This window comes from Epibacterium sp. HA2-3 (assembly GCF_055693725.2).
On sequence record NZ_CM172490.1, the window covers coordinates 1,505,776 to 1,731,652 of the forward strand.

Annotated in this window: 215 protein-coding genes and 4 tRNA genes (2 of these 219 running past the window's edge); 105 read left to right on the forward strand and 114 right to left on the reverse strand. The window is 60.3% G+C overall.

Going from position 1 to position 225,877, the window contains the following annotated elements:
• From ACZ1HH_RS06975 to purC, 7 genes are all read right to left on the reverse strand, one after another.
• Positions 1–1,720, reverse strand: partial view of a ribonuclease E/G gene (locus tag ACZ1HH_RS06975; protein ID WP_472636224.1) — the 5' portion only. Its footprint begins 1,220 nt before the window's first position; the window shows 1,720 of its 2,940 coding nt (coding positions 1–1,720); the start codon lies at positions 1,718–1,720; the stop codon falls past the left edge of the window.
• A 593-nt stretch (positions 1,721–2,313) separates the two neighbouring features.
• Complete coding sequence (locus ACZ1HH_RS06980; RefSeq protein ID WP_254658879.1) at positions 2,314–2,979, reverse strand: HAD family hydrolase; 666 nt, start codon at positions 2,977–2,979, stop codon at positions 2,314–2,316.
• A gap of 23 nt (positions 2,980–3,002) precedes the next feature.
• Entirely contained in the window at positions 3,003–4,340 is a 1,338-nt protein-coding gene (locus tag ACZ1HH_RS06985) for a sigma-54-dependent transcriptional regulator (RefSeq protein WP_472636225.1), read from the reverse strand.
• A gap of 24 nt (positions 4,341–4,364) precedes the next feature.
• Positions 4,365–6,167 carry a sensor histidine kinase gene (locus ACZ1HH_RS06990; RefSeq protein WP_472636226.1) on the reverse strand — a complete coding sequence of 601 codons (1,803 nt, stop codon included), beginning with the start codon at positions 6,165–6,167 and terminating at the stop codon, positions 4,365–4,367.
• A 36-nt stretch (positions 6,168–6,203) separates the two neighbouring features.
• A complete protein-coding gene (gene purQ, locus ACZ1HH_RS06995; protein WP_472637309.1) occupies positions 6,204–6,872 on the reverse strand; it encodes a phosphoribosylformylglycinamidine synthase subunit PurQ in 669 nt (222 codons plus the stop codon).
• A complete protein-coding gene (gene purS, locus ACZ1HH_RS07000; protein WP_005607046.1) occupies positions 6,872–7,102 on the reverse strand; it encodes a phosphoribosylformylglycinamidine synthase subunit PurS in 231 nt (76 codons plus the stop codon). The genes purQ and purS overlap by 1 nt, the downstream gene beginning before the upstream one ends.
• Positions 7,103–7,208: 106 nt before the next feature.
• A complete protein-coding gene (gene purC, locus ACZ1HH_RS07005) occupies positions 7,209–7,970 on the reverse strand; it encodes a phosphoribosylaminoimidazolesuccinocarboxamide synthase (RefSeq protein ID WP_011538800.1) in 762 nt (253 codons plus the stop codon).
• Positions 7,971–8,421: 451 nt separating this feature from the next.
• Here purC and ACZ1HH_RS07010 point away from each other — a divergent pair, with 451 nt between their 5' ends.
• From ACZ1HH_RS07010 to bmt, 3 genes are all read left to right on the forward strand, one after another.
• Positions 8,422–8,739, forward strand: a complete 318-nt coding sequence (locus tag ACZ1HH_RS07010; protein ID WP_011538801.1) for a DUF1476 domain-containing protein — start codon at positions 8,422–8,424, stop codon at positions 8,737–8,739.
• 117 nt (positions 8,740–8,856) lie between these two features.
• Positions 8,857–10,758, forward strand: coding sequence for a phosphatidylglycerol lysyltransferase domain-containing protein (locus ACZ1HH_RS07015; RefSeq protein WP_472636227.1), 1,902 nt, complete (start codon positions 8,857–8,859; stop codon positions 10,756–10,758).
• 62 nt (positions 10,759–10,820) lie between these two features.
• On the forward strand, positions 10,821–11,843 hold the full coding sequence (gene bmt / locus ACZ1HH_RS07020; RefSeq protein ID WP_472636228.1) for a betaine--homocysteine S-methyltransferase: 1,023 nt from the start codon (positions 10,821–10,823) through the stop codon (positions 11,841–11,843).
• Positions 11,844–11,923: 80 nt separating this feature from the next.
• On the opposite strand, the gene ACZ1HH_RS07025 is transcribed toward bmt, so the two are convergent.
• On the reverse strand, positions 11,924–13,006 hold the full coding sequence (locus tag ACZ1HH_RS07025; protein WP_472636229.1) for a PA0069 family radical SAM protein: 1,083 nt from the start codon (positions 13,004–13,006) through the stop codon (positions 11,924–11,926).
• Positions 13,007–13,222: 216 nt separating this feature from the next.
• On the opposite strand from ACZ1HH_RS07025, the gene ACZ1HH_RS07030 reads away from it, so the two are divergent.
• Both ACZ1HH_RS07030 and ACZ1HH_RS07035 read left to right on the forward strand, forming a co-directional pair.
• Positions 13,223–13,921: a corrinoid protein gene (locus ACZ1HH_RS07030; protein ID WP_011538805.1), complete on the forward strand. Its 699-nt coding sequence runs from the start codon at positions 13,223–13,225 to the stop codon at positions 13,919–13,921.
• 1 nt (position 13,922) lies between these two features.
• The gene (locus ACZ1HH_RS07035) at positions 13,923–14,669 is read left to right on the forward strand and encodes a DUF1638 domain-containing protein (protein ID WP_472636230.1); all 747 of its coding nucleotides are present in this window, start codon (positions 13,923–13,925) and stop codon (positions 14,667–14,669) included.
• Positions 14,670–14,747: 78 nt separating this feature from the next.
• Here the strand turns inward: ACZ1HH_RS07035 and ACZ1HH_RS07040 are convergent, their stop codons facing one another.
• Entirely contained in the window at positions 14,748–15,158 is a 411-nt protein-coding gene (locus ACZ1HH_RS07040; protein WP_472636231.1) for a SufE family protein, read from the reverse strand.
• A 130-nt stretch (positions 15,159–15,288) separates the two neighbouring features.
• Here ACZ1HH_RS07040 and ACZ1HH_RS07045 point away from each other — a divergent pair, with 130 nt between their 5' ends.
• Positions 15,289–15,804, forward strand: a complete 516-nt coding sequence (locus tag ACZ1HH_RS07045; protein ID WP_472636232.1) for a hypothetical protein — start codon at positions 15,289–15,291, stop codon at positions 15,802–15,804.
• A gap of 144 nt (positions 15,805–15,948) precedes the next feature.
• Here the strand turns inward: ACZ1HH_RS07045 and rnd are convergent, their stop codons facing one another.
• From rnd to rmmL, 4 genes are all read right to left on the reverse strand, one after another.
• Positions 15,949–17,106 (reverse strand): ribonuclease D, encoded by a 1,158-nt coding sequence (gene rnd, locus ACZ1HH_RS07050; protein ID WP_011538809.1) that lies wholly within the window; start codon positions 17,104–17,106, stop codon positions 15,949–15,951.
• Between the two features lie 90 nt (positions 17,107–17,196).
• A complete protein-coding gene (purN, locus tag ACZ1HH_RS07055; protein WP_011538810.1) occupies positions 17,197–17,751 on the reverse strand; it encodes a phosphoribosylglycinamide formyltransferase in 555 nt (184 codons plus the stop codon).
• A 47-nt stretch (positions 17,752–17,798) separates the two neighbouring features.
• The gene (gene purM / locus ACZ1HH_RS07060; protein ID WP_011538811.1) at positions 17,799–18,845 is read right to left on the reverse strand and encodes a phosphoribosylformylglycinamidine cyclo-ligase; all 1,047 of its coding nucleotides are present in this window, start codon (positions 18,843–18,845) and stop codon (positions 17,799–17,801) included.
• A 182-nt stretch (positions 18,846–19,027) separates the two neighbouring features.
• Complete coding sequence (gene rmmL, locus ACZ1HH_RS07065; protein ID WP_011538812.1) at positions 19,028–19,996, reverse strand: quorum-quenching N-acyl-homoserine lactonase RmmL; 969 nt, start codon at positions 19,994–19,996, stop codon at positions 19,028–19,030.
• Positions 19,997–20,116: 120 nt separating this feature from the next.
• On the opposite strand from rmmL, the gene ACZ1HH_RS07070 reads away from it, so the two are divergent.
• Positions 20,117–21,046: a LysR family transcriptional regulator gene (locus tag ACZ1HH_RS07070; RefSeq protein ID WP_472636233.1), complete on the forward strand. Its 930-nt coding sequence runs from the start codon at positions 20,117–20,119 to the stop codon at positions 21,044–21,046.
• Positions 21,047–21,205: 159 nt separating this feature from the next.
• Positions 21,206–21,281: transfer RNA gene (locus tag ACZ1HH_RS07075), tRNA-Ile, on the forward strand.
• A 165-nt stretch (positions 21,282–21,446) separates the two neighbouring features.
• Here the strand turns inward: ACZ1HH_RS07075 and ACZ1HH_RS07080 are convergent.
• Entirely contained in the window at positions 21,447–22,775 is a 1,329-nt protein-coding gene (locus ACZ1HH_RS07080) for an ATP-binding protein (protein WP_416368488.1), read from the reverse strand.
• Positions 22,776–22,825: 50 nt separating this feature from the next.
• On the opposite strand from ACZ1HH_RS07080, the gene ACZ1HH_RS07085 reads away from it, so the two are divergent.
• A complete protein-coding gene (locus ACZ1HH_RS07085) occupies positions 22,826–23,749 on the forward strand; it encodes an MBL fold metallo-hydrolase (protein ID WP_472636234.1) in 924 nt (307 codons plus the stop codon).
• 70 nt (positions 23,750–23,819) lie between these two features.
• Positions 23,820–23,894, forward strand: a tRNA-Asn gene (locus ACZ1HH_RS07090).
• Between the two features lie 345 nt (positions 23,895–24,239).
• Here ACZ1HH_RS07090 and ACZ1HH_RS07095 read toward each other — a convergent pair.
• The 6 genes from ACZ1HH_RS07095 to ACZ1HH_RS07120 form a co-directional block, all read right to left on the reverse strand.
• Positions 24,240–25,199 (reverse strand): GDP-L-fucose synthase family protein, encoded by a 960-nt coding sequence (locus ACZ1HH_RS07095; RefSeq protein WP_472636235.1) that lies wholly within the window; start codon positions 25,197–25,199, stop codon positions 24,240–24,242.
• Between the two features lie 8 nt (positions 25,200–25,207).
• Entirely contained in the window at positions 25,208–26,329 is a 1,122-nt protein-coding gene (gene gmd / locus ACZ1HH_RS07100) for a GDP-mannose 4,6-dehydratase (protein ID WP_011538817.1), read from the reverse strand.
• A gap of 63 nt (positions 26,330–26,392) precedes the next feature.
• Complete coding sequence (locus tag ACZ1HH_RS07105) at positions 26,393–27,592, reverse strand: DegT/DnrJ/EryC1/StrS family aminotransferase (protein WP_472636236.1); 1,200 nt, start codon at positions 27,590–27,592, stop codon at positions 26,393–26,395.
• Positions 27,589–28,362 (reverse strand): glycosyltransferase family 2 protein, encoded by a 774-nt coding sequence (locus ACZ1HH_RS07110; protein ID WP_472636237.1) that lies wholly within the window; start codon positions 28,360–28,362, stop codon positions 27,589–27,591. Before ACZ1HH_RS07110 ends, ACZ1HH_RS07105 begins: the two co-directional genes overlap by 4 nt.
• Complete coding sequence (locus ACZ1HH_RS07115) at positions 28,355–29,176, reverse strand: NAD-dependent epimerase/dehydratase family protein (protein WP_472636238.1); 822 nt, start codon at positions 29,174–29,176, stop codon at positions 28,355–28,357. The genes ACZ1HH_RS07110 and ACZ1HH_RS07115 overlap by 8 nt, the downstream gene beginning before the upstream one ends.
• Positions 29,173–30,126: a glycosyltransferase family 2 protein gene (locus tag ACZ1HH_RS07120; RefSeq protein ID WP_487320438.1), complete on the reverse strand. Its 954-nt coding sequence runs from the start codon at positions 30,124–30,126 to the stop codon at positions 29,173–29,175. Before ACZ1HH_RS07120 ends, ACZ1HH_RS07115 begins: the two co-directional genes overlap by 4 nt.
• Positions 30,127–30,434: 308 nt before the next feature.
• On the opposite strand from ACZ1HH_RS07120, the gene ACZ1HH_RS07125 reads away from it, so the two are divergent.
• The 5 genes from ACZ1HH_RS07125 (at position 30,435) to ACZ1HH_RS07145 (ending at position 38,847) form a co-directional block, all read left to right on the forward strand.
• On the forward strand, positions 30,435–31,823 hold the full coding sequence (locus ACZ1HH_RS07125; RefSeq protein ID WP_472636240.1) for a methyl-accepting chemotaxis protein: 1,389 nt from the start codon (positions 30,435–30,437) through the stop codon (positions 31,821–31,823).
• 797 nt (positions 31,824–32,620) lie between these two features.
• Positions 32,621–35,185: a Hint domain-containing protein gene (locus ACZ1HH_RS07130; RefSeq protein WP_472636241.1), complete on the forward strand. Its 2,565-nt coding sequence runs from the start codon at positions 32,621–32,623 to the stop codon at positions 35,183–35,185.
• Between the two features lie 352 nt (positions 35,186–35,537).
• Positions 35,538–37,496 (forward strand): acetate--CoA ligase, encoded by a 1,959-nt coding sequence (acs, locus tag ACZ1HH_RS07135; protein WP_472636242.1) that lies wholly within the window; start codon positions 35,538–35,540, stop codon positions 37,494–37,496.
• Between the two features lie 6 nt (positions 37,497–37,502).
• Positions 37,503–38,186 (forward strand): adenylate kinase, encoded by a 684-nt coding sequence (locus ACZ1HH_RS07140; protein WP_472636243.1) that lies wholly within the window; start codon positions 37,503–37,505, stop codon positions 38,184–38,186.
• A 160-nt stretch (positions 38,187–38,346) separates the two neighbouring features.
• The gene (locus ACZ1HH_RS07145; protein ID WP_011538826.1) at positions 38,347–38,847 is read left to right on the forward strand and encodes a flavin reductase family protein; all 501 of its coding nucleotides are present in this window, start codon (positions 38,347–38,349) and stop codon (positions 38,845–38,847) included.
• A gap of 53 nt (positions 38,848–38,900) precedes the next feature.
• Here ACZ1HH_RS07145 and ACZ1HH_RS07150 read toward each other — a convergent pair whose 3' ends face one another.
• The 7 genes from ACZ1HH_RS07150 to ACZ1HH_RS07180 form a co-directional block, all read right to left on the reverse strand.
• A complete protein-coding gene (locus ACZ1HH_RS07150) occupies positions 38,901–39,593 on the reverse strand; it encodes a 4Fe-4S dicluster domain-containing protein (protein WP_472636244.1) in 693 nt (230 codons plus the stop codon).
• Between the two features lie 152 nt (positions 39,594–39,745).
• Positions 39,746–40,732, reverse strand: a complete 987-nt coding sequence (locus ACZ1HH_RS07155) for an ABC transporter substrate-binding protein (protein ID WP_472636245.1) — start codon at positions 40,730–40,732, stop codon at positions 39,746–39,748.
• A gap of 202 nt (positions 40,733–40,934) precedes the next feature.
• Positions 40,935–41,780, reverse strand: coding sequence for an ABC transporter permease (locus ACZ1HH_RS07160; RefSeq protein WP_472636246.1), 846 nt, complete (start codon positions 41,778–41,780; stop codon positions 40,935–40,937).
• Positions 41,781–41,832: 52 nt separating this feature from the next.
• Entirely contained in the window at positions 41,833–42,750 is a 918-nt protein-coding gene (locus tag ACZ1HH_RS07165) for an ABC transporter permease (protein ID WP_472636247.1), read from the reverse strand.
• Between the two features lie 24 nt (positions 42,751–42,774).
• Positions 42,775–43,602 (reverse strand): ABC transporter ATP-binding protein, encoded by an 828-nt coding sequence (locus ACZ1HH_RS07170; protein WP_416368502.1) that lies wholly within the window; start codon positions 43,600–43,602, stop codon positions 42,775–42,777.
• 53 nt (positions 43,603–43,655) lie between these two features.
• Positions 43,656–45,110, reverse strand: coding sequence for a dihydropyrimidinase (gene hydA / locus ACZ1HH_RS07175; RefSeq protein ID WP_011538832.1), 1,455 nt, complete (start codon positions 45,108–45,110; stop codon positions 43,656–43,658).
• 129 nt (positions 45,111–45,239) lie between these two features.
• Entirely contained in the window at positions 45,240–46,490 is a 1,251-nt protein-coding gene (locus ACZ1HH_RS07180; protein WP_011538833.1) for a Zn-dependent hydrolase, read from the reverse strand.
• 290 nt (positions 46,491–46,780) lie between these two features.
• Here ACZ1HH_RS07180 and ACZ1HH_RS07185 point away from each other — a divergent pair, with 290 nt between their 5' ends.
• Complete coding sequence (locus ACZ1HH_RS07185) at positions 46,781–47,392, forward strand: TetR family transcriptional regulator C-terminal domain-containing protein (RefSeq protein WP_472636248.1); 612 nt, start codon at positions 46,781–46,783, stop codon at positions 47,390–47,392.
• Positions 47,393–47,678: 286 nt separating this feature from the next.
• On the opposite strand, the gene preA is transcribed toward ACZ1HH_RS07185, so the two are convergent.
• From preA to ACZ1HH_RS07200, 3 genes are all read right to left on the reverse strand, one after another.
• On the reverse strand, positions 47,679–48,983 hold the full coding sequence (gene preA, locus ACZ1HH_RS07190) for an NAD-dependent dihydropyrimidine dehydrogenase subunit PreA (protein WP_472636249.1): 1,305 nt from the start codon (positions 48,981–48,983) through the stop codon (positions 47,679–47,681).
• A gap of 64 nt (positions 48,984–49,047) precedes the next feature.
• Complete coding sequence (locus ACZ1HH_RS07195; RefSeq protein WP_472636250.1) at positions 49,048–50,382, reverse strand: NAD(P)-dependent oxidoreductase; 1,335 nt, start codon at positions 50,380–50,382, stop codon at positions 49,048–49,050.
• Positions 50,383–50,674: 292 nt separating this feature from the next.
• Complete coding sequence (locus ACZ1HH_RS07200) at positions 50,675–50,941, reverse strand: DUF2312 domain-containing protein (protein ID WP_005609905.1); 267 nt, start codon at positions 50,939–50,941, stop codon at positions 50,675–50,677.
• A gap of 207 nt (positions 50,942–51,148) precedes the next feature.
• On the opposite strand from ACZ1HH_RS07200, the gene ACZ1HH_RS07205 reads away from it, so the two are divergent.
• Complete coding sequence (locus tag ACZ1HH_RS07205) at positions 51,149–51,364, forward strand: hypothetical protein (protein WP_011538837.1); 216 nt, start codon at positions 51,149–51,151, stop codon at positions 51,362–51,364.
• A 41-nt stretch (positions 51,365–51,405) separates the two neighbouring features.
• Here ACZ1HH_RS07205 and ACZ1HH_RS07210 read toward each other — a convergent pair whose 3' ends face one another.
• A complete protein-coding gene (locus ACZ1HH_RS07210; protein WP_011538838.1) occupies positions 51,406–51,621 on the reverse strand; it encodes a hypothetical protein in 216 nt (71 codons plus the stop codon).
• A 281-nt stretch (positions 51,622–51,902) separates the two neighbouring features.
• Here ACZ1HH_RS07210 and ACZ1HH_RS07215 point away from each other — a divergent pair, with 281 nt between their 5' ends.
• Entirely contained in the window at positions 51,903–52,331 is a 429-nt protein-coding gene (locus ACZ1HH_RS07215) for a protein tyrosine phosphatase family protein (protein WP_472636251.1), read from the forward strand.
• Between the two features lie 156 nt (positions 52,332–52,487).
• Here ACZ1HH_RS07215 and ACZ1HH_RS07220 read toward each other — a convergent pair whose 3' ends face one another.
• From ACZ1HH_RS07220 to ACZ1HH_RS07240, 5 genes are all read right to left on the reverse strand, one after another.
• Entirely contained in the window at positions 52,488–53,750 is a 1,263-nt protein-coding gene (locus tag ACZ1HH_RS07220; RefSeq protein ID WP_472636252.1) for a FliM/FliN family flagellar motor C-terminal domain-containing protein, read from the reverse strand.
• A gap of 76 nt (positions 53,751–53,826) precedes the next feature.
• Positions 53,827–56,517 carry an ATP-binding protein gene (locus ACZ1HH_RS07225; RefSeq protein ID WP_472636253.1) on the reverse strand — a complete coding sequence of 897 codons (2,691 nt, stop codon included), beginning with the start codon at positions 56,515–56,517 and terminating at the stop codon, positions 53,827–53,829.
• Positions 56,514–56,927, reverse strand: a complete 414-nt coding sequence (locus ACZ1HH_RS07230) for a hypothetical protein (protein ID WP_472636254.1) — start codon at positions 56,925–56,927, stop codon at positions 56,514–56,516. The genes ACZ1HH_RS07225 and ACZ1HH_RS07230 overlap by 4 nt, the downstream gene beginning before the upstream one ends.
• A gap of 10 nt (positions 56,928–56,937) precedes the next feature.
• Entirely contained in the window at positions 56,938–57,351 is a 414-nt protein-coding gene (locus ACZ1HH_RS07235) for a response regulator transcription factor (protein WP_011538843.1), read from the reverse strand.
• A gap of 98 nt (positions 57,352–57,449) precedes the next feature.
• The gene (locus tag ACZ1HH_RS07240) at positions 57,450–58,781 is read right to left on the reverse strand and encodes a short-chain fatty acyl-CoA regulator family protein (RefSeq protein ID WP_487320223.1); all 1,332 of its coding nucleotides are present in this window, start codon (positions 58,779–58,781) and stop codon (positions 57,450–57,452) included.
• Positions 58,782–59,019: 238 nt separating this feature from the next.
• Between ACZ1HH_RS07240 and ACZ1HH_RS07245 the strand changes: the two genes are divergently transcribed.
• The 9 genes from ACZ1HH_RS07245 to aat all read left to right on the forward strand — a co-directional run bounded on the left by ACZ1HH_RS07245 (position 59,020) and on the right by aat (position 67,823).
• The gene (locus ACZ1HH_RS07245; protein WP_011538845.1) at positions 59,020–60,366 is read left to right on the forward strand and encodes a substrate-binding protein; all 1,347 of its coding nucleotides are present in this window, start codon (positions 59,020–59,022) and stop codon (positions 60,364–60,366) included.
• A 199-nt stretch (positions 60,367–60,565) separates the two neighbouring features.
• Positions 60,566–61,597 carry a branched-chain amino acid ABC transporter permease gene (locus ACZ1HH_RS07250; RefSeq protein WP_011538846.1) on the forward strand — a complete coding sequence of 344 codons (1,032 nt, stop codon included), beginning with the start codon at positions 60,566–60,568 and terminating at the stop codon, positions 61,595–61,597.
• Positions 61,598–61,601: 4 nt separating this feature from the next.
• Positions 61,602–62,801, forward strand: a complete 1,200-nt coding sequence (locus tag ACZ1HH_RS07255; protein WP_011538847.1) for a branched-chain amino acid ABC transporter permease — start codon at positions 61,602–61,604, stop codon at positions 62,799–62,801.
• A 10-nt stretch (positions 62,802–62,811) separates the two neighbouring features.
• Positions 62,812–63,567: an ABC transporter ATP-binding protein gene (locus ACZ1HH_RS07260; RefSeq protein WP_011538848.1), complete on the forward strand. Its 756-nt coding sequence runs from the start codon at positions 62,812–62,814 to the stop codon at positions 63,565–63,567.
• 18 nt (positions 63,568–63,585) lie between these two features.
• Positions 63,586–64,341: an ABC transporter ATP-binding protein gene (locus tag ACZ1HH_RS07265; protein WP_472636255.1), complete on the forward strand. Its 756-nt coding sequence runs from the start codon at positions 63,586–63,588 to the stop codon at positions 64,339–64,341.
• Between the two features lie 211 nt (positions 64,342–64,552).
• Positions 64,553–65,101, forward strand: coding sequence for a LuxR C-terminal-related transcriptional regulator (locus ACZ1HH_RS07270; protein WP_416368509.1), 549 nt, complete (start codon positions 64,553–64,555; stop codon positions 65,099–65,101).
• Positions 65,102–65,274: 173 nt separating this feature from the next.
• Positions 65,275–65,766, forward strand: coding sequence for an acetyl-CoA carboxylase biotin carboxyl carrier protein (gene accB / locus ACZ1HH_RS07275; protein ID WP_011538851.1), 492 nt, complete (start codon positions 65,275–65,277; stop codon positions 65,764–65,766).
• A 9-nt stretch (positions 65,767–65,775) separates the two neighbouring features.
• Positions 65,776–67,125 carry an acetyl-CoA carboxylase biotin carboxylase subunit gene (gene accC, locus ACZ1HH_RS07280; RefSeq protein ID WP_416368510.1) on the forward strand — a complete coding sequence of 450 codons (1,350 nt, stop codon included), beginning with the start codon at positions 65,776–65,778 and terminating at the stop codon, positions 67,123–67,125.
• A 65-nt stretch (positions 67,126–67,190) separates the two neighbouring features.
• On the forward strand, positions 67,191–67,823 hold the full coding sequence (gene aat, locus ACZ1HH_RS07285) for a leucyl/phenylalanyl-tRNA--protein transferase (protein ID WP_472636256.1): 633 nt from the start codon (positions 67,191–67,193) through the stop codon (positions 67,821–67,823).
• Here aat and ACZ1HH_RS07290 read toward each other — a convergent pair.
• The 8 genes from ACZ1HH_RS07290 to ACZ1HH_RS07325 form a co-directional block, all read right to left on the reverse strand.
• Positions 67,787–68,224, reverse strand: coding sequence for a DUF2155 domain-containing protein (locus ACZ1HH_RS07290; RefSeq protein ID WP_011538854.1), 438 nt, complete (start codon positions 68,222–68,224; stop codon positions 67,787–67,789). The two genes, aat and ACZ1HH_RS07290, sit on opposite strands and share 37 nt — an antisense overlap.
• On the reverse strand, positions 68,224–68,676 hold the full coding sequence (gene mlaD / locus ACZ1HH_RS07295) for an outer membrane lipid asymmetry maintenance protein MlaD (RefSeq protein ID WP_472636257.1): 453 nt from the start codon (positions 68,674–68,676) through the stop codon (positions 68,224–68,226). The genes ACZ1HH_RS07290 and mlaD overlap by 1 nt, the downstream gene beginning before the upstream one ends.
• 70 nt (positions 68,677–68,746) lie before the next feature.
• Entirely contained in the window at positions 68,747–69,133 is a 387-nt protein-coding gene (locus ACZ1HH_RS07300; protein WP_011538856.1) for an NADH:ubiquinone oxidoreductase subunit NDUFA12, read from the reverse strand.
• A 120-nt stretch (positions 69,134–69,253) separates the two neighbouring features.
• Positions 69,254–69,646: a glyoxalase superfamily protein gene (locus ACZ1HH_RS07305; RefSeq protein ID WP_011538857.1), complete on the reverse strand. Its 393-nt coding sequence runs from the start codon at positions 69,644–69,646 to the stop codon at positions 69,254–69,256.
• An 11-nt stretch (positions 69,647–69,657) separates the two neighbouring features.
• Complete coding sequence (locus ACZ1HH_RS07310) at positions 69,658–70,023, reverse strand: RidA family protein (RefSeq protein ID WP_011538858.1); 366 nt, start codon at positions 70,021–70,023, stop codon at positions 69,658–69,660.
• Positions 70,024–70,114: 91 nt separating this feature from the next.
• Entirely contained in the window at positions 70,115–70,840 is a 726-nt protein-coding gene (locus ACZ1HH_RS07315; RefSeq protein WP_472636258.1) for a dienelactone hydrolase family protein, read from the reverse strand.
• 104 nt (positions 70,841–70,944) lie between these two features.
• The gene (gene clpX / locus ACZ1HH_RS07320) at positions 70,945–72,210 is read right to left on the reverse strand and encodes an ATP-dependent Clp protease ATP-binding subunit ClpX (protein ID WP_472636259.1); all 1,266 of its coding nucleotides are present in this window, start codon (positions 72,208–72,210) and stop codon (positions 70,945–70,947) included.
• Positions 72,211–72,361: 151 nt separating this feature from the next.
• Positions 72,362–72,994 (reverse strand): ATP-dependent Clp protease proteolytic subunit, encoded by a 633-nt coding sequence (locus ACZ1HH_RS07325; protein ID WP_044026758.1) that lies wholly within the window; start codon positions 72,992–72,994, stop codon positions 72,362–72,364.
• Between the two features lie 295 nt (positions 72,995–73,289).
• Here ACZ1HH_RS07325 and ACZ1HH_RS07330 point away from each other — a divergent pair, with 295 nt between their 5' ends.
• The 8 genes from ACZ1HH_RS07330 (at position 73,290) to mdoH (ending at position 84,168) form a co-directional block, all read left to right on the forward strand.
• The gene (locus ACZ1HH_RS07330; RefSeq protein ID WP_472636260.1) at positions 73,290–74,297 is read left to right on the forward strand and encodes a GlxA family transcriptional regulator; all 1,008 of its coding nucleotides are present in this window, start codon (positions 73,290–73,292) and stop codon (positions 74,295–74,297) included.
• Between the two features lie 123 nt (positions 74,298–74,420).
• Entirely contained in the window at positions 74,421–74,963 is a 543-nt protein-coding gene (locus ACZ1HH_RS07335) for a DUF302 domain-containing protein (protein WP_472636261.1), read from the forward strand.
• A gap of 31 nt (positions 74,964–74,994) precedes the next feature.
• Positions 74,995–76,608 carry a thiamine pyrophosphate-binding protein gene (locus ACZ1HH_RS07340; protein ID WP_472636262.1) on the forward strand — a complete coding sequence of 538 codons (1,614 nt, stop codon included), beginning with the start codon at positions 74,995–74,997 and terminating at the stop codon, positions 76,606–76,608.
• Entirely contained in the window at positions 76,595–77,794 is a 1,200-nt protein-coding gene (locus ACZ1HH_RS07345) for a CaiB/BaiF CoA transferase family protein (protein WP_472636263.1), read from the forward strand. The genes ACZ1HH_RS07340 and ACZ1HH_RS07345 overlap by 14 nt, the downstream gene beginning before the upstream one ends.
• Positions 77,795–78,057: 263 nt before the next feature.
• Complete coding sequence (locus ACZ1HH_RS07350; RefSeq protein ID WP_472636264.1) at positions 78,058–79,422, forward strand: tetratricopeptide repeat protein; 1,365 nt, start codon at positions 78,058–78,060, stop codon at positions 79,420–79,422.
• A 22-nt stretch (positions 79,423–79,444) separates the two neighbouring features.
• Positions 79,445–80,752: an OpgC family protein gene (locus ACZ1HH_RS07355; RefSeq protein WP_472636265.1), complete on the forward strand. Its 1,308-nt coding sequence runs from the start codon at positions 79,445–79,447 to the stop codon at positions 80,750–80,752.
• Positions 80,749–82,275 (forward strand): OpgD/OpgG family glucan biosynthesis protein, encoded by a 1,527-nt coding sequence (locus ACZ1HH_RS07360; RefSeq protein WP_472636266.1) that lies wholly within the window; start codon positions 80,749–80,751, stop codon positions 82,273–82,275. Before ACZ1HH_RS07355 ends, ACZ1HH_RS07360 begins: the two co-directional genes overlap by 4 nt.
• Complete coding sequence (gene mdoH / locus ACZ1HH_RS07365; protein ID WP_472636267.1) at positions 82,276–84,168, forward strand: glucans biosynthesis glucosyltransferase MdoH; 1,893 nt, start codon at positions 82,276–82,278, stop codon at positions 84,166–84,168.
• A 91-nt stretch (positions 84,169–84,259) separates the two neighbouring features.
• Here mdoH and ACZ1HH_RS07370 read toward each other — a convergent pair whose 3' ends face one another.
• Together ACZ1HH_RS07370 and ACZ1HH_RS07375 are read right to left on the reverse strand one after the other, a co-directional pair.
• The gene (locus ACZ1HH_RS07370) at positions 84,260–85,102 is read right to left on the reverse strand and encodes a CE1 family esterase (RefSeq protein WP_472636268.1); all 843 of its coding nucleotides are present in this window, start codon (positions 85,100–85,102) and stop codon (positions 84,260–84,262) included.
• Positions 85,090–85,575, reverse strand: a complete 486-nt coding sequence (locus ACZ1HH_RS07375) for a rhodanese-like domain-containing protein (protein ID WP_487320224.1) — start codon at positions 85,573–85,575, stop codon at positions 85,090–85,092. The genes ACZ1HH_RS07370 and ACZ1HH_RS07375 overlap by 13 nt, the downstream gene beginning before the upstream one ends.
• Before the next feature lie 329 nt (positions 85,576–85,904).
• On the opposite strand from ACZ1HH_RS07375, the gene ACZ1HH_RS07380 reads away from it, so the two are divergent.
• The 7 genes from ACZ1HH_RS07380 to selD are packed head-to-tail and all read left to right on the forward strand — an operon-like array spanning position 85,905 to position 94,094.
• Positions 85,905–88,766, forward strand: coding sequence for a monovalent cation/H+ antiporter subunit A (locus tag ACZ1HH_RS07380; protein WP_472636270.1), 2,862 nt, complete (start codon positions 85,905–85,907; stop codon positions 88,764–88,766).
• 4 nt (positions 88,767–88,770) lie between these two features.
• The gene (locus ACZ1HH_RS07385) at positions 88,771–89,124 is read left to right on the forward strand and encodes a Na+/H+ antiporter subunit C (protein ID WP_011538873.1); all 354 of its coding nucleotides are present in this window, start codon (positions 88,771–88,773) and stop codon (positions 89,122–89,124) included.
• Positions 89,121–90,743, forward strand: coding sequence for a monovalent cation/H+ antiporter subunit D (locus ACZ1HH_RS07390; protein ID WP_472636271.1), 1,623 nt, complete (start codon positions 89,121–89,123; stop codon positions 90,741–90,743). Before ACZ1HH_RS07385 ends, ACZ1HH_RS07390 begins: the two co-directional genes overlap by 4 nt.
• The gene (locus ACZ1HH_RS07395) at positions 90,743–91,240 is read left to right on the forward strand and encodes a Na+/H+ antiporter subunit E (protein ID WP_472636272.1); all 498 of its coding nucleotides are present in this window, start codon (positions 90,743–90,745) and stop codon (positions 91,238–91,240) included. The genes ACZ1HH_RS07390 and ACZ1HH_RS07395 overlap by 1 nt, the downstream gene beginning before the upstream one ends.
• Positions 91,237–91,506 carry a K+/H+ antiporter subunit F gene (locus ACZ1HH_RS07400; protein ID WP_011538876.1) on the forward strand — a complete coding sequence of 90 codons (270 nt, stop codon included), beginning with the start codon at positions 91,237–91,239 and terminating at the stop codon, positions 91,504–91,506. Before ACZ1HH_RS07395 ends, ACZ1HH_RS07400 begins: the two co-directional genes overlap by 4 nt.
• Positions 91,507–91,516: 10 nt before the next feature.
• Positions 91,517–91,894, forward strand: coding sequence for a Na+/H+ antiporter subunit G (locus ACZ1HH_RS07405; RefSeq protein ID WP_472636273.1), 378 nt, complete (start codon positions 91,517–91,519; stop codon positions 91,892–91,894).
• Positions 91,895–91,931: 37 nt separating this feature from the next.
• Positions 91,932–94,094: a selenide, water dikinase SelD gene (gene selD, locus ACZ1HH_RS07410; RefSeq protein WP_472637310.1), complete on the forward strand. Its 2,163-nt coding sequence runs from the start codon at positions 91,932–91,934 to the stop codon at positions 94,092–94,094.
• Between the two features lie 26 nt (positions 94,095–94,120).
• On the opposite strand, the gene mnmH is transcribed toward selD, so the two are convergent.
• The gene (gene mnmH, locus ACZ1HH_RS07415) at positions 94,121–95,173 is read right to left on the reverse strand and encodes a tRNA 2-selenouridine(34) synthase MnmH (RefSeq protein WP_472636274.1); all 1,053 of its coding nucleotides are present in this window, start codon (positions 95,171–95,173) and stop codon (positions 94,121–94,123) included.
• 84 nt (positions 95,174–95,257) lie between these two features.
• On the opposite strand from mnmH, the gene ACZ1HH_RS07420 reads away from it, so the two are divergent.
• On the forward strand, positions 95,258–95,725 hold the full coding sequence (locus ACZ1HH_RS07420; RefSeq protein ID WP_472636275.1) for a MarR family winged helix-turn-helix transcriptional regulator: 468 nt from the start codon (positions 95,258–95,260) through the stop codon (positions 95,723–95,725).
• A gap of 32 nt (positions 95,726–95,757) precedes the next feature.
• Here ACZ1HH_RS07420 and ACZ1HH_RS07425 read toward each other — a convergent pair whose 3' ends face one another.
• Entirely contained in the window at positions 95,758–96,060 is a 303-nt protein-coding gene (locus tag ACZ1HH_RS07425) for a DnaJ family domain-containing protein (protein WP_011538881.1), read from the reverse strand.
• 177 nt (positions 96,061–96,237) lie between these two features.
• The gene (locus ACZ1HH_RS07430) at positions 96,238–97,818 is read right to left on the reverse strand and encodes a bifunctional metallophosphatase/5'-nucleotidase (protein ID WP_472636276.1); all 1,581 of its coding nucleotides are present in this window, start codon (positions 97,816–97,818) and stop codon (positions 96,238–96,240) included.
• A gap of 189 nt (positions 97,819–98,007) precedes the next feature.
• Between ACZ1HH_RS07430 and ACZ1HH_RS07435 the strand changes: the two genes are divergently transcribed.
• A complete protein-coding gene (locus ACZ1HH_RS07435; protein WP_416368529.1) occupies positions 98,008–98,346 on the forward strand; it encodes a DUF952 domain-containing protein in 339 nt (112 codons plus the stop codon).
• 63 nt (positions 98,347–98,409) lie between these two features.
• Positions 98,410–99,468 carry a quinone-dependent dihydroorotate dehydrogenase gene (locus ACZ1HH_RS07440; RefSeq protein ID WP_472636277.1) on the forward strand — a complete coding sequence of 353 codons (1,059 nt, stop codon included), beginning with the start codon at positions 98,410–98,412 and terminating at the stop codon, positions 99,466–99,468.
• Between the two features lie 234 nt (positions 99,469–99,702).
• Here ACZ1HH_RS07440 and ACZ1HH_RS07445 read toward each other — a convergent pair whose 3' ends face one another.
• Genes ACZ1HH_RS07445 through ACZ1HH_RS07455 form a run of 3 tightly spaced genes read right to left on the reverse strand, consistent with a single transcriptional unit; the run spans position 99,703 to position 101,981 of the window.
• Positions 99,703–101,025: an MATE family efflux transporter gene (locus tag ACZ1HH_RS07445; protein WP_472636278.1), complete on the reverse strand. Its 1,323-nt coding sequence runs from the start codon at positions 101,023–101,025 to the stop codon at positions 99,703–99,705.
• 18 nt (positions 101,026–101,043) lie between these two features.
• Positions 101,044–101,562, reverse strand: a complete 519-nt coding sequence (locus tag ACZ1HH_RS07450) for a PaaI family thioesterase (protein ID WP_416368532.1) — start codon at positions 101,560–101,562, stop codon at positions 101,044–101,046.
• Complete coding sequence (locus ACZ1HH_RS07455) at positions 101,559–101,981, reverse strand: PaaI family thioesterase (RefSeq protein WP_011538887.1); 423 nt, start codon at positions 101,979–101,981, stop codon at positions 101,559–101,561. The genes ACZ1HH_RS07450 and ACZ1HH_RS07455 overlap by 4 nt, the downstream gene beginning before the upstream one ends.
• A 125-nt stretch (positions 101,982–102,106) precedes the next feature.
• Here ACZ1HH_RS07455 and ACZ1HH_RS07460 point away from each other — a divergent pair, with 125 nt between their 5' ends.
• From ACZ1HH_RS07460 to ACZ1HH_RS07495, 8 genes are all read left to right on the forward strand, one after another.
• Positions 102,107–102,475, forward strand: coding sequence for a MerR family transcriptional regulator (locus ACZ1HH_RS07460; protein WP_416368533.1), 369 nt, complete (start codon positions 102,107–102,109; stop codon positions 102,473–102,475).
• A 539-nt stretch (positions 102,476–103,014) separates the two neighbouring features.
• Positions 103,015–103,416: a MerR family transcriptional regulator gene (locus ACZ1HH_RS07465; protein ID WP_011538890.1), complete on the forward strand. Its 402-nt coding sequence runs from the start codon at positions 103,015–103,017 to the stop codon at positions 103,414–103,416.
• A 64-nt stretch (positions 103,417–103,480) separates the two neighbouring features.
• Complete coding sequence (locus ACZ1HH_RS07470; protein ID WP_472636279.1) at positions 103,481–105,262, forward strand: acyl-CoA dehydrogenase C-terminal domain-containing protein; 1,782 nt, start codon at positions 103,481–103,483, stop codon at positions 105,260–105,262.
• Between the two features lie 92 nt (positions 105,263–105,354).
• Positions 105,355–105,567 (forward strand): hypothetical protein, encoded by a 213-nt coding sequence (locus ACZ1HH_RS07475; RefSeq protein WP_005629582.1) that lies wholly within the window; start codon positions 105,355–105,357, stop codon positions 105,565–105,567.
• A gap of 39 nt (positions 105,568–105,606) precedes the next feature.
• Entirely contained in the window at positions 105,607–106,770 is a 1,164-nt protein-coding gene (locus tag ACZ1HH_RS07480; RefSeq protein ID WP_472636280.1) for an acyl-CoA dehydrogenase family protein, read from the forward strand.
• 285 nt (positions 106,771–107,055) lie between these two features.
• On the forward strand, positions 107,056–107,688 hold the full coding sequence (locus ACZ1HH_RS07485) for a glutathione S-transferase family protein (protein ID WP_472636281.1): 633 nt from the start codon (positions 107,056–107,058) through the stop codon (positions 107,686–107,688).
• Between the two features lie 10 nt (positions 107,689–107,698).
• Positions 107,699–108,910: an acetyl-CoA C-acetyltransferase gene (locus tag ACZ1HH_RS07490; protein ID WP_472636282.1), complete on the forward strand. Its 1,212-nt coding sequence runs from the start codon at positions 107,699–107,701 to the stop codon at positions 108,908–108,910.
• A gap of 39 nt (positions 108,911–108,949) precedes the next feature.
• Positions 108,950–111,151: a 3-hydroxyacyl-CoA dehydrogenase NAD-binding domain-containing protein gene (locus ACZ1HH_RS07495; RefSeq protein WP_472636283.1), complete on the forward strand. Its 2,202-nt coding sequence runs from the start codon at positions 108,950–108,952 to the stop codon at positions 111,149–111,151.
• Positions 111,152–111,478: 327 nt separating this feature from the next.
• Here the strand turns inward: ACZ1HH_RS07495 and ACZ1HH_RS07500 are convergent, their stop codons facing one another.
• Positions 111,479–112,171 carry a Hint domain-containing protein gene (locus ACZ1HH_RS07500; protein ID WP_011538896.1) on the reverse strand — a complete coding sequence of 231 codons (693 nt, stop codon included), beginning with the start codon at positions 112,169–112,171 and terminating at the stop codon, positions 111,479–111,481.
• A gap of 127 nt (positions 112,172–112,298) precedes the next feature.
• Entirely contained in the window at positions 112,299–112,964 is a 666-nt protein-coding gene (locus ACZ1HH_RS07505; RefSeq protein ID WP_472636284.1) for a sulfotransferase family 2 domain-containing protein, read from the reverse strand.
• 160 nt (positions 112,965–113,124) lie between these two features.
• Here ACZ1HH_RS07505 and ACZ1HH_RS07510 point away from each other — a divergent pair, with 160 nt between their 5' ends.
• Positions 113,125–114,756, forward strand: coding sequence for a long-chain-fatty-acid--CoA ligase (locus tag ACZ1HH_RS07510; RefSeq protein ID WP_487320225.1), 1,632 nt, complete (start codon positions 113,125–113,127; stop codon positions 114,754–114,756).
• A gap of 176 nt (positions 114,757–114,932) precedes the next feature.
• On the opposite strand, the gene ACZ1HH_RS07515 is transcribed toward ACZ1HH_RS07510, so the two are convergent.
• A complete protein-coding gene (locus ACZ1HH_RS07515; protein WP_472636286.1) occupies positions 114,933–115,517 on the reverse strand; it encodes a DUF2199 domain-containing protein in 585 nt (194 codons plus the stop codon).
• A 413-nt stretch (positions 115,518–115,930) separates the two neighbouring features.
• Between ACZ1HH_RS07515 and ACZ1HH_RS07520 the strand changes: the two genes are divergently transcribed.
• A complete protein-coding gene (locus ACZ1HH_RS07520; RefSeq protein WP_044026763.1) occupies positions 115,931–116,941 on the forward strand; it encodes a hypothetical protein in 1,011 nt (336 codons plus the stop codon).
• 67 nt (positions 116,942–117,008) lie between these two features.
• Here the strand turns inward: ACZ1HH_RS07520 and ACZ1HH_RS07525 are convergent, their stop codons facing one another.
• From ACZ1HH_RS07525 to ACZ1HH_RS07545, 5 genes are all read right to left on the reverse strand, one after another.
• A complete protein-coding gene (locus tag ACZ1HH_RS07525; RefSeq protein WP_472636287.1) occupies positions 117,009–118,262 on the reverse strand; it encodes an SPOR domain-containing protein in 1,254 nt (417 codons plus the stop codon).
• A 181-nt stretch (positions 118,263–118,443) separates the two neighbouring features.
• Positions 118,444–119,076, reverse strand: a complete 633-nt coding sequence (gene upp, locus ACZ1HH_RS07530) for a uracil phosphoribosyltransferase (protein ID WP_011538902.1) — start codon at positions 119,074–119,076, stop codon at positions 118,444–118,446.
• A gap of 84 nt (positions 119,077–119,160) precedes the next feature.
• A complete protein-coding gene (locus ACZ1HH_RS07535; protein ID WP_472636288.1) occupies positions 119,161–120,375 on the reverse strand; it encodes a phosphopentomutase in 1,215 nt (404 codons plus the stop codon).
• Complete coding sequence (locus ACZ1HH_RS07540; RefSeq protein ID WP_472636289.1) at positions 120,375–121,679, reverse strand: thymidine phosphorylase; 1,305 nt, start codon at positions 121,677–121,679, stop codon at positions 120,375–120,377. Before ACZ1HH_RS07540 ends, ACZ1HH_RS07535 begins: the two co-directional genes overlap by 1 nt.
• Before the next feature lie 4 nt (positions 121,680–121,683).
• A complete protein-coding gene (locus tag ACZ1HH_RS07545) occupies positions 121,684–122,103 on the reverse strand; it encodes a cytidine deaminase (RefSeq protein WP_472636290.1) in 420 nt (139 codons plus the stop codon).
• A gap of 349 nt (positions 122,104–122,452) precedes the next feature.
• Here ACZ1HH_RS07545 and ACZ1HH_RS07550 point away from each other — a divergent pair, with 349 nt between their 5' ends.
• Both ACZ1HH_RS07550 and prpE read left to right on the forward strand, forming a co-directional pair.
• Complete coding sequence (locus ACZ1HH_RS07550) at positions 122,453–124,732, forward strand: NADP-dependent malic enzyme (protein WP_472636291.1); 2,280 nt, start codon at positions 122,453–122,455, stop codon at positions 124,730–124,732.
• 330 nt (positions 124,733–125,062) lie between these two features.
• Positions 125,063–126,955 (forward strand): propionate-CoA ligase PrpE, encoded by a 1,893-nt coding sequence (gene prpE / locus ACZ1HH_RS07555; RefSeq protein WP_416368545.1) that lies wholly within the window; start codon positions 125,063–125,065, stop codon positions 126,953–126,955.
• Positions 126,956–127,027: 72 nt separating this feature from the next.
• Here the strand turns inward: prpE and ACZ1HH_RS07560 are convergent, their stop codons facing one another.
• A complete protein-coding gene (locus ACZ1HH_RS07560) occupies positions 127,028–127,237 on the reverse strand; it encodes a CsbD family protein (RefSeq protein ID WP_011538908.1) in 210 nt (69 codons plus the stop codon).
• A gap of 121 nt (positions 127,238–127,358) precedes the next feature.
• Entirely contained in the window at positions 127,359–127,904 is a 546-nt protein-coding gene (locus tag ACZ1HH_RS07565) for a hypothetical protein (protein WP_011538909.1), read from the reverse strand.
• A 151-nt stretch (positions 127,905–128,055) separates the two neighbouring features.
• Here ACZ1HH_RS07565 and ACZ1HH_RS07570 point away from each other — a divergent pair, with 151 nt between their 5' ends.
• On the forward strand, positions 128,056–129,492 hold the full coding sequence (locus tag ACZ1HH_RS07570) for an amidase family protein (RefSeq protein WP_472636292.1): 1,437 nt from the start codon (positions 128,056–128,058) through the stop codon (positions 129,490–129,492).
• A gap of 110 nt (positions 129,493–129,602) precedes the next feature.
• Here the strand turns inward: ACZ1HH_RS07570 and ACZ1HH_RS07575 are convergent, their stop codons facing one another.
• Positions 129,603–130,358 carry an NAD kinase gene (locus ACZ1HH_RS07575; protein WP_011538911.1) on the reverse strand — a complete coding sequence of 252 codons (756 nt, stop codon included), beginning with the start codon at positions 130,356–130,358 and terminating at the stop codon, positions 129,603–129,605.
• 176 nt (positions 130,359–130,534) lie between these two features.
• On the opposite strand from ACZ1HH_RS07575, the gene glyA reads away from it, so the two are divergent.
• Complete coding sequence (glyA, locus tag ACZ1HH_RS07580) at positions 130,535–131,830, forward strand: serine hydroxymethyltransferase (RefSeq protein WP_011538912.1); 1,296 nt, start codon at positions 130,535–130,537, stop codon at positions 131,828–131,830.
• Between the two features lie 116 nt (positions 131,831–131,946).
• Positions 131,947–132,639 carry an SOS response-associated peptidase gene (locus ACZ1HH_RS07585; RefSeq protein ID WP_472636293.1) on the forward strand — a complete coding sequence of 231 codons (693 nt, stop codon included), beginning with the start codon at positions 131,947–131,949 and terminating at the stop codon, positions 132,637–132,639.
• Between the two features lie 37 nt (positions 132,640–132,676).
• Here ACZ1HH_RS07585 and ACZ1HH_RS07590 read toward each other — a convergent pair whose 3' ends face one another.
• The 3 genes from ACZ1HH_RS07590 to ACZ1HH_RS07600 form a co-directional block, all read right to left on the reverse strand.
• Positions 132,677–132,964, reverse strand: coding sequence for a YiaA/YiaB family inner membrane protein (locus tag ACZ1HH_RS07590; RefSeq protein WP_011538914.1), 288 nt, complete (start codon positions 132,962–132,964; stop codon positions 132,677–132,679).
• Positions 132,965–132,998: 34 nt separating this feature from the next.
• Positions 132,999–133,748, reverse strand: a complete 750-nt coding sequence (locus tag ACZ1HH_RS07595; protein WP_472636294.1) for a PspA/IM30 family protein — start codon at positions 133,746–133,748, stop codon at positions 132,999–133,001.
• A gap of 76 nt (positions 133,749–133,824) precedes the next feature.
• The gene (locus ACZ1HH_RS07600) at positions 133,825–134,421 is read right to left on the reverse strand and encodes a TetR/AcrR family transcriptional regulator (protein WP_011538916.1); all 597 of its coding nucleotides are present in this window, start codon (positions 134,419–134,421) and stop codon (positions 133,825–133,827) included.
• Positions 134,422–134,594: 173 nt separating this feature from the next.
• Between ACZ1HH_RS07600 and ACZ1HH_RS07605 the strand changes: the two genes are divergently transcribed.
• Positions 134,595–135,491: a DUF817 domain-containing protein gene (locus tag ACZ1HH_RS07605; RefSeq protein WP_166485545.1), complete on the forward strand. Its 897-nt coding sequence runs from the start codon at positions 134,595–134,597 to the stop codon at positions 135,489–135,491.
• Here ACZ1HH_RS07605 and ACZ1HH_RS07610 read toward each other — a convergent pair.
• Positions 135,445–135,810, reverse strand: coding sequence for a hypothetical protein (locus ACZ1HH_RS07610; RefSeq protein ID WP_011538918.1), 366 nt, complete (start codon positions 135,808–135,810; stop codon positions 135,445–135,447). The two genes, ACZ1HH_RS07605 and ACZ1HH_RS07610, sit on opposite strands and share 47 nt — an antisense overlap.
• Before the next feature lie 122 nt (positions 135,811–135,932).
• Between ACZ1HH_RS07610 and ACZ1HH_RS07615 the strand changes: the two genes are divergently transcribed.
• Positions 135,933–136,691 carry an alpha/beta fold hydrolase gene (locus ACZ1HH_RS07615; RefSeq protein ID WP_168610467.1) on the forward strand — a complete coding sequence of 253 codons (759 nt, stop codon included), beginning with the start codon at positions 135,933–135,935 and terminating at the stop codon, positions 136,689–136,691.
• 80 nt (positions 136,692–136,771) lie between these two features.
• Here the strand turns inward: ACZ1HH_RS07615 and ACZ1HH_RS07620 are convergent, their stop codons facing one another.
• From ACZ1HH_RS07620 to ACZ1HH_RS07655, 8 genes are all read right to left on the reverse strand, one after another.
• On the reverse strand, positions 136,772–137,653 hold the full coding sequence (locus tag ACZ1HH_RS07620; RefSeq protein ID WP_011538920.1) for a DNA adenine methylase: 882 nt from the start codon (positions 137,651–137,653) through the stop codon (positions 136,772–136,774).
• Positions 137,654–137,792: 139 nt separating this feature from the next.
• On the reverse strand, positions 137,793–141,083 hold the full coding sequence (locus ACZ1HH_RS07625) for an HYR domain-containing protein (protein WP_472636295.1): 3,291 nt from the start codon (positions 141,081–141,083) through the stop codon (positions 137,793–137,795).
• A 684-nt stretch (positions 141,084–141,767) separates the two neighbouring features.
• Positions 141,768–143,027, reverse strand: coding sequence for a TRAP transporter large permease (locus tag ACZ1HH_RS07630; RefSeq protein WP_487320226.1), 1,260 nt, complete (start codon positions 143,025–143,027; stop codon positions 141,768–141,770).
• On the reverse strand, positions 143,024–143,563 hold the full coding sequence (locus ACZ1HH_RS07635; protein ID WP_472636296.1) for a TRAP transporter small permease: 540 nt from the start codon (positions 143,561–143,563) through the stop codon (positions 143,024–143,026). The genes ACZ1HH_RS07630 and ACZ1HH_RS07635 overlap by 4 nt, the downstream gene beginning before the upstream one ends.
• Before the next feature lie 63 nt (positions 143,564–143,626).
• Positions 143,627–144,607: a TRAP transporter substrate-binding protein gene (locus ACZ1HH_RS07640; protein WP_472636297.1), complete on the reverse strand. Its 981-nt coding sequence runs from the start codon at positions 144,605–144,607 to the stop codon at positions 143,627–143,629.
• A gap of 35 nt (positions 144,608–144,642) precedes the next feature.
• Positions 144,643–145,206 carry a 3-hydroxyanthranilate 3,4-dioxygenase gene (locus ACZ1HH_RS07645; RefSeq protein ID WP_011538925.1) on the reverse strand — a complete coding sequence of 188 codons (564 nt, stop codon included), beginning with the start codon at positions 145,204–145,206 and terminating at the stop codon, positions 144,643–144,645.
• Between the two features lie 129 nt (positions 145,207–145,335).
• Positions 145,336–146,223 carry an EamA family transporter gene (locus tag ACZ1HH_RS07650; protein ID WP_472636298.1) on the reverse strand — a complete coding sequence of 296 codons (888 nt, stop codon included), beginning with the start codon at positions 146,221–146,223 and terminating at the stop codon, positions 145,336–145,338.
• A gap of 9 nt (positions 146,224–146,232) precedes the next feature.
• Positions 146,233–147,186, reverse strand: a complete 954-nt coding sequence (locus ACZ1HH_RS07655) for a dihydrodipicolinate synthase family protein (protein ID WP_472636299.1) — start codon at positions 147,184–147,186, stop codon at positions 146,233–146,235.
• 178 nt (positions 147,187–147,364) lie between these two features.
• Here ACZ1HH_RS07655 and ACZ1HH_RS07660 point away from each other — a divergent pair, with 178 nt between their 5' ends.
• The 3 genes from ACZ1HH_RS07660 (at position 147,365) to ACZ1HH_RS07670 (ending at position 150,664) form a co-directional block, all read left to right on the forward strand.
• Positions 147,365–148,153, forward strand: coding sequence for an aspartate dehydrogenase (locus ACZ1HH_RS07660; RefSeq protein WP_487320227.1), 789 nt, complete (start codon positions 147,365–147,367; stop codon positions 148,151–148,153).
• 9 nt (positions 148,154–148,162) lie between these two features.
• Positions 148,163–149,128: a LysR substrate-binding domain-containing protein gene (locus ACZ1HH_RS07665; protein ID WP_487320228.1), complete on the forward strand. Its 966-nt coding sequence runs from the start codon at positions 148,163–148,165 to the stop codon at positions 149,126–149,128.
• A 99-nt stretch (positions 149,129–149,227) separates the two neighbouring features.
• Positions 149,228–150,664: an NAD-dependent succinate-semialdehyde dehydrogenase gene (locus tag ACZ1HH_RS07670; protein ID WP_487320229.1), complete on the forward strand. Its 1,437-nt coding sequence runs from the start codon at positions 149,228–149,230 to the stop codon at positions 150,662–150,664.
• Positions 150,665–150,670: 6 nt separating this feature from the next.
• On the opposite strand, the gene ACZ1HH_RS07675 is transcribed toward ACZ1HH_RS07670, so the two are convergent.
• From ACZ1HH_RS07675 to ACZ1HH_RS07695, 5 genes are all read right to left on the reverse strand, one after another.
• Positions 150,671–151,951 (reverse strand): MFS transporter, encoded by a 1,281-nt coding sequence (locus tag ACZ1HH_RS07675; RefSeq protein WP_472636300.1) that lies wholly within the window; start codon positions 151,949–151,951, stop codon positions 150,671–150,673.
• Positions 151,952–152,481: 530 nt separating this feature from the next.
• Positions 152,482–153,393 (reverse strand): calcium-binding protein, encoded by a 912-nt coding sequence (locus ACZ1HH_RS07680; RefSeq protein WP_472636301.1) that lies wholly within the window; start codon positions 153,391–153,393, stop codon positions 152,482–152,484.
• A 360-nt stretch (positions 153,394–153,753) separates the two neighbouring features.
• Positions 153,754–153,837, reverse strand: a tRNA-Leu gene (locus tag ACZ1HH_RS07685).
• An 87-nt stretch (positions 153,838–153,924) separates the two neighbouring features.
• A complete protein-coding gene (locus ACZ1HH_RS07690; protein WP_472637311.1) occupies positions 153,925–154,494 on the reverse strand; it encodes a tetratricopeptide repeat protein in 570 nt (189 codons plus the stop codon).
• 51 nt (positions 154,495–154,545) lie between these two features.
• Positions 154,546–155,022 (reverse strand): Lrp/AsnC family transcriptional regulator, encoded by a 477-nt coding sequence (locus ACZ1HH_RS07695; protein WP_011539022.1) that lies wholly within the window; start codon positions 155,020–155,022, stop codon positions 154,546–154,548.
• 112 nt (positions 155,023–155,134) lie between these two features.
• On the opposite strand from ACZ1HH_RS07695, the gene putA reads away from it, so the two are divergent.
• From putA to ACZ1HH_RS07710, 3 genes are all read left to right on the forward strand, one after another.
• Positions 155,135–158,542 (forward strand): bifunctional proline dehydrogenase/L-glutamate gamma-semialdehyde dehydrogenase PutA, encoded by a 3,408-nt coding sequence (gene putA / locus ACZ1HH_RS07700; RefSeq protein ID WP_487320230.1) that lies wholly within the window; start codon positions 155,135–155,137, stop codon positions 158,540–158,542.
• Between the two features lie 101 nt (positions 158,543–158,643).
• The gene (locus ACZ1HH_RS07705; protein ID WP_472636302.1) at positions 158,644–159,414 is read left to right on the forward strand and encodes a rhomboid family intramembrane serine protease; all 771 of its coding nucleotides are present in this window, start codon (positions 158,644–158,646) and stop codon (positions 159,412–159,414) included.
• A gap of 25 nt (positions 159,415–159,439) precedes the next feature.
• Complete coding sequence (locus tag ACZ1HH_RS07710) at positions 159,440–159,826, forward strand: GFA family protein (protein ID WP_472636303.1); 387 nt, start codon at positions 159,440–159,442, stop codon at positions 159,824–159,826.
• Positions 159,827–159,997: 171 nt separating this feature from the next.
• Here the strand turns inward: ACZ1HH_RS07710 and ACZ1HH_RS07715 are convergent, their stop codons facing one another.
• Both ACZ1HH_RS07715 and ACZ1HH_RS07720 read right to left on the reverse strand, forming a co-directional pair.
• On the reverse strand, positions 159,998–160,783 hold the full coding sequence (locus tag ACZ1HH_RS07715) for an inositol monophosphatase family protein (RefSeq protein ID WP_011539026.1): 786 nt from the start codon (positions 160,781–160,783) through the stop codon (positions 159,998–160,000).
• 180 nt (positions 160,784–160,963) lie between these two features.
• Positions 160,964–161,869 carry a LysR family transcriptional regulator gene (locus ACZ1HH_RS07720; RefSeq protein ID WP_416368609.1) on the reverse strand — a complete coding sequence of 302 codons (906 nt, stop codon included), beginning with the start codon at positions 161,867–161,869 and terminating at the stop codon, positions 160,964–160,966.
• Positions 161,870–162,026: 157 nt separating this feature from the next.
• On the opposite strand from ACZ1HH_RS07720, the gene metF reads away from it, so the two are divergent.
• Positions 162,027–162,896 carry a methylenetetrahydrofolate reductase [NAD(P)H] gene (gene metF, locus ACZ1HH_RS07725; protein WP_011539028.1) on the forward strand — a complete coding sequence of 290 codons (870 nt, stop codon included), beginning with the start codon at positions 162,027–162,029 and terminating at the stop codon, positions 162,894–162,896.
• Between the two features lie 58 nt (positions 162,897–162,954).
• Positions 162,955–163,437: a PaaI family thioesterase gene (locus tag ACZ1HH_RS07730; RefSeq protein ID WP_011539029.1), complete on the forward strand. Its 483-nt coding sequence runs from the start codon at positions 162,955–162,957 to the stop codon at positions 163,435–163,437.
• 16 nt (positions 163,438–163,453) lie between these two features.
• Here ACZ1HH_RS07730 and ACZ1HH_RS07735 read toward each other — a convergent pair whose 3' ends face one another.
• Entirely contained in the window at positions 163,454–164,458 is a 1,005-nt protein-coding gene (locus ACZ1HH_RS07735) for an alpha/beta hydrolase (RefSeq protein ID WP_472636304.1), read from the reverse strand.
• Positions 164,459–164,509: 51 nt separating this feature from the next.
• On the opposite strand from ACZ1HH_RS07735, the gene ACZ1HH_RS07740 reads away from it, so the two are divergent.
• Entirely contained in the window at positions 164,510–165,133 is a 624-nt protein-coding gene (locus ACZ1HH_RS07740) for a GNAT family N-acetyltransferase (RefSeq protein ID WP_487320231.1), read from the forward strand.
• A 21-nt stretch (positions 165,134–165,154) separates the two neighbouring features.
• Here the strand turns inward: ACZ1HH_RS07740 and ACZ1HH_RS07745 are convergent, their stop codons facing one another.
• Together ACZ1HH_RS07745 and ACZ1HH_RS07750 are read right to left on the reverse strand one after the other, a co-directional pair.
• Positions 165,155–166,240, reverse strand: coding sequence for a T6SS phospholipase effector Tle1-like catalytic domain-containing protein (locus ACZ1HH_RS07745; RefSeq protein ID WP_011539032.1), 1,086 nt, complete (start codon positions 166,238–166,240; stop codon positions 165,155–165,157).
• Entirely contained in the window at positions 166,218–168,527 is a 2,310-nt protein-coding gene (locus ACZ1HH_RS07750; RefSeq protein ID WP_472636306.1) for a xanthine dehydrogenase family protein molybdopterin-binding subunit, read from the reverse strand. The genes ACZ1HH_RS07745 and ACZ1HH_RS07750 overlap by 23 nt, the downstream gene beginning before the upstream one ends.
• 761 nt (positions 168,528–169,288) lie before the next feature.
• On the opposite strand from ACZ1HH_RS07750, the gene ACZ1HH_RS07755 reads away from it, so the two are divergent.
• From ACZ1HH_RS07755 to ACZ1HH_RS07795, 9 genes are all read left to right on the forward strand, one after another.
• Positions 169,289–172,357, forward strand: coding sequence for a valine--tRNA ligase (locus tag ACZ1HH_RS07755; protein WP_472636307.1), 3,069 nt, complete (start codon positions 169,289–169,291; stop codon positions 172,355–172,357).
• A gap of 210 nt (positions 172,358–172,567) precedes the next feature.
• Positions 172,568–172,861, forward strand: coding sequence for a DUF1330 domain-containing protein (locus tag ACZ1HH_RS07760; RefSeq protein ID WP_472636308.1), 294 nt, complete (start codon positions 172,568–172,570; stop codon positions 172,859–172,861).
• 22 nt (positions 172,862–172,883) lie between these two features.
• Positions 172,884–173,342 (forward strand): tellurite resistance TerB family protein, encoded by a 459-nt coding sequence (locus ACZ1HH_RS07765; RefSeq protein ID WP_011539036.1) that lies wholly within the window; start codon positions 172,884–172,886, stop codon positions 173,340–173,342.
• 8 nt (positions 173,343–173,350) lie between these two features.
• A complete protein-coding gene (locus tag ACZ1HH_RS07770) occupies positions 173,351–173,794 on the forward strand; it encodes a tellurite resistance TerB family protein (protein WP_011539037.1) in 444 nt (147 codons plus the stop codon).
• Positions 173,791–174,561 carry a phosphate/phosphite/phosphonate ABC transporter substrate-binding protein gene (locus ACZ1HH_RS07775; protein ID WP_472636309.1) on the forward strand — a complete coding sequence of 257 codons (771 nt, stop codon included), beginning with the start codon at positions 173,791–173,793 and terminating at the stop codon, positions 174,559–174,561. The genes ACZ1HH_RS07770 and ACZ1HH_RS07775 overlap by 4 nt, the downstream gene beginning before the upstream one ends.
• A gap of 180 nt (positions 174,562–174,741) precedes the next feature.
• On the forward strand, positions 174,742–175,521 hold the full coding sequence (locus ACZ1HH_RS07780) for an ABC transporter ATP-binding protein (protein WP_011539039.1): 780 nt from the start codon (positions 174,742–174,744) through the stop codon (positions 175,519–175,521).
• Positions 175,522–175,560: 39 nt separating this feature from the next.
• Complete coding sequence (locus ACZ1HH_RS07785; protein ID WP_011539040.1) at positions 175,561–176,268, forward strand: transporter substrate-binding domain-containing protein; 708 nt, start codon at positions 175,561–175,563, stop codon at positions 176,266–176,268.
• Between the two features lie 108 nt (positions 176,269–176,376).
• Positions 176,377–177,270, forward strand: coding sequence for an ABC transporter permease (locus ACZ1HH_RS07790; protein ID WP_472637312.1), 894 nt, complete (start codon positions 176,377–176,379; stop codon positions 177,268–177,270).
• The gene (locus tag ACZ1HH_RS07795) at positions 177,267–178,073 is read left to right on the forward strand and encodes an ABC transporter permease (protein ID WP_011539042.1); all 807 of its coding nucleotides are present in this window, start codon (positions 177,267–177,269) and stop codon (positions 178,071–178,073) included. The genes ACZ1HH_RS07790 and ACZ1HH_RS07795 overlap by 4 nt, the downstream gene beginning before the upstream one ends.
• A 57-nt stretch (positions 178,074–178,130) precedes the next feature.
• Here ACZ1HH_RS07795 and phaC read toward each other — a convergent pair whose 3' ends face one another.
• A complete protein-coding gene (phaC, locus tag ACZ1HH_RS07800) occupies positions 178,131–179,960 on the reverse strand; it encodes a class I poly(R)-hydroxyalkanoic acid synthase (protein ID WP_472636310.1) in 1,830 nt (609 codons plus the stop codon).
• A gap of 148 nt (positions 179,961–180,108) precedes the next feature.
• On the opposite strand from phaC, the gene phaZ reads away from it, so the two are divergent.
• Together phaZ and ACZ1HH_RS07810 are read left to right on the forward strand one after the other, a co-directional pair.
• A complete protein-coding gene (gene phaZ, locus ACZ1HH_RS07805; protein WP_472636311.1) occupies positions 180,109–181,380 on the forward strand; it encodes a polyhydroxyalkanoate depolymerase in 1,272 nt (423 codons plus the stop codon).
• Positions 181,381–181,391: 11 nt separating this feature from the next.
• Complete coding sequence (locus ACZ1HH_RS07810; RefSeq protein ID WP_472636312.1) at positions 181,392–181,982, forward strand: DUF6151 family protein; 591 nt, start codon at positions 181,392–181,394, stop codon at positions 181,980–181,982.
• 15 nt (positions 181,983–181,997) lie between these two features.
• Here the strand turns inward: ACZ1HH_RS07810 and ACZ1HH_RS07815 are convergent, their stop codons facing one another.
• From ACZ1HH_RS07815 to ACZ1HH_RS07825, 3 genes are all read right to left on the reverse strand, one after another.
• Positions 181,998–182,891: an alpha/beta fold hydrolase gene (locus ACZ1HH_RS07815; RefSeq protein WP_416368616.1), complete on the reverse strand. Its 894-nt coding sequence runs from the start codon at positions 182,889–182,891 to the stop codon at positions 181,998–182,000.
• Between the two features lie 121 nt (positions 182,892–183,012).
• The gene (locus ACZ1HH_RS07820) at positions 183,013–183,438 is read right to left on the reverse strand and encodes a VOC family protein (RefSeq protein ID WP_472636313.1); all 426 of its coding nucleotides are present in this window, start codon (positions 183,436–183,438) and stop codon (positions 183,013–183,015) included.
• A 92-nt stretch (positions 183,439–183,530) separates the two neighbouring features.
• Positions 183,531–184,274, reverse strand: coding sequence for an alpha/beta hydrolase (locus ACZ1HH_RS07825; RefSeq protein WP_472636314.1), 744 nt, complete (start codon positions 184,272–184,274; stop codon positions 183,531–183,533).
• Between the two features lie 240 nt (positions 184,275–184,514).
• On the opposite strand from ACZ1HH_RS07825, the gene thrS reads away from it, so the two are divergent.
• The 5 genes from thrS to ACZ1HH_RS07850 all read left to right on the forward strand — a co-directional run bounded on the left by thrS (position 184,515) and on the right by ACZ1HH_RS07850 (position 189,281).
• Positions 184,515–186,461 (forward strand): threonine--tRNA ligase, encoded by a 1,947-nt coding sequence (thrS, locus tag ACZ1HH_RS07830; protein ID WP_472636315.1) that lies wholly within the window; start codon positions 184,515–184,517, stop codon positions 186,459–186,461.
• Between the two features lie 220 nt (positions 186,462–186,681).
• Positions 186,682–186,987 carry a BufA1 family periplasmic bufferin-type metallophore gene (locus tag ACZ1HH_RS07835; protein ID WP_011539050.1) on the forward strand — a complete coding sequence of 102 codons (306 nt, stop codon included), beginning with the start codon at positions 186,682–186,684 and terminating at the stop codon, positions 186,985–186,987.
• 124 nt (positions 186,988–187,111) lie between these two features.
• Positions 187,112–187,963: an MNIO family bufferin maturase gene (gene bufB / locus ACZ1HH_RS07840; RefSeq protein WP_011539051.1), complete on the forward strand. Its 852-nt coding sequence runs from the start codon at positions 187,112–187,114 to the stop codon at positions 187,961–187,963.
• Positions 187,963–188,709 carry an HvfC/BufC family peptide modification chaperone gene (locus ACZ1HH_RS07845; RefSeq protein WP_487320232.1) on the forward strand — a complete coding sequence of 249 codons (747 nt, stop codon included), beginning with the start codon at positions 187,963–187,965 and terminating at the stop codon, positions 188,707–188,709. Before bufB ends, ACZ1HH_RS07845 begins: the two co-directional genes overlap by 1 nt.
• Before the next feature lie 8 nt (positions 188,710–188,717).
• Positions 188,718–189,281: a DoxX family protein gene (locus ACZ1HH_RS07850; RefSeq protein WP_472636316.1), complete on the forward strand. Its 564-nt coding sequence runs from the start codon at positions 188,718–188,720 to the stop codon at positions 189,279–189,281.
• A gap of 79 nt (positions 189,282–189,360) precedes the next feature.
• Here ACZ1HH_RS07850 and ACZ1HH_RS07855 read toward each other — a convergent pair whose 3' ends face one another.
• Positions 189,361–189,678: an ArsC/Spx/MgsR family protein gene (locus tag ACZ1HH_RS07855; protein ID WP_472636317.1), complete on the reverse strand. Its 318-nt coding sequence runs from the start codon at positions 189,676–189,678 to the stop codon at positions 189,361–189,363.
• A gap of 220 nt (positions 189,679–189,898) precedes the next feature.
• On the opposite strand from ACZ1HH_RS07855, the gene ACZ1HH_RS07860 reads away from it, so the two are divergent.
• The gene (locus ACZ1HH_RS07860) at positions 189,899–190,105 is read left to right on the forward strand and encodes a cold-shock protein (protein ID WP_011539055.1); all 207 of its coding nucleotides are present in this window, start codon (positions 189,899–189,901) and stop codon (positions 190,103–190,105) included.
• Positions 190,106–190,189: 84 nt separating this feature from the next.
• Here ACZ1HH_RS07860 and ACZ1HH_RS07865 read toward each other — a convergent pair whose 3' ends face one another.
• Both ACZ1HH_RS07865 and ACZ1HH_RS07870 read right to left on the reverse strand, forming a co-directional pair.
• Positions 190,190–190,681 carry a dihydrofolate reductase gene (locus tag ACZ1HH_RS07865; RefSeq protein WP_472636318.1) on the reverse strand — a complete coding sequence of 164 codons (492 nt, stop codon included), beginning with the start codon at positions 190,679–190,681 and terminating at the stop codon, positions 190,190–190,192.
• A 27-nt stretch (positions 190,682–190,708) separates the two neighbouring features.
• Positions 190,709–191,542: a thymidylate synthase gene (locus ACZ1HH_RS07870; RefSeq protein WP_168610345.1), complete on the reverse strand. Its 834-nt coding sequence runs from the start codon at positions 191,540–191,542 to the stop codon at positions 190,709–190,711.
• A gap of 137 nt (positions 191,543–191,679) precedes the next feature.
• Between ACZ1HH_RS07870 and ACZ1HH_RS07875 the strand changes: the two genes are divergently transcribed.
• Entirely contained in the window at positions 191,680–192,108 is a 429-nt protein-coding gene (locus tag ACZ1HH_RS07875) for a VOC family protein (protein WP_472636319.1), read from the forward strand.
• 554 nt (positions 192,109–192,662) lie between these two features.
• On the opposite strand, the gene ACZ1HH_RS07880 is transcribed toward ACZ1HH_RS07875, so the two are convergent.
• The 3 genes from ACZ1HH_RS07880 to ACZ1HH_RS07890 form a co-directional block, all read right to left on the reverse strand.
• The gene (locus ACZ1HH_RS07880; protein WP_011539059.1) at positions 192,663–193,160 is read right to left on the reverse strand and encodes a MarR family winged helix-turn-helix transcriptional regulator; all 498 of its coding nucleotides are present in this window, start codon (positions 193,158–193,160) and stop codon (positions 192,663–192,665) included.
• Between the two features lie 79 nt (positions 193,161–193,239).
• Positions 193,240–193,518, reverse strand: coding sequence for a succinate dehydrogenase assembly factor 2 (locus ACZ1HH_RS07885; RefSeq protein WP_011539060.1), 279 nt, complete (start codon positions 193,516–193,518; stop codon positions 193,240–193,242).
• A complete protein-coding gene (locus tag ACZ1HH_RS07890) occupies positions 193,515–193,916 on the reverse strand; it encodes a helix-turn-helix domain-containing protein (protein WP_011539061.1) in 402 nt (133 codons plus the stop codon). Before ACZ1HH_RS07890 ends, ACZ1HH_RS07885 begins: the two co-directional genes overlap by 4 nt.
• An 84-nt stretch (positions 193,917–194,000) precedes the next feature.
• Between ACZ1HH_RS07890 and ACZ1HH_RS07895 the strand changes: the two genes are divergently transcribed.
• Together ACZ1HH_RS07895 and ACZ1HH_RS07900 are read left to right on the forward strand one after the other, a co-directional pair.
• Positions 194,001–195,203 (forward strand): pyridoxal phosphate-dependent aminotransferase, encoded by a 1,203-nt coding sequence (locus tag ACZ1HH_RS07895; RefSeq protein WP_416368623.1) that lies wholly within the window; start codon positions 194,001–194,003, stop codon positions 195,201–195,203.
• Positions 195,204–195,490: 287 nt separating this feature from the next.
• Positions 195,491–195,907, forward strand: a complete 417-nt coding sequence (locus ACZ1HH_RS07900) for a hypothetical protein (protein WP_011539063.1) — start codon at positions 195,491–195,493, stop codon at positions 195,905–195,907.
• 69 nt (positions 195,908–195,976) lie between these two features.
• On the opposite strand, the gene ACZ1HH_RS07905 is transcribed toward ACZ1HH_RS07900, so the two are convergent.
• The 4 genes from ACZ1HH_RS07905 to ACZ1HH_RS07920 all read right to left on the reverse strand — a co-directional run bounded on the left by ACZ1HH_RS07905 (position 195,977) and on the right by ACZ1HH_RS07920 (position 199,999).
• Entirely contained in the window at positions 195,977–197,395 is a 1,419-nt protein-coding gene (locus tag ACZ1HH_RS07905; protein ID WP_011539064.1) for an MATE family efflux transporter, read from the reverse strand.
• A 161-nt stretch (positions 197,396–197,556) separates the two neighbouring features.
• A complete protein-coding gene (locus tag ACZ1HH_RS07910) occupies positions 197,557–198,651 on the reverse strand; it encodes a nickel/cobalt transporter (RefSeq protein WP_472636321.1) in 1,095 nt (364 codons plus the stop codon).
• Between the two features lie 4 nt (positions 198,652–198,655).
• Positions 198,656–199,294 carry a DUF1007 family protein gene (locus ACZ1HH_RS07915; protein WP_472636322.1) on the reverse strand — a complete coding sequence of 213 codons (639 nt, stop codon included), beginning with the start codon at positions 199,292–199,294 and terminating at the stop codon, positions 198,656–198,658.
• Positions 199,295–199,390: 96 nt separating this feature from the next.
• Entirely contained in the window at positions 199,391–199,999 is a 609-nt protein-coding gene (locus tag ACZ1HH_RS07920) for a peroxidase-related enzyme (protein ID WP_011539067.1), read from the reverse strand.
• Positions 200,000–200,211: 212 nt separating this feature from the next.
• Between ACZ1HH_RS07920 and parE the strand changes: the two genes are divergently transcribed.
• Positions 200,212–202,170: a DNA topoisomerase IV subunit B gene (gene parE / locus ACZ1HH_RS07925; RefSeq protein WP_044027176.1), complete on the forward strand. Its 1,959-nt coding sequence runs from the start codon at positions 200,212–200,214 to the stop codon at positions 202,168–202,170.
• A 105-nt stretch (positions 202,171–202,275) separates the two neighbouring features.
• Here parE and ACZ1HH_RS07930 read toward each other — a convergent pair whose 3' ends face one another.
• The 5 genes from ACZ1HH_RS07930 to ACZ1HH_RS07950 form a co-directional block, all read right to left on the reverse strand.
• Positions 202,276–202,707 (reverse strand): c-type cytochrome, encoded by a 432-nt coding sequence (locus ACZ1HH_RS07930; protein WP_472636323.1) that lies wholly within the window; start codon positions 202,705–202,707, stop codon positions 202,276–202,278.
• A gap of 141 nt (positions 202,708–202,848) precedes the next feature.
• Positions 202,849–203,715: a copper resistance D family protein gene (locus tag ACZ1HH_RS07935; protein ID WP_472636324.1), complete on the reverse strand. Its 867-nt coding sequence runs from the start codon at positions 203,713–203,715 to the stop codon at positions 202,849–202,851.
• A 2-nt stretch (positions 203,716–203,717) separates the two neighbouring features.
• The gene (locus tag ACZ1HH_RS07940; protein WP_472636325.1) at positions 203,718–204,059 is read right to left on the reverse strand and encodes a copper resistance CopC family protein; all 342 of its coding nucleotides are present in this window, start codon (positions 204,057–204,059) and stop codon (positions 203,718–203,720) included.
• Between the two features lie 11 nt (positions 204,060–204,070).
• On the reverse strand, positions 204,071–204,502 hold the full coding sequence (locus tag ACZ1HH_RS07945; RefSeq protein ID WP_416368627.1) for a c-type cytochrome: 432 nt from the start codon (positions 204,500–204,502) through the stop codon (positions 204,071–204,073).
• A gap of 554 nt (positions 204,503–205,056) precedes the next feature.
• Positions 205,057–205,581 (reverse strand): hypothetical protein, encoded by a 525-nt coding sequence (locus ACZ1HH_RS07950; protein WP_472636326.1) that lies wholly within the window; start codon positions 205,579–205,581, stop codon positions 205,057–205,059.
• Positions 205,582–205,944: 363 nt separating this feature from the next.
• Here ACZ1HH_RS07950 and ACZ1HH_RS07955 point away from each other — a divergent pair, with 363 nt between their 5' ends.
• Positions 205,945–206,736, forward strand: coding sequence for an EAL domain-containing protein (locus ACZ1HH_RS07955; protein ID WP_416368630.1), 792 nt, complete (start codon positions 205,945–205,947; stop codon positions 206,734–206,736).
• A 105-nt stretch (positions 206,737–206,841) separates the two neighbouring features.
• On the opposite strand, the gene ACZ1HH_RS07960 is transcribed toward ACZ1HH_RS07955, so the two are convergent.
• Positions 206,842–207,741, reverse strand: coding sequence for a LysR family transcriptional regulator (locus tag ACZ1HH_RS07960; protein ID WP_472636327.1), 900 nt, complete (start codon positions 207,739–207,741; stop codon positions 206,842–206,844).
• Between the two features lie 96 nt (positions 207,742–207,837).
• On the opposite strand from ACZ1HH_RS07960, the gene ACZ1HH_RS07965 reads away from it, so the two are divergent.
• Positions 207,838–208,485 carry a class I SAM-dependent methyltransferase gene (locus ACZ1HH_RS07965; RefSeq protein WP_487320233.1) on the forward strand — a complete coding sequence of 216 codons (648 nt, stop codon included), beginning with the start codon at positions 207,838–207,840 and terminating at the stop codon, positions 208,483–208,485.
• A gap of 102 nt (positions 208,486–208,587) precedes the next feature.
• Here the strand turns inward: ACZ1HH_RS07965 and ACZ1HH_RS07970 are convergent, their stop codons facing one another.
• A complete protein-coding gene (locus ACZ1HH_RS07970) occupies positions 208,588–209,268 on the reverse strand; it encodes a type 1 glutamine amidotransferase domain-containing protein (RefSeq protein WP_472636329.1) in 681 nt (226 codons plus the stop codon).
• Positions 209,269–209,398: 130 nt separating this feature from the next.
• Between ACZ1HH_RS07970 and ACZ1HH_RS07975 the strand changes: the two genes are divergently transcribed.
• The 4 genes from ACZ1HH_RS07975 to ACZ1HH_RS07990 all read left to right on the forward strand — a co-directional run bounded on the left by ACZ1HH_RS07975 (position 209,399) and on the right by ACZ1HH_RS07990 (position 211,890).
• Positions 209,399–210,298, forward strand: coding sequence for a LysR family transcriptional regulator (locus ACZ1HH_RS07975; protein ID WP_487320234.1), 900 nt, complete (start codon positions 209,399–209,401; stop codon positions 210,296–210,298).
• Between the two features lie 434 nt (positions 210,299–210,732).
• The gene (locus tag ACZ1HH_RS07980) at positions 210,733–210,939 is read left to right on the forward strand and encodes a cold-shock protein (RefSeq protein ID WP_011539080.1); all 207 of its coding nucleotides are present in this window, start codon (positions 210,733–210,735) and stop codon (positions 210,937–210,939) included.
• A 25-nt stretch (positions 210,940–210,964) separates the two neighbouring features.
• Complete coding sequence (locus ACZ1HH_RS07985) at positions 210,965–211,180, forward strand: hypothetical protein (protein WP_044026798.1); 216 nt, start codon at positions 210,965–210,967, stop codon at positions 211,178–211,180.
• 440 nt (positions 211,181–211,620) lie between these two features.
• Entirely contained in the window at positions 211,621–211,890 is a 270-nt protein-coding gene (locus ACZ1HH_RS07990; protein WP_044026799.1) for a DUF982 domain-containing protein, read from the forward strand.
• A 298-nt stretch (positions 211,891–212,188) separates the two neighbouring features.
• Here the strand turns inward: ACZ1HH_RS07990 and ACZ1HH_RS07995 are convergent.
• Positions 212,189–212,262: transfer RNA gene (locus ACZ1HH_RS07995), tRNA-Cys, on the reverse strand.
• Between the two features lie 176 nt (positions 212,263–212,438).
• On the reverse strand, positions 212,439–212,918 hold the full coding sequence (locus ACZ1HH_RS08000; RefSeq protein ID WP_011539083.1) for an Lrp/AsnC family transcriptional regulator: 480 nt from the start codon (positions 212,916–212,918) through the stop codon (positions 212,439–212,441).
• 210 nt (positions 212,919–213,128) lie between these two features.
• Between ACZ1HH_RS08000 and cobA the strand changes: the two genes are divergently transcribed.
• The 6 genes from cobA to ACZ1HH_RS08030 all read left to right on the forward strand — a co-directional run bounded on the left by cobA (position 213,129) and on the right by ACZ1HH_RS08030 (position 218,074).
• Positions 213,129–213,881 (forward strand): uroporphyrinogen-III C-methyltransferase, encoded by a 753-nt coding sequence (cobA, locus tag ACZ1HH_RS08005; RefSeq protein ID WP_472637313.1) that lies wholly within the window; start codon positions 213,129–213,131, stop codon positions 213,879–213,881.
• Positions 213,881–214,201 (forward strand): DUF2849 domain-containing protein, encoded by a 321-nt coding sequence (locus ACZ1HH_RS08010; RefSeq protein WP_011539085.1) that lies wholly within the window; start codon positions 213,881–213,883, stop codon positions 214,199–214,201. The genes cobA and ACZ1HH_RS08010 overlap by 1 nt, the downstream gene beginning before the upstream one ends.
• Entirely contained in the window at positions 214,194–215,861 is a 1,668-nt protein-coding gene (locus ACZ1HH_RS08015) for a nitrite/sulfite reductase (protein WP_472636330.1), read from the forward strand. The genes ACZ1HH_RS08010 and ACZ1HH_RS08015 overlap by 8 nt, the downstream gene beginning before the upstream one ends.
• A 3-nt stretch (positions 215,862–215,864) precedes the next feature.
• The gene (locus tag ACZ1HH_RS08020) at positions 215,865–216,626 is read left to right on the forward strand and encodes a phosphoadenylyl-sulfate reductase (protein ID WP_472636331.1); all 762 of its coding nucleotides are present in this window, start codon (positions 215,865–215,867) and stop codon (positions 216,624–216,626) included.
• A 5-nt stretch (positions 216,627–216,631) separates the two neighbouring features.
• The gene (locus tag ACZ1HH_RS08025) at positions 216,632–217,036 is read left to right on the forward strand and encodes a DUF934 domain-containing protein (RefSeq protein WP_472636332.1); all 405 of its coding nucleotides are present in this window, start codon (positions 216,632–216,634) and stop codon (positions 217,034–217,036) included.
• A 165-nt stretch (positions 217,037–217,201) separates the two neighbouring features.
• Positions 217,202–218,074: a ferredoxin--NADP reductase gene (locus ACZ1HH_RS08030; protein WP_472636333.1), complete on the forward strand. Its 873-nt coding sequence runs from the start codon at positions 217,202–217,204 to the stop codon at positions 218,072–218,074.
• Between the two features lie 152 nt (positions 218,075–218,226).
• On the opposite strand, the gene ACZ1HH_RS08035 is transcribed toward ACZ1HH_RS08030, so the two are convergent.
• On the reverse strand, positions 218,227–219,024 hold the full coding sequence (locus ACZ1HH_RS08035; RefSeq protein WP_472636334.1) for a hypothetical protein: 798 nt from the start codon (positions 219,022–219,024) through the stop codon (positions 218,227–218,229).
• A 335-nt stretch (positions 219,025–219,359) separates the two neighbouring features.
• On the opposite strand from ACZ1HH_RS08035, the gene infC reads away from it, so the two are divergent.
• On the forward strand, positions 219,360–219,821 hold the full coding sequence (infC, locus tag ACZ1HH_RS08040; protein WP_254658892.1) for a translation initiation factor IF-3: 462 nt from the start codon (positions 219,360–219,362) through the stop codon (positions 219,819–219,821).
• A 118-nt stretch (positions 219,822–219,939) separates the two neighbouring features.
• On the opposite strand, the gene ACZ1HH_RS08045 is transcribed toward infC, so the two are convergent.
• The 5 genes from ACZ1HH_RS08045 to ACZ1HH_RS08065 form a co-directional block, all read right to left on the reverse strand.
• Complete coding sequence (locus ACZ1HH_RS08045) at positions 219,940–220,728, reverse strand: FAD binding domain-containing protein (protein ID WP_011539092.1); 789 nt, start codon at positions 220,726–220,728, stop codon at positions 219,940–219,942.
• A gap of 90 nt (positions 220,729–220,818) precedes the next feature.
• Positions 220,819–223,197 (reverse strand): xanthine dehydrogenase family protein molybdopterin-binding subunit, encoded by a 2,379-nt coding sequence (locus tag ACZ1HH_RS08050; RefSeq protein WP_416368639.1) that lies wholly within the window; start codon positions 223,195–223,197, stop codon positions 220,819–220,821.
• Between the two features lie 154 nt (positions 223,198–223,351).
• On the reverse strand, positions 223,352–223,837 hold the full coding sequence (locus ACZ1HH_RS08055; protein WP_416368640.1) for a (2Fe-2S)-binding protein: 486 nt from the start codon (positions 223,835–223,837) through the stop codon (positions 223,352–223,354).
• A gap of 100 nt (positions 223,838–223,937) precedes the next feature.
• Positions 223,938–224,963, reverse strand: coding sequence for a molybdopterin-binding protein (locus tag ACZ1HH_RS08060; RefSeq protein WP_472636335.1), 1,026 nt, complete (start codon positions 224,961–224,963; stop codon positions 223,938–223,940).
• Positions 224,960–225,877, reverse strand: partial view of an XdhC family protein gene (locus tag ACZ1HH_RS08065; RefSeq protein WP_472637314.1) — the 3' portion only. It continues 96 nt past the right edge of the window; only the last 918 of its 1,014 coding nucleotides appear in the window; its start codon lies off the right edge, out of view; it ends in the stop codon at positions 224,960–224,962. The genes ACZ1HH_RS08060 and ACZ1HH_RS08065 overlap by 4 nt, the downstream gene beginning before the upstream one ends.

The following is a 225,877-nucleotide window of genomic DNA, read 5'->3' on the forward strand; positions in this document are numbered from 1 at the left end:
GGCCCACCTGAATACGGGCACGATCGGTCTTGAGCTTGTCTTTGAGCTTCTTCTCGACGGCGGCATTGTTCTTGCGCTCATCCATGTCGATGAAGTCGATCACAATGAGACCCGCGAGATCGCGCAGACGCAGCTGGCGCGCCACTTCTTCGGCCGCCTCCAGGTTGGTCTTGAGCGCGGTTTCCTCGATCGATGCTTCCTTAGTTGCCCGGCCAGAGTTCACGTCGATTGCCACCAGTGCCTCGGTCACGCCGATCACGATATAGCCGCCCGACTTCAGCTGAACGGTCGGATTGAACATCCCGCCGAGATAGCTTTCCACCTGATAACGCGCAAAGAGCGGCAGCTGATCCTGGTAGTTTTTCACGTTCTTTGCGTGGGACGGCATGATCATCTTCATGAAGTCCTTGGCGATGCGGTAGCCGCGTTCGCCTTCAACCAGAACCTCGTCGATCTCGCGATTATACAGGTCGCGGATCGAGCGTTTGATGAGGTCGCCCTCTTCATAGATCTTTGCGGGCGCGATGGATTTCAGCGTCAGTTCGCGGATCTGCTCCCACATGCGCTGAAGGTATTCATAGTCGCGCTTGATCTCCGCCTTGGTGCGTTTGGCCCCGGCGGTGCGCACGATGAGTCCCGCCCCTGTCGGCACATCAAGTTCGGTCGCGATGTCCTTGAGTTTCTTGCGGTCTGCGGCATTGGTGATCTTGCGCGAGATGCCGCCGCCACGGGCGGTGTTGGGCATCAGAACGCAATAGCGACCTGCAAGAGACAGGTAAGTGGTCAGCGCAGCGCCCTTGTTGCCACGCTCTTCCTTGACAACCTGCACCAACAGCACCTGACGGACCTTGATGACCTCTTGGATCTTGTACCGCTTGGGGCGCGGTTTGCGCGGCGGACGAATGTCTTCCTGATCATCGTCGTCGGCAACCGACTCGATGCTGTCATCCTTGTCGGCTGCATCAGCCCCACCGGTTTTCGCCTCGGGCGCATCCTCTGTGCCACCTTCATCGGTGTCGTCGTCCGCATCCGCGTCTTCAATAGCGGCGGAGTCTTCGGCCACGGTTTCGGCTTCGCCATCTGTCGCGGGTTCTGCTACGACGCTGTCGTCGCCCGCTGGCGCTTCGCCGTCAGTTGCATCCGCTTCGGACATCTCTGCCGCTGCATCATCGCCCACCGGTTCCTCGACCGGGGTCTCTGCTACGGTTTCCATCGGCGAGGTCGCCTCCGGCACCTCTGCCAGCACCGTGCTGTCATCGCTGAGGTCAATCGTCTCCATGCCGGAAATCTCACCCTCGGGGGTGGCGACCTCTTTTGTTTCAACGGCGTCAGCGGTCTTGGCTTTTTCAGCGCGGGTCTTGCTGCGCGAGCGGCTGCGGCGCTTGGGCTTGGGTTCGTCGTCTTCTTCATCGCGGGCGCGCATTGCCTCGGCATAGGCGCGCTCTTCTTCCATCAGGGCCTCGCGGTCCGCGACGGGGATCTGGTAATAGTCCGGGTGAATTTCCGAAAACGCGAGGAAGCCATGGCGGTTGCCGCCATAGTCCACAAAAGCGGCCTGCAGCGAAGGCTCGACGCGGGTTACTTTTGCAAGATAGATATTGCCAGCCAGCTGGCGTTTGTTTTCGGATTCAAAGTCGAATTCCTCAACTTTGTTTCCATCCACCACCACAACGCGAGTTTCCTCTGCGTGGGTGGCGTCGATCAGCATTTTCTTCGCCATTAGTCCTTGGATTGCACCATGCCAGTACAGGTTGCCTCCGGTCGGGGCGCATACGACAGGAGGCCGAAGCCCCCGTGCCCGCGCCGGGTCCGGGTGGACGAACATGTTGTGGGTGGTGTCTTGTCAGGGCGATATTTGACTGCGTCACGGACCAGGAGATGCACGAAAGGGAATTCCGGCTTAAAGGCGGAAATCCTGCGTCAGTGCTCAATCGTCTCGCGCGCGTCATCGCGGTTCTTCTCCGACAGGTGGGGATATCCCGAACCCTGCCCGTTATTTCCTCTTTGATCTGACCGAGTCTCGGCCGCGTCAAAGCAGGCACTCTTCAGCCTCGCAGTCTGCGAGACGTTCTGGACTGTCAGCCATGCCCCGGCGTGGGCCGGACGGACATGACGACAGAAAATCTCATGGGTGAACACCTGTTTTGCGGTGCTCCGTCTTTCAGCATAAGGCCTGTGGATAGGTAATGACAATGGTCATTCTGCGCAGGCACCGCCGAGAGAGGTATTTTCATCCTTGCCTGCAAATTTCAAAGGCAAGGTTAAGACCGGGGCGTGGAGCGGCGTTTTGATGCAAAACTATCCCGGTTTACGTCAGAGACTGCGGCCCTGCCGACGGCGCTCATGGTGAAAGTGGGCCTGAGCGGTGGTGACGGCCTCTGTGAGGGTCGTCGCGAAACGCTGTCCAACATCCGGAAACGCCCGCGCGCTTGGGCGCAGATCCGGGATTTGCACTGCAAAACAGCCTGCCCGCGCCGCCGCCGTGATCCCTGTGTCGCTGTCCTCAAAGGCCGCGCAGTTCTGGGGCGGTACGCCAAGCTGCTCTGCCGCCTGAACATAAGGTGCAGGATCCGGTTTGTTTGCAGGGACCTCATCACCGCCGATTACGGTCCGAAAACACCTCAACAACCCGGCTCGGTCAAGGTGATGGCGGGCCTTGTCACCAAATGTCGAAGTCACAACAGCCATGACCGCCCCAGATGCATGAAGGGCTGAGATCGTCTCTGCGACCGTCGGCTTGACGGGGATGCCCGCCGCAAGCCGCCTCTGGCTGTGGTGCTGCCAGGCCAGATCAAGTGCGTCGAAATCGCGATCCGGCCCGATGAAGTCGCGCACCATGGCCTCGCCCTGCGTCCGCGCGCTGCCAATGAGGGTCATGAAGAACGCGCGCATCTCGCCGGGATCCAGATCGAACTCCGGCGCGCAATCGAGAAAGGCGTCCAGCGTGAGCCGCTCCGTATCAAGGAGCAGCCCATCCATATCAAAGAGATACCCCGCAGGCATCAGCCGAGGTAGTCGGAGCGCTGCAGGCCGTATTTCGCCATTTTCTCATTCAGCGTTCGACGCGGCAGGCAGAGCTCTTCCATCACCGAAGCGATAGACCCCTTGTGACGACGCATGGTGTTGTCGATCAACATACGTTCAAAGGCTTCGACGTATTCTTTCAGAGGCTTGCCTTCGGTGGTCATCACCGGCTGCATATCTTCGTGGTCGCTCATCAAGAGAGAGGCAATGGTGCCTGAGCCGCGGCGCGATTGCAGCACTGCGCGCTCTGCCACGTTGATCAGCTGACGAACGTTACCGGGCCACGGCGCCTGCAAGAGCTGCGCAGCCTCCTGCGCCGTCACCTGCGGCGCCTCGCAGCCGTATTCCTCGGAAAATTGTTCCGACAGGCGAGTGAACAGTGTCAGGATGTCCTCGCCCCGCTGGCGCAACGGGGGCACCGTGATGCGCAGCGCGGCCAAGCGATAAAAGAGATCGGCGCGCAGTACATCCTCGGAGGTTTTACCCACCTCCTGCAGGTTGGAGATCGCAATGATGCGGGTCTCGCCCGGAATGCCCTGCTCGTTGATAAAGCTCAAGAGCTTCGCCTGCAGGGCTTCGCTCAGCGCCTCGACATCCTCCAGCACAAGCGTACCACCCCGGGCCTCTTCGACGGCGGGCAGCATGCTGTCTTCGGGCTGCATGGGACCAAACAGACGTTTGGCGAGTGCTTCCTCCTCAAGGGCGGCACAGGACACCAGCACGAATTTCTTGCCCGCGCGGCTGCCCACGGCATGAAGCGCATGCGCAACGAGCGTTTTGCCGGTGCCGGTTTCCCCGTCGATCAGGACATGGCCATCCGCCTGGCCGAGGTCGAGAATGTCCTCGCGCAGGCGGTCCATAACGGGGCTGGTTCCGATCAGCTTCTTCATGATCTGGCCGCCATCGGAAAGCTCGCGGCGCAGCGCACGTGTATCGAGCGTCAACCGTCGTGCGCCAGTGGCGCGCTTGGCCAACTCCGACATGCGGTCAGGATTGAAGGGTTTTTCGAGAAAATCAAACGCTCCGACGCGCATGGCCTCGACTGCCATCGGCACATCGCCATGCCCCGTGATCATGATCACCGGCAGCGAACTGTCCGATCCCATGAGTTTCTTGAGGAACTGCATCCCGTCCATGCCCGGCATTTTGATGTCGGAAATCACGATGCCCGGATAATCCGGCCCCAGCGCCTTGAGCGCATCCTCGGCGCTGGCGAATGTTTCGGTGTCATAGCCAGACAATGCCAGCCACTGGCTGATCGACTGACGCATGTCCTGTTCGTCATCCACAATCGCAATTTTCATGGCCTGTGCCATAAGTTGCCCTCCAGGTCGTGCCGCCTATTCGGCGGCCTCGATGCCGTCCATCAGGATCGGCAGTTGCATTTCAAACACCGCGCCGCCCGCATCGGAATTGCGGGCCGTGAGGCGACCGCCTAGGTCGTTCACGATCCCCGAGGAGATAGCAAGCCCAAGTCCGACACCGTCACCCGGTTGCTTGGTGGTGTAAAACGGCTCAAACAGGCTGTCGAAATCCTGAATGCCGTCGCCATTGTCGCGGACCGTGAGGGTCGCAGTTTCACCGGCTGCCAAGATGATCTCAACCTCGGGTTCGTCAACAGATTTGGTGGCATCCAGCGCATTGCGCAAGAGGTTCACCATAACCTGCTCCAATCGCATCCGATCCGCCATCACAAAGACCGGCTCATCCGGCAGGATACGGGTGATCTGGACGTGGCGCTGGCGCAGTTGCGGCTCCATCATCGACAGCGAAGAGGCGAGCGCATCGCCCATGTTTACTGGGCTGAACGCGTCTCCACCCTTGCGCGCATAGGATTTCAGCTGCCGCGTGATCGCCCCCATGCGTTCAATGAGGTCGTCGATACGCCCAAAAGACGACAGCGCCTCGTCGGGGCGGTTGCGTTGCAAGAGCAGGCGCGCACCCGCGAGGTAGGTTTTCATCGCCGCCAGCGGCTGGTTGAGCTCATGGCTCACGGCGGCAGACATCTCTCCGAGCGCGGCCAGTTTGGAGCTCTGCGCAAGGCTTTGTTCAGCCACAGCGAGGGTCTTTTGCACCCGTTCACGCTCGGCAATTTCCCGCTGCAGGCGCGCATTCAACACGCGAAGCTCCGCCGACTCGCGCTGAAACAGCGCCATCCGCAGCGCCGTCTTGCGGCTCAACGCGTAAAACGCCAACGCAAGCAGGATCGCAAACCCCATGATTTCGAGCGCAATCACCGCGTTGACCTGTTCGCGGATCGAATCATAGGTGGTGTAGGACATCATCCGCCACCCCTGGAACGGCACCCGAGTCTCGAGCCGCATCACCGCCTCACCTTGCAGGTAGACATCGGTGGGCAGGGCAGCCCAATCCGCAGTCGCGCGGATGGCACGTTGGATCGCCCCCTCGGGTGTTTGCTCCTTCAGGGCCTCCCCTTCCGAGAGCCCCCGCCAGCGCGCCTCTGTGGCGAGCACAACGGTGCCGGTGCTGTCGGCCACCATCACGGCGTCGGAAATGCCCGCCCAGGCGCGTTCGAACTTTTGCAGATCGACCTCGACCATAATGACGCCAAGCGTGCCGCTGCTGTCGACGAGACGGCGCGAATACGTGAATTGATACCCCCGCACCTCGCGCGGGATCACCGAAAACACGGTGGCGTTAGACCGGATTGCCTCAACAAAGAAGGGCGCATTACGATAGATTTCGCCGAGCCGAACACGATCCGTGGCCGCAACCGTGCGCCCATCTCGGTCCATCAAGGTTATGGAGGCCGCACCGATTTCATCAACAAAGGAAATGAGGCGCTGGGTCGAAAGCGAAAAATCCTGGCTCTGCAGCGCCGAGATCAGCGCCTGGTCGCGCGACAGAAGCTGCGGCACAATCGCGTGGCGGCGCAATTCGCTGACGAGGTTGCCTGAATAAAGCGCAAGCCGAAGCTCCGCCCGATTGCGCGTGGTCTCTGTGAAACTGTGGGTCAACGTGGAGTTGGTGAACCAGACGGTCGCCCCTGCGATGGCCATAAAGGCCACAAGTGCCAGGCGCACGCGCCAGGAGATCGTGCGCGACCTCAACGTCGGGCGTTCAGCACGACGTTCAGAAGGCGCAGGCGGCTTTGAGCCGGGAGTCTCCTCAGAGGCAGTCATGACGCAACACTAGGTTTACCGCCTCTGAGGCTCAAGTCAGGCGTCCGTGAGAAGTCCGGACAATGCGCGGAACATCGCCACACCGTCGGTGCCGCCATGGCCTTCGTCGGCGGCGCGTTCGGGGTGAGGCATCATGCCCAGGACTCGACGGTTTTCCGACAGGATCCCCGCAATGTCTGCGACCGAACCGTTGGGATTGTCCACATAGGTGAACGCGACGCGGTCCTGATCCTTCAGCATCTGAACCGTGGCGTCATCCGCATAGTAGTTGCCATCGTGATGCGCGATCGGCACGCCGATCACATCGCCTGCGTTGTAACCTTGGGTGAAGGCACTGTCGGAGGTCGCAACCGTCAGGTCGACGGTCTTGCAGATATATTTGAGCCCCGCATTGCGCAGCAATGCGCCGGGCAGAACGCCGGTCTCGGTCAGGATCTGAAACCCGTTGCAGACCCCAAGCGCATATCCGCCGCGCTCGGCATGCGCGACCACGGCCTTGCAGATCGGTGACTGCGCCGCGATCGCACCGCAGCGCAGATAGTCCCCATACGAAAACCCACCGGGCACGCCAACGATGTCCACCCCCTCGGGCAGTTCGCTGTCCTTGTGCCACACCATCGAGACATCGAAACCGGCCTGCTCAAAAGCTATGGCAAGGTCACGGTCGCAGTTGGATCCGGGGAAAACGACGACAGCAGCCTTCATCACTGGATCTCGACGCTGTAAGATTCGATGACAGTATTGGCGAGCAGCTTTTCGCACATCTCGGTCACGTCGGCCTCAGTGGCACCCTCGGCCAGCTCCAGGTCAATCACCTTGCCCTGACGCACGCCTTCGACCTTGTCAAAGCCAAGCGCGCCAAGCGCGTGACGCACGGCCTCTCCTTGCGGATCGAGAACCCCGTTCTTCAGCATCACATGCACCCGTGCTTTCATCGCGTCTTTCCTCAAGTTCCTGCGGGCGGGAGCATGAGCGCCCTGCCCTGTTGCGCTATTGAAAAACCCGCAAGACCGACGGAGCGGTGCTTGCGGGCGAAATCTCTTAGTTCACCAGCTGGGGCTTGCCCGGCGCGGGTGGGTTGTTGGGCATGACGCCCAGACGGCGGGCCACCTCGGTATAGGCATCCGTGAGGCTGCCAAGGTCGCGGCGGAACACATCCTTGTCGAGCTTCTGCCCGGTCTTGATGTCCCACAAACGGCAGCTGTCGGGGCTGATCTCATCGGCCACGACAAGACGCTGGAAATCGCCGTCGTAGATCCGGCCAATCTCGATCTTGAAGTCCACGAGGCGGATCCCCACGGCGAGCATCACGCCAGAGAGGAAGTCATTCACCCGCAGCGCCAGCGACAGGATATCGTCCATATCCTGCTGGCTCGCCCAGCCAAAGGCGGCGATATGCTCTTCGGTGACCAGCGGGTCCCCCAGCGCGTCGTCCTTGTAGCAATATTCCACGATCGGACGCGGCAACTGAGTGCCTTCGTCCATCCCGAGACGCTTGCACAGCGACCCGGCGGCATAGTTGCGAACGATGATCTCCAGCGGGACGATCTCGCAAGAGCGCACCAGTTGTTCGCGCATGTTCAGCCGTTTCAGGAAGTGTGTTGGCACCCCGATCTGCCCCAGACCCAGCATGAAGAATTCGCTCAGGATGTTGTTCAGGACACCCTTGCCCTCGATCACGTCGTGCTTTTCGGCGTTGAAGGCCGTGGCATCGTCTTTGAAGTACTGGACGATCGTGCCCGGTTCGGGCCCTTCATACAGAGTTTTTGCCTTGCCTTCGTAAATCTTCTTGCGCCGCGCCATGGAGAGCCTTTCGGTATGGACCACCGGGAATCTGCCCCGATCCGTAGCGCTCTCATAGTGCAAGGGGCCTCATCCCGCAAGCACAGCGCAGGGCGATCTCGGCCCAGCATCGCCACAAATCCTGCTCTTCCTAATCGAAAGGCGCAAAAAGAGAAAAATTTCGCCCAAGAAACGCGAAGTTGCAGGGTTTTGCACCTATTTCGTTGACGGTTTGTTCAAGAACCCTTGCTAGCTTGGGGGCAACTTCATACGGATGTCTGCGGATGTCCGGCCTCCCGTGGTGGGACCCAGGGACGCGGTCACAGTGCAGAGAATGGCACGCCGCACCCTCTCATCGATGCGAAACTCAGATGTGAAAACACCTCTCCGTCCTGATGTGCTATCCTGCATTGAGGGCCAAGAGCGGATATTCTGACGCCCCACTGGCCCACTTCTTATGGGAGGACGTGAGATGACAACATTTGATGACCGCGAGAAGGCATTCGAAAACAAGTTTGCGCATGACGCTGAACTGAAGTTCCGCGCAACCGCGCGCCGCAACAAGCTGCTGGGCCTTTGGGCCGCGGATCTGTTGGGGCACAGGGACGAAGCGGCAGAAGCCTATGCCCAGACCGTCATTATCGCCGACCTGGATGAACCGGGCGACGACGATGTCCTCGCCAAGCTCGCCACCGACCTCGAAGGCATGGTCGAACGCGCAGCCATCCGGGACAAGATGATGGAGCTGATGATGCAGGTGGCAGAAGACCTCCCCCAAACCGATACCTGATCCCGGCACCCGGCCCGCGCAGATGCGTGAGGCACAGAGCTGCCGGTCCCTGAACCGGCAGGCACGCGTTCCGCAAAACGGGCGACGTCTGCTCCAAATGGCGGAAGCGAGATGCCGATGCGGGCCAGACGCAAGCAGACCTTTACGAATTCCCTGAGGGTGGTGACGCCCCTGCTCATTATGGCGGGCTGTTTGTTCGCCCTGACCCGACAAGCGGATCTGCCGCATTTCCACGACCTTCTGGGCCTGCTCACGCAGGTGCCCGCGCCGCATTGGATCGGCGCCCTCGGGGCAACTGTGCTCAGTTTCTGGGCTCTTGGCCGCTATGACGCGGTCGCACACCGGCATTTGCGCAGCGGAATCGATGACCGGACCGCACGGCGCGCGGGCATGGCCGCTATCGCCTTTTCGCAGGCCGTTGGATTTGGCTTGTTTTCGGGGTCCTTTGCACGTTGGCGCCTGCTGCCGCAACTGAATCCATTGCTTTCGGCGCAGCTGACCGGGTTTGTGGGCATCACCTTCATGACAGCCCTCGCTGTCATTTGCGGGATCTTTCTGATCCTTGTGGGACCTTCATGGGGGATGCGCCTTGTGGGCGGGGGCATCCTGTTTGCCGCGATCGCCGCTGTTGGCCTGTGCTTCTTGCACCCAGAGTGGCGCATCCGTGGTTTGCGGCTCCGGTTCCCTTCTGTGCAGGCCATCCTTGCGCTGGCGCTTTGGACCATGATGGATGTGACCTTCGCCGGGGTCGCCCTCTGGCTGTTGCTGCCGGTTGGACATGGCATCGGCCTTGATGTCTTGCTGACCGCCTATTTTCTGGCCCTTGGACTGGCGATCATCTCCTCCTCTCCGGGCGGAGCCGGGCCGCTGGAACTTGCAATGCTCACGCTTCTGCCCGGTGCCGATCCCGCGACGCTGGTGGCAGGACTTCTCGCCTTTCGGGCAGTTTATTATGCGCTGCCCGCGATGCTTGCGGGTGCTGTGTTGCTCTGGCCACGGCTGCTGCGCCACGGAAGCGCAATGCCGGACCCCTGGGAGACTGGCGATCTGGGCTGCGATCTGCGGCCTGCCGCCAGCCAGCCCTTCGTCCGCCCGCAGGCCGAAACGGCCGTGCTCTTGCAAAACGGCGGTCATGTGATGGCCTTTGGGCTCAATCAAGTCGCGCTCCTTGATAGCCCGCAGCTCTCTGCGGTGCTATTTGATCCAATCAGCGGCCGACAGGACGAGATCCCCGCCGCCCTGCGCGCCCATGCACTCTCGCGCAATGCGGCAGCTTGCTTTTACAAATGCAGTGCCCGCACCGCGCTGGCAGCCCGTCAGGAGGGTTGGAAGATCCTGAGAGTGGCTCAGGACGCCATCCTTGCGCCGGAGACCTTCACCGTCGAGGGCTCCAAGCATCGCCAACTGCGTCGCAAACTGCGCCACGCCGAGAAGGCCGGACTGCAGGTGGAGCCCGCCTGGGGGACGCTGCCCTTGACCCAGATGGCCCAGGTCGATGCCGCATGGACGCGCCAGCACGGCGGCGCCCGTGGCACGACGATGGGCCAGTTCGAGCCGGGATATGTGGCGATCCAGATGACCTGTCTTGCCTGGCTTGAGGACCGCCTTGTCGGCTTCATGACCTTTCACCGGGCGGCAGATGAATGGTGCCTGGATCTGGTGCGCCAATTGCCCGGGGCGCCCGATGGCACCGCCCATGCGCTGATTTGCACCGCGGTCGAGGCCGCGCGCGATGCGGGCGTGCGCCGCCTGTCGCTTGCGTCGGTTCCCGATCACCGCTTCAGCGCGCGCTTTGATGGCGGCCTGCGTCAGTTCAAGTCCTGCTTCGCCCCCACCTGGGAGGCCCGATACATGGCCGCGCCAAGCTGGGCTCAGATGGGGCTCGCGATTGCCGAAATGACCCGGCTGGTGCATCGTCCGGCGCGTCCGGAGGCTGCAATGGCGCAGATCGACATGCTGCAGGACCCTATTCCTGATGATACTGTCGAAAATGCAGTTGCGGCAAAACGGACCGCGTGACAAAGAAAACGCCTTGCGGAGCCAAAGCGCTCTGTGTGCGAATTGGGTAAGTGGACAAGAACATGAGCAACAGTTTCCAACAGCTTCTGGACAGCCGTGATGTGCTTCTGGCGGATGGCGCGACAGGCACCAACCTGTTCAACATGGGGCTGCAGTCCGGCGATGCGCCGGAACTGTGGAACACCGACGCGCCAGACAAGATCAAGGCACTCTATCAAGGCTCGGTCGATGCCGGCAGCGATCTGTTTTTGACCAATAGCTTTGGTGGCACCGCCGCACGTCTCAAGCTGCATGACGCACAAGGCCGTGTCCGCGAGCTGAACCGCATCGCCGCAGAACTTGGACGCGACGTTGCGGACAAGGCTGAACGCAAGATTGCCGTTGCCGGCTCTGTCGGACCCACCGGCGAAATCATGCAACCGGTTGGGGAACTCTCGCACGCGCTCGCGGTGGAAATGTTCCACGAACAGGCCGACGCGCTCAAGGAAGGCGGCGTAGACGTGCTCTGGCTCGAAACGATTTCCGCTCCCGAGGAATTTGCCGCCGCCGCTGAGGCCTTCAAACTGGTGGATATGCCCTGGTGCGGCACCATGAGCTTTGACACCGCCGGACGTACCATGATGGGCGTGACCTCTGCCGATCTGGCCAAACTCGTCGAGGAGTTCGACACCCCGCCGCTCGCTTTTGGCGCCAACTGCGGCACCGGGGCATCTGATATCCTGCGCACCGTGCTCGGATTCGCCGCGCAGGGCACCGAACGTCCGATCATCTCCAAGGGCAATGCGGGTATTCCTAAATATGTCGATGGCCATATCCACTATGACGGCACCCCGGACTTGATGGGCGAATACGCCGTCCTGGCGCGCGACTCCGGAGCCAAGATCATCGGCGGCTGCTGCGGCACCATGCCGGACCATCTGCGCAAGATGCGTGAGGCTCTCGACAGCCGCCCACGCGGCGAACGCCCGACGCTGGAACATATCGTAGAGCTGCTTGGCCCGTTCAGCTCGGCCAACGACGGCACCGAAGAAGGCAGCGATGCCAGCGCCGAGCGCCGGGGGCGTCGCGGGCGCCGTCGCAGCTGATCCGATCCTCGGCATACGTCCTTGAAAGAGCCGGTCATTGAACCGGCTCTTTATTTATGCGCTGTCAGAATTAAGCGGTGTCAGGAAAACAGGCTGAGCTGATCGCCGGGCTGCAGCGGTTTTGCAAAGAGGTCTGTTCTGAGGGGCGCGGTGCGCTCTGCCAATCCAAGCCGCTTGCAAGCCAGCCGAAAACGGCGCGCGATCATCTCGGCATACTCGCCCTCCCCTCGCATCCGGTGCCCCCAGCGCGGATCGTAATCGCGCCCGCCATGCATCTCGCGCAGCCGCGCCATCACCTTGGCGGCCCGATCGGGTGCATGCTCGTGTAGCCAGTCCTGCCAGAGCTGCGATACCTCGCGCGGCAGGCGCAACATGATCCAGCTGGCGGCATCCGCACCCGCGTCCTGCCCGGCTGCCAATAGCGCCTCAAGCTCGTGATCGGTGAGCCCCGGCACCAAGGGCGACGTCATTATGCGTACCGGAACCCCCGCAGCACTCAGCCGTCGGATCGTCGCCAGGCGCCGCGCAGGCACCGGCGCGCGCGGCTCCATCCGCCGCGACAGGTTCGCATCCAACGTGGTCACGGAAATCCCGACCCGCACCAGGCCGCGGCGCGCCATATCGGTCAGAATATCAATGTCGCGCTCGATCAGAGTGCCCTTGGTGACAATTGCCACCGGGTGATTGAACGCCTGCAGCACCTCAAGACACTGGCGCATCAAGAGATGATCCCTCTCGCAGGGCTGATAGGGATCCGTGTTGGTGCCGATGGCCAGGGTCGCGACCTTGTAGCTCCGCGCCGAGAGCTCTTTTCGAAGCACCTCTGCCGCGTTGCTGCGTGCAACAAGCCGGGTTTCGAAATCCAACCCCGGCGACAGGCCGAGATAGGCATGCGACGGGCGCGCAAAACAATAAACGCAGCCGTGCTCACAGCCGCGATAGGGGTTGATCGAGCGGTCAAAGGGCAGATCCGGCGAACGGTTGTAAGAGATCAGGCTGCGCGCCAGCTCGTTGCGAATCTCTGTCGCAACAGAAGGATCCGGTGCCTCCTGCCACCAGCCATCGTCCTGCGCCTCGCGCGTCAGATCAAACCGGCCTGCCGCATTGCTGAGCGCACCGCGCGCTTTGCGACATCGAGGCGAAAAAGGATCCGTGTTCTGCATTTGGTCCTTATGGCACACCCATGAGAACAAATAAAGAACATAAACCCAAGAAACCCCCAAGCCCCTGCCTCAAAGGGTCAATCTGACCTATTTCCCGACGCAAAGGTCGGTTCGAAACGCGCCAATGTCGCAATCAAAACAGTGGAGTTCTGAACATCTGTCAAAAACACATAAAAGCGCCAATTCAGGCCCGCCCGCCAGCTAAGGAAGACAGATATGTCGGAAGAAGAAGACATCATCCTCTCAGAACTCGATGACGAGGAACTGGTCCAACAAATGTTTGACGACCTCTATGACGGTCTGAAGGAAGAAATCGAGGAAGGCGTCAACATCCTGCTCGAACGCGGCTGGGCGCCCTACAAGATCCTGACCGAAGCACTGGTCGGCGGCATGACCATCGTGGGTGCAGACTTCCGCGACGGCATTCTCTTCGTTCCCGAAGTGCTTCTGGCGGCCAACGCCATGAAGGGTGGCATGACGATCCTGAAGCCGCTTCTGGCAGAAACCGGCGCACCGCGCATGGGCTCCATGGTGATCGGCACCGTGAAAGGCGACATTCACGACATCGGCAAAAACCTCGTCTCGATGATGATGGAAGGCGCCGGTTTTGAGGTGGTGGACATCGGCATCAACAACCCGGTCGAAAACTACCTCGAGGCCCTCGAAGAGCACAAACCCGACATCCTCGGCATGTCTGCGCTCCTGACCACCACCATGCCCTACATGAAGGTCGTAATCGACACGATGGTCGAGCAAGGCAAGCGTGACGATTACATCGTGCTGGTGGGCGGCGCGCCCCTCAACGAAGAATTCGGCAAGGCCATCGGCGCCGACGCCTACTGCCGCGACGCGGCTGTCGCGGTTGAAACCGCCAAAGAATTTGTGGCGCGCAAGCACAACGCCATGAACGCCTGATATGGCCACCGCGTCCCCTCGACGCGGTCGGGCGGCCCGACTTTCAAAGCGGGCCGCTCTGTCTTTGCCACAGGGCAAATCTCTCGACGCACAAAGCCTTACCGAACACGGCCTCGCCGCCCCAGAACGAGAGCGCAAAACTGGCCGCATCCTTATGATCGCCTGTGGCGCTCTGGCGCGTGAAATCCTGGCGATCACGCGCGCCAATCAGTTCGATCACATCGATCTGACCTGCTTGCCGGCGAAACTTCATCTTTATCCTGACCAGATCGTCACCCATGTGGAGGCCGCCGTCACAAAGCACCACGCGGTCTACGATCAGATCTACGTGGTCTACGCCGATTGCGGCACGGGCGGGCAGCTCCAACAACGATGCGCCGAACTGGGTGTCGAGATGGTCCCGGGGCCCCATTGCTACGCCTTCTTTGAAGGCACCGACCGTTTTAACGCCTATGCCGAAGCCGGTGAAATCACGGCCTTTTACCTCACGGATTTTCTGGTCAAACAATTCGATGCCTTTGTGTGGCGTCCAATGGGTCTTGATAAGAACCCCGAGCTGCGGGACATGATCTTCGGGAACTATACCACCCTGATCTACCAGTCGCAGACCGAAGACCCGGACCTGTTGGAAAAAGCCCGCGCCTGCGCAGCGCGCATGGGGCTCGACTTTCAACACCGTCACACCGGCTACGGGGAGCTCGAAACCACCCTCATGGACTGGGCCACGCCCAATCCTTCTTCTGACTAGAAATATCCCGGGGTGAATTGGCCAAAGGCCAAGAGGGGCAGCGCCCCTTTTTGCCCTCTGTTGCCCCTCGCGCCGCTGTTACGCTTGGGCCGCCGCCGTTTCGCGGATGCGCTCGATCATCGCGCGCAAACCGTTGGAGCGCTGCGCAGAAAGGTGATCATTGAGCCCAAGGCGCCCCATCTCCGCGCGGGCGTCGACGGCCAGCACCTCGGAAAGCGTGAGCCCGTTGTAGAGTTTTTGCAGCACCGCGATCAGCCCTTTGACGATCATCGCATCGCTGTCGCCGTCAAAGTGAAACACGCCATTTTCAATCTGCGGGTGCAGCCAGACCTGGCTTGCACAACCGTCCACCTTGGTTGCAGGCACCTTCAGCGCGTCGTCCAGCGGCGCCATCGCCTTGCCCTGTTCGATCACATGACGGTAGCGATCCTCCCAGTCCTCAAAGAACTCAAAGTCCTCGACGATTTCCTCGAAGGCAGGGCTGGCCATGTCAAACCTCATCTCGTGATCACGATCTGCCTCGGACCTAGGCCAGAGACCAGGTCTTTTCAACCGCTTTTCAACGCCGCTTCAATCGGGTAGTCAGTTTTGCAAGTAACTCTGACTGCGGCAGGTATTCATGCGTATCACTCTTAGTGCCCTTTTGATCAGCACATTGGTCCTGTCCTCCTGTGGCGGGTGGCGCGACTCGCGCATCAATCCCACCAACTGGTTCGGACAATCGCGTGAAGCAGAGGCTCCGGCGGCTGAAAACCTCAATCCGCTGATCCCGCAGGAAGAGGAAAAAGCCAACCTCCTTGGCAGCAGGAACGACAAGGAAGAAGACCGCAGCCTTCCCATCACGCTCATCAAGGACATGCGTATCGAGCGCACCTCCGTGGGTGGCATCCTGACAGTGGAGGGCGAAGCCGCCCGCAACGGTGCGTTCAACGCAGAGTTGGTGCCGTCAGACCCGCAAGAGCCCGGTCAGTTGGAATATACCTTTCGCGTGACCTACCCCAAGGCCGCAACTTATCAGGGCACAGTCGCCACCCGCACCATCCGCGCCGCGGTGAGCCTGTCGGAACAGGACCTGACCGGCATTCGTGTATTGCGCGTGGTTGGCAAGGAAAACGCCCGCGAGATCCGCCGCTGAGCCCCCTCCGAGCAAGCTCACTGCGCGGTAGACCAAGCACTCGGAGCTTGCACCGGGTAATCACATCAAAAAACGCGCCACAGGCTTCTGGGCGCGTTTTTTTGATGTCAGAGCATTCGACGTCGGATGTCGACAGGAGTGTCGCTAGAGGTCAACAACCTTCACCTGCTGGCCTTTGGCCGCGAGCGCAATCTCTCCATTGCACAGGCGCAACGCATCCGCGCCAAAGACCTCGTGCCGCCAGCCTTTTAGCGCAGGAACATCGCGCTCCCCGGCGGCGATTGCATCCAAATCCGCCGAAGGGGCGATCAGTTTCGCCGCCACGCCAGAGGTCTCCGTCTTGGCCTTGAGCAGGACCCGCAGCAGATCGGCAAGTGCGCCATTGATCTGCATTTTCTCGCGCGAGCGATCCGCCTGAGGCATGTCGTCCTGCGGACAGTTCACACCGCGCTCGACCGCTTTTAGAATGCCTTCGGCAATGGCGCCTTTGCGCGCCTCCCGCAGCAACAGGCGTGATCCCCCCAGATCCGACGCGGTCCGGGGCTTGGTGGAAGCCAGTTCCACCAGGGCATCATCCTTGTAGACGCGATTGCGCGGCACATTGTTGGTTTGCGCATATTCTTCGCGAAAGGCCGCCAGCTCGCGCACCACTGCAAGGAAACGCCCGGAGTTGGTGCGGGTTTTCACCCGGCGCCAAGCCTCACGCGGCTGAATGTTATAGGTTGCGGGGTCGGTCAGGACCTGCAATTCCTCGGCAACCCAATGGCTGCGCTTGGTCTTGTCGAGCTCTTTGCGCAGATGCTCGTATATCTGGCGCAGATGGGTGACATCCGCCAGAGCATAGGTCTTTTGCGCATCCGAGAGTGGACGGCGGGACCAGTCGGTAAAGCGGGATGTCTTATCCAGGCCTTGCTTGCAAATCTTGCGCACCAGCGTCTCGTAGCCGACCTGCTCGCCAAAGCCGCACACCATGGCCGCAACCTGGGTGTCAAACAGCGGCTTTGGAAAAACGCCCGCATCCACCCAGAAAATCTCCAAATCCTGCCGTGCGGCATGAAAGACCTTTACCACATCCTCATTGCGGAAAAGCTCGTACAAGGGTTCGAGCGACAAATCCCCGGAAAGCGGGTCAACCAGCACGGCATCGGTTTCCCCATCACCGCGATAGGCAATCTGGATCAGGCAAAGCTTGGAGTAATAGGTGCGCTCTCGCAGAAACTCGGTGTCCACCGTCACATAAGGGTATTTCGCGGCCTCTTGGCAAAAGGCGCGCAGCTCGTCGGTGGTGGTCAGAGTTTTCATCAACTGGGTCTTTTTTAAGGGTTTCTGCCGCTCGGTTTCCCGTTGATACGACGACCAAGAGGCGGTTGCAAACCCCCTAAAGGCTTCGGTTCAGCTCAGGTGCAAGACTGCACGCTCGCCACGCAGATAGCGCTCCAGCACCGCCGGATAGAGGCGATGTTCCTGAACGAGCACCCGCGCGGCCAGATCATCGGGCGTGTCGCCGGGATGAACCGGCACTTCGGCCTGCCCCAGAATCGGGCCGTCATCGAGGAGCGGAGTCACCTCATGCACACTGCAGCCATGGCGCAGGTCGCCAGCTTCCAGAGCGCGGGCATGGGTGTGCAAGCCCTTGTATTTGGGGAGCAGGGAGGGATGGATATTGAGCATCCGGCCTTCGAACTGGCGCACGAAACCTGCGGTCAACACCCGCATGAAGCCCGCAAGACAGACCACATCAGCGCCAGCCTCCAGAATGGGTTGCACCAGCTCAGCCTCAAATGCTGCGCGATCCTTGCCAAAGGGGCGGTGATCGACCACCGCCGTGGCGACCCCGCGTTCGGCGGCCTTGGAGAGGCCCCCGGCATCCGCGTTGTTGGACAGCACCAGACAAGGCGAACCAGGATGATCGGCGTCGTTCAACATGCTGTCGACGAGGGACACCATATTGGAGCCCCCGCCGGAAATCAGGATCGCAACGCGTTTCTTGTCGCTCACAGCAGCGCGCCCGTGTAGCGAATACCCTCCCCGCGCGTCACAGTGCCAAGGCGCGCGACGGTCTCGCCCTCACCCTCGAGCACCTCGGTGAGCGCATCGGCCCGGTCGGCTTTCACAACGAGGATCATGCCAATCCCGCAGTTGAAGGTCTTGAGCATTTCGCTCTCTTCAATGCCACCGGTTTGCGCCATCCACTTGAACACACCCGGAAGCTCCCAGGCGCCGAGGTCGATGTCCGCACCAAGGTCGTCGGGCAGAACCCGCGGCAGGTTCTCCGTGAGGCCGCCGCCTGTGATATGCGCAAGTGCATTGACGCCCCCGGCCCGCACTGCGGCAAGGGATTGTTTGACATAGAGACGCGTGGGGGTCAGCAGCGCCTCGCCCAGTTTGCCCTCGCCAAACGGGTTGTCGCCGTCCCAGCCCAGACCGGAGTATTTCACGATCTGCCGCACCAGAGAGTAGCCGTTGGAATGCACGCCATCAGAGGCCAGCCCCAAGAGCACATCGCCTTCGCTGACACCTGCCGGCAGGGCTGTGCCACGCTCCATGGCGCCCACGGCAAACCCGGCGAGGTCAAAATCACCTTTGGGGTACATGCCGGGCATCTCGGCGGTCTCGCCGCCGATCAGCGCACAGCCAGAGCGCACGCAGCCTTCGGCGATGCCTTCGATGATTCGCGCCGCGACATCGGTTTCCAGCTTGCCGGTGGCAAAATAGTCGAGAAAGAACAGCGGCTCTGCGCCCTGACAAACCAGATCGTTGACACACATCGCCACAAGATCGATGCCGACGCCGTCCACAAGGCCCGTATCAATGGCAATCCGCAGCTTAGTGCCCACCCCATCGGTCGCGCCTACAAGGATTGGATCCTCGTAGCCAGCAGCCTTCAGGTCAAACAGCGCGCCAAAGCCGCCAAGGCCGCTCATCACGCCGGGGCGGTTGGTTCGCTTAGCGGCCGGTTTGATCCGGTCCACAAGTTCGTTGCCCGCATCAATATCGACCCCTGCATCCGCATAGGTCAGCCCGTTCTTGCCGCTGGTCATCGCATGGCTCCTTCGCAATGGTTGCGCAGCGTTTAGCCTATAGGACGCATGAAGGAAACAAGGGAATCTGCCCCTCCGCACACTGAGCGACACAGCAAAGGGAGGGGCATGTCGCCCCGGTGCCGAAACGGCGCGTATTTACGCCCCAGATCGACAGCAGAACGACGCCTGATAGCCCCTGGTCAGAGGCCGAATTGCCAGGGCGCCTGGTCAAAGGCGTAGGCCCCGCCGTCGCGTTCGACCCGTCCGAGTCCGGGGAAATCCAGATGCATGCCCGTCACCAGCAACTGATCGGCAACTGCGCGGTCGAACATCGCTTTGCGGGTCTGGGCCGCCAGCGACTGATCCGCATCAAAGGGGATGGTCCAGTCAGGATTGCGGAACTGAAGCGCGGTGCTATGAACCACATCGCCCCAGAACAAGAGCTGCTCGGAGCCTGCATCAAGCATAAAGCCACTGTGCCCCGGCGTATGTCCCGGCAATGGCATGGCGCTGAAGCCCGCCGCCACTTCGGCCTCGCCACTAAACGGCTTCATCCGATCCGCATACGGCGCTACCGCATTGCGGGCCATCTGAAAGAAGCCGCGACTGCCTTCGTCGACGGAGGCCATAATCGCATCGTCGTGCCAGAACCCCCACTCGGCGTCGGCCACCACCAACTCTGCATTGGGAAAGGCCGCGCTGCCGTCCGCATTCAAAAGACCACCCGCGTGATCCGGATGCATATGGGTCAACAAGATCGTGGAGATCTGATCGGGCGTCACGCCTGTCGCGGCGAGGGCCCCCATCAACCCGCCAAGCTCCGGCCCCATCAGCGCAGCCGTGCCGGTGTCAATGAGGGTGTACTGGCCTGCGCGCTCCACAAGATACCCGTTGACCGGGATCTCGAGCCCCTGCGCGTCCTCGCGGTAAAAGGTCCCGGCAAGCGTCTGCGCAACAGTTTCAGGATCGGCCCCGGTGAACATACCAGATGGCAGCGACAGATGCCCATCAAGAAGCGCGGTAATCACGGCGTCGCCAAGGCGGAACTGATGCAGCACAGGCGCAGGGGCCATTGGCGCGGCCAGCGCCATCTGGCCCAGAGAAGGTACAGCAAGACCTGCACCAGCAAGGCCCACGGATTTCAAAAGAGTTCTACGGGAAAGGGTCATAAGAGGCTCCAATATCCTAGTCAGCGAAAGCACCGACAAATGCGAAATAGAGTTTAACGCTGGTCCTCCACAGTCCCGGAGAGTTAATAAGGGGTATTAGCATTTGCGATAGGAGCGCTGATGGACCGGCTGTCGCTACTCGAAACCCTTGTCGTGGCCCTGGACGAAGGCAGCCTTAATCGCGCTGCCGCCCGCAAATCCATGACCCAATCCGCGGTCAGCCAACACATCAAGCAGTTGGAGACGCTGATGGGGCACCAGTTGCTACATCGCACAGCCCAAGGCGTGCGCGCCACGCGCTCTGGCGAGCTGGTCTACACTCACGCCCAGAGGTTGCTTGGCAATTTTGACCGCATGACCGCGGAGCTCGATCAGCTGCAAGACAGCCTCTCGGGCGATTTTCGCATCAGCGTGAACAGCTTTCTTGGCCGCCATCTGATTGGGCACATGTTGGTGGAGCTCGACCAGAGCCATGATGATCTGAACATCATCCTGCGGGTCGAGGACAGGTTGGTCGACGTGGTGCGGGAGAACTACGATCTCGCCATCCGCACCGGGCGGCTTGGCGAAACGGATGGGGTTGGGCGGCGGATCGCAACCATGGAGACAGTGCTTTTGGCGACGCCTGCCTACCTCGATCAGATGGGGCGCCCCGAAAGCCCCGAAGACCTGAAGCGGTTGAAATACATCCAGCACCACGAGGATCAGACCAACGGGTTCTTTCCCCTCAGCCGGGGTGGCGAACAGGTTCTGGCGCCGATCCGCGTGGGGTTCACGGCTGATGATCCCGATCTGATCCGTCATGCGGTCACCAACGGCACCGGCTATACGCGCATGCCGCTGTTCTTTGTGAAGGAAATGCTGGACGCAGGCGAATATGAACGCGTGCTGCCCGACTGGGACGCCCCGGACAAGGATGTGTTTGCCGTCTACCCCTCTCGCCATGGCGTCGATCGCAGACGCGAGTTGGTGATCGAGGGTGTCGTGGCCACATTCGAAGCCTTTCGGCATCGCCAGCCAAAACCGCACCTCAGGGCCGTCGGCGCATAAGCCCCGCCGTTACCCGCCATCAAACGGCTGTTGGGAATGTCGGCTGTTTCGGCCATCAATCACTAAATGAGTGTTAGATGTCAGCGGGATGCAACGGCTCGATTTTCTTCTTCGCAACGGATTGCGAGGCCGCAGCAAGGGTTCTATAAGGCTGTTGGCGGGAGATTAGCTCAGCGGTTAGAGCAGAGCGCTCATAACGCTTTGGTCCAGAGTTCGAATCTCTGATCTCCCACCACGCATCTGCGCCACTGGCTTCGACGCCCTGCACCTACCCTGCACCACGAGGCCCTGAACCAAGAGCCATCCAGGACGCAATTGCCCCGATCGCAGCTGCTCTGTCGCCCGTGTCGCGCTTGTTTGAGTGTACCAAAAACCTTGTCACAGCGCCGGTTGAGGCCGCTCAGAGCGCAATCACAATATCGGCCTGAAGACCGCCCAGCTCTTCGCTGGTGCCAAGGCGCAGTGTTCCACCATGGGCGCGGGCAATATCGGCCACAATGGCCAACCCCAGCCCGACACCGGTGCCCAGATCCTGATTCCGCGCCGGATCAAGCCGCGTGAAGGGGCGCATCGCATCCCCGCGCAATGCTTCGGGGATACCAGGGCCGTCATCCTCCACCCGAATGCGCAGCGATTTCTGCATCACTGCAACCGACACTCGGGCGCGCGTGCCATAGCGCACCGCGTTTGAAATCAGATTGTCAAGGGCACGACGCACCGCAGCGGCCCGCAGCGGCACCCGGCGATTGCCGACCGTCTCTACCAGATGCACGGTCTTGCCCTGTCGGGTCCAGTTCTCGACCGCTTCCTCCACGAGCTTGCAGGGGTCGGTTTCCTCCATCGCGCTTGTAGTCACACCGCGCGAGAAGTCGAGAAAGGCATCGACCATAGCTTCCATCTCCTTCACGTCCTGCAACATCGGCTCGGCCTCCTCGTCGTCCAGCATCGAGAGGCTCAGTTTCAAGCGCGTCAAAGGCGTGCGCAGGTCGTGGCTGACCCCTGACAACATCAAGGTGCGCTGTTCGATCTGCCGATCAATGCGCGCGCGCATGTCATTGAAAGCCGCCCCCGCCGCGCGTACCTCGGTTGCCCCACGCGGGTGATAGGGGATCACCCGCCCGCGCCCAAAGGCCTCGGCCGCATCCGCGAGCCGTTTGATGGGGCGCAGTTGGTTGCGCATATAGGCCATGGCGATCACCACAAGCATAAAGCCAAACAGCACCGTGATCACGATCAACTGGTGTGGTGCGGCGACGGTCACGCGACGGCGGCTGAACTTCACCTCCGCGAGACCAAATTTTGTATCGATCACGATATAGCTGGCGTGGGTGCGTGTGAACCGGATGGACTGGAACTGCGGCAGGTATCCCACCATGGAGTCGCGCACAAAGCGGCCAGACAGATCCTCAAACGGAATGGAGTTCTGCGGCGTGGGCTCCTCGGCAGAGATAAAACGCATCTGAAAATTGAGCCGCTGCAACATCGGCTGAAGGTCACTCAGGGCCGCTTCGGGACTTTCTGCGGTGGCGATCTGATCGCTGATGACATTGAGCTCGCGCGCAACAGTGTAGGCCATTTGCTGCGTGATGTCCTCAAGGTCTCGGCGAATGAACACAAAGGCCACCACCAGTTGTAAAGCCACCACCGGCATCAACAGAATTAGCGCCGCCCGGCCGTAGATCCCGCTGGGAAGGCGCGGAACATAGTGTTTGAGATCAGAGAGTTTCATGACTAAGCCTAGAGCGGGACAATTCTGCGTCCCCAAGGATGAGGCACATCATGAGCAGATCGCAACCCACCGATGGGTTCAACCCCAAACCCGGCATTGCAGAGATGATCGCTCCCGGCATCCGCCGAATTCTGGCGCCCAACCCCTCGCCGATGACCTATCGCGGGACCAACACCTATCTGATCGGTACGCGCAATCTGGCGGTGATTGACCCCGGGCCAAGCTCAGAGCCCCATCTTGAGGCAATCCTGTCGAGTCTGCAGGTCAGTCAATCCATCGACGCCATTCTGGTGACCCACAGCCACCTTGATCATTCTCCGCTTGCAAAGCGTCTCCAAGAGGAAACCGGCGCAGCGATCTATGCCTTTGGACCCGCGGGCGCCGGGCGCAGTGCAATCATGGAAACGCTCGCCCAGGAGGACGTCGCAGGTGGTGGCGAAGGGATCGATCATGCCTTCCGCTGCGATCATGTCCTCAAGGAGGGCGAGACGCTGTCCGGTCCGGATTGGCAGATCGAGGCCCTGCATACGCCGGGGCACCTTGGCAATCATCTGTGCTTTGCGCTCGGCGATATCTTGTTCTCGGGCGATCATGTGATGGGGTGGGCAAGCTCTCTGGTTTCGCCCCCGGATGGGGACCTTACGGATTTCATGGCCTCCTGTCGCAAGCTGCAAGATCGTCAGTGGTCCCGTTTCCTGCCCGGACACGGCGCCCCGATCGACGCCCCGCACGCGCGTGTCGACTGGCTGATTGCGCACCGGTTGGAGCGAGAGCGCGCGATCCTCGCGGAACTTCGGATCGCGCCCAGAACCGTCTCGGAACTGGCGGCCACGATCTACAAGGAGACGCCCGCCGCGCTTCTCAAGGCCGCAGAGCGCAACGTATTTGCCCATCTCGTGGATCTGACACAACGCAATCTCGCGCAGCCCGAAGGTGCTCTGAGCCTTTCAACGCATTTCTCCTGTACCGATTGATTTTTTTCACCGTTTTTTGTTTTTTCGCTCTGGACGCCCGGAAATCCCAGCGCTATACGAGCGCCCACACTCCGGCGTAGCTCAGCGGTAGAGCAGTTGACTGTTAATCAATTGGTCGTAGGTTCGATCCCTACCGCCGGAGCCAAATTTCTCTTGAAATACAAGAGAGTAACAAGGCCGCCCTTTGGGGCGGCTTTTGTTTTCCTGACCGTTCTTTGCCCAGGTGTTTCCCATATATGGCAGGTGTCTATCGCCCCGGGGTTGCGCCCTGCCCCGCGGTCACAAAAACCGTGTGATCTGATGGATCGGAAGTCCCCAAAAGCCCGCAAATCCGTGCCCCCGAAGGCTGATACATCGCGGCCGTCAAAACAGACTGCTCCTGATGAGCGGCATCCTGGCTGACAGCGATGCGGGGGATCCCAATTATCCTCGAGGAATTGGGCTGCGCGCGGCCTCATGGTCAGTGTCGCGCAGCCAAAAGCATCAAGGTTCAGGCGTCAACGCTGTCCAGTTGCGCCACAAACGCCGCGTAGGTTTCTGCGATCCCGTCGCGCAGGGGGCGTGCGCCAGACCAGCCCATGGCCGCCAAACGCGCGCTGTCCATCAGCTTGCGCGGCGTTCCATCTGGCTTTGAGCTGTCAAAAACCAACTCGGGGCTCACACCCACGATCTCGGCAATGAGTTCGGCGAGCGCGCGAATGCTGATTTCCTTGCCCGAGCCAACATTGACATGCTCCGCACCCGAATAGTGTTTCAGCAAGAACACCAGCGCATCGGCCAGATCGTCGCAATGCAGGAACTCGCGCAGCGGGGTGCCCGACCCCCAGAGCGTGACCTGATCCTCCCCTCTCAAACGAGCAGTATGGAACTTATGCAACAGAGCCGGCAGCACATGACTGGTCTCGAGATCATAGTTGTCCCCCGGCCCATAGAGATTGGTGGGCATCGCCGAAATCCAATCCCGACCGTATTGCTGGCGATAGGCCTGCATCAGCTTGATGCCTGCGATCTTGGCCACCGCGTACCATTCGTTGCTCGGCTCGAGCGCGCCAGTCAGCAGGCTGGCCTCGGGAATGGGTTGCGGAGCGAATTTCGGATAGATGCAGGAAGAGCCCAGAAACAGGAAACGCTGGACATCCGCAGCATGTGCAGCCTCGGCAAGATTGGTTTCGATCTGAAGGTTTTGCAACAGGAAATCAACGGGATAGTCGCTGTTCGCCTTGATACCCCCGACCCGTGCTGCAGCCATGATGATGGCATCCGGACGGGTTGCGGCCATCCACTCCATCACTGCCTGTTGCCGCGTAAGATCCAGATCCTCGCGGCCGGCAGTCACGACCTCACAGTCTTCTTCGGCCAGCCGTCGCAAGACCGCACCGCCGACCATTCCACGATGACCAGCCACAAAAATGCGCTTTCCCCGTAGATCAAACACCTGTTCAGATGTCATGGCAGGGTTTACTCCCCGATGCAGACCGGCAGATCATAGCCATGTTCTTTCAAAAGGGCATGACGGCGCGCGGTTTTCAGGTCTTCCTCAATCATTTCCGCGCACATCTCCTGCGCCGTGATCTCCGGCACCCAGCCGAGTTTTTCCTTCGCCTTTGTCGGATCTCCAAGGAGCGTGTCGACCTCGGCCGGACGGAAGTACCGCGGATCAATACGCATGACAATATCGCCCACCCGGAGCGCAGGTGCAGCATCACCGTTGATCGCGGTGACAGTTGCCACCTCGTCCACGCCCTTGCCGGAAAACTCGAGCTCAATCCCAAGCTCCGCAGCCGACCAGATAATGAACTCCCGCACCGAAGATTGCTTGCCCGTGGCGATCACGAAATCCTCGGGCGTGTCTTGCTGCAGCATCATCCACTGCATGCGCACATAGTCCTTGGCATGGCCCCAATCCCGCAGGCTGTCGATATTGCCCATGTAGAGGCAGGGCTCGAGCCCCTGTGCGATATTGGCAAGGCCGCGGGTGATCTTACGGGTCACAAATGTCTCACCCCGGCGCGGGCTCTCATGGTTGAACAGAATGCCGTTGCAAGCGTAGAGGCCATACGCCTCGCGATAGTTCACCGTGATCCAATAGGCATACATCTTGGCCACCGCATAGGGCGAGCGGGGGTGAAACGGAGTCGTTTCGCGTTGCGGCGTCTCCTGCACCAGACCATAGAGCTCGGATGTCGAGGCCTGATAAAACCGGGTCTTCTGCTCAAGACCGAGGAAACGGATCGCCTCCAAGAGGCGCAGTGTGCCAATGGCATCCACATCTGCCGTGTATTCCGGGGCCTCAAATGACACCGCGACATGAGATTGCGCACCGAGGTTATACACCTCATCCGGTTCGACCTCGCGCAAGATCCGCGTCAGGTTGGAAGTGTCGGCCAGATCGCCATAATGCAGCTTGAAGCGCGCCCGATCCGTGTGCGGATCCTGATAGATATGGTCGATACGGCTGGTGTTGAAGGATGAGGCGCGGCGCTTAATGCCATGCACCTCATAGCCCTTTTCCAGCAGGAACTCTGCCAGGTAAGAGCCGTCTTGACCGGTGACCCCGGTGATGAGCGCACGTTTGGTCATGTTATCCTCGTGTATTCGGGCACGCGCTTTTGGGGCGTGCAGGCTCAAGGTTCAGGCGCGGGTTCAGGCGCTTTGTCTCAGGTTTGCGTCCATTGGGCGGGCCACAGAGTTGAAACACTCGGCCACGCGATCAATGTCGGCTGCGTTGAGGTTGTGGTGATTGGGAAGGTAGATGCCAAAATCATGAATCAGGTCGGCATTTGGCAGAACCTGATCACCATAGACCCGTACCCAGAACGGGTGGCGGGCGATATTGCCACAGATCAGAGGGCGGCATTCAATCGACTCGGCCTTGAGCGCACGCGCGACCTCCATTCGGTTTTCCACCAGCGTTCCATAGGCAAACGACGACAGCAGTTCTGTCTCGCTCTGCTGCTTGAAAAACCCAGGCAGGCCTTGCGCGTAGGTCGCGAAATTCTCCGCCCGAATGCGGCAGATTTCATCGAGCTTTTTGAGCTGCTGCAACCCGATGTAGGCCTGCAGGTCGGTCGAGCGCAGATTGAAGCCCGCATAATAGAACGTGTAGAGATTGCGGAACTCATCCACATTATGCGTGCGCTGTAGGTCCGCCTGGCGCCCCGGCGCAAGATCCCGGCTCCACCCGTGCGAGCGCAGCGACAGCATGACCTGATGCAGTTCCTGATCATCGGTTACGACCATGCCACCTTCGATGGTGGAGATGTGATGCCCGTAATAAAACGAGAAACTCCCCGCAAGACCGTGACAGCCGAGTTTCTGCCCCTCAAAGGTCGACCCAAGCGCCTCGCAGCTGTCCTCCAGAAGGATCACATCATAGCGCGCGCAGATCTCCTTGATCTCGCGCAGGTGGTTGGCGTGCCCAAGCACATGCACCAGCAGCAGCATCGAGGGCGCCTCTGTTCGGCAGAGCTCCTCCAGGTGGTTGAGATCAAGCCCGAGGTTAAGGGGGTCGCAGTCACACAGACGCACATCAAATCCCAGTTGCATCAGGGGCGAGACGGTCGTCACCCAGCTAACGCCGGGTGCGATCACCTTGTTGTTGCGCAGGCGACCGGCCTCTTTGGCTGCATAGATCATCAGCAGGTTCGCCGAGGACCCGGAGTTTACAAAAACCGCGTAATTGCAACCCATCCACTCGGCAAAGCTGGCCTCGAACTGGCTGGTGACTTCGGCCTTTGTCAGGCGATTGCCAGCCAGCATCCATTCTGTCGTGATCTTGAGGTCGTCCTGAGAGATCGTCTCTTCCGCCAGAAGAACCGGTTTAACTGTATTGGAGGTGGTCACTGCGCGGCCCTCACCATCTGCATGGCTTTCAATTCGACATAGTAGGCGCGCACCTCGTTGTAGGCGGCCGCAATGTCGCGTTTCTTTTGTGCATCCTTGAATGCATCGATGGTGATGCTGCCGTCATGGGCGCGGAAACTGGCAAGGGGCTCCTTGACAAATCCAACACGCGGGTAGCGCAACATCGACAGGAGTGAGGCAAAAATATCTGGCCCCACCCCATGATACTCACTGGTCTGCAGTGGCAGGCGGCCCTGATAAAGCGCATCGATCAGTACTTGTTTACGAAAGAGCGCCGCACCCGGCGAAATCAGCGAGCCGACGATTTTCTCCTCGGCGAGATGATTGTCGAAAGTGCCGGTCTGGGGCAGCCATTCCAGAAACTGCGTCATCATCTGGCGACCGCTCTTATCGTCGATCACTTCGGCCCCACTGAAGGCAAAGCCCACATCCTCACCCATGACACTCAGGCACTTTTCGATAAAGGTCTCGGCGATCCAGTCGTCGTCATATTGCAGATGAACATAGGTGCCGTTTGCATGCAGAATGCCATCCAACCAGCAGAAATGTGGTCCAAAATCGCGATCGCGCCGCACATAGGTGATCTTGTCGCCATAAGAGGCTGCCACCTCGGGGGTGCTGTCGGTGGACCCATGGTCGACCACAATCACCTCGCAGCTATGGGTCTGCGCCAGGGCGCTGTCGATCGCCTTGGGGAGCATCTCTGCGCGGTTAAACGTCGGGATGACAATGGATACGGACTCAGTCATTTGCTTCTCCAAGGATGTCATGCAGGAGGGAGACGTCGGGAACCAGATTGTTATCGGCTCCCATGGCTTTGATTTTGAGAGGAAAAGGCGCAAAGCTCTGGGCGAACTCGGCGACAGTCTGGGCGCGACCGGAACCGAGGTTCACCACCCCTTCAAAGGAAGAAAGAGCCAGGCGCACAAGCTGCTGCGCAGCCGCCTCAGCGGTGAGGAAATCGCGCAAGCTGCCAGCACCATATAGTTCGAATTCCGTTTCTGGGCTGGCCTTTGCAAGGCGACGTTCCAGTGATGGGCGCAGGTAGTTTCCCTCCTGCGCAGGATCATGGATCGAGAATAGACGCGCCACGCAGAGAGCGCGACCGACTTGGGCGCAGATGTCGCGAGCGGCCTGTTCTCCCATCAGTTTGGTCTTTCCATAGACCGAGACCGGATCTGTTGGATCCTCCTCAGAGATGGGGCGGTCCTGTGCGGCGTAGACATGACCGGACGAGCAATGCAGCAGGCGCGCAGGTGTCGCCTGCCCTACTTCTGCAGCAGCCAAAGCGGCGATTAGATTGATCGTTCCGCCCGCGTTGACAGCATAGCCGCGCGCCGGATCAGCGCAGACCTCGTCCACGGGAACCAAAGCGGCGAGATGGATCACCAGATCAAGCGGGCCTGCCCTCTGCACCACCCGCGTGGTCGCGGCCAAATCCGTGAGATCCGCAGTATTGCGCAGAACCTGCGCCCCCGGCGCATGAGCCTGGAGCGCGGTTGCAACATGCCTGCCAAGGATGCCGCCACTGCCGGTCAGAAATATGCGAAGGGGCTGGCTCATGCTCGGGGATGTGACGCGGCCGGAGTGCCATGGCCCAGAAGACCAAGATATTTTAGCGCGAGAGCCTGGCTTTCGTTTTCTATTGCGTTGCGCGATTTTGGAAACGGGGACGCGCCTTGCGGTGCCGGTTGGGGCATCGCATTCCGTGTGGCTGTTATGCCTTGGGCAAAAGACACCTCATGCACACCATGGGTGCGCATGTTTTCCTCGTCATTGTGCGGGCGGAACTCGGCCTGCGCATCCGGCGAGGAAAAATACCGCCCAATAACCAGAGGCAGCCGCGCGGTGCGCAGTTTTTTCTTGTGCAGATGCTGCCAGAAAATCGCATCGCCAATCGATAGGATCGGGTCGCGATTGCCGAAATGAGTTGGATACCAGCGCTGAGTTTTCTCAAGATCCCAGAGGGTTGCAGGCCCAAGCGTACCCCGCTCGCCCATGCCGCTTCCAAGGCGCAAACGTTTGTCGCCCTCAATCGGAGCGGGGGGCCAAGCGGGCTCAAAACAGGTTTGTTTTGGATCGCTCGACCCAAAGACCTCCGTCTGAAACGCGTGGTCGAACTGGATGATCCATTCACCGCCAATCAAGGCTGTATCCGTCTGCAAAAGCCCGCGCAGCATCATTTCAGCCGCATCCGTGCTCAGCCGGTCATCCATGTTGAGGTTCATGACGAACCGGGTACGCGCAAGCGCCACCCCTGCTGCCCAGGCCTCGTAGATGGTCAGAGGCTCGGAAAAGGAGTGCCACGGTGCGGCCAGCCATTCGGGCGCGGTGTCCCCATTGTCGAAGATGTAACAAGGCTCTACCGGGATGCTTTGCCGTTTTAGATTGTCCCAATGGGATTTCAGCAGCTCCAGCTTGTTTGGCTGTTTGTGCCAGACCGCACAAAACACGGTCACATGTGGGCGCGACGGCGTAGTCGTATCAGGGAGGTTGTGAGATGATAACCGCATCTTCCAGGCCGTTTCCTCGTCAAAAGTTCCACGTCGCGTGGCTCGTGAAAGTTTTAATAAAGCCCAGAGTTTAAGGTGCAGTTAATCTAGAATGAGAAAAACTACGCCACGGCGACGGGTTTCAGATCGTGTGATACGAGGCTCTCTTGTGCACAAGAAGATCACGGGGATCGCGCTTTGCGCTGAAATGACGGTAAGAGGCGCTACCGCATTGGCGGAAGGATTATGTTAGGAATTCAACGCTAATCTGGCGGGAAGTTTCGCCGAGCGGTATCGGCGTCGATCCACTCCTGCGATGGAACTCCTACATGCTTTTTAAGAAGTCCAAAACCGCTGCGTCCTCCAGCCTGAATGACGATCAGAAGCTGCGCGCGATGATCGAAAACACCCAGGCCGTCATCGAGTTCAAGGTCGATGGGACCATCATTCGCGCAAACAAGGTCTTTTTGGACACGCTGGGCTACACGCTTGAGGAAATCGAGGGCCAACACCACAGCATGTTTGTCTATCCGAGCTTTGTGAGAAAAGACGCCTACAAGCAGATGTGGCGCGATCTGGCTGCGGGTAATCCACTGACGGATCAGTTTCCGAGGCTGCGCAAGGACGGAGAAGTTGTTTGGATTCAAGCAACCTACGCGCCGTTCTTCAATGAAGATGGGACCGTCGACCGGATCGTGAAAATCGCGTCCAACATCACCAAGCGCCGAATGGAAATTCTTGGAATTGCCGCCGCGCTGGAACAACTGAGAAACGGTGATTTGACCTATCGATGCGCCCCCTCCGACATCGATGACATCGGGCGTCTCTCCACAGCCTATAACGAGGCTGTCAGCTCTCTGCAAAACACCATTCGCACGGTGCGCGAAGTGGCAGATGGCGTCACTCGCACGGCGGGTCAGTTGAATGACTCCTCCTCTGAACTGTCGCAACGCACGGAAAATCAGGCGGCCACGCTGGAGGAAACAGCCGCCGCAGTCGAGGAGTTGACAGCAACCGTCCGCTCTTCGGCGGATGGTGCACGCGAAGTCGAGGACAATGTTCGCGAAGCCCGCGTGACCGCTGAGAAAAGCGGTCAGGTCGTCAGTGACGCCGTAAAAGCAATGTCCAAGATCGAAGAATCCTCGCAAAGCATTTCAAAGATCATCTCCGTGATCGACGACATCGCCTTTCAGACCAACCTGCTGGCCTTGAACGCTGGCGTCGAAGCTGCGCGCGCAGGCGAAGCAGGACGCGGATTTGCCGTGGTTGCCTCCGAGGTCCGAAATCTTGCGCTTCGCTCTGCGGATGCCGCTGGTGAAATCAAAGGCTTGATCGATCAAAGCGCCACCCATGTCTCTGACGGCGTGACCCTGGTGGGCCGCACCGGCACAGAACTCGAGGCGATCATCAGCAGCGTGAACTCGATTTCTGAGAACGTCAGCGTCATCGCACGCGGAGCCGAGGAACAAGCCGTAACGCTCAGCGAAATCAACAGCGGCATCGGTCATCTTGATGAAGTGACACAAAACAACGTCGCTATGGTGGAAGAGACCACTGGCGCAAGCCAGACCCTCGCCAGCGATGCATCCGTGATGTCGAAGGAGATCGCGAATTTTGTATCCGAGGGCGAAATCAAGATCGCAAAACATGTCGCGCCGATCCCGAACACGCCGCCGCCAACGGTGGAACCTGAACTGGAACTTCGCACCGCCACCTAGTCCTCTAGAGTTCCCCCCGGTTGGGACTCATCCCACGCCATTCCGATATGAAGGCGCAGTCGGCACTCGTGCCACGGCGCCTTTCCCATCGAAGGTGTGGATGGACCAGTAAGGTTCCCGCCCCGACATAAGACCCCCAAGAGGAAGTGCACATAAACTGCTGCCTCCCTTATTGCTTTAGGGCGGGATCTTACGACTCTGGCCAAGATTGGGCGACTTGAGCCTCCGCATTAACCCGGAGCTGAGAACCCCGAACTACGGCCTCGCTCCTGAGGCCAAAACGTCCGCAATTAGCTCGCGTCAAGACTGGGACGCCGCTCCCTCTTCTGGTCAACGCCAAGATCAGGGCGCGCATCAGTCTTGATGATCCGCGACACTGCGGCGCGCGTCTTTCACAAAAGGCTCTGCGATGCGTAGCAATGCCTGCGACCTGACCGACATTGCCACGCGCAAATTCGCAGATTGTGCATGCGCGCCCGCCAAAAGCAGTCGATCTGAAAGACGACAAAAGCGCCGCAGACGGAACAACCGGATCATGCGAGACGCACCACATGAGCGCGCAGCACCTCGCTTCAGCGCGCTGCCCTAGGTTTGCATATTTGAAATTTACTCAACCTCTGCAGACGCATCAGTGGCTGACCCCGAAGAGATAGTCCCATATTTGATGGTGTTTTCACTTTTCGCCCGTCATTCACCCTCAACAGGTACTTAAGAATTTTCGCATAAAACGATGATGAGCCTCGTTCAATTGGCCCGGTAACAAGAAGCTGCCCCTCTTGCAGGGGCTGGAAGAGTAAATGGCAACGATGAACTCAGGCCTCGGCGGTGCGACGGGGTATGGTGAAAACAGCTTTGTCACGAATGGGCCGGACAGCGGCACCCTCGATGATGGCAGCGTCTATGTTGACATCACCTCGGTGTTCGGCCCTGGAGGGATCACGCTCTTTGGCCAGAACTATACCGGGTTCAACGTCGGCACCAACGGTGTCATTGGTTTTGATTGGGACAGCACCACCTACAACCCCGAGGGCCTCGAAGGTTTTAACCAAGGCCCACTGATCGCACCGCTGTGGACCGATATGGATCTCAGCCAAGGCGGCGACATCCTGTGGGATCTCGACACGGTCAACGGCACGGTCACGATCACCTGGCTCGATGTTGCCCCCTCTTCGGGCGCCGGGACCAACTCCTTTCAGGTTGTGCTGACCGATACAGGCGGCGGCAACTTTGATCTCGAGTTTATCTATGAGGACATCCAGTATGGTGATGGCGACACGCTCGGCAACAGCGTCGGCCTGACCGATGGCAATGGAAATGTCTACGAGCTCGAAGGCTCACGCGATACCAATGCCGCCACCCAATACGAGACCACAAGCTTTGACAGTGGCCCGGCCCCGGGTCATTTCTCGACCTCGGTTGTAGATGGCACACCGGACGTCTATTCCATCGACGGCACCTCCGGCGCGGACAACATGGACGTCGGCTATACCGACGCCGATGGGCAGGACATCACCAATCAGGATGACTACATCCTTGCTGGCGACGGCAATGACACCATTCGCGGAGGCGAGGGAGACGACACGATTGTCGGCGGCGCTGGCGATGATGTGATCTACAGCGGCAGCGATTCAGACGCTGCGGCGCCGACCTATGTGCAGGTGTACAACGGCGACAATTATCACGGCACAACCGGTCAGGACTTCTATCACTGGAATGCGGAAACAGGCAGCAACGCCGTCATCCGCATGAACAATACGCCCACCGAGTCGGGCTCTGGCGATGGCGAGGCTGACTATGTGGTTGTCGGAACCACCAACAACACCGGCACCCTGACCATTGGCGACTTTGACGTCGGCAATGACCGGATCGTACTGCCCGAGGCCTATGCTTCGATTTCGATGACCAACGCGTCCTCGCCGCCAGATTATTATTCCGACATTACAATCACATATGCGAACGGCAATACGCAGAGCTTTGTGATCTATCACGACGGCTCCACGCCGCTTACTGCCAGCGAGGTCTTCACCACCGAGGTTCCGACTGTCACCGCAAGCGACAACGATCAGCTCATCGGGGGCGAAGGCGACGACACTTTTATCCTCGAAGATCACTCCGGGAATGACACGATCGATGGGGGTGCGGGTGAAGGCGATCACATTGACGCGTCCAACCTGTCTGGGCCGGTTTCGGTTACCTATTCGGGGGATGAGGCCGGGGACATCGTCAGCGGGTCGGATACGACCACCTTCAGCGACATCGAGCAGATCACCCTGACCGATCAGGCTGATTTTTTTGACGCCAGCGCTGCTGCCACCGGCGTATCTCTGGATGCAGGGACCGGGGATGACACCATCATCGGCTCCAGCGGCAATGACACGCTCTCCAGCGGCATCGGCCATGACACCATCACCGGGGGCCTGGGTGATGACCTGATGACAAGCGCCGGTGGGGAGGACCTCTTTGTCCTCACCACCAGCGGCGGGCGCGACACCATCACCGATTTTGGTACCGGCGATCTGGATGGCGATGGGCGCTTCAACGACCAGCTCGATGTGTCCAATCTCTCGGGCGGTACAGGACCTGGCGGCAGCGTCACACGAAACGATGTTGTCGTCAGCGACGATGGCAGCGGCAATGCGGTGCTGACGTTCCCGGATGGCGAGCAGCTGGTGCTCCTTGGCGTGCCACCGACCTTTATGTCTGCCCCGGCCAATCTCTATTCTGCGGGCATTCCCTGTTTCACCACGGGCACACTGATCGACACTGCGACGGGGCCACGTCCGGTTGAGACACTCCGGGTCGGCGATCTGATGCAGACGGCTGATGAGGGCTGCCAACCCGTGATCTGGATTGGAATGACCCATGTTCCCCATAAGGCGCTCGTGGCCAATCCGCGGCTGAGGCCCATCACATTGCACCCAGGCGGCAGCCTTCTGCTGGCGCGGCCCATGACGGTGTCGCGTCAGCACCGGTTCGTGTTCGCCGACCCACAGGATCGGACCGAGCGTTTCCTGCGCGCCAATCAACTCCTTCAGGTGGCGCCGGATCAGGCCAGTGTTGGCTGCCCTCTGGGCGGCGTCACCTATGTTCATGTCTTGCTTGAGCGGCACCAGGTCTTGTTTTCCGGCGGCGTCGCAACGGAGAGCTTTTTCCCCGGCCCTTGGTCTTTGCGCGGGCTCTCGCCTCGCTCCGTGGCAAAGCTCGCCGCTTTGCTGCCCGGGTTCCGCTATTTGCACGGGTTGCCCCCCAAACTCGCGAGAATGGCGACCGAGCAGATCTATGCTCCGCTGGCACGCGAGGAAATCAGCACCGCAGAGTTACGAGAGAGACTGCGCGCCACCCGTCTGAAACAAAGCGCCTGAAACGGTGCCCAGTCGCGGCAGGCCGCCACAGGGCCACATTCTGCGCGCAAACGCCGCAGCCCACTCGAACACAATCCCAACTGATACCGGCGACGCCAATGGCGTCTACACTGGAGCGATTGACAGGAAAAATTCTGTCTATCCATGTAAAAATCGTCAATTTCTACCGTAAATTTACAGTAATTCAGCGGGCAGCGGAAAAGGATTTACAAGCAAGCCCTTATTTTAACGATGTTTATTCACATCTTTTCAACTTCGCTTATTATCACGCCCAAGGTTGGAGAAGGTTTGACTCTTGGCGCACTTCCATGTGGAGATCGCGCCCAAGAGAATTTTGGAGGGAGGACATTCCATGACCACGCCCGAGAGCGCAGTTTACCCACCGTCTGAGGACATCGTCAAAAACGCCCATGTCAATGCGGCAAAATACGACGAGATGTACGCGCAATCCATCGAGAACCCAGAGAAGTTCTGGGCAGAGCAGGCTGAACGCATCGACTGGATCAAGCCGTTCACCAAGGTCAAGAATGTGTCCTATGATTTTGGCAACGTGGACATCAAATGGTTCGAGGACGGTCAGCTGAACGTCGCAGCCAACTGTATCGACCGCCATCTGGAGACCCGTGGCGATCAGACCGCGATCATCTGGGAGCCTGATGATCCATCCGATGAAGCCAAGCACATCTCCTATAAGGAGCTGCACCTCAGAACCTGTCGCATGGCCAATATCCTCGAGAGCATGGGTGTTGGCAAAGGCGACCGGGTGGTAATCTACCTGCCCATGATCCCCGAAGCCGCCTATGCCATGCTGGCCTGTGCGCGCATCGGTGCGATCCACTCAATTGTTTTTGCAGGGTTTTCACCGGACGCCCTGGCGGCGCGGATTAATGGCTGTGACGCCAAGGTTGTGATCACCGCCGACGAGGCCCCGCGCGGAGGGCGCAAGACACCTCTGAAGTCGAACGCCGACGCCGCGCTGCTGCACTGCAAAGAAAGCGTGAAATGCCTCGTGGTGCGCCGCACCGGCGGTCAGACCACATGGATCGACGGTCGCGACCATGACTATAACGAGATGGCGTTGGAGGCGAATGACTACTGCAAACCCGCCGCAATGGACGCAGAAGATCCGCTTTTCATTCTCTACACCTCCGGCTCGACCGGGCAGCCCAAGGGCGTTGTACACACCACCGGTGGCTACCTCACCTATGCCGCACTCACCCATGAGGTGACGTTTGATTACCACGATGGCGACATCTACTGGTGTACGGCCGATGTGGGCTGGGTCACGGGCCACAGCTATATCGTGTATGGCCCCCTCGCCAATGGCGCCACCACATTGATGTTTGAAGGCGTGCCCACCTACCCCGATGCGGGCCGGTTCTGGGCGGTCTGCGAAAAGCACAAGGTCAACCAGTTCTACACGGCACCGACGGCGATCCGCGCCCTGATGGGGCAAGGGACGGAATTTGTCGAGAAATACGACCTCTCCGATCTGAAGCTCCTCGGCACAGTGGGCGAGCCCATCAACCCGGAAGCCTGGAACTGGTACAATGATGTGGTCGGCAAGGGCAAATGCCCGATCGTCGATACCTGGTGGCAGACTGAGACCGGCGGACACCTGATGACCCCGCTGCCTGGCGCGCATGCGACCAAACCGGGTGCTGCGATGAAGCCCTTCTTTGGCGTGGAGCCTGTCGTCCTTGATCCACAGTCAGGCGCTGAAATCGACGGCAACGGCGTTGAGGGCGTGCTCTGTATCAAGGACAGCTGGCCGGGCCAGATGCGTACTGTCTGGGGCGATCACGAACGTTTCGAGAAGACCTACTTCTCTGATTACAAAGGCTATTACTTCACGGGTGATGGGTGCCGCCGCGATGCCGACGGCGACTACTGGATCACCGGGCGCGTGGACGATGTGATCAACGTCTCTGGTCACCGCATGGGCACCGCCGAGGTGGAAAGCGCGCTTGTCGCACATGCCGCCGTGGCCGAAGCCGCGGTTGTGGGCTACCCGCATGAGATCAAGGGCCAGGGCATCTACTGCTATGTCACCCTGATGAATGATCGCGAGCCTTCGGACGAGCTCCTTAAGGAGCTGCGTCAGTGGGTGCGCACCGAGATTGGCCCCATTGCCTCGCCTGATGTAATCCAATGGGCGCCTGGCCTGCCGAAGACACGTTCGGGCAAGATCATGCGCCGCATCCTGCGTAAAATTGCGGAGAATGATTTTGGCAGCCTCGGCGACACCTCGACCCTCGCGGATCCTTCGGTCGTCGATGATCTGATCTCCAACCGTGCCAACAAGGGGTAAGCGACCATGACCACAGATGTTATGACTCGCCCCGCGGTACTGATCCTGCTGGGCCCTCCGGGGGCAGGCAAAGGCACGCAGGCGCGGATGCTTCAGGAAAAATACGGCCTTGTGCAGCTCTCCACCGGGGATCTTCTGCGTGCGGCCGTGGCTGCGGGCACCGAGGCGGGCAAACAGGCCAAGGCGGTGATGGATGCGGGCGGTCTGGTCTCTGACGAGATTGTCATCGCCATCCTCAAGGACCGGATGAACGACGCAGATTGCCGCAACGGGGTCATCCTCGACGGCTTCCCGCGCACAACCGTGCAGGCCAAGGCGCTGGATGGGTTGCTGGCCTCGACCGGTCAGCGGATCAACGCGGCGATCAGCCTCGAAGTGAATGACAGCGCGATGGTGACCCGGATTTCCGGGCGCTCCACCTGCGCCGATTGCGGAGAAGGCTATCACGACACCTTCAAGCCGCCTATGCCGGGTGAAGTCTGCACCAAATGCGGCGGTGAAACCCTCACGCGGCGCGCTGATGATCGGGCAGAGACAGTGGCCAGCCGGCTTGAGGCCTATCATGCGCAGACTGCACCGCTGATCGCCTATTATCAAGAGGCCGGCGTGCTGAAATCCGTGGATGCAATGGCGGAAATCAGCAGCGTTGCGACGCAGATGTCCTCTGTGGTGGAAACGATCCTGCACTAAGGTCGCCCTGCGCGAGAGCATCAGATGCCTCCGCCCCCAGGGTCGGAGGCATCTGATTTATTTTCTTTTGCATCCAAGGGCAGAGGTTGAAATAAGGGCGAGGCCCGCTATCCCTCAGAGGCACGCGCAGCATTGACGACAGCAACGGACCCCCTGCCCTATGACCCTCACCAGCTTCACTCCCGGCCCCGACACTCAGGCAGAGATGCGTGCGGCATTGGGGTGTTTTGCAACCGGTGTGGTCGTGGTCACAACACAGACAGAGCGCGGCCCGCTTGCGATGACCGTCAACAGCTTCACTTCTGTCTCGCTGACGCCGCCGCTGGTGCTGTGGTGTCCGGCCGTACACTCGAAGCGGCATGACCCATTTGTGGGGGCCAAACACTTCTCGATTCATGTGATGGCCGAAGATCACATGGATGCAGCGCTGCATTTTGCCCGCCATGGCGAGGCCTTTGACGTCCACCCCTGGAGCCGGAACACGCAAAATCAGCCCGTTCTCGACGACGCAATGGTCCGCCTGGACTGCGCCCATCACGCCGCCCACCCAGGTGGCGATCACACCATTCTGGTGGGTGAAGTCCTGAACGTCAGCCGCCGCGCAGATCTGGGACCCGGTTTGGTATTCCATCAGGGCAAATACGGTCGTTTTTCCGACTGACTTTTCAACAGAGCGCCCGGTAGTTCCTCAGGCTCAGATACCCCGGTGCGCCCTCAGGCGCTGCACAGGGCTGTAGCAACCGGTAGGATTGACAGCACCCGCTCGGGACAGGCGCTTGCGCAGAGACCGCAGCCCGTGCACGCCTGATCGCGGATCTCCAGCGTGTTGCCCGCATCGCCCAGGTGCATCGCATCCGTGGGACAGGACCAGACACAGTGTTGGCACAGCGTACATCCATCCGTGAGGCTCACATACCCCGCCACAGAGGGTGCTTCCGTCTCTGCGCGAGGCTCTGGTGGTATCGCGGCATCTGCGTCATCTTTGATGGGGTCATCCAGCAGGACCGAAAGCGCGTTTTCAGAGTGGAACAGAGCAACCGTCCCATCCAATCCAGCGCAGGCAGCAATATCTTCGACAAGGTCGAGCTGTCGATGGATTAGACGAATATCGGGCGACAACTCAATGAAAACGCGAGAAAAACCATGCGCAAGCGCGCCCAGGACGTCCTCGGTGCTGAGGCAGCCCGACGGACAGACCCTCAGGTTTGTGACAGCATAAGACCCGCGTAGATCGCCGTTTACATGTGCTGGAACACTGGCTGCGTAATAAAGCACCAAAGCCTCTGCCGCACCGCCGATCCGTGCCCGAAGGTGCGCCTTGAGACAGACGCGTTCGAGAACTGCGGAGCGGCGCACGTTTGGCGACGCCGCCCCACAAAAACACAACTCACTTGTTAACTGGGACATTCTCTCCCCCGTACAACGGGGAGCAGATCCCCGCACAAGTGAAGCGTGCAAGCCCTTAACAGAATGTTACTTTCTCTTAAAATTGACGATACCCAGCCGAAGCCTCGGCTGGGTATCCAGTTAATTTACGATGGCATTACCGTGGTGCGAAATCAGTTCAGCGCCGCATCGGTAATCGCATGGGTCCACGCCCCTTCAGGCGCCTTGGTGATGACCGGGTCAGAGCCGCCGCTCAGCAGGGTCTGCACCGTGCGCTCGTAGTCTGCCACGTCAAGCGCGCCATTGCTGCCGGAAGTGAGTTTGGCAATCTCGCCCATCATCCGCTTTTGGTGGGTTTCGGTCTGGGCACCAGAGGCATCATTGTCGAGCACGATTTCTGCGGCCTCCTCCGGGTTCTCTTCGGCGTATTTCCAACCCTTCATAGACGCCCGGACAAAGCGCTCCATTTTGTCGACGAAGGCCGGATCGGAGAGGTTGTCCTCGAGCACATAGAGGCCATCCTCGAGCGTTGCGACGCCTTGGTCCTCGTATTTGAAGGTCACAAGCTCATCAGCCGAGACCCCCGCATCAATCACCTGCCAATATTCGTTATAGGTCATGGTGGAGATGCAATCGGCCTGCCGCTGCAGCAGAGGATCGACGTTAAAGCCCTGTTTCAAAACCTCTACGCCTTCGGGACCCTTGACCTCTGTCGAGATACCGAGCTTGCCCATCCAGCTCATGAAGGGGAACTCATTGCCGAAGAACCAGACCCCAAGAGTGCGATCCGCGAGATCCTTGGGTGCAGAGATGCCGGTGTCTTTCCAGCAGGTGAGCATCATGCCAGAAGATTTGAACGGCTGGGCAATGTTGACCAGCGGCAGACCCTTTTCCCGCGCAGCCAGAGCTGCGGGCATCCATTCCACGGTCACATCCGCGCCGCCCCCTGCGATCACCTGCGTGGGCGCGATGTCGGGGCCACCGGGAAGAATGGTCACATCCAGCTCTTCTTCCCCGTAAAACCCTTTGTCCAGCGCCACATAGTAGCCTGCAAACTGCGCCTGGGTAACCCATTTCAGTTGCAGCTTCACCTCATCTGCGGCCTGCGCAGCAGAGGTTGCCATCAGTGCCATGGCGGCGGCTGTTAGCACGTTTTTCATCAGTTTGAACTCCCTGTTGGTTATGATGAAATCATGCGCGAGTTGAGATCGACACGCAAAAGATTTGCCATTAATTGACGATCGATCCCTTGGTTTCGCACAAGACTTGGGCACCGGGCATGGCGGGGATTTATCCCTCTATACAGCACCTTGCGCCCAAATGATGATGTGCCCCCACGTCGCGCAGGGACACGCGTTTTTGTCAGCCCCGTTGGGACGGGTGCCAGAAGGTCAGTGACTTCTCCAAGAGAGCCACGAGCCCATAAAAGAGCGAGCCTGCGAGCGCAGCGACAACGATCTCGGCCCACACCATATCAAGCGCAAGCTGCCCGACCGAGGTGGAGATCCGGAACCCCATCCCAACCGTTGGCGAGCCAAAGAACTCCGCCACGATTGCCCCGATCAGCGCCAGGGTTGTCGAGATCTTGAGACCATTGAAGACAAACGGCAAGGCCGCAGGCAAGCGCAGTTTGATGAGGCTCTGCCAATAGGACGCGGCATAGGTGCGCATCAGATCGCGTTGCATCTGGTCGGTTTCGCGCAGCCCGGCCACGGTGTTCACCAGCATCGGGAAGAACACCATCACCACGACCACGGCCGCCTTGGACTGCCAGTCAAAGCCAAACCACATCACCAGGATCGGCGCGGTGCCAACAATCGGCAGCGCCGCGACGAAATTCCCCACCGGCAACAGCCCGCGACGCAGGAAATCACTGCGATCCACCAAAATGGCGGTCAGAAACGCCGCGCCACAGCCGATCACATAGCCACCCAGCGCGCCTTTGAGGATGGTCTGGCTGAAGTCGGCCCAAAGGATCGGCAGGCTCGCCGCAAATCGCTCGGCAATCAACGAGGGCGCGGGCAAGATCACCAGCGGGACCTCAAGACCGCGCACCAGAAGCTCCCAGACGATCAGGATTGTCACCCCAAAGATCGCTGGCACCAGGAGGCCCACCGCACGGCTATCCGCCTTTGGCCCATTGGCAAGGCGAGTGTTTATCCACCACCCCGCGCACCAGACCACTGCAGCCAAGAAAACCAAAAGCATCAGCGCACCTCCTGAGGAGTTTGGGACCGGGTTGCCATCAGACGTTTTCCACTCATGATTTCACCCCCATACGCCCAAGCAGCATGCGCTCGAGCACCCCGAGGAGCGCCACCAGAGCCGCAGCCAGGATGGCCGCTGCAAAAAGCGCCGACCAGATCTGCACCGTCTGACCGTAGTAGCTTCCTGCCAGAAGCCGCGCGCCAAGCCCTGCGACCGCACCAGTTGGCAATTCCCCAACGATAGCCCCCACGAGCGAGGCCGCAATGCCGATCTTGAGCGAGGCAAAGAGATAAGGCATCGACGAGGGCAGACGCAGCTTCCAGAACACCTGCCCCTGCGAGGCGTTGTAGGTCTTCATCAGATCAAGCTGCATGTGATCCGGGCTGCGCAAGCCTTTGACCATACCGACCACCACAGGAAAGAAACTGAGGTAGGCGGCGATGATCGCCTTGGGCAAAAGCCCTTGTACGCCAATGGAATACAAGACGACGATGATCATTGGCGCCAGCGCGATGATCGGAATGGTCTGGCTCACGATGGCCCAAGGCATCACCGACATGTCCATGACTCTGGAATGCACGATCCCGACCGCAAGCAGGATCCCAAGCCCTGTGCCGATCGCAAATCCAAGAAGCGTCGCGGAGAGCGTCACTTGCCCATGATAGATCAGGCTGCGTTTGGAGGTGATCTTCTTCATCACCGTGGTGTCCCAGAGCTCTGTGGCGACCTGATGCGGCGCCGGCAAGCGCGGGCGCTCCACCGACCATGCACGCGAAATCGCAAAGCTGTTCTGAACCACAAGTCCAAGTGCCGAAGCGTCTCGACGCTCACGCGCGGTTGCAGGCTCCACCTGCTCCCCTGCGCGCTCAGCGGCGTCCAGCACCCCCTTGATGTTCATCGGCACGCAGGCAAGATACCAGAGGCCAATAATCCCCGCGACCACGGTCAGGACGGCCATAAACGTCTTCATACGCCGCCCTCCATTGCAAAATCCTCAGTCATGAGCATGCCCCGCACGAAGCCCCTCACGCACGCGGTGCGAAATCTCGATAAACTCCGGCGTGTCGCGAATATCGAGCGGGCGTTCCTTGGGCAGGGTGCTCTCGATCACCTCGTGGATGCGACCCGGACGGGGCGACATCACGACGATCTTGGTCGACAGATACACCGCTTCGGGGATCGAATGGGTCACAAAACCGATGGTCTTGTTGGTGCGCGCCCAGAGTTTCAGGAGCTGTTCGTTGAGGTGGTCGCGCACGATTTCGTCAAGCGCGCCAAAGGGTTCATCCATCAACAACAGATCCGCATCAAACGCCAGTGCACGCGCAATCGAGGCGCGCTGCTGCATCCCCCCCGACAGTTGCCACGGGAATTTGCCGCCAAAACCCGCAAGCTCCACAAGCTCCAGCACCTCGGCCACGCGCTTGTCCTGTTCCGCTTTGGAATATCCCATGATTTCAAGCGGAAGCTTGATGTTCTTGGCGATCGTGCGCCACGGATAAAGCCCCGCCGCCTGAAACACATAGCCATAGGCACGCTGCTTGCGCGCCTCTTCCGGCGTCATCCCGTTCACCGTGAGGCTTCCGCCTGTCGGCGTCTCCAGAGACGCGATACAGCGCAGAAACGTGGTCTTGCCGCAGCCCGATGGCCCAATAAAGGAGACGAAATCCCCCTTATTGATGGTCAGATTGATGTCCTTCAGCGCGTGTACGGATGTGTCGCCTGATCCAAACACAAGGTCCAGATCGCGTGCTTGGATCACAGCCGCCCCTGGGTCCCGATCGATGGCTTGTTCTACCTCTGAGGTCATTTGCATATTCATTTCATAGCCTTGATCAAACAAACGGGGGCGCAGAGGCCCCCGTTTTCATGCGTTTAGACGCCAGTGGCGGGAATGCCGCTGCGCTCAACCGGGCGCGGCGCGGTCAGCTCTTTCCAGGTGCTGAGCGCCTTGTTCACCACGGTGTTGGGCGCGCGCTCCACAAATTTGCCGTGACCTTCCTGGGTCTTGATCTCACCGTCCATCACGGCGACCTGTCCACGGGTCAGGGTGTAGCGCGGCAGGCCCTTCACCTCTTTGCCCTCGAACACGTTGTAATCAATGGCAGATTGCTGGCTCTCGGCAGAGATCGTCTTGGTTTTCTTGGGATCCCAGACCACCAGATCTGCATCCGCCCCCACAAGCACAGCCCCCTTCTTGGGATAGCAGTTCAGGATCTTGGCAATATTGGTCGAGGTCACCGCGACAAACTCATTGGGCGTCAGGCGGCCAGTTTCGACACCATGCGTCCAGAGCATCGGCATCCGGTCCTCAAGCCCGCCCGTGCCGTTGGGGATCTTGGTGAAATCGCCCACGCCGTATCTTTTCTGCTCGGTCGAGAACGCGCAGTGATCGGTCGCGACCACCGACAGGGACCCGGACTGAAGCCCCGCCCAGAGGCTGTCTTGATGCTGTTTGTTGCGAAACGGTGGCGACATCACACGCCGCGCAGCGTGATCCCAATCGGGGTTGAAATACTCGCTCTCATCCAGTGTCAGATGCTGGATGAGCGGCTCGCCCCAGACCCGCTTGCCAAGCATGCGCGCCCGACGAATGGCCTCGTGGCTCTCTTCACAGGAGGTATGCACCACATAGAGCGGCACACCGGCCATATCCGCAATCATGACCGCCCGGTTGGTGGCTTCGCCTTCCACCTGCGGCGGGCGCGAATAGGCATGCGCTTCGGGGCCGGTATTGCCCTCGGCCAAAAGCTTGGCACTCAACTCCGCCACCACATCGCCGTTCTCGGCATGCACCATGGCGATACCACCCAACTCCGCAAGACGCTGGAATGACGCATAAAGCTCATCATCATTCACCATCAAGGCGCCCTTGTAGGCCATGAAATGCTTGAAGGTGTTGATGCCCCGGGTCTCGATGACGGTCTTCATCTCATCAAAGACCTGCTCGCCCCACCAGGTCACCGCCATATGGAAGGAATAGTCACAATTGGCGCGAGTCGACTTGTTGTCCCAGCGCTTGAGCGCATCGAGCAGGCTCTCACCCGGCTGCGGAAGCGCAAAATCGACCACCATGGTGGTCCCGCCCGCAAGCCCGGCACGGGTGCCACTTTCAAAATCATCCGAAGAATAGGTGCCCATGAACGGCATCTCCAGATGGGTATGCGGATCAATCCCGCCAGGCATGACATAGCAACCGCTGGCATCCAGCACCTCATCGCCCTTCAGATCCGGGCCGATTTCGGTGATGACGCCGCCCTCGATCAGGACATCCGCCTTATAGGTTAGATCCGCGGTCACAATGGTGCCGTTCTTGATGACTGTCGTCATATCAAACTCCCTGTGGTCCGGCGACTTTTGCGCCGTTTTGTTTTTGAGGTCCCGGCAGAGTTTCTTCTAACTCCAAATATCCCGGGGGAGTCGCGGGAACCGCGACGGGGGCAGAGCCCCCTCTTGTTGTCAGGCGACGATCTCAGCCGTCTCAAGCACCGCATGCAGCATCACATCCGTGCCGGCCGCGGCCCAGTCCTTCGAAATCTCTTCCGCCTCATTATGGCTCAGACCGTCCACGCAAGGGCACATGATCATCGCGGTGGGTGCCACATCATTGATCCAGCAGGCATCATGCCCCGCGCCAGAGACGATATCCATGTGGCTATAGCCCAAACGCTCTGCCGCGCCCCGAACCGCGCTCACGCAGCTCTCATCAAAGGTCACCGGGTCGAAATGCCCAACCGGCTCGATCTCCAGACCAAGACCGAGCTCCGCCGCGATTTCCTTTGCTTTGGCTTCGTATTGCGTGCGCATCGATGTCAGCTTTTCAAGGTCGGGAGAGCGGAAATCCACGGTGAACACCACCTTGCCCGGGATCACATTGCGCGAGTTGGGGAAGACATCGCAATGCCCCACTGCGCCCACTGCATGCGGCTGATGCGCCATGGCGATCTGATGCGCCGCTTCCGTCATCCGCGCCATGCCGAGCCCGGCGTTCACCCGCATATTCATCGGGGTCGAGCCAGTGTGCGCATCCTTGCCGGTCACGGTACATTGCAACCACCAGAGCCCCTGACCGTGTGTCACCACGCCAATGTCTTTCTTCTCAGCCTCAAGAATCGGACCTTGCTCGATGTGCAGCTCAAACATGGCGTGCATCTTGCGGGCGCCGACCTCTTCATCGCCAACCCAGCCGATGCGCTTCAGCTCGTCACCAAAGGTCTTGCCTTCAGCATCCTCGCGCCCATAGGCCCAGTCTTGCGTATGTTTGCCGGCAAACACGCCCGACGCCAGCATAGCCGGAGCAAACCGCGTGCCTTCCTCATTGGTCCAGTTGGTCACCACGATCGGGTGCTTGGTCTTGATGCCGAGGTCATTCATGGTCCGCACGACCTCAAGACCGCCAAGCACCCCTAGAACGCCATCGTATTTGCCGCCCGTCGGCTGGGTGTCGAGATGCGATCCCATGTAGACCGGCAATGCCTCGGGATCTTCACCCGGGCGGGTTGCAAACATATTGCCCATGGAGTCGAGCCCCATGGTCATGCCCGCCGCTTCACACCACGACTGAAACAGGGCGCGGCCTTCGGCGTCCTCATCGGTGAGCGTCTGGCGATTGTTGCCACCGGCCACACCGGGGCCAATCTTGGCCATATCCATCAGACTGTCCCACAGCCGATCGCCATTGATTTTCAGATTCTGTCCAAGCGCCGTCATGTCTCTTTGCTTCCTTCCCTGTAGTCCGCCCTGCCCGCGAAGAGCGGGGCAAGGTCACGCGCGGTTGGCTCCGCCCGGGTCAGTGGCTCTTTTTTTCTGCCGCTGGCCAATGTCGGAGCCTTGAAGGCGCGCACATTTGACCAACTGGTCAAACTCACGCTATCACCAGATCAGACTCAGTCAAGAAATTGCGCGTCCTGATTTCAGGATAAGATTTTGGCTGCTTATGATATGAGCAATTTTCAAGCAGCTTCGCGACCTCTCACAGCAAGAGAAAGAATCGGCACGATATGGCCTCAGACCGCAGCCCCACGAGAATTCAAAAACGAAACCGTGCCAATATCTTAGAGGCCGCTCTGGAAGTGTTTTCCCAACATGGGTTTCGTGGCTCCACGGTAGATCAGGTGGCCACCGCCGCCGGTCTTTCAAAGCCCAATCTGCTCTATTATTACCCCTCAAAAGAAGCGATCTTTACAGAGCTTTTGTCAAAGCTTCTGGACGATTGGCTGGCGCCCTTGCATGAAATCGACCCGGATGGCGAACCGATGGAGGAAATCCTCGGCTATGTGCAGCGCAAATTGCAGATGAGTCAGAGCATGCCGCGCGAAAGCCGTCTCTTTGCCAATGAGATCGTGCAAGGCGCACCGCGCATGATCGACACGCTTTCGACCGACCTGCGTGCGCTGGTGGACAAGACCGAACTGATTTTCCAGAACTGGATGGAAGCCGGCAAGATCGCCCCGGTTCACCCGCGCCATCTGTTGTTTTCGATCTGGTCGCTTACACAACACTACGCCGATTTCGAGGTCCAGGTGCAGGCGCTGATGACCCCCGAAGATCCGTTTGAAGCCGCGCCGGAGTTTCTCGACACGCTCTATCGCAGGATGTTGACCCCGCCCTGATCCGAGCCCCCGCGCCCTGGCCAGAAGACGGCGGCGTGTATAGATCCTGCCCCTCGAACCGGCATCACCTCCCAAGATAGATCTGCCTGCGCAAGTCACTTACGTCGGCCTCTCAGGTCAATAGTGCCCCCAGAGCCCCCCAGAAATTCACTCCGCTGGCCTCAGGCCGGTTGATCCAGTTGAAACGACAAAGCGCCGCGCAACGCGCGGCGCTTGGCCCAACGGGAGCGGGTGCCGGTTTCAGACCGGCATCCGCAACGGGCGGGAGCTCCCCCGCCCTTTTTGTTTATTCCGCAGCCGTTGCAGACGGATTATTGGGGTGCTGGGTCCAGTTGCCATATTCGCCGCTCACCACCTTGCCGGTGCGTTCATCAATGGCGCCCACGGCAACCTCTTCCATGGTGATACAGCCTTCAACCGGACAGACGTTGACGCACAGGTTACACGCCACGCATTCGTCGTCCTTCACGGTAAAGGTCCGATCCGCAGACATCGCAATTGCCTGATGCGAGGTATCCTCGCAGGCCGCATAGCAACGTCCGCATTTGATGCAGTCATCCTGAGAGATCTTGGCCTTGGTCACATAGTTGAGGTCCAGATACTGCCAGTCGGTCACATTCGGAACCGCCATGCCACGGAAGTCCTCGATCGAGGAATAGCCCTTCTCGTCCATCCAATCCGACAGGCCCGAAATCATCTCTTCAACGACCTTGAACCCATAGGTCATGGCCGCCGTGCAAACCTGCACATTGCCAGCCCCAAGAGCGATGAACTCCGCCGCATCGCGCCATGTTGTCACGCCGCCAATGGCCGAAATAGGCAGACCTGCGGTTTGCGGATCGCGGGAAATTTCGGCCACCATATTCATGGCGATCGGTTTCACCGCCGGGCCGCAATAGCCGCCATGGGTGCCCTTGCCGCCAATCATCGGTTCGGGCGACATTGCATCAAGGTTGACCGAGGTGATCGAATTGATGGTGTTGATCAGAGACACAGCATCGGCATTGCCGGCCTTCGCGGCCCGCGCCGGATGACGAATGTCGGTGATATTGGGCGTGAGCTTCACGATCACCGGCTTGTCATAATACTGTTTGCACCATTCGGTGACCATCTGAATGTATTCCGGAACTTGCCCCACCGCAGAGCCCATGCCGCGCTCGGCCATCCCATGCGGGCAGCCAAAGTTGAGCTCGATCCCGTCACATCCTGTTTCCGCCACACGCGGCAGGATCGCTTTCCAAGCCGCCTCTTCACAGGGCACCATGATCGACGCAATCAGCGCGCGATCCGGGTAGTCCTTCTTGACGCGGGTCATCTCCTCGAGGTTCACATCCAGCGGGCGATCCGTGATCAGTTCGATGTTGTTGAGCCCCAGAAGACGGCGGTCCGCCCCCCAGATCGCGCCATAGCGCGGCCCGTTCACGTTGACGACCGGTGGCCCTTCGGCGCCGAGGGTCTTCCAGACCACACCGCCCCAGCCCGCCTCAAAGGCGCGGCGCACGTTATATTCTTTGTCGGTGGGCGGCGCGGAGGCCAGCCAGAAAGGGTTCGGCGATTTGATACCGAGGAATTCTGTTGTAAGATCAGCCATTTGATCTCTCCCTATTTGCTAACTATGCAAGCCGCCCCACCAGGGGGAGCGGCGCATAGCGGCTTCAGCCCATCAGGCTTGCGTGGATATCTTCGGCCGCATCGCGACCCTCGGCAACGGCAGTGACCGTGAGATCATCGCCGCCAGAGGCACAGTCGCCCCCGGCCCAGACCCCGGAGACGGAGGTTTTGCCCGTCTCGGAGACTTTGATCTTGCCGCCCTCAAGCGCCAGTGCATCCGGCTGGCCTTCGAGCGTCTGACCGATGGCCTTCATCACCTGATCCGCAGCAAGGCGGAGGGTCTCTCCGGTGCCTTTCACGCGCCCGTCAACGATTTCGGTGTACTCGAGCTCGATCTCTGCGGCGGCGCCGTTGCCATGGATCGCCTTGGGCATCACGTTGAACATCAGTTTCACGCCCTTGGAGGCCGCGAGATCCTGCTCAAAACGGCTTGCGCCCATGGCGTCGCGCCCTCGACGATAAGCGATGGTCACATTCTCGGCACCCAAGAGTTTGGACTGCACGGCCGCGTCTACAGCGGTCATACCGCCGCCGATCACCACCACATTGCGCCCAACCGGAAGCGCGCGCAGATCTTCGGCCTGGCGCAGTTCGGCAATGAAATCCACCGCATCGCGCACGCCGTCCTTGTCTTCACCTTCTGCGCGCAGCGCGTTGACGCCCTGCAGCCCGACAGACAGGAACACCGCGTCGAAATCCGCCTGAAGCCCGTCAAGCGTGAGGCCCGCGCCGAGGCCCTGACCGTACTCGATGGTGATCCCACCGATCTGGAGCAGCCACTCGACCTCGCGCGCAGCAAAATCATTGGTGGATTTATAAGCGGCGATGCCAAATTCATTGAGGCCGCCCGCCTTGGGTTTGGACTCGTAGATTGTCACCTCATGACCGTGCATAGCCAACCGGTGCGCCGCCGCAAGCCCGGCAGGCCCCGCACCGACGACCGCGACCCGCTTGCCTGTCGCCGCAGCACGGGTAAAGGGGTGCGCGCCCTTTTCCATCAGCATATCCGTGGCATAGCGCTGAAGGCGACCGATCTCGACCGGCTTGCCTTCGGCCACTTCACGCACGCAGACTTCCTCGCAGAGCGTCTCTGTCGGACAAACCCGCGCACACATCCCGCCAAGGATGTTCTGCTCCAGAATGGTCTTGGCCGCGCTCTCGGCATGGCCTGCCTGAATTTCACGAATGAACTGCGGGATGTCGATGCTTGTCGGACAGGCCGTCATGCAGGGCGCGTCGTAACAGAAATAGCAGCGATCCGCTGCAACCGCGGCTTCATGCGCGTCATAAGGCGCGTGAAGATCTGCGAAGTTCTCGGCGATTTCCTGGGCACTCAATCGCTCAGAACGCACGCCGGATACCTGGTGGCCTACTGCCATTGGGTGTCTCCTTGCTGAAATTGGACAGTCAGTGATGTCTTCTTGTTATCCACACAGTGCCACAGGCGATTTTTTTATCAACTGGTAAAATTTAGAGAGGCTGCATTATTCTGCATTGCGGGATGAAAATCTCGCGCTTGAGGCTTGATATTGTTCGCAAAATCATAGTGCCCAAAACTGTGGCACATTCGAATATTGTTGCAAGATGAGAGCGAACCGGGGGCTTCAGACGCAAAACGGGGATCTGAGTTGCCCCAGATCCCCGTTCCAAAACCACACTGAAATGCCCTGATCAGGACATACCAAGCGCCTCTTTGTACATCTCGAGAACCGCCTCTTCTTCGGCGATGTCGTTTTCATCGCGCTTGCGCAGGGCGATGATCTTGCGCAGAACCTTGACGTCATACCCGCGCCCCTTGGCTTCGGCCATGACCTCTTTCTGTTGCTCGGCGATCGCCTTTTTCTCTTCGTCCAGACGCTCGAACCGTTCGACAAACTGACGCAGTTCGCCAGCCGTCACGCGGTAGTTTTCGCTCTTTTCATCTTCGGTCATGTCCATGGGATGGCCCTCGTGCAAATTGCCTCAACTGCTCCGGTTGAACCCGGTTGAGGCAGAGGGATACAGGGCTGCTGCACGCCTCGCAAGACTGGAGTTCGCCTGCATTTGCTTGCAGTGGCGCGACCACTCTTGTAGGCGCTTGTTCACCCGTGAGAGCGCAGGCGCATAACGTGAGCCAAGTGCGCAGTGGCAAGAGGATGGCAAGCGATGGAATACCTGATTTGGGCCGGTGGCGGCCTGTCGATCCTGGGTATGGTGGGGCTGGTGTGGTGCGTGTGGACCGTCGTACGCGCCAAACGCAAGGGGTTGACCGATGACGAGTTGCGCGACGTCTTGCAGTCGGTTCTGCCCAAGAACCTCGGCGCCTTGTTGCTCTCGGTGCTTGGGCTGATGCTGGTGATGGTCGGGCTGTTCCTGCGCTGAACACCCGTGGCCTGATGCAGCATCAGGCCACGCAGCACCGGTCAGATCGGCATGTTGTCAAACTGGCTTTCGACCAATTCGTCGTTCAGCACTTGTTCCGTGCGACGCAGATGCCCGGGCACCGGCACGCCGGCCGCTTCGATCCGTCGCAGAATGCGTGCAAATTCTTGATGCAGATCCTGCCGAGCGGCCTCAGACGCGGTGCGGATCTCCTGCTCAAGATCGCAGGCACGTTCAATCAACTGTTGCGATGTCATTCGTTACTCCTCCCTTACAGGTCAACCAAAGCCCCCTGTATTTGCAGCCTGGCACGCGCTGCGTCGATCAAGTCTACTCAAATCAAAAGGTGGGGCAATCTATGTGCCCCTGCAATTCCGCAAATTGACGCATTCCAAGCGTTAAGGCTGCAATAAAAGGCACGTTGCCCAATTGCGTTGCGTGTATTCCGGTCCTGCAGGACCAAAACCCATGCCCGAGATCGAACCGGTACGGCGCTTCGATCTAGACCAATGCGGGACAAAGGCGTAAACGATACCGCATGGATGCACGCACATTGACCCCCCGCTACTCGGTTTCTCCGCAGATCTCCGTGGAGGATATTCCCGCAATCAAAGCCGCCGGTTTTACAACGGTGATCTGCAACAGACCTGATGCAGAAGTCCCGCCCAGCCATCAGGCGGAGACGATCCGCGCTGCAGTCGAAGACGCCGGGTTGTCTTTTCAGGTCCTGCCGCTCACCCACCAGACGATGACGCCGGAAAACGTTGAAAAACAAGGCGCTTTTGTCCAAAGTTCAGAAGGTCCGGTGCTGGCGTATTGCGCCTCGGGCACGCGGTGTTCCGTGATCTGGGCGCTGGGTCAGGTGGCCAATCCAGAGATTTCGGTGGATGACATCATGTCGACCACGCAGGAGGCTGGGTATGATCTTTCGGGCCTGCGCCCCACGCTTGAGGCCCTTAAGGGGTAGTCTCCGCCACGGATTCCCGAGCGCGGATCTCCGGGCGATTGTCCCGGCATGACGCGAAGGAAACGCCCTGACGAAGATCAGTCGCAATGACGGCCCGCGGTGTCCACCGTGGGCCATATTTTTCCAAGAGAGCTGATGCGCCCCGCGGCGCTGTGGTTATGTTCCGGTCTCTGAAAGATCAGACAGACCAGCAAGCTCCGAGATCTCGGCCGCCGTGTCATCGGCGTTAAAATCACCAAGGTCATTCATGGGCAGTTCGGGCAGCTCTCCCATGGCGTCAAAATCGCCCATGGGCAAGTCGCCCCCTTCAAGGCCGCCGCCAAAATCGCCTCCGAGGTCGCCGCCAAGATCACCGCCCAAATCGCCACCTAGGTCGCCGCCCATCATGCCACCGAGATCGCCACCAAGGCCATCACCGGGTTCCTGCAGACCATGCGCGGCAATCGAGAGATCAAGCGTGTTGTCTTCGAGCGCTGGCGCCCCACCATGACCGATCCCGTCGGAAAAACTGCCTTCGTTATGAGGCACAAGACGGGTGCGCTGCTGATCCAGACGCACGGCACGCGCGCCATTCATCTGCCCCAACCGTCCCTTTGCAATGGCCTGACCATTGATGGCAATCAAATCGGTCTCGTAGAGATAGGCCTGATCGAGCGGCAAGAGCTCTCCCACTTTGAGGGTGGAGAACTGGCGCAAAGGCACGCGCATCTTGCACAGGACCGCCGTCAGTTCCGCCCGCATGGAGCCAACGCTCGACCCCAGACGCGGGCCACGGATCGCGTTGGCCTCGTCATATTCATCGACAGACGGTTCCGGCAGCACCAGACAGATTTCGCCCTGCATCTTGCCGGTCGCGAGATCGACGTTGAGATTGATGACCCGGTAATCCTCGGCTTCCATACCGAGCACAAGGGTGCGCACATCTTCGACCTGCGCGCCAAAGCGATAGCCTTCGAAGATGCTCAGGTCGGTCTGGTCTTCGAGCAGGCTCGAGACCTTGGCAAACAGCTTTTCAAGGAATTCCGCCACCATGGCGGCGTCCGTGGGCGTATAATTGCGCTCATCCCCGGACATGCCCAGCACGGTACCCATGGTCTGCTGTTGAATCAGAGCTGTAACCGCCGCTGCATCCAGTGTCGCAGCACCAATCCGTCCTGCAGGGCAATCCAGAACCACAAGTAGGTGTTTATCGGAAAGAAGGCCGGTCAGATCCTCGGGCACGCGGTTGGTCTGACGTGCCGCGATCACTGCCATGGGCAATTCGCACAGATCCTCGGCAGCCCGCGCCACCGATCTGCGCAAGGCCTTGAGCGTAAGCGAGCCGCCGGTCCCGGCAGTGCCCTCTTTTGAGGCTGCAAGTTTGCGCGCCAGTCCCCCGACCGCGCGATTGCCTTCCTCAGTTTGATCCTTATCCGTCATAAATGAACCCGAAGCCTTCCGCACCCGTATGCAGACGGTTCTATCCCAGCGCTGGTTACCAAGACCTTTACAAATTTCAGAGGATTTCTTCTATTTTCGTCTCTCGTGGCAAAGAGACCAGAAAAGCGGCCCCTTTTTGCGTCGCAAGCAGATGAATATCACCACCCAGCTTGCGCATGATCTCCTTGCAGATCGCCAGCCCAAGACCTGCCCCTCCTGCGCGTTCGGGTGTCACGCGTGAGAATTTCTCAAAGATCATTTCGCGAAAATCCGCAGGGATTCCAGCGCCATTGTCGATGAATTCAACATCTACCCGGTTCGCAAAGACCCGCACATTGATGCGCAACTCCGGCGCAGCTGCAGTGCAGTATTTCTGCGCATTGGCGATCAGATTGATGAAGACCTGCGCCAGCCGGTCGACGTCGGTTTCAATCTCCACAGTCTCGGAATTGCGATCCCGCACCACCCGCAGCGGACCCTCCGCGCCCGCCAGCGCCGAGGACAACGCATGATCCAGCACATCGCCCAGAGACCGGCGCGAAACATTGAGCGAAACGGACCCGCTCTCCAGAACGCTCAGATCCAGCAGATCGTTGAGCAACCTTGTGAGGCGCAGGGCCTCGTCATGGATGATCGATGCGTATTTATGCTGCTCATCGGGATTGAGGGAGGGCTCATCGCGCAGGATTTCGGAAAAGGCACGTACCGATGTCATCGGCGTGCGCAGCTCGTGGCTGACCTGAGAGAGAAACGCATCTTTCTGCTCAGAGAGACGGGTTAGCTTCTGGTTGGTCTCCCGCAACTGCAGCGCGGTGCGCGAGAGCTCTTTTGATTGCGCCTCAAGGCGGCTCGAGTATTCCAGAAGTTGTGCCGATTCGTCCGCCACCGCCAGGAGATCCTCGACGGACACCGCTGCACCGCTGACAATCTGGCCGATCATCGCATGGGCAGCCGCCGCCCCAATCGAGGCGCTGAGTTCGCGCTCCAGTTGCTCGAGAAAACTCGGTGTCGGCTCCGGCAACGGCCCCGGGCCTCCTTGACGTTCCAGCGCCGCCTGAAAGAACTTCTGTGCCTCTTCGGGGCCGAGGATGCGTTGGGACATGATCATCAGATCTTCGCTTTGTGCCACCGAGCCAGTCCAGCCACCAGGGCCTGCCGAGTGGTCAAAGACATGCACGAACTGCGCGCCCTGGAGACGCTCCATGGGGCTTGGAAAGCTCAGAACCGAAACCAGCGCAAAGGCTGCCACATTGAGGCTCATGGACCAGAGGACAGAATGGACGATGGGGTCAAAGCCCTCGATCCCAAAGAGCGCCTGCGGGCGCAACCATCCGACTCCAAACGGCCCTTCCGACAGCGTGGCATTGGAAAAGACGCCTCCGGCGACCTCTGGCAGCAAGAGTGTATAGCTCCAGACCACAAAGCCGATGGTCAGCCCCGCAAGCGCGCCTGCGCGTGTGGCACCGCGCCAGAACAGCCCTCCCACCAGCGCGGGCAGGATCTGCGCGATGCCCGAAAAAGCGATCAGACCGATGGCGGCCAGCGCTGCGCCGCCGCCCGAGATCTGATAGTAGGCATAGCCGAGCGCCATGATCGCGGCGATGGAAAAACGCCGCGCAAAAAGCACGACCGAGCGCACATCGCCAGAAACCGACGCCCCTTTGAAGGCCCCGGTCGAGCGCAACCAGATCGGCATCACAATGTGGTTTGAAACCATCGTCGACAGGCTCATGGCGGCGACAATCACCATCGACGTGGCCGACGAAAACCCGCCCAGAAATGACAGCATGGCCAGACCGTTCTGCCCTTGGGACAGGGGCAAGGCGAGCACAAAGAGGTCCGGATTGGAGCCCTGCGGCAAAAGCTCAAGCCCGATCGCCGCAATTGGAACCACAAAGATCGAAATGAGCAGGAGATAAGTCGGAAAGGCCCAGGCCGCGACCCGTAGGTGGCGTTCGTCCTCGTTCTCCACCACCATCACTTGAAACATGCGCGGCAGGCAGACAAAGGCCGCCGCTGCCAGAAAGGTGATCGCCGTCCAGCGCCCGCCGTCCACCTGCCAATGCCCGATGGGAGAGCGGTCGATGCGGGCAAGAGTTTCCTCGATCCCGCCAGCGATGCCCCAGACCACGAACACGCCCACCGCCACCAGCGCAATGAGCTTGACCACCGCCTCAAGGGCGACGGCCATCACGACGCCGTGGTGGCGCTCGTTGGCGTTGAGGTTGCGCGTCCCAAAGAGGATGGCAAAGCAGGCAAGGCCCATCGCAATCCAGAACACCGTGCCGGATTCATTGTGGCCGCGAGAGGGGTCGGCCTCGGCAAAGATCGCGACCGAAAGAGTGATAGATTGCAATTGCAGCGCAATATAGGGCGTGACCCCCACCACCGCGAGCACCGTGACTCCGATGGCCAGCACGTTGGATTTGCCGTATCGCGCCGAGAGCAGATCGGCAATCGAACTGATGCGCTGGCTGCGCCCGACCCGCACCAGTTTACGCAGCCCCCACCACCAGCCGATCATCACCAGGGTCGGCCCCAGATAGATGGTGACATATTCCATGCCGGAGCGCGCCGCATAGCCAACTGCGCCGTAAAACGTCCAGGCCGTGCAGTAAATCGACAGCGACAGCGTGTAGATCAGTGGTGAGCGCATAAAGCGCGCGCTTCGCCCCCGCAGCGCCTGCCGGTCCGCCCAAAAGGCCACCATGAACAGCAGGGCCACATAGCCAATGCTCACGACTGCCAGAAGGTTGAGCGAGGTCATGCATCACCCACCGGGTCGCTGCTGTCGGCGGGGCGAGGCGTGTCTGTCCGCTCGAGCCCAGTCTCTGGCAGGGCGCGCGGGGCCAGCACATCCGCAGTGTCGGTCGGCGCCCCGACCCCCGTCCAATGGACCGCCCAAAGCCTGACCGCGACGGAAAATCCAACGCTAAAGAGTATGAGCCCGATCCAGACCCCAAAGATGTAAATCATTGCACCGGACATGCTGCCGGCGGCCTGCGACGCCTCTGGGCCAGACGGCTCTGGCCATAGCAGCGGCACCAGAAACAGCAGCGCTCCAAGGATTGGCGCAATCCGGGCAATATCCATCAGGCGACGACGGCGATACGTCCGGCGCTCCACAAAAGGAGCGCGCAGCTCGTCCTTGCTGCCTGCGCCATCAGATCGGATCATCCCGCGCGGCTCAGCCGGCGTCGCGCACGGCTGCTGCCTGCGCCTGAGACTGCCGCGCCTGCGCATCAAGATCGCGCACGGCCGTCAACACTTCGGTGTTGGAGAACGGCTTGGTCATAAAACGGGTCACACCGGCGCGCTCTGCCATTTCGCGGTCCTTGAGTTGCCCGCGTGCGGTCAGCATTAACACAGGCAGATCCGAAAACGCGCTCAATTCCCTGAGTTCACGGATAATTTCCATGCCACTCTTGCCCGGCAGCATCAGATCCAAAATCACCAGATCGGGTTTTTTGGCTTCGATCACGGAAACCGCGGTGCCGCCATCGGCATGCACATCGACCTGCCACCCCTCGCGCGACAACAAGAAGCGGATCGCCTCGGCGATATTGGCTTCGTCTTCAATCAAAACGACTCGTCCAGCCATTGATGTCCTTGTCCTCCCCAAGCACCACACCGTATTACCGGTTCCTCCGGGTGCGGTAGCAATCTTTGCATGAAAGCAGCGCGGCTGTCACCCAGCAGTTAGAGTTGCGTTAACCTGGCGCCTCTCGCATCGCGTAAAATCGACGGCTCGCGCCTTGCTGCGCATCCGCGCCGCGCACAGATCCTGCAGCTCGCCCCTACCGGGCGCGAGCCTGCGGCGGGGGGGTGGTCTGGCTGCTCAGACGGCAAGATCAGCATCACCGAGCGGAGGACGGGGTCGCGATCAAAGTCCGCAGGCTCGGCCTGCCAGGAGATCGCGAAACAGGTGCTGTCGCGCGCCGCGCGCCCCTCTTGATGCACGTTTCGCTGGATCGGCACCCCCGGTTGCGAAAGCGCGGTGAACAGCGGCCAGAGCGGACAGGAAGCGCCAAAGCGCGGCAGGGGAAACCCCGCGACGGGCTTGCGCAGCAAGATCGAACCGGAGGCGTCGCAAATCACCAGCCCGACCGGCACCCCCAGAACATCCTCTGGCATCATCGCAAGGCGGCGCAAGAGGCGATAGATTTCCACATCCAACGCCTGTGCCAGTTTGCCCGGCACCAGACCGTGTCGCGCAATGGCGGCCGTCAGCGCGGCCATCGGCATGCGTTCGGCGTCCTCGCGGTAGACCTCCAAGGCCGCCTCGGCAAGCTTGCGGGCAGCGGTGCTTTCAAGCTCGCTCACCGATTGCACAAGCTCGCGCGGGCTTGCGGTGCCCTCTTCTAGTTCGGGGAAATGGAACTCGCGAGCGACGAGAAACGCCTCCACTTCCTCTTGCGGAATTCCGCGCCGCTCGCCGTCCTGATCGCTTTCATCCAGAAACCGGACCAGCGCGCGGCTGCTGTCCGCCAAACGCTGCGCATCCTGATCGAGGTTCTTGTGAAACCGGTCACGCCATTCTGCTTCGAGCTCTCCGGGCTCTGCGAGAATGCCCGCCGTGGACCGGATCGCAGCGGCTGTTGAAAGCACCTCGTGGAGCGAGGCGGCGAGGTGCGGGTCATGGGTGAGGCGATCGGAGAGCGACCGAACGGTACGTTCCAGCGCGCCGATGCGACCATGGGTTTGTGCCAGCACCTCGGCCCAACCGGGAAAACGGCCTGCAAACTCGTCCACCCGATCGAGTTCGACCATCGGCGTGCGCGCTTCTGCCGCAGCCTCGCGCAGGGACGCCACAAGCGTCGCCTCGACCCCTTCTGTCAGAAGAGAAGGCTCGACGCCAAGCACCTGCGCCAGGGTCACAAGGAGTTTGCCGCCGATTCTGCGGCGGTTGTGCTCGATGAGATTGAGGTAAGAGGCCGAGATGCCCGCATCACGGGCCAGGTCGGCCTGGCGCAACCCCAGCATCATGCGCCTCTCGCGGATGCGGCTGCCTGTCAGACTGTCTCCGGGCATGAGGTGCCTCCTGTTGCAAAACGCCACGTTATCAACGGCTTTCTGCGCGGCAGAATAAGAAAATTTACCGCAACACCGCCTTCACTTTACATTTCTTTACAGAAAAAACATTCAAAACAAGCGTTTTATTGCGGTGATTTACAACACACCCCCATACTCATTTTGCACAATGTTGCAAGGTGATGCGTGAAAGTGAGGAGTCGCTCATCGCCTTTTTTAATCCTAGGGAGGAATTTAAATGTCCAAGTCAGACGTAAGCCGTCGCGGCCTGCTGAGAACCGGTGCGGTCGCGGGTGCAGGGCTCGCCATGCCGACCATCTTTACGGCCCAAAGCGCGCATGCATTCACCAACAACCCCACTGGCGGCACTGTTACACTCGGCTTTAACGTCCCGCAGACCGGCCCTTACGCCGATGAAGGTGCGGACGAGTTGCGCGCCTATGAGCTGGCGGTCGAGCACCTGAACGGCGGTGGCGATGGCGGCATGCTCACCACCTTCAGCTCCAAGGCACTGCAGGGCAATGGCATCCTGGGCAAGAAAGTCGAATATGTCACCGGCGATACCCAGACCAAATCCGATGCGGCGCGCGCCTCTGCCAAATCCATGATCGAAAAAGACGGTGCGATCATGATCACGGGCGGCTCGTCATCAGGTGTGGCTGTGGCCGTGCAGGCGCTCTGCCAAGAGGCAGGCGTGATCTTCATGGCGGGTCTTACCCACTCCAATGACACCACCGGCAAAGACAAGCGGGCCAATGGTTTCCGCCACTTCTTCAACTCTTACATGTCTGGTGCGGCGCTGGCGCCGGTGCTGGCGAATGCCTACGGCACCGACCGTAAGGCCTATCACCTGACCGCCGACTACAACTGGGGCTATACCACCGAAGAAGCAGTCCGGTCCTCCACCGAAGCGATGGGCTGGGAAACCGTGGCTGCGGTGAAAACACCGCTGACCCAGACCGACTTCTCGTCCTATATCGCCCCGGTTCTGCAGTCCGGTGCCGACACGCTGGTTCTGAACCACTACGGCGGCAACATGGTGAACTCTCTCACCAACGCGGTGCAGTTCGGCCTGCGCGACAAGCAGGTGAACGGCAAGGACTTCCAGATCGTTGTTCCGCTCTACTCCCGCCTGATGGCGAAAGGTGCGGGCGCCAACGTGAAGGGCATCTTCGGCTCCACCAACTGGCACTGGTCGCTGCAGGACGAAGGTTCCAAGGCCTTTGTACGCTCCTTCGGCACCAAATACGGCTTCCCGCCGAGCCAGGCCGCTCACACCTGCTATGTGCAGACCCTGCTCTATGCAGACGCGGTTGAACGCGCTGGCTCCTTTGCGCCCTGCGCCGTGGCAGAAGCGCTCGAGGACTATGAGTTCGACGGTCTGGGCAACGGCAAGACGCTCTATCGTGGCGCCGATCACCAGTGCTTCAAGGACGTGCTGGTTGTGAAAGGGAAAGAGAACCCGACCTCGGAGTTCGACCTTCTCGAAATCGTCGAAGTCACCCCGGTTGGCCAGGTCACCTATGACCCGAACCACCCGCAGTTCCAGGGCGGTGCGCTCGGCACCTGCAACAACGGCGCCTAATCGCCGGAACGAACGACTTCTAAACACTGTTTGGTGAACAAAAACAGGTAGCGGGCCACTGCAAGACGGCCCGCTGCCCTGGTCGCCAGCACCCAACGACAAGCCCCCGGCGGGACCCCGTTAAGAACCAATGCGGTTTTGAGCCCTCTGCCCTCCGGGCCTTGTTCACCTTGCACTCACACTTCCGAAGGGTGGGACGATGGACGCAATAATCCTCCAAATCCTGAACGGGCTCGACAAGGGCTCGGCCTATGCGCTGATCGCGCTGGGTCTGACATTGATTTTCGGCACGCTGGGCGTTGTAAACTTTGCCCATGGCGCGCTGTTCATGATTGGGGCCTTCTGTGCAGTGACGCTGTCGCGCATCCTGACGCTGAGCCATACGATCATTGATGAAACCAAAACCGACTTCCTCGGCAATCCGCTGAAAGTTGAGGTGCCTTATGTGCACGACATCTTTGGCGTCGAGATGGGGAATGCGATCATCGACTGGTCGGTGCCGCTGTCGGTGCTTTTTGCGATCCCGATCATGATTGCCGTGGGCGTGATCATGGAACGCGGTCTCATCAAGCATTTCTACAAGCGCCCCCATGCGGACCAGATCCTTGTGACCTTTGGTCTCGCGATCGTTCTGCAGGAGGTGATCAAATATTTCTACGGTGCCAACCCGATCCCGACCCCGGCGCCCGAAGCCTTCAAAGGCTCGCTCGACTTTGGGGCTGCACTCGGGTTCGACCCCAACCTCATCATCTACCCCTACTGGCGCATCATCTACTTCTGTTTCGCAGCAGTGATCATTGGCGGCGTCTTTGCCTTCCTGCAGTTCACAACCTTTGGCATGGTGGTGCGTGCAGGCATGGCCGACCGCGAGACCGTGGGGCTTCTGGGGATCAACATCGACCGCCGCTTTACCATCATCTTTGGTGTGGCCGCCGCCGTCGCAGGGCTTGCCGGGGTGATGTACACGCCGATCAACTCGCCCAACTATCACATGGGCATGGACTTCCTCGTGCTGAGCTTTGTGGTGGTGGTTGTCGGCGGCATGGGCTCCCTGCCCGGTGCGGTGCTGGCCGGCTTCCTTCTGGGCGTGCTCGAGAGCTTTGCCTCCATGCGCGAGGTCATCGACATCATCCCGGGCATCAACCAGGTCATCATCTATCTGGTCGCCATCATCATTCTTCTCACCCGCCCCCGTGGATTGATGGGCCGCAAAGGCGTGATGGAGGACTAAGGACATGTTCAAACTGGAAAAAACCGATCTCAAACTTCTCATGATCGTGGCTGTTCTGACCATGTTCGCCCCGTTCATCCTGAACCCCTTCCCCGTCGACAGCGCCATGGCGCAGTTCAACGCGGGCTATCCGGACCTGATGCAGCGCTTTGTGATCTTTGGTGTCTTTGCCATCGGCTTCAACATCCTCTTTGGCCTCACCGGCTACCTCTCCTTTGGTCACGCGGCCTTTCTCGGGGTGGGGTCCTATGCAGCCGTCTGGATGTTCAAACTCCTGAGCATGAACGTGCTGCCCGCCATCGTGCTGTCGGTTCTGGTCTCCGGTCTCTTTTCGCTGGTGATCGGTTTTGTGAGCCTGCGGCGCTCGGGGATCTACTTCTCCATTCTGACCCTGGCCTTTGCCCAGATGATGTTTGCGCTGGCCTATTCGGTTCTGACCCCGATCACGGGCGGTGAAACGGGCCTGCAGTTGGCGCTGGATGATCCGCGCATTCTCGGCGCCAGCCAGACCGCCGAGGGCAATATCCCGGTCCCGAGCCTTTTTGGGCTGGAGATGCGCGACAGTGCAGAGCTGGTGATCGGCGGCTGGTCCTTTACCTTCAACTTTGGCTACTACTTCTGCGCGCTGGTGATGCTTGCATCGTTCTATCTCGCGATCCGTATCTTCCGCTCGCCCTTTGGGATGATGCTGCGGGCGGTGAAATCCAACCAGCAGCGGATGAACTACACTGGTCTCAACTCCCGTCCCTATATGCTTGCGGCCTTTGTGATCTCTGGCATGTACGCGGGGCTCGCCGGTGGTCTCATGGCCTCCATGGACCCGCTGGCTGGCGCGGAGCGGATGCAGTGGACCGCATCGGGCGAAGTCGTTCTGATGACCATCCTTGGTGGGGCTGGCACGCTGATCGGTCCGGTTCTGGGCGCAGGCTTCATCAAATACTTCGAGAACATCTTCTCCAAGATCAACGACAACGTGCTGCACAGCTGGTTCAGCTTCCTGCCGGATGGGCTTGAGGACTTTGTGGTTTTCATCATCCACCCCTTTATCGGCAAGGGCTGGCACCTGACGCTTGGCATCCTCTTCATGCTGGTGGTGATCTACCTCCCCGGCGGCCTTGTGGAAGGCGGACAGCGGGTCGGAAACTGGCTCAAGGGGCGCAAGAAGTCTGACGCCAAGCAGAGCAACACCAATCCGGCGGAATAAGGAGACCCTCATGAGCATTCTCGAAGTCAAAAACGTCGGCAAACGCTTTGGTGGCCTCCAGGCGCTGTCGGATGTGAACCTCTCCGTCAAGGAGAACTCGGTCCACGCCATCATCGGCCCCAATGGGGCCGGCAAATCCACCCTGCTGAACTGTCTCGTCGGCAAGCTGATCCCCGACACCGGGTCAGTGATGTTCGACGGCCAGTCAGTGCTCGGTCGCGCGCCCTATGAGATCAACCAGATGGGCATCAGCCGCGTCTTTCAAACGCCTGAAATCTTTGGAGATCTGACGGTTCTTGAAAACATGATGATCCCCTGCCTGGCGAAACGGGACGGCGCGTTTGAGCTGAATGCAATTGCCGCAGTGATGTCGCAGCGCGACATTCTGGACCGTGCCGAAGCGATGCTGGTGGAGATGAATATGGCCGACAAACGCCATATGCACGCGGCCTCGCTCTCGCGTGGGGACAAACGGCGGCTGGAGATCGGCATGTGTCTCAGTCAGGAGCCACGGCTGCTCCTCTTGGATGAGCCCACCGCCGGTATGGCGCGGGCCGACACCAACAACACCATCGACCTGTTGAAACAGATCTCGGACGAGCGCGACATCACCATCGCCATCATCGAACATGACATGCATGTGGTGTTCTCGCTTGCCAATCGGATCACTGTTCTGGCGCAGGGCACCCCCCTCGTGGAGGACGACCCGCAAAACATCCGGGGCAACCCGAAGGTGCGCGAAGCCTACCTCGGCGAAACCGCGTAACGGAGAAAGGACAAGACCATGAACGTAAAACCGGATTTCTCCAAAAGCGCCAACCATGCGGCCACCGCGCCCGCTTTTCTGTCGGTTTGGGATGTGCATGCCTACTACGGCGAGAGCTACATCGTGCAGGGCATCAACTTTAATGTGCATGAGGGCGAAATCCTCGCCCTTCTGGGCCGCAACGGCGCGGGCAAGACCTCGACCCTGCGCTCCATCGCGCGCATCGGCTCTCCGATGGTAACACGGGGCGAGATCTGGCTCGATCACCAGCCGCTGCACCTGATGGAAAGCCACGAGGCCGCCACTGCCGGTTTGGGTCTGGTGCCCGAAGATCGCCGCATCATTCCCGGTCTTACGGTCGAGGAAAACCTGCAGCTGGCACAGATTGCCCCACCAATCGGCTGGTCGATCGAGCGCCTCTACGAGCTCTTCCCGCGTCTGGGCGAGCGGCGCAAGCAGGAGGGCGTGACACTCTCGGGCGGCGAACAGCAAATGCTTGCGATTGCGCGCGCCCTGGCCCGCGACATCAAGGTGCTGTTGCTCGACGAACCCTACGAGGGTCTGGCCCCGGTGATCGTGGACGAGATCGAAAAGACCCTCATCCACATCAAGGAACAGGGCATGACCACCATCCTCGTCGAGCAAAACGCGGTGCGGGCACTGCAACTGGCTGATCGGGCGGTGATCCTCGACACAGGCGGGATCGTCTTTGACGGCTCCGCGGCCGAGGTTCTCGAAAACGAAGAACTGCGTTCTGAATACCTCGCGATCTGATCTGCGGATCGGACGCTGAAAAGGTGACGCCGCCGGCGCGCCATCTGGTTACTCCGTCGTGAGCGGCACATCCCTGCCACTCACACGACCTGGGCCGGGCCTGTTTTCAGGTCCGGCTTTTTTTACACACTTCGACGGGGGTGGGCAGACCTTGCGGCCGTGACACACATGCGCCCTTCCCTTGCGCCAAGGCCCGCTTTAGAACCGGGCCATGTCTGATCCCGCAACTGATCCCGCTTTTGACTATGCGCCTGTTGGACTTGCGCTTTTGGAACATCGCATCATCAAGCGGTGCAATCTGCTCTTTGCCGAGATCTTTGATGCCTCCCCAGAGGCGCTTTGCGAGACACCGATTGCTGCGCTTTATCCCAGCGCCGAGGATTACCAGCGCATAGGCGAGATCTTGCAGTTGCCGGAATCACAAAGCGGAATCTACCACGACGAACGCATTATGCGTCGCACGTCGGGCGCGCTGTTCTGGTGCCGGGTGCGCGGGCGGTCCCTCGACGGTGCGCGCCCGTTTCAGGCCGGTGTATGGTCCTTTGCCGATCTCTCCGAGGAGCGCCCCGTTGTCAGCCTGACCCCACGCGAACGCGAAGTCGCGATCCTCACCTGTCGGGGGCTCTCGGCCAAGGAAATCGGCCTCAAGCTGGATCTCTCCTATCGTACGGTAGAGACTCACCGGGCGCGTCTCTTGGTGAAATTCAACGCCAAGAAGCTGCCCGAACTGGTCGCCAAACTCAGTGGCATGCCCCTTTGAAGCCCGCAGAGAGGCCGATATTTCCCTGCAAAAATGATTGAAAAGAGAGGCTTTCCCCCTCATCTTCAGAGGCAATCAAGCACGCTTTCCTTATGGTCAGCTATGGCTTATAAGGCCAAAAATTTCCGCCCCGGACGCATTCGGGGCCAGACAGGACCCTGCCGAGGAACACAATGACAAATAAATCTCACGAAGCAGATGTGGCGTTCATCAAGGCTCTGGCGGAGCTTTTGCGCGAAAACGACCTGACCGAGCTTCAGGTCAAGCGCGACTACGCGGAAGATGACAGCCTGAATGTGCGCGTCTCCCGCCAGCACCCCGCCCCCGCCGCGCCGGTTCACGTCGCAGCAGCCCCCGCGCCTGCCCCGGCCGCCGCAGCGCCCGCCGCTGTCGCAGCCGCAGCGCCCGCATCCGACGATCCCGCCAATCACCCCGGCGCTGTGACCTCCCCGATGGTGGGCACCGCCTATCTCGCACCCGAGCCGGGCGCTTCTGCCTTTGTGTCCGTGGGTCAGCAAGTGAGCGAAGGCGACACCCTGTTGATCGTCGAAGCAATGAAGACCATGAACCATATCCCGGCCCCCAAATCGGGCACCGTGAAGCGCATCCTTGTTGAAGATGGCGCCGCGGTCGAGTTTGGTCATCCGCTCGTCATCGTCGAGTAAGGCCCTGCCATGTTTGACAAAATCTTAATTGCCAACCGGGGTGAGATCGCGCTGCGCGTGATCCGTGCCTGCCGCGAGATGGGCATCCAATCCGTTGCGGTGCACTCCACCGCCGACGCCGATGCCATGCATGTGCGCATGGCCGATGAGTCGATCTGCATTGGCCCACCGTCAGGCGCCCAGAGCTATCTGTCGATCCCCGCGATCATCTCCGCCTGCGAAATTTCGGGCGCTCAGGCGATCCACCCGGGCTACGGGTTTCTCTCCGAGAACGCCAATTTTGTGCAGATCGTCGAGGACCACGGGCTGACCTTCATTGGCCCCTCCGCAGAACATATTCGCCAGATGGGCGACAAGATCACCGCAAAAGACACCGCAAAAGCGCTCGGCATTCCTTGTGTGCCGGGATCTGACGGCGGTGTGCCCGATGTGGAGACCGCAAAAAAGGTCGCCGCTGACATGGGCTATCCGGTGATCATCAAGGCCACCGCCGGTGGCGGCGGGCGCGGCATGAAAGTGGCCCAGACCGAAGCAGATCTGGTTCAAGCGTTCCAGACCGCGCGCTCAGAAGCCAAAGCGGCCTTTGGCAACGACGAAGTCTACATGGAGAAATACCTCCAGCGTCCGCGCCACATCGAGATCCAGGTCTTTGGTGATGGCAAAGGCGGCGGCGTACACTTGGGCGAGCGCGACTGCTCCTTGCAGCGGCGCCACCAGAAGGTCTTTGAAGAGGCTCCCGGCCCCTGCATCACCGAGGAAGAGCGTGCCAAGATCGGCAAGATCTGCGCGGATGCGATCGGCAAGATGGGCTACTCCGGTGCGGGTACCGTCGAATTCCTATATGAGGATGGAGAGTTCTACTTCATCGAGATGAACACCCGCCTGCAGGTGGAACACCCTGTGACCGAAGCCATCTTTGGCGTCGACCTGGTGCGTGAACAGATCCGCGTTGCCTCTGGCCTGCCGCTCTCGTTCACGCAGGATGATCTGATCATCAACGGTCACGCCATCGAAGTGCGCATCAATGCCGAAAAGCTGCCGAACTTCTCGCCCTGCCCGGGTAAGATCACCGCATATCATGCCCCCGGCGGCCTTGGCGTGCGGATGGATTCGGCGCTTTATGACGGCTACTCGATCCCGCCGTACTACGACAGCCTGATCGGCAAGCTGATCGTCCACGGGCGCGACCGGGAAGAGGCCCTTGCGCGTCTCAGCCGCTCGCTGGGCGAGCTCATTGTGGACGGGATCGATACCACGGTTCCGCTGTTCCACGCGCTCTTGCAGGAAAAAGACATCCACACCGGTGAGTACAACATTCACTGGCTGGAAAAATGGCTTGAAGCCAACCTTCAGGCCTGAGACATCTTTCTGGGGGCGGCGGTCAAATACCTCCGCCCCTCCGCTATCCCGTGCTAGGCTAATCTATGACGCTCAGCGCTGATCTCCTGCTCCATGCTTACGCGAACGGCGTCTTCCCCATGGCGGAGAGCCGCGACGATCCAGAGGTGTTCTGGGTCGATCCAAAGCGCCGTGGCATTCTGCCTTTGGACGGTTTTCGGATTTCTCGTTCTCTGGCCAAACGCCTTCGCCGCGATGATTACAGCATCAGCGTAAACCGCGATTTTGCGGGCGTGGTGCAGGGGTGTGCCGATCGCGAAGAGACCTGGATCAACGGTGAAATCTCTGACCGTTACCAAGAGCTGCATCACGACGGATTTGCTCACTCTCTCGAAGTCTGGATGGACGATGCGCTGGTGGGGGGCGTCTACGGCGTCTCACTTGGGGGCGCCTTTTTTGGCGAAAGCATGTTCTCGCGTCGGCGAGATGCCTCCAAGATCGCGCTCGCCTATCTCGTGGATCGTCTGAACGCAGGCGGCTACATTCTATGTGACACCCAGTTCATCACGCCTCATCTGGCGTCGCTTGGGGGGCGGGAAATCAGCCGCGCGGCTTATCGCAGAAGGCTCGCCGAGGCGCTGGACCAGCCGGGAGATTTCATCTCTCCCGCGCTCCCGTCACCTCAGGTGCTCTTGCAGCGCAGAACCCAGACGTCGTAACGGCGGTGATCGAGTGCGTTGAGCGCGGGGCTCGATGCAATCATCCAACCATCAAAGAACACTTTGCCGTCCTGGCGATCCCGGATCGTCAGGTACGCAAAAGCATCCCCCGAGGGGTTCTCTGTTGGATAGCGGCACTCGCGCAAAGTCACGATCAAGCCGAAGATCTCTGCCGTGCCACCGGTCTGCACCTCGACATCGACACTCTTGCCGTTGACCTTATCTAGCCCGCGCAGGCTCGTAAGTGTACCCTCGGTTGCCTCGATGCGTTCAACACGTTCACGGCTTTCGGGGACGCGCGGCTGCACGATCACCGGGTCAAGCTCCTCGACCGAGATCGTCTGAGCCGAAAGCGGCGCCGATGCCAGAAGGCAAAAAGCGAGTGTGATCAGGCGCTTCATCAGGATTCGTCACCGCCACCGGAGACAAATTTAACCAGCAGAGAAATCAGGCTCACCGCCCCTTGGGTGTCCACGATCTCATCACCGGCCTCAAGGTTGAAGGGCGAACCGCCTGGCATCACTTCGACGAAGTTTCCACCAAGCAGCCCCTCTGACGCAATCACGATGGCGCTGTCGTCGGGGATCATGATGGTTTTATCCACCGAAAAGGTCGTGTCCGCGCGAAAGGTTTCCGCATTGAGCGCCACATCCGTCACGGTTCCGATCTTCACGCCAGCAAGACGCACATCGGTCCCGACACTCACCCCTTCCAGCGAGCGGAAGGAAGCCGTCAGCGGGTAGCTCTCGCCGCCGCGCGAAAGGCCCGCAGCCTGTGCGGCATAAAACGCAAACCCTGCCGCCACGGCCAGCACAAGGCCACCGGTCAGCACTTCGGTTGTGGAATGGGTCATTACAAACCTGCCTTTTGGCCAGATCGCAAAGGGACGTCGGGCAATATCCGCGCGTCCCTTTGGCGTAAACTTATTCGGGGCTCCAAGCCTCGTAATCGCTGCGCGGTTTTGGCGTGCCACCCGCGCGGATCGAGCCCGCCGGCGCGTACGCCAGCATGGTGCCAGTCAGGTTTTCCTGATGCGGCTTTTCCCAATCCTTGTGTTTCAGCGGCTTCTCGCTCGGCACTTCGTTAAAAGTGCGGTGCAACCAGCCATGCCAGTCGGCACTGACGCGCGACGCCTCTGCCTCGCCATTGAAGATCACCCAGCGACGGCTGTCATCTGCGTTGCGATAGAATACGTTGCCCTGATCGTCCTCACCGACCTTAACCCCCTTGCGGCGGGTGTAGATCATTGTGTTGAGCGTGGCGCCATTCCACCAAGTCACGGCCTGCAAAAGCGAATTCAGGATTCCCATGGGTCCCTCCGAAAATCTCTCCCCCGATATGGCCCATTCTCGACCCGAGGTCCAGTGGTTCGCGGTCAAGTGGTGAATAGAGCGGCGGGAAACAGCAAGATCGCCACGCTTTCGCGTCCCTTAGCTGCCACGAGAGCGCTGCTCACAGAAGCGTAAACGGTTGCCAAAGGGATCTGTCACCGTGATCTGCAGCCCCCACGGCATCGCATCAAGCGCCGGTTTGATGTTGCGATAGCGTTTTTCACCCAGTTCCGCATGAAGCGCCATGGCATTGTCGATGGGGACAAAACAGGTAGAGCCCGGCGTGGCATCCCCGTGATGTTCGCTCAGGTGCAGGATGCAGCCTGACCGCGAGATCTGCATATAGATCGGAAGATCCTCTTCGTGCTGATACTCCCAATCCAGAGAAAACCCCAAATAATCAATATAGTAGTCGCGCGCCTTCTGCAGATCAAAAATTCGAACCACGGGAATGGCGGGGCGGATGGTCACCGTTTGCGAAGTCTGCTCCATCTGTCGCGCGCCTATGCCGGGGTCGCCAGTGCTGTCACTTCGATCTCGATCCGGTATTCCGGCGCGATCAGGTTGCATTCAATCATGGTCGCGGCAGGCGGGTTTTCTCCAAAGGTTTCAGCAAGGATCGGCCAGCAGGGTTCAAACTCGGACGCATCGGGAAGGTAATAATTCACGCGTACCACCTCGGCAAAACTCACACCGGCCTTGGCAAGCGCAGCCTCGATGGTCGCCAGAGCCGAGCGACACTGTGCCACCACATCCTCGCCCTGCCCCACGGTGCCGGCGACATGCACAAAGCCGCCCGCTACAACCGCTCGGCAATAGCCGACCTTGGCCTCAAATTCTCCGCCCGAAGAAATGCGTTTTATCGTCATGAGGCGTCCTTCCACTTCGCTTGAACTGTTTGTCACATGGAAAGTTTATGGTGGATTGGCGCGCATCGGCACTGCAAATTATGCATTTCTGCTATGCACTTGCGGCGCCGTCAAACGTCTCAGTCAGAAATCCCGTCAGTGCAGTCCAGGCCCGCGAGCTTGCGGTGGCGCTGTAGATCATGCCACTGGCGCTGTCCTTGGCATTGGGGTTGGTGAACGCATGCCCGGTGTGACCAAATCCGAGCACCTGCCAATCCGCGCAGTGTTCGTTCAGTTCAGCCGCCAGCGCCTCGAGCGCAGAGGGCGGGGCAAGCGGGTCGTCCCAACCGTGCAGCACCAGAACCGCCGCGCGCATCGTCTGGGTCTCAAAATTGGGGCGGTCATAGACGCCATGCAATGGCACACACGCACGCAGATCGGCCCCTGTGCGCGCCAGATCCAGCACAGCCTTGCCGCCCAAGCAGTAGCCCATTGCGCCGATGCGCCCCGCATCCACCTGCGGCAAGGCACGCGCGGCCTCCAGCGCTGCCCCCATACGCCGCGCGAGCACGGTGCGATCCGCCTGCAAACCTGCCATGAGGTGCTGCGCCTCCTCTGGCGAGGCCGCGCGCTTGCCGTCTCCGTAGTAATCGACCGCGAGAGCGACATAGCCGAGCTTGGCGAGGTCTTCGGCACGGGCGCGTTCAAAATCGCTCAAGCCGCCAAAGGCGGGCGCGATCAGGACGCAGGGTGCGGGCTCCTCTCGACTGTCGTCCCATACCAAGTGGCCGACGAACTGATCTATGCCATCGCCATAATGAAAGGCTTCGCTTTTCATGTGCTGTTCCATCCTCACACTCCCAGCAGTTGAGAAAGAAAAGGGCCAGTGTCACGGGGACACTGGCGTTTCATTATTCGTATTCATCGGAGCCTTGGACGGGTTCAACCTGCGGTGGCCGATTCCTTTTCATCGGCGTGGATCATCAGCGGCTGCGCCTCAGAGGAGACAGCCTCCTCATTGACGACCACTTTTGTCACGCTCTCCATTCCGGGCAGCTCGAACATGGTATCGAGCAGGATATCCTCGAGGATGGAGCGCAGACCCCGCGCGCCGGTCTTGCGCTCAATGGCTTTCTTGGCAATGGCCGAGAGCGCCTCATCGGTGAAGTCCAGCTCGGTGTCTTCGAGTTCAAAGAGGCGCTGGTATTGTTTGACCAGAGCGTTCTTGGGCTTGGTCAAGATGGTGATCAGCGCATCCTCATCCAGATCCTCAAGCGTCGCGAGAACCGGCAAACGGCCCACGAATTCCGGGATCAGGCCGAATTTCAGCAGATCTTCGGGCTCGAGATCGCGGAAGGTCTCGCCCACGCCCGCATCGCTCTCTTCGCGCACATCGGCACCAAAGCCCATCGCAGAGCCTTTGCCGCGCTGCTTGATGATCTTGTCCAGGCCCGCAAAGGCACCGCCGCAGATGAAGAGGATGTTCGTGGTATCCACCTGCAGGAACTCCTGCTGGGGATGCTTGCGCCCACCCTGCGGCGGCACGGAGGCCACAGTGCCTTCCATCAGTTTCAGCAGAGCCTGCTGCACGCCCTCGCCCGACACGTCGCGGGTGATGGAGGGGTTTTCAGACTTGCGGGTGATCTTGTCGACCTCGTCGATGTAGACGATACCGCGCTGCGCGCGTTCGACATTGTATTCAGACGCCTGCAGCAGTTTCAGAATGATGTTCTCGACATCCTCACCAACATAGCCTGCCTCTGTAAGCGTAGTGGCATCTGCCATGGTAAACGGCACGTCCAGAATCCGTGCAAGAGTTTGCGCCAGAAGGGTCTTACCGCAGCCGGTGGGGCCGATCAGCAGGATGTTGGACTTTGAGAGTTCGATATCATTGCCGGCCTTCTGGGCGTGGTTCAGACGCTTGTAGTGGTTGTGAACCGCCACCGACAGCACACGCTTTGCCGTCGCCTGACCGATCACGTAATCATCGAGGACCTCGCAAATATCCTTGGGCGTCGGCACGCCGTCGGTTGCTTTCATCCCGGAGGCCTTCGTCTCCTCGCGGATGATGTCCATGCACAGCTCAACGCATTCATCACAGATGAACACGGTCGGGCCTGCAATCAGCTTTCTCACCTCATGCTGGCTCTTGCCGCAGAAGCTACAGTAAAGCGTGTTCTTGCTGTCGCCGCTCGAGTTCGTCGCCATGGTCTACCTTTCCATCCGCCTCGGGGCCAGCGCGTGTCAATTTGCCCCGATGTAAGGCCAGCTTAGGACAGCTCCCAAGCGGCCACAATGTCAAATTGTGCTCCCCTGCACACTATGGTTAAGGGAGCACGAGGCCCGCGTGGTGCCGGGCTTAGCTTTCTGCGTCGTCGGCCTTGCTGCGATTTTCGACGATTTCGTCGATCAGTCCGAATTCCTTGGCTTGTTCCGGTGACATGAAGTTGTCCCGTTCCAGCGCCTTTTCAATGGTGTCGTAGTCCTGACCGGTGTGTTTGACGTAAATCTCGTTCAGGCGACGCTTGAGCTTCAGGGTCTCTTCGGCGTGGATCATGATGTCCGTCGCCTGCCCCTGATACCCGCCGGAGGGCTGGTGGACCATCACGCGCGAATTGGGCAGCGAGAAGCGCATGCCAGCCTCGCCCGCGGTCAGCAGCAAGGAGCCCATGGAGGCCGCCTGGCCGATCACCAGCGTCGACACCTTGGGTTTGATGTACTGCATCGTGTCATAGATCGACAGGCCCGAGGTCACCACGCCACCGGGCGAGTTGATGTACATCGAAATCTCTTTCGAGGGGTTTTCCGCCTCAAGGTGCAACAGCTGCGCCACGATCAGCGACGACATGCCATCGTGAACGGGACCGTTGAGGAAGATGATACGCTCCTTCAACAGGCGCGAGAAAATGTCATATGCGCGCTCGCCCCGGCTGGTCTGCTCAACGACCATCGGCACAAGTGTGTTCATGTATGTTTCTGTTGGATCAATCATTGGACCTGCCTGTCTTGGGATCATGACGGGCACCATACCCGACAGAGGATTACCCGAGTCTTAGTATTGCGAAAATTGGGCTGCAAGAGGCGGACCCGCATTTTCGCACCTGCAGCGCTATCGCGGTGCAACACGCATCAAAGCTGTGCCATTTCTGCAGGAAGACAACAGGTGTCGCAATTTGTCGCGCCAAGGTCGGATTATCCCGGCACCCCACGTCCGCACGGCGCTAGCTGGTAAATGTGGCAGAGGCATCTCTTTGCACGCAGCCTGTTTCCTGTGATGGACCCTGAAGATGTCTGACGATAGTTTTGTTCAAAAAGGCGCCGCCGCAACACTCAAGGTGCCGCATGCAGGCGCGCCGCAGGACTTCTATTTCCTGCTGCTGCCAAAGGCCACGATGCTGCCTGTCGCCGCCGCGATCGAGCCGCTCAGAATTGCAAATCAGGTCACAAATACAAAGCTTTATCGCTGGTATATCATGACACAGGATGGCGCGCCGCTACGCTGCTCCAACGGGATGGTTGTCACTCCCGATCTGCCGCTGGCCCCGCTGCCCTCGGATGCCATGGGCTTTGTGTGTTCAGGCGTGGAGCCCCAGGAAGCCGCCGGCGACATCACGCTGAACTGGCTGCGGCGCGAACATCGTTTCGGGCGCAGGCTCGGGGGCATCTGTACCGGTGCATTTGCGCTGGCGCAGGCGGGGCTGATCAAGGATCAACCCTTCACGCTGCACTGGGAAAACCAACCCGGTTTTGTCGAGCGATACGAGCACCTGAAACCCTCGCCTAACATTTACGAGATTTCTGGAAATTTGATGACCTGTGGCGGCGGCAGCGCGGCAACGGACATGATGCTGACCCTGATCGAGCAGCGCCATGGCAAGCAGCTGGCGATCATCGTCGCCGATATGTGCCTGCATGTGCGCTCGACCTCCGGGGCTGCACCTCAGAAATCCAACTATGCCGTCGCCATCGGCAGTCGCAACCAGCGCCTTCTGAGTGCTCTGCAACTGATGCAGGAATCGATCGAAGAGCCGCTCTCTATCGGATCACTTTGCGCGCGGCTGGATATTTCCCGTCGCCAATTGGAGCGCCTGTTCTCGCGCTATCTCGATCAAAGCCCGATGCACGTCTATTCCGACATGCGCCTGAGCCATGCCTTCGCCTTGATGAATGAAACCTCGATGTCGGTGACAGAGATTGCGCTTGCCTCCGGGTTCAACTCCGCCACGCATTTCTCTCGGCAATTCAAACGCAAATTCGGCGCCAGCCCGCATTTCTTCCGCAAGGGCTGGGCCTGACCGCACCCGGCGAAACGAGGGATCACCACGTCCGTGTCTGACGCGGTACGCACTTAAATGTGACGAGTATTTCAGCCCGTTCGCGCGTAGACCTTGGGGCAAACCGCAGCGTAGGAGCCCTAAATGGTCCGCCCTCTTGATCCCCTCCGCCGTCTGAGCACGGGGCTCGTGTTCAGCCTTGCTCTGTCGGCCGCACAGACCGCGGCGCTGACAGCGGCCCTGGCCGCATCTTTTGCAACGCCCGCGACGGCTGACCTTGCCTCGCGCGAGGGCTGGGCGATCCATGCCAGCACAAAGGACTACAAACGCCTTCTCGCCGACCTCAAAGCTGCCGTAAGAGCGCATAACATGGGTGTCGTAACAGAAGCCGGCCCCACCGGCGCCGCCGCTGCCCGCGGCATCACCATTCCGGGAAACCGCGTTGTTGGCGTCTTTGCAAACACCTACGCAGTGGAGATCCTTGCGCTCTCCACCGCCGCCATGATCGAAGCACCGATCCGCTTCTATATTACGGAAAACCCCGATGGCAGCGCGACGCTCTCCTACAAGACCCCGAGCCATGTTTTTGCGCCCTATGTGCCCGAAGCAGGCGCCGCACTGACGGCCGTCGCGGCGCGGCTCGACGACGTCTTTGCCCAGATTGCTGCCGCAGCGCTGCAGAATTAATCCCCTATTTCCAATTCAATACGGACCACACATGACCCAATCTCTTCGCGCCGCCGATATCCTGGCCCGTCGTCTCTACGAGGCCGGATGCCGCCACGCCTTTGGCATGCCCGGGGGCGAAGTCCTGACACTTGTGGACGCGCTCACCCGCGCTGGGATCACCTTCCACCTCGCCAAACATGAAAACTGCGCCGGTTTTATGGGCGAAGGCGTGCATCACAGCGATGGGGCGCCCGCAATTCTGGTCGCAACCCTTGGACCCGGCGCGCTCAATGGTGTCAATGTGGTCGCCAATGCCCATCAGGACCGGGTGCCTATGCTGGTTCTGACAGGCTGCGTCGACGCGGATGAGGCGCAGACCTACACCCATCAGGTCCTAGATCAACAAGCAGTCTTTGCCCCCATCACCAAGGCCAGCTTCCGCCTGGACGCCGCTGCAGCCGAAGTGATCGCCGACAAGGCGGTCGCCATCGCAGGCGAGGCCCGTCAGGGACCGGTTCACATCGATGTGCCCATTTCGGTTGCCAACGCACCGGCCACACCGCGCACCACGCGCCGCGCGCCTGCCGGAGCCTGCGCGCCTGCGGGCGCTACACTGGCGCAGGCGCAGGACTGGCTGCGCCAGGCCAAACGCCCCTTGGCGGTGGTCGGGCTCGATGCGCTTTTGCCCGGCGGCCCAGACGCCACCCGCGCCTTTCTGGAGGCGCGACAAATCCCCTTTGTCACCACCTACAAGGCCAAGGGCATCCTGCCAGAGGATCATCCGCTCTGTCTGGGCGGTGCGGGTCTGTCACCGCTTGCGGATCGCCACTTGCTGCCGCTCGTCGAGGCCAGCGACCTTATACTCGGTATCGGCTATGACCCGATCGAAATGCGCACCGGCTGGCGCGCGGCCTGGGACGCCACAGAGACCCGCGTGATCGACATCACGCCTGAGACCAACACCCATTACATGCATCAGGCCAGCCTGCCACTGATCGCCGACATTCCTGCCACGCTCAATGCGCTTGCGGTTGCACCTCAACCCGCACCACCCTGGCCAAACGGGGAAATCAAAAAGGCCAAGACCGCCCTTGCCGAGGCCTTCCCCCGCAGCGACGACTGGGGGCCTGCGGGCGTCATTGCTGAATGCATCGACACCCTACCCGCCGATAGCCTGCTGACCGCAGACAGCGGCGCACACCGTATTCTCCTGAGCCAGATGTGGCCCTGCCAGGAACCGCGCCAGCTGGTGCAATCCTCCGGGCTTTGCACCATGGGCTGCGCAGTGCCACTAGCCATGGGACGCAAGCTCGCCGCACCCGAACGCACCGTGGTGAGCTTTTCAGGGGATGCAGGGTTCCTGATGGTTGCAGGCGAGCTGGCGACCGCGGCAGAACTGGGTCTTGCCCCAATCTTCGTTGTCTTTGTGGATGCCTCGCTTGCCCTCATCGACCTCAAACAACGCCAGCGCCAGCTCCCCAATGCAGGCGTGGATTTTGGCCGGCACGACTTTGCCGCCATCGGACGCGCCTTTGGCGGCGAAGGCCATCGGGTGCAGAACCGAACGGAGCTGCGCGCCGCGCTGGAGGCGGCTCAATCGGCCTCCACCTTCACCGTGATCGCTGCGGAAATCGACAAGGAGTCCTACGATGGCCGCATCTGATACCACCGCCTCCGCGCGTCTGCCCCACGGCGCCCTCAAAGGCGTAAAAGTGCTGGATCTCTCGCGCATCCTGGCTGGCCCAACCGCAACGCAACTTTTGGGCGATCTGGGCGCCGATGTGATCAAGGTCGAAAACCCAACCACGGGCGGCGACGACACCCGTCAATGGGGCAAGAGCGTCGCCGAAGATGCTGATCTCACGCCCTATTTCATGGCCGCCAACCGCAACAAACGCTCGCTCGCGCTGGATATTTCTGCCCCCGAAGGACAGGCCATCATCCGACGCCTCGCCGCGCAAGCAGACGTCTTGATCGAGAACTTCAAACCGGGCGGGCTCGCGAAATATGGACTTGATTACGCCTCCCTGCGCGAAAGCTGCCCACATCTGGTCTATGCGTCGATTTCCGGCTATGGCCAGACCGGCCCGAACCGTGCAAAGCCCGGCTATGATCTGATGGCACAGGGCTATGGCGGTATCATGTCCCTTACCGGCGACCCCGAAGGCGCGCCTGTCAAGGTCGGGGTCGGCATCGCGGATGTGATGTGCGGAATGTATGCGACCATCGGCATTCTCTCGGCATTGCGCCACCGCGATCTCACGGGCGAAGGCCAGCAGGTCGAACTTGCCCTGGTGGATGCGCAGATCGCCTGGCTGATCAACGAGGGTGTGAGTTACCTCAATACCGGCCAGAAACCCGTGCGACGCGGCAATGAGCACCCCTCGATCATGCCCTATGGCACCTATGAAACCCGCGACGGCCATGTGATCCTCGCAGTTGGGAATGATAGTCAGTTTCGCCGATTTATGGCCTTCCTTGCCCTCGAAGGATTGGCCGAAGATCCCCGATTTGCCACCAATCCGGCCCGTCTTGAGCATCGCGGCGCACTCAATGATATCCTGATCCCGGCGCTACAGCGCTATCGCACCGATGAGGTCATTGCCGCGATGGAAGCCGCCAAGGTGCCCGTCGGCCCGGTCAAGACACTCGATCAGGTCTTTGAGACCGATCAGGTCGCCGCGCGGGACATGGTGGTGACGATGCAGGCCGGTGACACCGCGGTGCGGCTCTTGGGCAACCCGCTCAAGTTCTCGCGCACCCCCGTAACCTACCGCAAGGCTCCGCCCAGATGCGGGGCGGACAGCACGGAGATTCTCGCGTCTGACGCGCCCTTTGAGATCGACTGAACGGATCCCGCACAGACGTGGCCCAGAGGGCCGCCTCGCAATGTTACAAAAGCCTGCGCGATTTTCTGCCCGCGCTGCATCCACCAGCACAAAGCACCGTTTTTGTGCTGGTTTTCGCCCACATCCCCCCGCGTTGATGTCATTTTCCCGCCGAAACCCACACGCGCCTTCACCAAAGCGAGAGCGGGGGGCGCGCGGTGGAAATTGCTTCGCTAGCATCGCTGTTAACAATCGTGTTCCCAGCTTGTGAAAGTGACCCGCCCATGACCCAGGATATTTTTGGACAAGAGTGCAGCCTCACCGATCCCCGCGCACTCGCGGAATGGAACGGCGCGCAGACCGGCGTTCTTGCCCATGCGGCGCGCACCGCAGGCCACCTTGGGGCGGTGTTGGACGCCGCGCCTGATTTTGCCCTCGGCCAGGCCATCAAGGGGCTGTCGCTGTTGATGCTTGGGCGCTCCGAGCTTTTGCCGACCGCGCGCGAGGCGCTGGCCCTCGCCAAGTCGACCTATGAGGGCGCGTTGCCGCGAGAACGCAAATATGTCGACGCATTGGAAGCCTGGCTCTCGGGTCATCCCTCACGCGCGATCACCTGCATGGAAGACATCCTGACCCAGCATCCCTGCGACACGCTGGCGATGAAACTCAGCCATGGGATCCGCTTTATCATGGGCGACGCCCGCGGCATGCGCGCCTCTATCGAGCGTGTGATGCCCGCCTATTCGACCGAGCACGCAGGACATGGCTATCTGTTGGGCTGTCACGCCTTTGCCCTCGAGGAAACCGGCGACTTCGACCGGGCGGAAATCACCGGACGTCAGGCACTTTGGACCGCGCCGGACGATGCATGGGGGCTGCATGCGGTGGCACATGTGCATGACATGACCGGTAATGCCAGGACTGGATTGGGTTGGCTTGAGGGCCGCGAAGAGGCCTGGGCGCATTGCAACAATTTTCGCTACCATGTGTGGTGGCACAAGGCCCTGATGCACCTCGACCTCGGCCAAATCGACGAGGTGATGCGGCTCTATGATGACGAGGTGCGCAAGGACAAGACCGACGACTACCGCGATATTTCCAATGCCACCTCGCTGCTGATGCGGCTCGAACTTGATGGGGTCAATGTCGGAGACCGCTGGGACGAACTGGCAGAGCTTTGCGAAAACCGAACTGAGGACGGCAGCCTCATCTTTGCCGATCTGCATTACCTGCTGGCGCTGATCGGCGGCGATCGCGCAACGGCCACAGGCCAGCTGATCCGGCGGATCCATGCCGATGGAACCCGGCCCAAGACCGAAGCCGCGCAAAGAATGGCCGACCCGGGCTGCGCGGTGTCAAAGGGACTTGAGGCTTTTGGGGAAGGCCACTACGGCACAGCCTTTGACTACCTCGCTAAGTCACGGGATTCGTTGCAACTTGCAGGTGGCAGCCATGCCCAGCGGGACGTGTTTGAACGCATGACCATCGACGCTGGGCTGCGCTCGGGGAACTGGGCACAAGTGGAGGCCATTTTGGATGACAGACGTGCCAAACGCGGAGGGGGCGAAGACAATTATGCGATGGCTCGTCGCGCCTTGATTGCGGCCGCCCAAAGCGAGGGCGGCGCACAGAGCGTCCCGGCGGAGTGATCCTTTAGGAGATTTGAAAAAGATGGCAGACGTCGCGCCTTTTCCGGCGCCCGATCAAAGCAGCGCTCAACGCGCCGCCCCGGCAGCCACCGGCGCCGATGGTGCAGGCCCCATCGCGGGGGCCACGGCGCAGTTGCGCCCGGATGTGCAGGGGCGCCCGCGCGACCCGCGACTTGATTTTTATCGCGGCATCGCGATGTTCATCATCCTCTGCGCGCATATCCCGGGCAATCGCTGGACAGGCTGGATTCCGGCCCGCTTTGGCTTTTCCGACGCAACCGAGATCTTTGTGTTCTGCTCCGGCATGGCTTCCGCGATTGCCTTTGGCGGCTCTTTCCAGCGCCACGGCTGGTGGTTGGGCACCGCGCGCGTCGCCTACCGCTGCTGGCAGGTGTTCTGGGCGCATATTGGCCTCTTTTTCTTTGTGGCCATGTCGATGGCCGCGCTCGATCTCTATGGCGGGTTTGAGAAAAGCTACATCGGCTCATTGAACCTGAGACCGTTTTTCAACGATCCCGCAGAGCAGATCGTGGGGATTTTCACCCTCACCTATGTGCCCAACTACTTTGACATTCTGCCGATGTATCTGGTGGTGCTGGCCTTGATGCCTGCGATTATGGGCGCGCAGAAACTCGGCCTCTGGGCTGTGGCGGGGCTGTCGCTGGCGCTCTGGCTTCTGGCCAACCCTTATGTTGTTGGACTTGGTCCCGAAGGCCTGTCGCTGCCCGCAGAGCCTTGGTCGGACCGCGAGTGGTTCTTCAACCCTTTCGGCTGGCAGCTTTTGTTCTTTACCGGTTTTGCCTTGATGGCAGGCTGGCTTCCCAAACCGCCGGTCAGCCGCGGACTGGCACTGTTAGCGGCCGCCTTCTTGATCCTGTCGATGCCTTTTGGCTCGTGGAAAGTCTTCAGCTGGCTCAACAGTGCGGCCCCCGACCTGGGCGCAACGATCCGTCCTGCATGGGGCATCACCGGAGAGTGGCGCGAGAAAACCGACTTTGGCCTTCTGCGCTATCTGCATTTCTTGTCGCTGGCTTACCTGGCATGGCTTGTGGCCGGTGAGAACGGGCAAAACCTCGTGGCCCGTGGCAGCTCTTTGGCCGCGCGCTTCTGGGCTCAGATCCTGACGCTCATCACCAAGGTCGGCCAGCAGAGCCTTGCTGTCTTTGTCTTTTCCATGGCGCTTGCCCGTTTCATTGGCGCGGCTCTGGATCAAACCGAGCGCGGCATCCTTGTGACCGCGTTGGCCAATATCACTGGCTTCACTCTCATTATCGGCTGCGCTTTTGCAGCCGGCTGGTTCAAATCCCAACCCTGGAGACGCAAACGATGAGCACATTCAGCCGTCGTTCCTTCCTTCAATCCGCCTCTGCCCTGTCACTTGCGGCACTGGCCCCCGCCGCGCGCGCCAGCGCCTCCGAGGAAGCGTTTTCGCGCGCCGATGTGATTGCGCGCGCCAAGGCCCTCGCTGAACGGCCGTTCAAGGCCCGCAGCGCGGTTCCCGATGACTGGCTCGCTCTGAGCTATGACCAGTACCGCTCGATCCAGTTTGACCTCGACAAGGCGCTCTGGGCCGGCTCTGATCGCAGCTACAACGTGGATTTCTTTCTACCCGGCCTCTATTTCGAACGCCCGGTCCTGGTCCATGAAGTTGAAGACGGGATGGCGCATCGCATCCCCTTCGATTTGAATCATTTCAAGAAACATCCCGAGATCTCACCCGATCTGTCGACCGAAGGGCCGCTGGGGTATTCGGGTTTCCGCCTGCGCACGGATCTTGGCGACCGGGATCATCCGGGAAAGAAAACCGAATTCTGCGTCTTTCAGGGCGCGAGCTACTTCCGCGCGATTGCCAATGGCAACAACTATGGTCTGTCTGCACGCGGGCTGGCGCTCAAGACAGCCGATCCCGAGGGCGAGGAATTCCCCGAATTTGTCAGCTTCTGGCTCGAAGCCCCAGGCCCCTTGCAGGAAAACATGGTGGTGCACGCGCTGATGGACAGCCCCTCGGTGACGGGCGCCTACCGGTTTGACATCACCCCTGGCACCCCTTGTGTGATGGATGTGGAAGCGACGCTCTTTGCACGCAAGGACCTGACGCATGCGGGTCTTGCACCGCTTACCTCAATGTTCCTCTTTGATGGCACCAACCATCAGCGGTTCGATGATTTCCGCCCGGCGGTTCACGATAGCGATGGGCTCTTGATGAAAAACGGCAATGGCGAGGTCATCTGGCGACCCCTTGCAAACCCGACCCGTCTTCAGGTGTCGAGCTTCGTGGACAAGAACCCCGCCGGATTTGGCCTGATGCAGCGCGCGCGCAAGCTGTCGGACTTTGCCGATCTCGAAGCCCACTACCATCGCCGCCCCTCGCTCTGGGTCGAGCCCCGCGAGGATTGGGGCGCGGGAAGCGTCACCCTGGTTGAAATCCCGGCGGACAAGGAAATCTACGACAATATCGTCGCCTATTGGCGTCCGGAAAAACCCTATCCCGCTGGCGCACGCGTGGATCTCAACTATCGTCTGAGCTGGGGCGAAGAGCCGGTGCTGGATCTGCCGCGCGTGATCAACACCGCCTCAGGCGCCAAGATCTTTGGCGACCCCGGGCGTCTCATGGTGATCGATTTTGAGGCGCACCCGATGTTTGAAGCCGATCCCGAGGCCTTCAGCTTGCATATCTCCTCGCCACATCTTGAGACATCTGATGGTGTGTTGCAGCGCAACCCGGAGACCGGCGGCATGCGACTGGCGTTCTCCTTTGATCCGGGCGAGCAAACCCATGTGGAACTGCGCGCGCAACTGCGCAAGGATGGGCAGGATGCTTCTGAGGTCTGGCTGTATCGGTGGACCGTCTGAATGAAAGACATTGGTTTTACAGATACATCCGCGCTGTTGTTGCCACCAGAGGCTCCGCTGGCGATGCCGGCGCAGGACTTTGGGCGCCAATTTCACGACGCTAGCGCGCCGGCGGCCTCTGCCCGGGATGGAACCGGCGCGGCGCTGTGGCGGGTGCTGGCGTTTTCGCCCGCCATGGTTGCAACCCTTGCGCTTGCGTGGGTGATGCAGGGCTGGTTTGCCGCAGATGGCACCACCTCGCTGGAGTGGGTGCTTTTGGTTCTGATTGCTTTCAACTTCTTCTGGATCACTTTCACGGTCTCGACCGTCCTGCTTGGACTGTTCAGCCTCTCGCGCACCCGTCCGCGCCCCGAACGCGGCCTGCGCAAACCAATGCGGGTGGCCCTCTTGGTGCCAATCTACAACGAAGTGCCTTGGTATGTGCTTGGCAATGCGCGCTCCATGCTCGAGGAGCTGCGGGCCATCGGCGGGCCCCATCGCTACGAGATGTTCATTCTCTCGGACACCCGCGACCCAGAGATTGCCGCACAAGAGCTGCAGAGCATCAAGGCGTTGCGCGCGGATTTGCCCGAGGGGATCACGCTCTATTATCGTCGGCGCGCCGAAAACACCGCCCGCAAGGTGGGCAATATCCATGATTGGGTGACCCGCTGGGGCGGCAGCTATGAGGCCATGTTGGTGCTGGATGCGGACAGTCTGATGACAGGCCGCGCCATCCAGCGCCTCACCGATGCACTGGCGCGGGACCCGGCTGCTGGCCTCATTCAGAGCTTCCCGCAACTTATTGGTGCACAATCCGTTTTTGGCCGCATGCAACAGTTTGCCAACGGCGTATACGGCCTCGCGCTGGCCGAAGGTCTGGCGCGTTGGACTGGTCATGAGGGCAATTACTGGGGCCACAACGCCATCATTCGCACCCGCGCCTTTGCCGCGTCGGCCGGGTTGCCGGAGCTGCGCGGGTTCACCGGAGGCAGCAGCCTCATTATGAGCCATGATTTTGTGGAGGCAGGCTTGTTGCGACGGGCTGGCTGGCGCGTGAGGTTCCTGCCCCGCATCCGCGGCTCCTACGAGGAAACACCGGCCACTCTGGTGGATCATATCCAGCGCGACAGGCGCTGGTGTCAGGGCAACCTGCAACACCTGCGTCTTTTGTCGGCAACCGGGTTTCACGCGATGTCGCGGTTCCACCTCGCGCATGGTGCCATCGGCTATCTGATGGCGCCGGTCTGGTTTGCGCTCTTGGTGATCTGGGCCGTGATCGGCCAGGACGAGGGCGGATCAGTGATCACCTATTTCTCCGAGGCAAACCCGCTGCGGCCCAACTGGCCGGATATGAGCGAGCCACGCCATGTGGCGGTGATCGTTCTGATTTATGCCATGTTGCTCGCGCCCAAGGTCCTCTCTGTCGCGGCCCTGCCTCTGACCGGGCGGCGGATCGCGGATTATGGCGGTCTGGGGCGGTTCCTTCTGTCCATGCTCACCGAAATTCTGCTTGCGATCCTCTATGCGCCGATCCTGATGGTGCAGCAGATGATTGCCGTGTTGCGCAGCGTCTTTGGCCTGCAAAAAGGCTGGTCCCCGCAGGCGCGCGCAGGTGGTGAGTACAGTTTTGCAACCCTGTGCAAGTGCCACCTTCTTGAGACCGTGAGCGGCATCGCGCTCTGCATCGGGATTGCTGCAGGCCTGGTGTCACTCTGGCTGTTGCCAATCGCACTGTCCCTCGTGCTGGCCGTGCCGCTCTCTGCGCTGTCGGGCCTGCGCCTGCCGAGGGGCTGGATGGGCACGGCCGAGACCTTGAACGAGCCGCAGATCAACCGCGCGGCCCATCACTACCGCAATCTGTTGCGGCAACACGCGCAAGGGACTGACGTGCCCGTGCAGGCCGCGGAGTGAGAGGTTCCGTGGCGTTTGCGGGGGCTCTGCCCCCGCACCCCCGGGATATTTTTCGTTAGAAGAAAAGAGGCGTCAGCCACCGGTCTGTGTATTAGCCACCAGTCTGTGCATCTGCTGGGTCGGCCTCAAGCCAGTCGACGACACGGCCGGCCCAGCCCGGAGGGACCCTGTGCCCGCCGGGGAAGAGTTCAAACGTGAGGGTCGCCCCATCGCCGCAGGACCAGCTGCGCATCGAAAGATCTCCGTCCTGCCAGATTGCATCAGGGGCATGGGTCTCGCATCCCAGCGTGTCGCGCCAGAGCTCCAGACCCGCCCAGATGTCACCTTGCACAAAACGCCCGCCGCCCAGGATGCGCCCTTCGAGCGGAACCACGCGATCCGCCCAGCCGTGGCTGTGGTAAAGCCGCAAAGGGCCCTCGCATTCCGTTGGTTGAGGTCTCCAGAAGCCGCCTGCAACCGGCAGATAAGCCGCAAAAGCATCCGGGTCGCGACAGGCGAGATAGTTCACCATGAAAGCGCCGGAGGAAAACCCCGCCAAAACAGAGTGTTCAGGATCAACATCAAAGCGTTTTACCGCGTCCTTCAGTACATCTTGCACGAAGGTGAAATCATCCCGCCCGCCAAACTCGGGCAGGAATGACCAGCTTCGCACGCCTTGCGCGCCGCGGGCGCCATTTGGGGCGATCACGGCGTATCCGCGCGTTGTAAACCCTGTGACCATCTGCTCCAGATTCATGACATTTTTCGCAGATCCGCCATGGCCATGCAGGAAGACAATGGCTGGCGTCTGGTCTGCGGACGTGTCGGGGAGCACGATCTGGTAGCTGCCAGTGTCCAGTCTGCAGGCGGTCTCTGGCGTATCACAGGCGGCGGCGGCACCTTCGGCAAGCGTGAGGGTGGCAATCGTGGCCAGTAGCGGGATCATCCGGTCCATGGACGCACCGGCAGGTTGCTGCTGAGCCAGCCCGGCCCGGCAGTGGATCCATAGACGCCTTCCGGGACATCGATGATGTCCTCAAATCCCGACGCAAGCAACTGTCGGGTGAGCCGCGCCGAGCGCACGCCTCCGGCGCAGATCAAGGCCACCGGGCGACCGGGGTCCTGCACCTGAAGTGCGCGTAGCGCCTCCTGAAAATCCGCCCGGCGCATATCTAGGGGCACTGCCCCTGCAGGGATGCCGGTCTGGCGCCATTCAGAGGGGGTGCGAATGTCAAGGAGCAGGATCTCGCCCGTCTGCGCGTCCTTGTGGGCCTGCGCGACCGAGAGGATCCGGCCTTCATGGGTGGGACGGTGTCGCGACAGCCCCCACCAGCCCCCTGCCCCAAGCAGTAGAGCGCCGCCCCCCAAAAGAAGCACGCGGCGGGAGGGGCGCGTTGAGGGTGGCCTATGGGTGTGATCCTGTTTCATTTGCATATCCAAGTCCTTGCGGACCCAATTTATCACAGCCATCCGGCAGATGTGCGCAGAAGATCGCGGCCAGACTTCAAGATCGCGTCATCTGAAGTCACCCGGTCCAGCGTCACAATACGCTGACCCGAGCGGGCTCGTGTTTGCGCAAACCGCCAGTGTCATCCTCGCCAAAACATGCGGCGCAATGTCACATTTGGCCTGAACGATACGAAAACCTGACTTTTTCTGCCGGATTTTGTGGAACCGGACTGGAAATTTCCTTACTCCAGTAACAGCTAGGAGCCTATTGCCGCCATAACAACAATCCACAACTTGGAGAGTATGACGTGTCCCTTTTCCTAATAGCAGCCCTGCCGTTTCTCGGCGCGCTGTTTCCCGCGCTTCTGATCCGCGCCGGTCGCAATGCCTCGGCCTCATCTGCCGGGCTGGCGACGGGACTTGCCTTTATTGGATTGATGCTACACGCCCCCGCCGTGATGCGCGGCGAGGTGATCCATGTGGGCGTCGACTGGCTGCCCGCGCTTGGGCTATCGGCCAATTTCTTTCTGGATGGGCTTGGGTTTCTCTTTGCTACCCTGATCCTCGGGATCGGCCTGTTGATCATTGTCTATGCGCGGTTTTACCTCTCGCGGCAGGATCCGATGGGGCAGTTCTACACCTACCTGCTGCTGTTCCAGGGCGCTATGGTGGGGATTGTTCTGTCCGATAACATCCTGCTTTTGCTGATTTTCTGGGAACTTACGTCGCTTTCGTCATTCTTACTGATCGGCTATTGGAAACATCTTCCCGAAGGCCGTCAGGGTGCGCGGATGGCATTGACCGTCACCGGCATGGGTGGGCTGGCCATGATTGGTGGCATGCTGATCCTCGGGCATATTGCCGGATCTTACGACATCAGCGTTATCTTGCAAAACAAGGACGCGATCCAATCCTCGGATCTCTATCTGCCGGCGCTGATCCTGATCCTCATCGGGGCCTTTACAAAATCGGCGCAGTTCCCGTTCCACTTCTGGCTGCCACATGCGATGGCCGCGCCGACGCCGGTTTCGGCCTATCTGCACTCTGCCACCATGGTCAAAGCGGGGCTTTTCCTGATGGCGCGTCTGTGGCCGGTGCTTTCGGGCACGCCGGAGTGGTTCTATATCGTTGCCACCACAGGCCTGATCACCATGGTTCTGGGCGCCGTGATTGCGCTCTTCAAGGATGACCTGAAGGCGCTCTTGGCGTTTTCGACCGTCTCGCATCTGGGCCTGATCACCATGCTTTTGGGTTTTGGCACCAAATACGCAGCCGTGGCGGCGGTGTTTCACATCATCAACCACGCGACCTTTAAGGCGGCGCTCTTTATGTCGGCGGGGATCGTCGATCACGAGGCCCACACACGCGACATCAAACGCCTCGGCGGGTTGCGACACCTGATGCCGGTGACCTTTGCGATCGCGACAATCGCTTCGCTCTCGATGGCGGGTATTCCGCCGCTCAACGGGTTCCTCTCGAAGGAAATGATGCTGGATGCGGCAGAAAAGACCTCCTGGCTCTCGTCGCCCTATATGATTGCAGGGCTTGCCACCTTTGCGGCGATGTTCTCGGCGGCGTATTCCTTCCGCTACATCGCGCATGTTTTCCTAGGCCCCAAGCGCGAGGACTACCCTGCAAAACCGCATGATCCGGGCTTTGGCATGTATGCCTCCCCCGCGCTTCTGGCGGTGCTGGTGGTGCTGATCGGCCTGTTCTCGGCCAAGCTCGTCGGGCCGCTGGTGGCGGCGTCGGCCAGTGCGGTCATCGGTGGCGAGAAACTGCCCTATTATTCGCTGAAGCTCTGGCATGGGTTCACACCTGCGCTTTATATGTCGGTGGTCGCTGTGCTCGGTGGTCTGGTGCTTCTGTCACTGCATCGCCCGCTCGAACGCGTATGGAATGCGCTCCCGCGCCCCGAGGCCAAGGTGATCTTTGATGCGATCGTAAGCGCGCTGACCGGGCTCGTGCAGGGGCTGACCGGGCGGCTGCATGATGGATCGCTCACGCGGTATGCCGCGATCATGGTGAGCTTCACCGTAGCGATCAGCCTTTATGCCTATGTTACCGGGACGATAGGCCTGCCGACGCGGCCGATGCAGGAGGCGGGCGTGATGCCCATGGTGGCCTGGTTCTGCCTTGCGATGGCTGCGCTCTGTATCGTTGTGTTCCACCGCCAGCGCTTTGTCGCACTGATCCTGATCGGCATTGTCGGCCTGATCGTGTCGATGTCCTTCAACTATCTCTCCGCGCCGGACCTTGCGCTGACGCAGATCTCGGTCGAGGTGGTCACCATCATTCTGATGCTGCTGGCGCTGAATTTCCTGCCCAAGGAAACCCCGGTCGAGACACCGCTGTTCACCCGGATGCGTGATGGCGCCATCGCCATCATTGGCGGTCTGGGCGTCGGTGGGCTGATCTATGCAATGCTGGTACGGGATTTCGCGTTCCCGACGATCTCCGGCTTTCACATCGAGAACTCCTACAAAGGCGGCGGCGGCACCAATATGGTGAACGTGATCCTTGTAGACTTCCGCGGCTTTGACACTTTTGGCGAAATCATCGTACTGGGCATCGCCGCTCTGGTGATCTTTGCCCTCACCGAAGCGGTCCTGTCGACGCGCGTGCGCGCCTACCTCCTTAATCGCAAACCCGATCTGGAGCAGGCAGGCGACAGCCATCCCGGCATGATGGTGGTGGTAACACGGATGATGATGCCGGTGGCCCTGATGGTCGCGGCCTATATCTTCTTCCGAGGGCATAACCTGCCGGGCGGTGGCTTTATCGCCGGTCTGGTCGCGGCGATTGCGGTGATCATGCAGTATATGGCATCGGGCTTTGGCTGGGCGACCGAACGCCAGCGCTACCCCTATCACGGGATCATCGGCTCGGGCGTTCTGATCGCCGCAGCCACGGGTCTTGGGGCCTGGTTCAACGACCAGCCCTTCCTGACGTCCGCCTTTGGGTATGTTCACATCGAACCGCTCAATGAGTTCGAGGTGGCCACGGCGGCGCTCTTTGATCTGGGCGTGTTCTTGGCGGTGGTCGGCGCGGTGATGCTGGCTCTTGAAAGCCTTGCGCGCTTTGCCTGGCAGCCCGGCACCGACTCTGAGCACGCCATTGAAATCAACCCTGCCCGCGATGCTGCGGCGCAAGACATGAAGGAGGTCTAAGAGCATGGAGCTTCTTGTTGCATCCGCCGTTGGCCTGCTCACCGCGGCCGGGATCTACCTGATCCTGCGTCGGCGCACCTTTCCGGTGATCCTTGGCACGTCGCTGCTGTCTTATGCGGTGAATGTGTTTCTCTTTGCCACCGGGCGTCTGGCGACAGACGCGCCACCGATCCTCAACAAATATGCCGAAGTCGCCTATGCCGACCCGCTGCCGCAGGCGCTGGTTCTCACGGCCATCGTGATCTCCTTTGGCATGACCGCGGTTGTGGTGATGGTGGCGCTCGCCGCCTATCTCAGCGCCCGCGACGACAATATCAACATGGACGACACTGCGCCTGCGCAGGGAGAGGACGCATGAACCATCTTCTGATTGCGCCCATCGTGCTGCCCGCATTGGTGGCGCCATTCATCATTATGACCTTGCGCTATCACATTGATTTGCAGCGCATATTCTCTTTGACAACGAATGTGCTACTGGTTGCCATCGCGATGGCGCTGGCGGTACAGGCCGCAGATGGCACCGTGCAGGTCTACGAGCTCGGCGACTGGCAGGCGCCCTTTGGCATCGTGCTGGTGCTTGATCGGCTCTCGGCCATGATGGTGCTGCTGACCACCGTTCTGGCCCTTGCCGTAAACCTCTATGCAATCGGCAGCAAATGGGACGAGCGCGGCGCGAACTTTCATGCGCTCTATCTCTTTCAGCTCATGGGCATCATCGGCGCGTTCCTGACGGGCGATGCGTTCAACCTCTTTGTGTTCTTCGAAGTGCTCTTGATCGCGTCCTACGGGCTCATGATCCACGGCGGTGGTGCCCGGCGGTTTCAGGCAGGCGTGCAATATGTGGTGTTCAACCTTCTGGGTTCGACGCTGTTTCTGTTTGCGCTTGGCACCATCTACGGGGTGACCGGCACGCTCAACCTCGCGGATCTTGCGCAGCGCGTCGCCGAACTTCCGGCTGAAGACAGCGCCCTCATTCGCGTGGGCGCGGTGATGCTGCTGCTGGTCTTTGCAATCAAAGCCTCGCTGTTGCCGCTGCATTTCTGGCTGCCAGCCTCCTATGCCAATGCGCCCGCGCCGGTGGCCGCGCTCTTTGCGATCATGACCAAAGTTGGCGCCTATGCGATCCTGCGCGTCTATACGCTGGTCTTTGGACCCGACGTCGCGGTGGTCGATGGGCTGGTGGAAAGCTGGTTGTTGCCTGCCGCGCTTTTGACCATTGCCATCGGGGCGATCGGAGTTCTGGGTTCCAAGGAAATCGGCAAGCTGATGTCCTTTGGCGCGATCACCTCTGTGGGCACGCTGCTCACGGCGATTGCGCTCTTTACGCCCGAGGCCACCTCGGCCGCGCTCTACTACACGGTGCATTCGACGCTGGCAGCCGCAGCGCTGTTCCTCGTGGCCGACATGGTGCGCGAACGCCAAGGCGGGGACATAGCCCCCAAGCCAGTCATGGCGCAAAGCGGGCTCATCTCGGTGCTCTTTTTCGTGGCGGCCATCGCCACGGCGGGCATGCCGCCTCTGTCCGGTTTCCTTGGCAAACTGCTGATCCTTGACGCGGCGCGCGACAATACGCTTGCAGTCTGGGTCTGGGGCGTGATCCTCGTGAGCTCTCTTGTGACCATCATGGGATTTGCCCGCGCAGGCACTCTGATCTTCTGGAAAAGCCATGGTCTGCCCTCCGAGCAGGCGGCAGGGGAAGACGCAAGCGAGAGCGCCATGACTTCGACAGAGCGCACATCCGCCCTGCCCTTCGTGGCTTGTTTCTCGCTTCTGGCAGGGCTGGTTGCGCTGACCCTCTTTGCCGGACCGGTGACCCGCTACACCACGGCCACCGCTGCGGATCTCTTTGCGCCCGAGGCCTATATCGAGACGGTCCTTGCAAACCGCGACCGCCCGGTGGTCGAGCCCGACGCAGATAGCACAGAAAAGGCCAAGGACGATGGCGCCGGTGCGCCCAAATCGGAGGAGAGCAACTGATGAAACTCCTAAACCGACTGCTTCCGCACCCTCTTTTGACGCTGATGCTGACAGTTATCTGGCAGCTTCTGGTCAACAAGGTCACGCCGAACTCGCTGCTGTTTGGGTTCTTCCTCGGGTTGCTCATCCCCTTTGTGACCCAGCCCTATTGGCCCAACCGCCCCAAACTCAAGAGCCCGCTGCGGCTTGCGACCTATGTGCTTTTGGTGTTCTGGGACATCGTCATGGCCAACATCACGGTGGCGCGCATCATCCTGTTCATGCCCAACAGCAAGCGTCAGCCCACTTGGGTGTCGATCCCGCTTGAGATCCGCACGCCCGAGGCCATCGCCATGCTGGGGGGCACCATCACCATGACCCCGGGCACGCTGACGGCGGATATTTCGTCGGACGGGCGCTATCTACTGGTGCATTGCCTGCACGCGCCCAACCCGGATGAGGTGCGCGACGAAATCAAGACCCGCTACGAACGCCGCCTGAAGGAGATTTTCGAATGATCGAATATGCCTATATCTTCGCCTTCGGCTGTTTCGCCCTGGCGATGCTGATGAACCTCTGGAAAGTCGTGACAGGCACAGAGGTGACCGACCGGATCCTCGCGCTTGATACCATGTTCATCAACTCCATCGCCCTTGTGGTTCTCTTTGGGGTGTTCCTCAGTTCCGAGATCTTCTTTGAGGCCTCGCTCATCATGGCGATGCTCGGGTTCATCTCTACCGTGGCCTATGCGCGCTTCTTGCTGCGCGGCAACATCATCGAGTGAGGAGACAGACATGATTGCTGAAATTCTCATCGCGGCATTCATCGCCCTCGGCGGGATCTTTGGTTTTGTTGGCTCCTTTGGCCTGCTCAAGCTCAATGATCCGATGTCACGCATGCATGCCCCGACCAAGGCCACCACGCTGGGCGTCGGTGGCGTGCTTCTGGGCTCCATGCTGCACGCCATCGTTGTCGAAGGCCGCATCTCGGCACACGAGCTGCTGATCACGCTGTTTTTGCTGATCACGGCCCCGGTCACGGCAAATTTCCTTGCCAAGGTGTTTATCAACCAGCAGACACAGCCCAAAGATCTGCCTGTCCCCGGAGACTGCAAGCTCTGGGCGACGCACAACAAACCTGAACACCACACGGCCAGCAGCCCCGACGCCTGAGGCAGGGGCCCCGGCCCGCGCCCCCCGGAGGCCCATGATGCACGCTCCCCGCCTTCCCCTGACCCGCGATCTGGTTCTTGTGGGAGGCGGACACACCCATGCGCTTTTGCTCCGGATGTGGGGCATGAAGCCGCTTCCCGGCGTGCGACTGACGCTGATCAATCCCGGACCAACCGCGCCCTATTCAGGGATGCTGCCGGGGTTTGTTGCCGGCCACTACACGCGGGATGCCCTCGACATCGACCTGGTAAAGCTCGCGCGTTTTGCAGGCGCGCGGCTGATCTTGGGGGCCGCTGAAGAGATCGACCCAATCTCAAAGCGCATCACCGTGCCGGGACGACCCGCGATCGCCTATGACGTGGCCTCCATCGACATCGGCATAACATCGGCAATGCCAGAACTGGTGGGTTTTGACGATTTTGCCATTCCAGCCAAGCCATTGGGCAGGTTCGCAACCCGCTGGGATGCCTTTCGCAATGGTTCCGACCCGGCCCGCATCGTCTGCATCGGTGGCGGTGTCGCTGGCGTTGAGCTGATCCTCGCAATGGCTCATGCGCTGCGCCAGCAGCAGCGACTGGCTCAGGCAACCTTGATCGATAGCGGATCTGTCCTTTCTGTGCTGACCTCGCAGAGCCAGACCCGCCTGCGCAAGGCGCTGGACGCCAACGGGGTACGCATCCTGCAACAGACCCGGATCGACCATCTGAGCGCGGGTCGCATTCACCTTGAAGGCGGCCGGGTGATCGACAGCGATTTCACGGTTGGTGCAGCAGGCGCGCGCGCCTACGGCTGGCTTGAGACCTCGGGCCTTCAACAGCATGAGGGGGCGCTGGTCATCTCTGAAACGCTCCAGACGTCGGACCCGGATGTATTTGCCTGTGGCGATTGCGCTCATATGGCCTATGCGCCCCGACCCAAGGCGGGCGTCTATGCCGTGCGTCAGGCTCCCGTGCTCTATCACAATCTCAAGGCGGTGCTTGGGGGCGGATCGCTGAAGTCGTATCAGCCGCAAAAGGACTATCTGAAGCTCATTTCCATGGGCGATAAATCGGCGCTCGCGGATCGTGACGGGCGCAGCTTTGCCGGTGGCCTCCTGTGGCGGTGGAAGGATCATATCGACCGCAAATTTATGGGCAAATTTTCCGCCCTGCCACAGATGCCCGCCCCCGCCCTGCCCCGCAGCCGCGCCAAAGACATGGAGGTGGTGCTTGGAAGCAAACCCATGTGTGGTGGCTGTGGCTCCAAAGTCGGGCGGCACGCGCTACACGCGGGGCTTGGTGCTTTTTCCGGTGCGCGACGCGCTGATGTGACGCCCCTGCCGGGAGATGACGCCGCACAGCTCATGACGGGCAGCGCGACACAGGTCATCAGCACCGATCACTTGCGGGCCTTTACCGAAGATCCGGTGGTGATGACTGCGATCGCCGCGCAACACGCGCTCAATGACATCTGGGCGATGGGAGCGTCTCCACAAGCCGCAACCGTAACCCTGATCCTGCCCCGCCAATCAGCGGACTTGCAGGAACGTCTGCTCGCCGAGATCATGCATAGCGCCCATCAGGAAATGACAGCCGCCGGCGCGGCCATCGTGGGCGGTCATACCTCTTTGGGTGAAGAACTCACCATTGGTTTTACCCTGACCGGCCTATGCGAGACGCCCCCGTTGACGCTTGCGGGGGCGCAGGCGGGGGATCATCTGATCCTCACCAAACCGATTGGCTCCGGCACGCTGATGGCAGCAGAGATGTCGGGCACAGCGCCGGGCGCCTGTGTGGCAGAGGCGCTTGATCTGATGTGCCAGAGCCAGCGCGACGCCGCCACTGTTTTGCGCCCGGTGGCCCATGCGATGACGGATGTCACCGGCTTTGGCCTTTTGGGGCATTTGCAGGGCCTCTGTGCGGCCTCCGACCTCGGAGCCGAAGTTGACTTTGACGCCATCCCGCTGATGGCGGGCGCTGCGGCGCTTGCGGAGGCAGGTGTGCGCTCTACCATCTTCGAGGACAACGCGGCTCTTCTGCCAGGGATCGGCACAGCCGGTGCGCGCGCGCTGCTCTTTGACCCGCAAACCTCGGGCGGGCTATTGGCCTCGGTTGATCCAGCGCGCGCATCCGACGCCCTTCGTGAGTTGAAAAACCATGGCTATCACGCTGCAAAGATTGGAGAAATACGTGACGCGGACCAAGGCATCGTGATCCGTTAGCAGGACCGCTCTTGGCCCTCTAAGGCTCAGGATGCGTCGAGCAGCTCCAAGATCCGCTGAGCTGCCTGTTTGCGCGCGGCCTCGTCAAGTCCTGTCAAGGCAACCTTGCGCTGGTCGCTCACCTCATACCGGCTGCGCGCCTTGCGATAGGCCGGATCATAGTGATCCGCCATCAGCCGCGCCACCAGCGCAGGTTTATCCCCCGCCGCGATGAGCTCGAACCAGGCATCTACCACAGCGCCTGAGCGGTGCTCGCGCAGAAGTCCGAGCTTTTCACGCAGAGCCTCTGCGTTCGACAGGATGTCGTCATAGGCCTCCAGCAAATAGGCACAACGCGCCGCGAAGGGCACCTCAAGATCAATCCGTGGCGCCGCCTTCATGGCATCCCAGAGGCTCGGAGGCAGGATCCGTGCGCCGATCTTGCTCGCTTCTGCCTCAACCAGCACCGGACGTGCCGGATCCATCTGGGCAAGAGCACAGGCGATGTAGCTTTCAAAGCGTTTCTGACTTGGCTGCCCGCCCGGCATCTCGCCCAAGAGCGAGCCACGATGACCTGCAAAGCCTTCGAGATCCAACACCTGGCCGCCCATCTCGGCGACCTGTTTCAAGATCTCGGTCTTGGCGGTTCCAGTGAGCCCGTCGAGCAGCATCAAACGATGCGCAAGCGGCGCCTCATACATCACCTGATGCACGAGCCGGCGATAGCTCTGATAACCGCCCTTGACCACTTCGGCCCGCCAGCCAATCTGGCTCAGCATCCAGGTAAAGCTACCGGAGCGCTGACCGCCGCGCCAGCAATAGACCAGAGGTTTCCAACTGCCTTCGTGGTGGCTCAGCCGATGTTCAATATGGTCAGCGGCGTTGCGAAACACCATCGCTGCCCCTATCTTGCGCGCCAGAAACGGGCTCTGCTGCACATAAATTGTGCCCACCTCGGCGCGTTCGGCGTTGTCGAGCACTGGCAGATTGATCGCGCCGGGCACGTGATCCTCGGCGTATTCCGCCGGGCTGCGCACATCGATCACCGTATCATGCCCATGCGCGAGAAAATCGGAAAGAGTTTGAAACATGAGAGCCATGCCCCATCTCATAGGGGCAGAGGGCGGACAACAAAATACGAAACATGGAGACTCCGCCCAGAAATCATGCAACGGACGACGCCCATGTCAGACTTGGAACTGGAGATAGACACCCAACCCGCGACATTGATCCGCCGTCTCAACCAGATTGCGGTGGCACGGTTCACCTCGACGATGAGCGCGGCGCAGCTGGACCTGACCCCGGTGCAGTATGCGGCCCTTGCGGCGCTTAAGGCGCATCCGGGTGTGGATCAGGCCACGCTTGCCACACATGTCGGCTATGATCGCGCAACGCTTGGCAAAGTGGTGGAGCGGCTGGAAGCCAAAACACTTCTGATCCGCGAGGTAGACCCCAGAGACCGGCGCGCACGTTGTTTGCGCATCACCCAGAACGGAGCGCAGCTCTTGTCAAAGGTGCACCCTTTGGTAGAGGCCCTGCAGCCGCGCATATTGGACGGGCTCACTGCCGCCGAGCGCAAGGAACTGATCCGCCTGTTAGAAAAAGCAACGCGCGCTCAGTTCAGCGTCTCACGAGAGACAGAACAGGCCTAGCTGCGCCCGACTGTGCAGGCGACCAGTGCCGATTAGCCTCGTTTGCGCGCCAGCTCCAGCCGCGCTTCGGTCATCGACAGATCCGCAATGATTTGGCGCCGTCTGCTGCGGTCGCCCGTCTCGCGCAACTCCTCGCGCAGTCGTGCCAGCTCGCGGCTGAGCGCGACCACCTCGGGCACTGCGCCATTGTCCTTGAGAATCCGGTTCATCACCGCGTTTTCGGGATCATCACAGGGCGGCAACGGGCGCCCGGCGCCTTCGAGATTGTCGAAAGCACCGTCTTTCTCAGCGGCCTCGATGCGCGCATTGATAAGATCGATCAACGGGTGGTCCATGGCGTGCAGACTAACCGGCCCCTCACCTCCGGACAAGAACCCGCACTCGGCGCCGCGGTACGCAAAACCCCGGCGGAACGTACCGCCGGGGTATAGGTAGGTGCCTCCTGATGCCGCATCCGCTGACCTGTTGTTTTGCGCGGCGCAAACCAACAGGCTCAGGAGCGGATGGGGCCGTCACTTCTTGGTAATGCGGCCGTCGGTATAGGCGCTGTAGGGGCCGACCTCGGCGAGGTATTCGGCAACAACATCCGCAAGGTCGGGGCCAAAGTCATAGGCGTTCTTGTCGTCGCCTGCGAACATCTTGTAGCCGTCGCCGCCATTGCGCACGTAGTTGTTGGACACAACGCCGTAGGTTTTGGCCGGATCAATCGCAACCCAGGTCTCGCCTTCCATGACCATCACGTCAGAAATGCGCGCACCCGGCTCCTTGGAGGCGTCAAACGCATATTTCAGCCCTGCAACCTGCGGGAAGCGGCCTGCGCCGTCCTCGATCTGCCCAACCCCGTTTTCCAGCGCCTCGATCATCGTCTGGCCAGAGACCTCAAAGGTGGAGAGCGTGTTCTGGAATGGCAGGACGCTCAGCACTTCACCCATGGTGACTTCGCCCGCGTCGATCGACGCGCGCAGACCGCCACCGTTCTGGATCGCAATGCTCACACCCTGATCCTTGACGCGGGCCAGCATGGCGTCCGCGACGAGGTTGCCCATAGCACATTCGCCAGCACGGCAGACATCACGCGAGCCTTCGACCGCATCGGTTGTCTCGGCGACCACGCGGGTTTTCATCTCATCGATGGGAGCACCCATCTCCTTGATGCGCGCGACCATGTCGGCATCCGGCGTCACAGAGGCATCAAGCAGGATCGGCTCGCCCGCAGCGGAGGTGACATTGCCTTCGTCGTCAAAGGTCACAGTGAGCTCGCCCAGATACTTGGTATAGGCATAGGCCTGCACCACTGGCACATCGCCCACCATGGTCGGATATGCGCCCGCGGCTCGATCAGAAGTGTTGGACAAAAGCGTGTGCGAATGACCACCCACGACGAGATCCACCCCCGGCACTTTGGCCGCGATTTCCATATCCTTGGCCAGACCCACATGGGTCAGCGCAATGATCTTGTTGACGCCCTCTGCTTGCAGGGCCTCAACATCGGCGATCAGGCTGTCGATCTCATCCTGAAACACCACATTCGGACCCGGCGAGGAGGTCTCGACCGTGTCTGTCGCCAGCGCGGAGATGATGCCGATTTTCTGGCCGCCCACTTCAAGCACGACATGGTTGCCCACCTTGCCTTTCAGGAGCGGCTCGGAACTCAGATCGAGGTTGCCGGAAATCACCGGGAAAGACACGGTGTCGACAAACTGCTGCAGACCGGCCGGTCCGTCGTCAAATTCGTGGTTGCCCACCGCCATTACGTCATAGCCGATGTCTTCCATGAACTCGGCTTCGGCTGCCCCCTTGTAGGTGGTGTAAAACAGCGAGCCCTGGAACGGGTCGCCCGCGTCCAGCAGAAGCACGTTCTGGCCGTCGAGCTCGGCACGTTTGGTGTCGACCATGGTCTTGACGCGGGCGATGCCGCCGAAACACTTGCCCTCGGCCTCGTCATCAGCGCCGCAAGTGGAATCATATTTGCTGATCGACTCGATGCGGCTGTGGATGTCGTTGGTGTGCAAGATCGTCAGCTTGTACTCGGCCGCGGCCATGCCAGCCGTAAGCCCCAGCGCCGCTGCCGACGTCAGAAAACGTGAAATCATAGGATAAACCCTCACCTTCGTTATGCCGCCTCTACTGGCGGTTGTTATGGGATCAATATTCATGATCTTTGTCCGAACAGTCAAAACCAAACTTACGTGACAGTGGGATCAAGACGCAGGGGAAACTTTGGCCCTTTGCACGCAGATGTGCTCTTGCGCTGGGACATGGACTGAGGGCATGAGAGTGCCATGCTGATATACAAGATTTTCCGTGACGATGAATGGCGCGCCTTTGAGGCCGCCGGTGAAACCGATGGCGCGCCCGTGGATCTCGCGGATGGCTACATCCATTTTTCGACGGCCGCGCAGGCGACCGAGACCGCAGCCAAGCATTTCGCCGGTGCCGAGGGGCTTTGGCTTCTGGCGTTTGAAGCAGACCAGATGGGCGATGCGCTCAAATGGGAGCCCTCGCGCGGGGGCGCTTTGTTTCCCCATCTCTATCGCCGCCTGACCCTTTCGGAGATGCTCTGGGCAAAGCCGCTGCCACTGGTCGACGGCACCCATCGCTTCCCTCAAGAGATGGTCTGAAGACCCTCAGACCCCACCCCGCGGCGCGCACGCCTGCGCCGCATCCGCAAGGAGGCCCTGCCAATGAAGCTGAGCGAGAAACTTGCCCTCGGGCTGATGCATCGCCTTGATCCCGAAACCGCGCATGGTCTGTCGATCAAGGCGCTCAGAGCGGGGCTGACGCCGCGACCCGGTCCGGTGACATCACCGCGCCTGCGCACGGATGTGGCGGGTCTTTCGCTGCCGAACCCGGTGGGGCTTGCGGCCGGATTTGACAAGAACGCCGAAGCGCTCGCTCCGCTTTCAGAGGCTGGCTTTGGCTTTATCGAAGTGGGGGCCGCCACGCCGCGCCCGCAACCGGGCAACCCCAAGCCGCGCCTTTTTCGTCTGAGCGAAGATCGCGCCGCCATCAACCGCTTTGGCTTTAACAATGAGGGCATGGACGCGATCGGGAAGCGCCTCGCGCAGCGTCCAAAGTCGGGCGTGATCGGTCTCAACCTCGGGGCCAACAAGGACAGCGAGGACCGCGCGCAGGATTTTGCCCGCGTGCTCAGCCATTGCGGCGCGCATCTGGATTTTGCCACCGTGAACGTGTCGTCGCCCAACACGGAGAAACTGCGCGATCTGCAGGGCAAGGATGCTCTTGCTGCACTGCTGGCAGGGGTCATAGACGCCCGAGAGGCTCTGCAGCGCCCCATCCCGGTCTTTCTCAAGATTGCGCCGGATCTCGACATATCCGGGCTTGATGACATTGCCGAGGTCGCGCGTGACAGCGGCATTGATGCGGTGATCGCCACCAACACGACGCTTTCGCGCGACGGCCTGAAAAGCGCGCACCGGGACGAGATGGGCGGCCTCTCGGGCGCGCCCCTATTTGAGCGCTCGACACGGGTGCTGGCGCAGCTTTCGCAACGTCTGGATGGGGCGGTGCCGATCATCGGCGTCGGGGGCATCTCCACGGCTGAAGGCGCCTATGCCAAGATCCGCGCTGGAGCCTCGGCGGTGCAGCTTTATACGGCGCTGGTCTACGGCGGGCTGTCGCTGGCCTCTGAGGTCGCTTCGGGTCTGGATGCATTGCTCGCGCGAGACGGGTTTTCAAATGTCGCGGAAGCGGTTGGCACAGGGCATGCGGACTGGCTCTGAGCCAGAGAGCACAGTAGTCGCGATCCGCCTCCGGACCGCTCCCGCCCGTCAGGTTGGCTTTTGAGAAAAGCCCCTTACCGTTGGGCCCGGCAGGCCGCGCCAAAGGCGCGGCCTGCCCCCTGCGATTTGCAGCGCTAAGCGCAACCCCTCAAAAGTATCAGCCCAGATGAGAGCGGAACCCGCGTTGCTCACTTGGCTGCGATCCCTTGGCTTTCTTCTGCCGGATGCGCGGTGTCAGGGCGCGGTGATGCCGGCCTCCAGTCTTGGGTAACGCAGCGCCAGAGTGAGCGCGCGTGTGACATTGAGCACCATCAGCGCCATCCACAATCCATGGTTTCCAAACATCGGCACGCAAATTGCAAGCGCAACGCCGTAAACAGCCACCGACTGCAAAGCGGCAATCCTCATGTCGCGTGTCCAGGTCGCGCCGATAAAGATCCCGTCAAACATATAGCTTGCGACACTCAGAAGTGGCGCAAACGCCAGCCAGATCAGGTAGGCGCGCGCGGTCTCGCGCACGTCGGGTGCGGTTGTCATCAGGTCAACAATCCACGGCCCCCACAGCCAGAACCCCACCCCGAGCGCCACGGCAAAGCCGATGCCCCAATAGCTCGATACCAGCGCGGCGCGACGCAGCCGACCACGGTCCCGCGCCCCGACGGCTCCGCCCACCAGCGCCTCGGCGCTGAAGGCAAACCCGTCAAGCGCAAAGGCCGTGATGTACAGAAACTGAATCAACACCTGATTGGAGGCGAGCCGCACATCGCCCATATCTGCGCTGAGAAACAAGAATGTGGTGAACGACAGTGTGAGCAGCACCGAACGCACCATGATGTCGCCATTGACCTGAACCATCCGCTTGAGGCGCGCACGGTCAAAGATCCGGCCCCAGTCATGCCATTGATCGCCCGCAAAGGCTGAGCGGCAATACCAAAGTCCAAGCACCAGCCCCGAACACTCTGCGATAAGGGTCGCAATGGCCACGCCCTCGACCCCCCAGTCGAGCCCGAGCACAAACCACAGATCCAGCAGGATATTGAGCCCATTCATCCAGATCTGCAGCAGGAACACGGCGCGGGTGCGCTCGATGGCGATCAGCCAGCCTGTCACCGCATAAAGCCCGATGGTTGCGGGCGCGCCCCAGATTCGGATCTCGAGATAGCGCCGCGCCAGTTCCTCGACCTCGGCGCTGGCAGGGGCAATCGCAAATGCGCCCCAGAACACAAGCGCCTGAGCAACAATGAAAAACGCACCCGCCCCAAAGGCCAAGAGCAGCCCACGCATCAGCAGCGCGCCCGTCTCAGCCAGATCGCCGGCACCACGCGCCTGCGAGGCCAGTCCGGTGGTGCCCATCCGCAAAAAGCCAAAGACCCAGTAGATCGTCGACAGAATGACCGTGCCAACGCCCACCGCTCCGATAGGGGCCGCTTCGCCAAGTTGCCCCACCACGCCGGTGTCAACCGCACCTAGGATCGGCACGGTGGCATTGGACAAAACAATCGGCAACGCGATCTTGAGCACCCGGGAATGGGTGATGGGGCCTGACGCCTCAGACATGAATGATATTCCTTAAAATCAGCTGCTTGCGCGGCGATCCTGCGGCATCAGGAAATGACCCGTCGCCTGTGCAAAGAGCTTTTCCTTATGGTCCTGCCATGCGGCCACATGCACAGAGGCATACCGCCGTCCGGAGCGATTGACCGTTGCACGCGCATAAGAGTCGCGCGGCAGGCCCGAGCGCAGATAGTCGACGGTAAAATCAATGGTCTTGGGCAGACGCGGCATCTGGCCTGCGGCCATTGTCTCCACGTCCAGCTCTCCACTTTCAAATTGGGGCCACAGATGGAACCACTGCAGGGTGATAACGGAGGTCACCTCCAGAAAGGCCGCCGTCGCACCGCCGTGGATCGCAGGCAGCATCGGGTTGCCGATGATATTGTCATGAAAATGCATAGTCGACGTCAGCTCATCGCCGCGGCGCTCAAAGGTGATGCCGAGAAAGCCGATATAGGGCACCGATTCCACCAGCGCCGCCAAGGCAGCATCACGGCGTTGCTTGATCACCTGCACGGGTTCGGGACGGGGGCGGCTCATCGTTTTGGCTCCAGCGTGAAGGCCCCGGAGGCGGTTGCAACGGGCACTTCTGTTTCGTCATCGGTTGCAACTGCGCGCACGAAGGCCACATTGCGCGTCACGTGATGACAAGTGGCGGTGGTGGTGATGGTCTGCCCCGGGGTTGCACCGCGCATGTAGTCAATGCGCAGATCGATGGTCGCGGTGCTCGACGGCTGGCTCGGGTGGCTCATCACGGCCGCGCCGCAGCAGGTGTCCATCAGCGCCGACACAGCGCCTCCGTGGATCACACCTGTCTCGGGGTCCCCAACGAGTTTCTTGTCATAGGGCATCACGATCACCGCGCGCCCATCTCCGATTTCGGTCAGCTCCATACCAAGCGCCTTGGAATGCGGGATCGCCTCGATAAACTGGCGCGCCAGCTGCGTTTTTTCTGCCATCACTTGCTCCTGACCGAATATGCCTCATTTATTCCGCGCATGGGGGCAAAGCGCAAGGCTCGCGAAACTCCCAGTTGCACCGGTTGGTTCAGTTGCTTAGGTTGCCCGAGCAAGGGAGGACAGGGATGACTGAGACGAAACTGTCATTCAAAGAGATGTGCGCAGAGTTCGACGTAACCCCGCGAACTCTCAGGTATTACGAATACATCGAACTGCTCCAGCCCGAGCGCCAAGGGCGGTCGCGGTTTTATGGCGCGCGCGAGATCGCGCGCATGAAACTGATCCTGCGTGGGCGCAAGTTCGGCTTTCAACTCGAAGAGATCCGCCAGTGGCTGCTGATCTACGACAAGGAAGGCGACGAGGCGCAGAACCGCGCCTTTATCGAGATGGCCGACCGGCAACTCAAGGAGCTGGAACTCCAGCGCCAGCAGATCAACGAGGCGATGGACGAACTCACTGATCTGCGCAAGGTGACGCTCGATTTATTGAAGTAGGTCACTCGCCCGTTGCTCCCACCGAGAGTAGCTGCGCAAGGCACAACAATGGACATACACGACTGCATCGGCGAGACCTCTTTCTACCCGCAACTGCTTTTCTGGTCTGGGGGTCTGATCTCGGGTATTTTCGTAAAGCTCAAGGAGGACCTCACTGTCGCACAAATGTGCGCGGTCTTGGTCGGTCGTCGCAAGATATCGAGCAACAAACTGCGATGGGCGCTTCTGGTGCTTACGTTACTGCCCCCTCTCGCGCTGTGGCTGTATCTCATCGACAGATGCATGTCATAGGGGCCTATTGGCAAACTTAAATCAGCCTGTTTGCGCATGCATTGCGGATACATGACGCTGATTTAACCTCTAGAATTTTTGGCTTTTCCTCAAAACGTCACGTCAAATCGCCCTGCCACCACGTCACCCCTCAAAGTGACGCGGCGTCGGAGTTACGTAAACGTCAAGTTCATGTTGTAACTTCCTGCATGAGCCGCCAAGGTTGACGTCAGAAGCGCCAACGTAAAGCAACATCTGAGTGACGCCCTATGAGTGAAGACACCAAATCCATTCGCGAGATGTGCGACGAGTTCGGGGTAACTCCGCGCACGTTGCGATTTTACGAAGCCAAGGAATTGTTGTTCCCGATCCGGGACGGACAAAAGCGGCTCTTTACCAAACGCGACCGCGCGCGCCTCAAGCTGATCCTGCGCGGCAAGCGCTTTGGCTTCAGCCTGGAGGAAATCCGCCAGCTTCTCGATCTCTATCACATGGGCGACCAGCAGCTGACGCAGCTGAGCCGCACCTATGAGATCGCACAGGAACGTCTGGCCGACATGGAGCGCCAGCGCGACGAGCTGACCGAGGCGATCGACGATCTGAAGGATCAGCTGAAGTGGGGCGAAAAAGTCATCGCCTCCATGAAAACAAGCGCCAAGGCGGCCGAGTAGCCTCGCCGCCCTGCCCGACTGATTGAACCGCTAAACGCACCACATCCAACCTTTGAGGACCGCGATGCCGAGCTATACCGCACCCACCAAGGACACCCAATTCGTCCTGCACGATGTTCTGAACATCAAGGACGCAGGAATCCCCGGCTATGACGAGCTGGAGCCCGATTTCACCGGCGCCGTTCTGGAAGAAGCCGGCAAGATTGCCCGCGACGTGCTGCACCCGCTGAATGTGGTGGGCGACACCGAGGGCTGCCGTCTGGAAAATGGCGTCGTCTACACCCCGACCGGTTTCAAGGCCGCGTTTGAACAAGTCAAAGAAGGCGGCTGGCCCGGTCTCGACATGCCGGAACAATACGGCGGCCAGAACATGCCCTATGTGATCGGCACCGCCGTGGGCGAGTTTTTCTCCGGCGCGAACCAGGCGTTTACCATGTATCAGGGCCTGACCCATGGCGCGGCTTCGGCCATCCTGGCGCATGGCACCGACGCACAGAAAGACACCTATCTGCCCAAGATGGTCTCTTGCGAGTGGACCGGCACCATGAACCTGACGGAGCCTCATTGCGGCACCGATCTGGGCCTCATGCGCACCAAGGCCGAACCGCAAGACGATGGGTCTTATCTCGTCACCGGGCAAAAAATCTTTATCTCTGCTGGCGATCACGACATGTCCGAAAACGTGATCCATCTGGTGCTGGCCAAGATCCCCGGCGGCCCCGATGGTATCAAGGGCGTGTCGCTCTTTATCGTGCCGAAGTTCATCGTGAACGAGGACGGCACTCCCGGCGAGCGCAACGGCGTCTCGGTCGGCAAGATCGAAGAGAAAATGGGCATCCACGGCAACTCTACCTGCGTGATGAACTATGATGGCGCCAAAGGTTGGCTCCTCGGGGACATGCACAAGGGCATGCGCGCCATGTTCACCATGATGAACGAAGCGCGTCTGGGCGTGGGCATGCAGGGTCTGGCGCAGGCCGAGGCCGCCTATCAAAACGCGGTGGAATACGCCAAGGACCGCCTTCAGGGCCGTGACGTGACCGGCGCGAAGAACCCCGATGGCCCGGCAGATCCGCTAATCGTCCACCCGGACATTCGCCGTAACCTCATGGATCAAAAGAGCTTTGCCGAGGGCGCGCGGGCCTTCATCCTCTGGGGCGCGACCATGATCGACAAGGCGCATCGTTCTGGGGACAAGGACGCAGATGGGCTTATTTCCCTGCTCACGCCGGTCATCAAAGGCTTCCTGACCGACAAGGGCTATGACATGACCGTGCAGGCCCAGCAGGTCTATGGCGGCCATGGCTACATCGAGGAATGGGGCATGTCGCAATATACCCGCGACGCCCGTATCGCAATGATCTACGAGGGCGCAAACGGCGTGCAGGCGCTGGATCTGGTGGGGCGCAAGCTGGCGCAGGACGGCGGCAAGCACGTGATGGCCTTCTTTGACATGGTCAAAGGGTTCTGCAAGGAAAACGCCGAAACCTCTGACGCTTATGCCAAGGACTTCATCGAGCCTCTGAAAGCGGCCTCCAAGGATCTGCAGGCGGCCGGGATGTATTTCATGCAAAACGGCATGAAGAACCCCAACAATGCGCTCGCAGGCTCCACCGATTTCATGCACATGTTCGGTCATGTCTGCCTTGGCCTCATGTGGGCGATGATGGGCAAAGCCGCGCAAAAGGCGCTTGACGAAGGGGCGTCGGACGCGGCGTTCTACGAGACGAAACTCGCCACCGGCCGCTACTATATGGCACGTCAGTTGCCCGCGACAAAACTGCACCTGGCCCGCATTGAGACCGGTGCCGACACGGTGATGGCGCTCGACGCCGCACAGTTCTGATCGCGCAGAGCGACACGACATGGGATGTGCCCCGTTTGGGGCGCATCCACCCTTGGCCGCCGGGGCGCATTTGGAATTGAGAGGATCCGAATATGCCCAAACGCTTTCGCCTGACCCGCCGCTTTCCCGTCGCGATGACGGAGGATGGGTTTCGCAGGCTCAAACGTTTTGCCCAAGAGGCCGGACTGGACGAGGGAGAGGCGCTGTCCTTTCTGTTCGAGAATTTCGACAGCGTGACCAACCACGAAAACCTGACCCACCGGTTGCGGCTGTTCAATGCCGAATTGGAGGATCGAAAACGCTAGCGCAGGGCACGCACCGCCACGCGCCCAAGGGGGAGAGAGATGAGCGCAGAGCTGGATTTTCGCACATCATCGGCGTGGATGACCGACGAGCATAAGATGCTCGCGGATATGACGCAGAGCTTTATCACCAACGAATGGGCGCCCCAATTCGAGCGCTGGCGCAAACAGGGCGAGATGGACCGTTCCACTTGGGCGCAGGCCGGAGAACTGGGCCTGCTCTGCCCCTCCATCCCCGAAGAATACGGCGGCGCGGGCGGCGATTTTGGCCATGAGGCGGCGATCCTGATTGAGGCCAGCCGCGCCAATCTCGCCAGCTGGGGCCACGGGATCCACTCGGGCATCGTGGCGCATTACATCCTCTCCTACGGTACCGAAGAGCAAAAACAGCGCTGGCTGCCCAAGATGGTGTCCGGCGAGCTGGTCGGCGCGCTGGCGATGACAGAGCCGTCTACCGGATCTGACGTGCAGGCGATCAAAACCAAGGCCATTCGTGATGGCAATGTTTATCGGCTCTCGGGCCAGAAAACCTTTATTACCAATGGGCAACACGCCAACCTGATCCTTGTGGCCTCAAAAACGGACCCGTCTCTTGGGTCAAAAGGCATCTCGTTGGTGGGGCTTGAAACAGACGGTGCCGACGGGTTTACCCGTGGCCGCAATCTCGAAAAGGTCGGCCTACACGCAGCGGACACATCGGAGCTGTTCTTCGACAATATCGCGGTGCCCCCGGAAAACATCCTTGGCGGTGCCGAGGGTCAGGGCTTTTACCAGATGATGCAGCAATTGCCGCAGGAACGTCTGATCATCGCCTGCGGCGCGGTTGGCGCGATGCAAGGCGCGGTCGAGCGCACCATCGCATATTGTAAAGAGCGCGAAGCCTTTGGCGGGCCGCTCACGCAGTTCCAGAATACCCGTTTCAAACTCGCCGAATGCCTGACCAAGAGTAAAGTCGCCCGCGCCTTCCTTGATGACTGCATGGCCCAGCACCTACGTGGAGAGTTGACCGTCGAAAAGGCGGCGATGGCCAAATACTGGATCACCGACACCCAGGGCGCTGTTCTGGACGAGTGCCTGCAACTTCATGGGGGCTATGGGTTCATGCAGGAATATGCCGTTGCGGAAATGTGGGCCGACGCCCGTGTGCAGCGTATCTACGGCGGCACCAATGAGATTATGAAAGAGCTGATTGCGAGGTCTCTATGACAGTTCCAGCGCTTTCCCTTGCCGCGCCTGACGGATGCCTCCGGCGGGGATATTGCAGAGAAGTTGAAGGGATGGGGCGCGCCTGCCCCCGAGCTCTCCGCCTAATGGGCAAGCGCGCCTTCAGCTTCTGCGGTCATCGGCTTCCCAGCCTGTACCGCACTGCCATGATATCGCCATCTTGGTTAACAAACGCTGACGACCCTTCATCTTCTTCAAAATATCCCACGGGGGTGCGGGGGTGTGAAACCCCCGCTGCGACATCGCCACTGGGAGGGGCGATTTGATATGAAACTCTATTGTTTTGGCGAGTCGGGCCATTCCTACAAAGTCGCACTCGCGCTCGAGCTTGCGGGACTTGATTGGGAGCCTGTCTTTGTCGACTTTTTCAACGGTATCACACGCGGAGCGGAGTTTCGCGAGGGCGTCAACGAAATGGGCGAATGCCCGGTTCTCGTTGATGGCGAGACAACCCTTACGCAATCTGGCGTGATCCAGCAGTATCTGTCTGATACTTACGGAAAGTTTGGGGGATCTACGCCCGAAGAAAAGCGCGAAATCCTGCGCTGGCAGCTTTGGGACAATCACAAGCTGTCCTCCAACGCGGGCCTTTGCCGGTTTTTGATGAATTTCATGCCCCAAGACAAACGGCCCGCCGAGGTGATCGCCTTTCTGCAAGGGCGCCTGAAGGCCGCTTATGCGGTTTTGGACAAGCATCTTGAGGGCCGCGACTGGATCGTGGGCGAAAGCCTCACCAACGCCGATCTCACCTGCTGCGGCTATCTCTATTACCCTGAACCTTTCGGCTTTGACCGCAAGGATTACCCCAACATCGACGCCTGGCTGTCGCGCCTTTCTGCGCAGCCTGGCTGGAAACACCCCTATGACCTGATGCCCGGCAACCCGTCGGATCGAGCTTGAGGAGACCAATATGACCGAAGCTTATATCTATGATGCCGTTCGCACCCCGCGCGGCAAGGGCCGCAAGGACGGCGCCCTCCACGAGGTGACCTCTGTGCGTCTCTCTGCCCTGACCCTGAACGCGCTGAAAGAGCGCAACAATCTCGAAGGCCATGCGGTCGAGGATGTGATCTGGGGCAACGTCACGCAGGTGATGGAACAGGGTGGCTGTCTGGCGCGCTCTGCGGTGCTCGCCTCCGACCTGGATCAATCCATTCCGGGCCTTGCGATCAACCGCTTCTGCGCCTCTGGCATGGAAGCCGTGAACCTCGCTGCAAACCAAGTCAAAGGTGGCGCAGGCGATGGCTATATCGCGGGCGGCGTCGAGATGATGGGCCGTGTGGCAATGGGATCGGACGGGGCGGCGATTGCCGTGGACCCGAGCCTTGCGATGGACACGTATTTTGTGCCGCAGGGGATCTCGGCCGATATCATCGCAACCGAGTATGGGTTTACCCGCGATCAGGCCGACGCACTGGCGGTGGAATCCCAGCGCCGTGCCAAGGCCGCGTGGGATGACAATCGCTTTGCCAAGTCGATCATCACCGTACGCGACCAGAACGGTTTGGCGATCCTCAATCATGACGAATACATGCGCCCCGGCACCGATATGCAGGCGCTTGGATCGCTCAACGCATCGTTTCAGATGATGGGCGAAGTAATGCCGGGCTTTGATGCCGTGGCAAAACTGAAGTACCCGCATCTGGAAAAGGTCAACCACATCCACCACGCCGGGAACTCCTCAGGGATCGTGGATGGCTCTGCCGCGCTGTTGATCGGCAACAAGGAATTTGGCGAACGCCATGGTCTGAAGCCGCGCGCCCGTATCAAGGCAACCGCCAAGATCGGCACCGACCCGACCATCATGCTGACCGGTCCTGTGCCTGTGACCGAGAAGATCCTCAAAGACACCGGCATGACAATCTCCGATTTGGATCTGTTTGAGGTCAACGAGGCCTTTGCCTCCGTGGTGTTGCGCTTCCAGCAGGCCTTTGACGTCGATCCGGCCCTGGTAAACGTGAACGGCGGCTCCATCGCCATGGGGCACCCTTTGGGGGCAACCGGTGCGATCATCATCGGCACGCTGCTGGACGAGCTGGAGCGGCAGGACAAGGAATGCGGCCTTGCCACGCTTTGCATTGCATCCGGCATGGGTGCGGCCACCATCATCGAGCGCGTCTAAGCGACGCCTTCTCACCTGATAGGGTTGGAGACAAAGACTATGACCGATTTCAAATACGACGTAGACGCCGATGGCATCGCCATCATCACATGGGACGCGGAAGGCAAGAGCATGAACGTCCTCACCCGCGAGGCCTTTGGCCTGGTGGAGGACTATATCGACCGTGCGCTTGGCGATGACGCCGTCAAAGGCGTGGTGATCACTTCCGGCAAGAAAGACTTTGCGGGTGGTATGGACCTGAATGTGCTGGCCACCATTCGCGAGGAGTCGGGCGAAAACCCGGCTCAGGGCCTGTTCGATTTCACCATGAATGGCCACCGCATCCTGCGCAAGCTGGAGCGCGCAGGGATGGATGCCAAGACCAACAAGGGCGGCAAGCCGATTGCCTGCGCCATCAATGGCACCTGCGCGGGCATCGGCACCGAGATTGCGCTGGCCTGTCATTACCGGACCATGACCGACAACCCAAAAGCCAAGATCGGCCTGCCGGAGATCCTTCTGGGCATCTTCCCTGGTGGCGGCGGTACCATTCGCTATTCGCGCATGGTGGGTGCCGTGAACGCCGCCCCCGTGCTGCTTGAAGGCAAGATGCTGGACCCCAAGAAGGCGAAATCCGCAAGCCTTGTGGATGAGGTTGCCGCTGATCCGCTGGAAGCGGCGCGTCAGTGGGTGCTCAACGCCAAAGACGCCGATATCGTGAAGCCCTGGGATCAGAAGGGCTACAAAATGCCCGGTGGTGCGCCCTATCACCCGGCGGGGTTCATGAACTTTGTCGGCGCGTCTGCCATGGTGCATGGCAAGACCCAAGGCGCCTTCCCGGCGGCCAAGGCGCTGCTCTCGGCGGTCTATGAGGGCGCATTGGTGGATTTTGACACCGCGCTGCGCATCGAGGCGCGCTGGTTCACCCATGTTCTGATGAACCCGTCGTCCTCTGCGATGATCCGCTCGCTGTTCCTCAACAAGCAAGCGCTGGAGAAAGGCGCCGTGCGGCCCAAGGGCATTGAGGATCAGTCCGTGAAGAAGATCGGCGTGCTCGGCGCAGGCATGATGGGCGCAGGCATTGCACTGGTTTCAGCGCAGGCGGGCATGGAGGTCGTACTGATCGACCGCGATCAGGACGCCGCCGACAAAGGCAAGGCCTACTCTGCCACCTATATGGACAAGGGCATCAAGCGCGGCAAAGCCACGCCCGAGAAAAAAGAGGCGCTGCTGGCGCAGATCACCGCAACAGCAGATCTCGACGCCCTCAAGGGCTGCGATCTGATCATTGAGGCGGTGTTTGAAGACCCGGGCGTGAAGGCCGAGATGACCAAGAAGGTCGAGGCGATCATCCCTGAGGATTGCATCTTTGCCTCCAACACCTCCACCCTGCCGATCACCAGCCTCGCCGAGGCCTCGGTCCGGCCCGAGCAGTTCATCGGCATTCACTTCTTCTCTCCGGTGGAGAAGATGTTCCTGGTGGAGATCATCAAGGGCGAGAAAACTGGCGATCGCGCGGTGGCCAAGGCGCTGGACTATGTGCGCCAGATCCGCAAGACGCCGATCGTGGTCAATGATGCGCGCTTCTTCTACTGCAACCGCTGCATCATCCCCTACATCAACGAGGGCGCACGGATGATCACCGAAGGTGTCTCGCCGGTGCTGATCGACAATGCGGCGCGTCAGCTGGGCTTCCCCGTAGGGCCGATCCAGCTGACGGATGAGACCTCGATCGATCTCGGTGCAAAGATCGCACGCGCCACCAAGGCGGCGATGGGCGACGCCTATCCCGAAAGCCCGGCAGATGATCTGATCTTCTGGATGGAAGATCAGGGGCGTCTGGGGCGCAAGGCCAATGCGGGCTTCTTTGACTATGACGACAAGGGCAAGCGCGTTGAGTACTGGAAGGGCCTTGCGGAGAAATACCCGCTGGCGGAGGTTCAGCCCGATCTGGTTGAGGTCCAGGAGCGGCTGATGTTTGCGCAGGTCCTTGAGGCTGTGCGGGCACTGGAGGAAAACGTGCTGATGGACATCCGCGAGGGTGACGTGGGCGCGGTCCTCGCCTGGGGCTTTGCGCCGTGGTCCGGTGGACCGCTCAGCTGGCTTGATATCATCGGCACGCCCTATGCAGCCGAGCGTTGTGACCAACTGGCCGAGGCATATGGCGACCGTTTTGCCTGCCCGCCGCTCCTGCGGGAGATGGCCGAAAAAGGCCAGACCTTCTATGGCCGGTTTGCGCCGGAAGAGGATCAAGCCGCCTAAACCGTCCTGCCTTCATGCTGATATGGCCGCCCCTTTCTTTGGGGCGGCTATTTTTTTGCGAGGCTCTGCCTCGCGCTCAGAGATATTTGAGAAAAGATGAAAGCTGGACCGGGAATGGTTTTCGATCTCGGAATGGGCCTGTTGGGGCGTCAGTGCGCTCCCGCACGCACATTGCGGCAGAGGGTGGTGTCTTGACCGGCGCAGCGGCGGCGTTCGACGCGGAGCTTCCCGAAAACAAGCGCGTGCTCCAACATGAAAACACCCCGCAGCCGACCAAGCGGCGCGCGGGGTGTTTGCTCAGGAGGTGTGAGAGAGAGCGTTTGGGGATCAGGCGAAGGTCGTATACTGCGGCTCACCTGTGCCACCGCTGCCAGCAACCGCCCCTTGGGTCCAGAAGCTGTCCTCGGTGATCATGTCGATGACCAGCTCACGCGCCTCGGCGGCGGAGAGGATTGTGTAGAGCTCTTCGGAGGCGGCGGTCACGCAGTAGTGCATCAGGTCGTGATCTGCCGGGCAATAGGCCAGCACGCCAGCTTCGATATAGAGCACTTCGTCTTCGTCAAAGGTAAGCACCACGGTCTGCATGGTCACCTGCTGCGGGGCGCGAGCAATACCGCGGTAGCCCTCAAGTGCGCAAGCCGGAACAACGGCGAAGGGATCACCAAGGCTGTCTTCAAGAAGATCATGCTCGAGGAGGATGCCCTGCTCTGGCTTGACCCACATCGGGTTGCGGTTGCCCAGTGCATCACGGGGGATATAGATCGGGGCCATTTCCTGGGCGCAGGCGGTGTCGCCCAGAACCAGGGTGCGGCGGGTAATGGATTTGATCGGACGCATGCCGTGATCGAAGGTCAGAACCTCGTCACCGATGGAGAGCGCTTCGACGGGGCGCCAGCCGGTTGCGGTGGCGACCATGGTCCCTGAGAGAAACCCTGCCTGGCCGGTTGCGACCATCGGAAATTCGGTTGTGAACGCCTCTGCCATCGGGGAGGCATTTCGTTTTGCAAACCAATCCAGCATGTTCCTGTCCTTTCGACCTTGATGTTGCTCCGGACCTCAGGGGCTCGAAGCTCCAATCGCCGTTCCGTGAATCCTTTGTAGCAAATCGGTCGGGCCTGGGCGCGTGCTCTTAGGGAGCCGCTCTGTATCAAAGGGATAGGGGGTAATCGTTAAAAGAGTATTCAAATCGTTCGATTTCGAGCTGGCAGCACGTCCTTACGGCATCAACCGCCTGTGAATCATAGTAAACACGCCAGTCCGGATCGCGACGCGACTCATTCACGCGAGGCAATTCCAATGCGAATCCCAAGTGATCGAACAAAGGTGCGGCATCCTTGGCGAAATATTCGAGCCTTATGTAAAGGCTGCAATGCTCATACCCGTCCGACTGCATCATATAAGACAGAGCCGGTTGAGATTTGAGCGCGCGCATCACCAAAGGATCGGTCACAAAGCTGGTAAACGGCAGCGAATGCGCCAGTGGCACCATCGGATGATCAAAGGATTGCGCCTGAAGCCAGTGATACAGGCTCACCACGCGATCAAAGGGATTGCGCACAAGGGTAAAGGCAAACATCTGGCGCAGTTCTTCGCGGCTGGCGAGACCTTCGATGTCTGCAAGCGTTGAATGCTTCCACAATCGCCCGCGCGTCTCGGTGCCATGCAGGCGGCGGCGGCGTTTGACGGCCTTGGGCGTGTCGCCGAGCATCTCGTCTCCGGCCATCGCGCGCGACTCAAGCGCCAGTGCAAGCGCGGTGCCACCGGTCTTCGGGATATGAATAAAGACGTAGTTGCGCCCACGCGAAAGGATCATGCGCAGAGGCTAACCCATTACTGTGCTTTGGGAAACACCTGTGATCGCAGGTCAGATCTGAGGAATTGCAGCCAGCACCAAGCAATCTCTTTCAATTTCGAACGCCTCAGCGCAATAATCGCTCTCAGAGATAAAAACACTGAGCTTGGGAGGAGACTCTATGGGGTGGTTGGCCGATGAAACCGGGTTGGAGCGCAGGGCTGCAAATTATGTCGCGCTGACGCCGCTGTCCCATTTGCAGCGGGCGGCGCATGTCTTTGCCGACGAACCCGCCTTGGTCTACGGTCAGACACGGCGCAGCTATGCCCAGTATCATGATCGCTGCACGCGGTTGGCGTCGGCATTGGCCGGGATGGGGGTCGCTCCGGGCGATGTGGTGGCAACATTGCTGCCCAACATCCCCGCTCAGGCGGAGGCGCATTTTGGCGTGCCAGCCTGCGGGGCGGTGCTCAATACGATCAACATTCGGCTGGATGTGGATACGGTGGCCTATATCTTTGATCACGGTCAGGCCAAAGTCGTGCTTGTGGACAGTGAATTCCTGCCTCTTGCCGAAGCCGCCAAAGAAAGACTGCAGGGCGCAGGCCCTACCCTCATTGAAGTGCCGGACACAGAGGCTGGCCATGCGGCCAGCGGTCGCTACACCACCTATGAAGACCTGATCGCGCATGGTGCAACTGATTTTGACTGGGTCATGCCCGAGGATGAATGGGAGAGCCTCGCGCTCAATTACACCTCTGGCACCACCGGGCGCCCGAAAGGCGTGGTCTACCATCACCGCGGCGCCTACCTGATGACCATGGGCACGGTGGTGTCGTGGCGGTTGCAACTGCGCCCGGTCTACCTGACCATCGTGCCGCTGTTTCATTGCAATGGCTGGAACCACACCTGGATGATGCCGGTGCTGGGCGGCACCGTGGTTTGCTGTCGCAACACCACCGCCGAAGCCATCTATAACGCCATCGCGGATGAGGGTGTCACCCATTTTGGCGGCGCGCCCATCGTGCTCAACATGATCGTGAACGCCAAGGACACCGAGCGGCGCGCCTTTGACCACACGGTAGAGGTCTTTACCGCCGGTGCGCCCCCTGCCCCGGCCACGCTCGAGAAAATCGAACGCCTGGGCTTTCATGTCACGCAAGTCTACGGGCTTACAGAGACCTATGGTCATGTGACGGAATGCCTCTGGAAAGGCGACAGCTGGGACGAGCTGGATCAACAAGGGCGCGCCGCAATCAAGGCACGTCAGGGCGTGGCCTTTCCAATGATGGACCACATCACGGTCATGGACGCCGACATGCAACAGGTCCCCATGAATGGCAGCGATCAGGGGGAAATCGTGATGCGGGGCAACTCCGTCATGAAAGGTTACCTAAAGAACCCGGAAGCCACTGAAGAGGCGTTTGCGGGCGGCTATTTCCACTCTGGCGACATCGCGATTCAGCACCCGGATGGCTACATCCAGATCGCGGACCGCGCCAAGGACATCATTATCTCGGGCGGGGAGAACATCTCTTCCGTTGAAGTCGAGGGGGTCCTGATGGGCCATCCGGATGTGAACCTTGCGGCGGTCGTGGCAAAACCGGACGAGAAATGGGGCGAAGTGCCCTGCGCCTTTGTGGAACTCAAAGAAGGCGCAGATGTCGATGAGGCATCCCTAATTGCCTTTGCCCGCCAAACGCTTGCGGGCTTTAAGACACCCAAGGCAGTGGTCTTCTGCGAGCTCCCCAAGACCTCGACCGGAAAGATCCAGAAGTTTGAACTGAGGAAGAGCTTCGCAGGGGGGAGTTGAGGGCGACCTCGAGCCGTGGATGAAGACGCTTTGGTGAAATGAGACTGGATGGCGAAGATCTGTCAGACCGGGCCTGAATCTGCAATTGCTGACATTCAGTACGCCATTCATAGATGGATACCACGCGGGACGAAGCACCAACTCGCAGCGACGACGCGAATGTCGGCCTTCCTTTGTTAAGCGACCTGATCTTTCCTTGAGCACGCGTGATTTGCGAGATTGGCAATTTTTATTGCCTTTCTCCAGCTAATCCCTTCGCGTTGATCAATGGAAAGCGGATGGGAACTGTCCCAAAGATAGGCCTTTGGTCTTTGCCCCTTCGCACTCCATTGAATATCACATTCAAGGTGCTCAAGAGGAGCGCCGGCATCAGATAGATTGTAAAACGGAATGTCGACGGGCAACCACCACAAGCTCCCGAGCGACGACTGATCCTGACCAAAGGTTTCGACGTATTTTTCGAAGCTATCTTTAGACTGAGCAACCCAAACTCCCCAAGTAAACACGGCATCGGTACCTTGGATGGGGATCTCAAGGACAACACGAATACAGAAAATCTCGTCGCCTTGGTCATCACCTTTTGCAGGTTTAATATGACAAAGATCATCCGAGGCGAAAGTCCGATCTTTTCGGTCCCCCTCGGGGACATCGAAATAGTATGTCGGAAACCGAAACGAGAACGACGGCGATCCTTGGTGAAGCTCACCACACGCGTTGCACTTGTACTGAAATTGTCGTTTGCCGAACAATCGTTTGAACAATGTATACCCTTTCCGCGCAGTGAACCAATTTGACCCAGACATTGTCTTTGTGTGCAATGGAGGTAGCTTCAGGCACAGGCCGTTCCTGCGTGACGCGCATCACAAATGAGTGCTTTCAAGCAAATACTCTCAATATCCTCCAGCACAGATACCGCACTCTTCGCGTCAGCGTATGACACTTCATCACAACCTTCTGCTTTCGCAGGCGCAAGAGCAAGCGCCTCCTGCTATTCTCACCAACTGACCGAGGGAATGTCTTGCGCAGCCATATCTGGCTCCTTTCCACCTCAACGCCCTCTCAACGTTCGCAAAAACACCCAAGCACCACCGCTCGAGCTGCAAAGCGGTTTGCCGCCGACGCGGCTTGCATGTTAAATGCAACGAACAACAACAGGAGCAGGCATTTCGGGTCCATGACGGTACTGCGCGAATTTCAGCGGCTTGAGGCAGTGGGGATCTGGCGGGCGTCCCCGGCAGAGCAGCGGCGGGATGTGATCGTCTCGCTTGGAGATGCCACGCTCACCATCACCGATATGCAAGATCGCCCCCTCGCCCATTGGTCGCTGGCCGCGATCGAGCGCGCCAATCCCGGCGCTTTCCCGGCGCTTTATCATCCTGATGGTGACCCCGGCGAGACGTTGGAGCTTGCTGAGGATGAGGTCACCATGCGTGACGCCATCGAGAAAGTGCAAACCGCCATTGATCGCGCGCGTCCACACCCCGGGCGCCTTCGGCTCTTTGGGGGCGTGACAATCGTGGTCTGCGCGGTCGCACTCTTGGCGCTTGGGCTGCCGAAAACCATGCGAAATCAGACCCTTGCCGCTGTCTCCGACGTCCACCGCAAGGCCATAGGTCAGGCGCTTCTGGGACGTATCGAACGGGTCTCAGGTCAGGCGTGTTCGACACCAGAGGCTGAACCGATCCTGAAAAAGCTGGCGGATCGCACCGACGTGCGCCGTGTGGTTGTGCTGCGCTCCGGTATTGCCGAGAGCCTCACGCTGCCCGGCGGCATCGTCCTGATCAACCGAAGCTTTGTCGAGGATTTCGAGGACCCCGCCGTCGCCGCAGGCGCGGTGTTGGTGGAACATGTGCGCGCCGACGAGCGCGATCCGATGGCGGAGATCCTCGACATTGGCGGGGTCACCGCCACCTTCCGCCTGCTCACCACGGGGGAAATCAAACGCGACACGCTGGATCGCTATTCCGAGACCATGCTGTCATCCCCGCGCCCGGGCGTCGATACCGAGGCACTCCTGGCTGAATTTGCTCGTGCTGCGATCCCTTCCACGCCCTATGCCTATGCGCGGGACGTGACCGGTGAATCCACCATCGGGCTGATCGAGGCGGACCCCATGGCGGGCCGGGAACTGGCGCCGGTTCTGAATGACCGCGACTGGGTCCAACTTCAAAACATCTGCGGCTAAAACACTGTTTATAAACAAAAAGGCCGGGAGCATGCCCGGCCTATACTTTGCGTTTTGCCGCATTGCGCTACTTGCTGAGCCGCGCTCCGCTGAACCCCGCGGAACGGATACGCTGCAGGGCCCGATCCGCGCCCACCGTAAAGGGCCCCGCGAGCACCACCTTGAGAGTCTGGCCGTTACGGGTGAGCGTGCCAAGACGCATCTGCAACCCGGTCGCCGCCGACAGCTCACGCGCAATGCGGCGGGCCTCCTCCTCGGAGGCAAGGGTCACGGCACGCACATAGCGTGGCTTAGACGGAACCGCCTCTGGCAGGGTCGCATCCGGGGCTGCCCGGCTCGACAAACGGGTGGCTACACCTGTGCCCCGGCGCGGCTCAACATACCCATATCTGGCCTTGGCATCCCTCAGGACGAAGGGTGTTTTATCAAGCGGCTGCTCCAGCAAACGCCGTGGCAGCGTGTCGGACCAGACCTGCGCCATCTGCGCATCCCCTTGGGGAGAACGCTGCCCGCGCTGAATGTTCATCCGATTGTCCGCACGATCTGCCAACTCGTACCCCTCCGGCACTGCCGGTAATTGGTTGATCACGGTCGGCCGGATGGTTTGCTCGACCCGACGGATATTCAATCGATCATCATCCCAGGCCGGGCGGTAGCCCTCAGGCACCTGAAGCCCCTCGCTCTGTCGGCGCATCAGATAGACGTGTACCGGCAGGATACGCGTGTTGGGCGTGATCTGATCCAACGGATCGCCCGCATTGCGCAGTGGGCGGCGCGGTGCGGGTGCAACGATGGGCGCTGCCGGCGCAGGTGCCGCTGCAACGGGCTGAGGCGCGGCGGCGCGAAGGGGCCGTGCGGGCGCAAGCGAGGTCGCACGCGCATTCGGTGTCGGGACTTCGGCTCTGCGCTCTGGTTTGACCGCAGGAGGCGGCACGGTCGAGCGCGTGCGCGCCGGTGTCGGCGTGGTCAACCGCACCGGGGCGGCCTCGTCGACACGATCCTCATCCGGCGTCAGAGTGATGATATCGGGGCGCGGGTCTTGCGTTTGGGGCTGCTGGCGCGTTGAGCCTGCGATGTTGGACGGTTCCGCACCACAGAGCTGCTGACGGGCGCGGTTCACACGCGGAATCCACGTCACATTGCCGTCCACACCGGCGCGAATAAAGATGCAGCCACGGCTGTCCACATATTGACGACCCTGATAACTCGCCGGTGGAAACTCTGCTGGTTGCGCCGTCTTGGAGGACAGCTGCGCGCTGACACCAGTTGCCAAGCCGGATGCCAAGATGAGGGATACTGCCGTAATTGTAGTTATTTTCATCCAACTGCCCCACAATATATGGCGGCAGGATGCCTCAAATCCCCAACTGAGTAAAGGCAATCTGGGCAACAATATGGCGCGATCCGTCCGATCGTCGCCATATTGCGGGGGTGGCCCCAAACCTCAGCTGTTGCGTGCAGAGTGTCGCGCGTGGCGGCTGGTGCATGGGGCCATCTCTGGGCTATTTGGTGCCGAACATACGGTCGCCCGCATCCCCGAGCCCGGGCATGATATAGCCCTTTTCATTGAGGCCGCGATCCAGCGAGGCGGTGATGATCTTCACATCCGGATGCGCTTCTTTCATGCGTGCCACCCCTTCGGGCGAGGCCAGCAGGCACAAGAACCGAATGTTGTTGGCGCCTGCTTTTTTCAGCAGGTCAACCGCCGCGACCGAGGAATTTCCCGTCGCCAGCATCGGGTCCACCGCAATCACCATCCGGTCAGAGATCTGCTGCGGAACTTTGAAATAATACTGCACCGGCTCCAGCGTTTCCTCGTCGCGGTACATGCCGACAAAGCCCACCCGCGCCGAGGGCACCAGCTCGAGCACCCCATCAAGCATGCCGTTGCCTGCGCGCAGGATCGACACAAGTGCCAGCTTCTTGCCCGCGAGGATCGGCGCTTCCATTTCCTCCATCGGGGTTTCGATGGTGGTGGTCGTGAGCGGCAACTCGCGGGTGACCTCATAGGCCAACAGCTGCGTCAGCTCGCGCAACAGCTGGCGAAATTCATAGGTGGACGTGGCCTTGTCCCGCATGATGGTCAGCTTGTGTTGTACGAGCGGGTGGTCAACGACGGTCAGGTGGTCACTCATCAGGCGCACTCCTTTTGTTTTTTGTTTTCATAAGCGCCCCGCCCCCGGACAAGCAAGGCGTTTTCCGGTCGCGCCTCGGCGCGTTCAGGGCAAAAAGCTGCGCCCCGGCCCCTCGGAGGGTACGCCCAGATGCGCTGCAACCGACGCAGCGATGTCGACAAACCCCACGGTTCCGATGCACCCCGACCCCGCCCCTGCGACAAGCACCGGCACCTGTTCGCGGGTATGGTCGGTCCCGGGCCAGCTTGGATCGTTGCCGTGGTCTGCGGTCAGCACCATCAGGTCCCCCGGACGCAACTGCGCGAGGATTCCGGTAATCTCGCGATCGAACCACTCGAGCGCCCGCGCATAGCCCGCGACATCTCGGCGGTGACCATAAAGGCTGTCAAACTCGACAAAGTTTGCAAAGGTCAGGCTGCCGTCTTCAGCGCTTTGCACCGCATTGGCAAGATGGCGCATCAGAGCCTGATCAGAGCCTTTCTCAAGTGTGTCAATGCCTTGCATGGAGAAGATGTCACCAATCTTGCCGATGGCATGGACACGTCCACCGGCAGCCTGAACCCAATCGGTCAGGATCGGGGCCGGAGGTTTAATGGAATAGTCGCGCCGATTGGTGGTGCGCTCAAACCCTGCATCAGGGGAGCCCACGAATGGACGCGCGATCACGCGGCCCACCCTGCGGGCATGCAGATAGGGCGCGATATCGGCGCAAAGCTTGAGCAAGCGCTCAAGGCCAAAATGCGCCTCATGTGCAGCGATCTGAAAGACGCTATCGGCCGAAGTGTAGCAGATCGGCAGCCCCGTCCGCAGGTGTTCTGCGCCAAGCTCCGCGATGATGCTGGTGCCAGAAGCATGACAGTTCCCCAAGATTCCCGAGACCCCGGCGGCCTGTGCCACATGCGCCACCAGATCCGCATCAAAGGCTGCCCCCTCCTCGGGGAAATAGCCCCAGTCCCATGGCACTGGCAGGCCGGCAAGTTCCCAGTGGCCTGAGGGAGTGTCCTTGCCCGCGCTCACCTCGACGGCAGCGCCCCAAAGCCCGGCTGGCACAGCATCAAGACCCGGCGCAGGCTGGCCGGAGGCAAGGCGCACTGCCGCGCCCAGACCCATCGCATCAAGCGTTGGCAAATGCAGCCCGCCCCGGCGCCCCTCCTCGGCGCGCTTCTCCGCACAGGCCTGTGCAATATGCGCGACGGTATTGGCCCCGAGATCGGGCAGATCCTTGTTGTAATAGGCCCCGGCATCCGGCGCGCCACCGATACCCACCGAGTCCAATACCACCAGAAAGGCACGCGCCATCAGTTGATCCTCTCATACACCAGCGGCGGCAGGTCGGGTGCGGCAGGTGCAAGCCTCACCGCCGCCCACAAGGCCGAGATCGCATCTTGCGCGGCCTCTGCGTGGGCGGCATGAACGCGCGCAATGACATCGCCCCTGGCCACTTTGGCCCCCAAGGGCAGCAGGTCCGAGATCCCGACCGCAGGGTCGATACGGTCGCTTTCAACCATACGCCCGCCGCCCAGCCGAACCACCAGCAGACCAAGGGCCTCGCCGTCGATCGCCGCAACATAGCCTGCGTCCTCGGCCGTGACCTCTGCGCAGACCGGTGCTTGCGGCAGCGCGCGCGCCCATGTCTCAAGCTCTGTGGACGGACCACCCTGCGCGGCAACCATCCGGGCAAACCGCTCTGCCGCGCGACCTTCGGCAATTGCGGCGGCAACTTGCGTCTCGCCCGCCTCTTGGTTGGGGGCAAGTCCCGCCTGCTGCAACAGCGCGCCACCAAGTGCCACGGTGATCTCGATGATCTGCCCGCTCGACTGACCGGTGAGCGCCCGCACCACTTCGGCAACCTCAAGCGCATTGCCCAAGGCTGGAACAAGCGGCTGGTTCATATCGGTGATCAGCGCCTGCGTCGGACACCCCGCAGCCTTTGAGGTTTCCACCAGAGAGGTCGCCAAAGCGCGCGCCTCCTCCAAAGTTTTCATAAAGGCGCCCGAGCCGATCTTGACATCGAGCACCAATGCTTCGGGGCTGGCAGCCAGCTTTTTCGAAAGGATCGATGCTGTAATCAGATCGAGGCTCTCCACCGTGGCCGTCACATCGCGCACCGCATAAAGCCGCTTGTCCGCCGGGGCAATCCGCGCGGTTGCCCCCACGATGGCGCAGCCAACGTCGGCCACAATTCCCGCCAGCCGATCTTGCGTGACCTCGGTGCTTAGACCGGGGATCGCCTCCAGCTTGTCGAGCGTGCCACCCGTGTGCCCAAGACCGCGTCCCGAGATCATCGGGACATAAGCGCCACATTCCGCAAGCGCAGGCGCCAGAAGAAGCGACACGCAATCGCCAACCCCACCGGTCGAGTGTTTGTCCACCACCGGCCCCGGCAGATCCCACGTCAGAACATCGCCGCTGTCGCGCATCGCAAGCGTCAGGTCAGAGCGCGCCGCGGCGGGCAACCCGTTGAGACAGATCGCCATGGCAAAGGCGCCGGCCTGCGCGTCGCTGACGGCTCCACTGGCGAGCCCCTCGGCAAACCAGCGCAGCTCCTCGGTGCTTGGGGTGTGTTTCTGCCTTAACCGGGCAATGACCGTGCGCGCATCCATGCCGTCAGCTCCGCTCCATATGGCCTGCGTCAAACGCGCCAGGCAGCAGATCGCCAATCGTGGTCTCCATTTCGACGCCATCGGTGGTCGCAAGGGTCACCGCGACCTCGGCAGCGCCGAATTCCTTGAGCTTCTGACGGCAGCCGCCGCAGGGCGGCACCGGGTTTGGGCAATCGGCGATCACATAGGCCTCAAGAAGTTCAGTTTCACCGGCCGCCACCATCGCCGCAATCGCACCGGCCTCGGCACAGGTGCCTTCGGGATAGGCCACGTTTTCGACATTGCAGCCCACATAGACCGTGCCGGATCTGGCCCGGATCGCCGCGCCCACCTTGAAGTTCGAATAGGGCGCATGGGCATTCTGGCGCACCGCAGCAGCGGCTGCGCGCAAGGGATGAATAGTATCGGTGTCTGATGCAGGCATAATGATCTCCGTCCTCGCAGGGGGCCGTGGCTGACGATCCTTCGCCAGCGCGTGGGGCCTCGGGCCTTGTGGCATTCGTGTGGTCCTGTTGTCCCAGTCTTTGCCCGTTTTGATCGGATGGTCAAATGTCATCTCGCGGCACCCTCCCTCAATCAACAAGACGAAAGCCTTCTGGTGGGCTGACCAGAGCATGCCGTCCCGCACCCCGGCAGGAATTTTGGCGAGCCGCCCGCCACTCAGTGATGCGAGATGCAAAGCCTTGCCGATGATCTGCGCCTTGTGCAAAAGGCGGTTCCCCTCACCCGCAAGATAGTTTAGCACTAAACTATCACCATCAGGAGCGACCTTCATGCCCGACAAGACCTCGGAATCCCTGCGCGACGCGGCTCTGCGCTACCACGAGTTCCCGCGTCCCGGTAAACTGGAAATTCGCGCCACAAAACCGCTGGCCACTGGCAACGACCTTGCACGGGCCTACTCACCCGGCGTGGCTGAAGCCTGTCTTGAGATCAAGGACGACGAGGCCAATGCCGCGCGCTACACGGCGCGGGGCAATCTGGTTGCGGTGGTCTCCAACGGCTCTGCGGTTCTGGGACTTGGCAACATCGGTGCGCTGGCCTCCAAACCGGTGATGGAAGGCAAGGCGGTTCTATTCAAAAACTTCGCCAATATCGACTGCTTTGACATTGAATTGAACGAAAGCGATCCCGAGAAACTGGCCGACATCGTCTGCGCGCTGGAGCCGACCTTTGGCGCGGTAAACCTTGAAGACATCAAGGCACCTGATTGTTTTATCGTCGAAAAACTCTGCCGCGAGCGGATGAACATCCCCGTGTTTCACGATGACCAGCATGGCACCGCGATCGTTGTCGGCGCCGCGGCCAAGAACGCGCTCCATGTAGCGGGCAAGAAGTTCGAGGACATCAAGATCGTCTCGACCGGCGGCGGGGCAGCGGGCATTGCCTGCCTCAACATGCTGCTGAAACTTGGGGTCAAGCGAGAGAACGTCTGGCTCTGCGATATTCACGGCTTGGTCTATGAAGGCCGCGAGGAGGACATGAACCCGCACAAGGCGGCCTTTGCTCAGGCTTCTGAGAAACGGACGCTGGATGAGGTGATCGACGGCGCGGATCTGTTCCTTGGCCTTTCCGGTCCCAATGTGCTCAAGCCCGGGATGGTCACGAAGATGGCGAAACGCCCGATCATCTTTGCGCTGGCGAACCCGACCCCGGAGATCATGCCCGATGAGGCGCGCAAGGTGGCGCCAGACGCTATCATCGCCACGGGTCGCAGCGATTTTCCCAATCAGGTCAACAACGTACTGTGCTTTCCGTTTATCTTCCGTGGCGCGCTGGACGTTGGCGCCACTGAGATCAACGACGAGATGCAGATTGCCTGTGTCGAGGGGATCGCAGAGCTTGCGCGGACCACAACCTCAGCCGAGGCGGCTGCGGCCTACAAGGGGGAGCAGCTCACCTTTGGCGCGGATTACCTGATCCCAAAGCCTTTTGACCCGCGTCTGGTGGCGGTGGTTTCCTCTGCCGTTGCGCGCGCGGCCATGTCCAGCGGCGTGGCCAAGCGGCCGATCGACGATCTGGGGGCTTACCGCGCCAAGCTGAACCAAAGCGTGTTCAAATCCGCGCTCCTGATGAAACCTGTGTTCGAGGCCGCTCGCGCGGCAGCCCGCCGGATCGTCTTTGCTGAAGGCGAAGACGAGCGCGTCTTGCGCACCGCACAGGAGATGCTGCGCGAGACCACAGAGACTCCGATCCTGATTGGTCGACCGGAGGTGATCGAGCACCGCTGCCAGCGTCTGGGACTGTCGATCCGCCCCGGTCAGGACGTTCAAATTGTGAACCCTGAAAACGATCCGCGCTACCGTGACTATTGGACCAGCTATCATCGGATCATGGAGCGCCGGGGGGTGACGCCGGATCTCGCCAAAGCGATCCTGCGCACCAACACCACCGCGATTGGCGCCATCATGGTGCATCGCGGAGAGGCGGACAGCCTGATCTGCGGTACGTTCGGAGAGTACCGCTGGCACCTCAACTATGTGCAGCAGATCCTGGGCGGCGGTTCTTATGCGCCACATGGGGCGCTCTCGATGATGATCCTCGACGATGGGCCAATGTTCATTGCCGACACCCAGGTCCGCATTGAACCGACTCCAGAAGAAATCGCCGAAACCGTGATCGGTGCAGCGCGCCATGTGCGCCGATTTGGTCTGAAGCCGCAGATTGCGCTCTGTTCGCAGAGCCAGTTCGGCAACATCCAATGCGACACCGGGGAGCGTCTGCGCGCAGCCTTGGCGATCCTCGACGACAAGCGGCGCGATTTTGTCTACGAGGGCGAAATGAACATCGACACCGCGCTCGACCCGGAGCTGCGTGAGCGGATCTTCCCCAATTCGCGGCTGGAAGGTGCCGCCAATGTGCTGGTCTTTGCCCATGCGGATGCGGCGTCTGGTGTGCGCAACATCCTCAAGATGCGCTCTGGCGGGCTTGAGGTCGGGCCGATCCTGATGGGCATGGGCAACCGCGCTCATATTGTTTCCCCGTCGATCACCGCACGCGGATTGTTGAACATGGCCGCCATCGCGGGCACTCCGGTCGCCCATTACGGCTGACGCCCAGCGCAGCGCAAAATGATCTCTGCGAGGGGCAACCCTGCCCTTCGCCCTCCACGCGCGGCGCGCCGTGGCCTCGACCTTGACCTAAGGTGAGTCGGCGCCGCCCTGCTGGATTTACCACAAGATTAGCTTTGCAACTTTGCAGACCTGACAGATTTCCCCTGCAAAATTCGCCCAATTCCGGGGTTTGCAAAACTTTGCAACTCCACTTGGCAAAATCTAACGCTAACAGGTTCTAATTCGTCGCAGCAGCCGTCGCCGCGCTTGCGAGAGCTTTGCTCTTGCGCCTAGGCTCTGTCCTCAGAACAGACAGGGAGGAGGACCCCGATGACCTATTCTGAGGTATATGCGCAGTGGAAAGCCGATCCAGAGGGGTTCTGGATGGAGGCGGCCGGCGCCATCAGCTGGGACAAAGCCCCTTCAAAGGCGCTGAGCGATCTGGGCGGTGGGCTCTATGAGTGGTTTGCCGACAGCAAGGTCAACACCTGCTACAACGCGGTGGACCGTCATGTTGAGGCCGGGCGCGGCGAGCAGACCGCGATCATCTACGACAGCCCCGTCACCCACACAAAACGCGAGATTTCCTTTGTCGAGCTGCGCAACCGCGTGGCCACCCTCGCCGGTGCGTTGCGCGCCAAGGGGGTCGAGAAAGGCGATCGCGTCATCATCTACATGCCGATGATCCCCGAAGCGCTGGAAGCCATGCTCGCCTGTGCGCGGATCGGCGCGGTGCATTCGGTGGTCTTTGGCGGCTTTGCCTCCTCGGAGCTTGCGGTACGGATTGACGACGCCACCCCCAAGGCGATCATCGCCGCCTCCTGCGGGATCGAGCCGGGACGTATCGTCCATTACAAGCCGCTTCTGGATGGAGCCATCGACATGGCCAGCCACAAGCCGGACTTCTGCGTGATCCTCCAGCGCGAGCAGGAAGTTGCGGAGCTTGTCGAGGGGCGCGACGTGAACTGGCACGGGTTCCAATATGGCGTCGAGCCTGCAGACTGTGTGCCGGTCGAGGGCAATCATCCCTCCTATATCCTCTATACCTCCGGGACCACCGGACAGCCCAAGGGGGTGATCCGCCACACGGCCGGGCAGCTTGTGGCGCTCAATTGGTCTATGAAGAACATCTATAACGTCGATCCGGGCGATGTGTTCTGGGCCGCGTCCGACGTGGGCTGGGTCGTGGGACACAGCTATATCTGCTATGGACCGCTCATCCATGGCAACACCACCGTTGTCTTTGAGGGCAAGCCCGTTGGCACGCCCGACGCGGGCACCTTCTGGCGGGTGATCTCGGAACATAAGGTGAAAAGCTTCTTCACCGCCCCCACCGCATTCCGCGCCGTCAAACGCGAAGATCCCAAAGGCGAGTTTGTCGGGAAATACGATCTTTCCTGTCTGGAGCAGGTCTATCTGGCGGGCGAGCGCGCAGATCCCGACACGATCATCTGGGCGCAAGACCAATTGGGCGTGCCAGTCATCGATCACTGGTGGCAGACAGAAACCGGCTGGTCGATTGCTGCCAATCCGCTTGGTATTGAAACGCTCCCGGTGAAGCTCGGCTCCCCCGCCGTGCCAATGCCCGGCTATGACGTGCAGATCCTTGACGAGGGTGGCCATCCTGTCGCCCCCGGAGAGCTGGGTGCGATTGCGGTCAAACTCCCCCTGCCCCCTGGCACGTTGCCAACGCTCTGGAACGCCGAAGAGCGGTTCAAGAAAAGCTACCTCACCACCTTTGCTGGCTACTACGAGACGGGCGATGCCGGGATGATGGATGAGGATGGGTATCTCTACATCATGGCGCGTACCGATGACGTAATCAACGTGGCCGGGCATCGCCTGTCTACAGGCGCGATGGAAGAGGTTCTTGCGGGCCACCCGGATGTTGCAGAATGTGCCGTGATCGGCGTGGCAGATCAACTGAAGGGGCAAATGCCGCTGGGCTTCCTCTGCCTCAACTCCGGCTGCAATCGTCCTCATTCCGAGATCACCGCCGAGGTGGTCAAACTGGTGCGCGAAAAGATCGGCCCCGTGGCGGCGTTCAAACTCGCCTGCGTGGTGGATCGCCTCCCCAAGACGCGCTCGGGCAAGATCTTGCGGGGCACCATGGTCTCCATCGCGGACAACACCGAGTGGAAGATGCCCGCGACCATCGATGACCCGGCCATCTTGGACGAGATCAAAACCGCCCTCCAAAGCCTCGGCTACGCCCAAGGGTAGGACAGAACAAAGAAAAGCGGCCCGCCTTGGGGCCGCTTCCTCGTCCACGCTGCGATGAGCGCGGTGCTCGTATCAGATCTTTTCCTTCAGGCTCTCTGCAAAGGCGTCGATCTGACGCTCAGCATCTTCGCGCGCCAAACCATAGCGCTCCTGCAGCAGACCAGCGAGTTTGTCTCGGTCGCCGGCCGCCTGATCGATCTCATCCTCGCTGAGCTTGCCCCACTGGGTTTGCGCCTCGCCTTTGAGCTGCTTCCATTTGCCTTCGATAATATCCCAATTCATGATCTCTGCTCCTTTGCAGGTTGGATCACAGTGCGTCCACAGACGCTCGCTGCTTGACCTCTAAACGTCCCGCCTCCGGGATTGTTCCAAGAAATCCTCCGCAAAGAGATCAGAAATCAGGTCAAGGTCGCAGCTCCTTTGGCTCAAAGAAGAAACGCACATGGCTGTCCGGCCGCTCTGCCAGCTCTCCGTTGCGGTAACGGTATTCGATCCGGTAGCGCTGCGGTCCATCCGGGTAATACCCAGCACAAGGCGCATCCGGATCGTAACTCTCATTGAGCTGACTCTGGATCAGCTCAGCATATTGCGGGCCGAGATCCGGGTCCCCGCCATCAACGTAGCGGATCGTCGGCGCCTGCCCCCAATTCGAGGGGCAGCCCCAGCCGAACAGAAACTCGTATTCGGAAGAGGCCAGGAAAACCCACGGCTCACCGGCGGGGTTCTCGATCGCAAACCATGACGCGTTGTAGATGATCCCCTCCTCGGTGCGCATGTAGGACAAACCGGAGCACGATTGCGTGGCAGGATCATAGCCGTCGCATTCGTAGGGAGTCTCGCCCATCTCCTCAATGACCTGCAATACAGATACAAAGCTCTCCGCCTGCAGCGGCAAAGCAGAGCCAACAGAGATGGCACACACCGCAGAAAACGCGATTAATCTATTCATGTTTTGGGGTTCTTTCAAAAAATATCGCTCCGGGAACAGCCTTCGCGCTTCCACAGGCAGGATCAAGCACAATCCCCAAATAACAAGTTAAATTCCCCCCTTCCCAGCCCCTCAAACGGACACTAGTCTCCGCCTCAAGGAGATTGTTAACATGTCAAATCAAGAGCTTTGGCGCCTGAGCGCAGAAGAATTGTCCACCCAGACCCGCAACGGCGACATCAGTCCAACAGAGGCGGTGACCTCTGTGCTTGCGCGGATGGATCAGGTGAACCCGGCGCTCAATGCGGTGGTCGAGGATCTCCGGGACGAGGCTCTGGCGCGGGCCGAAGTTCTCGACAGCACGCCAAAGGCGCTGCGCGGCCCCTTGCACGGCGTCCCTGTCACCATCAAGATCAACATCGATCAAACCGGGCATCCGACATCAAACGGCATTCCTGCGCTCAAGGATCTGATCGCCCCCGATGACGCGCCGGTGGTGCAAAACCTAGAACGCGCCGGAGCTGTGGTGATCGGGCGCAGCAACACGCCAGAGTTTTCCTTCCGCGCCGATACCGACAATCCCCTCTATGGGCGCACCCATAATCCCTGGGGGCGGCATATCTCGCCCGGCGGCTCTTCGGGCGGTGGCGGCGCTGCAGTGATGGCGGGGATTGGTCCGCTGGCACATGGCAATGACATTGGCGGCTCCCTGCGCTTTCCCGCAGCGGCCAATGGCGCGGTCACCGTGAAGCCGGGCTTTGGGCGCGTGCCCGCCTGGAACCCCAGCCAAAAAGCCGAACGCGGCCTCTTGGCCCAATTGATGAGCGTTCAAGGCCTGATGACCCGCTCCGCGCGCGATTTGCACCTCTCGATGCCCGCGATGATCGCGCCCGACATTCGCGACCCCTTCCACGCCCCGGTGCCGTGGCGCGGGGCGGCGCCGGACGGCCCGGTCAAGGTCGCCTTCACCCGCAACACCCATGGCTATGACCTCCACCCCGAGGTGGACGCGGCGCTCTTGGCGGCGCGCGACGCGCTGATGGATGCCGGGTATATCGTCGAGGAGATCGAGCCCCCCAATGTCTTTGAGGCCGGGCGCACAGGCTATCGCGCGCTCATGGGCGAAATTCATGCGTTGATGAAACCCGACCTCGACGCCATGGGCTCCGAGATCATCCGCACGATGTTTGACACCTATTTTCAGGAGTTCCCGCCCTTCCACGGTGATGAGCTGCTCAAGATGTACGCCAAACGCAGCCATTACGCCCGCCAATGGGCCATGTTCATGGCCGATTACCCGCTGGTGCTGACGCCCTTCCTGCCGCATCCGTTCTTTGCGCCTGATCGCGATCGCGAAGGGGTCGCGGGCGCCCATGATGTGCTGGGCTGTGCGGTCTACTCCTACGCCATGAATTACATGGGCCTACCAGCCGCCTGCGTGCCTGCGCGCCTCGCACAGCTTCCAAAGGGCCCACAACCCATCAACGTGCAGATCGTGGCGCCGCGCTGGCGCGAAGACATGGCCGTGGATGCCGCTATCGCCATTGAGGATCGCATCGGACAGATGGCTGCCCCGCTCTGGGGTCACATGCAGTCCATGACGACCTGAGCGACGATCCGAGCGCGCCGACGCCTTCTTCTAACCAGAAATATCCCCGCCGGAGGCACGGCCTTGGACCCATGGGTCCAAGGCTCAACCTGTCGCGCGCCAGCGCGGCCTCAGTTGAACTGTTCCGAGATCAGCCGTTCCTCAAGCCCATGACCGGGGTCAAACAGGATCTTGTGGCTGATCCGGCGTTCACTCTGGATTTCAACCCAGTCGATCTCCTTAAAGGAAATCGAATCCGCTTCCGCCATCACGGGTCGCTTGGCCGCATCGATCACGTCAAAACGCACGGTGGCCCCACTGGGCAGCAAAGCGCCGCGCCAGCGCCTTGGGCGAAAGGCCGCAATCGCCGTCAGCGCCAGCACATCCGCCCCGATGGGCAGGATCGGGCCGTGCGCCGAAAAATTATAGGCGGTGGAGCCCGCAGGCGTCGACACCAGCGCTCCATCGCAAACCAGCTCCGCCATCCGCTGCCGCCCATCGACCGAGATCTTGAGCTTGGCCGCCTGCGGACCCTGCCGCAGCAAGGACACTTCGTTGATCGCCATCGCCTCATGCATGACCCCGGCCCGGTCCTGCGCCCGCATCCGCAAGGGGTGGATGATCTCCTCATTGGCGGCCTCCAGCCGTTCCAGAAGCGCGTCCTCGCCAAAGCTGTTCATCAAGAAACCAACCGTGCCGCGGTTCATCCCGTAGATCGGAATATTGAGATCAACGGTGTCACGCAGCGTGTGCAACATGAACCCATCGCCCCCCAGCGCCACGATGACATCTGCGGCCTCGACGGCGACAGATCCGTAGCGTTTGCTCAGAACAGAAAGAGCCGTCTGCGCCAAAGGGGCCTCGCTGGCCAGAAATGCGATTCTCATAAGGCGCGATCCTGTTTCCGGTAGGGTCCAAACGGTTCCGAAACAAGCACAGGTTTTCCCCGTTGACCAGAGTTGCCGTTCACCTGATGCGTTTCGTCGCTTTACAGCCTTTCAGATCCGTGAAGTTTCCTATAGGAAATCTCGCAAATACCAAGCCCCAACCAGACGGAGCCAATATGACTGACGCGACCCGCGACCCCGGTTTCTTCACCCAAAGCCTCTCTGAGCGCGACCCAGAGCTTTTTGGCGCAATCACCGATGAACTCGGTCGTCAGCGCGACGAGATCGAGCTGATCGCCTCCGAAAACATCGTCTCTGCTGCCGTCATGGAAGCGCAGGGCTCTGTGCTGACCAACAAGTATGCCGAAGGCTACCCGGGCCGTCGCTATTATGGCGGCTGCCAGTATGTCGACGTGGCTGAAAACCTCGCCATCGACCGGGCCAAGCAGCTTTTCAACTGCGAATTTGCCAATGTTCAGCCCAACTCCGGCTCGCAGGCGAACCAGGGCGTGTTCCAGGCGATCCTGAAGCCCGGCGACACCATCCTCGGCATGGATCTCGCGTCCGGCGGTCACCTTACCCATGGTGCAGCGCCAAACCAGTCCGGCAAATGGTTCAACGCCGTGCACTACGGCGTGCGCGAATCCGACTGCCTGATCGATTATGATCAGGTGCAGGCACTTGCGACCGAGCACCAGCCCAAGCTGATCATCGCCGGCGGCTCCGCGATCCCGCGCCAGATCGATTTTGCCAAGTTCCGTGAAATCGCTGACAGCGTCGGTGCCTATCTGCTGGTGGACATGGCGCATTTCGCCGGTCTCGTTGCTGCGGGCGAGCATCCTTCGCCCTTCCCGCATGCTGATGTGGCCACCACCACCACCCACAAGACCCTGCGCGGCCCGCGTGGCGGCATGATCCTGACCAACAACCCGGATCTGGCAAAGAAATTCAACTCTGCCATCTTCCCGGGCATTCAGGGCGGCCCGCTGATGCACGTGATCGCAGGCAAAGCCGCCGCCTTTGGCGAGGCGCTGAAGCCCGAGTTCAAATCCTACCAGAAACAAGTGCGTGCAAACGCGGTTGCGCTGGCGGATGAGCTGATCAAAGGCGGTCTGGACATCGTGACCGGCGGCACCGACACCCATGTGATGCTGGTGGACCTGCGCCCCAAAGGCGTGACGGGCAACATCGTCGACAAAGCGCTCGGCCGTGCGCATATCACCACCAACAAGAACGGCATCCCGTTCGACCCGGAAAAGCCCACCGTGACCTCCGGTATCCGCCTCGGCACGCCTGCAGGCACGACCCGTGGGTTTGGTGAGGAAGAGTTCCGCGAGATCGCCCGTCTGATCGTCGAGGTGGTCGACGGTCTCGCAGCCAATGGCGAGGACGGCAACGCCGCGGTCGAAGAAGCCGTGCGTGGCAAAGTCGCGGCGCTCTGCGGCCGCTTCCCGCTCTATCCAAACCTCTGATCTGGCGCCTCACCCGAGGTTGCTCTGCACCGCCGCGCTCTTTCGGGCGCGGCGGTTTTTTTTGCGCCGGTCCGCCTGGCGTGGCTCGCCTCCCATACCCGCGCTATCATACGGGCATGTGTGGTAGAATCGGCCTTCCTCAACTCAGCTGGAAAGACTTTGTCGCCTGGCAGCGCGGCGAGTTTGACTGGCTCGATGTATATCGCGAGGACGGCTCAGAACCGCTTGCCCCCAGCTGGAACGTAAAACCCACGCAGACCGTTGAGGCGCTGTTCCTGCGCCAAGGTGCCCTGGTGGCTGCACATGCCAGGTGGTGGCTGGTGCCAAGCTGGTTCAAGGGCGCGCCCTCGGACTGGAGAGCCACGACGTTCAACGCCAAGATCGAGACCGCCGACACACTGCCAAGTTTTCGCGGTGCCAGCCGTTGCGCGATCCCGGCAAGCGGATATTTTGAATGGACCGGCGACAAAGGTCAGAAACAGCCCTGGTGGATCACGGCGCAAAGCAATGCGCCGATGCTGTTTTTTGCCGGGTTGCAAACGCGGCTGGCAAGCGGGCTCAGAACCTGTTCGATCCTGACGCGCCCTGCACTTGCGCAAACAGCGCATCTGCACCCGCGCTCGCCGGTCATTCTGGCCGAGGGTCAGCTTCAGGACTGGCTCAGCGGAGAGATCGACCGCACGCGCGCGAAATCGGAGCTTGGCACCGCGTGGGACGGGCGCCTGCGGTATCATCAAGTCCCTCGGTTTGGCATCGAAGACGATGGCCCCGAGTTGATCGAAGCGATTGGGCCAGAGCCGCTGATCTAGCTGGCTCCGGCCCCATAGGTCTGTTTCGAGACAGAGATCAGACCTCGGATGCGGGATCTTTCAACGCGTCCTCAAGCATGCGCTCGTTGCGAATATCCTCGATCCGGCGAATGCGATCTTCGCTCTGGCGGATGTCGAAACGGTATTTCACCACGTTGATGAGGCTCAGCGTCAGCAGCAAAATCCCCATCGCCCAATAGCCTTTGGTCGAAAGCGGCACTTCGGTCGAGAGCCACAGCGAAATCCCGAGCATAGCGTAGGCAATCACGACGCCAGCGATGTTGAGGTTGGTGATCAGGGCGTTTTCATTGCGCATGTTGGACATAAGTCAGTTCCTTCGACTGGTGTTTCTTGACATTTTACTGAGGCTTACACGATGCAGCTGAGGCAGCTACGTCGGCTGGACTGCGATCAGGCGCAGCCTTCAGACGACGCAGCACATCCTGCGGCGTGCTGCGGGTGGCCGCGCCAAAGCCCGCGTCTGCCAATTGACCCGCCACCGATTGCGGTGCGAGACCCGCTTCGATCTCGCCCAGAATTTCAGAAGCCTCGAACGGATCCTCCTGCCCCAGAACCTCGGCAATAAGCTCGGCGGCCTCATCCATGGGCTGACGGTCCAAGGACCGTCCCAGCGCGGCCTGCGCGCGATGCTCTCCCCGCACGGCCTTGGCAGCGATTGCCCCTTGGCGCAGGTCAATCAGGCGACGGCTGGCGGTTTCGACCGATTGACGCAACCTCAGGATGCGCGCTTCGAGACGAGTCTGGGTCTCGTGTCGCAGTCTGCGCTCATTTTTCATCTCGGAAATCGCGGCTGCGGCCGTTGTGGCCAGGTCCTCGCGCCCGTCTGCCAGAGCCGCCTGCGCGCGTTGCGTCAAATCCGCGATCCGCGCGTCAAGGGTTGCGATCTGGCGCCCCTCGGCGCGTTCTTTCTGGATCAAACTGACCAGCGTTGATTTTGCTGCCTTCAGATCATCATTCGCCTGAGCGATCTTTTCTTCGATCAGCTCGATTGAAAACTGCTGGCGAAGCTCGCCTTCGGCGCGCCGGTTGGCCCCGATCATCAGAGTTCTAAGCGTAGAGAGCACGTTCCATCCTCCATTCGTGAACATTGTTCATAAGGGGGATGTACGGTATTTGTGAACGTCGTTCAAGCTAAAAATGAACAGCGTTCACGGAATTGGAGATTTACTTCATCGTCAGGCGCGACAACACCAGCGCAATCATGCGCCGGATTTCTTGCGGCGGGACGCCCGAAATACGATTTTCGAGCCCCAGCAAGACAATCCCATGCACCGAGGAAAACAGCGCCCGCACCGTGAGCGCCTGTTCCTGCTGCGGCTGATCTGGGAAAAGTTCGGCCACAGGACCGGCAATGTGCTGAAACAGCCGATCCAATGCGGCGCGATACCAATCAGGCACCTCCCCATCGGCGGGGAGTTCCAGGTCAAACAGAGCGCGCCACAAGAGATTGTTTGCACTTGCAAAATCCAGATAGGCTTCGCTCATTCGGATCAGCCTGTCGCTGGGCGAGGCCCCTTCGGAGGCTTTGACCGCGGCTTCAACCTCGGCCCCGAGACGCTGAAACGTGCGCCCGTTGACCGCCATCACCAAGGCCGTCAGATCGTCAAAGGCGTTGTAGATCGCCCCAACCGCGCAGCCCGCATCCTTGGCCAGATCACGCGCCCGCAGCGATGTCACGCCAGCCTCGCGAATGCGCGCCTCTGCAGCGCCCACCAGTTTTTCGCGCAGCTCCGCCCTGCGCTGCTCTGCCTTGGATGTCATTTTATTCGCCCATTTCTTGAACCGCGTTCATGTCCCCCTCTCTATAGGCTGCCGCAGTCCGGGAATGCAAATCCTCGCCGTGCGGTGACTGATCTTGGAGTTTCGCGTGGACTTGATGAGACTTTTCCCGTCATTTCTCGGTCATGACTGAACCTGCCCAAAATCCAATCCCCATGAATCGCACGCGCCGTCTTGAACGCGCCCTTGGCGACTGGTGCCGCGCGCGCCTGCCACATTACCTGTCTGAACTGGTGATGTTCACGCTCAAACAAGGTTGGGCGGCAATCTTCGGGATCTTGCTCCTGGGCGGGCTCTTGGTCTCCAGCCGCATCTGGCAGGCAGATTGGGCGCTGGCGCGCTATGATGCGCTGCTGATCTATGCGCTCGGGCTGCAGGCAGTGTTCCTGATCACCGGCATGGAAAGCACCCGCGAAGCGCGGGTGATCTTGTTGTTTCATCTCACCGGCACGATCATGGAAATCTTCAAGGTTCAGGCCGGAAGCTGGGCCTATCCGGGCGCGGGCGTCCTGAAGCTCTGGGGCGTTCCGCTGTTTTCGGGTTTTATGTATGCGTCAGTAGGGTCTTACATGGCGCGGGTCATCCGGCTGTTTGACATGCGTTTTGCGCCCTACCCGCCGACATGGATGGCAAGCTGCCTCGCGGTCCTGATCTATGTGAATTTCTTCAGCCACCACTTCCTGCCCGACATACGGCTCGCGCTCTTTGTTGCAACGGTGGTGATCTTTATCCGCACCCGCATCTGGTTTTACATCGGCGGCCATGCCTATTGGATGCCCTTGCCGCTGGCGGCCTTCCTGTCGAGTTTTTTCCTCTGGGTGGCCGAGAACGTGGGCACGCGTACGCGAACCTGGCTCTATGCGGGACAGGATAGCGACCACTGGGTCAGTCTGGCCAAGATGGGCAGCTGGTACCTGCTCCTCTATGTGAGCTTTGTCACCGTGACCCTCGTGGTGCGCGATGCACTGTCGGCAGAGGCCTTCCGGCCGTCTGGCCCATCCGGGATCAGACGAAACCCCGCCAGCGCAGCACAACCACCATCAGCACAATAACGCAGAGGATCGCAAAGGCAGAAGTCGCAGCCATGTCCAAAAGCCGCCCCTTGCGCCGGTCCTTGAGGTCGAGCTCTGTCAGATAAGCCCTGAGGCGGCGGGCTTTCTTGACGAGCGCATCCTCGTCCAAGGTGAGCGCAAGCCGGGGATGGTCAAAGCGTTCTTCTGCGCGCAATAGATCATCTGCGGCCTTGCGCAGACGATGCGGCACATGACGGCGCGCCCGGCGCAAACTGTCCGAAAGCGGACCCGAGAGCCTCAGGCGCTTCTCCAAAAGGACACGCAGCTGCTCCAACTCGCTCTGAAGCGTTTCATTCATAAAGACGGCATCCCCAAGGCTCTGACGCGATGCGCGCGACCTTAGCCGCGGCGGCGCGGGATCTCAATGCTGCTGCGCGGTTTGGGGCTGACACTGCCTGCAGAGAGGGCTATCACCCCGTTATGCTGAACACGATCATACATGGCACCCCGACCGACCAACCGCCCCTCTTGATTGCCCATGGCCTCTATGGCTCCGGGCGCAACTGGGGGGTGATTGCCAAACGACTCGCGGACGAGCGGCAAGTGATCGCGGTGGACATGCGCAACCACGGGCTGAGCCCCAAGACCCAGAGCCACAGCTATGTCGATCTGGCCGAGGATCTGGCCGAAGTGATAGCGGCCCACGGCGGGCGCATGGATGTGGTCGGGCACTCGATGGGAGGCAAGGCCGCGATGATGCTGGCGCTGCGCCATCCCGAGGCGGTCAACCGCCTGGTGGTCGCCGATATCGCTCCAGTCAGCTATCAGCACACCCAGGCGCATTTCATCACTGCCATGCGCAGCGTCGACCTTGCGCGCGTGACGCGGCGCTCGGACGCCCAGGAGCAGCTGGCGGCGGCAGGTGTGGATGCGATGTTGCAAAGCTTTTTCACCCAATCTCTGGATGTGGAGAACAAGAGCTGGCGCCTCAACCTCGATACCTTGGAGCGTGAGATGCCACATATTCTGTCGTTTCCAGAGGTGGAGGCCCATTGGGACGGGGCGGCGCTGTTTCTGACCGGGGCGCATTCGGATTATGTGCTGCCAGAGCACCGCTCGCAGATCAAACGCCTGTTTCCAGCGGCGCGCTTTGCCAAGATCCCCGGTGCAGGTCATTGGCTCCACGCGGAAAAACCACGCGAGTTCGAGGCCACCGTGCGCGGTTTCTTGAACGCGTGAACGCAGCGCAGAAGGCCTGGGGGCGCTGCCCCCGGCCCTTGTCGGGCCTCCCCCGGGATATTTCTTGTTAGAAGAAGGCCCTAGTAGGTCAAAAGCAGGCGGTCGCGCACGGCTTCGCTCTCCATGCGCTGCCCGCTCATCTGAAAGCGTTTGAGCATGGATTGCCCCATATTGACGAGGATCTCGCGTTCAAACAGACCCTCAGGGATGGCGATGTCGCAATAGATATCGCCGGATTTCTTGGTGCCATCTATCGAAAGCGCGACCCTGACGCCGCGTGCCTTGCAGGCCGCGATCGCCGCAAACAATTCTTCGAGGCGAAACGCCTGGGCGCCGTAAAGGATGGTTTGCGAATGAGCGTAAGGCGGGTCGCAGTAAATCACATCGCCCGCGCGCGCCTGCGCCATGGCAGAGCGGTAGTCCAGACAGGCAAAACTTGCGCCTTTCATGCGCGCGCGCCACATCTCGACCCGTTCGGCAAATTTGTGAGGTTTCATCACCGGGTGGCTGCCACAGGGGGTCGACATATATCCGTCCTTGCGACGAAAGCGCACCACCCCACCGTAACAGGCACGGCAGAGAAACAGGAAATCGGCACCGTTGGGGGTGTCATTGTAGCGGGCCTTGATCGCCTCATAGGTGGCAACCCTGTCACCGGTCATGAAGCGGTCATAGCGGCTCTGATACCACGCGTTGAGGCGCGCGGGGTCCTCGCGCAGCGCCTGCCAGATCTCGACCAGGGGAGGATAGATGTCTGAGCCCAGCGCGCGATGTGGTTGCAGGTTCGCCATCACCCCGCCTGCGCCCAGAAACGGTTCAAAATAGGTGCCGTAGTCCTTGGGAAGATGTGCAACGATTTCATGGGCAAAGCGCTGCTTGTTGCCCACCCATTTGAGAAGCTGCGTCTTGAAGGGTTTTGGCAAAGCGGGCGCGACGGCTGGAACTGGTATCTCTATTGCCATCCGCTCTCTCTGGTTTCTTGATGCACGGTGCGTTTCGCATACGCTATCTGCGCGGAATCTGCCAGTGGGACGCGAGCTGACAAAAAAAGGGGCACCTGCGCGCCCCCTTTCATGTTGATCCGGCCTACAGGCCTGAGGCTCAGAACTTCAGGCTGTAATCCAGGCTGAGACCGACGTCCTTGTAGCCCGCGCTGCCAAGCCCGTCGTAGCGCGCGGAGAGCGCGAGTTTGCTGCCGTTCTCCCAGGCATAGCGCAAACCGAGGTCCAGTTTGGCGCGCCATCCCGCGTAGCTTGGCAACACCGTGTCCGCGACCGCCGTGCCACTGGTGGAGGACCAGACGCCCGCCAGACCGCCGGTCAGCACCGCTTGGTCGGCTGCGCCAATCGGCAGGGGCGTGGCAAAGCCCACACCAAAGCTTGCCTGACGCAGGTGGATTTTCTGCGCCCCGATGCTGTTTCCGAGACTGTCGACATAGGCGTCCTGCTCCTCATTGGCGTAGGCGGCGTCGATATAGGGCGTGAAGATCGTGTCGCCCTTCTTGATGTCCCCCGCGACCCGCAGTTGGGCCAAGACGCGCGTTGTGTCAAAGGAATCCTCATAGGTGCCAAAGGGCGCAACCTTGTTTGAGGATTGGCCATAGAGCACGCGTCCTTCGACGTAGAGCGCCTGATCCGAGATCTGCGCCACCGCATAGGGGCCCACCATCCAGCCGGTGCCTTCGACACGGCGGCTGCCTTGATCCTGATGCAGATGGTCGAACTGGAGCATCGCCCCAACCAGCAGCCGATCGCTCAGGGTCAGATGCCCGCCGACCGCCCCAAAGGCATAGCGCGCCTCGGTTGTGTCATCCTCGCTCCAGCTGCCTTGCAGGCGGAACCAAACCGGCAGACCGCCACGCGACGCGAGATTGAAGTTCCCGGCGCCCCGCGTGACATAGGCATCAAGCGTTCCCGATCCGATCCCGGTCTGCGACAGGAAACCAATGAGCTCTGGCTGGTTCGAGATCAGCTGGTTGGCGCGATTGTAGAGGAAGCCGGCAATCTGCTTCTGGGTTTCCACAACCGTGGTGTCGTCAAAGACAAGCGTGTTCGAGGCATTCGTCGGGTTTGACGCTGCGTCCTCTGCCGCTCCTGCGGGCACTTCGACGGTGACAGTCCCTGCGCCGGTTGCGCGCAAGCTGATGGTATAGTCGCTGCCCGACCCTGTCACGGCGGTGACGCTGGCGTTTTGTGCCACAACATCGCTCGCGCTAAAGCCTGTCACTACCTCGTTGAAGGTTGCGGTGACGGTAAAGCTCTCATTGGCGCTGATGCCGTCGCTCGGGCCGCCGCTCAGCACCACATCGGGCGAAGTCGCATCAACCGCAACCGAAGCGGAAGCCGAGGCGCCGCCCCCCGTTGTGGACGAATAGGCCGAGACGTCGCCGCTGGTTTGCGGGGTTGCAGAGGTGGCCGTATAGGTTCCGGTCGCCGCCGCAAAGACCGCCGTTGAGTCACGGTTCACGCGCCCTTTTGCCGAGGTCGCGGCGCCAGACGCAGTTGTCTCAACCGTGGAACCATCAGGGAAGGTGACTGTGACGGTTGCCCCGGCCTGCGCGGTGCCTGTCACCGTCAGGGTTTTATCGTCATTCACGACCACATCGGTGATCGTAGGCTCTGGCGGCGGCGTCCCATCAAGGACCGTGACCACAAAAGAAACCTGCACCGCGTCATTGCCTGCCACATCGGTGGCATCCATCGTCACAATGGTCTCGCCAATCGGGAAGTCATAGGCACCGTCCAACACGGTGTCGCCGACCTTGTAGATGATCGTCACCGAGTCATCTATGTCGTCGCTCCCCGAGCCAAGGCTTGTGACGTCCAACGATGTGGTGGTTGCGTCTGGCTCGGTGGATGCCGTCTGATCCGAAGGCGCTGTCAGGACCGGCGCGGTCGCGTCGCCGGGGGTGATCGTCACTGTAAACGACACTTGCGCTGCCGCATTGCCTGCCGCATCGGTGGCATCCATCGTCACAGTGGTCTCGCCAATCGGGAAGTCATAGGCACCGTCCAACACAGTGTCGCCGACCTTGTAGATGATCGTCACCACATCATCGAGGTTGTCGCTTCCCGAGCCAAGGCTCGTCACATCAAGCGCGGCTGTGCTTGCCCCCACGGCAGTTGCCGCAGTCTGATCCGAAGGCGCTGTCAGGACCGGCGCGGTCGCGTCGCCGGGCGTGATCGTCACTGTAAACGACACTTGCGCTGCCGCATTGCCTGCCGCATCGGTGGCATCCATCGTCACAGTCGTCTCGCCAATCGGGAAGTCATAGGCGCCGTCCAACACAGTGTCGCCGACCTTGTAGGTGATCGCCACCACGTCATCGAGGTTGTCGCTCCCCGAACCAAGGCTTGTAACATCAAGCGCGGCTGTGCTTGCCCCCGCGGCAGTGGCCGCAGTCTGATCCGAAGGCGCTGTCAGGACCGGCGCGGTCGCGTCGCCGGGCGTGATCGTCACTGTAAACGACACTTGCGCTGCCGCATTGCCTGCCGCATCGGTGGCATCCATCGTCACAGTCGTCTCGCCAATCGGGAAGTCATAGGCGCCGTCCAACACAGTGTCGCCGACCTTGTAGGTGATCGCCACCACGTCATCGAGGTTGTCGCTCCCCGAACCAAGGCTTGTAACATCAAGCGCGGCTGTGCTTGCCCCCGCGGCAGTGGCCGCAGTCTGATCCGAAGGCGCTGTCAGGACCGGCGCAGTCGCATCGCCGGGGTTTACGGTCACGGTGAATGTGTCCTGCGCAGAATTCCCGGCGGCATCGGATGCCATCATTGTCACAGTGGTGTCGCCAAGCGGAAAGTCATACGCCCCGGAGAGCGCGGCGCTGCCGACATAATAGGTGATGCTGAGGCTGCTATCTACGTTGTCACTGACCGAGCCGAGGTCCGTAACATCAAGGGATGCGGTAGAGGCCCCCGATTCGGTCGTGATTTCCTGGTTGGAAGGCGCAGTCAGGGCGGGGCTTTCCTCATCGGAGACGACAACTTTGAACGTCACCGGCGTGGCATCATTGCCAGCAGCATCAGACGCAGACATCGTCACGGTCGTCTCTCCAACTGGGAAGTCGTAGGAGCCGGTGATCGTCGTACTGCCGATGGCGTAGGCGATGTCGATGCTCGAATCTGCGTTATCTGACGCGGAGCCAAGGGAGGTCACATTCAACGACGCTGTTGCCTGCCCCGCATCGGTAGTCGCGGACTGATCGCTTGGCGGTGTCAGCTCGGGCGCAATCCGATCAGTGAACCCTAGGTATCTGATCTCCCCATTTGTATCAGTGGAGAACTCGTAGGTACCCGCGGCAAGTTCCATCGAGTCTGTTTGCAGATCGAACGTCAACCCGATGTAGGTTGTCAGCCGGAAGGACTCGCTACTATCGGAATCGAACACAGGCCCTTCCTGCCGAGTGATTTCAACCAGCGACGATGGGACTCCCAGGCAATCAGCGAGATTTTCAGCGGTCACTTCGGGCATCGGGTGCCAATTTCCGCTCCAAAGCTCTGCCCCACCTGCAGCTTGAAATTCCACCCCTAATAGAAACAAAAACGCCTCTTCGCGATGAGGGTCGACACGAAGGTCAACATCACACGACCCCAGCCGGGCATATTCAAAATGATACTCGCCGAAATCGAACGAAAAGGCTGCCGCAGGCATCAGCGCAATTGCCCCCAGGGCTCCTGCTTAGGAAAACCTTTTTAAGGTCACTTTTCTCTCCATTTTATGGGAGGCCAAGACGACTGAGAAAAAAATTGGGAACAATGAAACACGGTGCCGACTTGGCCAAACGTCGCTTCGTTAAAAGCTGATGCCGCAGAACTATCGATGCGCACTTAAGAATGAGTAAATGATTACATGGTGTTGCAATCCAGTGTGGAGCGCGCACCTAGGTGACGCAACACCCCAACAAAGCACAACGCGCCGGGATCGCTTGACAATAATTTTTCAGAAATTTTCAGGCTCGGCCCTTTTGTCCGTTGGCCAGTACGCGCAACAGAAACATCTCATACGAGCCCATTTAGTAATTTCAATTTTAATGAATTCAGCGCCATTTGCGTCCCATTTAGTTCACCTGAACTATAGAAACGCGGTCGACAACACAGGAAACCGGCTCAATAGGACAAGGATTAGCGCTACCGCCAAAAGGAATGGCCAGAGGGAGCGCAGGATCTGGCCGGGCGTGGCGCCACTCATGGAAGACGCAATATAAAGCCCGACCCCAACGGGCGGTGTCAGCAAGCCCAGCACGAGGTTCAGGCACATGACGACACCAAATTGATGGGCGCTGATGTCGTAGTGGTTTACCGCGATCGGCAACAGGATGGGCGAGATCAGGATCACGGCGGCGATCCCATCCACCAGCATCCCGATCAGCAGCAGGATCAGATTGACGATCAGCAGAAACAGAAACGGGTCACTGGTGATCGAGGTGATCAGCGCCGCAAGCTTTTGTGGCAGGGCCTCGTAGATGATGACCCAGCCAAAGACATTGGCACAGGCGATCATGAAGATGATCATCGAGGCGTTGATGGCAGTGCGACGGAACATCGCAAAGAGGGCCGCAGGCTTCAGTTCGCCATAGACCAGCCACCCCATCCCAAAGGCCAGCAGAGAGGCGATTGCAGCGCTCTCGGTCGGGGTTGCAATCCCGAACACCACACCGCCGATGATCGCACAGGGGATCAGCGCTGCGGGCAAGCAATATAGAAGCGCCGAGAACGCCTCTGGCGCAGTGAACCAGCTGCCCTTTGGAAAGCCTGTGGCGACACCGATCCCGAAGATCACCAGCGCGAATCCCCCCGCAAGCATCATCCCCGGAATGAGGCCTGCAAGAAACATCTCGCCAATCGGAACCTGGGCCAGAACGCCGAAGATCACGAACATCATCGACGGCGGGATGACCGGCGCAAGCAACCCGCCCGCCGCTGTCGTGGCGGCAGCAAAGCCCGTATCATACCCCTCTTTTTCCATCTCTGGCGTCATCGCACGGGCCATCACCGCGATCTGCGCCGTGGCCGATCCGATGATCGCCGCCATGAACATATTGGTCAGCAGGTTGATATAGGCGAGCCCACCGCGAAACCCGCCGACAAAGACCCGCGCCGCATTGATCAAGCGGCGGGTCATGCCGCCCTCGTTCATCATCTCCCCCGTCAGCATGAACAGCGGGATCGCCAGCAGGCCGTAATTCTCGAGCCCGGAGAACATCTTTTGCGCAAAACTATCATAGAGGACCGTGTTGCCGCTCTCCCAGATGTACCAGATGGCCGTGAGCGCCAGAACCAAGGCCACCGGCACCGCGATCAAGAGTTTGAAAGCAAAGATCAAAGGCGTCATGAACGCTTGTCCTCTGGGTTGGCACCCTGCCCGATCAGATTTGCAAAACCGTGCAATGTCATCCCGAGCGCAAAGACCCACATCACGGACCAGACCCAATGTTTCTGAAGGCCGAGGGTGGTGGTGGGTTCGGCGTAGACAAAGTTGAACGTCGCGCCCTGAAAAGCTGCCAGATCAAAGCCGCTCTGGATCAGGGCCAGCGGCGCATACCAGCGCCAACAAAACCACAGCATCGCAAGCGCAAATCCCAAAACGATCCCGTCCACCAGCTTTGCCGCAATCTTCTGAAGCGCAAGAGGCAGAGTATCGGTGAGGATCGTCACAGCGACCGAATGGCCAAAATGCACGGCTGCGGAGGCGCCCAGAAAGGCCATCCAGGCCATTGCATATATCGCCAGCTCATCCACCCAGAACAAGGCCGCGCCAAGGCTTCGCGTCACCACATTGAGCAGGATCAGCGCCGTGATGGAGACCGCAAGACATGCGGCCAGCGCCAGCTCACAGCGTGCCCAGACTGCCGAGATACGTCCGATCATTTCGCTCTCCGCCTCACTGGCGCGCCCCTCTCGCGAGGGGCCGCGGCCGATGGCTGTTGAGGGTCAGTCCCGCGCGGTGGCCGCAGCCGCTGCGCGCAATGGCCCGAGCATTTGCGAGCGCTCCGACCAAGCCGCATTCCAGCTCTCGACCGCCTCACCAAAGAATGCCGCATCGACCGTCTTATAGGTGCGCCCCGTCGCCTTGATCTCATCCAGCCAGAGCTGTTCTTTTTCCACATAGGTATCGATCGTGCTGTCTACATGGCGCGCCATGAGATCTCCGATCAGGGCACGGTCCGCCTCCGAAAGGCCCGCCCAGACCCGTGCAGAGACAAGCCCCACCATCGGGAACATCATGTGGTTTGATTGCACAACCGTATCCGCATGTTCGTAGTATTTGAGCACCCAGATCAGTTCGGCATCCATGTCGATCGCATCGACCTGACCATTGGCCAGCGCATCATAGACCGAGGGCAGCGGCATCGGCGTTGGGGCGGCGCCAATGGCATTGTAGAAATCGAGGATCGGCTCGAAGGGCGTGATCCGCAGCTTCAGACCCGCAAGATCTTCAACACTGTTGACCTCACCACGGGTCACGATCTGACGCAGCCCCGCCATCCCATATCCCGTGCCGACAACACCTGTTTTGGCAGGCAATTGTGCCAGCATGGAGGTGGCGGTTTCACTGCGCAGGATGCGGCCGGCGTGGGCGATGTCCTCCGCGAGATAAGGCGCATAAAGCGCGCCAAAATCCGGGGCGCGATTGGACACTTCGGCTACCGTCATAAACGCCATGTCCAGGGCGCCGGTCTGCAATTGTTGCAGCATCTCTGCCTCGTTGCCAAGCTGGCGTGCGGGAAACACGGTGATGCTATGGGCCCCATCGCTGGCCTTGGCGAGATCCGCGCCAAAGGCTTCGGCAGCTTTGGTCCAGATGTGTGGCGGCGGGGTGATCAGGCCAAGACGAAACTCCTTGGCCTGGGGGGCAACCGTACTCGACAGCACAAATGCGGCGCTTGTGATCGTTTTCCAAATGACATTCATTGGCCAATTCCCTGTTTTTCTTATTGTTTTGATCATCAAAGCTGCACCCAATCTGCAGGTGGCTTCCCCTTGCCGGGATGGAGCGCGCCGCAGTGTGGACAGGTGCGGGCCTCGAGACTGTCGTGGAATTTGCTGTAGATTTTTGGGAGCGCAGTCACGATTCCCTCGGGCCCATCGAGGGCCACCTCTTCGCGGTGAACGAGCCCCTCGCACTCAAAACAGTACCACTCGAACCCTTCTTTCATACCGGGCTGGCGCGGCGCCTCCACGACGATCCCCACCGAGCCCTCCTGCGGACGTTGCGGAGCGTGGCGGACATGGGGCGGCAGCATAAAGACCTCGCCTTCCCGCACAGGGACGTCATAGATTTTGCCCCCATCGGCAATCTTGAGCATCATGTCGCCCTTTTGCTGGAAGAACCATTCCTCCACCGGGTCGTCATGAAAATCCATGCGGGTGTTGGGCCCTCCCACAACCATTACGATCATGTCGCCTTCCTTGTGCAGCAGCTGATTGCCCACCGGAGGGCGCAGCTTATCCGCGTTTTGTTCCACCCATTTCTCAAAGTTAAAGGGCTTCAATGTCGGATGCTGAGGCATGGGTCTCTCCCGCGTGCAGCCCCCGGCACTTGGGGGCGTTGGGTTGCGCTTATCGCTACCCTAGGAAATATTGCCCATGCGAAATATTTATTTCCGCGAAAGTGGGTATCCAGATTACTGATACCGATCTCAGGCCAATATCATCAGGGCAGTTCCGCCGAGCGCACAAAGGGTAGCAGCAAATAAGCGCTTAATATCAACACCCTCACGCCCATAGATGAGCCATATAAAGACGGCAGAGAACAGCACTTCCAGAGTCCCAAGGAGGGCCACGGTCGCCACAGCGCTTGTCTTTATGGCAAAGAACTGCAGGAGTTGTCCGGCACTCAGGGCCAAAGCCGTACGCCAATGCGCGGGGCTGCGATCCGTCAGCAGATACCTCAGCCCCCGCTCTGGCGACCGGTGCAGACCGTGGCGCGCCAAACTCCAGATGATTGCGGCCCCAGCACCAACAAAGGTGCCAAGCGCCGGGTCTGGCAGTCCGCTCAATCCCAGCCCGCGCAAGCTATAGGCAAGGGCATAGGCCAACGGCGAAAGTAGCCCCAACATCACCCCGGATGACAGGCCTGCCGCAGCCGGTTGTGTGCTCGGACGCAGGTAGATCCAGACCCCGACCAGGATGACAAAGCCGCCCCAAAGCGTTGCCACATCAGGGATTTGCTCGAGGAGCAGATAGGCAAACGGCAGTACAAAGATGGGGGTGAGACGGCGTAGCAGAGTTGCGGAAACGGCACCAATCCGCTCGGTCGCGCGATACATCGACCATCGCGCCAGACCGTTTGCGCTCAGCCCCGCAAGAGCAAAGACCCCAATAGCGTGAAGCCCTTCTGGCTGCCAAAGCGCCGAGAGCGGCACAACGCCACTGCCGAGCCAAATCCCTCCCGAGATCCCAAACAGCACCAGCACCGAGAGGAAGACGCCGTTGTCTGCCCGCGCTTCGGGTTTGCTTTGCACGATTGACACAGCAGCGCCGCCGTAGGACAGCGCGGCCAGTATCGCCAGCCCCTCTCCGATCATGATGCGGGATCAACGCAGGAGGCCACAATCCTCAAAGCCGGCACTGGTGGCGGCTTTCTCAGCCTCGGTGAGCTCCAGCATCGGATGACGCACACGTCCCCCGGTCTGTCCCAAGAGTTCCTGCCAGTACTTGCCATGCGCGGTCGGCTTGCCAGCGGGTTTGGTGTCGCGCAACGCCGCGCGTACGGGTTCCAGGCTGTTGCGCAGCTTCCGGGCGGCTTCGAATTTTCCGGCAAAGGCCAGTTCGGTGTATTCATGCATGCGCCGGTCGGCCTTGGTCTGCAGAAGATAGGGCGGCGAGGAACACAGATAGAGCTGCCAGCCCAGATCCTCGATATTGTCGAGCCAATCGTCTTCTGCCGAGGTCGACACAAGGATCTTGTCCCCGACCATCTGCGTCAGGCGGGCATACATCTCGCGCGGAACAGAGTATTTGATCGCCATGATATTCGGCAGCTCGGAAATGCGCGCACAGGTCTCCGGTGCCATCAGATAACCGCTGTCCGGGTGGCTCCACATGGCGATCCCGATATCAAGACGATCGCACAGGTATTTATAATAGTTATACAAAACCTCATCGCGGTCGTGGCAAAAGCTCAGCATCGGGGCATGCACCACAACATAATCCGCCCCGCAGCTCTGAGCATGGCGGCCAAGGTCGAGCACCGTGTCCACGCTTTGGTCCGAGATCGACATGATCGTGCCCGCCTTGTCGCCACATTCCTCGACTGCGATGGTCATGTTGCGCTTGCGCTCTTCGATGGACATCGACCAGAACTCGCCTTGCTTGCCAGCAATGAACAGGCCTTGAATGTCCAGATCGTCGATCCAATGGCGGATATTGCGCCGCAGCCCCGCCTCGTCGAGTTTTAGCGCCTCATCAAAGGGATTTAGCGCCGCCGCCCAAATGCCGCGCATGGTTTCACGGGCGTAGGCCTTGGCTTCGTTCTTTTTGTATTTCATGGGCTTGGCTCCGATGTTTCACGCGCTTGGCAGCGGCTATCTTGGGCCCAACTAAGGCTATGGCCTGCGGAAAAACCAACCGGATTGACCGAAACTGGATATCCAATATTCTGATACCAAAGCCGATCTGAATTCCGCTAGGCTAGGGCCAAAACAGCAGGCAGCACAGGAGGCAGCCATGAAAATCGGCATCATCGGAGCAGGTGCCATCGCGCAATATGTCGCTCAGCAGTTGCGCCTGCGTGGGTTGGGTCCACATGTGATCCTTGCGCGCTCGGCGCCGCCTCCGGAGGCTCAAGAAGCGCTCGATGGCGTGGACTATGTGCAACGGGCCCAGAGCTTGCCGCAGGATATCTCGGTGATGGTGGACTGCGCCGGTCACGGTGCCCTGGTTCAGCACGGCGTGGCCCTCCTTGAACGCGGCATCGCGCTTGTGACGCTCTCGCTTGGGGCGCTTGCCGATGACGCCCTTCATGCAGATCTGGAACGGGCAGCCCGCGCGGGCAAGACGCGGCTGCATTTGGCAAGTGGTGCTATTGGTGCGCTCGACTGCCTGAGGGCGGCCAAGGTCGGAGGGCTTGCCGATGTGGTCTATCTCGGGCGCAAGCCCCCCCAGGCGTGGCGGGGTTCGGCCGCCGAGCACGTTCTGGAATTGGACGGACTAAGCAGCCCGGCCACCCATTTTCGCGGCAGCGCCCGAGAGGCCGCCATCGCCTATCCCAAGAACGCCAATGTCGCCGCAGCAGTGGCGCTGGCGGGAACCGGGTTTGACACCACTCGTGTTGAATTGATTGCCGACCCAAGCGCGCGCGTGAATATCCACGAAATTCAAGCGCATGGCGATTTCGGCAGTTTTCATTTCCGCATCGAAGGCAATGCCCTGCCCGACAATCCGCGCAGCTCGGCGCTGGCCGCCATGAGCGCGGTCGCCGCCATAGAGCGCGCCTGCGCCGCAATCATCACCTGAGGACCACCTATGGCCACTCGCCACACCCGTATCGTTGAACGCGCTCTGACCCGGCTCAAGCTGCGCCAACTGAGGTTGCTTGTCGCCGTGGGCCAGCATGGAAGCATTCAGAACGCGGCGCGCGATCTCAACATCTCGCAACCAGCAGCGACAAAGATGATCCAGGATCTCGAAGTGGATTTTGAGGTCAAACTGTTCGAGCGCACCAATCGCGGCGTGGTCCCCACGGTCTTTGGAGACTCGCTGATCCGGCATGGCAAACTGATATTCGCGCAGGTGTCCAACGCCGCACAGGAGCTCGATGATCTCAATGAAGGCAACAGTGGCCGCGTCGTGGTGGGTACGCTCTTGGCCGCATCGCCTTCGCTCTTGCCGATGGCGGTCGAGCGTGTTCTGCAGGACCGTCCCAAAGTCGCGATCAAGATCGTCGAAGGCACACATGAGGTGCTGATGCCCGGTCTTCTGTCGGGGGAAATCGACATGGTCGTCGGGCGCCTGCCCAGCCATCGCCACCGCGAGAATATCACGCAGGAAAAGTTCTTTGATGAGAGGATCTTGGCGGTTGTCGGCCCGCAACACCCCCTTGCCTGTGAAAGCAACCTGACATTCGACGATATCCGGCCTCATGGCTGGATTCTTCCCCCCATCGAGACCACGCTCCGGCGGCAGACCGATCAGTTTTTTATCCGTCAGGATCAGTACATGCCGCAAACCGCGATCGAGTCCGTATCGTATCTGGCCAATCGCGCGCTTCTGCGCAGCCATGATTTCATCGGTTTGATGCCCGCACATGTTGCGGCCCTCGACATTGAAAACGGGCTCCTGACGCCGCTGGATTGGGTGGTGCCCTTCGGGGCTGGTCCGGTGGGCGTCTCGTATCGCGACCAGCAGAGCCTCTCGCCTGCAGGAGGTGCGCTCTTGGCGGCGCTTCATGCGGCGGCGGCAGAGATTGCGCGCCTTCCCCCCGCATCCTGATATCGCTGATTGTGATACCTGTATTTGTTCAATTCGGTTGAGGTGATGCCATGCGCGCGAAAGAGTTGCCCTATCGCGACTGACACCAATGAGGCCGAAATGCGCAACTATCCCGATCTCAAACTCTTTATCGGCGGCACATGGCGCGACACGCCTGAGACCCTTTCGGTTGTGAACCCGGCCACGGAAGAAGAGCTGGGCCGCCTGCCCTGCGCGCGGATTTCAGATCTTGAGGACGCTCTGGCAGCGGCGCAAAAAGGGCTCGAGATCTGGCGCAACACCCCGCCGCGCAGCCGGGCGGATCTGATATTGCGGGCTGCGCGCCTCCTTCGGGACCGGCAAGAAGAAATCGCGCAGTCCATTACCGCCGAACATGGCAAACCACTGGCCCAGGCTCGGTTGGAAGTCATTCGCGGCGCAGAGTTTTTCGAGTGGGACGCGGCAGAGGCCATGCGCACCTACGGGCGCGTGATCCCCTCAGCGGCGGGCACAAAAATCTCCGTGCATCACCACCCCATTGGCGTTGTAGCGGCCTTTTCACCATGGAACTTCCCCATGAGCCAGCCTGCACGCAAGATCGCGGGTGCCCTCGCTTCGGGCTGCTCCCTGATCCTCAAGGCAGCAGAGGAAACCCCCGCCGGGGCGATCCATATTGTCCGCGCGTTTCAGGACGCGGGCCTGCCCGATGGTGTGCTCAATCTGGTATTTGGCCGCCCGGCGGAGATTTCGGCTTATCTCATCCCGCAGCCCTGCGTGCGGCTTGTAGCGCTCACCGGCTCAACGGCAGTGGGCCGCCAGTTGACAGCTCTTGCCGCCCAGAGCGACACCCGCGTCCTGATGGAGCTTGGCGGGCACGCACCGGTGATCGTCTGCGAGGACACCGACGTGCAAAAGGCAGCCCTGAGCGGCGCCAGCCGCAAGATGCGCAACGCGGGCCAGGTCTGCACATCACCAACACGGTTCTTTGTGCATCAAGACATCTTTGATGAATTCTCAACCACCTTCACCCAACGGGCGGCGGCAACTCGCGTGGGCAACGGGGTGCACGACGGGATCGAAATGGGACCAACCGCCAACGCCCGTCGCATTCCGGTTCTGACCGATCTGGTGAATGACGCCCTCGCCCAAGGCGCAACGCTCTGCACCGGCGGCACGCGTGTGGGGGAAAGGGGATATTTCTTTGCCCCCACGGTGCTGACACATGTGCCAGACAGCGCGCGCATCATGCACGAAGAACCCTTTGGTCCCATCGCGGTGCTCAACCCGGTGCGCAACCTCGACGAAGCCATCGCGCAGGCAAACGCCGTGGATTACGGGTTGGCAGGGTATGCTTTTACAAATCGTGCGGACTATATCGCGCGCATGATTGACGAGGTCGAAGTGGGCAATTTCTCCATCAATACGCTTGAGGCCTCCTTGCCGGAGACCCCGTTTGGCGGAGTGAAATCCAGTGGTTACGGGCGTGAAGGCGGCACCGAAGGGCTTGAGAGCTATCTCACCACGCGCAACGTCTGGCACAGTTCTGACATCACCTGAGGCGCCCTAGGGCGCAGACAGGTCCACGTCTGCATTCTCTGCCGCCCAGGTGGTTGCATCCTCAACGGCCACGATGGTCGCTGAAGGCACAAGGTTGACATAGGCGTCGGTCTCAGAGACCGGCGTCGCCTCGCTCTGCGACATCCGGTAGAGCGCATAGAGCGTGATCATCAGGAAGGCAGCGCCAAGCACCATCCAGAATGCAAAAGGACCTGTGGCGTTCATCGCCAGACCAACCGCAATCGGCCCGATGATCGCACCAAGCCCAAACGTAAAGACCAGCCCGCCCGAGATCGCGGGCATATCCTCGGCGGCGACATTGTCATTGGTATAGGCCAGCAAGAGCGCATAGAGCGGCGTTGTCATGCCCCCTGCGAGAAAGGCCGCCGCCATAATGGGAACAAGCGGGTCAACCCCGAGCCAGGCAGGCGGGCTCTGCGCCAACCAGACAAGTCCACAGGCGGCGGCCCCAAGCGCCGCGGTGCCACAGATGACCTTGCGCCGATCCAGCCGGTCCGACAGCCAGCCAATCGGCACCTGCATGAACAAGGCACCCCCAAACAGCATCGCGACGAACAGCGCGATCTGATTGGCGCTCAGGCCGATCTCGCTGCCAAACACCGCGCCCATGCCGGACTGGCTGGCATAGATACTGCCCAGCACAAAAATACCTGCGGTCCCAAGCGGCGAGGCTGCAAAAAGATCCTTCAAACCACCGGGTTTGGTCACTTCGACGAGGGGGGCGGGCTGGATCGACAGCAAAATCGGCGCAAAGGAAATAGACACCAGGATCGACGCGCCAATAAACAGCGCAGCATTGGCCGCATCCCCAAGCGTCAGCAAACCCTGCGCGCCGATGATGCCTAAGGTCTGCGCCAGCATATAGGCCGAGAGCATCTTGCCCCGGTTCTCATTGCTGGTGGAATTGTTGAGCCAGCTTTCGGCAACCACGTAGATCCCCGACATGCAAAAACCGATCAAGATCCGCAGGAGCGTCCAAGTCCAGGGCTCGACCCATAGCGTAAAGGCGATGAGCGCCGCCGAGATAAAGCTGCCGAGCGCTGCAAACACCCGCACATGTCCGACGCGCTGGATCAGGAGCGGTGTAAAACGCGCGCCTGATAAAAAGCCGAGGAAATAGCCAGAGGTCACGATGGAGAGCTCGGCCGAGGAGAACCCCTCGACCCCGCCACGCAGCCCCATCAAGGTAAAATGCATCCCGTTGCCCAGCATGATGAGCACGACTCCGGCCAGGAGCGCCCAAACGGAGGCCAGCATGTTGATCATCGCAGCGTTCCTTTTATGGCGTCACAGATCCTCCCAGATAGCCATAAAACGCGCACAATTTCAAAATCTGCACGTCTGTGGGGGCTGGATCGGCTCTCATGTGCCACTCTTCTGTGCAACGGCCACCTCGTGTGGGTGGCGCCGTGGCAACTGGAACGCGTCCGGCTCGGGAGAGCCAAGGTGATCAATCTGCACGCCATCAGTTTACTCATCGCAAGTCACGCCCTGCCGCATCGCGGGACTGCTGAACGCGTAAAGTCGAACCTGTGTGGGCACGCGACGCATGCAAATGGCCGCACAGATTGGAAATGACGCTTTCACTTGCCGGTATCAGACGACAGTCCGAACACCTAGTGCCGCCCAGGGCGCGCAACGCCTTCGGTGGTGCAGCGCCGGCTGCATCGCATCAATTGATCTGCTGCAAGGGGTCTTGAGACCAACGCCATCTAAACACGGAACGGACGCCCTGAGCCCATTCCCACCAGGAAAGGCGCCAGTGCTCCGGCGTCACGTTCGCAACGAAGTTACGTTCAGAACAAGAAGTTGTCGCTGTCGTCCATCAACTCGACCGTGGTGTCTTGGACAATCACGGTTACGTTGCCGAAATAGACCGCTACATCGTCGCCGATTTGCTCAAAATCAACGCCACGCATACCGCGCGCGCCTTTGAGGACCTCGATGTGATCGACGCCAACTTCGAAGTCTGTAATCACATTGGTGTGGTCATTGGCCCGGAACTTGAACACATCTGCGCCCGCGCCGCCGGTCAGAACGTCATCGCCGGTTCCACCGCGCAGGACATCATCATCCGCACCGCCAGAGAGCGTGTCATTGCCAGTGCCACCGACCAGCTTGTCGCGTCCCGCGTTCCCGGACAGAACGTCGTTTCCAACACCACCGTTTAGCTTGTCGCGACCGCCGCCGCCCGTCAGGACGTCGTCTCCGTCATGGCCATTGATCTGGTCTCTGCCCGCGTTGCCGTTGATCGTGTCATTACCTGCCCCGGCAGACACCGTGTCGTTGCCACGACCGCCGTTGACCACGTCATCACCGAAGCCAAGGGTGATAACGTCATCGCCGGCTTGAAAATTCATACGAAGACCAGAGCCGAGATTGGACGTGATTTCATCGGCGCCTTCGAACACCATGTTCAGGCGCTCTCTGCCATTGGCTGCAAAAAAATCCTCGTAGGAGAGCGCCATGTCCGAGATCGACACCAGCGTGTCGGCCCCGTCATAGAGCGCCAGAGCATAAATGACCCAGCTTCCTTCGTCCTCGGAAGAGAACGACCCGTCAAGAACAAGGCGCGTTCCGTTCTCGGCCTCCAACTCGATCCGGCTATCGCCCATTTCAGATGACACGGGCGCCTCAAAGGGACGCAACTGCAAGAGCTGCCGAAGAGACGCGCTGGTGTGGAGGCTTTGAAGGTACGCATTGGCCATTTGTTGGAGTCCTTTGCCGGAAAGCAGGGAATTTATTAAACTCCATACTTTTTTGCGCAAACCTGAGCAAATGATTGCCTTGCTTTTTAGATATTCAGGGTTTGTTTACCAATATTTCGAGGACAATCCGGCTCCATCCCCGGAATTGCATTGATATTCGAAAAGATGCCGTCGGGCCCTTGCGGCATGCTGCCTCTCAGGACGGCGCTGCCGAGCCTCTGATACCGCGCAGGATCCGCCTCGTTTTACGTCGACAACCCCGATGCTGCATCAGATGTCGTCGACGTTCGATGCTGCCATATAGCCAGCTCATAGAGCTCATAAGAGGCTCAAGATGCAATTTGTGGGCTGTTCGTCAGTTGGTACGGGCGGCGGGACTCGAACCCGCACGGCTAAAGCCTGGGGATTTTAAGTCCCCTGTGTCTACCATTCCACCACGCCCGCGCGGCTGGACCAATTGCCACAAGCTCTACCTGCGCGTGCGGGTGGGTTCAATCGGAAAGTCAGTGATTTTCGGCGCTTGCTCTCGGGTCACAGGTCGATGGACTCGTCCGCAAGCGGGGCGCCCGGCGCAAGGAGATGGCGTTCCGACAGCCAAGGATTCAGATCGAGGGCCGCGCGCAACGCCTCGCGGGCATCTGCGATACGCGACAATCCCAGCAGCGAGAGCGCGCGGCCGCTCATGGCGCCGACATGACGTGGCGAGAGCGCAAGCGCGCGGTCAAGATCGCGCAGCGCCGCAGCAAAGTCTCGGCGCAGATAATGAACAAAGGCACGCTGGTTATACCACTCGGCGTAATTCGGGCAGTAGTCGACCAGACGATCAAAATCCGCCAGCGCCCCGACAAAATCATATACTTCGCGCCGCGACATGCCACTATCGAGGATCTCTTGCGCGCGCTCATCGGGGGCATCCGCCCAATATTCCCAGAGCTGTGTATTGATGCGTTGGGCTTCCTGCTCGTTTGCAGCGGATTGCACATCTTCCAATAGCTCGGAAATCGGACCGGAGTGATCCGGGGCAGCCGGACATTCCGATGCCACGGCGACAGAGCCAACACAAAGAAACACAAGAGCGGGGACACAACAACGGATAACCATATCGAAGAAATGGCGCGGAATGAGCCTCTGGCAAGCCCTCATGGGAACGCGCTAGATCGGCCCCAGCCCTGCATCATCCTTGACCGACTGCATCGACATATAAGTCGAGGTGGAGGAAACATGCGGTAGCGAAGAGATTTTCTCCCCCAGAATCGCACGAAAATCCGACATCGAGCGGCAGCGCACCTTGAGCAGGTAGTCGAAATGCGAGGCCAACATGTGCACCTCCTCGATCTCGGCCACCTGCACCACTGCGGCATTGAACGACGCCAGCGCCGCCTCGCGGGTGTCGGTGAGCTTCACCTCGACAAAGGCCACATGATCCAGCCCAAGTCGGATCGGATCGATCATTGCCCGGTACCCCTGAATGATGCCCTCGGACTCCAGCCGCTTGAGCCGCGCCTGTGTTGGCGATTTTGAGAGACCAATGGCACGGGCGAGGTCGGAAATGGAGGTGCGGCCATTGTGGCTCAACTCGCGCAGAATCGCCTGATCGAACCGGTCCAGCCCCGGGAAACGCGATTGCATCAAAAACCCTCCGCAAATAAGCGCATTTGACCTGTACTATTGCGACAATCGGGACAAATGACCAGTGATGACGCGATAAAAGGGGAAAAATCTCTTAACAAGGGGAACACTCATGACTCGTGATATGCGCCTACGCGACCGGATTGATGCCGGCACCTATGTGGATCAGGCCAATATGCGCGATGCGCTGGTGGCTCTGGCCGCTCTGTCCGAGGCGGATCGCTCCGCCATCTGTGCCTCGGCCACCCAATTGGTGAAAGACATCCGTGGCCATTCCTCGCCCGGCTTGATGGAAGTGTTCCTCGCCGAATATGGCCTATCGACCGACGAAGGCGTGGCCCTCATGTGCCTCGCAGAAGCGCTCTTGCGGGTGCCGGATGCGGACACCATCGATGCGCTCATCGAAGACAAGATCGCCCCCTCCGATTGGGGTAAGCACATGGGCAAATCAACCTCCTCTCTGGTCAATGCCTCCACTTGGGCGCTGATGCTGACGGGCAAGGTTCTGGACGAGGAAAAGAGCCCCGTCGGCGCGCTGCGTGGGGCCATCAAACGGCTGGGCGAGCCGGTGATCCGCACCGCCGTGGGCCGCGCCATGAAGGAAATGGGCCGTCAGTTCGTTCTGGGGGAGACCATCGAGAGTGCGATGAAACGCGCGTCGAGCATGGAAGCCAAGGGTTATACCTATTCCTACGACATGCTGGGCGAGGCTGCGCGTACCGAGGCAGACGCCTCGCGCTATCACCTGGCCTATTCCCGCGCGATTTCGGCCATTGCCAGCGCCTGCACCAGCACCGACATCCGCGAAAACCCCGGCATCTCGGTCAAACTCTCGGCGCTGCATCCACGCTACGAGATCGCCAAGGAAGAGTCCGTCATGCAACAGCTGGTGCCGCGTCTGAAGGCACTGGCGCTTCTGGCCAAGGCGGCCAAGATGGGGCTCAACATCGACGCCGAAGAAGCTGATCGCCTGTCGCTGTCGCTCGAAGTGATCGAAGAAGTGATCTCTGACCCCGCGCTCAAGGGTTGGGACGGTTTTGGCGTGGTGGTGCAGGCTTATGGGCCCCGCACCGGGCTTGCGATTGATGCCCTTTATGAGATGGCCGAAAAATACGACCGCCGCTTTATGGTTCGCCTGGTGAAAGGCGCCTATTGGGACACCGAGATCAAGCGCGCTCAGGTTGAAGGCATGGACGGTTTCCCGGTCTTCACCTCCAAGGCGCTGACGGATGTGTCCTACATCGCCAATGCACGCAAACTCCTGTCGCGCACCGATCGGATCTATCCGCAGTTTGCCACCCACAACGCCCACACCGTCAGCGCCATTCTGCATATGGCCGAAGAAGGTCAGGCCTATGAGTTCCAGCGCTTGCACGGCATGGGCGAGACCCTGCACCAGATGGTGATGGACCAGAACAAAACCCGCTGCCGGATCTACGCGCCAGTGGGCGCGCATCGCGATCTTCTGGCCTATCTGGTGCGTCGCCTGCTTGAAAACGGTGCGAACTCTTCTTTTGTGAACCAGATCGTTGATGAGGACGTCCCACCGCAAGTGGTGGCAGCTGATCCGTTCCAGGAGGTCGATGACCTGACAACCGATATCCCCACCGGCCCCAATCTGTTCCAGCCCGAGCGCATCAACTCCAAAGGGTTTGATCTGCGTCACGCTCCAACCTTGGCCGCAATCGAGAAGGCCCGCGCCCCCTTCCGGGAGGCCACCTGGCACGCGGTTCCGCTGATCGCGGGCGAAGCACAGCCCGAGGCCCGCGTTGCGGTCACAAACCCAAGCGATCTCAGTGAAATCGGCAGCGTGTCTCAATCCAGTGCCGAAGACGTGGAACTGGCGCTTGCCTCGGCCAACACCTGGGACGCCCCCGCTGAGGAGCGCGCCGCCGCACTGAACAAGGCGGCTGACCTCTATGAGGCGCATTACGGCGAGCTCTTTGCGCTCTTGGCCCGTGAGGCCGGCAAAACCCAGATGGATGCCGTCGCAGAGCTGCGCGAAGCGGTGGACTTCCTGCGCTATTATGCCTCCCGCATCCCGGATGCAGCGCCAGCGGGTATCTTCACCTGCATCTCACCCTGGAACTTCCCGCTCGCGATCTTCACCGGGCAGGTTTCGGCTGCGCTTGCCACCGGCAATGCGGTGCTGGCAAAACCTGCGGACCAGACCCCGCTGGTGGCCTTCCGCGCCGTGGAACTGCTGCATGAGGCAGGTGTTCCACGCGATGTGCTGCAGTTCCTCCCCGGGCGCGGCTCCAAGGTTGGCGCAGCCATCACGGGTGATGCACGCATCAACGGCGTTGCGTTTACCGGCTCCACCGCAACCGCCATGCGGATCCGCTCGGCCATGGCCGAGCATTGCGCCCCCGGCACGCCTCTCATTGCAGAGACAGGCGGTCTAAATGCGATGATCGTCGATTCAACCGCGCTGCCCGAACAGGCGGTGCAGGCCGTGGTCGAAAGCGCGTTTCAGTCTGCAGGCCAGCGTTGCTCGGCGCTGCGCTGCCTCTACCTGCAGGAGGACGTGGCCGAAGACGTGCTGACGATGCTCAAAGGCGCGATGGAGCTCCTTGATCTGGATGATCCCTGGCATCTTGCGACCGACAGCGGCCCAGTGATCGACGAAGGATCGCGCGCCAAGATCCTCGCCCATATCGACGAGGCCCGCGCTGAGGGGCGCGTCCTGAAGGAAATGCAGGCGCCACAGAGCGGCACCTTTGTGGCGCCGACAATGATTTCGATCAACGGGATTAGCGACCTCAAGGAAGAGATCTTTGGCCCCGTGCTGCATGTCGCCACCTTCAAATCGCGCGAGCTTGATGCCGTGATCGACGCGATCAACGCCACGGGCTATGGGCTGACCTTCGGCCTGCAGACAAGGATCGATGACCGCGTGCAGCACGTCTGCGACCGCATCCACGCGGGCAACATCTATGTGAACCGCAACCAGATCGGCGCTATTGTCGGCAGCCAACCCTTTGGGGGCGAAGGCCTTTCCGGCACTGGTCCCAAAGCAGGCGGCCCGAACTACCTGGCCCGTTTCTGTGCTCCGGATCGCCGCCAGGTTGACGCCGCATGGAAAGACACCATGGGCGAGATCCCCGCGGCACGCGGCCAAGCCGGACATCCCGAAACCACCTCCCTGCCCGGCCCCACAGGTGAATCAAACCGCCTCACGGTCTCGGCACGCCCGCCACTTCTCTGTGCGGGCCCCGGCGCCGAGGCCGTCTCTGAACAGGCCAAACTGGTCGCGTCTCTGGGCGGCATCGCCATCGAGGCCGACGGCATGGTGGACCTGCACCGGCTGGCGCATATGGATGGGATCTCTGGCGTTCTATGGTGGGGCGATGCGGACACGGGGCGCGAGATCGAACAGAGCCTCGCCAAGCGTGAGGGACCGATTGTGCCGCTCATTCCCGGCGCGCCGGATCGCGCGCGGGTGCTCGCTGAACGCCATGTCTGTGTCGACACCACGGCAGCCGGGGGCAACGCAGCCCTTCTGGGCGGCAACGCCTGATCTGACAACGATGCGCTGCCCGGCCTCTGCGCCGGGCGGCACTTCTGCCCAAGCCTTTCATTTCGCTTGACCTCCCTGCGCCGACGCCCCAGCTTCAGCGCATGTTTCCTCTGCGTGATCACAACCCCTCCGGCCGAACGCCTTATGTCGTCTACCTGCTGATGGCGGCCAATATTTTGGGCTTTCTCTGGTATTCCACCAGCTTTCCCACCGACAGGAGCCTTGCGCTTTTTTACGCCAGCTTCGCCACGGTCCCACGAGAGATCACGATGGGAGAAGGAACACTCACGCTGCTCACCTCCATGTTCATCCACGGCGGGTTCATGCATCTGGCGGGCAACATGCTGTTTCTGTGGATCTTTGGCGACAACATGGAAGACGAAATGGGCCACCTGCCGTTTCTCGCCTTCTATCTCATCTGCGGGGTGGGAGCGACGTTGGCTCATGTCTGGTCCGCGCCGCTCTCGATGGTGCCACTGGTGGGAGCCTCCGGGGCAATTGCGGGCGTCATGGGCGGCTACCTTCTGATGTTTCCAAAGGCCCGCGTCGATATTCTCATCATCCTGATCATCTTCTTTCGCATCATCCCGATCCCCGCCTTCATCATGCTAGGGCTCTGGCTTGCGATGCAGTTCTTTGGTGGCCTCAACGCCGATCCGAACCTGGGCGGTGTCGCCTATTGGGCGCATGCTGGTGGTTTCTTTGTCGGCCTTGCCCTGACCGTGCCGCTCTGGATCATACGCGGGGGGCCACGGTTCTGGTCACGCACTCAGGGCCATCCACCGCATCCAGAAACCAGCTATAGCGCCAGCCGCATTCCCCGCGTCCCCCGCCGCAACACACCGCCTCGCAGCGGCCCTTGGGGCAAGTAACCCACTGCCCCCAAAGGAGCATCCCATGGAAACGCATACTGCCAGCTGCCATTGTGGCGCCGTCGAAATTTCAGCCCGCTTCCCAAACGGTCTCGCCTCAGCCAGCCGCTGCGACTGCTCCTTCTGCCTGCGCCGGGGCGCAGCCGCTGTCACAGCCACCACAGAGAGCCTGAAGATCCTGCGCGGTGCCGAAAACCTCAGCCTCTACACTTGGGGCACCCACACGGCCCAACACCACTTTTGCAAGACCTGCGGCATCTACGTCTATCACCAGCGCCGCTCCAACCCAGCCGAGTGCGGCGTAAACCTTGGCTGCATCGACACCGGAAACCCGCGCACCCACGCCGAGACCTACGGCGAGATCCCCTGGCACGATGGCGTCAATCACCCCTCCGACATTGATGGTGATTGACCATCCACTGCCTTCTTCTAACTCCAAATATCCCCGCCGGAGGCATCCGGGAGCGCTCTCAATCCGAAACGGTGCGGATCGTGCAAAAACAAAAATACCCCGGCGCGCCCATCGGCGACCGGGGTGTGAGGCTTTCACTGCACATCTGAAATCTGCAGGGTCTCGGACAGCTTAGCCGCGGATCACCTTGGTGAAATTCTCAAAAATCGGTTCATTCGCGCAGATTACCTCGCCGCTTTCGATGATCGACTCGCTGGGATCCAGCGCTTCGCACAGACCACCGGCTTCCTTGACGATGATAATCCCGGCGGCCAGGTCCCAGGCGTTAAGGCGACGTTCCCAGAACCCCTCGTACCGGCCAGCGGCCACATAGGCCATGTCGAGCGCGGCTGCACCCCAGCGGCGCACCCCGGCACAGGCAGGCATCAGGCGGGCCAGATCCTGCAGGGTCTCCGGCAAATCGGCACGACCGGCAAACGGCAGGCCGGTGGCAAAGATCGACTCGATCATGCGGTGGCGCGCAGACACCCGGATACGGGTCTCGTTCATCCAGGCCCCCGCGCCTTTTTCGGCAAAGAACATCTCGTCCTTGGCCGCGTCATAGACCACACCGGCGACAATCTTGCCTTTGTGTTCAAGCGCAATAGAGACGGCCCAATGCGGCAGGCCATGCAGGAAGTTGGTGGTGCCATCGAGCGGGTCCACAATCCAGCGACGGGTCGGATCTTCACCCGGGATTTCGCCACCCTCTTCGGCCAGCCAGCCGTAGGTCGGACGCGCCCCCAAGAGTTCGTCCTTCAGGATCTTTTCGGCGGCAATGTCGGCGCGGCTGACAAAATCGCCAGCCCCCTTGGTGGAGACTTGAAGGTTTTCCACCTCGCGGAAATCTTTCACCAAAGAGCGGCCTGCCTTGCGAGCGGCCTTGATCATCACATTGAGATTTGCGCTACCAATCATTGTACGAGCTGTCCTTGCGGGGGAGATGTCGGTCAAAGGGTGCCCATACACGGGCTGTGCGCAGTTGCCAAGGGGGCGAGCCCCTTTGCGGTTAAGTTTCAGCCATGCACCCAGTGCATAAGAGCCGCTACCCCCACCTTGTGCGGGCCCTGAGCCTCCATTGGACCAACGCCCACCACCCTAGACCTGCTGCAACTTGCGCGCCTCGACACGGGCCAGACGGATCAGCTCCTGCATGAACGGTTTGCTTTCGTCCTCGCTGCGGATCGCTGCATAAAGCCGGCGGGTGATGCCCTGTTTTGTCAGCGGGCGCGTCACATAATCCGAGGAATACTTCACCTCGCGCACAACCCAGTCAGGCAACACCGAGACCCCGCGGTTGGAGGCCACCAACAACAAGATCACCGCCGTCAGTTCGACCTTCCTGATGCTCGCAGGCTCCACGCCCGCCGGGATCAAGAGCTGACTGAACACATCAAGACGGGTGCGCTCTACGGGATAGGTAATGAGGGTCTGACCACGAAAATCCTCGGCTTCTACATAGGGCTTTGCGGCAAGCGCGTGCTGGGCAGAGGCGACAAACACGGGATTGTAATCAAAGAGTTCAATAAAGGAGACCCCCGGCATGTCCTCTGGGTCGGAGGTCACCACCAGATCCACCTCTTCGCGCATCAACGCGGGCATGGCCTCGAACGCGAGGCCTGGACGGATGTCCACATCCACATCCCCCCAGCTTTTGCGAAAGCCCTCCAGAACCGGAAACAGCCATTCAAAACAGGCGTGGCATTCAATTGCGATGTGCAGACGCCCCGCCTCGCCTTCGCGCAGGGCGGCAAATTCTGCTTGCGCAGCCTCAACTTGCGGCAGGATCTGCTCTGCCAACCGCAACAGCCGCAGACCCGCCGCAGAGAGCTTCATCGGTTTTGAGCGGCGCAAAAACAGCTCTACCCCCGCCTGCTCTTCAAGCCCCTTGATCTGATGACTGAGCGCGCTCTGGGTGATGTTGAGCTGATCCGCCGCCCGCGCCAGCCCACCGGCCTCGTGGATCGCCTTGATGGTCCGAAGATGACGAAACTCGATGTGCATACTGCGATCTGCCTCATGTTGTTCTTGAGAAATATGAATTTGATTCACTGATAGCTCTCATGTGAAAAGGGGTCAAACCTGAAGCGACACATATGTCGCAAAACACGACATTCCGAGCCCGCCGTGAAACGCGCGCCGCCTCCGAGGAGCACCGACAGTGACCACGCCCGAGATTTCCTTTGAATTCTTCCCGCCCAAGAACCTCGAAGCCTCTTTTCGGCTTTGGGACACGGTGCAGTCACTGGCGCCGCTGGCGCCCCGTTTTGTCTCTGTGACCTATGGCGCGGGCGGCACCACCCGCGAGCTGACCCGCGATGCGGTGACGACCCTGCACAAGAATTCCGGCCTCAAGGTGGCTGCACATTTGACCTGTGTTTCTGCGACACGACAGGAAACACTTGATATCGCAGACCAATATGCAGCAGCCGGGATAACCGACATCGTGGCCCTGCGCGGTGACCCGCCCAAGGAAGAAGGTCGTTTCACGCCGACCGCGGACGGGTTCAACTCTTCGGTGGAGCTGATTGAGGCGCTCGCCGCAACCGGCAAGTTCAACCTGCGCGTTGGCGCCTACCCCGAGAGCCATCCGGAAGCCGCCAGCCAAGCGGCCAATGTAGAATGGCTCAAGCGCAAGCTTGATGCCGGTGCCGATGAGGCGCTCACGCAGTTCTTCTTTGAGGCCGAGAGCTTCTTTCGGTTCCGCGACGCCTGCGCCAAGGCGGGCATCGACACTGACAAGATCACGCCCGGCATCCTGCCAATTGAAAACTGGAAGGGCGTGCGTCGTTTTGCAGAGGCCTGCGGCACCACGATCCCGGCTTGGCTGGACGAGGCGTTCGAGAAAGCAGACCGCGACGATCGATGCGATCTCCTCGCCACAGCATTGTGCAGCGAGCTCTGCACGGAACTCCTGGATGGCGGAGTCAAGAAGCTGCATTTCTACACACTGAACCGCCCTGAACTTACCCGCGATGTGTGTCACGCGCTCGGTGTGAAATCCAAGGCACGCCTTCAGAACGTCGCGTAACGCTTGTTACGCCTGCGGCGCCCTCCTAACGTTTGTGAAATGCATTCAGGAGGACGCCATGGCCGTCGCGGAAACACCTTCTGATCTGTTGCCGATCGAAAAGGTCGCCCAGATCTCCGGTCTCGACTTCATGACGGCCATCCTTGAAGGCCGCCTACCCGGTCCGCCGATCGGGGAAACCCTCGGCTTTAGCCTCAAGAGTGTGGAGCCCGGGCGCGTGGTGTTTCGCGGCGCACCTGAATTCAATGTCACCAACCCGATGGGCACGGTGCATGGGGGTTGGTACGGCACGCTTCTTGACAGCGCCATGGCCTGCGCGGTGATGACGCGGGTACCCAAGGGATCCGTCTACACAACGCTTGAATTCAAGATCAACATTCTGCGCTCGATTCCGCTTGGCATGTCCATCGACTGCTGGGGCGAGATCGACCACGTCGGGCGCACGACCGGGATCGCACATGGCGAAATCCGTGGTGTAGAAGATGGCAAGCTCTATGCAACAGGATCAACCACCTGCATCGTGATGAAAGTCGCGCCCTGATGCGTCAGCCGAAAGCTCAGGAGGATTTGGCCAGGATCCAGTCCGAGATCGCGTCCAGCGCCCCCGGCGCATAAGCCCTTCGTCCCGCGAGCCCAAAGCGCGCATGCGCAAACCAAGACCACTCATCAAAGCTCTGATAGTTATATGTTTTCGCGCGCAGCAAGCCATGGGTGGCTTCTGGCCATAGCTGCAGATTGGTCTCAGCCGCCGCCGTCGCGCGCAGGCTTCGATAACGATCAAATTCCCGCACCGCGTCCACATTCAGATCCTGCGCGCCCCAGATTGCCATCAGGGGCAGTTCAAGGGCTGCAAGATCGGCGCTCGCATCGCTGTTGCGATTGATCTGAATAAAGCGCCAGCGCGCGGGTGTCATCCCCGCTGGCAGCGGCGACGGGGGAATATCATGGGCAAACAGGGTTTTGTCCTGCGCTGCGGACGTCTCCAGCGCCTGCGTAATCGCCGCGCGCGTGTAGCCCGCGCGTTCTAAGCGGACCCGCGTGTGATAGGCACCTTGCGCCTGCCATGAGACCGCAGGTCCCACCAAAACCAGAAAATCCGCAGCCTCCGGCTCAAGTTTGGGCAGCACCCAGCCTGCCTGCGAAAACCCAAGGGCACCGATGGGCACCTCCGCGATCTCTGCCTCAAGCTGCGCCAGCGCCACACGCACCTCAAGCGCACGATCCTGCATCGATTGTCGTTGCCAGTCGCCCTCCGACGCGCCAATGCCGGGCTTATCCCAGGCCGCAACCGCGATGCCGCGATCCAGGAGCGCGTTGATAAAAGGCGCATATCCGCCGCCCGCTGTGCGATCTTGAGCGCCATCGCCATGCACCAAGACCACCGCCGCCCGCAACGGCTCATCCGGCAGCCAGAGCGTCCCCGCGATCTGTCCCTCTAGGGTGCGAAACTCAAACGTGGTCTGAGCGCGTCGCTCCAGATCGTGATCGAGTAGCCGCCAGAACACAAACGCCCCAAGCAATGCAGCACAGAGCGCCGCGGCAATAAAAACTCTCGGCTTCAATTGAATGTAACCTTGTAAAAATCCATATCTCTCTGGACTTAGGGAGGGACGATGGCGAACTCAAACCAGATGGGCCAAAAAGTCTCGATTGAGGCCGGTATTCGCCCGGAGCATCGCGCCCAGGCAGCGCGTGGCTATTGGCAGGCCTTTGCACGCAAACTGCGCTACCCGCTGGGGCCCACTTCCAAGGCGGTGGCCTTTTTTGAACGCGTGATCGACCCGGAGCACGCCCTCAGCGCGGTTTCAGACACCGGCGATTTTCTCGGTGCGGCCGGGTTCAAGACGTCGAGTGGCAGTTTTATCGGCGGGCATTTCAACGATCTGAGCCGCGTCTATGGTTCCATTGGCGCAACCTGGCGCGGACTGTTGATCCACACGCTCGAACGCAACTGCGAAGAGGGCACACTGCTGATGGACGGGATTTTTGTTGAACCAGAGGCCCGCGGACTCGGGGTCGGCACCAAATTGCTGCACGCGCTAATGGACCGTGCCGAAAGCGCCGGATTGCAGCGCCTGCGCCTTGATGTCATCGACACCAATCCGCGTGCCCGAGCGCTCTATGAGCGCGAAGGCTTCGTCCCCGGCCGTGAGAAAAAGCTTGGTATTCTGGCGCCGCTTTTTGGGTTCTCGACGGCGACAGAAATGGTCAAAACGCTCCGGCCAGTACAGCTCTAGAACAGGCCTGCACTGCGGCGCCTAGAGGCGGGTTTGGCGCATAAAGATACCGAGCCACCCGGCTGTCTTGTTGGGCTTTTTTGCTATCTGAACACTGGGATGCACGCGCTCACTCGGGTCGAGACCGATCTTGCGTCGGCTGCGGATCAGAAAGATCTTGCCCCAGCCCGACCACGTGCCCACCGAAGGTGCATCGGGATCCACCGGAAAACGCATCCGCCAGTCCCGCGGCAGCGGCAGGCCCGACATCTCTGCGCGTTCCAGCATCCAGACCAACGACAGGTTGGCCAGCGGGCGGGCGGCGTCACATTCGCCAATCTGACCGCCAACATCGCCATGAGAGCCCCGAAACCAGACCTGCTCAAGCTGGCCTGAATAGTCTGGCGAGGTTTGCCACAGCACCGGTGCATAGGCTTCGCGCGTCTCGTCCATGGCCAACGCGTGATAGCCCGCCCGGACGTGATCCCCCAGTTTCTGATCATGGAACGCGTGTTGCACTTGCGACCAGCGCCACAGGATCGGTAGGCGAATGCCCAGCGCCTTTACGGTGTCCCAGGCTCCGACCATCTCAATCTGGATCTCCGGGTGGCAATGAGCGTTGCGAAAGGCTTGTCGTACCTCATGGCCGCTTCCCATCTGGTAGTGGCGATAGGCGGTGCGGATGTGGCGCACGGTGGCGTGTTCTGTTTTCACCAGCCCAACTGCGCCGAGCATGCCGGCAAGGGAACGCGCCGCGTAGGCGCCGCGCGAGTAGCCCAGAAGATAGATCTTGTCGCCGGGGCGATAGCGCGAGGCGAGATAGCCATAGGCGCTGCGGATCTTGCGGTTGATGCCGCGCCCAACCATCACATCGGCGGTCTTGCTCCAGGCGTTCCACTGCACGCCAGCCTCGTAATAAACAGAGACCCGCGGCCCCATTTCCTTGCAGAGCCGATAGGCCATTCCCGCATGGGTTTCACGCCCCGGTTCGAGTGTCGACATAGTGCCGTCAAGGATGATCACATGAGATTGCGGACCGCGCGAAGCGGTCTCTGACGAGTGCGCTGACAGCAGCCGACGCCGCCCGAACACTCCCAGAACTGATTTACTCAGCCGCTTGAGAAACATCCCTCATCAACTCCCAAAGTTTGACCGGCGTGAACGGCATATCCACCTGCCGGATGCCCTGATCCCAGAGCGCATCCTGAACCGCATTGGCCACTGCTGCGAGGGCCCCAACCGTGCCCGCCTCGCCGCAGCCCTTCATCCCCATCGGGTTCTGCGTCGATGGCACCGGCTCCGAGGTGAAATCCACCCAAGGCATATCTTCGGCGCGCGGCATCGCGTAGTCCATGAACGTTGCCGTGAGCAACTGGCCATCCGCGTCGTAGACCACATGTTCAAGCATTGCCTGCCCTAGCCCCTGAGCGACCCCGCCATGCACCTGACCTTCGGCCAGCATGGGGTTGATAAGATTTCCAAAATCATCAACCACCGTATAGCGGTCAACGCGGGCCTGCCCGGTTTCACGGTCGATCACGACCTCGGCGAGATGGGCCCCGTTGGGGAAGGAACGTCCCGGCAGTGATGCTTCGGCCTGATGGCGCAACAGGTCTACGCGCCCCTTTTTACGGGCCAGGTCAGCCGCCTCAAGCACAGTCGGGGTGAGATTGGACCCCGGCGCGCGGAAGGTCTCACCATCAAAGTCGACAGCCTCCTCATCCACGCCCATTTCTTCGGCAAGGAAGGGGGTGAAGGCGGCCACCATCTTGTCGACGGTGGCCAATGTGGCATTGGCCTGTGTGGTCACGGAACGAGAGCCGCCGGTACCGCCGCCCTTGGCGATGCGGTCACTGTCGCCCTGGACAACCGAAATGGCGCTGACGGGGATGCCGGTCTGGTCCGCAAGGAACGTCGCAAAGACAGTTTCATGCCCTTGACCGTTGCTTTGCGTACCCACATAGATGTTCACCCTGCCGTCCTCCAGAAACTCGACGTCTGCAGTCTCTGAAGGATCGCCCAAAATACTTTCGATATAGTAACAAAGGCCCGCGCCCCGGTAACGACCTTCTGCCGCGTCCTGCGCGCGCCGCGCCTCGAACCCGGCCAGATCCGATTCTTTGATGAGACGGTCGAGCACGAGGTTGAAATCCCCCACGTCATAGGTCTCATCGGTGACGGTCTTATAGGGAAACTTCTGCGGCGCGATGAAGTTCCTGCGCCTCAGTTCCATCGGATCAACGCCAAGATCGCGCGCCGCCCGGTCGATGACCCGCTCGAGCACATAAATCGCCTCGGGCCGCCCCGCCCCGCGATACGCATCCACCTGCGTGGTGTTGGTATAGATCCCATCCACTTCGAGCCACGCGGTCTGGATGTCGTAAACCCCTGCCAGCACCCGAGAAAACAGCTGGGTCTGAATGGGCTGGCCAAAATGAGAGTTATAGGCGCCGAGATTGCAATGCGTATGGACGCGGTAAGCGGTGATCTTCAGATCCGCGTCAAAGGCCAGTTCGGCCAGAGAGGTGAGATCCCGCCCGCCATTGTCGCTCAGCATGGCTTCGGTGCGATCCGACATCCAGCCCACGGGCCGCTCCAGCACCTTGGCTGCATAGGCGACGGAAAAATACTCCGGATAGGGCATTGCTTTCATGCCAAAGCCGCCGCCCACATCCGGCGTCACCACATGTACATCTTCGGCGGGGAGATGCATTTTCTTGGCCAACTGCTCCTTCATGGACCAGACGCCCTGCCCGCCATAGTAAAAATGCATGCGCCCATCCTGCCAGGTGGCGTGACAGCCGCGCGGCTCCATCGCGTTGACGATGATGCGGTTGTCGTCGACCTGCAGGCTGACCGTATGAGCGGCAGTTTCAAAGGCCGCATCGGTTGCAGCCTTGTCGCCAAGCCCCCAGTTGAAGGCGCGATTCTGAGGTGCCTCGGGATGAATCTCTGCGCCGCCTGCGGCCAGATCTAGCTTTACGTCGAGATCCTCGTAGTCAAACTCGATCAATTCGGCGGCGTCACGCGCCTGATCCATGGTGTCGGCGATGACCACGGCCACGGGCTCCCCGACATAGCGCACGCGGTGCCCTGCCAGCACCGGCCGTTCGGGAGCTGCAGCCTTGCTGCCGTCGATATTCTTGACCAAAGCACCATCAAGCGTGGCCTCAATCCCCGCATCAACCAGATCGGCCTGCGTAATCACCAGATGCACGCCGTCGGCTGCGCGCGCATCATCGACATTGAGCGTGGTGATCTCGCCATGCGCGACGGGGCTGCGAAACACATAGGCCCGCAATGCCCCCGCAGGCATGGTATCCTCGATGTAGCGCCCCTGTCCGGTCAGCAGACGCTGGTCCTCCACCCGTGCGAGCGGCTGGCTCTTCCCAAATTTTTCGACCCGTTGGTTCATCGGATGGCTCCCTTTGCCTGCGCTCAGCTTGGGCGGAGCCTACTGTGCGCGACAGGCTTGTCCAGTGATCCCGCGCCCGTGGTGTAAGAAATTTCTGCCTTCTGGCGCCGTCGAAGGCACTCAAGGTCGTACCCACCATTTGAGGAATTGCGCTGCGCGAGGCGCATCGCGGTGGCGCAGGCGCCGTGCCCTTTTGCTTTGACCTTCAAAGCTGAAAATGCTCGCCGGTCTCAAACCCAACGTAAGTTGCAGAACGCCCACCTGCGATCATCTAAGGCAAGTGCAGCAAAAACTCTGACTTGATTGGGAGTCTTCTCGCCCTGAAGCACCCACTCGACACCGCGAATACGGGGCGCCCAGACGAGATCGCTAAACAGGACGCGAGTCAGCTGGCACGTGTATCGCCGTGTCAGGTCATGACATGAAGCGTATGGCTCGCCTGAAAAAGCTGCAGAAACTCGTGTACCCGGACAGGTTCGCGGCATACGCGTCAGACCTGACCGGGCACGAAAGCCGAGACTTTCTATGAGGGGGGCACGCAGTTGGGAGTGGTGAGTGGGGTGGGCTGCGTCCCTTGATGACCTTTATTTCAAATAAGACTTAAGAGCCGGTTATCAGCGCGGGCCGACAAAGAAAATTCTGCAAGTCCCCGCTGTGGGTTCGACACTTTCCCTTTGGGGCGGCATTCGTTATTGGAAGGACAACCGCGGGCGATGGCCTGCACATATATACTCCAAGACGTGACGCACGGGGCATCTGATATGGCACTGGACAAGACCTTTAACGCAGCCGAGGCGGAGAGCCGCCTGTTTGACGCCTGGGAAAAAGCGGGCTGCTTTACCGCTGGCGCAAATGCCAAACCGGGCGCCTCGACATACTGCATCATGATCCCGCCGCCCAATGTCACCGGCGTTCTGCACATGGGGCACGCGTTCAACAATACGCTGCAGGACATCCTGATCCGATGGAAACGCATGCAGGGCTATGACACGCTCTGGCAGCCCGGCACAGACCACGCGGGCATCGCGACGCAGATGGTGGTGGAGCGCAAGCTCGCCGAAACTCAGCAGCCTTCACGCCGTGAGCTGGGTCGTGAAAAATTCCTTGAAAAAGTATGGGAATGGAAAGAGCAATCCGGCGGCACCATCATCAACCAGCTCAAGCGCCTCGGCGCGTCGTGTGACTATGAGCGCACCGCCTTCACCATGGCGGGCGCGCAGGGGGACACCCGCACGGGTCATGAAAACTCGCCCAACTTCCACGACGCCGTCATCAAGGTCTTTGTGGAAATGTACAACAAGGGCCTCATCTATCGCGGCAAGCGACTGGTGAACTGGGACCCGCATTTTGAGACCGCGATTTCCGACCTTGAGGTCGAAAACATCGAAGTTGCGGGCCACATGTGGCACTTCAAATATCCGCTCGCCGGAGGGGAGACCTATACCTACATCGAGAAGGACGAGGACGGGAACGTCACGCTCGAAGAAGAGCGCGACTATATCTCCATCGCGACCACCCGCCCCGAGACCATGCTAGGCGACGGCGCGGTTGCGGTGCACCCTTCGGACGAACGCTATGCGCCGATCGTGGGCAAGCTGGTCGAAATCCCGGTCGGCCCCAAGGAGCACCGCCGTCAGATCCCGATCATCACCGATGAATACCCGGACAAGGATTTTGGTTCCGGTGCCGTAAAGATCACCGGCGCGCATGACTTCAACGACTATCAGGTCGCCAAGCGCGGCGGCATCCCGATGTACCGTCTGATGGACATGAAAGGCGCAATGCGCGCTGATGGTGCGCCTTATGCCGAAGAAGCGGCAAAGGCCCAAGCCCACGCGAAGGGTGCGGCGTTCACTGAAAACGAGGTAGATGCAATCAACCTCGTGCCCGATCATCTGCGCGGGCTGGACCGCTTTGAGGCGCGCAAGCTGGTGGTGCAGGAAATCACCGACGAGGGTCTGGCGGTCATGTCCGAGATCACCAAAACGGTGACGGATGAGGACGGCAATGAGACCGAGGTCACCGAGACGGTGCCGATGGTTGAAAACAAACCGATCATGCAGCCCTTTGGCGACCGCTCCAAAGTCGTGATCGAACCTATGCTGACCGACCAATGGTTCGTGGACGCCGAAAAGGTTGTCGGCCCGGCGCTCGATGCTGTGCGCGATGGTGATGTGAAAATCCTGCCTGAATCGGGCGAGAAGACCTATTACCACTGGCTCGAGAACATCGAGCCCTGGTGCATTTCCCGCCAGCTGTGGTGGGGTCACCAGATCCCGGTTTGGTACGGGCCTGAAAAAGATCTGCCTGATCCATTTGACAAAAACAAAGTCGCCACAAAGGCATTTTGTGGTGCATCCAAAGAAGAGATTCTTCAACAAGCCAAAGACTACTATGGTGAAGATGTACAGGTCTCCATCGGCGAAGATGGCTTTGAGTTCATTGCAACCCCCGATGCGGTGATCCTTGAATCGGTTCAACTTCGTCGCGACCCCGACGTTCTGGACACCTGGTTCTCTTCCGGCCTCTGGCCGATCGGCACGCTGGGCTGGCCGGAATGGACCGAGGAGACCTCGAAGTATTTCCCGACCTCGACCCTTGTCACCGGTCAGGACATCCTGTTCTTCTGGGTTGCACGGATGATGATGATGCAGCTGGCGGTGCTGGACGAAAACCTGCCGGTGCAAGAGCGTATCCCCTTTGACACCGTCTATCTTCATGGCCTTGTGCGTGATGCCAAGGGCAAGAAGATGTCGAAATCCACCGGCAACGTCATCGACCCGCTTGAGATCATCGAAGAGTATGGCGCTGATGCTCTGCGCTTTACCAATGCGGCGATGGCGAGCCTTGGCGGCGTGCTGAAGCTCGATATGCAGCGCATCGCGGGCTACCGCAACTTTGGCACCAAACTCTGGAACGCGGTGCGTTTTGCCGAGATGAACGAGGTCTTTACCGACGCCGTACCGCAGTTGACCGTGGACGACCTTGCCCCCAAGGCGGCCGTCAACGCTTGGATCGTGGGCGAGACCGCCCGCGTGCGCGAAGCAGTGGACGAGGCGATGGAAACATTCCGCTTCAACGATGCGGCGCAAGCGCTTTATGGCTTTGTCTGGGGCAAGGTCTGCGACTGGTATGTGGAGCTCTCCAAGCCGCTGCTGCAAGGCGATGATACCGAGGCACAGGCCGAAACCCGCGCCACAATGCGCTGGGTCATGGATCAGTGCATGATCCTCTTGCACCCCATTATGCCCTTCATCACCGAAGAGCTCTGGGGCGCCACCGGCCCGCGCGCCAAGATGCTGGTGCATGCAGATTGGCCGACCTACAAGGCCGCCGATCTGGTAAAGCCCGAAGCCGATGCAGAGATGAACTGGGTCATTTCCGTCATTGAGAACACCCGCTCCGCCCGCGCGCAGATGCATGTGCCCGCTGGGCTCTATGTGGAGATGCTCGTGACGGAGATTGATGCAGCCGGTCAGGCCGCATGGGAGGCCAACGAGACGCTGATCAAACGTCTGGCGCGGATTGAAAGCCTGTCCAAAGTCGAGACCGCCCCCAAAGGCTGCGTGTCGATCTCTGCGCCGGGGGCGTCGTTCCTGCTGCCGCTCGCGGACATCATCGACATCGACGGCGAAAAGGCCCGGCTTGAAAAATCGCTTGGAAAACTCGCCAAGGAACTCGGTGGTCTGCGCGGACGTCTGAACAATCCGAAGTTCATCGCCTCCGCCCCCGAAGAGGTGGTCGAGGAAGCCCGCGAAAACCTCGCCGCGCGCGAAGAGGAAGAGACCAAGCTCAAAGAGGCGCTCTCGCGGCTTGCCGAAATCGGCTGACCGACAGATCACACTCTGAAACGCCCGGGCCCTTGGTTCGGGCGTTTTTGTCTGCACTGCTAAGCATCTTGGCGACTGGCAGAGGGGCTTTCCCCGTGAAATTATCATCAATCGCCTATAGGTGGTGATTGCCAAAGCCCGGGATCTGGTACAGCTTGGGTGCAGAACACGAGAGGCCGGTCACCGGCCCGGACTACATGGGGAACGAAAATGGCCAAAGGGTATTGGGTGGCGCATGTCGATATTGACGACATGGAGCGCTATAAGGCGTATATTGACGCCAACGCGGCCCCCTTTCGTGAGTATGGCGCGCGATTTCTGGTTCGAGGCGGCGCCAAAGAGGTGCGCGAAGGACAGACGCGCGCGCGCACCGTTGTGATTGAGTTTGAGGATTTTGCGACGGCCAAGGCCTGCTATGACAGCCTCGCCTACCAAGAGGCCAAGGCGCTCAGAGATCCGGTTTCGACCGGAGATATGGAAATAGTCGAAGGCTACGACGGCTGACGCCGCCGAAAAGGAGTTTTTGATGCTGAAGAAGCTGTTTCAGGCCTTTCGCCCGCCGCAAAGCCCGAACCTGCCCGACCCGGATGCGGAACTGGCGCTTGGTGCGCTTCTGGTGCGGATCGCACAGTCTGACCGGGCCTATCTTCTGGAAGAAATCAGCCTGATCGATCGCATTCTGGCGCGTCTTTACGGGCATAATGCGCTGGAGGCCGCCAAGGTGCGCGCCACCTGTGAGAAGCTGCATGCCGCAGCGCCTGAGACGGACACGTTTGGCCGCCTGATCCGCGAGACGACCGGGCTTGAAGAACGGCTGGCGGCGCTGGATGCGCTCTGGGAAGTGGTTCTGGCGGACAACCGCGAACACGAGGGCGAAATCCGGATCGTCGAAGACGCCTGCAAGGCCATGGGCCTGTCGGTGATCGACAACAAACGGGCGCGTGATCGTGCCCGCGCCAAGCTGGCCACGCAACCAACGGAGTAGGAAAGCGCATGATATTCAAGGACTTTTTGGATAAGCTATTGGCGCCTGCTCCGTCGATTTTACCAGACGAGGATGCCCGGCTCGCACTGACGGCACTGCTGGTGCGACTGGCGCGTTCCGACAATGTCTATTCCGACTCCGAGCGGGACCGGATCGACCGGATCCTGCGCAGCCGGTTTGCGCTGGATGCGGGTGCAGCTCAGATCCTGCGCGAACAGGGCGAAGGGCTGGAAGCTGAGGCTCCGGACACGGTCCGCTTTACCCGCGCGATCAAAGAGGTTGTCCCCTATGAGGAGCGCACCGGCGTGGTAGAGACCTTGTGGGAGGTGGCGCTGTCGGATGGCAAGCGTGACGTCGAGGAAGACGCCCTGATCCGACTGGCGGCCAATCTTCTGGGTGTCAATGACGTGGACAGCGCCATGGCGCGCAAACGGGCGGAGGCCCACGCATGATTGCCTCTTTGCCGATGTATGATCGCCCCGAAACCGCTGCTGCAAATGATGCCTTCTGGGCCGCGATCCGCGCCGAACTCGGCCATGGGCCTGAGAGCCTGACACGCGACATGGATCTGTGGCAGGTCTGGCGCTCGCCCGATCTGTTGCTGGCGCAGACCTGTGGGCTGCCGTATCGCGCGCGCCTCTACGGCGATGTGGAACTGGTGGGCACCCCCGATTACGGCCTGCCGGGCTGTCCGGAGGGGCATTACAACAGCGTCCTGATCGCCGCAGCCGATCGCAAGGGAACGCCCCTTCGGGATTTTGCCGGGACCCGCTTTGCCTACAATGACTCTCTGTCGCAGTCCGGCTGGGCGGCGGCCATGATGCGGATGCGTGCAGACGATATGCTTCCCGGCGAGCTGATCGAAACCGGCAGCCACCAGGCCTCGGCAGTCGCGGTTGCCGAAGGGCGTGCGGATTTTGCCAGTCTTGATGCGCTCACCTATCAGATGCTGCTGGACTACGAGCCGGACCTGATGGCAGGCCTATGCGAACTGGAACGCACCGAGCCGACACCGGCGCTGCCGTTCATCACTGCGCTGACACAGGATGCCACCATCCTGCGCACCGCGATGGAGCGCGCGCTCGAGGCGCTGGAGCCTGAACATCGCGAGACTCTGCACCTGAAAAAGATCGTCTCGACCACCCCGAGCGACTACCTTGCAGTGCCCACCCCACCGGGTCCGACACTGGTGATGGACCGTCTTGCCCGCGCGCGCTGAAACCACGCGCGCCACTGCCTGCGCAGCGCGCGCCGCATTTGGCGCGCACATTGCGCTTTCTGGCAGTTTCCGTAGCGAAATTGCCGTTTTACGCCCGGTTGCCCCCCCTTTGCGCATTGCATTCGCCCGGAAAGTTGGTCCAATAGGGGCCACTTTATATAACAGCCGGACGATGTAACCTTGACCGACGACACCCCTGTACTCGAAATCCGCGGATTGCATAAATCCTACGGCGACTTGGAAGTGATCAAAGGGGTGGATATCACCGCCAAACGCGGCGACGTTGTGTCTTTGATCGGCTCTTCCGGCTCTGGCAAATCCACCCTTTTGCGCTGCTGTAACCTGCTTGAAGACAGCCAACAGGGCGACATTCTGTTCAAGGGCGAACCGATCACATGGAGCGGCAGCGGCATCGCCCGCCAGCCCGCGGACGCCAAGCAAGTCCTGCGCATCCGCACCAATCTGTCCATGGTGTTTCAGCAGTTCAACCTGTGGTCCCATATGACCATTCTGCAAAACGTAATGGAAGCGCCGCTGACCGTGCTGAAACGTGACCGCGACGAGGTGGAGAAATCCGCGCGCAAGTATCTCGATCAGGTGGGCATCGGCGACAAATGCGACGTCTACCCGGCGCAGCTTTCGGGTGGCCAGCAGCAGCGAGCAGCGATTGCGCGCGCGCTCTGCATGGAACCTGAGGCGCTGCTGTTTGATGAGCCGACCTCCGCCCTTGATCCCGAGCTGGAGCAAGAGGTCGTGAAGGTCATCAAGGATCTCGCCAAGGAAGGCCGCACCATGCTGATCGTGACCCACGACATGCGTATGGCAGCAGATGTCTCCGATCACATCGTGTTCCTGCATAAAGGGCTGATCGAAGAAGAAGGCTGCCCCGACGAGATCTTTGGAAATACCCGCAGTGAACGGCTGCGGGCCTTCCTGTCGTCCACGCGACAGGCCCAATAACCAAAAACCAGACCAACACCAATAAACGGGAGTTACCACATGAAATCTCTGCTTCTTGGCTCTGCCGCACTGGCACTGTCCGCAACCTTTGCCATGGCCGACACCATCCGCCTCGGCACCGAGGGCGCCTACCCTCCCTACAACTTCATCAACGACGCCGGTGAAGTCGACGGGTTCGAGCGCGAGCTGGGCGATGAGCTGTGCAAGCGCGCCGAACTGACCTGCGAGTGGGTCACCAACGACTGGGATTCGATCATTCCGAACCTGCTGTCGGGCAACTACGACGCGATCATCGCGGGCATGTCGATCACCGACGAGCGCAAGGAAGTTGTCTCCTTCACCGAAGGCTACACCAAGCCCTCGCCCTCCGCTTACGCCGCCCTGTCCGAAGGTGTTGACGTGAACGCAAGCGTTGTTGCCGCGCAGTCCGGCACCATCCAGGCGGCACATGTGGCCGAAACCGGCGCCACCCTGGTGGAATTCCCCACCCCGGATGAGACCATCGCTGCCGTGAACTCCGGCGAAGTCGATGTGGTGCTCTCCGACAAGGACTTCCTCGCACCGATCGTTGAAGAATCCGATCTGGTCTTCCTCGGCGACGTCTACCTCGGTGGTGGCATCGGCATGGCGTTCCGTCAGTCCGACGACGAGATGCGCGGCAAGTTCGATGCGGCGATTGCCTCGATGAAAGAAGACGGTTCGCTCAACGAGCTGCTCGACAAATGGGAGATCGAGGGCAAGTTCTGATCGCCCTGATCCCTGACTGAAACACGGGAGGGGGGCATCGGCCCCCTTTCCACTTTTGCCACCGCGCATGCGGTCGCGCCCGTTCCCCATCAGATGACGAGGCCCGCCATTTTTTCCTATTGCTCTGATCCGGCCACGCTCGAGGGCTTGCAGTGGCTGAGTTGCTACCTCACTACCGGCAAGCATTGGGCTTTTTACATGTCCTTTGGGACGGTTCTGTTGCTGCTGGCGGTCACCGCCCCGATGGCGCTGGCCTTTGGTTTCTTTGGCGCCAGCGCCGCACGTTCGCGTGTCCTGCCGCTGGCTTGGTTCGGCAAAGGCTACATCGCCGTGGTACGGGGGGTGCCTGATATTGCCTTCTTCCTGTTCTTTGTGATCGCGCTCGATCAGGGGATCGAATGGCTGCGCCATCAGGTGAAATGTCCGGACTGGGACGAGCCGATCCGGCAGGGCAACGACTTTATCGTCTGCCAGGCCGCCAAGATGCCGCTCAATACCGACCCGCAGTGGTTCCATGAGATCTATGGCTTCAGCCTCGCGGTCCTGACCTTTGCCATCGTGTTTGGCGCCTTTGCCGCCAACGTGTTGTTTGGGGCCATGCGCGCGGTGCCGCGTGCGCAGATCGAAACCGCCGAAGCCTATGGGATGTCCCCACGCCAGACCTTCTGGCGTGTTCTAGTGCCGCAGATGTGGGTTTATGCGCTGCCGGGGCTCTCGAACCTTTGGATGGTTCTCATCAAGGCGACGCCGCTTCTGTTCCTGCTCGGCGTCGAAGACATCGTCTATTGGGCCCGCGAGCTGGGTGGGTCAAAAACCACCCGCTTCACCGACTACCCCCACGGCGACTGGCGCATGTGGTACTTCCTTGCGCTTCTGGTGTTCTACCTCGCCTTTACCAAGGTCTCTGAAATCGTCCTGGCCCGTATTTCCCGCCGCCTGTCCCATGGGCAGGCCACCCTCGCCGGCGAAGCCCAACGCAAAGCCGAAGGAGCCGCAACATGAGCTGCTTTGAAACCTTTCAGGCCTATGCGCTGCGCTCAATCGGGATTGGCGAACGGCTGCTGCCGCGCAGTGACTTTACGCTCTGCGATCAATTTGTCCTGATCGGTTCCGGCCTGATCTGGAACGTCTACTTCGGCGCGATTGCGATTTTCACCGGGTTCTTCTTTGCCAATGCCCTCGCGGTGGCGAAGAACTCCCACAAGCGCTGGCTGCGCGCACCGGCAAACGGGTTCATCTTTGTGTTCCGGGGCTCGCCGCTGTTCATCCAGTTCTTCTTTGCCTATTTCGTGTTCCTGTCGCTCAAGAGTGTTTCACCGATCTTTGATCCGCTCTCGGCGGCCTGGCTTGGTGCGCTGATCGTGCTGTTCCTCAATACCTCGGCCTATTCGGCAGAGATCTTCTACGGCGCGCTGCGCTCGATCCCCAAAGGCGACCTCGAAGCCGCCGACGCCTATGGTCTGTCGGGCTGGAGCCGCTTTCGCAGGGTGATCTGGCCCACCATGATGCGGCTGGCCTGGCCCGCCTATACCAACGAGGCGATCTTTCTGTTCCACGCCACGACACTGGTCTATTTCTCGGGCTTTCCGGCGTGGCGCCAAAAGGGCGATGCGCTGTATTACGCGAACTACTTCGCGGATAAGACCTTCAACCCGTTCGTCCCCTACCCGATCCTTGCGTTCTATTTCATCCTGCTGACGCTGGCGATCATCGCGGTGTTTGGAATGATCAACACGCGGCTCAACCGGCATATGCCACAGGAGCTGCGCCGCAAGATCCGGGTGCGCCCGCAGCTGATGCGCTAAGGGCGCGACACCCGCAAAGAAAAAACGCCCCGCTGATCCGATCAGCGGGGCGTTTTGTTATCCACGCGCCTTGGCACGCACATAGTTGCCCGGCGCCTGTTCAAGCACCGGATAGGATTTATGCGCCCCCGGCACCCGCGCAGGCACCTGCTTGCCCGAACGTTTCTTGAGCCACGCCTCCCAGCGCGGCCACCAGGATCCTTCGGTGAACTCTGCGCCCTCCATCCAGTCGTCGGCATCGAGACTGAGATCGGCGTTGACATAATGACCGTATTTGTTGCGGCTCACCGGATTGACGATACCCGCGATGTGACCGGACTGGCTCACCACAAAGCTCTTGGAGCGCGAGCCCATCTGTTGCACGCCGCGATAGCATTGTTTCCACGCCGCAATGTGGTCGGTCTCGCAGGTGATCGCCATCAGCGGCACGTCCACATCGCGCACATGCAGCGTATGGCCAAAGAGCTCAAATCCGTCGGTCACAAACTTGTTGTCCTGGCAGAGCCCCCGCAAATACTGCACCGCCATTTTTCCCGGCAGATTGGCGCCGTCGCCATTCCAATAAAGAAGATCAAAGGCCGGTGGGGTCTCGCCCATCATATAGCTGCGGATGGCCGGGCCATAGACCAGATCATTGGCCCTCAGGAACGAGAAAGTCCGCGCCATGATGTAGTGCGGCATGATCCCGTCTTCGCCGATCTCCGCTTCGATCGCATCGACAAAATCGTTTTGCAGGAAGGGCGTAAAATCCCCCTGATCGGAGAAATCGGTGAGCGCGGTAAAGAATGTCGCGGACTTCACCGATTTGTCGCCGCGCTGCTTCAGGAGCGACAGCGTCAGGCTGAGCGTGGTGCCCGCAATGCAGTAGCCCACTGCATTCACTTGCTTGGTGCCGGAGATCTCCTTGGCGACCTCGATGGCCTTGAGGAACCCCTCCTCGACGTAATCCTCCATGCCGACATCAGCATAGTCCGAATTGGGATTGATCCAAGAGACCACAAACAGACTGTAACCCTGATCTGTGATCCATTTGATCAGGCTGTTCTTTTCCTTTAGATCGAGGATGTAGAACTTGTTGATCCAGGGCGGGAACAGCACGATGGGCGTTTCGTGCACCGTCTCGGTGGTGGGATGATACTGGATAAGCTCCATCATCCGGTTGCGATAGACCACCTCGCCGGGGGTGGTGGCGATGTTGTGACCGATCTCAAAGGCGTTCTCATCGGCGAGGCGAACGATCAACTCGCCATCATTGGCCTCCAGATCGGCCACGAGATTCTCCAACCCGTCGATCAGGGATTGCCCGTCAGTTTCCAGTGCCTTTTCCAGAGCGTCCGGGTTTGTCGCGAGGAAATTGGTCGGAGCCATCATGTTGATGATCTGATCGGCAAAATAACCGAGCCGCTGCCGATCCACCCGATCGAGATCTTCGACCTCGTCCACAGCGGTACGGATGGCCTCCGCATTGGTCAGGTACTGATCGCGCAGGAACCGGAAATAGGGATTGGTCTCCCACATCGGATTGGCGAACCGACGATCGTTTACCGCGGGGCGCTCTGTCGTCTCGCCCTCCTCATTCTGCGCGGCGGCCAGCGTCTGTGCCATGGCCTGCTGCGCTTCTGCAAAATTTTGCACCGACTTGCCCCAATATTGAACTTGTTGTTCAAGCAGGCGGGTGGGGTTCTGTGCCATCGCAGCCCAATAGGACGATGCTGCACGCGCGAAAAGTTCCTGATTCGGAGCGTCCAATCCGGGGTTGTGACCCTTCTTCTGAGCCAAAACTTCGATCAAACGCTTGGAGAGATGCTCTACGCGCACCAAATTTTCTTTAAGCTGGTCAATCTGTTCCGCAGATGAAGCTTCAATAGACTTGTCCGTTGTTGTCATCTTAAGGAAACCCTCATAATCTTTCTGCTGTGCAGAATACTTGCTTCGCCATTCTACGGCAAAGCGGCCTCAGCTCCCAATCTCCCGGCGTGCGTCGGCAAAGATGGGCTCAAACCGCGGCACGAAAAGCACCGCCAAGGAGACGCACATGCGCTACATGATGTCCTACGACCTGATGGAGACGGTTCGTAACGCGAACCAATGGCTTGGCGCAACTGCGCTGTCCATGGCCTCCTATCCGGCCAATGCCGCCCTGCCGAACCCGATGCTGAGCTGGATGGCCGCATGGGGTCAGGTCACAGAACGCAGTTTCGAGCGGATGGTGACCAAACCCGACTGGGGCATCCCGGCAACCACCCTGCCTGATGGTAAGGACCATCTGGTCGAAGTCGACACAATCGTCGAAAAACCGTTTGGGGATCTCATTCATTTCCGGGTCACCGATCGCGCTGAACAGCCGCGCAAGGTTCTGGTGGTGGCGCCGATGTCCGGCCATTACGCCACGCTCCTGCGCTCCATGGTCAAAAGCTTGATCGAGAACTGCGAAGTCTATGTGACAGACTGGCACAACGCCCGCGACATTCCCGTCTCGGCCGGGAAATTCGATGTCGAGGATTACACGCTCTATCTGGTTGAGTTCATGCGCGAACTTGGCCCTGACACCCATGTGGTTGCCGTCTGTCAACCGGCGCCGCTCACCCTGGCGGCGACCGCCTATCTCGCAGAGATCGACCCCAAGGCGCAGCCGTCTTCTCTGACCCTGATCGGCGGTCCCGTGGACCCTGGCGCCACGCCCACCGACGTGACCGATTTTGGCCGCCGCGTGACCATGGGACAGCTGGAGCAGACCATGATCCAGCGCGTTGGCTTCAAATACAAAGGGGTCGGCCGCAAGGTCTATCCCGGGCTGTTGCAGCTGGCTTCATTTATGTCGATGAACATGGACCGCCACTCCAAAGCCTTTTCCGAGCAGATCATGCGCGTCTGTCGCGGCGAGGCCACGGATCACGATGCCCACAACCGCTTTTACGACGAGTATCTTGCAGTGATGGACATGCCGGCAGAGTTCTATCTCTCGACGGTAGAACGTGTCTTCAAACAGCGCGAAATCGCCCAAAACGCCTTTACCGTCCAAGGTCACAAGATCGACATCGGCAAGATCACGGATGTCGCGGTGAAAACCGTTGAAGGCTCCAAGGACGATATTTCCGCGCCCGGTCAATGCATTGCAGCGCTGGACCTCTGCACCGGCCTGCCCGACTCGAAAAAGGCAAGCCATGTAGAACCCGGTGCCGGGCACTATGGCATCTTTGCCGGTCGTTCCTGGCGCAACAACATCCGTCCGCTGGTGATAGACTTCATGGATGCCAACGCGCGCCAACCTGTGCGCAAACAGCCCAAGAAAACCGCAGCCAAATAGAGGGCATTTTCATGTCTGACGCCCCCTCGGAACCGCTTGGGTTTTCCTGTGCCTGTGGCGCGCTCTCCGGTCACATCGAGGCGGCCTCAGTCAAGCAAGGCACCCGCCTACGCTGCCACTGCACCGATTGCCGTGCAGTGGAGCTCTATCATGGGGCTCCGGATCCGAAAGGAAGCGGGGTCGACCTGCTGCAGCTCAACCCGGATATGGTAGTGATCGACCGGGGCGCAGATCAGCTACACCTGCTGCAGCTGTCTCCCAAGGGGCTCTATCGTTGGTATGCGGGCTGTTGCGGCATGCCGCTGTTCAATGGCCTGCGCAATCCGAGGCTGCCCTTCATCGCGGTCCGCACGGCGCTTTTCTTTGAACCCGACCGCCTAGGGCGCGTGGTGGCAGAGGCCTTTATTCCACAACCGGGGAAACCGCCACGGCACAAGGGCGCGGCGCGCATGACAATGAAACTGGCCAGTCGAATGATTTCTGCCTGGGTCTCCGGGCGCTGGCGCCAAACCGCGTTTTTTGACGGTCAGAGCGGGCGACCAGTGGCAGAGCCACATGTGTTGTCAAAGGCCGAACGCCGGGCGCTGACCGCAGACAAGTAATAGATCTCAAGCGCGTCAGGCGCTTGCGCGATAGTTCGCAGACAAATGCAACACGTCCTCTGACAGCTCTTGCATGGATGTATCCGCGTGCGTGATCACCGGTGCCGCGGGCTGGCGCCGCGCACGGCGACTGACCCAAAGAGGTTCATCAACCGGCTCTGCCAGCTCTCCCGTAAGAGGGCAAACCGTGTGATCTCCGATGATCCAATTGTGCAAAATGGCGCTGACACGCTCGGGTTGCTCCATCAATGGCACATGCCCTGCATCCTCGATCATCTCGATCCGGGCATTCTGCATCAGTTCCGCCGTGATCATCTGCCGTTTCACAGGCGTGATCTGGTCATGCACGCCGCAGATCACCAGCCCAGGCTGCGAGGCCCGCCGCAGGGTGGCTTGCTGATCTCGGCGTCGTTGCAACATCCGGCTTTGCGACACAAAGACATCCGGTCCCAGATCCTCTGCCATATCCGCAAGCTGTCCCATGATCTGATGCCGCAACGGTCCCGGTGCCAGGCTAGACGTCGGGATCACCTCTTCCATGACACCGCGCAGCCGTCCGGTGCGCGCACGGATGATCCAGGGTTCACGTTCTGCCGCCTTGGCCGGGGTTTCCGGCAGCGGCGTCGACCCGATGAGCCCGATACCCGCGATACGTCCGGGTTGCGCAGCCAGCATCGCCATCGCAATCGATCCGCCGAGGCCGGCCCCAAGCACGGTGAACTTCTCTGGCATATGCGTCAAAAGCGTGGCCGCGACATCCTCAATCCGATCCGCGTTGAGCACCGGCGCAATCGTGACCGGCACATGCCTCGAGAGCATTCGGACCTGGGGTTCCCAGACCCGTCCGTCACTCATGAATCCAGGCACAACCACCAAAGGATGCGCCAACAACTGCGCTGGTTCAATCATATGTATCTGCCCGTATTGAATGCGCCTATGTATGGCGCTTGGGTTCACTACACGTCCCAAAGTGCGGGGCAGCAAGGACTTTTTTACTTTGCGCAAAATTGGTTAAGGATGTGTGTCTTCCTCAATACCCATTCCAGCGGAACGCGCCCTCCGGCGAGAGCGCCGAGTAAGGGTTATGCGCGATTTCCCAGATATGCCCGTCTGGCGACTGGAAATAGCCGATGGTTCCGCCCCAAAAGACCGGCCCAGCCGGGCGCAAGATGGCAGCGCCCGCAGCCTCAGCCCGTGCCAAAAGCGGGGCAACCTCTTCGGCGTCGCGCACGTTATGGCTCAGGGTCATCGCACCGGTGCCCAGGGCCTCAATCGGCAAGTTCAAATCTTCCGCCAGCTTGTCCAGCGTATAGAGACCAAGGGTCTGTGACATCAGATCAAAGGCGACAACGCCATCCGGACTTTCTGCCCGCGTCCACCCGAGTTGCTCGTAAAACTGCGCCGATGCTTCCACATCCTGCACACCAAGCGTGATCAAACTGACCCTTTGTTCCATGGTTCAATCCTTTAAAAACAAACGACGCGCCAAAACCCTTGGCGCGCCCTTTCCTTATATCAAGCAGGAACAAATTGCGAACATTTCTTCGTTTATCCGGCACAGACCTGCTCGACCGCCGATGCGATCAGCGCCAGGCAGGCTTCATCCGAGAACCGGTGATCGGCGTCTTTCACCAGCGTCAGCCGCATATCCGCGCAGTCAGCATGCTCCAGCAGCCGCAATGCCGTCTCGGTCGAGACGGCCGAGTCATCCGTGCCCTGAAGGCAGCGCACCGGAAAGGGCAGATCAAGCTTTTCCCGCAACACAAGGTTTTCACGCCCGTTTTCGACCATGCGCTTGGTCACAATATAGGGCTCCATGTAATCGCTGGGCAGCTCGACATGGCCCTGCGACTCTAGTTCTTCTTTTTGCGCCGCGGTGAAATTGGCCCAATAGCCATCCTCGGTAAAATCAGGGGCGGCGGCAATTGTGACCATCCCCTTGATCCGGTCCGCGCGCGCCTTGGCAAGCAACAGCGCCTGCCAGCCCCCCATCGAAGAGCCCACGGGAACGATCTCCCCCTCGGTCAGGCCATCGACAACCGCAAGCGTATCTGCATGCCAATCGCCGATGCAGCCCTCCTCAAACCGCCCCGAACTTTCTCCATGGCCGGAATAGTCAAACCGCAAGAACGCCTGCCCGCGCGCCTTGGCCCAATCCTCAAGGAACACCGCCTTGGTGCCTTCCATGTCGGACTTCAGCCCCCCAAGGAACACCACACAGGGACCCCGCCCTTCGGTCTTGTGATAAGCGATACGTCGTCCCTCTGAGGTCTCCAGATACTGCGGCGCCATGTGTTTTCTCCCAGAAATCTTGCTCTCTCTCCCATGCCACGCGGCGGAGGGATTCGCCAATTCCCCGTCTTCTAACCCCAAATATCCCGGGGAGCGCGAGGGGCAGCGCCCCTCGCCCAGGGGGCCTTAATTTCAAACCTCTATCTTGACCTTGACCGCGCCCTCCGCCAAACAGCTCAGACGCATATAACCCGCAACCGGGCGTTCTGTGGGCGCCAAACCGACGAGGAGAGCCAGACTATGGCCCAGATTTCCCTCACATTCCCCGATGGCAACGCACGTTCCTACGACGCAGGGATTACCCCTGCCGAGGTCGCAGCTGACATCTCCACTTCCCTTGCCAAAAAAGCGATCTCTGCCACCGTGGACGGTCAACACTGGGACTTGCAATGGCCCGTGACCCAGGATGCCGCCATCGCCATCCACACGATGAAGGACGAGGCGCAGGCCAATGAGCTCATCCGGCACGACCTTGCGCATATCATGGCGCGCGCGGTGCAGGAGATCTGGCCCGATACCAAGGTCACCATTGGCCCGGTCATCGAAAATGGCTGGTATTATGACTTTGATCGTGCGGAACCCTTCACCCCCGAAGATCTCGGCACCATCGAAAAGAAGATGAAAGAGATCATCAACAAGCGCGAACCCGTGACCACAGAGGTTTGGGAGCGCGAGAAGGCGATCCAGTATTACACCGATAATAACGAGCCCTATAAGGTCGAGCTGATCGACAGCATCCCCGGCGATGAGCCGCTGCGGATGTATTGGCATGGCGACTGGCAGGATCTCTGCCGCGGGCCGCACCTGCAGCACACCGGCCAGGTGCCGGGCGATGCCTTCAAGCTGATGTCGATCGCCGGCGCCTACTGGCGCGGCGACAGCGATCGCCAGATGCTCCAGCGCATCTACGGCGTGGCCTTCACCGGTAAGGAAAAGCTCAAGGCGCATCTCACCATGCTCGAGGAGGCCGCCAAGCGCGACCACCGCAAGCTGGGCCGCGAGATGAACCTTTTTCACATGCAGGAAGAAGCCCCCGGCCAGGTGTTCTGGCATCCGAACGGATGGCGCATCTACACCACGCTTCAGGACTACATGCGCCGCATGCAGGATCGCGACGGCTATGTAGAGGTCAACACGCCTCAGGTGGTGGACCGCAAACTCTGGGAAAAGTCCGGCCACTGGGACAAGTATCAGGAAAACATGTTCATTGTTGAGGTCGACGAGGATCACGCCCGCGAAAAGGCCGTGAACGCCCTGAAGCCGATGAACTGCCCCTGCCACGTGCAGGTGTTCAACCAAGGCCTCAAGTCCTATCGCGACTTGCCTTTGCGCATGGCAGAGTTCGGCTCCTGCGCGCGCTACGAGCCCTCGGGCGCCCTGCATGGCATCATGCGCGTGCGCGGCTTCACGCAGGATGATGGCCACATCTTCTGCACCGAAGATCAGATTACATCCGAGACCGCAAAGTTCATCGCCTTCCTCTCCAAAGTCTATGCAGATCTCGGCTTTGACAATTGGACCATCAAGCTCTCCACCCGCCCCGAACAGCGGATCGGCTCGGATGAGACATGGGACGATATGGAACAGGCCCTTGGCGATGCCTGCAAGGCCGCGGGCTACGACTATGAGATCCTCGAAGGCGAAGGCGCCTTCTATGGTCCCAAACTCGAGTTCACCCTGACCGACGCCATCGGCCGGAACTGGCAATGCGGCACACTTCAGGTGGATGCCAACCTGCCCGAACGGCTCGAAGCGAGCTTTATCGGTCAGGACGGCAGCAAGCACCGTCCGGTCATGCTGCACCGCGCCACCCTTGGCTCGTTCGAGCGCTTCATCGGCATCCTGATCGAAGAGCACGCTGGCAAGCTCCCGTTCTGGCTCGCGCCGCGTCAGGTGGTGGTCGCCTCGATTACGTCAGAGGCGGACGACTATGTGAACGAAGTGGTCGAGACCCTGCGCGCCGCCGGTGTGCGAGCCGAGGCCGATACGCGCAATGAGAAGATCAACTACAAGGTCCGCGAGCATTCGGTTGGCAAAGTGCCGGTGATTCTCGCCGTTGGCCACCGCGAGGTTGAGGAGCGCACCGTCTCCGTGCGTCGTCTTGGCGAGAAACAGACCAAGGTTGAGAGCCTCACAAATGTTACAGAGGAGCTGGCAAAGGCCGCAACGCCGCCAGACCTTCTGTAATATTTACCCGGTTTTTGAACAAAGGCGGCCCCCACTCGGGGGCCGTTTTGTTTCAAAACCCCAGAAATCGCAGCAATTTGGCACCAAACGCGCGGGTTCTCTCTAACATCGACTGACGCAGGCGTGAGCCACGCGCTCGTGAGTTCCTTTGTGCCTTCATTCGCGGTTAGTCTGTATTTGTCACTCAAGACGACGCCTATCACTTCAGGAGGACACGCGTATGTCGACCACCACCAAAACTCTCGCCGTTGCAGGCGCCGTTGCCGCAGCACTGACCGCCGTCACCACGTCGCACGCCTCTGCTCAGGCCAAAGAGAAATGCTATGGCGTTTCGCTGGCCGGTCAGAACGACTGCGCGGCCGGTCCCGGCACCACCTGCGCGGGCACATCCACAGTTGACTATCAGGGCAACGCCTGGACGCTCGTCGACTCTGGCACCTGCACCGAGATGGAACTGCCCGCGATGGCAGATGGCACCGCACGCGCAGGCTCGCTCGAGCCGCTCGAGCGCGACCTGCCAGCCTAAGCCATCACAGACTTCATGGCGGGGGCGCTGCGGCGCCCTTGCCTGCTGCCGGTGGGCCGCAACGAGACGCGGCCTCTCCTGCACCTTACCGCTCTTCGTTTTTGCGATCCCCACGAGGCCCGCTATGACCGATTTTTCCCAGCTGCCGAACGCCGCAGGTGTTGGCTATAAGCCTCAGCATTTCCAGAATATTATTGATGGCTCCGGGGCGGTGGACTGGCTTGAGATCCACGCCGAGAACTACATGGGCGACGGCGGTCGCCCGCTGGCGCAGCTGCGTCATCTCGCCGAGCGTTTCCCGATCTCCGTGCACGGTGTTGGGCTTTCCATTGGCGGCGAAGGACCGCTTGATCCGGAACACCTTGCGCGGCTCAAACATCTCGTGGACTGGCTGAAGCCCGCGAGCTTCTCCGAACATCTGGCGTGGTCCACCCACGACACGCATTTCTACAACGATCTGCTGCCCCTGCCCTACACGGATGCCACGCTTGCGCGGATCTGCGATCACATCGACATGGTGCAGACCCTGCTGGGGCGGCGTATGCTGCTGGAGAACCCCTCAAGCTATCTCGCCTTTGCCGAGAGCACATGGGAAGAGCCGGCCTTTTTGCACGAGATCGCCAAACGCACGGGCTGCGGGCTTTTGCTGGACGTGAACAACGTGTTTGTATCTGCCACCAATCTTGGCTATCGCCCGCAGGACTATATTGATGCCTACCCGCTTGATCTGGTGGGGGAAATCCATCTTGGCGGGCATGATGAAGACGAGGATGACCACGGTCGCCCGCTCCTTATCGACAGTCATGGCGCCGAAGTTGTCGACCCGGTTTGGTCCCTTTTGTCCTATACCCTCACCCGATCTGGCCCAAAGCCCACGCTGGTGGAATGGGACACGGATGTCCCCGAATGGTCGGTGCTCGAAGCCGAAGCAGCCCGCGCAGCGAACGCGCTGCGGACGGCGAAAGTGGCCGCCTGATGACACGCGAAGCGGAGTTCACCACGGCAATCCTCGACGCCCGCCTGCCGGTACCGGACGGGTTGTTGGATGGTGCAGCGCAGCCCGCCGGGCGCCGCTTCAGCGTCTATCGCAACAATGTGGCCGTCTCCCTGACAGAGGCGCTACATCAGGGGTTTCCGGTCATCGCAAAGCTCCTCGGCAAGGAGAACATGGATGGATTGGCCGCACTTTTCCTGCGCGCCCACCCCCCCTCAAGCCCGCTGATGATGCACTATGGCGCTGAATTTCCGCGCTTTATCGAGGGCATGCCGCAGCTTTCGCATTTGGGGTATCTGGGTGATGTGGCCCGGCTGGAGTTGGCTCTGCGCCAGAGCTATCACGCCGCTGATGCCGCACCGCTTGATCCGGCAAGGCTTGCCGCGCTCTCGTCCGAGGCTCTGATGCAAAGCCGGCTGATCTTTGCTCCGGCGATGACAGTGCTGCGCTCGTCTTGGCCAATCCACGCGATCTGGCGGTACAACACCGAGGATAGCGCCCCAAAGCCGCAACCGCAGGCCGAGGATGTTTTGATTACCCGACCGGATTTTGACCCCATCGCCCAGCCGCTCCCCGAGGGTGGCGCTGTTTGGATTTCAGCCCTTCAGGCCGGCGAGACCCTCGGGGACGCCACCGAAGCCGCAACAGATGATTTTCCCGAATTTGACCTCAGCGTCCCCCTGGCGCTTTTGATCGAGGGCTTGGCCCTCACAGACCTCTCGCAATAGGACTTCCCATGACTGCGTTGATTTCTCTCCATAACGCCGTGTTCAACCTGGTTGAGCGCTTGGGCGACTGGCTGATGCCGCTATTTGCCCGTTTCACTTTCGCCGCTGTGCTGCTGCTCTATTACTGGAACTCCGGGCTCACCAAGCTGGGCGATGGCCTCTTTGGGCTGTTTTCGCCCTCGATCGGTGCTTATAGCCAGATCTTTCCCAAACAACTCGAGGCCGTTGGCTACGATGTGTCCCAGTTCGGACTGTTGCAGTGGGTTGTCGTGATGGCAGGCACTTACGCCGAATTCCTGCTGCCGCTTCTGATCGTGATTGGCCTGGCCACGCGGATCGCCTCGCTTGGCATGATCGGCTTTGTGGTGGTGCAGTCGCTCACGGATGTCTACGGGCATGGTGCAACGGATACCAAAACGCTGGGCGCTTGGTTTGACCGCTTCTCCGACAGTGTCATCATGGACCAGCGTCTGCTGTGGGTCTTTGTACTCAGTTATCTGGTGGTGAAAGGCGCAGGTGCGCTCTCTGTGGATGCGGTGCTGCGCGCCCGCCATCAGCACGCTCAGGACTGATACAGGTTTCAAATCCCTTTAGATCTGCGGCGCCTGTGATTGACCCACAGGCGCCGCTTCGTTGTCTCAGGTCCGCGTGTCAGGTCACACCGAGTGCAGCCTGCACGTCTTTGGTCCACCCCAGATGGAGCTGCCCCTCTGCCTCGATCAACGGGCGTTTCATCAGACTCGGGTGTTCTGCCAGCAGTTCAAGTGGCGGTTTTGCCCGATCTTCCTCGCTGAGGCCGCGCCAATTGGTTGACCGCGTATTGAGCAGTTTGTCTGGAAATTGAGCATAGGCCTGCGCCATGATGTCTGCAGGCACCCCCTCGGTTCTGACATCCTTAAAGTCGGCATCTGGCAGTGATTTCAGCGCCTTGCGACATGTATCACAGGTTTTCAGACCATAAAGCTTCACTTCAGCTTCTCCTTGTGCTCGCAGGTTTCTCACAATTTACGGTAGAGTCTCACCGATTTCCTTTGATTTTTACAAACCGCGTGCCACACTGAAATGGGCCTGCGGTATCCAAAGGCTTTGATCCACCTGAAGGCGCAGCGTTCATTCGCGCCGCTCAGGCGGTTGGAAGGTACTTTGAGCATGCTCAAAGTGAAGTGCAAGTGAGAAGGAGACACGGGACATGCCTACTGGCACCGTGAAATGGTTCAACACCACCAAGGGCTATGGTTTTATTGAACCCGAAGAAGGCGGCAAGGACGTGTTTGTCCATATCTCCGCCGTTGAACGCTCCGGCCTGACCGGTTTGGCGGACAATCAGAAAGTGGGATATGAGCTGACCGAAGGCCGGGACGGCCGACAAATGGCCGGCGACATTCGCCCACTCTAAAGGCCCTTTCCCAAAAAACTCCACTGCGTCCAGGCCATGTTGTGTGGTTTGGGCGCGGTCGTTTCCATGCACCTCTGCTGCAGATTATCCCTGTGCGCGAGGCAATCTCAGATATTCGGTCAAGACACAGGCCGGGTCCTCTGCACGAAGAGGCAGCGTCGCGTTGACACGCCACTCCTCCGGAGGAAACTCCGGGAAAAACGCGTCCGCATCATCTATTTCAAGGTCCACTTCGGTAATCATCAAGCGATCAGCTCGTGCCAGCATGCCCTTGTAGATCCCGGCCCCGCCGATACCATAGAGGCGGGCGTAGCCTTCGCTTCGGGCCAGATCGATTGCCGCATCAAGACTTGCCACCACGGTGTCCGCCGCATCGGGGTTTGAGGACACAACGATATTCAACCGGTTTTTCAATGGCTTGAATGGCAAACTGTCCCAGGTGTTGCGGCCCATGATGATCGCACCTCCCAGCGTTTCCCGCTGAAACGCTTTCAGATCCTCGGGCGCGTGCCAAGGGATGTCGTTGTCTTTGCCAATGGCACCGTTTCGCGCCCGCGCGACGATAAGCGTGATCATGGGGAATCCTGCCTGAACTGAGAGGTCTTAGACCGCGACCGGGGCCTTGATGACGGGGTCGGGATCATAGCCGAGGATTTCAAAATCCTCGTATTTGAAATCAAAAATGGAAGACACATCGCGCGCAATGCGCAGCTGCGGCAGGGGCTTAGGGCTGCGCGAAAGCTGCAGCTTCACCTGTTCCATGTGGTTGGAATAGATATGCGCGTCCCCCATCGTATGCACAAAACTGCCCACCTCATAGCCGGTCACATGGGCGAGCATGTGCAACAACAACGCATAAGAGGCGATGTTAAACGGCACACCGAGGAACATATCCGCAGAGCGCTGGTAGAGCTGCAGATGCATCTTGCCGCCCAGAATGCGCAGTTGCCACAGGCTGTGACAGGGCGGCAGCGCCATATCCGGCACATCGCCGGGGTTCCATGCGGTAACAATCAGGCGGCGGCTGTCGGGGCTCTTGCGGATCATATCCAGCAGCTCGCTGATCTGATCCACCGTGCCCGCCCGATAGAGTGGCTCATCCCCAAGCGTGCCCTCGGCGAGCTCTAGTCGTGGAAACTTGCGCCACTGGTAGCCATAGACCGGACCAAGATCGCCGTTTTCATCCGCCCATTCGTCCCAGATCGAAACACCGTTCTCTTTGAGATATCTTATGTTTGTATCCCCGGACAGGAACCACAACAGCTCATGTATGATCGAGCGCAGATGCAGCTTTTTGGTCGTCACCAAAGGGAACCCTTCGGCCAGATCATAACGTTGCTGCATTCCAAAACACGACAGAGTGCCGGTGCCGGTACGATCCGTCGTCTCGACCCCGTGATCAAGAATATGCTGCAAAGCGTCATGATACTGCTGCATCGTGCGAGCCTCCTGTCTGCCCTCCGGTGATAGCCCGAGCATCGCAGAGTTCCAAGCGGTTTACGCGCGCTCTCGACATTCTGGACGCGCGGCTTAGGTTGGGCGTTGAATTCGCACAAATGCAAGGGGATGCCTTCATGCCACTCAAGTATCTGCATACAATGGTCCGGGTCAAAGACCTGGAGAAATCCATGGCGTTCTATGCGCTGCTCGGCCTCAAAGAAACCCGCCGCTACGACAGCGAGGCAGGACGGTTTTCGCTGATCTTCATGGCCCCTCCCGGTCAGGAGGAGGCTCCGGTCGAGCTCACCTGGAACTGGGATGGCGACGACGAACTGCCGTCTGACAGCCGCCACTTTGGCCACCTCGCTTATGAAGTCGACAATATCTACGAGACCTGCCAGCACCTCATGGACAACGGTGTTGTCATTAACCGTCCGCCCCGCGATGGGCGGATGGCGTTTGTGCGCTCACCCGACAATATCTCGATCGAATTGCTGCAGGCGGGGGATGCACTTCCACCGGCAGAGCCTTGGTCCAGCATGGAAAACACCGGTAACTGGTGATCCGATGCGCGCCGTGTGTGAGGGGGCACGCTGCCGCGTCCCCCGTGGCGCCTTCTAACGTGGCCCGGTCTAAACTGGAAAGTCGCTGGGCGACTGAACTCAAAAAAAAGCAGCCCGGATCTGGAAGGCTCCAGTCCGGGCTGTTTGGCAGCAAACGCTGATCGGGACGGATGATCACGGGCACCATGCGCCCTCACCCATCAAACTGCGCCCATATCACTGGGCGCTTGCGTTCTCGGTAACCGCATCGCAAAACTGGTCGGGTGTCCCATGGGGTCACCGTCGCAGCGTACCCGAAACAATGGGTAGCAACGTGTTACGCTTCTCAACTGACAGATTGCCGATTTCTCCGGCTTCGGCAGTACCTGGTTGCTCCTGCAACCGCCCCCAGCGCCCCACTCTGACCATAGATCGGTCGATGGCTTGACAGGGTTGACAGACGTGTTTCGTGGCGAGGCCAGATGCGCGGTACGGCGATGCCGAACGTCAGAATCTGGTGCCTGAAAACTGCTGTCTTAAATGTCCCACGAACCTAAAGGCCCGAAAAACGGTTCTTAATAGATGTAGCGAATCTGGTCAGACCAGTACCGCTCCATGCGTTTGAGGGAGCCAGTGATGTCCTCGATCCCTTCGGCGCTGATCACGCCTTTGGTTTCCAGACCCTCTGCGTGACGCGAAAACAGCGAGGCAACGATATCGCGGATTTCACGGCCACGGGGAGTAAGACGCACACGCACCGACCTGCGGTCGATCTCGCAGCGTTGATGGTGCATATAGCCCATCTCCACCAGCTTCTTCAGATTGTAGCTTACGTTGCTGCCCTGATAGTAACCACGGGTTTTGAGTTCCCCGGCAGTCACCTCATTGTCGCCAATGTTGAACAGCAACAGAGCCTGCACCGCGTTGATGTCGAGGACACCTACGCGTTCAAACTCATCCTTGATGACATCAAGCAACAGGCGGTGCAAACGCTCCACCAGTGCCAGGGCATCAAGATAACCAGTCATGAACCCCTTGCGGTCCAGCTGGCTGATTGGTCGTTCCATACTCATTCAGCATCTCCGAATCGAAATTGCTTCATGACAAATATGGAGGGAATTTCCTGAAAATGCGTTAAACCGGATTTCTCTTTTATTTTTGGTATGTTCTAGAGATTTCATCGACCAGAGCGTTAAAGCGTTCCGGCGCGGGTGTTTGACCTGTTACCCATTGGTAAAGATCCTGGTCGTTTTCGCGCAGCAACGCGTCATATAGCGCGAGTTGAGCATCACTCATGGCCGCGAGATTCGCGGCCGCATAGCCGGACAGGAGAATGTCCATTTCCTTGATACCGCGCCGCATCGAGCGCATGGTAAGGCGCTTGATGCGGGTCTCGCGGCTTTCTTCGATGTTGGCCTGCGCTTCGATCATTCAGCCGCCTCCTGCGTGGCAACAAGACGGCGCAGGCTTTTCTCAAGACGTCCGGCGCGTTCGGCCTGCTGACGCAGCTCCTCGCGCAGGCTGCGCAATTCACGGGCGATGGCGGCCATATCTTCGCCCAGCGTGTCCTCATTGGGCGCAGAGAGCTCATCGCCTTCGCCGGTCAGCAGCCAGCTCATCGATACATTGAGAATCCCCGAGAGCGTCGAGAGTTTGTTGGCCCTGGGCTCGGACAGATCCTGCTCCCAACCGATCAGGGTGGATTTTTTCACCCCCATACGGCGTGCCAGCTGGCCTTGTGTCATGCCAGCGCTTTCACGTGCGGCCGCGACGCGATCTCCAAAAGTTGCGGCATCCGGGCCATACCAGTCGCTCGTCGTGTCGGTCATGCGGTCTCTCCTAAGTGGACGACTTGATTGCCGTTTGGCGCCACCCTAAGAGTTTTGCAGATGACATTCAAATCGAGGTCCGACATGTCCGTTCTTTCTGCGACACTTTCCCGCGTGAAGCCTTCCCCGACCATTGCCGTCACCAATAAGGCGCGTGAATTGAAAGCCGCCGGTCGCGACGTGATCGGCCTTGGTGCGGGGGAACCGGATTTCGACACGCCACAATCCATCAAGGATGCCGCTGTCCGTGCCATTGCCGAGGGCAAGACCAAATATACAGCCGTCGATGGCATCCCGGAGCTGAAGCAGGCCATCTGCGAAAAGTTCAAGCGTGACAATGGCCTGGACTATCGCCCGGAGCAGGTCACGGTAAACTCTGGCGGCAAGCAGACGCTGTATAACGCCCTGATGGCGACCCTCAATCCCGGCGATGAGGTGATCATCCCCGCGCCCTATTGGGTGAGCTATCCTGACATGGTGCTCCTTGCAGGAGGCACTCCGGTTCCGGTGGAGGCCAGCCTTGAGACCAGCTTCAAACTGACGCCCGATCAGTTGGAGGCCGCCATCACCGACAAGACCAAATGGTTCATCTTCAATTCTCCCTCCAACCCGACCGGAGCCGGATATTCGCGCGCCGAATTGAAAGCTCTGACGGATGTCTTGATGCGTCATCCCCATGTCTGGGTGATGACCGATGACATGTATGAACACCTCGCCTATGACGATTTCGAATTCTGCACACCGGCGCAGGTTGAACCGGGACTCTATGACCGCACCCTCACCTGCAACGGGGTTTCCAAAGCCTATGCGATGACTGGCTGGCGGATCGGCTATGCGGCGGGTCCGGAAACTCTGATTGCGGCGATGCGCAAGGTGCAGTCGCAGTCTACCTCGAACCCCTGTTCGGTCAGCCAATATGCCGCGCTCGAGGCGCTCACGGGGCCGCAGGATTTCCTCGCCAGCAACAATGAAATCTTCGTGCGGCGGCGCAATCTGGTGGTGTCGATGCTGTCGGAGATCGATGGCTTGACCTGCCCGGTGCCGGAGGGCGCTTTTTATGTCTACCCCTCGATCGCGGGTCTCATTGGCAAGACAACGCCAAAAGGCGTAACCATCAACAGCGACGAGGATTTTGCCACCGCCCTTCTGGAAGAGGCCGATGTGGCCGTGGTGTTTGGCGCAGCCTTTGGCCTCTCGCCGAATTTCCGTGTGAGCTATGCAACCTCCGATGACGCCCTCAAGGAAGCCTGCACGCGCATCCAGCGCTTCTGCGCCTCGCTCAGCTGATCTCTGAGCGCCACGACACAAAGTCTTGCGCTGCGCTTTGCGCATCGCGGTGGGGCGGCGGCCGCGCCTTCGGCGCGGCCGCCGCCCGGCCCAACCGGGCCAATGTGGCGTGCCTCGGCACAGCGCATGTCTGGGCGGGAGTACTCCCCGGCTTCAATCTGCAGACCGTAAAGGTTACAACCTAGCCTCCTGCCTCTCACTTCCTCCCTCCTCGCGCCCGCACCTCCTTGCCAGAGACCACAGGCCTGATAGGTTCGGTGCGATCGCAGATCTGGATCAGGAATGTCATGACAACCGCCCTCCCCGAATATTACTTTCGCGTCCGCGAGAACGGCGCCATGGTGTTCCGTCTCGACACGGAGAACCGCAATCGACGCATCGAGATGGATCAGATCGCGGTGATCAATCTCAAGAAGGGAGAGATCAAACCGCATGGCGACCGAAGCCTCAGCGCTGAGGATCTCAGCGCAATCGAGGCCTGGATGGAGGAGCGCAGAACGCTCCTCGCTCAGCGCGAGATGGACGATATTCTACGCGCGGTGGATCACTTGAACCTCACCGCGCAATGGGCGCAGTCGCGCGCCAGTGACGCACAGTTGGAGAGGGTTACGGATACGCTGTTGATGGCCATGCATGACCTGCGCAGTGTCCTGGTCCGCAAAAAGGCGGATCGTCTGGCCAAGGCCGAAAAAGCATCTGGCTAGCACCAAGAGAGAAATCGCCGCGCTGTCCTTGCGGCAATTGTGGTCTCGCCTTTGGGCTCGGTTGCTGGTCTAGACGGGATCGGCCATGATCTCATCCGCGCGCATCTCTCCTGTGGGCGCTGTGGGCACCCGACGCAACGCGTGGAACCAGAAGCGCAACAGCAACAAAACGCCGGCGGTGCTAAGACCGAGGATCAAACCGATCCAGACACCTACGCCGCCCATCTCGGCCCGAAAGCCAAGGATGTACGAGGTCGGAACCCCCACCGCCCAATAGCTGAGCGCGGCCATCACCATCGGCACCCCCGTATCAAGAAGCCCCCGCAACAGACCAAGTGCAATCGCCTGCATCCCGTCCATCAGCTGAAACAGCCCCGCCATCGCCAGCAGCGATACACCAATCGCAAGGATCTCGGTCTTTTGCGGATCTTCTGGATCGAGAAAGAGCAGGATAAGGGGTTCAGGCGCGAGGAAAAACACCATCGCAGTCGCCACCGCGATCCCGAGCGAGGCCAGGGTCACAACAATTGCCCCCCGCACCATATGGGTCTTATCCCCTCGTCCGAGCGCGTTTCCAACCCGGATGGTGGCCGCATTGGAGAGCCCAAGATGCGCCATGAATGTCAGCCCCGCAACAGAGACGGCGATCCCATGTGCCGCCAGCGGCACGGTCCCAAGCCAGCCCATCATCAGGGCAGAGGCCGAGAACAAGCTCACTTCGCACAAGGTGGTCAGGCCGATGGGCAGGCCATGGCGCACGATCTCGCGCATCATCTCCCAGTCAGGGCGTTGCAGGTTGCGCAGCAGGTCATGCTCCGGCAAACGCCAGAGCGCGTAGGCGACCACGGCGACGACCGACACGGTCTGTGTCGCCAGCGACGCAAGGGCCGCGCCCTGAAGGCCCATCTCCGGCAGGCCCAGATGCCCAAAAATCAGCACATAGTTCACGATGGCATTGATCACCGCCGCGAGCACAGTGATCCAAAGGACCACCTGCGTGCGCTCCAAGCCCGCCAGATAGGATTTGAACACCATGACCAGAAGCGCCGGAAAGATCCCCCAGCCTGCAATTCGCAGATAGGTGCCTGCATCAGCCGCCACCTGCGCCTCTTGCCCGGCCGCCAGCAGGATCGTCTCGGAATACCACATCAAGGGCATGGACAGCACGCCATAGACAATCGAAAGCCACAGCCCCATCCGGGTTGCCCGCCGGATCCGGCGATGGTCGTCGGTCGCAGTGGCCGAGGCCACCATCGGCATCACCGCAAAGGCAAACCCAGCGCCGAGGATGAACCACACAAAGAAGAACGACCCGGCCAATGTCACTGCAGCCAGCTCGTTCACCCCGTACCAGCCCAGCATCACCGTATCGGTGAGACCAATGGCAAACTGCGCCAGATGCCCGCCGATCAACGGCAGACCAAGAATGGACACGGCGCGGATATGGCCGCCGTAGCTCATCTGGGGGGTGGGATCTATGCGCGCCATCGTAACGGTCTCCTTCAACACTTCAGCCATTAGGCCGCTCGCAATGTGTCGACAAGACAGTTTGCGTACCGATACAATTGCACAAGGATTGGGCAGAATAAAAACTCTGAAACAGCCAAACCCCACAGCGCCTGTCTGCGTGTGCGACCGCGAGAGTGCAATCAGAGGCTGCGCAGTAACAGCTGCAGACAGAGCGCCAGCACCAGCGCCCCGGCGGCAATCTCGAGGGCGGCCGCCATCTGCGCGCCGCGATTGCCCCCCGCCGAAAGCACCCGCATAAGGAGCCCGCCACGTACGCCAGCGGCGAGAAGCGCGACGCAGAGGGTGACGCTCGCTGTCCCAAGCCCCATCGCAAAAGTACCAGCCACACCGGCCCCGAGCACATCCAGTCTCCAGGTCAGCAGGAGCAGGAACACTGCCCCTGTGCAGGGCCGCGCGGCAATGCTCAGAATGATGGCCACGGCCTCGCGCCAAGAGCGCAGGCTTGCCGCTTCCTGCAGGGTTGGGCCGTGGCGATGGCCGCAACTGGCGCAAACTTCGCCCGGACCATGGGCGTGATGGTTGTGGCCGTGGTCATGATGATCGTGGTGATCATGGTCATGATGCTGATGGTCATGATGATGGTTATGATGATGGTTATGATGCGTCCCGACACTCTGGAGGGCGACAGGCGCATGGTCCTGCGCACCACCTGTCCCTGCAGGCACGTGGTGATGATCCGCATGTGCGTGCGGCCCGGCCTCAGCCGCGCGCAGCCGCCAGCCCCGTCGCAACCCACGCAAGAGCAGATAAAGGCCCAAAAGCGCCATCAGCGCATAAGACACCGGTGCCAACAGATCCTCTGCCGTAGCCGTCAGGCGCTCTCGCCCCCAATCAAACAGCCACACACCAGACAGCACCAAGAGCACCGCAGTCGCCGCCTGCGCCAGCGACGACGCCACCGCCAGCGCCGAGAGTCGCCAGAGCGTCACCGCACTACCAAGACCATAGCCGCCGATGACCAGCTTGCCGTGCCCCGGACCTGCCGCATGAAAAAAACCATAGGCAAAACAGACACCCATGAGCCCCCACCATGCGCCGGGCTGGCCGCCTTTCAGCGCGCGCAATCCCCGCGCCATTGCGTTTTGCGCATCACGCTGCGCCTCGGAAGCCGCGCGCAGGATATGATCCGCGCCGCCAAGCCCCCAGAGCCAGATCGCAAGCGCTGCAAGGGCAACCAGCGTGATCGCCAACACAATCCTTGGGAGGTGCCGCACCCTCTCAGCCCTCACACGCCACGGCGACGGTGGATGCAAACGCGGAGCCAACCTCCGGGAACGCGTCCTCGGCCTGCTCGGTGGGCATCGAATAGAGCAGCTCTTCGACCAATGTGTAGGCCTGATCCAGATTGGGCGGCGTCACCTGCGCGGCGCAGGGCCCGGTGATCTCGACCCCTCGGTTCAGATCATATGCGGTGTAATAGGTCGGATCATACATCCGCGCCGTCACCCCATTGGCCAAAACCGGGACAGGCTCTGTCACCGGGCGCCGATGCCGGGTGATGATCACGCCATCGCGGACCTCGGTGCTCAGATGCTCTGGCGCGCCAAGGCTGAGTTGCGTGTCGCGCTGGGTGAGATAGAGATCGCCCTCGTAGCCATCAATCCAGTTGAGATCAAATCCCTTCAACCGCTCGAGTTCAGCGGGCGTCAGCGCGCCGTCGAAATCGCTGTCGAGCATCATGTCTTCGAAGACAAGAAGCGTGTAAAAGTCGTCATAGACCCAGGTCACTTCGGCAGCTTTGAGAAAGCCCTCGGCGTCCACCTCGAGTTTGAGACCGCTATCGACAAAAATATGCGGGTGCGCCAGCACAGGAAGCGGCGCAGCAAGAACGGCAAGGGTGGCAAATGTCCTGATCATGACCGCGACGCTAGAGAACTGTCTGCAGTGCTTCAAGGGCGGAAACCCCGGCCCCCGCCGGGTGTGCCGGAATTCGCCACTGGCACGTGCAGCGCCTCAGGCGTGACCCCAATCCGTGGGGTCGTCACTGTTGCCGGGGCTCAGGCCGAGAACGTCGCCTTCGGTCGAGCAGCCCAGCCCGAGCACCGTGCGATTGGCATAGGCGAAATAGGCCACCACCTGATTGATTTCGAGGATATGGCCATCGCTCAGCCCTTCTGCGCGCAGGGGCTCGAGATCCGCGGCCATCATCTCGGTCGGGGCCTGCGTCAGTTTCCGGGCATAGTCCATCGCGGCCATCTCGCAGGCGCGCACCGGCAGGGCCTTGATGTCGCGCGCCTCGATCGCGGCGCGGATGGCCTCGGCACGCGCATCGTCCCGCATCAGCCGTTTCAACCCGGCAAAATGATGCTCCACGCAATAGGCACAGCCGTTGAGAGAGGAAACCCAGACGCCGATCATCTCGAGCACCCATTTGGGCAGCTCGTTGCCGCTGTGGTGCAGGACGTTCTTGTAAAGGGCCATATGCCCTTCCATCGTGTGCGGGCGCAATGAATGCGCCATCATGATATTGTCGACATTGCCGCCGGGGCCAGTCACCCGATCATAGAGTTTGCGCAGTTTTCCCGTGGCGTCGCCAAATGCCACTGTCTTGATCCATGCCATCGACAACCTCCTCTGATGCGAGATCCATCCTATTGCCACAGTGTGATGTTTCAATTGTTAAGCGCGCTGGATTTGATCACATTTCGTCAGACCTGTGTTCAAGGTCCCCGAAGCGCTCCATTTGCGTTGACCCGCGCAGACCTCTTTCCCCGCCCGATCACATGCGCCATAATGAGGTCAAACCACATCAAAGAATGAGCAGCGATCCGCACATGGCAGATGACCTTCTGAGCCCCTCTTCGTCTGACACCTATGACGCCTCCTCGATCGAGGTTCTCGAGGGCCTCGAACCGGTGCGTCAGCGCCCCGGCATGTATATCGGGGGCACGGATGAGCGCGCGTTGCATCACATGGTGGCCGAGATCCTCGACAACTCCATGGACGAGGCGGTCGCGGGTCATGCCAACCGCATCGAGGTGGAGCTGCACGCGGATTATTCGCTGACCGTGCGCGACAACGGGCGCGGCATTCCAATTGATCCGCACCCGAAGTTTCCCGACAAATCCGCGCTGGAGGTGATCCTCTGTACGCTGCACGCAGGCGGCAAGTTCTCGGGCAAGGCCTACCAGACATCGGGCGGCCTGCACGGGGTTGGCTCTTCGGTTGTAAACGCGCTCTCGGATTCGCTGGTGGTTCAGGTGGCCAAGAACAAGGAATTGTTCGAACAGCGGTTTTCGCGCGGCAAGCCCTTGGGCGGTGTGGAAAAAATCGGCGCTGCCCCCAATCGGCGCGGCACCACGGTGACATTTCACGCTGATGAGCAGATCTTTGGCTCGCACCGGTTCAAACCGGCGCGCCTGTTCAAGCTCGTGCGCTCCAAGGCCTATCTTTTTTCGGGCGTCGAGATCCGCTGGAAATCCGCCATTGATGACGGAGAGACCCCACAGGAAGCGACATTCCATTTCCCTGGTGGTCTGCGCGATTACCTCACCGAAGTGCTGGGCAAATCCTCGGTTTATGCCGATGCCCCCTTTGCAGGCAAAGTCGAGTTTCGCGAGAAGTTCGGCGAGCCGGGTTATGTGGAATGGGCGATCAACTGGACGCCCTCGCGCGACGGGTTCACCCAGTCTTATTGTAACACCGTCCCCACCCCGGAAGGCGGCACCCATGTCGCGGGGTTCTGGTCCGCGATCCTCAAGGGGATCAAGGCCTATGGCGAGCTGGTCGGCAACAAGAAGGCAGGCCAGATCACCCGCGACGACCTGATGGCGGGTGGCTGTGCGCTGGTTTCTTGTTTTATCGCTGACCCGGCGTTTGTGGGCCAGACCAAGGACCGCCTGTCGACCGAAGCCGCGGCCAAGATGGTTGAAAACTCGGTGCGCGACCATTTCGACAACTGGCTTGCGGCCGATACAAAATCCGCGGGCGCCATCCTTGATTTCCTGATCCTGCGCGCCGAGGAACGTCTGCGCCGCAGACAGGAAAAGGAAACCGCCCGTAAATCCGCCACCAAGAAACTGCGCCTGCCGGGCAAGCTCACGGATTGTACATCCAAGGATCGCTCGGGCACCGAACTGTTCATCGTCGAGGGGGACTCGGCCGGTGGCTCCGGCAAAGGCGCGCGCAACCGCGAGTATCAGGCGCTCCTGCCGCTCAAGGGCAAGATCCTGAACGTGCTCGGTGCGGCCTCGGGCAAGCTTACCTCGAACGCCGAGATCCGAGATCTCTGCGAAGCGCTGGGGGTGGGGCTAGGAACCAAGTTCAACCTTGATGACCTGCGCTATGACAAGATCATCATCATGACCGATGCGGATGTGGACGGTGCACATATCGCGTCGCTTCTGATGACCTTCTTCTTTACCCAGATGCGGCCGCTGATTGACGGTGGCCATCTCTATCTCGCCTGCCCGCCCCTGTTCCGCCTCACCCAGGGGGCCAAGCGCGTCTACTGCCTCGACGAGGCCGAGCGCGACATGTGGATGGAAAAAGGTCTGGGCGGCAAAGGCAAGATCGACGTGTCGCGCTTCAAGGGTCTTGGTGAAATGGATGCCAAGGACCTGAAGGAAACCACGATGGATCCCAAGACCCGCAAGCTGATCCGCGTCACCATCGACGAGGACGAGCCCGGCGAGACTAGCGACCTTGTGGAACGCCTGATGGGCAAAAAGCCCGAGCTGCGATTCCAGTACATCCAGGAGAACGCCAAGTTCGTCGAGGAACTGGACGTTTAAGACCACGTTGGGCAGTGCCTCAATCGCGCTGCCCTATGCCCGCTTTATTCGCATATCTGTGAAAGCACTGTGGGCGCCTGCGCCGAGGAGCAGTCAGCGCAGGTGTCAGTCGTGGCGTGGGTTTCGGTCTGCGTGGATATCCTGAACCCGTTTGGGCCATGTGGAGCGGATATAGGCCAGAATATCCCAGATCTCTTCATCGCTGAGGCTTTCGGCAAAGGCGGGCATGCCGCTGGGAAAACCCGACACTCCGCGCGCAGCCAGAGCATCAGCGCCGCCTTGTTTGGTGTAGTCAAACAAAAGCTGGTTGTCGTGATGCCAGGTATGTCCCGTCTCGTCATGTGGGGGCGCCGGCAGGACCCCATCCGCCCCCGGCGTTTGCCAGTCGGGCTGGCCTTCGAGGTTTGCGCCATGACACGCGGCGCAATAGTCCCCGTATAGCGCCTGCCCACGATCAAGGTCACGGCCCTCAAGCTCGTGATCAGCCATTGCGCCACTTGCCACAAGACAGGTGACGATCGCCAGAAAACGTCTCATTCTCTCTCCTAAGTCATCTATCCCGCGCGGCGCGGGGCTCCATCCCCCCGGTGCATCGGCGAGTAAACATGGCCCGGAGGATGCGGTCCCTCCCGGCCACGCGAATTTTCTGTTTTTCCCGTCGGCTGTGTGGCTGGTCGCTCAACCGGGAACGGAAAACAGGCTGGTCAATGCCGCGGTTGCGCTGAGCACTGCCAAAAAGGCAGCGCCCTCAACCCGCAAGGATATGGCAAGATGGCGCGCAGCCGCACTGTCGCCTGCCGCCATCGCCGGAACAAACCGCAGCTTGTTTGCTGCCGCCAGAGCAAGGATCGCGCCAACAAGCGCAATCTTGGTCACAAAGGCCAGCCCGTAAGCCGTGCCCAGCAACGCCGAGACACTCCCGAGAAGCAAGGCCCCCAACACCGCCCCCGCACCGACAAGTGCGGGCACACCATATTGGGCAATCTGTCCAAAGCGATGGCCAAGCTGCGCCGCCGCCTGCAGGTGGTCGCGCCGTTGGCACAACCAGTGCAATGGCGACAGAACCCCGATCCAGAACGCAACCCCTAGAAGATGCAGAAACAACAGCGCTTGGACGCCGGTCTGCGCGAGGTTCGGCACATGTCCGACCTGCGCAAAGGACCAGAGCAACAAACACCCTCCCGCCAAGGCGCCCCACTCGCCGACACGCAAGAATGCAGGCCCAACCACAAGCAGACTCGCGCCGATCAGCCGGTAGAGCAGCACATCCCCCACCGGGGTTTGCCACAAAAGACCAAGCATCTCGGGATCGGTCATCCCGTCGAGCCCGCCCGTCAGCGCGGCCCCCTGCAAGCTGAAGCCAAGGCCCGCCGCGATCAGAGCGACCGCTCCAAGACTTCGGATTTGTCGGCGCAACAGCGCCTCGGCTGGTGCCGTCTGTGCGACAAAGATCAGCCGTATCATCACCAGACCGGTTGCACCCAATGCCCCCACATACAGGAGCACTTTTGCCAGCATCGCGGCCTGCGCCCAAATATCCGGCATGCTCACTCCACTTCGAAGGTAAAGCCGCCCTGCATCGCATGGCCGTCAATGCTGAGCCCGCGCCACTCGATCTGGTAGGTGCCCGCCCCCATGTCGTTCAAAGGCAGGTTGAACGCGCGATCAAAGCTCTTGTGATCGCCCAGATCCAATTGCACCGACGGATGCTCTGCGTGGGTCATTTCGACCCGCGTGAGACGAATGTCATCCGCAAAATCAAAGCTGATCTGCGCCGGAACCTCCGACATGACGTCGCCATCCGCAGGGGTGGTCGTATCCACTCTGGAATGGGCAAACGCGCCTGAAGAAATGCAGGCAAGCCAAACGATCAGTGCGGTTTTCTTCATTTTCTTCATCCTCAGTTTATCCCGTTGGCGCGCTGAACCGCGCGAATATAGTCGATCACCATGGCCACATTGCCCCGTGTGAGACCCTCGACCGGGGGCATGTCACCAAAGCGCCAGTGATGCGCGCGCACCCCGTTTGCGACGGCGCGTTGAAAGCTTTCGTCGCCATGATGGCTTGGTTCATAGATTTTGTGAATAAGCGGTGGCCCGGCTTCGGGGTTGCCGCCGCCCTGAGCGCCATGGCAGGCCGCACAGCTTGTCTCAAAGATATTGCGACCGACGATCTGATTGCCCGCAAGATCCGGTATCGTGATCGCCGCAAGGCTGGCCGTGTCACCTGAGGGGGACCGCGCCGCAGTCCCTGACGCCTCCGGTCGAAGAAAAACAAAAGCAGCAGCAGCCAGTGCGACGCTGGCACCTAGGATCAGGTATTTCTGGTTCATGGAGTTCTCCTAACAGTCTGAATACAAAGCTAGACGCCATCCGGGGCGTCGCCTTGTTCAGCTGTTAGGTGGCCGATCAAGCGCGGAGGGCCCCTGAGAGAGTGGGGAGAGGTCAATCTGAACCCAGGAGCTCGTCTGAAACGTGAGGGGATGCACCATCGCCGGCACCCCAACCAGCGCAGCGGCCTGGCAGGCCATCAGCGCACAAGTGCCCTTCATGGCCAGATCGTTCCCGGCGCTCGCTTCCATCTGAGTGCTTGGATCGGTCTTTGAAACCAAGGTTTTCTCTGGTCCGCGATCACAGCATTGCACGTTAAGACAACCTGCCCCTTTGGCATGCGCTGCGCTCTCGATCAGAGGTCCGATCAAGAACAGGGCAATCAAAGGGATCGCAAATATGGCGCGCAGGATGCTCACCCAACCTGCCTAGCGGAGTGAGCGCGTTGAAACAACTGTCATGCCGTGGCGCCCGCATGACATTTTCGTGCTGAACACCGGACAAATGCGCAATACATCGCGCCCGTATCATGGCCCGGGTAAGGCGATCGTTGCGCCTAATGCACTGCGCACCCTGAGGCGATCACTTCGCCGGGGTAGACTTCGTAGTTGGGCTTGGGACTTAGATACACCATCTGCACCGCGGTGATCTTGTACTGGCATTTCTCAGATTGCGCCGGGCTGACCGTTTGCCCCCCGACCCAGAGATCCAGCCACGGATAGCCCCGCGCGCCGGTATGACAGGGACCATCTTGCGGGCGCGGACCGTCGCCGCAAGTGTCCTCCACGATTGCATATTTCTTGAGACGCGGGAGATAAAACACTGTCCCAGCGGGAAAATCGAGAATGTCACGGCGCCCTTTCAAAGTGTGGCCTACAGCGAGGGTGATCGGGTCGCGATAAGTGCCAATCCCGCCGGCTCGCCGGTGTTTCACCGGGTGCGAGATCGCGACGGATCCTGGGGGCGTGTTATCCCAGAACCCGTAGCCCGTGATATAGGCCGCAAATCGCTGCTCCTGCGCCGCTGCCTCTGACGGACCGCTAAAACTGGCGATGGCCCCACCGAATGACACTGCGGCCATTCTGAAAAATTGACGTCCAAACCCATTCATCATTCCCCTCCCTTCGGATAGGGGTGAATGAAGCGCGCAAACAGGTCACAGCGGACTATGTTCCGCCTCACGCCTCAGCCCCACACAGCTATCGTAGCACAGCGCAAAAACTCTTCATAGTTGTACACACCTCCAATTGATTTTCCAAAGGTTGAATATGCAACCTTTTGCAGCACGCCCGCGCGTCTTTTTCTGCAGGTTTCGCGCCAGTGTGAGAGGCCCGTTCAAGACAGAACCGCCCGGCTCAGAATGCTGCGGGACAAGCGAATAGCGCTTTGGACAAGGGTTTCTTCACCTTCTTGTCATAAAGAAGAGCCTAGAGATGGAAGGGAGATGACCTTGACGGATCCAGAAAAGTGCAAAGCATGTCGCAACGGCAAAGGCTTCGAAGTCCCCATTTCCATGGCTTTTCATCCGATTGTCTCCGTCGGCTCCGGCAAAGTATTTGCCTATGAGGCCCTGGTGCGCGGACAGGATGGGTCTGGTGCTGGGCAGGTCTTTGAGCAGGTCAATGACGACAACCTCTATGCCTTCGACCAGAAATGCCGCAAGACCGCGATCGAACACGCCAGTCGCCTTGATCTCGGCGACACCGGGTCGCTCTTGTCGATCAACTTCTTGCCCAATGCGGTTTATGATCCCAAAGCCTGCATTCGCCTGACCTTGGAGACCGCAAAAAAGACCGGGTTTCCCGTGTCCCAGATCATGTTTGAGTTCACCGAGGTCGAACGGATCTCTGCGCCGCATCTCCTCGACATCCTCAGCACCTACCGTCGCCTTGGTTTTTTGACCTCGATCGACGACTTCGGCGCTGGATACGCCGGGTTGGATCTATTGTCCCGGTTTCAGCCGGATGTCGTGAAACTCGACGCCGAACTCACCCGAAATATTGATCAGTCAAGCGTCAAACAGACCATCGTGCGGCACGTCATCTCCATGCTGGAGCAGCTTGGCATCATCATCGTTGCAGAAGGTATTGAAACGCAGGGGGAATTCTCCTGCCTCTATGACCTCGGAGTTGACCTGATGCAGGGCTGGCTGTTTGCAAAACCAGGGTTTGAGACCCTTCCGGATGTCCGCTGGCCCGACGCGCTTCGGAGTGTCGAGGAAAGCAAAACCGCCTGATGCCCTCGCAGGCGCGTTGTCCACATCCGGCGTGCGAGCCAAACATGGGAATATAGCCGGCTCGAGGGGCCCCCGAAGTGCGGAACTCTGCGCCAAACGAGTGCCTTAAGAGGTTTCTCTCGCCTTGAATTGCTCGGCCAATTGGTCAAAAACCAGCCTGATCCGACGTGCGGTGTGCAGCTCTGAATGGGTTGCCAGCCAAATCGGAAACGCAAAAGGATCTCGGTCCGGTAAAATTCTCTCAATTCCAGGGGTTAGGGCTGCTACATCATCTGACATGACACTAACGCCAAAGCCTTGGCGCACCAGTTCCCATGACACGACCCCGCTGTGCGATCCGATACGGAAATTTTTGCGCGTTACCGGAATGCCCGCCGGATTGAGAAACCCGATGAACCTCTCGACGTCGCCAAAGCTGACAAAGTCCAACTGAGCCAGCTCTTCCTCGCTTCTGGGCCGTCCGACCTGATCCAGATAGGAGGAAGCCGCATAGAGATGCGCGCTCGCCTGCGCCACAAGCCGCGCGATCAAATCCGGCTGCGTCGGGCGGATGTGCCGGATCGCGATGTCGGCCTCGCGCCGGTGAAGGTCCCGGAGATCATTGGCGGCAACCACGTCGATTTCGAGCCGGGGCGCCGCAAGCCTGATCTGTTTGAGCATGGCAGGCAGTTGATAGGTCGACATCACATCGGACGCGGTGATCCTGACCTGCCCTTCGACAGATTGCGACTGGCCGGTTGCAGTCAGCGAAATCTTGTTCGCGACATCCGCCATCTCCCGGACATGGACCAATAGCTCCGTACCCGCCGTCGTAAGTCGGAGCGACTTGCCGACACGCTCAAACACGGTGACCCCAAGCGCCTCCTCGAGTGCGGCAACCTGACGGCCCACGGTCGGCTGCGTCTGGTTCAGCACGCGCGCGGCAGCCGAGAACGAGCCTTCCTCGGCAGTCGCCAGAAAGGATCTCACCTGGTTCCAGTCAAAGTTGATCGCACTCCAGTTCATGCATAAATGCATAACCATCCTGCGAAGCGGATCAATTCCATAAAACTGTGTTTGGATGTAAAGGTTGCTCTGACACCACAAACAGAAAGTAGAGATATGGCCGCTTCTTCAAAGGATGCCGCGTTCTGGAGCAAGATCTCGCGCAAGTATGCGGCGGACCCGATCCGCAACATGGACGGCTATCTGCAAACGCTTGATCGCACAAAATCCTACCTGAAGCCGGAGGACCATGTGCTCGAGATCGGCTGCGGCACGGGATCGACCGCTTTGCTGCTGGCGCCGCATGTTGCGCATATCACCGGCACGGATCTGGCACCGGGCATGATCGAAATTGCTGCCGAGAAACGTGCGGAAGAAGGGCTCGAAAACGTGACGTTCAAAGTGGCCGAGACGCTCGACCACAACCCTCAGGACGGCGCCTATGACGCCATTTTGGCGCATAACCTGCTGCATCTGTTGCATGATCTTGATCAATCGCTGAAGCGGATCGCGGCGCTGACCAAAACCGGCGGGGTCTTTATCTCAAAGACTGTCTGCGCCCCAGAAGCCGGTGGCATCAAATACGCGCTCATTCGCGCGCTCGCGATCCCGCTGATGCAGCGGATCGGAAAAGCGCCCTATGTGAATTTCATCTCGGTGCCGGACCTTGAGCGTCGTATTGAACGTGCCGGATTCGAGATTTGCGAGGTGATTTCCCAGCCCGGACTGATGCAGAGCCACTATGTTGTGGCGCGCAAACTCTAACGCCTTTCCTGCGCCAGCCGCTGAAGCCCCCGCAACGCAGGCGCATCGCTTGATGCGAAATAGAGCGGGCGGCGCCCCTATCCGAGGCACCGCCCAATGGACTTACAATAGCGCCAGAACTTCCTTGGCTGCAGCTTCCGAAGAGGCTGGGTTCTGACCGGTCACCAATTGACCATCGGCCACCGCAAGAGGCTGCCAATCCGCGACATTCTCAAACTCTGCGCCAAGTTCGCGCAGCTTGGTCTCAAGCAGGAAGGGTACCGCTTTTTCGAGCCCCACAGCCGTTTCTTCACTGTTGGTGAAAGCGGTCACTTTGCGCCCCTTGACGATGGGCTCGCCCTTGGCATCCACAACCTTGGCAAAGGCCGCAGGGCCATGGCAGACCGACGCGACGACCTTGCCGCTGTCCCAGGCTTTGCCAATCGCGGCTGCTGCCGTCGCGCTCTCGGCGAGGTCATACATCGCGCCGTGCCCACCAGGAATGTAGAGCGCATCATAGGCGGTGACGTCCTCGTCTTCGAGGCGACCGGGCTTGGCGAGCAAAGCTGTTGCTACTGCATCTGCGCGAAACCGCGTGACCGAGGCCGGCGCCGCATCGCCAGTTTCGTCGGAGTTCGGATCAATCGGTACAGGCTTACCTTCGAGCGTCACCAGCGTGACCTCGTGACCGGCATCAAGGAACGCGTAGTACGGGGTAGCCAGCTCTTCGTACCACACGCCCGTTGGTTTTCCGGTGTCGGCCAGTACATCGGCTGCGGTGGAGAGGATCAAAATGCGTGCCATGTTTATATATCCTTACGTGGTCCAGTGACGCCCCAGGAGGAGTGTGCGGGGCGCGTCTCACCTCATATAGGCAGGATCAGAAGATCGAGAAATTGATGCATACCATGACAGAAATCGATATTCTGGACATATGACCGTTGATATATCGCTCCTTCGCGTCTTCCACGCCGTTATGGAAGAGCGCAATGTCACCGCCGCCGCGCGCCGTTTGGGACAATCACAAAGCACGGTCAGTGCAGCGCTCGCACGGTTGCGGGATGCGTTGGGGGATGAGTTGTTCCTGCGCGCACGCTATGGGGTTGAGCCAACTGAAAAAGCGCTGCAGATCGCGCCTGACATCGCCGCCGGTCTCGATCGGCTCGAACAGGCGTTTCGCGCTGCAGAACCCTTTGACCCCATTCGCAGCACCCGACGTTTCCGGTTACTGCTGGGCCCTTACGCCGAAGTGGTGCTGGCGCCGGATCTGGCCGAAGCCTTTGCTCAGCACGCCCCCAAAGCCCAGCTTGAGCTTGCGCCGATCGGTCCTGACCTAGATCCACGCAAGCTCGCCGCCCAAAGCTTTGACCTCGCCATTGGCCGCTTTGCACCGCCCCCCGACGATCTTGTGGTCTCGGATCTCTTTAGTGACGGGTTTCGCTGCATAGTCGCCCCAGCCGCTCTGCCCGAGGGTGTCAGTCTGGATCTCGATCTCTATGAGACCCTGCCCCATGTGATCGTCGCGCCCCCCGGCAGATGGCGGACAGGCGTGCACAAGTTGACCGCTGACAGCGGCTTGCAGCGCAATACAGCCGTGGCAGTGTCGCATTTTCTGACGGCCGCCCCGACCGTGGCTCGTATCAACGGGATCGCCACTGTCCCTGCCCGCATCGCCGCCATGGTCGCGGCACCTTATGGGCTGCGCAATGTTGCAGTGCCGCGCGATCTTGGGACTTTTCCAACCCAGATCGCCTGGCACCCGCACCAGCGCAGAGATCCCCGTCATGTCTGGCTGAGAGACCTACTTTTGTCTCTCACCGCGACAAGCACCTGATTTTTCGGAGCTTTCAGCCCCACCACGGTCTTATGGCCGCTTTTATGCCACGCCTTTTTGGGAGCCCCATCAAAGTCGCCAGCGCAATCGCTTCGCCGACGCTGAGCGCGCATTGGGCGCCGACGCGACTGCAAGGACCGCAAGGCCGAATATGCGCAACGCTGTCGATGCAATTCTGCCAGACCGATTGTTGGACTTGGTCGCTGAGGTCCTGCGATCCGTTGAAAACTTTGAACCCTACGCCCCGCACCCGCTTGAAGACAGACGCAAAAAGAATCCTTGCGATCTCATCAAGAAAGGCGTAGGGGTGAGCCGCTAACGTTTCTTCTCTTCGAATTTCTGCTTCCGTGAAAACGGTATCGGTTGGTCGACTTGGATCGACTTTTGCCGAGCTGTCGCAATCACGCGGACAGATTTATTTGGAGACTACGGATATGGCCAATGGCACCGTAAAATGGTTCAACGCAACCAAAGGCTTCGGCTTCATTCAACCGGAAGATGGCACCCAGGACGTGTTCCTGCACATCTCAGCAGTTGAGCGCGCGGGCATCAATCGCATCGACGACGGTCAGAAAGTGACCTTTGACCTCGAAAACGGTCGCGACGGACGCACATCGGCAAGCAATCTCGCGCTTGCTTGAGAACCTGAGCTGGGGAGACGGACAAATGACCAACACCCCGGCAAAGGATGACGACGTCGATATTTTTGCACATCTCTCTGTATCTGCAGCGAAGTCAAAGACTTCGGATGTGATGTCGGCGGCGGATCGCACGACCCAGACAGTCAAGCGTCTCCGAGACGAGGAAGCCGCAGCCAACGCTGAAAAGGTTGCCCGTCTCAGAGCGTTCAGGAAAAAACATACTCCGAAACCAAAGACGTAACCGGGTCTACAAAAAGGCGCACTGCCACCTGCCCTTTTGTGGCAAATGCAGTGTTTCCAGATGCATGCGTCGAGCATTTCACTCTTTTTCGAAAGGGCGTGCTCCGCGGCGCATCGGAAGGCTCCGTGGCGGGGACATCCTCGCCACGGAGGCAACAGACTACTACCCCGATACGACAGCGCGCTCTGTAACCAACGCGGCACGAGATCCGCACTGCGCGCGCATCGCTTAGATCGCCTTTTGCGTGACTACTCCTCGCGCTGCGATGATAGCGACGCACCTTCTTCGAGAAAGCACTGAAGACTGGGGGGATATCTCGGCCCTCCGTTGCCCTCACCTGCGCGCGCCTACATACGCCCCCGCTCATGCGGAATTTCGGATGCGCGACACCACATTGGACGGGCCTTCACGGCACGTCATACCAAATTCAAGATGAGAACATGATAGAGATTTTTTGGGGACCGAAGATGGTCCTGACCGAGATTGAAACCGGAACTCAAGAGGCCTTTGGCACCATTGAAAAGGCGCACCATTGGCTCAGCCGCAAATGGCCTGTTGCAGATTCCGCGGCCCGAGCTGCACTGGCCCAAGTCGAAGCCGCGATGGAATGCATGGGGTCCGTGCAGGACGCAAGATCGGCATTTCAAGACGCCGCCTGCAGCGCCGGGTTTCACATTGCAGATCAAAGCGCGCAGCCTCTGGCGTCATAGACGCAGAGGGCGTGCAAGGCTTTCAGCTGAAAGAAACAGCGGCCCCGCCCTCGTCGTGCAACAGACCGCAAAGGTCAATTGGGATCATTGGGAGGATAAAACCCTTCGTTCCCAATGGCATCCACCGAGACATTCACGCATGCAAATCTAGCTTCGCGGCGGAACATAGCTTGGACGGTGCCCCCCCAACCGGCCCCGCGTGATCGCAGCATTGAACGCCCAGGTTCGTAAGCAGAACAGAGCCCAAGATCGACAAGCGGTGTCGGAGGACTGAAATAAACCATCAGAGTGGATTATGTGGAGGCGAGTACCGGAATCGAACCGGTGTACACGGATTTGCAATCCGCTGCGTCACCACTCCGCCAACTCGCCGCCTTGATACCTCGATGTGGCGGGTGGTGTCCGGCCACTGGGCGTGCACTGCTTTTATGAAGGTTGCCAGCGAGGTGCAAGGGTCAAAACCACATTCCTGCGCGAAAATTCATCCGCAAAATCCACCGCGAGTTCGACGAGCTGAGCCACTCGGTCATCGTCCAAAGCAGGCAAGATCAGTCGACGCGAATTTGCTCGAGCGGGAGATGCGTGGTCGATTTGATCTCTTCCATCGACAAGAGCGCCGTCACATTGTGGACCCGCACCTCTGAGATCAGCGCCTGGTAGAATTTGTCATAGGCGCGCGCGTTCTTCACCCGAACCTTCAGGATATAGTCGATGTCACCCGCAAGGCGGTGCGCTTCCTGAACTTCGGGGCGCTCCTGCAGGGCCTTGAGGAAGGATGCCTGCCAGCTGGCTTCGTGCTCCGAGGTGCGGATCAGCACGAAGAAACAGGCCTCAAACCCCAGGGCCTCGGCATCAAGGATCACCGTCTGATTACCGACCACGCCAGCCTCGCGCAATTTGCGGATCCGATTCCAGACCGGGGTCTTGGAACTGCCCACTTGCTTGGCGATTTCATCCAGCGACTGCCCCGCATCGCGCTGGAGTTCCGCCAGAATTTTCCGGTCCGTCGCGTCGATCCGCACTGTCATTCCAAAATTCTCCTCAAGTCAGGACGCGCGGACCTCACGGCGAAAGGCAGTGAGACATGTGTCCTTATTTCCCGGCCCATATAGCACAGAGAGGGGAATATTTCCTATATCTAGGGTCACGTCAAACACCAAAAAATGGACCGATGGATGCCCCGCGACACGCATTATATCCCGCCCCTCACGCCGCCCCTGCCGGGAGCCATGGGCGTGATGTGTCCGGGTGTCGTAGCCTTTGCGGGCTCCGGTCCCGGCGATGTGGATCTGTTGACGCTCAAGGTGCTGAAGGCCCTTGGTGAGGCGGATGTCATCCTCTTTGACCGGCTGGTGAGCAAGGACATCATGGCGCTGGCACATGAGGGCGCGTTGCTTGAAGATGTCGGCAAAGAGGGCTTCGGGCCATCAATGGCGCAGGAAGAAATCTGCGCGCGACTGGTGCATCACGCCAAACGCGGCCTCAAGGTGCTGCGGCTCAAATCGGGCGACCCCACCATCTTTGGCCGGCTGGACGAAGAACTCTCGGCCTGCGAAGCGGCAGATGTCGACACGCAGATCCTGCCGGGGATTACCGCCGCCTCGGCGGCCGTCGCCGCCATTGGTCAGAGCCTGACACAACGGGGGCGCAATACCTCGGTGCGGTTCCTGACCGGTCATGACATGAAGGGGTTTGCCGACCACGACTGGGCCCAGCTTGCGCGCCGCGGCGAAGTGGCAGCTGTGTACATGGGCAAGAAATCCGCCCGTTTTGTGCAGGGGCGCATGCTGATGCATGGCGCCGATCTCGCAACCCCCGTGACGGTGGTCGAAAACGCCTCTCGCGCAGATCAGCGTGTGTTGGCCACCACCCTGGAGCATTTGCCCGCCGATCTGGCCGCTGCGCACTTCAGCGGCCCGGCGCTCACCTTCCTTGGGCTTGCGCCGCGACAGGCGGCCACCCTTACCGACTTTCAGATGGAGCTTGCCTGATGGCCCGTGCATTCACCCCCAAAGTTGTCACCGCCAATCACTTGCTGGAAGGCGATGTGATTTACCTCACGGCTGAAAATGACTGGACCCGCGCTTTGAGCGAGGCGGAATTGATCACCGATGAAGCGGAGGCGCAGTTGCGTCTTCTGGAGGCCCAGAGCCAGGCTCAGATTGCGGTTGGTGCCTATCTCGCGGATGCGAAAGCCGGGGAACAGGGTCCGGAACCCACTCATTTCCGTGAAGAATTCCGCCGCACCGGCCCGTCGAACTATGCCCACGGCAAGCAGGAAGCCAAACTGGAGGCCACCGCAAATGTATAAGTACAACGACTTCGACTCCGCCTTTCTCGCAGAGCGCAATCGCCAGTTCCGTGCCCAGGTGGAGCGCCGCATCGCGGGCGCGCTGACCGAGGATGAGTTCAAGCCGCTGCGCCTGATGAACGGTCTCTATCTCCAGCTGCACGCCTATATGCTGCGGGTTGCGATCCCCTATGGCACGCTGAACCCCAATCAGATGCGCGCGCTCGCACTGCTCGCTGAGAAGTGGGACAAGGGCTACGGCCATTTCACCACCCGTCAGAACATCCAGTACAACTGGCCCAAACTGAAGGATGTGCCAGACATGCTGGACGCGCTGGCAGAGGTGAACCTGCATGCGATCCAGACCTCGGGCAACACGATCCGCAACGTGACGGCCGACCATTTTGCCGGTGCCGCCGCAGATGAGATCGAAGATCCCCGCCCCATCGCAGAGCTAATCCGCCAGTGGTCCACCGATCACCCGGAGTTTCAGTTCATGGGCCGTAAGTTCAAGATCGCCGTCTCCGGGGCCTCCAACGATCGCGCGGTCCTGAAGGCACATGACTTGGCGGTCAAGATCGTCAAGAACGAGGACGGCGAAGTGGGCTACCAGGTGCTGGTCGGCGGTGGCCTTGGCCGTACGCCGATGATCGGCAAGGTGCTCAATGACTTTGTCGCCGCCGATGACCTCCTGCCCTACATCGAGAGCGTGATCTCGGTCTGGAACCAGCTTGGCCGTCGCGACAACAAGTACAAGGCCCGCATCAAGATCACCGTGCACGAGCTCGGACTGGAGAAGATCCGCGAGCTGACCGAAGAGCGTTTTGCGCAAGTGCGCCCGACCTTTGGCGGCGCAGATCAAGCGTTGTTTCAGGACATCAAGCGCCACTTTGCCGCGCCCGAGTTCCGCAGCGAAGGCACCGAGGCGTTTGACGCCGCTTATGACTCCGATCCTGTGTTCCGCGCCTGGGCTGACACCAACCTCGCCGAACACAAGGCGCCGGGGCATGCGATCGCGACCATCTCGATCAAGAAACATGGCGCCACGCCGGGCGATGCAACCGCCGCGCAGATGTACGCCATGGCTGATATCGCCGAAGAGTTCGCCTATGGCGAGCTGCGCATCAGCCACGAGCAGAACGTAATCCTGCCGCATGTGCACAAGAACGATCTGCCCGCAATCCACGCGCGCCTGAAGGCGGCGGATCTGGCGACCGCGAACATCGGCCTGATCTCGGACATCATTGCCTGCCCGGGCATGGATTACTGCGCGCTGGCCACCGCTCGCTCGATCCCCGTGGCGCAGGAAATCGCCACCCGGTTCGAGGATCTGAAACTCGAGCACGACATTGGCCATCTGCAGATCAAGATCTCCGGCTGCATCAACGCCTGCGGCCACCACCATGTCGGACACATCGGCATCCTTGGTCTGGATCGCGCGGGCGTCGAGAACTATCAGATCACGCTGGGTGGGGATGCGACCGAAACTGCAGCCATCGGCACGCGGACCGGACCGGGCTTTGCCTATGACGAAATCGTCCCCGCGGTGGAGCGCATCGTCGAGACCTATCTGGAGCAACGCGAGAGCGCCGAAGAAGAGTTCCTGCAAACCTACCGCCGCGTCGGCATGGAGCCCTTCAAGGCAGCGCTCTACCCGGCCTCCGAGAAAAAGGTGGCCTGAGGGATGACCCGTATAGATCAGGAGATCAGGGGCCATCCCGCCGCTGCTGGCAGCGCTGAGGCCCTGGCCGAGCAGGTTGCGGCGCTCAATGCCCGCTTCAAACACCACTCGGCCACCTCCGTGATGGAAGGGGCGCTGCGGGATGCGGGCGATATCGCGCTGGTGTCGTCCTTTGGGGCGGAATCGGTGGTGCTGTTGCATATGGCCGCCGTGATCGACCCCTCCGTGCCGGTGCTCTTTGTGGACACGGAACTCTTGTTCACCGAGACGCTGGTCTACCAGCAAGAAGTGAGCGAGCGCCTAGGCCTCAGGAATGTGCATGTCATCAAGGCGGATGACATCGCCGAAAAAGACCCCTATGGCGCCATGCGGTTTTCCGACACCGACGCCTGCTGCACCCTGCGCAAGACCATTCCGCTGCAAAAGGCGCTCTCCGGCTATGACGGCTGGATTACCGGGCGTAAACGGTTTCAGTCCGGCACCCGCGCCGCGCTCGACTTCTTTGAGGTCGAGGATGGCACCGGACGAATGAAGATCAACCCACTGGCCCATTGGGCGCCCGAAGACGTGCGCGCCTATATGGATGAAAACCGCCTGCCCCGTCACCCGCTGGTGGCCAAGGGCTATCCATCGATCGGCTGCGAACCCTGCACCAGCCCGGTCGCAGAAGGCGAAGACCCCCGCGCCGGTCGCTGGCGCAACCAGAACAAGGAAGAATGCGGCATCCACGTTGTGGATGGCAAATTCGTCCGTACAGGAGCTTGAGTGATATGAGCGTTATCGTAACCGACACGGGCTTTGCCCATGACGACTGGACCGGCGGCTTTGAGGGTGCAAATGTGCTTGATCTGGCCTCCGACACAGACCCTGCCACGCTGAGGGACCAGCTGGACGGCGTCGAGATGATCCGCGTTGATTTTCCCTCTTTTGCGGATGGGCGCGGGTTCACCATTGCGCGCATGCTGCGCCTTATGGGATATGACGGCCGTCTGCGCGCCAAGGGTCATGTGATCTCGGATCAATATGCCATGGCGCGCCGGGTGGGATTTGACGAGGTGGAAATCTCTGACGATCTGGCCACCCGCCAGCCAGAAGGCGAGTGGCTTTTCCGCGCCAACTGGCAGAGCCACAACTACCAGGCCCGCCTGCGCGCGCATTCCAACGCCGCGCGCTAAGCCAGCCCAAAGACCCGTCGTCAGCCCCCTGCCCCAGCTGCGCGCGCAGTGGACCGCGTAGGGGCACCCCAAGGGCCCGTTCTGCGCAAGAGTGTCGCAGGAGGGGTTCCCCTGACCTAGATCAAAGATTAATCAGAGGTGCCGGTTTATCCCACCGGCAGAGACATGATGAACGAGATTACGCCCGTGAGTGAGCCTGTGACCGAAGCCGCCGCGCCTGCAAAGGCCAAACCCGCCCTGACCGACGCCCAGACCGTGACGCAAGTGAAACACTGGACCGACCGGCTGTTTTCCTTCCGCTGCACCCGGCCTGCCTCCCTGCGGTTCCGATCGGGCGAGTTTGTGATGATCGGCCTGATGGGCGACCCGGACCCAAAGACCGGCAAGCAAAAGCCCCTGCTGCGCGCCTATTCCATCGCATCGCCCTCCTGGGACGAGGAAATGGAGTTCTACTCCATCAAGGTTCAGGACGGCCCGCTCACCTCGAAACTGCAGCATATCAAGGTCGGCGATGAAATCATCCTGCGCCCCAAACCGGTGGGCACGCTGGTGCACGATGCGCTTTTGCCCGGCAAGCGGATCTGGTTCTTTGCAACCGGCACCGGTTTTGCGCCCTTCGCCTCCCTGCTGCGCGAGCCGCAGACCTATGAGGACTATGATGAGGTCATCATCACCCACACCTGCCGCGAGGTAGGCGAGCTGACCTATGGCCGCGAGCTGATCGAGAGCCTGAAGGAAGACGAGCTCCTCAATGAGGTGATTGGCGAAGGATTCTGGAAGAAGATCAAATACTACCCGACCACCACCCGCGAAGAGAGCGCCAAGATGGGCCGCATCACCGACCTGATGCGCTCGGGCGAAGCCTTTGCAGATCTGGGCGTGCCGCCGCTGAACCCGGAAAGCGACCGCGCAATGATCTGCGGCAACCTTGCCTTCAACCTCGAGCTCAAGGATCTCTTCGAGAATACCTATGGCCTGGAAGAAGGTGCCAATTCCAAGCCTGCGCATTTTGTGGTGGAAAAAGCCTTCCTCGACTGAGGAGGCTTTGACAGCGTCTCACAAAAACGCCCCCGCACGCATGCTGCGGGGGCGTTTTCTATTTAGAACAGTGCCTTGCTGACACAGCTCAATAAAAAACGCCCCGAGGAACGGGGCGTTTGGGACGTTTTTCACAAAGCGGTGCGAGGGGGTCAGAGACCCAATGCGGTGCGCGCCGATTGCAGCGCTGCCTTCAACAGATCCGGGTTATCACGTGCCTGCGTGATCGCGGACTTCAGCGCAGTCTTTTTCAGCGGGTCCAACTCGGAGCCCTCGATGAGCTCGATCACACGGTCGTAGTTGAAACCCTCAGGCGTCAGCAGGGCGGCTGGCGTCTCGGCCTCTGCAGCCGCGGTGACATCTGCGGTCGCATCCGCCTCAACCTCAGGTGTAGCAGCTTCGGTGACGGCATCAGCTGCGGCATCCGCAGTGTTCTGCGCCTCTGTGGCCAAGTCCGCCGCCCCTTCGGTTACGGTGCTGACGGCCTCGGATGCGCTCTCCTGCGCGCCCTCAACGGCGTCTGCAACACCGTCCTGTGCCGCCTCGACCGCCGCTACGGCCTCTTCCTCGGCTGCGGCAACGGCAGCTTCGGCTTGTTCCTGAACGGCCTCTACCGTCTCGCCTGCCCCCTCAACCAGGTTCTCGGCTGCTTCAGAAGCTGCATCAGCGGCGTTTTCAACCGCCTCTGTGGCCTGATCTACGGCCGTCTCGGCTGTTTCGGCAATCGCATCAACAGCCTCTTGCGCCTGCTCCTGCAGGTCGCCCGCTTCAGGTTCGCCGGTTTCAACCTCTGCGGCTGCCTCGGTGTCCTCGGTTGTGACTGGGGCCGCTTCATTGGCGACCTCGGCGGGCATATCGGTGACGGGCTGGTCCTCGGGCTGATTGAGGTACCAAACGGCCCCTGCAACCACCACCAAACCAATAGCGGCGCCCACTCCTGCAATTTTCATGGCAATATCCTTCCATGCTGACGTCCCGACGCGGGACGGATTGCAGATGTACTTCTGCTTAATCGAGGGATACAACAAGGGGGAAGTCTTTCGCCGCACTCCCCTCGGCAATGGGCCGCCACCCGTTCCGAGCGCTGCGTGAAAACTCTTGCCAATCGCAAAATCCCTTGTGTTTCCGGCTTGCAAGACAGTCCGACACCGATTAAATTCCCGGCTCAAATTTCTGCAATTATCAAAGGATAGAACCCATAGCTCGCAGACCTCATAACGCGCCGCCAACCCGTGACACTGGCCCGCGCGTCAACGACAAAATCCGCGCTCCCGAAATCCGCCTGATCGGGGCTGAAGGCGAAAACGTCGGCGTTGTGCATCCCGCCAAGGCGATGCAGATGGCCGAAGAGGCCGGTCTCGACCTTGTCGAGATCTCGCCAAACGCCACGCCGCCGGTCTGCAAGATCATGGACTTCGGCAAGTTCAAGTATGAACAGCAAAAACGCGAGAGCGAAGCGCGCAAGAAGCAGAAGATCATCGAGGTCAAAGAGGTCAAGTTCCGTCCCAACACGGATACCCATGACTACGATGTGAAGATGCGCAACGTGATCAAGTTCCTGGAGAACGGAGATAAGGTCAAAGTGACCCTGCGATTCCGTGGCCGCGAGATGGCGCACCAGAACCTGGGACGTGAGCTGCTTCAGCGCGTTGCCGAAGACATCAAGGAACTCGGCAAGGTCGAAAACATGCCGAAGATGGAGGGCCGTCAGATGATCATGATGATCGGCCCGCTTCCGAGCAAGTAATATTCCCTGACGGGGCCCCGCATGACGCAGGTCACTGTGCCCGGTTGCACATAAAAAAAGCCTCCCTTGATACGCAAGGGAGGCTTTTTAGCTTTCAATGATCGAAATCGAGCCTTACTCAGCCCGCGGCCGCAACGGCACGTTTGGTCATCACGGTCACGAGATGCGCGCGATAGTCCTTGGTGCCATGGATGTCGCCGATCATGCCCTCGGCCTCTACCGACAGGCCTGAAATCGCATCAGCGCTGAAAGCGCCCGAGAGCGCAGCCTCCGCCTCGCGCCAGCGGAACACGCCTTCCTCAGAGGCACCTGTGACCGCCACCCGAACACCATCGGCAAATTTCGCGACGAACACCCCGACCATCGCAAACCGCGACGCCGGCTGCAGAAACTTCTGGTAATTCGCGGCCTCGGCCACAGGGAACCGCACCTCGGTGATGATCTCACCTTCCTCAAGCGCGGTGGTGAACATCCCCTGGAAATAGTCATCCGCCGCGATCTCGCGGGCATTGGTCACAATCGTGGCCCCGCTGGCCAGAGCAGCGGCCGGGTAACAGGCGGCGGGATCATTATTGGCAAGTGAGCCGCCAATGGTGCCACGATTGCGCACTGCCGGATCGCCGATCTGACCCGCCAGGGCGGCAAGCGCCGGATAGGCCGCGGCGCCCTCTGCCACCTCTGCGTGGGTCGTCGCCCCGCCGATGGCCAGTTTGCCATCATCTGTCTGACAGATCCCTCTGATCTCCGCGATCCCGCCGAGGCTCACCAGCGTCGAGGGCATCGCCAAACGCTGTTTCAACGTCGGGATCAACGTCTGTCCCCCGCCCAGCGCCTGCGCATCCTCTTCGCTCAGCGCCTGTACCGCATCAGCCACCGTTTCGGGACGTGCGAATTCAAACTCATACATCGCTCTTCCTTTCCGAAGGATCGCCCTTGGGCTCCTTCATCTTCTCATAAATATCCCGGGGGTGCGGGGGCTGGCCCCCGCTCCGCCATCTCAACCTTGCATCGCCGCCCAGACCCGCGCCGGCGTCAGCGGCATGTCGATGTGGGTGACATCCTTCCCGGCAGAGCGCAGCGCATCCACCACCGCATTGACCACCGCTGGCGGAGATCCAATTGCCCCGGCCTCTCCGCAGCCTTTCACCCCAAGAGGGTTATGCGTGCAGGGGGTCTGGCAGGAATGATCCACCTGATAAAACGGCACATCATCCGCGCGCGGCATGGCGTAATCCATGAAGCTCGCGGACAAGAGCTGACCATCCTCGTCATAGACACAGCCCTCCAGAAGCGCCTGCCCAATGCCCTGTCCAATTCCGCCGTGAACCTGACCGTCCACAATCATCGGGTTGACGATATTGCCAAAGTCATCGGCAGCGGCAAAGCGCTCGATGGTGACTTTGCCAGTCTCGGGATCCACTTCGACCTCACAGGCATAAGCGCCAGCCGGATAGGTAAAGTTCGCCGGATCATAGAAGGCCGTCTCCTCCAGCCCCGGTTCGATCTCTTCGAGCGGGTAGTTATGTGGCACATAAGCCGCCAAGGTCACATCGCCCCAGGCCACGGATTTATCCGTGCCTGCCACCGAGAACCTCCCGTCCTTGAGCTCAATATCGGCGTCCGAAGCCTCCATCAGATGCGCCGCGATCTTCTTGGCCTTGCTGATGATCTTTTCGGTCGCGCGCACCATGGCAGAGCCGCCCACCGCCAAGGAACGCGAGCCATAGGTGCCCATGCCCATCGGCGCGTTGTTGGTGTCGCCGTGCTCGATCTCCACCATATCCTCGGGGATGCCGATCATCTCGGCGATCACCTGCGGAAAGGACGTCTCATGCCCTTGCCCATGGCTGTGACTGCCGGTCATCACCACGATACCGCCAGTTGCATTGACGCGTACCGTCGCACTCTCATAGAGCCCTGCGCGCGCACCAAGTTGACCCACGAGGTTCGAGGGAGCGATACCACAGGCTTCGATATAGCAGTTGACACCCAGACCGCGCAGCTTGCCGGTTTTCTCGCTCTCGGCGCGGCGCGCGGCAAAGCCTGCGATATCCGCAATCTCTTCGAGCTTATCCATCGTCGCCACATAGTCGCCGGTGTCATATTCCACCGCCACAGGCGTGGCATAGGGGAACTCGGTGACAAAGTTCTGCCGTCGGAGCGCAATCGGGTCGACATCCAGCTCGCGCGCCGCCTTGTCGATGACGCGCTCCAACTGGAAGGTCGCCTCGGGACGCCCAGCGCCGCGATAGGCATCGACTGGCACCGTATTGGTAAAGACCGCCTTGACGTTCACATAAATGAGCGGCGTCTTGTAGTTGCCCGCCATCAGCGTGCCATGCAGCCAGGTCGGCACCGAGGGCGCGAAGGTCGAGAGATACGCCCCCATATTGGCGTAAGTTTCGGTGCGCAGAGCGGTGAAGTTGTTGTCTGCATCCAGCGCCAGTTCGATCTTGGTCACATGATCGCGGCCATGGGCATCCGACATGAAAGCCTCGGACCGCGAGGAGGTCCATTTTACCGCACGATTGAGCGCCTTGGCAGCAAAGGTGCAAAACGCTTCTTCGGCGTAGTGGAAGATCTTGGAGCCAAACCCGCCCCCCACATCCGGGGCCACCACGCGCAATTTATGCTCCGGAATGCCGAGCACAAAGGCGCCCATCAGGAGCCGGATCACATGCGGGTTCTGGCTTGTAGTATAAAGCGTGCTTTCGCCGGTAGCGCGGTTGAAATCGCCCACCGCCACGCGCGGCTCCATCGGGTTGGCGACCAAACGATTGTTGACCAACTCGAGCGTGGTTACATGGGCGGCCTCATCAAAGGCCTTGGCCACCGCATCCTTGTTCTCTTCGACAAAGCCCCAATCATAACAGAGGTTTGACGTCAGATCGTCATGTACCTTCGGGGCCTCCTCAGCAAGAGCGGCCTTCATGTCGATCACTGCCGGAAGCTCTTCGATCTCCAGTTCGATCGCCTCGGCGGCATCGCGAGCCAATTCGGCGCTCTCGGCCACCACCGCGGCGATCGGATCACCCACATGGCGCACCTTGCCCTGCGCCAGCACCGGGTGGGCAGGTTCCTGCATCACCTCACCAAAGCGATCCGTCACCTGCCAGCCGCAGGGCAGTCCTCCGACGCCTTCGAAATCTGCCCCGGTGAACACCCGCAGCACGCCCGGCATCGCCGCCGCTGCGGCAGTCTCAAGCGAGGTGATCCGCCCATGCGCCACATCCGAGCGCAGGAAATGCACATAGGCCTGACCGTTTACATTGATGTCGTCAGTATAATTCCCGGTTCCCGTCAGGAACCTTACGTCTTCGCGCCGTTTGGTGGCGGCCCCTATGCCGCTTTCCTTGGCTTCAATATCCTTAGGCATAATCCACACTCCTCCCAGAATTGCGAACCGGGCTTTCTCGTCATGCGGCGCGTCGGGCTCCTCTTCCCGCCGCAGCCAGACCAGAACTGATCCGCTGGATTGTCACGGGTTACTTGCAGCCCATCTGATGACAGGCTGTGCTCTCTCTTGGGGCTTATTCCGCCGCGATGGCAGAGACGTCCTGACCGGAGGCGGCCATGATCGCTTTGACGATGTTGTGATAGCCGGTGCAGCGACAGAGATTGCCCTCAAGGTAGTGGCGGATCTCGGCTTCCGAGGGCTTGGGGTTCTCTTTCAAGAGCGCCGCCGCCGACATCACCATGCCCGGCGTGCAAAAACCGCACTGAAGCCCGTGATGTTCCTGAAATGCCGCCTGAATCGCATTGAGCGTGCCGTCGGGTGCGGCTTGACCCTCGATGGTGGCGACCTCGGCCCCTTCGGCTTCCAGCGCGAGCATGGTGCAGGATTTTACCGCCTTGCCATCCACGTGGACAACGCAGGCGCCACATTGGCTGGTATCGCAGCCCACATGGGTGCCGGTCAGCCCCTGCTGATCCCGCAGGAATGACACCAAAAGTGTGCGACCTTCGACATCCCCGGACACGGGGTTGCCATTCACGGTCATCGAGACCTTCGTCATAAATTCCTCCCTAGCTTGAATTCTTTTTATCTGGCTAAACCCAGTTAATCACGGGTCAGCAGATCGCGCGAGGATTTTATGCGACGCGGTTCGGATCCGCCTACTCTGCTGCGCTGCGGCGCGGTCTTGGCCGGGTTGGGATCTCTTTCAAAAGCCCCCCTACCCCCATCGCCGCAATATCCGCCGAGGTCACATCTAGGCCACAGACCACCCGCTCCAGCACCCAATCTGCTCCGTTGAGCGCGGGCGATCGCGCGCAGCCCGGCAGGCCGATCACGGGCTTTTCGCCCAGATGCCCAAGAAACAGCAGATTACCGGGATCAACCGGCATCCCAAAGCGCGTGACCTCCCCTCCCGCCATCCGGAGCGCCTCGGGCGCGACATCCTGCGGATCTGAGGTCGCAGAGCCCGTGAGCACCAAGAGGACCTCCCCCGGAGCGTCCCGGAGTGCGGAAGCGATCTCGGCCGTTCGATGCGGCTTGACCACGCGCGGGCTCAGCGTGATGCCCATCCGATCCAGCCGCCCCGCCATCGCCGCGCGGCCCTTGTCGGATGGAATCTCTTCGGTGATGCGGGTCTCGATCAGGGTCGCGGTGCCAAAGGCCGGCGCCAGCACGCGCATGGCTGCCTTGGCAGCGACTACAGCCTGCGCGAGATGCGCCTCCGGCACCGCATAAGAAATGATCTTGATCGTGGCGACCATACTGTCGGGATCGACGCGGTGATAGTCTGGCACGGTTGCCACGGTGATCATCGGATCTATCCCGTTCACCGCTGCAACCTGCGCCGCATCAAGCCGCACCACCCCCGCGCCCCGCGCATAGAGATTGACGCGCCCCGCGCCCGCACCGGAGATACGCAGCTCTTGACCCTCGGGGTCCGGCACTAAAGCCTGTGCCAAACGCAGCGCCGCGGCATCTTCATGCACATCACCGGGCTCCAGCTGCGCGACGATGATCTCTTGATGCCCTAGCTCCTCGAGATCCTCGATATGATCTGCGGTCAGCTCGGTCCCTTTTGCAATCTTGTAGTCCCGCCTGGAGCCATAGGGACGTGCGGCTGCGCGAATGGAATGTGCCGCAATCGTGCCCAGCGCCACGCGCAAGGGTACGGGTCCGAATTTCATTCCGCCTTGCCCCGCAGCACTGCTGTGATCTCGGCAAGGATCGACACCGCAATTTCCGAGGGGCTGGCGGCGCCGATGTCCAACCCGACCGGGCCATGGATGCGCGCGATGTCAGCAGTGCCAAATCCGGCCTCAATCATTCGTTCGCGGCGTTGCCCGTGCGTGCGTTTGGAGCCAAGTGCGCCGATGTAGAAACACTCTGACCGCAACGCGGCCATCAGCGCCGGATCATCAAGCTTGGGATCATGGGTCAGCAGGACCAGGGCGCAACGGCTGTCAAAGCCGATCTGGGCCACCGCGTCATCCGGCCAATCCTCGAGAATACGCACCCCGGGAAACCGCTCTTCAGAGCCGAAGGCCGCGCGGGGCTCGATCACAACCGGATCATAGCCCGCGATCTGCGCCATGGGGACAAGCGCCTGAGCGATATGGACGGCTCCGACCACGATCAAGCGCAGGGGCGGGTTATGCACGGCAACAAAGGTATTGCCGTCTTCCTCCACCCCGGAGCGATCCATCCGCAGGCGTTCGGGATAGGCGCCCGCCTCGACCAATCGGCCTTTGCCGCTTTTCAGGCTCACTTCATAGGCGACCGCCTCTCTTTCTCTGCGGGCCGTCACCAGCGCGTCGAGCGTCTCTTCTTTCAATACGGACCCCACAGGTTCCAACAGAACCTTGATGGTGCCGCCGCATGCCAGTCCAACCGCAAAGGCGTCGCCATCGCTCACGCCGAATTCCAACAGCTTGTGACAGCCCTGCGCCAACGCGTCCTGCGCCTCAACGACGACGGCGCCCTCGACGCAGCCGCCAGACACGGAACCCTCGATGCGCCCGTCGCCACCGACCACAAGCTGCGAACCGGTGCGCCGCGGCGCGGATCCCCAGGTCTGCACAACCGTACATAGAACAGCGCC

Coding starts and splice junctions, on each gene's coding strand:
- ACZ1HH_RS07025 (WP_472636229.1), bottom strand. CDS start 13,006: ATGCAGAACACGGATCCTTTTTCGCCTCGATGTCGCAAAGCGCGCGGT.
- ACZ1HH_RS07425 (WP_011538881.1), bottom strand. CDS start 96,060: ATGGACCACCCGTTGATCGATCTTATCAATGCGCGCATCGAGGCCGCT.
- ACZ1HH_RS08045 (WP_011539092.1), bottom strand. CDS start 220,728: ATGTATGAGTTTGAATTCGCACGTCCCGAAACGGTGGCTGATGCGGTA.
- ACZ1HH_RS07045 (WP_472636232.1), top strand. CDS start 15,289: ATGCGTATCACTCTTAGTGCCCTTTTGATCAGCACATTGGTCCTGTCC.
- ACZ1HH_RS07495 (WP_472636283.1), top strand. CDS start 108,950: ATGACCGATTTCAAATACGACGTAGACGCCGATGGCATCGCCATCATC.
- ACZ1HH_RS07695 (WP_011539022.1), bottom strand. CDS start 155,022: ATGCAATCGCGTTTCCCGGGGCTGGACCGGTTCGATCAGGCGATTCTG.
- ACZ1HH_RS07120 (WP_487320438.1), bottom strand. CDS start 30,126: ATGCGGTTATCATCTCACAACCTCCCTGATACGACTACGCCGTCGCGC.
- ACZ1HH_RS08035 (WP_472636334.1), bottom strand. CDS start 219,024: ATGAAAATTGCAGGAGTGGGCGCCGCTATTGGTTTGGTGGTGGTTGCA.
- ACZ1HH_RS07245 (WP_011538845.1), top strand. CDS start 59,020: ATGTCCAAGTCAGACGTAAGCCGTCGCGGCCTGCTGAGAACCGGTGCG.
- ACZ1HH_RS07675 (WP_472636300.1), bottom strand. CDS start 151,951: ATGATCAACATGCTGGCCTCCGTTTGGGCGCTCCTGGCCGGAGTCGTG.
- ACZ1HH_RS07490 (WP_472636282.1), top strand. CDS start 107,699: ATGACCGAAGCTTATATCTATGATGCCGTTCGCACCCCGCGCGGCAAG.
- ACZ1HH_RS07035 (WP_472636230.1), top strand. CDS start 13,923: ATGGCCACCGCGTCCCCTCGACGCGGTCGGGCGGCCCGACTTTCAAAG.
- ACZ1HH_RS07630 (WP_487320226.1), bottom strand. CDS start 143,027: ATGACGCCTTTGATCTTTGCTTTCAAACTCTTGATCGCGGTGCCGGTG.
- ACZ1HH_RS07865 (WP_472636318.1), bottom strand. CDS start 190,681: ATGATCACGCTTATCGTCGCGCGGGCGCGAAACGGTGCCATTGGCAAA.
- ACZ1HH_RS07905 (WP_011539064.1), bottom strand. CDS start 197,395: ATGGCGCGCATAGATCCCACCCCCCAGATGAGCTACGGCGGCCATATC.
- ACZ1HH_RS07570 (WP_472636292.1), top strand. CDS start 128,056: ATGTCAAATCAAGAGCTTTGGCGCCTGAGCGCAGAAGAATTGTCCACC.
- ACZ1HH_RS07935 (WP_472636324.1), bottom strand. CDS start 203,715: ATGCCGGATATTTGGGCGCAGGCCGCGATGCTGGCAAAAGTGCTCCTG.
- ACZ1HH_RS07875 (WP_472636319.1), top strand. CDS start 191,680: ATGCCACTCAAGTATCTGCATACAATGGTCCGGGTCAAAGACCTGGAG.
- ACZ1HH_RS07900 (WP_011539063.1), top strand. CDS start 195,491: ATGACAACCGCCCTCCCCGAATATTACTTTCGCGTCCGCGAGAACGGC.
- ACZ1HH_RS07520 (WP_044026763.1), top strand. CDS start 115,931: ATGACGGTACTGCGCGAATTTCAGCGGCTTGAGGCAGTGGGGATCTGG.
- ACZ1HH_RS07435 (WP_416368529.1), top strand. CDS start 98,008: ATGCTGATATACAAGATTTTCCGTGACGATGAATGGCGCGCCTTTGAG.
- ACZ1HH_RS07265 (WP_472636255.1), top strand. CDS start 63,586: ATGAACGTAAAACCGGATTTCTCCAAAAGCGCCAACCATGCGGCCACC.
- ACZ1HH_RS08010 (WP_011539085.1), top strand. CDS start 213,881: ATGGCCCGTGCATTCACCCCCAAAGTTGTCACCGCCAATCACTTGCTG.
- ACZ1HH_RS07165 (WP_472636247.1), bottom strand. CDS start 42,750: ATGAAGACGTTTATGGCCGTCCTGACCGTGGTCGCGGGGATTATTGGC.
- ACZ1HH_RS07525 (WP_472636287.1), bottom strand. CDS start 118,262: ATGAAAATAACTACAATTACGGCAGTATCCCTCATCTTGGCATCCGGC.
- purM (WP_011538811.1), bottom strand. CDS start 18,845: ATGACCAGCGGCAAGAACGGGCTGACCTATGCGGATGCAGGGGTCGAT.
- ACZ1HH_RS07195 (WP_472636250.1), bottom strand. CDS start 50,382: ATGGCAGTAGGCCACCAGGTATCCGGCGTGCGTTCTGAGCGATTGAGT.
- bufB (WP_011539051.1), top strand. CDS start 187,112: ATGACCGATTTTTCCCAGCTGCCGAACGCCGCAGGTGTTGGCTATAAG.
- ACZ1HH_RS07080 (WP_416368488.1), bottom strand. CDS start 22,775: ATGAAACTCTCTGATCTCAAACACTATGTTCCGCGCCTTCCCAGCGGG.
- ACZ1HH_RS07475 (WP_005629582.1), top strand. CDS start 105,355: ATGCCCAAACGCTTTCGCCTGACCCGCCGCTTTCCCGTCGCGATGACG.
- ACZ1HH_RS07360 (WP_472636266.1), top strand. CDS start 80,749: ATGAGCACATTCAGCCGTCGTTCCTTCCTTCAATCCGCCTCTGCCCTG.
- glyA (WP_011538912.1), top strand. CDS start 130,535: ATGACTGACGCGACCCGCGACCCCGGTTTCTTCACCCAAAGCCTCTCT.
- ACZ1HH_RS07235 (WP_011538843.1), bottom strand. CDS start 57,351: ATGGCTGGACGAGTCGTTTTGATTGAAGACGAAGCCAATATCGCCGAG.
- ACZ1HH_RS07895 (WP_416368623.1), top strand. CDS start 194,001: ATGTCCGTTCTTTCTGCGACACTTTCCCGCGTGAAGCCTTCCCCGACC.
- ACZ1HH_RS07345 (WP_472636263.1), top strand. CDS start 76,595: ATGGCCGCATCTGATACCACCGCCTCCGCGCGTCTGCCCCACGGCGCC.
- rnd (WP_011538809.1), bottom strand. CDS start 17,106: ATGAAAACTCTGACCACCACCGACGAGCTGCGCGCCTTTTGCCAAGAG.
- ACZ1HH_RS07945 (WP_416368627.1), bottom strand. CDS start 204,502: ATGAACCAGAAATACCTGATCCTAGGTGCCAGCGTCGCACTGGCTGCT.
- ACZ1HH_RS08055 (WP_416368640.1), bottom strand. CDS start 223,837: ATGACGAAGGTCTCGATGACCGTGAATGGCAACCCCGTGTCCGGGGAT.
- ACZ1HH_RS07990 (WP_044026799.1), top strand. CDS start 211,621: ATGATAGAGATTTTTTGGGGACCGAAGATGGTCCTGACCGAGATTGAA.
- ACZ1HH_RS07815 (WP_416368616.1), bottom strand. CDS start 182,891: ATGATTGAACCAGCGCAGTTGTTGGCGCATCCTTTGGTGGTTGTGCCT.
- ACZ1HH_RS07635 (WP_472636296.1), bottom strand. CDS start 143,563: ATGATCGGACGTATCTCGGCAGTCTGGGCACGCTGTGAGCTGGCGCTG.
- parE (WP_044027176.1), top strand. CDS start 200,212: ATGGCAGATGACCTTCTGAGCCCCTCTTCGTCTGACACCTATGACGCC.
- ACZ1HH_RS08060 (WP_472636335.1), bottom strand. CDS start 224,963: ATGAAATTCGGACCCGTACCCTTGCGCGTGGCGCTGGGCACGATTGCG.
- ACZ1HH_RS07030 (WP_011538805.1), top strand. CDS start 13,223: ATGTCGGAAGAAGAAGACATCATCCTCTCAGAACTCGATGACGAGGAA.
- ACZ1HH_RS07785 (WP_011539040.1), top strand. CDS start 175,561: ATGAAATCTCTGCTTCTTGGCTCTGCCGCACTGGCACTGTCCGCAACC.
- hydA (WP_011538832.1), bottom strand. CDS start 45,110: ATGACGACAGTCATCAAGAACGGCACCATTGTGACCGCGGATCTAACC.
- ACZ1HH_RS07470 (WP_472636279.1), top strand. CDS start 103,481: ATGCCGAGCTATACCGCACCCACCAAGGACACCCAATTCGTCCTGCAC.
- ACZ1HH_RS07705 (WP_472636302.1), top strand. CDS start 158,644: ATGTTTCCTCTGCGTGATCACAACCCCTCCGGCCGAACGCCTTATGTC.
- ACZ1HH_RS07890 (WP_011539061.1), bottom strand. CDS start 193,916: ATGACCGACACGACGAGCGACTGGTATGGCCCGGATGCCGCAACTTTT.
- ACZ1HH_RS07085 (WP_472636234.1), top strand. CDS start 22,826: ATGAGCAGATCGCAACCCACCGATGGGTTCAACCCCAAACCCGGCATT.
- ACZ1HH_RS07615 (WP_168610467.1), top strand. CDS start 135,933: ATGCTGAACACGATCATACATGGCACCCCGACCGACCAACCGCCCCTC.
- acs (WP_472636242.1), top strand. CDS start 35,538: ATGACCACGCCCGAGAGCGCAGTTTACCCACCGTCTGAGGACATCGTC.
- ACZ1HH_RS07850 (WP_472636316.1), top strand. CDS start 188,718: ATGACTGCGTTGATTTCTCTCCATAACGCCGTGTTCAACCTGGTTGAG.
- ACZ1HH_RS07375 (WP_487320224.1), bottom strand. CDS start 85,575: ATGAAACAGGATCACACCCATAGGCCACCCTCAACGCGCCCCTCCCGC.
- ACZ1HH_RS07255 (WP_011538847.1), top strand. CDS start 61,602: ATGTTCAAACTGGAAAAAACCGATCTCAAACTTCTCATGATCGTGGCT.
- ACZ1HH_RS07070 (WP_472636233.1), top strand. CDS start 20,117: ATGGACCGGCTGTCGCTACTCGAAACCCTTGTCGTGGCCCTGGACGAA.
- ACZ1HH_RS06985 (WP_472636225.1), bottom strand. CDS start 4,340: ATGGCACAGGCCATGAAAATTGCGATTGTGGATGACGAACAGGACATG.
- ACZ1HH_RS07760 (WP_472636308.1), top strand. CDS start 172,568: ATGGCCAAAGGGTATTGGGTGGCGCATGTCGATATTGACGACATGGAG.
- ACZ1HH_RS07455 (WP_011538887.1), bottom strand. CDS start 101,981: ATGGCAGAAAAAACGCAGCTGGCGCGCCAGTTTATCGAGGCGATCCCG.
- ACZ1HH_RS07400 (WP_011538876.1), top strand. CDS start 91,237: ATGATCGAATATGCCTATATCTTCGCCTTCGGCTGTTTCGCCCTGGCG.
- ACZ1HH_RS07920 (WP_011539067.1), bottom strand. CDS start 199,999: ATGGCATGGATCAAGACAGTGGCATTTGGCGACGCCACGGGAAAACTG.
- ACZ1HH_RS07110 (WP_472636237.1), bottom strand. CDS start 28,362: ATGACTGAGTCCGTATCCATTGTCATCCCGACGTTTAACCGCGCAGAG.
- putA (WP_487320230.1), top strand. CDS start 155,135: ATGACTCGTGATATGCGCCTACGCGACCGGATTGATGCCGGCACCTAT.
- ACZ1HH_RS07220 (WP_472636252.1), bottom strand. CDS start 53,750: ATGACGGATAAGGATCAAACTGAGGAAGGCAATCGCGCGGTCGGGGGA.
- thrS (WP_472636315.1), top strand. CDS start 184,515: ATGGCCCAGATTTCCCTCACATTCCCCGATGGCAACGCACGTTCCTAC.
- mnmH (WP_472636274.1), bottom strand. CDS start 95,173: ATGGCTCTCATGTTTCAAACTCTTTCCGATTTTCTCGCGCATGGGCAT.
- prpE (WP_416368545.1), top strand. CDS start 125,063: ATGACCTATTCTGAGGTATATGCGCAGTGGAAAGCCGATCCAGAGGGG.
- ACZ1HH_RS07970 (WP_472636329.1), bottom strand. CDS start 209,268: ATGGCACGCATTTTGATCCTCTCCACCGCAGCCGATGTACTGGCCGAC.
- ACZ1HH_RS07430 (WP_472636276.1), bottom strand. CDS start 97,818: ATGATTTCACGTTTTCTGACGTCGGCAGCGGCGCTGGGGCTTACGGCT.
- ACZ1HH_RS07770 (WP_011539037.1), top strand. CDS start 173,351: ATGATATTCAAGGACTTTTTGGATAAGCTATTGGCGCCTGCTCCGTCG.
- ACZ1HH_RS07650 (WP_472636298.1), bottom strand. CDS start 146,223: ATGATCGGAGAGGGGCTGGCGATACTGGCCGCGCTGTCCTACGGCGGC.
- ACZ1HH_RS07940 (WP_472636325.1), bottom strand. CDS start 204,059: ATGAAGAAAACCGCACTGATCGTTTGGCTTGCCTGCATTTCTTCAGGC.
- ACZ1HH_RS07535 (WP_472636288.1), bottom strand. CDS start 120,375: ATGGCGCGTGCCTTTCTGGTGGTATTGGACTCGGTGGGTATCGGTGGC.
- bmt (WP_472636228.1), top strand. CDS start 10,821: ATGAGCAACAGTTTCCAACAGCTTCTGGACAGCCGTGATGTGCTTCTG.
- ACZ1HH_RS07750 (WP_472636306.1), bottom strand. CDS start 168,527: ATGAACCAACGGGTCGAAAAATTTGGGAAGAGCCAGCCGCTCGCACGG.
- ACZ1HH_RS07210 (WP_011538838.1), bottom strand. CDS start 51,621: ATGACATCGCAACAGTTGATTGAACGTGCCTGCGATCTTGAGCAGGAG.
- ACZ1HH_RS07340 (WP_472636262.1), top strand. CDS start 74,995: ATGACCCAATCTCTTCGCGCCGCCGATATCCTGGCCCGTCGTCTCTAC.
- ACZ1HH_RS07810 (WP_472636312.1), top strand. CDS start 181,392: ATGTCTGACGCCCCCTCGGAACCGCTTGGGTTTTCCTGTGCCTGTGGC.
- ACZ1HH_RS07015 (WP_472636227.1), top strand. CDS start 8,857: ATGCGGGCCAGACGCAAGCAGACCTTTACGAATTCCCTGAGGGTGGTG.
- ACZ1HH_RS07590 (WP_011538914.1), bottom strand. CDS start 132,964: ATGTCCAACATGCGCAATGAAAACGCCCTGATCACCAACCTCAACATC.
- ACZ1HH_RS07250 (WP_011538846.1), top strand. CDS start 60,566: ATGGACGCAATAATCCTCCAAATCCTGAACGGGCTCGACAAGGGCTCG.
- ACZ1HH_RS07385 (WP_011538873.1), top strand. CDS start 88,771: ATGGAGCTTCTTGTTGCATCCGCCGTTGGCCTGCTCACCGCGGCCGGG.
- ACZ1HH_RS07975 (WP_487320234.1), top strand. CDS start 209,399: ATGACCGTTGATATATCGCTCCTTCGCGTCTTCCACGCCGTTATGGAA.
- ACZ1HH_RS07640 (WP_472636297.1), bottom strand. CDS start 144,607: ATGAATGTCATTTGGAAAACGATCACAAGCGCCGCATTTGTGCTGTCG.
- ACZ1HH_RS07545 (WP_472636290.1), bottom strand. CDS start 122,103: ATGCCTGCATCAGACACCGATACTATTCATCCCTTGCGCGCAGCCGCT.
- ACZ1HH_RS07600 (WP_011538916.1), bottom strand. CDS start 134,421: ATGACATCCAAGGCAGAGCAGCGCAGGGCGGAGCTGCGCGAAAAACTG.
- ACZ1HH_RS07155 (WP_472636245.1), bottom strand. CDS start 40,732: ATGAAAAACGTGCTAACAGCCGCCGCCATGGCACTGATGGCAACCTCT.
- ACZ1HH_RS07440 (WP_472636277.1), top strand. CDS start 98,410: ATGAAGCTGAGCGAGAAACTTGCCCTCGGGCTGATGCATCGCCTTGAT.
- ACZ1HH_RS07300 (WP_011538856.1), bottom strand. CDS start 69,133: ATGGGAATCCTGAATTCGCTTTTGCAGGCCGTGACTTGGTGGAATGGC.
- ACZ1HH_RS07980 (WP_011539080.1), top strand. CDS start 210,733: ATGGCCAATGGCACCGTAAAATGGTTCAACGCAACCAAAGGCTTCGGC.
- ACZ1HH_RS07880 (WP_011539059.1), bottom strand. CDS start 193,160: ATGAGTATGGAACGACCAATCAGCCAGCTGGACCGCAAGGGGTTCATG.
- purN (WP_011538810.1), bottom strand. CDS start 17,751: ATGGTGTCCCTCGTCGACAGCATGTTGAACGACGCCGATCATCCTGGT.
- ACZ1HH_RS08030 (WP_472636333.1), top strand. CDS start 217,202: ATGATGAACGAGATTACGCCCGTGAGTGAGCCTGTGACCGAAGCCGCC.
- aat (WP_472636256.1), top strand. CDS start 67,191: ATGACGCTCAGCGCTGATCTCCTGCTCCATGCTTACGCGAACGGCGTC.
- ACZ1HH_RS07795 (WP_011539042.1), top strand. CDS start 177,267: ATGAGCTGCTTTGAAACCTTTCAGGCCTATGCGCTGCGCTCAATCGGG.
- ACZ1HH_RS07510 (WP_487320225.1), top strand. CDS start 113,125: ATGGGGTGGTTGGCCGATGAAACCGGGTTGGAGCGCAGGGCTGCAAAT.
- purC (WP_011538800.1), bottom strand. CDS start 7,970: ATGGCGCGGCGCAAGAAGATTTACGAAGGCAAGGCAAAAACTCTGTAT.
- ACZ1HH_RS07610 (WP_011538918.1), bottom strand. CDS start 135,810: ATGAATGAAACGCTTCAGAGCGAGTTGGAGCAGCTGCGTGTCCTTTTG.
- ACZ1HH_RS07670 (WP_487320229.1), top strand. CDS start 149,228: ATGCGCAACTATCCCGATCTCAAACTCTTTATCGGCGGCACATGGCGC.
- preA (WP_472636249.1), bottom strand. CDS start 48,983: ATGGCTGATCTTACAACAGAATTCCTCGGTATCAAATCGCCGAACCCT.
- mdoH (WP_472636267.1), top strand. CDS start 82,276: ATGAAAGACATTGGTTTTACAGATACATCCGCGCTGTTGTTGCCACCA.
- ACZ1HH_RS07500 (WP_011538896.1), bottom strand. CDS start 112,171: ATGCTGGATTGGTTTGCAAAACGAAATGCCTCCCCGATGGCAGAGGCG.
- ACZ1HH_RS07170 (WP_416368502.1), bottom strand. CDS start 43,602: ATGAATATGCAAATGACCTCAGAGGTAGAACAAGCCATCGATCGGGAC.
- ACZ1HH_RS07405 (WP_472636273.1), top strand. CDS start 91,517: ATGATTGCTGAAATTCTCATCGCGGCATTCATCGCCCTCGGCGGGATC.
- ACZ1HH_RS08020 (WP_472636331.1), top strand. CDS start 215,865: ATGACCCGTATAGATCAGGAGATCAGGGGCCATCCCGCCGCTGCTGGC.
- selD (WP_472637310.1), top strand. CDS start 91,932: ATGCACGCTCCCCGCCTTCCCCTGACCCGCGATCTGGTTCTTGTGGGA.
- phaC (WP_472636310.1), bottom strand. CDS start 179,960: ATGACAACAACGGACAAGTCTATTGAAGCTTCATCTGCGGAACAGATT.
- ACZ1HH_RS07325 (WP_044026758.1), bottom strand. CDS start 72,994: ATGATTGATCCAACAGAAACATACATGAACACACTTGTGCCGATGGTC.
- ACZ1HH_RS07680 (WP_472636301.1), bottom strand. CDS start 153,393: ATGGCCAATGCGTACCTTCAAAGCCTCCACACCAGCGCGTCTCTTCGG.
- ACZ1HH_RS07845 (WP_487320232.1), top strand. CDS start 187,963: ATGACACGCGAAGCGGAGTTCACCACGGCAATCCTCGACGCCCGCCTG.
- ACZ1HH_RS07560 (WP_011538908.1), bottom strand. CDS start 127,237: ATGAATTGGGATATTATCGAAGGCAAATGGAAGCAGCTCAAAGGCGAG.
- ACZ1HH_RS07655 (WP_472636299.1), bottom strand. CDS start 147,186: ATGAAATACAAAAAGAACGAAGCCAAGGCCTACGCCCGTGAAACCATG.
- ACZ1HH_RS07720 (WP_416368609.1), bottom strand. CDS start 161,869: ATGCACATCGAGTTTCGTCATCTTCGGACCATCAAGGCGATCCACGAG.
- ACZ1HH_RS07260 (WP_011538848.1), top strand. CDS start 62,812: ATGAGCATTCTCGAAGTCAAAAACGTCGGCAAACGCTTTGGTGGCCTC.
- ACZ1HH_RS08000 (WP_011539083.1), bottom strand. CDS start 212,918: ATGACAGTGCGGATCGACGCGACGGACCGGAAAATTCTGGCGGAACTC.
- ACZ1HH_RS07460 (WP_416368533.1), top strand. CDS start 102,107: ATGACTGAGACGAAACTGTCATTCAAAGAGATGTGCGCAGAGTTCGAC.
- ACZ1HH_RS07465 (WP_011538890.1), top strand. CDS start 103,015: ATGAGTGAAGACACCAAATCCATTCGCGAGATGTGCGACGAGTTCGGG.
- ACZ1HH_RS07820 (WP_472636313.1), bottom strand. CDS start 183,438: ATGGAACAAAGGGTCAGTTTGATCACGCTTGGTGTGCAGGATGTGGAA.
- ACZ1HH_RS07390 (WP_472636271.1), top strand. CDS start 89,121: ATGAACCATCTTCTGATTGCGCCCATCGTGCTGCCCGCATTGGTGGCG.
- gmd (WP_011538817.1), bottom strand. CDS start 26,329: ATGACCAAACGTGCGCTCATCACCGGGGTCACCGGTCAAGACGGCTCT.
- ACZ1HH_RS07965 (WP_487320233.1), top strand. CDS start 207,838: ATGGCCGCTTCTTCAAAGGATGCCGCGTTCTGGAGCAAGATCTCGCGC.
- ACZ1HH_RS07095 (WP_472636235.1), bottom strand. CDS start 25,199: ATGACATCTGAACAGGTGTTTGATCTACGGGGAAAGCGCATTTTTGTG.
- ACZ1HH_RS07595 (WP_472636294.1), bottom strand. CDS start 133,748: ATGTTCACGAATGGAGGATGGAACGTGCTCTCTACGCTTAGAACTCTG.
- ACZ1HH_RS07825 (WP_472636314.1), bottom strand. CDS start 184,274: ATGGCGCCGCAGTATCTGGAGACCTCAGAGGGACGACGTATCGCTTAT.
- ACZ1HH_RS08025 (WP_472636332.1), top strand. CDS start 216,632: ATGAGCGTTATCGTAACCGACACGGGCTTTGCCCATGACGACTGGACC.
- ACZ1HH_RS07010 (WP_011538801.1), top strand. CDS start 8,422: ATGACAACATTTGATGACCGCGAGAAGGCATTCGAAAACAAGTTTGCG.
- ACZ1HH_RS07710 (WP_472636303.1), top strand. CDS start 159,440: ATGGAAACGCATACTGCCAGCTGCCATTGTGGCGCCGTCGAAATTTCA.
- ACZ1HH_RS07350 (WP_472636264.1), top strand. CDS start 78,058: ATGACCCAGGATATTTTTGGACAAGAGTGCAGCCTCACCGATCCCCGC.
- ACZ1HH_RS07605 (WP_166485545.1), top strand. CDS start 134,595: ATGAATCGCACGCGCCGTCTTGAACGCGCCCTTGGCGACTGGTGCCGC.
- purS (WP_005607046.1), bottom strand. CDS start 7,102: ATGAAAGCACGGGTGCATGTGATGCTGAAGAACGGGGTTCTCGATCCG.
- ACZ1HH_RS07860 (WP_011539055.1), top strand. CDS start 189,899: ATGCCTACTGGCACCGTGAAATGGTTCAACACCACCAAGGGCTATGGT.
- ACZ1HH_RS07370 (WP_472636268.1), bottom strand. CDS start 85,102: ATGGACCGGATGATCCCGCTACTGGCCACGATTGCCACCCTCACGCTT.
- ACZ1HH_RS07690 (WP_472637311.1), bottom strand. CDS start 154,494: ATGGTTATCCGTTGTTGTGTCCCCGCTCTTGTGTTTCTTTGTGTTGGC.
- rmmL (WP_011538812.1), bottom strand. CDS start 19,996: ATGACCCTTTCCCGTAGAACTCTTTTGAAATCCGTGGGCCTTGCTGGT.
- ACZ1HH_RS07200 (WP_005609905.1), bottom strand. CDS start 50,941: ATGGACATGACCGAAGATGAAAAGAGCGAAAACTACCGCGTGACGGCT.
- ACZ1HH_RS07715 (WP_011539026.1), bottom strand. CDS start 160,783: ATGATTGGTAGCGCAAATCTCAATGTGATGATCAAGGCCGCTCGCAAG.
- ACZ1HH_RS08015 (WP_472636330.1), top strand. CDS start 214,194: ATGTATAAGTACAACGACTTCGACTCCGCCTTTCTCGCAGAGCGCAAT.
- ACZ1HH_RS07315 (WP_472636258.1), bottom strand. CDS start 70,840: ATGAAAAGCGAAGCCTTTCATTATGGCGATGGCATAGATCAGTTCGTC.
- accB (WP_011538851.1), top strand. CDS start 65,275: ATGACAAATAAATCTCACGAAGCAGATGTGGCGTTCATCAAGGCTCTG.
- ACZ1HH_RS07225 (WP_472636253.1), bottom strand. CDS start 56,517: ATGACCTCGCTCAACCTTCTGGCAGTCGTGAGCATTGGCTATGTGGCC.
- ACZ1HH_RS07240 (WP_487320223.1), bottom strand. CDS start 58,781: ATGCCCGGAGACAGTCTGACAGGCAGCCGCATCCGCGAGAGGCGCATG.
- ACZ1HH_RS07185 (WP_472636248.1), top strand. CDS start 46,781: ATGGCCTCAGACCGCAGCCCCACGAGAATTCAAAAACGAAACCGTGCC.
- ACZ1HH_RS07115 (WP_472636238.1), bottom strand. CDS start 29,176: ATGAGCCAGCCCCTTCGCATATTTCTGACCGGCAGTGGCGGCATCCTT.
- ACZ1HH_RS07835 (WP_011539050.1), top strand. CDS start 186,682: ATGTCGACCACCACCAAAACTCTCGCCGTTGCAGGCGCCGTTGCCGCA.
- ACZ1HH_RS07125 (WP_472636240.1), top strand. CDS start 30,435: ATGCTTTTTAAGAAGTCCAAAACCGCTGCGTCCTCCAGCCTGAATGAC.
- accC (WP_416368510.1), top strand. CDS start 65,776: ATGTTTGACAAAATCTTAATTGCCAACCGGGGTGAGATCGCGCTGCGC.
- ACZ1HH_RS07775 (WP_472636309.1), top strand. CDS start 173,791: ATGATTGCCTCTTTGCCGATGTATGATCGCCCCGAAACCGCTGCTGCA.
- clpX (WP_472636259.1), bottom strand. CDS start 72,210: ATGGCGACGAACTCGAGCGGCGACAGCAAGAACACGCTTTACTGTAGC.
- ACZ1HH_RS07755 (WP_472636307.1), top strand. CDS start 169,289: ATGGCACTGGACAAGACCTTTAACGCAGCCGAGGCGGAGAGCCGCCTG.
- ACZ1HH_RS07730 (WP_011539029.1), top strand. CDS start 162,955: ATGGCCGTCGCGGAAACACCTTCTGATCTGTTGCCGATCGAAAAGGTC.
- ACZ1HH_RS07930 (WP_472636323.1), bottom strand. CDS start 202,707: ATGAGACGTTTTCTGGCGATCGTCACCTGTCTTGTGGCAAGTGGCGCA.
- ACZ1HH_RS07290 (WP_011538854.1), bottom strand. CDS start 68,224: ATGAAGCGCCTGATCACACTCGCTTTTTGCCTTCTGGCATCGGCGCCG.
- ACZ1HH_RS07230 (WP_472636254.1), bottom strand. CDS start 56,927: ATGATCCGATCTGATGGCGCAGGCAGCAAGGACGAGCTGCGCGCTCCT.
- ACZ1HH_RS07915 (WP_472636322.1), bottom strand. CDS start 199,294: ATGATCAGGACATTTGCCACCCTTGCCGTTCTTGCTGCGCCGCTTCCT.
- ACZ1HH_RS07870 (WP_168610345.1), bottom strand. CDS start 191,542: ATGCAGCAGTATCATGACGCTTTGCAGCATATTCTTGATCACGGGGTC.
- ACZ1HH_RS07450 (WP_416368532.1), bottom strand. CDS start 101,562: ATGAGCCGCCCCCGTCCCGAACCCGTGCAGGTGATCAAGCAACGCCGT.
- ACZ1HH_RS07505 (WP_472636284.1), bottom strand. CDS start 112,964: ATGATCCTTTCGCGTGGGCGCAACTACGTCTTTATTCATATCCCGAAG.
- ACZ1HH_RS07335 (WP_472636261.1), top strand. CDS start 74,421: ATGGTCCGCCCTCTTGATCCCCTCCGCCGTCTGAGCACGGGGCTCGTG.
- ACZ1HH_RS07355 (WP_472636265.1), top strand. CDS start 79,445: ATGGCAGACGTCGCGCCTTTTCCGGCGCCCGATCAAAGCAGCGCTCAA.
- upp (WP_011538902.1), bottom strand. CDS start 119,076: ATGAGTGACCACCTGACCGTCGTTGACCACCCGCTCGTACAACACAAG.
- ACZ1HH_RS07205 (WP_011538837.1), top strand. CDS start 51,149: ATGGAATACCTGATTTGGGCCGGTGGCGGCCTGTCGATCCTGGGTATG.
- ACZ1HH_RS07885 (WP_011539060.1), bottom strand. CDS start 193,518: ATGATCGAAGCGCAGGCCAACATCGAAGAAAGCCGCGAGACCCGCATC.
- ACZ1HH_RS07950 (WP_472636326.1), bottom strand. CDS start 205,581: ATGGCCGCAGTGTCATTCGGTGGGGCCATCGCCAGTTTTAGCGGTCCG.
- ACZ1HH_RS07420 (WP_472636275.1), top strand. CDS start 95,258: ATGTCAGACTTGGAACTGGAGATAGACACCCAACCCGCGACATTGATC.
- ACZ1HH_RS07330 (WP_472636260.1), top strand. CDS start 73,290: ATGTCTGACGATAGTTTTGTTCAAAAAGGCGCCGCCGCAACACTCAAG.
- ACZ1HH_RS07540 (WP_472636289.1), bottom strand. CDS start 121,679: ATGGATGCGCGCACGGTCATTGCCCGGTTAAGGCAGAAACACACCCCA.
- ACZ1HH_RS07160 (WP_472636246.1), bottom strand. CDS start 41,780: ATGCTTTTGGTTTTCTTGGCTGCAGTGGTCTGGTGCGCGGGGTGGTGG.
- ACZ1HH_RS07740 (WP_487320231.1), top strand. CDS start 164,510: ATGGCGAACTCAAACCAGATGGGCCAAAAAGTCTCGATTGAGGCCGGT.
- ACZ1HH_RS07270 (WP_416368509.1), top strand. CDS start 64,553: ATGTCTGATCCCGCAACTGATCCCGCTTTTGACTATGCGCCTGTTGGA.
- ACZ1HH_RS07565 (WP_011538909.1), bottom strand. CDS start 127,904: ATGAATAGATTAATCGCGTTTTCTGCGGTGTGTGCCATCTCTGTTGGC.
- ACZ1HH_RS08050 (WP_416368639.1), bottom strand. CDS start 223,197: ATGCCTAAGGATATTGAAGCCAAGGAAAGCGGCATAGGGGCCGCCACC.
- ACZ1HH_RS07620 (WP_011538920.1), bottom strand. CDS start 137,653: ATGGCAATAGAGATACCAGTTCCAGCCGTCGCGCCCGCTTTGCCAAAA.
- ACZ1HH_RS07180 (WP_011538833.1), bottom strand. CDS start 46,490: ATGACGGCGCTTGGACAGAATCTGAAAATCAATGGCGATCGGCTGTGG.
- ACZ1HH_RS07960 (WP_472636327.1), bottom strand. CDS start 207,741: ATGAACTGGAGTGCGATCAACTTTGACTGGAACCAGGTGAGATCCTTT.
- ACZ1HH_RS07305 (WP_011538857.1), bottom strand. CDS start 69,646: ATGGAGCAGACTTCGCAAACGGTGACCATCCGCCCCGCCATTCCCGTG.
- mlaD (WP_472636257.1), bottom strand. CDS start 68,676: ATGACCCATTCCACAACCGAAGTGCTGACCGGTGGCCTTGTGCTGGCC.
- ACZ1HH_RS07550 (WP_472636291.1), top strand. CDS start 122,453: ATGCCCGACAAGACCTCGGAATCCCTGCGCGACGCGGCTCTGCGCTAC.
- ACZ1HH_RS07395 (WP_472636272.1), top strand. CDS start 90,743: ATGAAACTCCTAAACCGACTGCTTCCGCACCCTCTTTTGACGCTGATG.
- ACZ1HH_RS07150 (WP_472636244.1), bottom strand. CDS start 39,593: ATGTCCCAGTTAACAAGTGAGTTGTGTTTTTGTGGGGCGGCGTCGCCA.
- ACZ1HH_RS07575 (WP_011538911.1), bottom strand. CDS start 130,358: ATGAGAATCGCATTTCTGGCCAGCGAGGCCCCTTTGGCGCAGACGGCT.
- ACZ1HH_RS07480 (WP_472636280.1), top strand. CDS start 105,607: ATGAGCGCAGAGCTGGATTTTCGCACATCATCGGCGTGGATGACCGAC.
- ACZ1HH_RS07585 (WP_472636293.1), top strand. CDS start 131,947: ATGTGTGGTAGAATCGGCCTTCCTCAACTCAGCTGGAAAGACTTTGTC.
- ACZ1HH_RS07040 (WP_472636231.1), bottom strand. CDS start 15,158: ATGGCCAGCCCTGCCTTCGAGGAAATCGTCGAGGACTTTGAGTTCTTT.
- ACZ1HH_RS07660 (WP_487320227.1), top strand. CDS start 147,365: ATGAAAATCGGCATCATCGGAGCAGGTGCCATCGCGCAATATGTCGCT.
- ACZ1HH_RS07765 (WP_011539036.1), top strand. CDS start 172,884: ATGCTGAAGAAGCTGTTTCAGGCCTTTCGCCCGCCGCAAAGCCCGAAC.
- ACZ1HH_RS07310 (WP_011538858.1), bottom strand. CDS start 70,023: ATGACGATAAAACGCATTTCTTCGGGCGGAGAATTTGAGGCCAAGGTC.
- ACZ1HH_RS07445 (WP_472636278.1), bottom strand. CDS start 101,025: ATGTCTGAGGCGTCAGGCCCCATCACCCATTCCCGGGTGCTCAAGATC.
- ACZ1HH_RS06990 (WP_472636226.1), bottom strand. CDS start 6,167: ATGACTGCCTCTGAGGAGACTCCCGGCTCAAAGCCGCCTGCGCCTTCT.
- ACZ1HH_RS07665 (WP_487320228.1), top strand. CDS start 148,163: ATGGCCACTCGCCACACCCGTATCGTTGAACGCGCTCTGACCCGGCTC.
- ACZ1HH_RS07145 (WP_011538826.1), top strand. CDS start 38,347: ATGACCCTCACCAGCTTCACTCCCGGCCCCGACACTCAGGCAGAGATG.
- ACZ1HH_RS07140 (WP_472636243.1), top strand. CDS start 37,503: ATGACCACAGATGTTATGACTCGCCCCGCGGTACTGATCCTGCTGGGC.
- ACZ1HH_RS07215 (WP_472636251.1), top strand. CDS start 51,903: ATGGATGCACGCACATTGACCCCCCGCTACTCGGTTTCTCCGCAGATC.
- ACZ1HH_RS07985 (WP_044026798.1), top strand. CDS start 210,965: ATGACCAACACCCCGGCAAAGGATGACGACGTCGATATTTTTGCACAT.
- ACZ1HH_RS07130 (WP_472636241.1), top strand. CDS start 32,621: ATGGCAACGATGAACTCAGGCCTCGGCGGTGCGACGGGGTATGGTGAA.
- ACZ1HH_RS07645 (WP_011538925.1), bottom strand. CDS start 145,206: ATGCCTCAGCATCCGACATTGAAGCCCTTTAACTTTGAGAAATGGGTG.
- ACZ1HH_RS07745 (WP_011539032.1), bottom strand. CDS start 166,240: ATGTTTCTCAAGCGGCTGAGTAAATCAGTTCTGGGAGTGTTCGGGCGG.
- cobA (WP_472637313.1), top strand. CDS start 213,129: ATGTGTCCGGGTGTCGTAGCCTTTGCGGGCTCCGGTCCCGGCGATGTG.
- ACZ1HH_RS07485 (WP_472636281.1), top strand. CDS start 107,056: ATGAAACTCTATTGTTTTGGCGAGTCGGGCCATTCCTACAAAGTCGCA.
- ACZ1HH_RS06980 (WP_254658879.1), bottom strand. CDS start 2,979: ATGGATGGGCTGCTCCTTGATACGGAGCGGCTCACGCTGGACGCCTTT.
- ACZ1HH_RS07955 (WP_416368630.1), top strand. CDS start 205,945: ATGACCTTGACGGATCCAGAAAAGTGCAAAGCATGTCGCAACGGCAAA.
- phaZ (WP_472636311.1), top strand. CDS start 180,109: ATGCGCTACATGATGTCCTACGACCTGATGGAGACGGTTCGTAACGCG.
- purQ (WP_472637309.1), bottom strand. CDS start 6,872: ATGAAGGCTGCTGTCGTCGTTTTCCCCGGATCCAACTGCGACCGTGAC.